This window comes from Xenorhabdus mauleonii (assembly GCF_900113945.1).
Taxonomy (GTDB): domain Bacteria; phylum Pseudomonadota; class Gammaproteobacteria; order Enterobacterales; family Enterobacteriaceae; genus Xenorhabdus; species Xenorhabdus mauleonii.
The window spans coordinates 1-178,279 of record NZ_FORG01000008.1; the positions used below are offsets into that span (position 1 = coordinate 1).

Below are 178,279 nucleotides of genomic sequence, written 5' to 3' on the forward strand. Positions count from 1 at the left end.
ACGAGAGGTTACAAAACACCTAATGAATTATTTAAAGGAGTGCCCACTCATTTACTTCGTTCATTACGGTGTTGCGCTTAATATGTGAATCCAAGCAAGTTAAAAAACATAGAAAGTCAATACATTACCCTTAAAATAATATTTTTAGACAGCCTATTTACTTTTAAATACATATCAGGTAGTTATAAATATCTCAAATAAAAAGGGGTATCTATGGAAATTATAATAAGAGCAGCTGAGATTGAAGATGCTGAACATTATCAGCGAATATTTGGTCAAGAAAGTGTTTATCCTAATACAATGCAACGTCCGTGTCCTTCATATGAAACTTGGCGGGAAAGATTGCAAAAAAATAAAACAAAAGGGATTATTGATTTTGTTGCCGAAATAGAGGGGAAAGTAGTAGGCACAATCGGGATTTTTACTTTTGAAAACCCAAGAAGTAAACACGTAGTGAGCTTCGGTATTGGCATTGATGAGAATTATTTCGGCAAAGGTGTAGGCTCAAAACTGGTGGGGTTTGTCATTGATTATGCATTCAATTGGTTGGGAAGTATCAGAATTGAGTTGGATGTTTTTTCCGATAATGAACGAGCAATAGCGTTGTACAAAAAATTCGGTTTTGAAAAAGAAGGAATTGCGCGTATGCAGGCATTAAGAAATGGTCAATATTGTGATGTTATGACAATGGCTTTATTAAATGATCGGTTGAAGTAGTTTTCATGAAGTTTATCGTAATAAATGGTTGCAGGAAGCATTTTGTGTTGCTTCCTTCTTTATTTCTTAAATAAATAAAGATAAATAAATGGATAAATAAAAAGTTTTCTTTGTAAATTCCATTGAGCATAAAAATATTTGTGCGTAACAGAACAGCTAATAATTGGTTTTTATATGTAGTGAATTATTCTTCTATACCTATTGGATTTAAAGATGTATTGCGACGGCAAGGGAATGGCAAATTCGTCGGAAACGAATTTGCCCGGCTAAGGTGAGGAAGACCTCTAATGGAGAGAAAACTTTTCATTAATCCCCAACAGCATGGATAACCGTATATTTATAAGAACGGCAGCAGGGGGAGTGAGTATCATTAATAAAGCGGCTTTCTGTAAATGATAGGTGATATACATCAACCTTCTGTTTTTCTGATGATATCATCCAGATTATCTATCTTCAAATCAGCATTAATATATTCATCTTTGTTTGGCAGATGGATTTTTATATCCTGTTTTAGTTCATAACTTAAAAGACCATTTTTTAATTTAAAACCAAAAACATGCCCGCCATGTTTTCGCGAATCGTCAATAAAGTGAATATGAATGCCAGCAACCGAAATACCTTGAAATATCTCAGGAGTCCAAAAACCGACCATGACACCCGAAATATCATAAAGGGTTTCTTCAGATTGTTCTGTTATAGCTTCAACAAAGGGCCTATAGGGTTTTTGTTGATAATTGGTACGCCGAAACCAAACATGCTCAAAATATCCTTCAATTCTTATTGCGGCAAAAATATTATCAATGTTCCCTTGAGCAGATAATTGTGAATACAGGTCAGCTTTACTAATATCAGAAACGGGGAACTGATCATCAGGATTGAAATGAGTTAATTGTGCAAAAGGTATCTGTTCCTGATCGGTGAACTGACGTACATGACCGGCTCCCTGAATTTCATAATAAATATCATCCAGCGCTATCATTTCACCTGCAAGTGCATGTGAGCAGCCAATACCGAATGAACCACCATGACTGATTTCTGATATTGCAAACGCTCCATCAAAGACGCCTGACATCAATGCATGAATGGTGGAGTACTGATTGATTGTTCGGTTTTTCATAATATGCACCTCCCTTACAGCCCTGTTGTGTTGCAAATCAAAATCCATTGGGCATATATTGAATATATAGGCCGAGTATTTGAGATTTTTTATCAGGTCATGAATTAATAACGTTAGCGGTTAGTCATTGTCAAGGCAATTGTTTTCTTTAGAAGAATAGATAAAAATATATAGCCAAATCATCCATTAGTGTTTTTCTTTATTTTAATTATTCTTATATTTATCCTTTAATAAATGTTAATTTATAAGCAATGCCGAATCTATTAAAAATGTTAAGTTAAATCAGTGAGTCAATGAAATTAAGGCAGGAGATATAAGATGTTAATAAATGACTGCTATCCAATGAAGAATAAAGCACGAAGATCCCTGAAAGCACCGGTAGGTGTAATTCATTTCATTATGTCTGTTTGAATTAAGGGATAAATTTAAACCATGCTTTATTTATGATGAAATCATAGAGAATAATTTCATTCTTTTGCTCACAGAAATGATTATTTAAAGGTGGATGAATAACTCAGTCCATTGTTATGATTTCAATCAATTTAAACATTGATAAAACCGTAAATCAGGGCTGAGTTTTTTCATTGGGATATGAGCCTATTCACTCAATGGATTAATGCCTGCAGAGTTTGCCAATGTGGGCTTTGCTGTGCCAGTTGGCGCTGCTCCTTAAGCATGTCTTCCAGTATTTCCATCGTTGTCAATGGGTTGGCGAGTACAACACGTAAAACCGTTGTCGGTTGTCTGTCCCATTGCGTGGGATGAAGGGTCGTGCGTGAAACAAAAGATTGCCCGGCAGTCCACTGCATTGTCTGGATATGTTGGTTCAGCGCGTTAAGTTCGTCATGTAATTTCTGCTTTTCGGATTCTGCTGCTGTACGCAAAGTCTGCAATACCCTCGGTGGCATATAACGGTAAGTCAGCAAACACAATTCTGGCTCGCTGATTAATTCAAAATCTTCTTGCTGGCGAATAAGATCTGCAAATTGCTGGGCTTTCTCGATACTGGCATCTATCAACTGGGCAAATCCCCGCCGGCCAAGCAAATGAAAGTTACTGTGCAGCATGAGGGACATTGCGCAGCGTGAACCCTCCAGCGTATGGCGTCCCAAATCTTTCGAACCCTTACGCACGATATAATTTGCATGCTGGGAAATGGCGCTGACCAGATTGGGTTGGCGAAACAGCACCATGCCGGTTCCCATTGGCACATACATTTGTTTATGGGCATCAATCGTGACGCTGTCAGCACGTTCTATACCTGCGAACAAATGCCGGTGGCGTTCTGACAGCAAACTGGCTCCTCCCCAAGCCGCATCGACATGAAAGTGGCATTGTTCTTGTTCAGCAATATCAGCCAGAGTATTTAGTGGATCAATTGAGCCGGTTTCTGTTGTACCCGCTATTCCGATAATCGCCATCGGCTTGATATTGCGTTGGCGCAGCTCCTGCAATTTAGCCAGCAGGGCGTTGGTACAAATCCGTCCATTGCTGTCCGTTTCAATCTTGATCAGTGAGTCTTGTCCCAAGCCGAGTACATCCACAGTTTTTTTCAGCGAATAGTGCCCCAACTCCGATACCAGAATAGCCAGGCCACTGTAACCATAATGGATAAGCCCTCTGGCAAGTCCTTCGCGGGCGAGACCGGCAAAATCCCCGTCGGCGGGTAGAAGCTGGTTCCGGCATGCCCACATCGCCGTCAAGTTAGCCAGCGTTCCCCCAGAACAGAAAGTTGCCAAAGCATAGTCGCCATTGTGGAGCCACTGCTTATAGAAAGTTTCGTCGCAGTTATAGACTAACTTGTGCATCATGCCCAATACTTGGCGTTCCAGTGCGGTCAGGACATGGGACGTTTCCAGCTTAACCACGTTTTGATTCAGGGCGGTTAATATCTTGCCGATTGCAGGTAAATGTTGGGGAAGGGCAGAAGTCATGTGACCGACAAAAGCGGGGGATGACACAGGTACAACTTGATTGAGAATGTCTTCTCTCAAATGTCGGGCATAAGTGCTGCCATTGACCGGAAGCTCGGGAATAATCACCGATGAAAAATTCGCTTCCAGTTCCGTCAGTTCTTTTACTGGTTTGTTTAATTCATGGAGACAATAAGTTACAGGGTCACTGGCAATGCTCGTTTCCAGCTCAAGTAGCCCTTCATCGCTGCCGTGGGGGAAAAACTGTTCAAGTAATGCTTGCCATTCCTGAGGATCTTGGTTGGAGGGATGAAGCGTCGTTTTATCCACGTCACCGCAATTCAGGCTGTCAAGAGAATACAGCATAGTTTGCCTCTTAGGGTCACTAATAATATCGTTCATGTGTTTATGTCTTGCTATCCATACATCCCGGGGATGCATTCCCTTGCCCCCTTGACGCAACTCTAAATCCATAAGGTATATGCTACGGGCTATTATTTCCCTTTCATAAAACTATTTTCCTTTTATAAAACCGTAGGGTTTTGCTTTTTCAAACCAAAATGCAGAATTTGGGTTATTGATATAATCTAGCTTTTGCCATAGTTCCGTTACCCAATGCTCGACGTGTGGCGAGGATAGCATGGTCATATGGTTGCCGCGTGCCAACATTGTATTTAGTTTGGCAATATGAGTATGCCATTGAGTTTCACGGTCTTCCCTTTCGTCTGGATCACCCTCTTCTGCGCTGATCATATGCACTACACCTTCATAGCGGGAGCGAGGGAAATAGCGGGTATTCATATTAGCCTGCATGACGCGGATAATCCCTTGCAGCATGGATAATGGCGTTTTGGCAGGGAAAAAACCGGCTTGCACCAATGTGTCGTGCAGAAGTTGGGTCTGTCCATCTGCATCCAGGTTTTCAAACTCTTGCCGGCTGAGCGGAAGAGGAGTCTCCAATATCATATTGTAAACATCAATTAATTCCATGATGGTATCAATTCTATTGAGCAACTTGATTTTACTGGGTAATTCGAGAGGATGGCCTAACTGTTCAGGTTCATCGCTATCAATGAGGATCAAATCAGAGACCAATTCTCCTTCAGCTTGTAGTTGCAATGCCATCTCAAAGGCAATCCAGCCACCAAAAGAGTGGCCCAGCAGGTGATATGGGCCGTGGGGCTGGATTTGGCGAATAGTCTGGATATAAGCCCGGGCAACGGCTTCAACGCTGGAATAGGGGAAATTGTGTTCAGCCGTAAATCCCCGGGCCTGCAACGCATATACCGGAAGCTGTTGTGGGAACGATATCGCCAGCTCAAGCAAGCTTGAAGGGCTGGCACCCGCACCAGGCATGCAGAACAACGGTGATACAGATTGAGAACCCAATTGAATGATAACGCGTGGATCAAAAGGCGGAACCGCCTGCAACTGTTCGGTAATTGAATCAATAAGCTGGTTCAGTAACGGCGATTGCATGATGGAGAAATGCGTTCCGCCGATGGGGTGAAGTTCGGAATGGCTGCCAGCGATACCTTGCCAGCCGCGCCAATTGTCATCGCTGGCTAATTCATCTGCGGTGTACAGGTGAATGGCTAAATTTGACTTCTCTGCCTGATAATGTTGACCAAGCTGGGTAATTGTCTCTGCGGTATGCAACCGAAGGAGAATATCCCCACTTGTGATGCTGGCGGGCAGCCACTGTTGTTCAATGCAGAAATCCAGTACTTGTCCCAATTCGCTGAATTGATAAAGCTTTTCCAAAGCCTGTTCGTCTATATTCGCTTGGGCGCGCAATGAGTCAATAATGTACTCAATTTGTTTTGCTTCTGTATCTGCACCAGCGGATTGATCGGTATTTATTGATGGCTCATTTTTGTCTGTGCTGCTGCCCGTATTGAAATGAAGATACGAGTCGATCATGCCGAGGAATTCAACAACGTCACCTTGGTTTGTGAACTGTTGCGCGATTTCATAGGCTATCAGGCCGCCAATTGACCATCCTGCCAGACGGTAAGGCCCTTGTGGTTGAACTCGGCGAATGGCTTGAACATGACAGGCCGCGAGTGCCTCAATGGAAGCTGGCGGGTTCTCAAGCGTATGAATACCCAAAGCCTGTAATGCGTAAACCGGAAGCTCCGGCGGCAAAAGGGCAGCCAGTGGTGAATAAACCAGTGGGTCGCCGGACGTTTCGTGCACCAGGAACAGCGGCAACAAAGAACCTGCCGGGCTTAGCGGCACAGGGTTTGCATCAAACGGGGATACTGACATGGTAAATCCTTTATCGATAGTTAAAGCCAAATCAGACAATGTTGGGTAGGTAAACAAGGTCGTCAGCGAAATTTCCATATCTTGCTCGCGCATACGGTTCAATAGCTGTATGGCGAGTAGTGAGTGGCCACCAAGTTCAAAGAAATGGTCATGGCGGCCGATGCGTTCCAATCCCAATAAATCTTGCCAGATTTGGGCCAGAGTTATTTCTACTTCACCGCGCGGCGCAGCATAGCCGTGTGCCACCGTGGAGGAGGCATCCGGCGCGGGGAGTGCCTGACGATCGAGTTTGCCATTGGGAGTCAGTGGATATGCATCTAATGTTACAAAAGCGCTGGGCAGCATGTACTCAGCAAGTTCTCGGACGAGTTGTCGACGCAGTTCGGCTGGGACAAGTTCAACCCCTTCCTGAGGCAGTAAATACGCAACCAAACGTTTTTGACTCTCTTCACGAACCAATACGATCGCTTCGCGTACACCTTCGCACTGTTCAAGTTTTGCCTCAATTTCACCCAGTTCGATGCGGAAACCACGTATCTTAACTTGAAAATCGTTGCGGCCAAGGTATTCGATATTGCCATCCGGCAGCCAGCAGCCGAGATCGCCGGTTTTGTACATGCGGGCTTCAGGCTCAGAGGAGAACGGGTCGGCAATAAAGTGCTCGGCGGTTAATTCAGGCCGGTTCAGGTAGCCTCGTGCCACTCCGTGACCGGCGATATGAATTTCACCGGCAACGCCAAGGGGAACCGGTTGACCATGCGGATCCAGAATATAAATCTGGGTGTTGGCAATCGGGCGGCCGATAGGAATGGAACGAGCCACATCAATCGGCGGATTAATCAAATAGGTGGTGGCAAATGTTGTGGTTTCTGTTGGCCCATATCCATTGATCAGATGTTTTGGTTTGGCATCCGCTGACAATACCCGTTGGATTTTACGGGGATCAAGGACATCGCCGCCGACAAGCAGATAACGCAGTTGTCCGAACAGGGGGCGGAGAGTATCGAGATATTCGTTGAACAAGCCGACAGTTAGCCAAAGGGCCGTGACTTGCCCTTGGATAAGGGAATCGCGGAAGCGCGCCGGGTCAAGCAATACGGATTGTGGCACGATGTGCAGGCGTCCTCCATTGAGCAGGGCAGACCAGATTTCCCAAGTCGATGCGTCAAACGCAACATTGGCGCAATGGGCAACACAGTCGTTTGCATTAATGTCCGCATATGCATTATTGATAATCAATCGGTTGATATTGCGGTGTTCGACCATGACACCCTTGGGCTTTCCTGTCGAACCGGAGGTATAAATCACATAGGCCAAATGGCGAGATGTCAGCCCCAGCGTCTGTGGATCTGGATTATGGTTCGGTTGTGCCTCCAGTAACGTATTTTGGGCATCAAGCACGACCGCCGGTAGGGTGCCGGGGAATTTTTCGAGCAGTGCAACCTGAGTCACTAATGCCCGCGGGGCAGCATCTTCCAGCATATACGCCAGCCGTTCGGCCGGATAGGTCGGGTCAAGTGGCATATAAGCCCCACCAGCCTTGAGAATGGCGAGTATCCCGACTACCGTATCCAGACTGCGTTCAATACAAATCGCCACCCGATCATCGGGGCGTACGCTCAGATCAATCAGATAATGGGCCAGACGGTTCGCGCGTTGATTCAGTTCATCGTAGGTCAGTGTCTGGCTGCCGGCGACGATAGCTGTGGCATCTGGATGTTGTTTTACCCGATCTTCAAAAAGCTGGTGGGTCAGGGCATCTTGTGGGAAATCCGCCTGAGTGGCGTTGAAGTCCGTCAATAGCTGTTGGCGCTCTGAGTCCGGCAGCATTGGTAAAGTGGCAATGTTTTGATTCTCATTGTCGGCCATTGCCGTGAGGGTATTAATTAAATAACCCACCATGCGCTCAACGGTTGAAGGGGAGAATAAATCAACGGCGTAAGCCAAGGCGCCCGCTAAACCTGTCTCGGTTTCAGCCAGTGATAAGGTTAAGTCAAAATGAGCGCTGTGCTGTGTCTGTTCAAAAGGGGTGAACTGCAAATCAGGTAATACCAACTCCTGAGCCGGAGTATTATTCAATGCCAGCATCACTTGGAAAATCGGGCTGTAGCTGAGATTACGTTCAGGTTGCAACGCTTCCACCACCTGCTCAAAAGGCAAATCCTGATGGGCATATGCGGCGAGCGCCCGCTCGCGGACTTGCGTCAGCAAATCGGCCACACTAATGCCATCATGGAGAGTGACACGCAGGGCCAGCGTATTGACGAAGAAACCTATCAACCCTTCCAGTTCATGATGCGGCCGGTTGGCGACCGGCGTACCGATGACAATATCGTCCTGACCACTGAGGCGAGCCAGTACGATACTCCACGCAGTCAATACCGTCATGAATAAGGTGCAGTGATGGCGTTGTCCAAGCGCTTTAAGTGACTTGAGGAGAGCAGCATCAAGATGGAAAGAGACTTGATCACCGGCATAAGTCTGTACCGTGGGGCGCGGGCGATCCGTCGGCAGAGTCAGCAACGCAGGAGCATCCGCAAGTTGGGTACGCCAGAAATCACGCTGTTCAGCGAGGCGGGTTTGCTGCAACGGTGCGCCTTGTGAGTGTGCATCTTGCGGTGGAATGCCTGATAACTGCCCGGATTGCCAGACGGCATAATCAGCATACTGAATGGGCAGCGGCGGTAAAGGATCATCATGACCATCAAGCGCAGCGCGGTAGAAAGCACCCAGTTCGCGCACCAGTACACCGAGAGACCAGCCGTCAGTAATAATGTGATGCAGGGTGAGCAGTAACACATGCTCTTTATCTGCCAATTGCAGCAATTGACCACGCATAAGCGGCCCTTGAACAAAATCAAAGGGCGTTTGGGTTTCTTGTTCAAGGCGCTCGCTAATACGGTGGTGATGTAAAGCAGGATCACATTGGCGCAGATCGTGGCAGGACAGCGTAAAGCCAATGTCAGCAGGGTCGATATGCTGGCAAGGTTGTCCTTCCACCGAAATAAAGTGAGTACGCAGGCTTTCATGGCGGGCAACCAGATTATCAAATGCGGCAGACAATGCTTGACGGTTGAGTGTCCCCGTGAGGCGTAATGCGGCAGAAAGGTGATAGGCCAGACTGGCTGCCGGAGAGAGCTGGGCAAGGAACCACAGGCGTTGCTGGGCAAAGGACAGCGGCAGGAACTGATCGCGAGCGACCACAGGAATAGCGGTCTGCGTTGTTTCGGCGGTGTCGGTCAGCGTGTGGGCCAGCACCATCAGCACCGGTTGTGCAAAGAGCGTTTGTAACGGTAATTCCTTTGCCAGCACTTGGCGTACGCGAGCCACCAGTTGAATAGCCAGCAATGAATGCCCGCCCAGCTCAAAGAAATGGTCATGGCGGCCGACGCGCTCCAGTCCCAGCAATGCCTGCCAGATTTGCGCCAGCGTTGCTTCTGTTTCACCCCGCGGGGCTTCATAGGTTCGCGTTGCCACTGACGCGGTATCCGGTGCAGGCAGGGCTTGGCGATCCAGTTTGCCGTTGGGGGTTTGCGGAAATGCGTTGAGCACCACAAAGGCGCTGGGCAGCATGTAATCGGCAAGATGTTGGGCGAGTTGCTGACGCAGCTTGGCGGGTTGCAGTTTCATGCCGTCTGCGGGGCGCAGGTAGGCAACCAGACGCTGCGGGTCAGCGCCTTCATTCCGGGCAATCACAACCGCTTCCCGCACGCCGTGGCNGCGCATCAACTGGGCTTCAATTTCGCCCAACTCCACGCGGAAGCCACGCACTTTCACCTGAAAATCATTGCGGCCCAGATAGTCGATATTGCCATCCGGCCGCCAGCGGCCAAGGTCGCCGGTTTTGTACATGCGGGCGCCGGTTTCTGTACAGAAAGGGTCGATAAGGAAACGTTCCGCCGTCAGTTCAGGGCGGTTCAGATAACCGCGGGCAACCCCGCGGCCGGCGATGTAAATTTCTCCGGTCACACCAAGGGGCACGGGCTGCCTGTCGGCATCAAGGATATAGATACGGTTGTTGGCAATCGGGCGGCCGATGGGGGGCAACACCGGCCATTGTGCCGGCTCCTGCTCCAGCATGTAAGCGGTTGTCACGTGGCTTTCGGTCGGGCCATAGTGATTGTGCAGACGGCAGTTTCCGGCACGGTGCAGGAAACGCTGAATGGCCGGGGTGATACGCAGTTGTTCACCGGCGGTCACGATATGGGCCAGACAGGAAAAATCCGCCTCGCTTTCACCGGCGGCATCGGCAAGGTGCTGGAGCGCAATGTAGGGCAGGAAAATCCGGTCAATCCGGTGCCGGGCAATCAGGCGGAGAAGCTGGTCGGGTTGTCGGCGCAGGGATTCATTAATCAGCACCAGACAGCCACCGTCACACAGGGTGGTGAAGATTTCCTGAAAGGCGACGTCAAATCCCAGCGCGGCAAACTGGAGGGTTTTGCCGGTGCCGGCGGGTTGGGAAGGCTGGCGGTGCCATTGCAGTAAATTCACCAACCCTGCCAGCGGCATCTCGACGCCCTTGGGCAAGCCGGTGGAGCCGGAGGTGTAGATGACATAGGCCAGATGGTGTGGCGATACCCCCACAGCGCGGGTATCTGGATTGTCGGTCGATTGTTCAGACAAGGCATTGTGTTCAGACAAAGAACGGTCAGGCGCATCCAGCAGCAGGGTGGCGTATTTCGCCGCGGGCACTGCCTGTTTTAGCCTGCCGGCAAGGGCAGTCTGGGTCAGCAGGGCCACGGGAGCGGCATCGTTGAGCATGTAAGCCAACCGTTCACTCGGGTAGGCCGGGTCAAGGGGAACGTAAGCGCCGCCGGCCTTGAGGATGGCGAGCAAGCCCACCACCATGTCCGGACTGCGTTCAACACAAATGGCGACCCGTTCATCGGGGCGCACGCCCAACGCAATCAGGTGGTGGGCCAGTTGGTTGGCCCGCTGGTTCAGTTCGCCGTAACTGACTGTGTGTTCTTCAACGGCGATGGCGACGGCATCGGGGTGCAGTGCGGCCTGAGCCTCAATGTATTGGTGAATCAGTGGCGGGTGGCCAGAAAAGTCTGTTGAGAAGTCGGTCTGCGTGGCGTTGAAATCTACCAGCACTTGCTGTTGCTCCATTGCTGACAGCATGGGTAAGGCATTGCAGGTTTGTGTCTCATCAGTCACCATCGCCGCCAATATATTGGTGAAATGACCGACTATGCGATTGATGGTGGCGGAATCGAATAAATCGGCGGCATAGTTCAGAGCGCCTACCAGTCCCGCTTCCGTTTCAGTCAGCGCTAAAGTCAAATCGAAATAGGCACCGTGGTGTGCTTGTTCAAGTGATGTGAGCTGTAAACCGGGTAACGTCAACTGTTGGGCCGGCGTATTGTTTAATGTCAGCATCACTTGAAAAATCGGACTGTAACTCAGGCAACGTTCGGGTTGAACGGCCTCCACGACTTGCTCGAAAGGCAGATCTTGGTGGGCATAAGCGGTAAGCGCTTGTTCTTTGACCTGTGCCAGAAGTTCAGCCACTCTGGGGTTATCATGGAGTTTGATCCGCAGCGCCAACGTATTGACAAAGAAACCGATTAATCCTTCAAGCTCATGATGTGGTCGGTTGGCAACCGGCGTGCCGATGACAATATCATCCTGACCACTGAGACGGGTCAATACGATACTCCATGCCGTCAGCACCGTCATGAATAAAGTACAGTGATGGCGCTGCCCAAGCGCCTTGAGCGAAGTCAATAACGTCGCATCAAGATGAAAAGTAACTTGGGCGCCCATATAAGTCTGTATTGCCGGACGTGGATGGTCGGTGGGAATTGTCAGTAAGGCAGGGGCACCCTTAAGTTGGGCACGCCAGAAATCACGTTGCTCAGTGAGAAAAGTGCCTTGCAACTGTTCATGTTGCCAGACTGCGTAATCTGCATATTGCACAGGCAGTGGCGGTAAAGGATCATGATGACCAACGAGGGCAGCGCTATAGCCCGCCCCCAATTCCCGAACCAGTACGCTTAGGGACCAACCATCCGTAATAATGTGATGCTGGGTCAGCAGCAGCACATGTTCTTCTTCCGCCAGTTGCAGCAATTGTCCGCGAATGAGCGGGCCTTGGGCAAAATCGAAAGGGGATTGAGAATCCAACTCCGCGAGTTCAGCAACACGGGCAGATTGTAGCGTGGGTTCTAGCTGGCGAAGATCATGGCAAGTCAGGGAAAAACCGCTGTCAGCGGCGTCAATGTACTGGTACGGTTGCCCTTCGACGGCAACAAAACGGGTGCGCAGGCTTTCGTGGCGGGCAACCAAGCGATTGAGGGCATCAATCAGGGCATCATGATTGAGTTGACCGGTCAGGCGCAGCGCCGCAGGCAGATGGTAAGCCAGACTGGCAGCCGGATCGAACTGGCCGAGGAACCACAGGCGTTGTTGGGCAAAAGACAGAGGCAACGGCTGGTTGCGATCCGCGGTGGGGATCATCGCCTGGGCGGTTATTGCTGTCTCTGCCAGTGTCTCGGCCAAAGCCATCAAGACGGGCCTGTCAAACAGCTTCTGCAAGGGTAAATCACGCGAAAGTGCCTGACGTATACGCGCCACAAGCTGAATGGCAAGTAAAGAGTGACCACCGAGTTCAAAGAAATGGTCATGACGCCCGACTTGCTCCAGCCCCAGAAGATCTTGCCAGATTTGTGACAGTATCACTTCTATTTCGCCGACGGGGGCTGCATAGCTGCGTGTGACGACAGCCGATGGATCGGGAGCGGGCAGTGCCTGACGGTTCAGTTTGCCATTGGGCGTCAACGGGAAAGATTCCAGTATCACAAAAGCGCTGGGCAGCATGTAGTCGGCAAGGTACAGGGCAAGTTGCTGGCGCAATTCCGCGGGGATTAATTTTGCACCATCCATTGGCCGCAGATAGGCAACCAACCGGTTCTGCCCCGGCTCATCTTCACGGGCGGTAACCACGGCTTCCCGCACTCCTTGACACTGGGTAAGGCGGGTTTCGATTTCGCCAAGTTCAATGCGGAAACCGCGCAGTTTTACCTGAAAATCATTGCGTCCCAAATACTCAATGGTGCCATCCGGCAACCAGCGACCGAGATCCCCGGTTTTATACATGCACGCATCGGAATTGGTGGAGAAAGGATCACTGAAAAAACGTTCAGCAGTGAGCTCCGGCCGATTTAAATAGCCACGGGCAACGCCGGCTCCTGCGATATAGATTTCACCGGTCACGCCGAGGGGGACTGGATACCCATGAGTGTCAAGAATATAGCTTTGAGTATTGGCAATCGGCCGACCAATCACTGAAATTTCCGGTACGCCGGAGACAGCTGAATATTGATAGTAAGTGGCATCACCATTGATTTCTGACGAGCCATAAAAATTGAACAGCCGTATCCAAGGATAATCAGTCACTACCTGGCGAGCCAATTCAGGGGCAAGCCGTTCCCCGCTGCAAATCAAGACATCAATGGATTGCAGTTGATGTCTGTCATCGCCGTGGTGAGATTGCACCAAGAGCTTCAATAGCGAAGGCACGACGACTAAATGGTTAACCCCGAAGCGCTGCAAGCCAGTTTTCAGCAATGCGGGATCTTTGGCTTCATGGTTATTGAAAACGACAAGTTTACCGCCAGCCAATAATACGCCCAGAGTTTCAGTCAGCGAATCGACAAAGCTGATACTGGTTTTCAGCGCGCCTATCAACGGAGATGTCGCAATATCGCGCACAAACCACAACAAGCGGTTGCACAAGGCACGATGGCTGCTCATCACGCCCTTGGGCTGGCCCGTTGAACCGGAAGTGTAAACGACATAGGCCAAATGGTGGGCTGCCAAACCGGGAACTTCTGGCCCGCTTTCAAATAAAGCCTGCTCCGGTTGTGCCCCGTCGGCCATGTCTTGATCGTCGAGCAAGATAATGGGTATGGACGGTTTTGATATAGCCGATTTTGAAATGGAGGGTATCGAAATGGCTGTGGGATCTGATGATTCAGAAGATGCAAAAATACCGCCCTCCGCCTTTTGGGTCAGCAATACTGCCTGTTGGGTCAATAGAGCGACAGGCGCGGAATCTTCAATCATATAAATCAGCCGCTCGGTCGGGTAAGCCGGATCAAGGGGAACATAGGCCGCTCCTGCCTTAAGGATGCCGAGCAAGCCCACGGCCATATCCAAACTGCGCTCGACACACATGGCGATGCGGTCATCCGGCCGCACCCCCAGGGCGATTAAATGATGTGCCAGACGATTGGCCCGGCGATTCAGCTCGTCGTAACTGAGAGATTGATCTTGGCACACAATGGCAATATCAGCAGGATGGCGCGCCACTTCAGCTTCAAAGAGCTGATGGATCAGGACATCGGGAGAGAAATCGGCTTGTGTGGCGTTAAAATCCACCAAAAGTTGTTGTTGCTCTGCCGCCGGCAAAATCGGTATTTGCAAAATGGGTTGTTGCGGTGCATGGTTCAGGGCATCAACAAGTCCGCTGATGGCCGTCATCAGGTAATTGAGCACACGGACAGAATCAATTTCGGCAATGGTTTGGGTCATCAGGTGGAAATCGGTGCCCAAATCATCCACCGATAGCGTCATTGGATAGTTAGTTCGCTCCTCGGCAGCCAAAATGCGCATGCCTGCCCAAACCTTGTCAGTAGCACCCGCCTCACCGGCATGACTGTGGCGATAGTTCAACAAGGCGCTGAACAGCGGCATGGGCTGGGCAACACCACTGCACCGTTGTGCCAATGACAACGGTGCTTGCTCATGTTCCAGCAAGTCCGTCAGATTGCGGTAAGTCGCCTGAACCACGTCATGAGCACTGCGCCCGTTGAGGGAGATCCGGATTGGCAGCGTGTTGATAAACATCCCCAATATCTGATTGGCTCCCGTGATCCCCTGCAAGCGTCCCAGCAAGACAGTACCGAATACCACATCATCGTGGCCGCTGGTTTGCGCCAGCACCTGCGCCCAGGCAATGTGGAACAGCACACTGGGGCTGACACCCAAACGGCGGGCCTGAGAGCGAATGGTTTTTGCCATCACTGGATCGAGCGGCTGGCGGGTTTCATTAATCGCCCCCGTTTCATTGTTTCCCTTGAGTACCCCGAATGGCGCGGTAGGCTCATCAATATCGGATAACTGAGTGCGGAAATAATCCTCATGGGCAGAGGTCGGTACGCTTAACGTCTGGGCAATGAAATCACGATAAGGGCGCGCAGCAGGTAATTTCTTCGTATTTCCCTGCAACACTTGGGCAATTTCAGCGAAGATCAGCTCCAGAGTCAGGTGGTCGCAAACCAAATGATGGAAACTTAAAGAGAGCAACCACTCATTTTGCAGCGGATCATGGGCGATATGGGCAGCCAATAGCGGGGCGAGTGCCAGATTGATGCGGCGCTGGCGTGGGTCGGTGTAAGCGCGCAACTGAGATAAAACATCGTCTGTCGATGTGGGCGTGAACGTATTGACAGGCAGCGAAGCGTGCCGCCAGACCACTTGAACGGGGTGATCCAATTCTTGCCAATAGGCGGACGTGCGCAGGATATCATGACGGTCGATGATCTGTTGCAGCGCGGCCAGAAAGTTATCGAGGCGTTCGGATGTGTCGAAGGCAAGCAGACTTTGCAGCAGGTAATCATCACCTTGGGACTGCAACAAATGATGGAAAATAATGCCTTCCTGCAACGGGGCCAGCGGGTAAATATCTTGTACATTGCTTACACCACCGGGAATTGTTTCAACGATGGCATTGATCTCGGATTGGGTCAGTGAAACCAGCGGCAGCATATCTGGGGTGATGGCCGTGCAATCTGCGGGGATCAGATTAGCCGGCACCGTGAAAGCCTGCGTGCTGTCCTGAGAGTCTGTGACAGTTTTGGCCAGTTCGCTCAAAACCGGAGCGGCAAAGACACTGCGCACATCAAGTCGCCAGCCGAGGTGATGCAGCCGCTCAATCAGGCTGACTATCATCAGCGAGTGCCCGCCCAGTTCAAAGAAATGATCATGTCGGCCCACTTGCTCCAGCCCCAGCAAATCCTGCCAAATTTGTACCAAGGCAATTTCCACCTCGCCAACGGGTGGGGCATATTCACGTGCGATAACGGCGGCAGGTTCCGGATCAGGGAACGCCTGCCGATCAAGTTTGCCATTCGGGGTCAGCGGGAAAACATCAAGGATAACGAAAGCGCTGGGTAACATATATTCCGCAAGGTGGCAGGCGAGTTGCTCCCGCAGTTGTGCCGGAAGCAGCTCAACACCTTCTTGCGGCCTCAGGTAAGCGATTAGCCGCTTCTGACCTAACTTACTCTTCTGGCTCAAGTTGTTCTTTTCATCAGCAGCGTTCCCGTCATCAACATCATGACTGGAGCGGTTATCCTCACGGGCGAGAACCACCGCTTCACGTACACCGGGGCACTGCATTAACTGGGCTTCTATTTCACCAAGCTCAATGCGGAAACCACGCAGTTTCACCTGAAAATCATTGCGCCCAAGATATTCGATATTACCGTTGGGTAACCAGCGCCCCAGATCGCCGGTTTTATACATAACAGTATTGAAATTCACGGTATTGAAATTCGGCTGGCTAAATTCGGATAAGAATGGATCGGCCAAGAAGCGTTCGGCCGTCAATTCAGGGCGATTCAGATAGCCCCGTGCCACACCGGCACCGGCGATAAAAATTTCTCCCGCAACGCCAAGGGGAACGGGTTGGCCATGCGAATCGAGGATATAGACTCTTGTATTGGCGATGGGGCGACCAATGTGATTCACAAACCCGGCAGTCCTTTCCATGCATGTCCAGGTCGAATAGGTTGTTGTCTCTGAAGGGCCATACAGGTTGCATATGTGTTGCACAGCGGTGTTGGCAAACAATCGCTCAACAATATGGGATTTCAGCGCTTCCCCTGCCAGATTGATGGTTTGAACCGTGGGCGGGATAGCACCGGCTTCCAGCAGTTGTGCAATTGCGGATGGCACGGTATTGATGAGGCTTATGGCATCGGTTGCTGCGGGCAAAGATTCCGTCGAAGCGCGTTCTGCCGTGATTAAAGACAAGGCATCAGGAACAATGTGCACTGTACCGCCAGAAATCAGTGGTGCAAAACATTCGTACACAGCCAGATCAAAATTGAACGAAGTGGCAAACAGGGTATTTGCCAGAGCTTCCCGACTGAACGTTCGTTGCGCCCAAGTCAGGAAATTCACCGTATTGCGGTGGGCGATGGCAACGCCTTTGGGCAATCCGGTGGAGCCGGAGGTATAAATCACATAAGCCAGATGTTGTGATGCTAATCCCAGCGTTGCGGCATCCAGATTATCTGCCGATTGTGCCTCAATGAACGATCCCCGGTTTTCAGCGATTCCATCAATCAACAGGGTAGTAACAGGGGGGGTCAGCTTGTCGGCAAACTGGCGCTGGGCAAGGAGGATAACGGGTGCCGAGTCTTCGAGCATATGTGCCAGTCGTTCAGCCGGATAGGCCGGATCGAGCGGCACATACGCACCGCCTGCCTTAAGGATGGCGAGCAGGCCTATCACCATTTCCGGACTGCGTTCAACGCAAATGGCGACTCGATCATCAGGTTTTACCCCCAATGCAACTAAATGATGGGCCAATCGGTTGGCTTGCTGGTTCAGATCGCCATAGCTGAGTGATTGGGCCTCACCGGCAGGGTCAAGGTTGCTACAGATAATAGCAGTCGCAGCAGGCGTTAGTGCCGCTTGCGCCTCAACCAATTGGTGGATCAGGGCGTCATGCGGGAAATCAGCTTGTGTGGCGTTGAATTCCACCAACAATTTCCGCCTTTCAACAGCCGATAACATCGGCAGTTTATAAACAGGTTGCGTTACATCGCGTGTCATCGCGAGCAGGATCTGGTGCAGATAACCGAGCATACGCTCGATGGTAGCCGCATCAAACAAATCCACGGCATACTCCAGCTCTCCGAACAGGCCGGCATCGGTTTCCGTCAGAGATAATGTCAGGTCGAAGTGGGTCTTGTTCCGCACTTGCTCAACCGGGGAGAGTTGCAGGCCAGGCAATGTGAGCGTTTTGGCCGGTGTGTTGTTCAGCGCCAGCATCACTTGAAAAATCGGGCTGTAGCTTAGGCTGCGCTCAGGTTGCAGTGTTTCCACTACCTGCTCAAAAGGTAAATCTTGATGGGCATAGGCAGAAAGGGTACGTTCACGGACTTGCGTGAGCAGGTCAGCAACAGTGGAGGAATCGGATAGTGTAATGCGCAGGGCCAGCGTGTTGACAAAGAAACCGATCAAGCCTTCCAGTTCATGGTGCGGGCGGTTGGCAACCGGCGTGCCAATCACAATATCAGTTTGTCCGCTGAGTCGGGCAAGAGCGATGCTCCATGCTGTCAGGACGGTCATAAACAGCGTGGCGTTATGCTGTTGCCCGAAAGATTTCAGGGCGGTCAGCAAGGTTGCATCGAACCGGACAGGCACTTGAGCGCCGGTATAAGACTGCACCGCCGGGCGTGGGCGATCGGTCGGCAGATCCAGCAAAGCCGGGGCGCCTTCAAGTTGGGCGCGCCAAAAGTCACGTTGCTGGGTGAAGACATCCCCCTGTAACCAGTTACGTTGCCAGACTGCATAATCGACATACTGGATAGGCAATGGCGGAAGCGGGTTATCATGACCGGCAAGGGTAGCGCGGTAGAGTGTCCCCAGTTCATGAACCAGTACACCAATGGACCAGCCGTCAGAAATAATGTGATGCTGATTGAGCAGGAGCACATGTTCTTCGTCCGCCAATTGCAACAATTGCCCCCGAATCAGCGGGCCGTGGGTCAGGTCGAAAGGCGTCTGGGCTTCAAGGGCAGTAAGTTCAGCGATACGTTCGGCGTGCGCTTTTTCCCCAAATGGGCGCAAGTCTTGGCGGGACAGGGCAAAACCTGAATCGGCAGGCTCGATGCATTGATGGGGCTGACCATCAATCAGTATAAAGCGGGTACGCAGGATCTCATGGCGGGCTACCAAGCAATTGAGTGCCTGAATCAGCGCATCATGGTTGAGTTGGCCTGTCAGGCGTAACGCTGCCGGAATGTGATAAGCCAGCCCGGCAGCCGGATCGAGCTGGGTCAGGAACCATAAGCGCTGCTGGGCAAAAGAGAGTGGCAGAGGAAGATCCCGCGCAGTCTGCTCAATGGGTGGCCGTTTATGGTGCTTCTGAGTTTGCAGTTGTTCTTTGATTTTTTTCTTTAAAACAGCCAGCTTCAGATTTTCGAGATTCATATCGGTCTTGCTCATTTATTGTCTCCGCCTAAAATTGCTGCTAACTCTTCTGCTGACATTGAATCAAGGGCATTTTGGAGCGACTCAATGTCATTTTTTCCAATGGCATCCATTTGGGCCGCAAAGATGACGTTGACTTGTTCTGCCAATATCGGGGTAAGAAATAGCTGGGAAATGGGGATATCCACCATAAATTCGTCTTCTATGCGGGTTGCAAGCTGCACGATCATCAGGGAGTGGCCGCCAAGCTCAAAGAAATTGTCATGCCGGCCAATGCGCTCCAACCCCAGTAATTCTTGCCAGATCTTGGCGAGAGACATTTCTTCCTCACTGTTTGGTGCTTCGTAACGGCGCATGACAATCGCAGATGAGTCTGGGGCGGGGAGTGCCTGACGGTCGAGTTTGCCATTGGGTGTCAGCGGGAAAGCATCAAGCACCACAAAAGCACTGGGCAGCATAAAATCAGCGAGGTGCTGGGCGAGCTGTTGGCGCAGGTCAGCCCCTTGCAGCTCAACGCCATCCTGCGCCCGCAGGTAAGCAACCAATCGTTTCTGGTTTGCCTCATCTTCACGCATCAGGACGATGGCTTCATTGACTCCGTGGCACTGCAACAATTTGGCCTCGATTTCCCCCAGTTCGATGCGGAACCCGCGCAGTTTGACCTGAAAATCATTGCGGCCGAGGAATTCGATATTGCCGTCGGGCAGCCAACGGCCGAGATCGCCGCTGTTATACATGCGCGCTTCAGTGTCTTTGGTGAACGGGTCAGGCAAGAAGCGTTCGGCGGTCAGTTCAGGTTGATTCAGGTAACCACGAGCCACGCCCGCGCCGCCAATATAAATTTCGCCTCTGGCACCACGGGGAACGGGGCGGCCTTGCGGATCAAGAATATAAATGCGGGTATGGGCAATCGGACGGCCAATGGGAATGGATCGCGCAACATCAATGGGCGTTTCACTGGACGCATCGATGCGATAAGTTGTGGCAAATGTTGTGGTTTCTGTCGGGCCATACCCATTAATCAGGTGTGCTGGCTTGGCGTTCGCAGACAGTACCCGCTGAATTTTCCGTGGATCGAGGATATCACCGCCGGTGATTAAATAACGCAATTGGCCAAACAGGGGTTGGAGGGCATCAAGGTATTCGTTGAATAAGCCACTTGTTAACCAAATTGTCGTGGTTTTCCCTTTGATCAATGACTCGCAGAAACGGGCAGGATCGAGCAATACCGACTGCGAAATGACATGCAAACGGGCGCCGTTGAGCAGGGCTGACCAAATTTCCCACGTTGATGCATCAAACGCAACATTGGCGCAATGGGCAACACAGTCACTCTGTTTGATCTCCGCATAGGGATTATTGATAACCAATTGATTGACGTTGCGGTGCTCTGCCATCACGCCTTTGGGCCTGCCTGTGGATCCGGAAGTGTAAATCACATAAGCCAAATGACGGGATGTCAGCCCTCTTGTCTGCGCAGGCGGATTATGGGGGGGCTGGCTTTCAAGGTTGAGTTCCGGACTGTCCAGCAGGATGACCGGAACCGCGCCCGACAGTGTGGCGACCTGGGTTGTTTGCATCAGGTGAGCGTCGGTCAACAAGGCCACAGGGGAGGCATCTTCAATGATATAGGCCAGCCGTTCAGCCGGATAGGTCGGGTCGAGCGGTACATAAGCCCCGCCTGCCTTGAGGATACCCAGTAATCCGACAATCATCTCCGGACTGCGTTCGAGGCAGATGGCAATCCGATCGTCGGGGCGGACACCCAAGGCAATCAAATGATGCGCCAGCTGATTGGCACGTTGATTAAGTTCGCTATAGCTCAATGTGTGTTCATTGTCGGTTTGCCCATCGAATATCACGGCAATGGCATCCGGTTGCTGCGTTACCTGAGCTTCAAATAGCTGGTGGATCAGTGCTTCTTGCGGAAAATCGGTCTGTGCGGGATTGAAATCAACCAATATTTGTTGCTGTTCTGCCTCTGACAGGATGGGAATATCCAGAATCAATTGTTGTGGATTGTGTGCCAAGGCATTGACCAGCCCATCTACGGCTGTTTGCAGGTAACCGGTGATGCTGGCCGGATCGATACCGGCTATGGTATGGGCGGTCAGATAGAAATCTTCCCCTAAATCATCCACCGAAAGGGTAATGGGATAATTGGTACGTTCCTGTGCGGCCATAACCCGCATGCCTGCCCAAACGGCCTTATCCGCTTGGGCATGGCCGGCACCGTTTTTATCAACATGCGAATGGCGATAATTGAGCAGGGCACTGAACAGGGGCAGAGAGTGTGCGATGCCGCTGCAACCCTGTGCCAGCGCCAATGGCGCTTGTTCGTGTTCCAACAGTTGCATCAAATCGAGATAAGTATCTTGCACCACTGACTGCACATTGCGCCCGGCCAAAGATACCCGTACAGGCAGGGTGTTGATGAACATCCCCAATATTTGATCAGCACCGGCACCACCTTGCAGGCGGCCTAACAGCACTGAGCCAAAGACCACATCGTCGCGGCCGCTGGTTTGTGCCAGCACATTAGCCCAAGCTGCGTGAAACAGCACGCTTGGGCTGACTTTCAGTTGACGGGCCTGGGCGCGGATAGCCTTTGACAACGCAGGGGCAAGGGGGAAACGGGCTTCTGCAACTGATGTGTTGTCATTCGGCACTGAGAGTATGCCGAAAGGTGCCGTCGGTGCATCAATATCAGCCAGTCGCTCATGGAAATAAGCCTCATGGGCTGCGGCAGAATCATTCAGGATCTGGGCAATAAAATTGCGATAGGGCAACGGGGTAGGCAATGCCCCTGCATTTCCCTGCAATATCAGTGCAATTTCAGAGAAGATCAGTTCCAGTGTCATATGATCGCTGACCAGATGGTGGAAACGCAGGGCCAACAACCATTCATCCTGAACCGGATCACAGGCAATATCCGCCGCAAATAACGGCGCTTGATTCAGATTAATACGATGCCGGCGCGGGTCGGTATGGGCAAGTAGCTGTGATGGCACGTCATCTGGCGAAATCGGCGTGAAGACATTGATGCCCAGCGGAGCCTGGCGCCAAACTACTTGGGCGGGTTGCTCCAGTCCTTGCCAGTGCACCGAAGTGCGCAAGATATCGTGACGGTTGATGACTTGCTGCAAAGCATCCATAAATGCATCGAGGCGGGCACGGGTATCGAACGCCAGCAGGCTCTGCAACAGGTAAGTATCCCCTTGTTCCTGCATCAGATAATGGAACAGGATCCCTTTTTGCAAGGGGGCCAATGGATAGATGTCCTGTATATTGCCCGCCCCGGCGGGAATGGCCTCCACAATCGAATCAATTTCAGGCTGGGTGAGGGCAATCAACGGCAGCATATCGGGGACAAGAGTGCTGCAATCATCGGGTATGCGATTTGCGGGCACGACAAAAGCACCGGCAGCACGTTGGATGGCTTGAGCCATATCAGCCAGAACAGGGGTTGAAAATACGCTGCGTACATCGAGTTTCCAGCCATTGCCGCGTAATTTTTCGATCAGGCTGACGATCATCAACGAATGGCCGCCCAGTTCAAAGAAATGGTCATGGCGGCCGACTTGCGCCAATCCCAATAAATCTTGCCAAATCTGAGCCAGTGTATTTTCTGCTTCGCCAACGGGAGATTCATAATGACGTACCGCGATTGCAGATAATGCGGGAACCGGTAGCGCCTGACGATCAACCTTGCCATTGGGTGTCAGGGGGAAAGCGTCAAGCACCACAAAGGCACTGGGCAGCATAAAATCAGCGAGATGCTGGGCGAGCTGTTGACGCAGTTCAGCTCCTTGCAATTCAACGCCGTCCTGCGCCAGCAGGTAAGCAACCAGCCGTTTCTGGTTTGCTTCGTCTTCACGCATCAGGACGATGGCTTCACTGACCCCGTGGCACTGCAACAATTTGGCCTCGATTTCCCCCAGTTCGATGCGGAACCCACGTAGTTTGACCTGAAAATCATTGCGGCCGAGGAATTCGATATTGCCGTCGGGCAGCCAACGGCCAAGGTCGCCGCTTTTATACATGCGTGCCCCGTCGTCTTTGGAGAACGGATCAGGCAAGAAGCGCTCGGCGGTCAATTCAGGCTGATTCAGGTAACCACGGGTCACGCCCGCGCCGCCAATATAAATTTCGCCACTGACACCAAGGGGAACAGGATGGCCTTGCGGGTCAAGAAGATAAGTGCGGGTATGGGCAATCGGGCGGCCAATGGGAATGGATCGTGCAACATCAATGGGCGTTTCACTGGACGCATCGATGCGATAAGTTGTGGCAAATGTTGTGGTTTCTGTCGGGCCGTACGCGCAAATCATATGTTCAGGCGGAAAATCCATCAACTGTATCTGCTGTATTTTTCGTGGGTCAACGACATCACCGCCGGTGATTAAATAACGCAATTGACCAAACAGGGGCTGGAGGGCATCAAGGTATTCGTTGAATAAGCCACTTGTTAACCAAATTGCCGTGGTTTTCCCTTTAATCAATGACACGCAGAAACGGGCAGGATCGAGCAATACCGACTGCGGAATGATATACAAACGGGCACCGTTAAGCAGAGCTGACCAGATTTCCCACGTTGATGCATCAAATGCAACATTGGCGCAATGGGCAACACAGTCACTTTCCCTGATCTCCGCATAGGGATTATTGATAACCAATTGGTTGACGTTGCGGTGCTCTGCCATCACGCCTTTGGGTTTGCCTGTGGAACCGGAAGTGTAAATCACATAGGCCAGATGGCAGGATGTCAGTTCCCTTGTCTGCGCGGGCGGATTATGGCTGGGCTGGCTTTCAAGGTTGAGTTCCGGACTGTCCAGCAGGATGACCGGAACCGCGCCCGATAGGGTGGCGACCTGGGTTGTTTGCATCAGGTGAGCGTCAGTCAACAAGGCCACAGGGGAGGCATCTTCAATGATGTAGGCCAGCCGTTCAGCCGGATAGGCCGGATCGAGCGGCACATAAGCCCCGCCTGCCTTGAGGATGCCCAACAATCCGATAATCATCTCCGGGCTGCGTTCGAGGCAGATGGCAATCCTATCGTCGGGACGGACACCCAAAGCAATCAAATGGTGCGCCAGTTGGTTGGCACGGCGGTTTAATTCGCCATAACAGATGGCCTGTTTCTCTGGTTTATTTTTCGCCTGATGTTCACAAACAAACTCAAGCGCAATGGCGTCAGGGCGGCGAGCCACTTGTTGCTCAAAAAGCAGGTGAATCGGGGCATCTTGCTGGTCACTTGGCTGGGAATAAATCGGGGACTGGCTAAAATCGTTCAGAAGCTGCTGTAGCTCCGATGCCGGTAACATCGGCAGGGAGGCGATGGTCTGGGTTTCATCTGCGGCCATTGCGGTCAGTATATTGACCAAATAACCCACGATGCGCTCAATCGTTGCCGCATCGAATAAATCAGCGGCATACTCCAAATCACCCACCAAACCCGTTTCAGTTTCACTCAGGGAGAGCGTCAGGTCAAAATGGGCGCCACGGCGTGCTTGTTCAATGGTCGTCAGTTGCAGGCCGGGCAGAGTCAGCGCTTGGGTCGGGGTATTATTCAGCGCCATCATAACCTGAAAAATGGGGCTGTAACTCAGGCTGCGCTCAGGTTGCAGGGCTTCCACCACTTGTTCAAAAGGCAGATCTTGGTGGGCGTAGGCCGCCAGCGCCTGTTGTCTGATTTGCGCAAGGAGATCCGCCACGTTGAGTTCGCTGTGGAATCGGACACGCAAAGCCAATGTATTGACAAAGAAACCAATCAGCCCTTCAAGCTCCTGCTGCGGGCGGTTGGCAACCGGAGTCCCGATGACGATATCATCCAGCCCCGTGAGCCGGTTGAGCACACCGCTCCAAGCGGCCAGCACTGTCATGAATAAGGTGCAGTTATGGCGCTGTCCCAGCGCCTTGAGTGATGCCAATGAATGGGCATCAAGGTGGAAGGATTGCTGACCGCCCCTATAAGTTTGCACCGCGGGGCGGGGCCGATCCGTGGGAAGCGGCAGTAAGGCCGGTGCTCCTGCCAGTTGGCTTGCCCAGAAATCACGCTGTTTCGCAAAGGAAATTGCCTGCTGCGGCTCTCCGCCCTTCTGTTTTTCCTGATCGTGTTCCTCTTGCCCCTTTTGCCATTGCTCATGTTGCCAGAAGGCGTAATCCGCATATTGAATGGGCAGGGGTGGCAAAGGGTCATCAAGGCCGTCAAGGGCGGCGCGGTAGAAGATGCCCAGTTCACGCACCAATACGCCCACAGACCAACCATCGGTAATAATGTGATGCAGTGTCAGCAGCAATACATGCTCATCATTGTTCAGTTGCAGCAACTGGCCGCGAATGAGCGGCCCTTGGGCAAAATCGAAGGGAGCCTGTGCTTCAAGTTCCGCCAGCTCGCTGACCTGTTGAGCATGCAGGGCAGGGTCATTCTGGCGCAGGTCATGGTAAGACAACGTAAAGCCAATATCAGCGGGATCGATTTGTTGGCAAGGTTGTTCATCAATGGAGACAAAGCGTGTGCGCAGGCTTTCATGACGGGCAATCAGGCGGTCGAGCGCCGCTTTCAATGCGGGGCGGTTGAGCTGTCCGGCAAGGCGCAGGGTGACCGGCAAGTGATAAGCCTGACTGGCAGCCGGATCGAGTTGACTGAGGAACCATAACCGTTGCTGTGCAAAAGATAACGGTATAGGTTGTTGCCCCTTCGCTTTTTTAATCGACGGTTGTTGCTGCTGAAGTCCACGGGCTTTTAATTGTTCCTCTAGCCTTTTTTCCAGAACCGCGCGTTTTAAGTCGTCGAGATTCATGTTAGTCCTTGTCATTATTTACTGTCTCCACTACTGTCTTTGTCTTCACGGACGTCTTCTCCGCTCAAAATTGCCATTAATTCTTCTGCTGACATTGAATCGAGTGAACTTTGCATGGATTCAATCTCGTTTTCCCCGACTGCACTCATTTGGGTTGAAAAAATGAGGTCGGCCTGCTCTGCCAACGTGGGCGAAATGAACAGGTCGGAGAGGGAAATATTGACCAAGAATCTATGTTGTATACGTGTAATCAGACGGACGACCATCAATGAGTGACCACCGATTTCAAAGAAATGGTCGTGACGGTTGACCTGCTCCAGCCCCAGTAAATCTTGCCAAATTTGGGCCAGAGCCACTTCGATCCTCCCTTGTGGCGGCTCATTGCCGTGGCTGATTGTTGCCGAGAGATCCGGGGCGGGAAGTGCCCGGCGATCAAGCTTGCCGTTCGGGGTCAGCGGGAAAGCGTCAAGCGTCATGAACGCGCTGGGCAGCATATAATCGGCTAACTGCTGGGCAAGCTGCTGGCGCAGGTCAGCGGGGAGCAACTCAGCACCATCAAGCGATTGCAGATAAGCGACCAGACGTTTCTGGTTTGGCTCATCTTCACGCATGATAACGACAGCATCACGCACCCCCGGGCACTGCTTGAGCCGGGTTTCGATTTCTCCCAGTTCGATGCGGAAACCGCGCAGCTTGACCTGAAAATCGTTGCGGCCCAGATATTCGATATTGCCATCCGGCAACCAGCGGCCGAGATCGCCCGTTTTATACAGGCGGGCATTCGGCTCCGGTGAAAATGGGTCAACAATGAAACGTTCAGCGGTCAGTTCTGGGCGGTTCAGATAGCCACGGGCAACGCCCATGCCGCCGATATGAATTTCACCGGTGGCTCCCAAGGGAACCGGTTCCCCATAGCCATCAAGAATATAAATCTGGGTATTGGCGATTGGCCTGCCGATGGGGATGGGGCGGGCAACATCGACAAGGGCGGGAATGGCGTAAGTTGCCGCAAACGCTGTGGTTTCCGTTGGGCCATATCCATTGATCAACATGGCAGGCTGTGTTTCAGCTAACTGAACTGCCCGTATTTTGTTTGGATCAAGTACGTCGCCGCCGGTAAGCAGATAACGCAACTGGCTGAACACCGGTTCAAGGTGGTGGTGATACTCATTGAACAGGCCACTGGTAAGCCAAAGGGCTGTCACTTTTCCGTCAATCAGTGAGTCACAGAAACGTACCGGATCAAGCAACACGGATTGCGGAACCACATGCAGGCGTCCGCCATTGAGCAGGGCAGACCAGATTTCCCATGTCGATGCATCAAAGGCAATGTTGGCACAATGCGCAATGCAGTCATCCGGCCCGATATCCGCAAAACCATTATTGATAATCAGGCGGAGGACATTGCGGTGTTCAACCATCACCCCTTTGGGCAATCCGGTGGAGCCGGAGGTATAGATGATATAGGCCAGATGGTGTGAATTCAGTCCCAATGTCTGAGCATCTGGGTTGTCAGCCGGTTGCTCCGCGAAGGCCGATTCTTCGTTGTCGAGCATAACGATGGAAACAGCGTCCGCAACAGGTACTGCTCCCACGAATTTGCCGGCTTGAGCCTCCTGTACCAACAAAGCCACCGGTGCTGAATCTTCCAGCATGTAAGCCAAGCGTTCAGCCGGATAAGCCGGGTCAAGCGGCACATAGGCCCCGCCCGCCTTGAGAATGGCAAGCAGCCCCACAATCAGTTGCAAATTACGTTCAGTACATATTGCCACCCGATCATCTGAACGAATCCCCAGCGCCATCAGATGATGGGCCAATCGGTTGGCGCGGCGGTTCAGTTCGCCATAGCTGAGAGATTCATCCCCGAAGGTGACGGCAATCGCATCAGGCCGACGTGCTGCCTGTGCCTCAAATTGCTGGTGGATCAGACTGTTCTGTGGAAACGCCGTCTGAGTCGCGTTGAAATCCACCAGTAATTGCTGCCGCTCGGTGATCGGCAGAACCGGAATATTGCGAATCAACTGCTGCGGATCATGGGCCAGCGCATCAATCAAACCGTGGATGGCGGCAGCCAAATAGGCAGTAATGCGGGTTGGTTCAATACCGGCCACTGTTTGGGCGGTTAAGTGGAAATGGTTCCCCACATCATCCACCGACAGGGTAATCGGATAGTTGGTTCTTTCCTCCGCGGTTAAAACACGGATGCCTGTCCAGCTTGTGCCAAGGGTTTCTGCTTCATTCGCCTGACTGTGGCGATAGTTCAACAAAGTGCTGAACAGCGGAACGGATTGCGCCATGCCGCTGCAACTTTGTGCCAGTACCAGCGGGGCTTGTTCGTGTTCCAGCAGCATCATCAGCCCGTGGTAGGCATCCTGCACTGTTTCCTGTACCGTGCGTTGGCGCAAAGAGAGCCGCATTGGCAAGGTATTGATGAACATGCCCAGAACCTGGGCAGCACCGGCCCCTCCTTGAAGCCGCCCCAGCAGCACGGAACCAAAGACGACATCATCGCGTCCGCTGGTTTGCGCCAGCACTTGTGCCCAGGCAACATGGAACAGGACACCCGGGCTTATTCCCAGACGGCGCGCTTGGGAACGGATAGCGTCCGCCAGTTCCGGTGCGAGGGGGAGACGGGCCTCTTTGACAGGCTCGCCATCAGTTTTTACTTTAAGAATGCCGAACGGTGCCGTAGGTTCGTCAATATCGGCAAATTGTTCACGGAAATAAGCCTCATGTTCAGCGGTAGGCATGTTCAGGGTCTGGGCAACAAAATTGCGATAAGGCAGTGCTGGCGGCAACATCTTCGCATGCCCTTGCTGTATCTGGTCGATTTCAGCAAAAATCAGCTCCAGCGTCATATGGTCGCTGACCAAATGATGGAATCGCAGTGCCAATATCCATTCATCCTGTGCCGGATCATGGGCGATATCGGCGGTAAACAGCGGAGCCTTGTTCAGGTTGATGCGATGCTGGCGTGGATCGGTATGCGCCTTTAACTGTTCAATCACTGAATGTTCAGCAAGGTGGCTGCTGGTGTCCGGAGTGAACAGATTGATTTCCAGTGGCGCCCGCCGCCAGACAACCTGAACCGGTTGCGCCAGCTCCTGCCAGTAAGCCGCCGTGCGCAGAATATCGTGGCGGTCAATAACTTGTTGCAGGGCGGCCAAGAAGGTATCGAGGCGCTCACGGTTGCCAAAGGCCAGTAAACTTTGCAGCAAATAGTTATCACCTTTTGTTTGCATCAGGTGATGGAACAGAATTCCTTCCTGCAATGGTGCCAGCGGATAAATATCCTGTACATTGGCACTTCCGCCGGGAACGGTCGCGACAATGGCCTCAATCTCAGTTTGAGACAGTGACACTAAAGGCAGCATATCGGCTGTAATGGCGGTGCAATTGGCGGGAATGCGGTTGGCCGGCACCACAAACGCCGTGGCATGTTGTTGGACAGCCTGTGCCATATCGAGGAGAACAGGGGTGATGAACACACTGCGGACATCAAGCTGCCACCCCTGATTGCGCAACTCTTCTATTAGACTGACTATCATCAGCGAGTGGCCGCCGAGTTCAAAGAAGTGGTCATGGCGTCCGACACTCTCCAGTTTCAGCAGTTTTTGCCAAATCTGGGCGAGTGTGATTTCCATTTCCCCGACTGGGGCTTGATAGTTGCGTACTGCGATGGAAGACAGATCCGGCGCGGGCAGCGCTTGGCGGTCGAGTTTTCCGTTTGAGGTCAGCGGGAAGGCATCGAGGGTGACAAAAGCACTGGGCAGCATGTATTCAGCAAGGTGCTGGCTAAGTTGCTGGCGTAATTCCGCCGGCATCAAAGCAGCACCATCCAGAGGTTTCAGGTAGGCAATCAGGCGTTTTTGCCCCTGTTCATCTTCCCGCGCCAAAACCACGGCCTCACGAACCCCGGGACACTGCTCTAGCCTTGCCTCAATTTCACCCAGCTCAATACGGAACCCGCGCAGTTTGACCTGAAAATCGTTGCGGCCGAGGTATTCAATATTGCCGTCAGGCAGCCAGCGCCCAAGATCACCGGTTTTATACATGCGGGAATCTGAATGCAGGAAGAACGGATCAATCAGGAAACGTTCAGTGGTCAGCTCAGGGCGATTCAGATAACCCCGGGCAACACCCGCACCGACAATGTAGATTTCACCGGTCACGCCAAGTGGTACAGGCTGACCGTAGGCATCAAGGATGTATATCCGCAGGTCGGGAAGTGGCTGGCCAATCAAACTGCCGCGCCCTGAATGGATATCAGACTCCGTTAGCTCACGGTAAGTGGCATGCACGGTTATTTCGGTGATGCCGTACATATTGACCAAGCGAGTTTGCTGCGTTGGGTTGCGGGCAACCCACGGTGCAAGAGTGTGTAATTCCAATGCTTCGCCACCAAAAATAATGCAGCGCAGGGCGTGCGGGGTGGCATCTTGGGCAGCAATCAACTGACGGAAAGCGCTGGGGGTCTGGTTCAGGATGGTGACCTGCTCATGGCAAAGCAGTGAATAGAACATCTGCGGTGAACGGGCACAGTCTGCTGAAACGATGACCAACCGGCCGCCGTAAGATAAAGCGCCCCACAATTCCCAGACGGAGAAATCGAACGCAAAAGAGTGGAACAGTGTCCAGACATCCTGGTCATCAAACTGGAAATGATCTTGCGTTGCAGCCAGCAGGCGCACGACATGGGCATGTTCGACCATCACGCCTTTGGGTTTGCCTGTGGAGCCAGAGGTGTAAATCACATAAGCCAGATGATTGGCTGTCAGCCCCAAAGCCTGAATATTCGGATTGTCGGTCGGCAGCTCCGTCATGAACGGTGCCGGGGCGTTCACCATTTTATCGAGCAAAATAGTGGGCAATTCGCTGGCAAGTTTGTCGGTTAACGAACTTTGGGTCAGGATCGCCACCGGTGTTGAATCTTCCAGCATATATGCCATCCGATCCGCCGGATAGGATGGGTCAATCGGAACATACGCCCCGCCTGACTTAAGAATGGCAAGTAAGCCTATCACCATCTCCAGACTGCGTTCGACGCAGATGGCAACCCGATCATCCGGGCGGACACCCTGCGCAATCAGATAATGGGCCAAGCGGTTGGCATGGCGGTTCAGTTCGCCATAGCTGAGGCTTTCACCTTCACAGACAATGGCAATGGCATCAGGTTGGTGAGCCGCTTGGGCCTCAATCCGCTGGTGAATCAGTGCATGTTGCGGGAAATCTACCCAATTGGCATTAAATTCAATCAGCAATTGTTGCAGATCTGCACCGGACATCATCGGCAAGATAGCGATATTTTGCTTTTCATCCACCGTCATCGCTGTCAGGACATTGGTCAAATAACCCATCATGCGCTGAATGGTAGCGGCATCGAACAAATCAACGGCATAGGCCAGTTCACCCACTAAACCTGCCTCTGTTTCTGTCAACGACAAGGTTAAATCAAAATGGGCACTGTGATGCTCCGGCTCAAGCGTGGTCAGTTGGAGATCCGGCAACGAAGGCATTTGGAGTGGCGTGTTGTTCAGCGCCAACATGACTTGAAAAATCGGGCTGTAACTCAGGCTGCGATCAGGTTGCAGGGCTTCTACCACCTGTTCAAAAGGCAAGTCCTGATGGGCATAGGCGGCAAATGCCTGCTCACGGACGTGGGCAAGCAGATCCGCTACATTGAACTTATCATGCAGCGTCACGCGCAGGGCCAGCGTGTTGACGAAGAAACCTATCATGCCTTCCAGTTCATGATGTGGGCGGTTGGCGACCGGCGTACCGATAACGATGTCATCCTGACCGCTGAGACGGGCCAGTACGATACTCCATGCGCTCAGGATGGTCATAAATAATGTGGCGTTATGGCGCTGTCCAAGCGCCTTGAGCGATGCCAATAAGTCCGCGTCGAAGTGAATCGGGATCCGTCCTCCGATGAAACTTTGGGTTGTCGGGCGGGGCCTGTCGGTCGGCAGTGCCAATAAGGCCGGGGCGCCGGCAAGTTGGGCACGCCAGAAGTCGCCTTGTGCGGCAAGGACAGTTTCTTGCAGGCGGTTGCGTTGCCAGACGGCATAGTCGGCGTACTGAACAGGCAATGCGGGCAAAGATGCATTTTGCTGGCCCAAGGCGGCACGGTAAAGCACACTTAACTCATGCATCAAGACACCCATTGACCAACCGTCAGAAATAATGTGGTGCTGGGTCAGCAGCAACACATGTTCTTCGTCCTCCAGTTGCAGTAAATGACCGCGGATCAGCGGCCCGAGGGTAAAGTCAAACGGTGTTTGCGCTTCCAGTGCGGTAAGTTCAGCAATTCGGTCATTGTGTGCTTCTGGTGTCTGGGCGCGCAGATCTTGGCTGGAGAGCGCAAAACCGGTATCCGCCGGATCAATGTGCTGGCAAGGCTGGCCTGCAACCAGCTCAAATCGGGTACGCAAGATTTCCTGCCGGGCAACCAATTGGTCGAGTGCGCGTTTTAAGGCAGGACGGTTGAGTAAGCCCGTGAAACGCAGCGCAATGGGAATATGGTAGGCCAGACTGGCTGCCGGAGAGAGCTGACCAAGGAACCACAGCCGTTGTTGGGCAAAGGAGAGCGGCAATGGTTGTTGGCGATCAGCCAGCGGAATGGCGACCTGAGTCGTCTCCGTAGCACCGGAAAGCACTTGGGCCAGATTGATCAGCAATGGCTGGTCAAAGAGTTGCTGCAACGGAAGCTCACGTGCCAAGACCTGACGCACCCGTGAAGCGAGCTGTACGGCAAGCAGAGAATGCCCGCCCAGTTCAAAGAAATGATCGTAGCGGCCGACGCGTTCCACTCCCAGCAAGTCTTGCCAAATTCCGGCCAGCGCGATTTCTGTTTTGCCAATCGGGGCAGAATAGGCACGGGTTATCATTGAGGATGAATCAGGGTCAGGGAGCGCCCGACGGTCGATTTTGCCATTGGGAGTCAACGGGAAGGCTTCCAGCATCACAAAGGCACTGGGCAGCATGTAGTCAGCAAGATGCTGCGAAAGTTGCAGGCGCAGTTCAGCCGGCACCAGTACCATGCCGGCTTGCGGGCGCAAATAGGCAATCAGACGCTTCTGGCCCTGTTCATCTTCACGGGTCAGCACCACAGCTTCAAGAACACCGTCGCACTGTCTTAATCTGGCCTCGATTTCACCTAACTCAATGCGGAATCCGCGCAATTTAACCTGAAAATCGTTGCGGCCAATGTAGTCAATATTGCCATCTGGCAGCCAGCGGGCAAGATCGCCCGTTTTATACATGCGTGCCTCGGCGTCTTTGGCGAACGGATCAATCAGGAAGCGTTCGGCGGTCAGTTCAGGGCGGTTCAGATAACCACGGGCAACGCCGGCTCCGCCGATATGGATCTCACCCTCCACGCCACGGGGAACGGGTTGGCCTTTTTCATCCAAGATATAGATTTGGGTATTGGAAATGGGATGGCCAATGGGGATTTTCCTTTCACCATCGGTATCACTATCTCCCATAAAGGGGATTTCATAGGCGGTGGCGAATGTGGTGGTTTCCGTTGGGCCATACACATGCAATAAATGTTGTGGCGGATTTTCGGCCCGAAGGCGGATGGCTGAACGGGTATCTGTTCGTTCACCTCCGAAAAGGACATAGCGCAAGCCAGACAGAGCCGGAGCAATCAAATTCGCATATTGATTGAATAATGCGGTAGTGAGGAACAGGGCAGTCACACCTTCTGAGGAGAGGCATTGACCAAACTGATCCGGTTCCAGCAAGGTTTTTTCCGGAATCAACAGTACACGCGCCCCGTGTGCCAGCGCCGCCCAGATTTCCCAAGTGGCGGCATCGAAGGAAATATTGGCGCAATGGGCAAGACAGTCATCTGGCCCAATGTCGGCAAAGCCATTATTGATAATCAGGCGAACAACGTTGCGATGCTCAATCATGACCCCTTTGGGCAATCCGGTAGAGCCTGAGGTGTAAGTGACATAGGCCAGATTCCGGGATGTAGGCGGTGATGCCGGATCTGACTGCCTGTCCAGTTCCGGCTCCGTCAGGAATGGCTCATGAGTATCAAGCACCATGATCGGCATTGCTTGCATTGACGCAGGCATGATGCGGGTTATCCGGTCAACTTGCGACGTTTGGGTCAGCAAGGCGACCGGCGTTGCATCTTCAAGCATATAAGCCAGCCGTTCAGCAGGGTAAGTGGGGTCGAGTGGTACATAGGCACCGCCAGCCTTGAGGATGCCGAGCAAACCGACAATCAGCTCCAGACTGCGCTCAAGGCAGATGGCTACCCGATCATCCGGACGCACACCCAATGCCATCAGGCGGTGGGCCAACCGGTTGGCTCGCAGGTTCAGCTCACCATAACTCAAGTGCTGCCCAGCATAAGTCAGCGCAATGGCATCAGGATTTTGGGCAGCCTGAGTTTCAACCAACTGGTGGATCAACGCCTGTTGCGGGAAATCCACGTGAGTGGCGTTAAAGTTCTCCAAGAGCTGTTGCCGCTCTGCTTCCGGCAGGATTGGCACATCCAGAATCAATTGCTGTGGATTGTGCACCAAGGCATCAATCAAGCCTGTAATGGCCGTGGCCAGATAGGTGGTTACCTGCTCTGGCTCAATTTCAGCCACGGTCAGGGCGGTTAGCTGGAAGTCATCGCCTAAATCATCCACCGACAGGGTGATGGGGTAATTGGTCTGCTCTTTGGCTTCCAGTATACGCATAGTTGCCCATGCGCTGTCCGCTGTGTCTGCTGTCAGCGCTTTACTGCTCTGACTGTGACGGTAGTTCAGCAAGGCGCTGAATAATGGCATGGGCTGGGCCACGTCGCTGCAACGCTGTGCCAGTGATAATGGCGCTTGTTCATGTTCCAGCAATGCGGTCAGATTGCGGTAAGTATCCTGTACGATATCTTGCACACTGCGCCCGCTCAGGGAGAGACGTATTGGCAGCGTATTGATAAACATGCCCAGAATCTGGTCAGCCCCTGCGACCCCCTGCAAACGCCCCAACAATACGGAACCGAAGACGACATCGTTGCGGCGGCTGGTTTGAGCCACCACTTGTGCCCAAGCAGCATGGAACAGAACACTCGGGCTGACTTTCAGACGGCGGGCCTGAACACGGATAGAGTCAGCCAGTGCAGGCGGCAATGTCAGACTGGCTTTTGCAATATTTGCATTATTTGCCGTGGAAACAGAAGCAGAAGCAGAAGCGTCCCCCTCTGCCGGTGCCCCCGGTTTTGGCATTTTTTCAGGAAAGTCTTTGGGTACAGAAATCACGCCGAATGGTGCTGTCGGGGCATCAATGCCGGCAAGTTGTTCGCGGAAATAAGTTTCATGCACGTCATCCGATACTGCCAGCGTCTGGGCAATAAAGTTACGGTAGGGCAGCGGAGCGGGCAGTGATTGCGTTTTCCCTGCCAATATCTGGGCTATTTCAGCGAAGATAAGATCCAGGGTCATGTGGTCACTGACCAGATGGTGGAAACGCAGGGCCAGCAGCCATTCATTCTGTGCCGGAGAGTAAGCGATATCAGCCGCGAATAAGGGCGCATGAGTCAAGTCGAGGCGGTGCCAGCGCGGATCGGTATGAAGCCGTAGCTGGGCAGGAACATCTTCCTCCGTGGCCGGCGTAAAGGTATTGATGCTCAATGGTGCCTGACGCCAGACGACCTGAACCGGCTGAGCCAAATCTTGCCAGTAAACCGCAGTGCGCAAAATATCATGGCGGTCGATGACTTGCTGCAAAGCATTCAGGAACGCATCAAGGTCAACGCGGGTATTGAAAGCGAGTAAAACTTGCAGCAAATAGGCATCACCTTCTGCTTGCAGCAGATGGTGGAACAAAATGCCTTCCTGCAACGGAGCCAGTGGATAAATATCCTGTACATTGGCGCTTCCCCCGTGAACCGTGGCGACAACGGCATCAATCTCGGATTGTGACAGATATGCCAGAGGCAACAGATCGGGGGTGATAGCCGTGCAGTTTTCAGGAATGCGATTGGCGGGAACCACAAAGGTGCCGGTATCACGCTGGATGGCCTGTGCCATATCAATCAGGTGTGGGGAAGCAAATACGCTGTGTACGGCAAGCTGCCAGCCGATAGTGCGCAACTCTTCAATCAGGCTGACGATCATCAAGGAGTGTCCGCCCAATTCAAAGAAATGATCATGGCGACTGACTTGATTCAGACCCAGAAGTTTTTGCCAAATCTGCGCCAGGGCGATTTCTGCCTCACCGCAGGGTGATTCATATTGACTCAATACAAACGCGGATGGCTCAGGCGCGGGAAGTGCCTGTGTATCCAGTTTTCCGTTCGAAGTCAGCGGGAAAGCATCAATGGAGACAAAAGCACTGGGCAACATATGGTCAGCAAGGTGCTGGGTAAGTTGCCAACGCAGCTCTGCCGGTATCAGTTCTACGCCATCCTGAGGTTTAAGATAAGCCACCAGACGCTTGTGGCCCTGTTCATCTTCACGGGCAATGACGACCGCTTCCCGCACGCCGTGGCACTGTCTGAGACGGGTTTCGATTTCACCCAGTTCAATGCGGAATCCCCGCAGCTTGATCTGGAAATCATTGCGGCCGAGGTATTCCACATTGCCATCAGGCAACCAGCGGCCAAGGTCGCCACTTTTGTACATGCGTGCATCCGGCTCAGTGGAGAACGGATCAGCAAGGAAGCGTTCAGCGGTGAGTTCTGGACGGTTGAGGTAGCCACGGGCAACGCCGGCGCCGGCAATATAGATCTCGCCCATGACCCCAAGCGGTACGGGTTGCGCATTGGCATCAAGGATATAAATTCGGGCATTGGCAATGGGGCGCCCAATGGGCGGTGGATTGTCTCCCGTTTCATTTTCATTGCCGGAGGCACCATGACAGGCATAAAGCGACGCATAGACGGTAATTTCCGTCGGCCCATAAGCATTGAACATCTGTCGGCCTTTTGCCCAGCGCTTGACCAACGTTGACGGGCAGGCTTCCCCGCCGACAAGCAGTGTTTGCAGGGTGGCAGGCAGCGAATCCATAGCCGTCAGCGCGGTAGGGGACAGCAGGGTGTGGGTAATGGCGTGGCTTTCAAGGTAACCGGACAGTGCGGCACCGGGCAGGATATCGGCCCGCTGTGCAAGATAGAGGCGCGCTCCGGTCAAGAGAGCGATACAGCATTCCCAGATACAGGCATCGAAACTGTTTGAGGCGAACTGTAAAACGCGGCTGTCTGCTGTTAGTCCCAACACCTCTTTTTGTGTGGTGATCAGGTTGCACAGGTTTTGGTGCGCGATCATGACCCCTTTGGGTTGCCCCGTTGAACCCGAAGTATAAATGACATAGGCCAGATGGCGGGATGTCAGCCCCAATCCTTGCACATCCGGATTAGATTTCGGTTGCTTGGACAACGGTGGTTCAGTGCTGGCCAAGACGTTATCGATCAAAAGGTTATCGAGAAAAATAGTAGGGATGTTGCTGGAAAGCTTCTCGCTCCATGCGGTTTGGGTCAGTAACACGACCGGGGCAGAATCGTCCAGCATGTAGGTCAGACGTTCAGCCGGATAGGCGGGATCGAGCGGAACATATGCGCCTCCCGCCTTGAGAACGGCAAGCAGGGCAATCACCATTTCCAGACCGCGCTCTGTACAAACAGCAACCCGATTGTCCGGACGTACTCCCAGAGCAATAAGCTGATGGGCCAGTCGGTTGGCATGGTCATTCAGCTCACTGTAGCTCAGAACCTGATCTTCATAGCATACTGCGACGGCATCGGGCTGCTGTAATGCCTGAGCTTCAAACAGTTGGTGAGCCAGCATATCCTGCGGATAATCTGCTGACGTGGCATTGAAATCCACCAGCAGTTGCTGCCGCTCTGATGCCGGCAGCATTGGCAGGGTAGCCACGGGTTGTGTTTCATCTGCTGTCATGGCGACCAGCACATTGGCTAAATAATCCACCATGCGTTCAACCGTTGCGGCATCAAACAGATCTGCGGCATAGGTAAGCCCGCCAATCAGACCGGATTCGGTTTCAGTCAGTGACAGCGTCAGATCAAAGTGAGCACTCGGGTGTACCTGCTCAACTGGTGCAAACTGTAGTTCGGGTGAGGCAGATTCACTGGCTGGGGTATGCGGTAAGTTATTATTTAACGTGTTGTTCAGGGCCAGCATCACCTGAAAAACCGGGCTGTAACCCAGATTGCGTTCTGGGTGCAGGACTTCCACCACTTGCTCAAAAGGCAAATCCTGATGGGCATAGGCGGCAAGCGCCCGCTTCCGGATTTGGGACAGTAAATCGGCGACACTGAGGGTATCACTCAACGTCACGCGCAAGGCCAGCGTATTAACAAAGAAACCGATCATCCCTTCAAGTTCATGATGGGGACGGTTGGCGACCGGTGTGCCGATGACAATATCATTCTGACCACTTAATCGGGCAAGTACGCAGCCCCATGCAGCAAGCACGGTCATAAATAGAGTGCTGTTGTGACGTTGCCCCAATCTCTTGAGTGATGCCAATAATCTGGCATCAAAATGAACCGGAACATGCCCCCCGACGAAAGATTGGGTCGCTGGGCGTGGTCTATCGAGCGGAAGTGTCAGTAAAGCCGGCGCGCTTTCAAGCTGGGTGCGCCAAAAATCACGCTGTGCCGTGAGCGCGTCCTCTTGCAGCCAGTCACGCTGCCAGACAGCATAATCAGCATATTGGACGGGCAGCGGTGGCAGTGGGTTGTCTGAACCCTCAAGGGCAGCACGGTAGAGGAGATCCAATTCGTGCATCAATATCCCGACAGACCAACCGTCCGAGATAATGTGGTGTTGGGTGAGCAGCAATATATGCTCTTCACTCGTCAGTTGCAGCAATTGGCCGCGGATCAAGGATTCCTGAGCAAAGTCAAAAGGTGTTTTTGCTTCCAGCGTAGTCAGTTCTGTAATTTGAGCAGCTTGTTCTTCCGGCGTCAGCAGGCGTAAATCGTGATAAGCCAGGCGCAAGCCAATATCAGCCGCGTCAATGTGCTGGCAGGGTTGGCCGCCAACCAGTACAAAGCGGGTACGTAAAATCTCGTGTCGGGCAACCAGATGGTCGAGTGCTTTGCTTAAAGCAGACTGATTGAGCGATCCGGTAAGGCGCAATGCCACAGGAATGTGGTAGGCCAAACTGGCCGAGGGATCGATTTGACCAAAGAACCACAACCGTTGTTGAGCGAAGGACAAGGGCAAAGGCTGATCTCTGTCGGCCACCGGAATAATGACTTGAGAAGAGGTTGCTGCATCAGTGAGCGTTTGAGCCAAATCCAGCAAAAGAGGATGGTCAAAAAGCTGCTGTAGTGACAATTCCAGTGCCAGCTCCTGACGTATGTGGGCAATAAGCTGGACAGCAAGCAATGAATGGCCGCCCAGTTCAAAAAAGTTGTCATGGCGGCCAATCTGTTCCAGCCCCAGCAGGTTCTGCCAAATCTCAGCCAATGCACACTCCATTGGGCTTTCCGGCGCTTGGTAACGGTGGGCTGCTACGGCTGACAAATCAGGCGCCGGCAGAGCCTGACGATCCAGCTTGCCGTTGAGGGTGAGCGGGAAAGCATCAAGCATGACGAAGGCACTTGGCAACATATAATCGGCAAGGTGCTGGGCAAGTTGCTGGCGCAATTCGGCAGGATCCAGCTTGTTGCCTGCTGATTCAAGAGATTCCAGTGGCTGGACATAGGCAATCAGGCGTTTTTGACCAGGGCCATTTTCATTTGATTGATCTTCCTGTTCGCGGATTATTACTACCGCATCACGCACGCCATCACATTGCCTCAGTCGTGCTTCAATCTCACCCAGCTCAATGCGGAATCCGCGCAGTTTGACCTGAAAATCGTTGCGGCCGAGATATTCAATATTGCCGTCAGGCAGCCAGCGTCCCAAATCACCGGTTTTGTACATGCGGGCATTGGGGGCAGGAGAGAATGAATCGACAATAAAGCGCTCGGCAGTGAGTTCAGGACGATTCAGGTAACCGCGGGAAACACCTGCATCAGCAATATGAATCTCACCGACCGCGCCAACGGGAACCGGCTGGCCGTGCGGATCAAGAATATAGATGCGAGTATTGGCGATCGGTTTGCCAATGGGAATGGAGCGGTTCACATCAATCGGGGCATTGATGGTGTAAATGGTGGCAAATGTCGTGGTTTCCGTCGGGCCATAGGCATTCATCAAGTTCGCAGGCTGGGAAGCCAGCGAGCGCATATGCTGGATTTTTCTTGGATCGAGGGTATCACCGCCAATAATCAAGTAACGCAATTGATGATACAGGGGTTCGAGATAGTCGAGATATTCGTTGAACAACCCAACCGTTAACCAAAGTGCGGTAGTTCCTCCCTTGATCAATGACTCGCAGAAACGGGTTGGATCAAGCAACACTGATTGGGGAACGATATGCAGACGCCCGCCATTCAGCAGGGCAGCCCAAATCTCCCACGTTGATGCATCAAAGGCCGTATTGGCGCAATGGGCCACACAGTCATCTGAACCAATATCAGCAAATCCGTTATTGATAATCAGGCGAAGTACGCTGCGGTGTTCAACCATGACCCCCTTGGGCAGTCCGGTTGATCCAGAGGTATAAATCACATAGGCCAGATGGCGTGAAGTCAGTCCCAAGGCATGGGGCGCGGGATTGTGGCTGGGCTGGCTTGTCAGAAATGCATTGTCTGTATTAAGGAGCAATGAATCAAGGAGAACGATAGGAATGGCGCTGTCCCTTTTATTGCTGCCGTTCATTTTACTGGCATGGGCTGATTGCATCAGTAAGGCAACAGGTTTGACATCTTCCAGCATGTAGGCCAGCCGTTCGGCCGGATAAGCTGGATCAAGCGGGACATAAGCCCCGCCTGCCTTGAGAATGGCGAGCAGGCCGATAATCAATTCCGGGCTGCGTTCTGCGCAGATTGCTACGCGATCATCGGGCCGTATGCCCAGTGCAATCAAGTAATGGGCCAACTGATTGGCACGGTAATTCAGCTCTCCATAGCTCAGGGATTGCTCCTCAAACATGAGCGCAATCGCATTCGGGTGATGTTTCACGTGATCTTCGAACAACTGGTGAATCAATGCATTGTGTGGAAAGTCCACCGGGGCAGGGTTGAAGCCCACCAAGGCCTGTTGCCGCTCCGCAGGGGGCAGAATCGAGATACTCTGGATCGCGCGTTGCGGCTCATGGGCCAAGGCATCAACCAGACCTCTGAGCGCAGTTGCCAGATACGTGTTCATGCGAGCCGGGTCAATGCGCGTAACTGTCTGGGCTGTCAGGTAAAAACCGGTTCCCATATCATCGACGGATAGTGTGACCGGATAGTTGGCCCGTTCCTCAACCGCAACAATGCGCATGCCTATCTGGGGCATTTCGATGATGTCAGAGTCTCGGTTCTGGCTGTGGCGATAATTGAGCAACGTACTGAACAACGGTATCGACGGTGCCATGCCACTGCAACGTTGTGCCAGGGCCAGTGGCGCCTGTTCGTGTTCCAGCAGGGCCGTTAACTGGCGATAGGTGTCTTGCACGATATCCTGCACACTGTCTTTATCTGCTGGTTGCCCGCCCAAAGAGATCCGCACTGGCAAGGTATTAATGAACATGCCCAGTGTGCGGGCTGCTCCTGCCCCACCCTGTAATCGGCCTAACAAGACGGAACCAAAGACAACATGGTGGTGGCCGCTGGTTTGAGCCAGCACTTGGGCCCAAGCGACATGGAACAGCACGCCGGGACTGACCCCCAGCCTGCGGGCCTGAGCACGGATATTTTCCGCAAGATCGGAGTCCAGCAAAAGCTGGGCTTCGGTTGTTGGCTCATGGTCATCCTGCAACGAAAGTATGCCGAAGGGGGCTGTAGGGGCATCGATATCAGCCAACCGTGTCCGGAAATAAGCCTCATGTGCCGTAGCAGGCGTACTCAAAATCTGAGCGATAAAGTGACGGTAGGGCAGTGTTTCTGGCAGGGATGAGAGACTTCCTTGCTGTATTTCGGCGATTTCGGCAAAAATCAGCTCCAGCGTCATGTGGTCACAGACTAAATGATGGAAACGCAGCGATAGCAACCATTCATTCTGTGCCGGGTCATGGGCGATATCAGCCGCGAACAGCGGAGCCTGACTCAGATCAAGGCGGTGCCGGCGGGGATGGGTATGTGCCTGTAGTTGGGCGCGGATGTCCTCCGATGTTTCCGGGATGAAAACATTGGCATGCAACGGCGCTTGGCGCCAGACCACTTGGGCCGGTTGAACCAATCCTTGCCAGCAGATGGCGGTGCGCAGGATATCGTGGCGGTCAATGACTTGCTGGAGGGCGGACAAGAAATCATCGAGGCGTTCACGTGTGTTAAACGCAAGCAGGCATTGCAGCACATAGGTATCACCTTGAGTGCTGCGCAGGTGGTGATAGAAAATACCTTCCTGTAGCGGCGCCAATGGGTAAATATCCTGTATATTGCGTGCGCCGCCGACCGTTGCGTCAACAATGGCATCAATTTCAGCCTGGGACAGCGTAATCAGGGGCAGCATCTCAGGCGTGATGGCGCTGCAATCCGCGGGAATCAGATTGGCCGGCACGGAAAATGCTTCAACATTTTGTTTAACCGCCAGTGCCATCTCACTCAGGATCGGGGAGGAGAAGACACTGCGGACATCAAGCTGCCAACCTAAGTTGTACAGTTGCTCGATCAGGCCGACGATCATCAGCGAGTGGCCGCCCAATTCGAAGAAATGGTCATGGCGACTGACTTGCTCCAGCCCCAGTAAATCTTGCCAAATTTGCGCCAGCGTAATTTCGGCCTCCCCGGCTGGGGCTTCATAGTTGCGTGCTATTACGGCATGTAAATCCGGGGCAGGGAGTGCCTGACGGTTAAGTTTACCGTTGGACGTCAGCGGGAAGGTATCCAACATGACAAACGCACTGGGCAGCATGTATTCAGCGAGATGCTGGGCAAGTTGCTGGCGCAGATCTGCTGGTTGAAGCTCTGCGCCCTCCATTGGGCGCAAATAGGCGACCAGCCGTTTCTGCGTTTTTTTAGAAGACGGCTCTTGATGGTTGACGCTTTCATCAGAGAGATCTTCACGGGCAATGACCACGGCTTCACGCACACCATGACACTGCATCAATTGGGCTTCAATTTCACCCAGCTCGATGCGGAAGCCACGCAGTTTGACCTGAAAATCATTGCGGCCAAGGTATTCAATATTGCCGTCAGGCAACCAGCGACCCAGATCGCCGGTTTTGTACATGCGTGCCCCTGCGTCTTTGGAGAACGGGTCGACAATAAAACGTTCGGCGGTCAATTCAGGCCGATTCAGATAACCGCGGGCAACACCGCTACCGGCAATGTAGATCTCGCCAATAACACCAAGGGCAACAGGTTGACCATGCGGATCCAGAATATAAATCTGGGTATTGGCGATGGGGCGGCCGATATGAGGGCTAAAACCAGTGGCTCGATCCATCCGTGTCCATGTTGAATAGGTCGTTGTTTCAGAAGGGCCGTACAGATTGCACACATTCTGGATGGCAGAATGGGCGAATAGTTGTTCAACGACATGCGCTTTCAGCGCTTCACCGGCTAAGTTGATCGTCCGGGTACTCTTGGGCACGGCATCAATGTCTATCAGATGCGCGATGGCGGAAGGCACGGTATTGATCAGACTGGTTGTTTGTCCTGTATGGCCTGTTTCGGCGTCGGCGGATTTGGCGGCAACCAGTGACAGTACGTCCGGCACAATATGCACAGTGCCGCCGGATATCAGTGGCGCGAAACATTCGAATACCGCCAAGTCAAAGTTAAGGGAAGTCGCAAACAATGTATGCGCCAATTCTTCCGGACTAAAAGTGCGTTGCGCCCAAGTCAGGAAATTCACCGTGTTGCGGTGGGCAATCGCGACCCCCTTGGGTAAACCGGTGGAGCCGGAAGTATAAATAACATACGCCAGATGGTGTGATGTCAGCGCCTGAATCGCCGGATTGTGGTCAGGCCCGTCTGTTGGCGAAAAAATAGCTTGGGACAATGGCGCTTGGGCATCGAGCATGATTGTTGGCACCGAAGTCGCCAGTTTGTTGGCAAGCGCGGTTTGGGTCAGCAGGGCCATCGGTGCTGAATCTTCCAGCATGTATGCCAGCCGTTCGGCAGGATAAGCCGGATCGAACGGTACATAAGCCCCGCCAGCCTTGAGGACGCCGAGTAAACCTACCACCATCTCCGGACTGCGCTCAATACAAATTGCCACCCGATCATCCGGGCGCACGCCCAGCGTCATCAGATAATGGGCCAGACGATTGGCGCGGCGATTCAGTTCACCGTAGGTCAGAGTCTGATTGCCAACGACAACCGCCGTTGCATCAGGATTTTTTGCTGCCTGAGCTTCAAACAGTTGGTGAATTAATGCATGTTGCGGAAAATCCGCCTGAGTGGCGTTGAAATCCACCAAGAGTTGTTGCCTTTCTGCATCCGACAACATTGGCAACGTCATTGCGGTTTGTGTGGCAGCCGTCCGCACCTTGGTTGGTGAGGTTGGTTCAGCCACTAATTCCGTTTCAGTAAACAGGGTCAGATCGGAAGCCATTGCCAGCAATATGCGCTTCAGATAACCCACCATGCGTTCCGCAGTTGCGGTATCGAACAAGTCAGATGCATATTCCAATCCGCCATTCAATCCCGTATCGGTTTCTGTCAACAGCAGCATCAAATCGAAGTGGGCACTGTGGGTCACTTGTTCCATGCGGGAGATTTGCAGCCCGGATGTGGTTTGTTCCTGAATGGGGGTATTGTCCAACGCCAACATGACCTGAAAGATCGGGCTGTAGCTTAAGCTGCGTTCAGGCTGCAATGCTTCCACCACCTGCTCGAAAGGCAAATCCTGATGGTCATAGGCAGCAAGCGCCCGTTCGCGGACTTGCGCCAGCAGGTCTGCCACGCTGATATCGTCATGAAGTGTGATACGCAATGCCAGCGTATTGACGAAGAAACCAATGGTTCCTTCTAGTTCTTGGCTTGGACGATTGGCAACCGGCGTACCGATGACAATGTCATCCTGACCACTCAACCGGGCAAGGACAATGCTCCATGCGGCCAGTATGGTCATGAATAATGTGCAGTTATGGTGTTGTCCCAATGCCTTGAGCGAGGCCAGCGTGGTTGCATCAAGATGGAACGGAACCTGATTGCCGACATAGGATTGCACCGAGGCGCGCGGCCGATCGAGTGGCAATGTCAGTAAGGCCGGCGCGCCTTCAAGTTGTGAATACCAGAAATCACGCTGTGTCGCGAGCAGATCGCCCTGCAACCATTCATGCTGCCAAGCGGCATAATCTGCATATTGAATGGGCAAGGCGGGCAAAGGATCATCTTGGCCTTCAAGGATTGCGTGGTAAAGGGTTCCCAGCTCACGTACCAGCACGCCAATGGACCAGCCATCGGAAATAATGTGGTGCAGGGTGAGCAACAAGACATGTTCATCATCTGCCAGTTGCAACAATTGACCACGTATAAGCGGGCCGTGGGTAAAGTCAAAAGGTGTCCGGGCATCAATATCGGTGAACTCAGCAATGCGCTGGTTGTGCAAGGCAGGATCACACTGGCGCAGATCATGGCAGGGCAGCGCGAAGCCAATATTGGCGGAGGCAATGCGTTGGTACGGCAGCCCTTCTACTGAGATAAAATACGTGCGCAGGCTTTCATGGCGGGCAACCAGACGGCTAAGTGCGGTGTTCAGGGCGGTATAGTTAAGTTGACCGGCCAGACGCAAAGCGACGGGAATATGGTAGGCCAGACTGGCCGCCGGAGAGAGCTGGGTGAGGAACCACAGGCGTTGCTGGGCAAAGGACAGCGGCAGGGATTGCTGGCGATCATCAACCACAGGAATAGCGGTCTGCGTTGTTTCGGCGGTGTCGGTCAGCGTGTGGGCCAGCACCATCAGCACCGGTTGTGCAAAGAGCGTTTGCAACGGTAACTCTTTTGCCAGCACTTGGCGTACGCGGGCCACCAGTTGAATAGCCAGCAATGAATGCCCGCCCAGCTCAAAGAAATGGTCATGGCGGCCGACGCGCTCCAGTCCCAGCAATGCCTGCCAGATTTGCGCCAGCGTTGCTTCTGTTTCACCCCGCGGGGCTTCATAGGCTCGCGTTGCCACTGACGCGGTATCCGGTGCAGGCAGGGCTTGGCGATCCAGTTTGCCGTTGGGGGTTTGCGGAAATGCGTTGAGCACCACAAAGGCGCTGGGCAGCATATAATCGGCAAGATGCTGGGCGAGTTGCTGACGCAGTTTGGCGGGTTGCAGTTTCACGCCGTCTGCGGGGCGCAGGTAGGCAACCAGACGCTGCGGGTCAGCGCCTTCATTCCGGGCAATCACAACCGCTTCACGCACGCCGTGGCAGCGCATCAACTGGGCTTCAATTTCGCCCAACTCCACGCGGAAGCCACGCACTTTCACCTGAAAATCATTGCGGCCCAGATAGTCGATATTGCCATCCGGCCGCCAGCGGCCAAGGTCGCCGGTTTTGTACATGCGGGCGCCGGTTTCTGTACAGAAAGGGTCGATAAGGAAACGTTCCGCCGTCAGTTCAGGGCGGTTCAGATAACCGCGGGCAACCCCGCGGCCGGCGATGTAAATTTCTCCGGTCACACCAAGGGGCACGGGCTGCCTGTCGGCATCAAGGATATAGATACGGTTGTTGGCAATCGGGCGGCCGATGGGGGGCAACACCGGCCATTGTGCCGGCTCCTGCTCCAGCATGTAAGCGGTTGTCACGTGGCTTTCGGTCGGGCCATAGTGATTGTGCAGACGGCAGTTTCCGGCACGGTGCAGGAAACGCTGAATGGCCGGGGTGATACGCAGTTGTTCACCGGCGGTCACGATATGGGCCAGACAGGAAAAATCCGCCTCGCTTTCACCGGCGGCATCGGCAAGGTGCTGGAGCGCAATGTAGGGCAGGAAAATCCGGTCAATCCGGTGCCGGGCAATCAGGCGGAGAAGCTGGTCGGGTTGTCGGCGCAGGGATTCATTAATCAGCACCAGACAGCCACCGTCACACAGGGTGGTGAAGATTTCCTGAAAGGCGACGTCAAATCCCAGCGCGGCAAACTGGAGGGTTTTGCCGGTGCCGGCGGGTTGGGAAGGCTGGCGGTGCCATTGCAGTAAATTCACCAACCCTGCCAGCGGCATCTCGACGCCCTTGGGCAAGCCGGTGGAGCCGGAGGTGTAGATGACATAGGCCAGATGGTGTGGCGATACCCCCACAGCGCGGACATCTGGATTGTCGGTCGATTGTTCAGAAAAAGAACGGTCAGGCGCATCCAGCAGCAGGGTGGCGTATTTCACTGCGGGTACCGCCTGTTTCAGCCTGCCGGCAAGGGCAGTCTGGGTCAGCAGGGCCACGGGAGCGGCATCGTTGAGCATGTAAGCCAACCGTTCACTCGGGTAGGCCGGGTCAAGGGGAACGTAAGCACCGCCGGCCTTGAGGATGGCGAGCAAGCCCACCACCATGTCCGGGCTGCGTTCAACACAAATGGCGACCCGTTCATCGGGGCGCACGCCCAGAGTAATCAGGTGGTGGGCCAGTTGGTTGGCTCGCTGGTTCAGTACGCCGTAACTGACTGTGTGTTCTTCAACGGCGATGGCGACGGCATCGGGGTGCAGTGCGGCCTGAGCCTCAATGTACTGGTGAATCAATGGCGGGTGGCCAGAAAAGTCTGTTGAGAAATCGGTCTGCGTGGCGTTGAAATCCACCAGCACTTGCTGACGTTCAGCTGATGGTAATATTGGCAGATTTCGGATGGGTTCCGAAAAAGAAGTGAGAGCATTTTCTATCAACACCATAAAGCGGGATTGAAGCGCCATGACTTCATCTCGGCTCAGGACAGTCGGTGAAAACTCAAACTCAAGGGTAAAAGGTTTATGAATATCTTCACTACTGTTGAATGCATATTGATGAATCGCAACAATGAGCGGAAACGGAGAACCCCGCTGAATTTTTGCATATTTGAGGGAGGCATTGGGTATGGCGGCATTCACTTCGATCTGTTCAAATGACAGCATCACATCAAAAAGCTGAGTATGGCCTGTTTTCCGCTGGGTTCGAATGTGCCGGTTGATCTCTGCGATTGGCAAGCGCTGGCGTTTATAGCAGCGGCGTAATTCTGCTGCGGTCTTATTCATGACATCGAGAAATGTATCATCGGGCGCAACAGTGATACCGACGGGAATCACGGACGAAAACATGCCCACCATCCGTTTTTGCCGGACATTTTTACGGTTGTGCACGGGAATGCCGATGACGATTTCTTCACTGCCCGTTGCTTGGGAAAAAGAGAGCGTACGTGAAAAATAGCACGCTAAAATGGCATACATGAAATGCAGGACGGATAATCCGTGCTCATTCACAAGATTTTCGATGCGCTGAAACAGTGCATTGTCCAATTGCCAGCTCAGGGGTTCGGAATGCCCGTAATCGATGGTTTGATTGGCCGTTGACGATTTGATTAAAGCAGGGGGCAAATTCTTATAGCGCTCCAGCCAGAATTGCCTATCTTGCATATAGCGTTGTGAGCTTTGGTAAGCACGGTCTTCGTTGACGTAGTCAAGATAAGAAGGAGGCGTTTCTGTTGGCTGTTCGCCTTTGATTAACAAACTATAAATATTGGCGATATCTTCGGGGATCAGCCCCAAAGTTATGCCATCTCCGATTAAATGGTGGCAACAAAACTGCCAATACCAGCGATTTTCACTGACCCGCAGTAACTCGAAACGCCATAGTTCACTGTTCAAATCAAATGGATGCATAAACGCGGCGCGGATATGTTGTTCAGCATGTTCTTCTGGGTTGGTATATCCGGTGAAATCATGAATAGTCACCGATACCGGCGCAGATTCCATAATCTCTTGCAGGGGCAACTTCTGGGTATTGATGAGTTTCAAACGCAATGCATCATGACGTCCAACAACTATTTCAAAGGCACGTACTAACAATGCCTCATCCAACTCTCCCTCAAACTGAATGACAGAACCAATATTGTAACAAGGGTTGTTTGGCCGGAGGATTTGGTCGAGCCAGACAGCTTGCTGGGTAGAACTGAGTGAAAACTGACGAGAAGGAGATGCAGAATGATTCTCAAACAAATGTTGGTCTTCATTGTTGATATGACCGTATGAATTAGGCATTGCTAAACTCCTGCTAGCGAGGCTATGGACTAGACTAATGAATAAAATGTGAGTTATGTGACATTGCTACATACTGATAAATTGAAGAACTAACTATTTCATAAATAGATACTTTATTTTTTTAACCTTGTTTATAGAAGTGTTTTTATTCGTCTATTTTTGATAGGAGATAACAAAAATACTGATACGGATGTTGTGTGCTTAAAACTGGAGAGAGGGAGGCGCTGATTGGAAGTCAGTGGAGAGCAAATGAAAAATGTGTAGGTGCGTGAATTGAAAGGGAGGGTGAGAAGCGGGGAAAAAAATGAGGAGGAAAGGGGGAAGACTGCTTTTCAGCAGTCATTTGATAAAAGAAAGTAATGCGCATGCATGGATATTTGCCGCTTCCGAGGTTAGGTGTACTAATCCTCGCTTTAGCAAGCGTAAATCAAACTTACTGCCGTCCCAGATGAGCGGATCAACGAAATTCTCAGACAATAAGTCCGGTGAATAATATGTCGTGCCTTTTAATGGCGGCTTGCGTTCAGGCACCGGGACGTCCCAGTCACCAATGCGCGTAATTTGCGGATTGGGTTTAAGCCGATACTCGCAACTTGGATCGAACGTCAGGGGCTTGGTGCAATCCTGCCAGCTAACGCAAGCACTTGTACGTTCTTGGAACCAGCGCCAGGGTTCGTCGCTTTCAACCGCGAAATTTGCATATTTAACGATTAATTCAGAGTGTGAATGTGGGTAAGCAGCAGTGACAGAGTCAGGATGCACAAAAGTGCCGTTGATCATGTAACTGCCATCATCATTTACCGTGATCTTATAAATCTTGTTTTTGACTAAATTGTGTTGGGGATCGTTTTCCCCAATATACTTGACGTGCATGTATACACCTCGATCGTTGAAATATTTCGTTCGACACAAACTACATCGAGAATGTACCGAAATTAGTTAACTTGTACGGGCCTGTCAGTCTTTATACACTTCGTCTTTCAAACTGCCTCTTTGTTGGCTGCGTCGCTCACCTTGATCACCGTACGGCTAGCTATGTGACCGGGGATGCTCTCTCTTGCCGCCGCGATGCAATTTGAAATCCATTGCGTATATCAAAAATATTCATAACTTTCATAGATGTAAGAATCTTACCTAACGTTTTGGCAAAATTTGATAAACCAACGTTGTATTTTGTATATGAAATTGATTTTTTGAGGGTTCACATAGTGGTGGTTGTTTCGTTGAATTGCAATGGACCTTAACATTTCCTTGTTTTGGCATCGATGAAGTGTCTGGGCTGCGCATTCGAAGCACTGGCATTCAATCATTTGATTTTATGCCGCGCAGACACTCCATATGTCATCTCATTTATTCACGCTGCCTTTCAATAGGCATCCGTGTTGCTGTGCTTACGTTACTACCTCGGTGCTATTGTGCCATTGCGTTGGCATGATAAGTGATATGTTCTCCAATGAAGCTGGCAATAAAGTAATAGCTGTGGTCATACTCCGGATGAAAATTAATGGTGACCGGGTAGCCGATTTCATCACAAACCGCTTGCAAGAGTTCAGGGCGTAATTGATTTTTCAGAAAATCATCATTTAGCCCTTGTTCAATCAGGATTGGGAGCCCCTCTTGCACATGCTGGATCAATTCTACAGTGTCATATTGCTTCCAGGCAGCGAGATCTTCGCCAAGATACGTGGAAAATGCATTTTTGCCCCATGGCACCTGACTGGGGGCGACAATGGGGGAGAAAGCGGATACGCTGCGATAACGCCCCGGATTTTTCAATGCAATGACCATTGCGCCGTGGCCACCCATAGAATGTCCGCTAATTGCCCGAACATCAGTCACATCAAAATTTGCCTCAATCAGCTCGGGTAATTCAGAGACAACATAGTCGTACATGCGATAATGCGCAGCCCAAGGCTGTTGTGTGGCATTAAGATAGAAACCTGCGCCTTGCCCAAGAGAGTAAACCGGATCATCAGCAACGCCATCACCCCGCGGGCTGGTATCGGGTGCCACAATGACGATGCCATGTTCAGCCGCATAACGCTGGGCGCCGGCTTTCGTCATGAAATTCTGTTCAGTGCAAGTCAATCCTGAAAGCCAATACAGAACAGGTAATTTTTTCTTTGTTATTTGCGGTGGCAAGAAAATGGCAAAACGCATCTGGCAACCCAAAACCGCTGATTCATGCTGATAAACATCCTGCCACCCGCCATAACAGGCGTGATGCTCGATTCTTTCCATCACCTTTTTCTTCTCTCTCAAATTATTTTCAATGTACCGACAGGTTTATTCTGTACCGCATTGACTGACAATGCGGCTTTGGGTTTCTCTACTGCTTTTTATTTCTGCTGCTATTTTTGCTGACAAGAAATAACAAAACCGCGTGATCAGTAATGAATGACTGTCCGGATCGATTTACCTTCATGCATCAAATCGAACGCTTCATTTATCTCTTCCAGTGGCATGGTATGGGTAACAAAAGGAGCAAGCTCAATCTCGCCTTTCATCGCATCTTCCACCATGCCCGGCAATTGGCTGCGGCCTTTCACGCCACCAAAGGCGGTGCCTTTCCATGTGCGTCCTGTGACAAGCTGGAATGGTCGGGTAGAAATCTCCTGGCCTGCACCGGCCACGCCGATGATTACGGATTGTCCCCAGCCGCGATGCGCACTCTCAAGAGCTGCCCGCATGACATTAACGTTGCCGATACACTCGAAAGTATGATCAACGCCCCATTTTGTCATATCCAGAATAACTTGCTGGATGGGTTTATCATGATCGTTGGGATTGATGCAATCAGTGGCACCGAACTGCTTTGCCAATTCAAATTTGGTCGGATTGGTATCAATGGCAATAATGCGTCCTGCCTTTGCTTGTCTGGCGCCCTGAATCACAGCAAGGCCAATGCCCCCCAGCCCGAAGACTGCCACAGAATCCCCCGGTTGCACTTTGGCTGTATTATGCACAGCACCGATACCGGTAGTGACACCGCAGCCCAACAGGCAAACATGCTCATGATTTGCGGCAGGGTTTATTTTTGCCAGTGAGACTTCTGCAACCACCGTATATTCACTGAATGTAGAACAGCCCATGTAATGATAGAGAGGCTGCCCATTGTAGGAAAAACGTGTTGTACCATCCGGCATGAGGCCCTTACCTTGCGTGTCACGCACTGCAATGCAAAGGTTTGTCTTGCCGGATTGGCAAAAGTCACATTTGCCGCATTCGGCGGTATACAATGGAATAACATGATCACCGGGTTTAACACTGGTTACACCGTCACCGACTTCAACAACCACACCCGCCCCCTCGTGCCCCAGAACGACAGGAAATAAACCTTCGGGATCGTCGCCTGACAGGGTAAAGGCATCCGTATGGCAAACGCCGGTATGGCTGATTTTGATCATCACTTCACCTGCTTTCGGAGGGGCGACATCAATTTCGACAATTTCGAGAGGTTGATTTGGCCCAAAGGCAACGGCAGCGCGCGATTTCATAGAGTTCCTCTTTTTGCTGAGAGTATTTTTTGCTGAGAATAGTCTTATATTGATAACGCTATAGTTGTAACGCAAATTCAATAACCGGTTGTTATGGTTTGTGCTAACTGTGATCACGGTTGCACTTTGATCTCAGTTCCATTTTGATCACCATTCCGCATTGGCTGCTGTGAGAATTAAATATTCAGTATCGGATGGTATATGGCGGGCAATCTAAAAAAAGCGGAATTTAATGGGGGATCTATTGGATTGCATAATAAGTGAAGCTGATCGCAATTTATTCAGTGAAGTTTTATTGTACTGGAATACTTAAACTTTCCCGATATATTCTGTGTTTTGACAGAGTGTTTCCTTTTTTGATAAGGCCAGTTTCACTCATCATTCCTCTCTCAGTGATATTGAATATGGAGTTTAATTCATGCGAACAACGTCAGCACTTTTTCTCTTATTCGGCACAATGTTTATTGCGGGAGGATATGGCGCGACCTTTTTGATCTCAGAATATTTCCGCTCAAATGGCGGAAGTGATATTGATACCGGGGCAACCCTTAGCGTGGCTTTGGTCGGTACATTGATTGGCGTACCCTTGGTTGGATGGTTTTCTGGCAAGCTGGAGGCTTCGCGCTTTGCCGCCCTTGCTGCACTGTCACTGTCTTGTGGCTATTTTCTCTTTAGCAGTTCCGGTGGCGGGCTGGATTATACGCCACGCATTGCCGCTTTCTTGATCGGGCTGGGTTGGGGAATGTTCTACATCAGCGGGCCGATGGCGCTGTCTGAACGTGTTTCTGATGCAGACAGAGGACATTGGTTTACGCGTTTCAGTGCGTTTCAAATGGCCGGTATTTGCGGCAGTCCAATTATCCTGACTATAGCGGTTCAGCAGGGACAGGTGCCTATCTTAATCACCTTTCTCCTCGTGGGTATTGTAGGCATTTTCGCAGCTCTATTTTTCGCCGTCTTTGGGAGCAGGGAACCCCGTGCGCAACGGGAATTATCATTGCGGCCTTGGGTGAAAAACATAACAAAGATTGCGAAAAGCAGCGCGCTCCGGCCTATCATTATGGTCGGGCTTGGCGGTTGTGTGTTCTCCGGCATGATGGCATTTCAGGGTTCACTGGTCGAAGGAACACAAGCCAACGCCAGTACCTTTTTCGCTGTCCATGCACTGACTGTCGTTGTATCGCGGCTTTTGCTGGCACGCTATTTATCCGTCATTCCCCGTATACCACTTGTCACCGCGTTAATGTCATGTTTGATACTGGGCATTTTATTCTTGCTTGGTATACCTGTTCACTCAGCATTTCAGATTGCCGCCGCCATTTTCACCGGCTTAGGCTATGGATTGGTGTATCCGGTCATTCAAACATGGGCAATCAATGACTCCGCCCTTGAAAACCGCCATGCCGCTCTGACGTGGTTCGTGGTTGCTTATTTTGTCGGAATATTTGGCTTTCCGATGATAGGTGGCTGGATCTTGGTTGAAGCCGGAAAAACCTTATTCATTATTGTATTGGCAGCAATAGCGGTTCTTGAGCTTGCGATGGCGTTAGTTGGAAGCGCAAAACAGGCTAAACCCACTGGAGTAGGGGCAGGGGAAGTAAAAAATCTATAAAGGTAAAATAAAAATTTTAGTATTAGGTAACGCATTGTAATTATTAGATAATGTTTGAAATGCGCCATTTTATTAACGGGTCAAAAATGAATCGATATTTTTCATGAAGTTTTTCAGTATATTTAATTATTTCGTTGTTTCTGTTTGGGCAGGCAACTGCCTATGCTGAATCAGAACAGCAATCACCGGAGGAGGTCGCTAAAGAGTTTTATATATGGCATATGCAAAAATCAGATACACCTCGGAAACTTTCTCAAAATAAACTTAAAGAATACGTTTCAGAATCATTACTGAAAAAAATTGATGATGCTACAAGCTGTAATGAACCAGGAGATTATGATGATTGTGGTTCAACAGAAGTTGAATATGGCGTGAACTATTATGTCAAGGCTCAAGACATCTATGATTATTGGTTAAATGTAGATGTTATTCCTCTTAGTAAAACGGAGACTGTGGCTAAAACGAAAGTTATTTTAGGAAAAGTGAGTGGGCACCCTAATTATCTTTTAGTCACTTTGGAAAAAGAAAACAAAAGTTGGAAAATAGTTTCAGTCAGAAGTTTTCATAGATAGCACAATAATCGGCATATATCAGGGTTAGGAAAAAATATCAGAATCCATATGGATTCTGATATATGATCAGCGAGTTTTACAATAAACCTTACAGCAATTCAAATGCCCGCTCGATAATTTCATCAGAATAAGGCTGTTGGCCGTTTTCCATCTGGATAATCGCTTTAACCAATCGCGCCATTGTCACTTTATTATCCACATCAATAACTGCGTTATTGGGGATATCGACCGCTTTGCAAACATATGCAATGTAATTTTCAGTGTTATTTTCATTGGGAGGCGCCCAACGAGAAATAAACTGGCGAATCGTATTATAGCCGTATTTGCGCTCGTAATTGCGCAAGATTTTCAGCATGGCTCGTATTCCATACTCAGGCGCTACAAATTGGCAAAATGATTTATCTGTTTGTTCATCACGCAAACCTTGCCATTTATCGTGATGGCGAATATTACCTGGGTTATGGTTACGGATCCCTCTTGTCATTATTTATCTCCTAAACGTTTATTAATTGCTCGGGCAGCAAATTCCCGAATTTTTTCGACGCCAATAAAACCAACAGCCCCACCGAGAGCGGGTGAAACACTGCTTGGAATACCAAACAGCTCCAATCCACTGGAAAATCCCCACGAGAGCGCTCCGCACAGCAGCGGTTCAACCCAGCGATTTTTTCGCTCTACCCCGTCATAAATCAGACGGCCATAACAAATCATGATGGCCAAAATTGAACCGGATATTTGCGGCCATGAGTTTTTCATTCCATTAAGTAAATCAGCCCATAAATCAGGATGTTCTTTCATGATTAATTCCATATTTGAGTGATGGGCATCATGGCGACAGGAGTTAGTAGGAAGTTAAATCTGGTGATATAAGGCAAATTGCCTGTAAATCGGTGAAATTGTGATTAGCTTCCTGCGCTCATTCAATGATGTCCCGTACTCTTTTATGGTAACGCCAATAAAGAAAATCCACATTCGGATGCTATTGTGCTCTGCCCCTTACTTATCAGTTTGTTACTTATTTATTCGCTGTCTCTCTATTGAAAGGCAAACCCATCTAAATTGCACAATTCAAAATAGACACTATATTAATCAATGTGATTTTGTATAAAAAAATTATGTGACAACAAATAGTTATTTATTGTAATTGTATCGTTGATATTTATGACCATCACTCCTGTGACAATCGCCAGACAGCATTGAAATCCTCTTGTCGGCTCAAGCGGAACTTGTCAGTTCAAGTCAAGTTATCAGTTCAAGTCAAGATAGTGTAAGGAAAAATGTCATGAAAGTTTTGATCGCAAAAAATGAAATGGGTACACGATATCATAGCCACTATATCGAAAATGCAGTGCAAAGGTTGGCAGGAAAATTAGCCGAAAAAGATGTTGACGTTGTTGTTGCCGACTCTTTTGATGATAGCTATACGATTATTTCATCCAATGAGCCTGTCGATTGTTTAATGGTAAGCTGTGCACTTATGGATGATGATTTATATCAAGATATACAAAGACTGCTGAATAAACTATTTGAACGGCAGGAAAATGTTCCTGTTTTTTTATTAAGCGATAGGGAAAAAAGTATATTTCTGCTGAACCATGAATTGCTGGAACAACTAACAGAATTTGCCTGGATATTGGAAGACTCTGTCGATTTTATTGCCGGTCGTGCAATTGCAGCAATGCATCGCTATCGCCAACAATTACTGCCTCCTTTAATGTCTGCCTTGATGAAATACAGCCGAACCTATGAATATTCTTGGGCTGCACCCGGGCATCAGGGTGGGGTGGGATTTAATAAAACGCCAGCCGGCCGCCTGTATCATGATTATTATGGGGAAAATCTTTTCCGCACCGATATGGGAATTGAGCGTGCCTCATTGGGTTCGTTGCTGGATCACACCGGGGCATTTGGTGAAAGTGAAAAAAATGCGGCCAGAGTATTTGGTGCAGATCACTCTTATTCGGTTGTCGTTGGCACCTCTGGCTCTAACCGTACGATTATGCAGGCCTGTATGACCGAAGATGACGTGGTGATCATCGACCGGAATTGCCATAAATCCATTGAGCAAGGCTTGATCCTGACAGGTGCGAAACCTGTTTATATGCTGCCAAGCCGTAACCGCTATGGCATCATCGGGCCTATCTATCCGCAAGAAATGCAGGCGAAAACTTTACAGAAAAAGCTGAAGCAAAATCCACTCACCAAAGATGTTGCCAACCAAAAGCCAGTTTATAGCGTAGTGACAAACTGTACTTATGACGGAGTTTGTTATAACGCGAAACATGTGCAGGAATTGCTGGATAAAAGTGTTGATAGGATACATTTTGATGAAGCATGGTATGGATATGCCCGCTTTAACCCAATTTATCATGATCATTACGCAATGCGTGGCGATCCCAAAAAGCATGCAGGGCCAACTGTTTTTGCCACGCATTCATCGCACAAGCTATTGAATGCGCTCTCGCAAGCCTCTTTTATTCATGTCCGTGATGGCCGCAATCCTGTCGATTTTTCTAGATTCAACCAAGCCTACATGATGCATGCGACCACATCTCCTTTGTATGCGATTTGCGCTTCCAACGACATCGCAGTTTCAATGATGGATGGCAATAGTGGTTACTCTTTGACACAAGAAGTGATTGAAGAAGCCGTTGATTTTCGTCAGGCACTGGCTCGCCTGAATCGGGATTTCGGCAAAAAAGGCGATTGGTTCTTTAAGCCGTGGAATCAGGAACAAGTGACAGATCCTGCCACGGGCAAGAAAATTGCGTTTGAAGATGCCCCCAAAGATTTGCTGACGAAAGAGCAAAGTTCCTGGGTAATGCGCCCGGGCGATAGTTGGCATGGTTTTGAAGATTTGCCGGATGACTGGAGTATGCTCGACCCGATTAAAGTCAGCATATTGGCACCGGGCATGGGCAAGAATGGCAAATTGCTGAAACAAGGGGTGCCGGCAGCATTGGTAACGGCATGGTTGAGCCAGCATGGCATTGTGCCTACCCGTACCACCGATTTTCAGATTATGTTCCTGTTCTCTATGGGAATAACGAAAGGGAAATGGGGAACATTGCTCAACACGTTGCTGTCTTTCAAACACCATTATGATGCCAATACACCGCTAAACAAGGTGTTGCCAGATTTGGTCAAACAGTATCCGGATGTTTATGATCATTTGGGATTGAAAGATCTGGGCGACAAAATGTTTGATTATCTGCGGCAGAACAATCCGGGGGAAAAACTGAACCAGGCCTATGCGGGTTTGCCTGAAATGGCCATGACACCGCGTGCGGCGTATCAAGCGATTGTATCCAACAATGTGGAGATGGTAGCGCTGGATGATTTGCCCCACCGTATTGCCGCGAACTCCATCATTCCCTACCCACCGGGCATTCCAATGCTTCTCTCCGGGGAGAACTTTGGCGACAAAACCAGTCCACAAATTGGCTACCTGCACGCATTGCAAAAATGGGATCACCAATTCCCGGGCTTTGAGCATGAAACGGAAGGGACGGAGATTATCAACGGTGTTTATCACGTAATGTGTATAAAAAAGTGAATACGGGAAGATAATTATGGCTACAGTTTCAGACGCGAAAAAAGTCGGACTGATCCCCGTCACATTGATGGTTGCGGGGAATATCATGGGGTCAGGGGTGTTCCTGTTGCCTGCCAGTCTGGCTTCAACGGGAGGCATCGCCATTCTTGGCTGGTTGGTGACGATTATCGGTGCTGTCGGGTTATCGATAGTGTATGCCAAAATCTCCTCTCTGGATGACAGCCCCGGAGGTTCTTATGCTTATGCCCGAAGAGCCTTCGGGCCTTTTCTTGGCTACCAGACCAACGTTCTGTATTGGCTGGCGTGCTGGATAGGCAATATAGCAATGGTGGTCATTGGGGTGGGCTATTTGGGTTATTTTTTCCCAATCTTAAAAGAGCCGGTGATTCTGACCATTACGTGTATCGCAATATTGTGGATATTCGTTTTCTTGAACATCATTGGGCCACATGTGATTACCCGAGTGCAGGCCGTGGCAACAACTTTGGCATTGATTCCCATTGTGGCGACTGCGGTATTTGGTTGGTTTTGGTTCAAAGGCGAAGTCTACATGGATGCATGGAACGTCAGTGGGTTGAATACGTTCGGTGCCATTCAGAGCATTTTAAACGTGACCTTGTGGTCTTTCATTGGTGTTGAAAGTGCTTCCGTTGCTGCCGGTGTGGTCAAAAACCCCAAACGCAACGTACCGATTGCAACGATCGGCGGTGTGCTTATCGCGGCGGTTTGTTACGTTCTGTCCAGCAGCGTGATTATGGGCATGATCCCCAATGAAGCATTGAAAATTTCATCTTCACCTTTTGGTGATGCCGCCAGATTGGCGTTGGGAGATACCGCCGGCGCTGTGGTTGCTTTCTGTGCTGCGGCAGGATGTCTGGGATCGCTGGGAGGATGGACATTGCTCGCCGGGCAGACGGCTAAAGCCGCCGCTGATGATGGGTTATTTCCGTCAATTTTTGCCAAGGTCAATAAAGAAGGCACTCCGGTTGCAGGCCTGTTGATCCTTGGTATCTTGATGACCATATTCCAGCTCAGCAGCATATCGCCGAACGCAGCCAAAGAGTTTGGTCTGGTTTCTTCCGTATCAGTCATTTTTACCCTGATACCTTATTTGTATACTTGTGCCGCGTTACTGCTGATTGGCCACGGGCACCTGGGCAATGAAAAGATGAAATATGTTGTTATCACATTTATTGCTTTCATTTACTGTATCTGGGCGGTGTTGGGAACCGGATCAAAAGAGGTGGTCTGGACTTTGATCGTAATGATGATCATTACGGCGATGTACACGTTTAATTACAATACAAAACACCCGGTTGCGTTCCCATTGGATAAAAAAGATTAATCCACTTTAGGATGTCACAAGGTGCTGAAATATCAGCGCCTTTTTTTTTATGCGTTATGAACAGTCCTGTTTTTAATTAACTGTAGCGGCCAAGAGGGGAGTTGGAGCAATATGTCTGCTTCTTAATCGAATTAATTCGGATATGGGGAAAGTGAACCAATGAAGCGCATTTTGATTACTGGAATGTCTGGGACAGGTAAGTCGTCAGTTATTGTTGAACTCATTCGGCGAGGTTATCAAGCGGTTGACTTGGATACGCCCGAATGGTCGCACTGGGTTTCCACCGTTTCAAATGACGGATTGACGCCCAGAGAGGGGCAAGATTGGGTTTGGAAAGAAGAGGCTGTTCGTCATTTACTTCGCCATAACAAGGCAGAAAATTTGTTTGTAAGTGGCTGCGCTGAAAACATGACCCAGTTTTACGATCTGATCGATATTGTGATCTTGTTATCCGCACCACGAGATACGATTTTGGAGCGTCTCAGCTTGCGCTCTGGAAATGCCTACGGTCAATCCTTGGAAGACAGAAGGAAGGTTATTGAGTTGATTGATATGATTGAGCCAATGTTACGGCAGTCAGCAACATTTGAGTTCGACACACAGCAACCCATCGCCACAACTGTCGATGAGATAATAGCCAAGACGGTGTAGCTGACTGCGATGGGTTATCTGCTAACTTGAAAGATTAAGAGTATAGAGACTAACATGTTTAGGTGTTAGATAACTCACAGTAAGTTGCCTGAATTTCCATATACTAAAGAAATCAGGATAACTTGGTATTTCAGTGATAGGAGCGTGCAATATGTACAAAACTATTTTAGTACCAGTGGATATTTCGGAAGAAGATTTGACCAACAAGGCCGTTGAGAGCGCGCTTAAAATCGCCAAAGAAACAGGGGCAAAAATACATTTCCTGCATGTATTGCCGATTTCATCAGCGATTATTAATGCTTATGCATTAGGCTATATGGAGATTAAAGATAAAGCGACTATCAAAGCGGAACAAGCCTTGAAAGCGCTGGCAGATTCTATTGATTTACCGATATCTGACATCTCTTATTCGATAGCATTTGGTTCACCAAGGGACGAAATAGCGTCTACAGCCAGTGAGATCGGCGCTGATTTGATAGTTATAGGTTCAAGACGGCCTAACATTACTACTCACTTATTGGGTTCTAATGCCTCAGGGGTTGTCAGGTACGCAAAAACATCCGTACTGGTTGTGCGGTAAATAGTACGGTAAATAATGCGGTAAACCGTACGATACCGCCATCGTGAATAGTGAGTTAGTGATTGTATAGGTTTTTGGTGGCTGCTTTACGATTGACACTCAATAGATAACAGTTAGAACCGATACAGGGGAGTGTATATGTATAATATGATTCTAGTTCCAATCGATATTTCAGAAAGCGACTTAACTGATAATGCCATTAAGCATGCAGAATATTTGGCCAGAATATCCAATGCAAAAATCCACTTGTTTCATTCAGTGCCAGATATCTCAAGATTTTCAGTGAGTTATAGCTACCATTATGATTTATTAAGCGCCTTTGCCAAAAAAGCAATTGCGAATTCTGAAGAAGAACTGAAAAAAGTCGTAGAACGAATTAATTTACCTAAGGATAAAGTATCATTCTCTGTTGCCTTTGGCTCCCCACGAGACAAAGTACTGTCTACAGCCCGTGAAATCGGCGCTGATTTGATTATTGTTGGATCACGCCGGCCTGATATTTCAACCCATCTGTTGGGGTCTAATGCGTCAGGTATTGTAGGCTATGCTGACATTTCGGTATTGGTTGTGAGATAACTTTTCTCACCCGGGATGGTTTAATTTTGGATAGTTTTACTCCTTTCTATAAAAACCGTGCAAAATAGCACGGTTATTTTTTATCAATTAAAAATCATTATCCTTTATTGGTTAATGATTCAATTTAATGACGTGTAGAGACAGAGAAATTTTACTTAATCAGAAAACGAATTCAGAGTAATATCTAATTGGTTTTTTCCAGCGATGACAACCTGAATTTGTAAATTATTTTCTGAATTGTTAGTAGTAATGACTGTCACTTCTTCATTCCCTGAATATTTCTTTACAACTTGCAATAATTCTTGTTCAAGTTGTTCGGTTTTAGTGCTAATGGTCATTTATTCCAACAAATTCAAATGAATATTTAAAACATTGGTTTAATATTACTCAAATAATGATAATTCAATAGTTTAATAAGCGTGATGTTTTGGCGCTTAACAACGCAATAAAAGTCACTGTATCGTGTATTAAGTCATATTAATATTAATTAATTCAAATAATGAATTGATTTCATCTTTATTGTTAAGGAAATGGTTGAGAAAAAAACAGAGAATAAAGTTTGTCATTGCAGGGAATTGTCAGGCAGGATAATAGCCGGATGTTATGTACAATAAATAAATAGGTAATATTTTGAAGAGTAAAATTGGCTTGTGGTCGCGTTATCTTTTGGTTTTCGGATTGGTTGTATCTTTCGGTGCATGGAGTATTCCAAGTAACTTTGAGCAAGCCAAAGTAGAGTCTAGAAAAAATGTCTATGAAGGTCAGACGAAATCGGGCGTTGGCACACTGTATTGTGGCTGTGATTGGCAGTGGGTCGGCAAAAGTGGCGGGCGTGTTGATTTGGCCTCTTGTGGCTATCATGTGAGATCTCAACAAGCAAGGGCGGAACGCATTGAGTGGGAACATATGGTTCCTGCATGGGTGTTTGGGCACCAGCGCCAATGCTGGCAAGATGGCGGCAGGAAAAACTGTGTTGATACTGATCCGGTATTTCGCATGATGGAGTCGGATATGCACAATCTGGCGCCTTCAATTGGGGAAGTGAATGGTGATCGCAGTAATTTTGGTTATGGCATGGTTGCCAGAAATACACCAAACATGTACGGGGCATGCAGCAGCAAGGTAGATTTTAAATCACGCTTGTTTGAACCACGCGATAAAGTGAAAGGAATGGTAGCCAGAGTCTACTTCTATATGCACGATCGCTATAACTTAGCGATGTCACGCCAACAGCAGCAATTAATGATGGCATGGGATCGCCAATATCCCGTGGATGCGTGGGAACGCGACAGGGATAATCGCATTGCCCGAATTATGGGTCATCACAATCCATTCGTGACTGGCAACAAAAAATGGGAATTGGGGCACAAAAATTCAGGTCAGGGGTTGGTGGCAACTTCTGGCGCAGCGCAGCAAAATAGCCTGCATGCGGCGGGCAATCAGGCATCAGGCAAAAAGGCCGCTGCAAAAACAGCACCGAATGAGATGATAAAAGGGAATAAAACGAGTCAAATATATCACTTAGCGCACTGTTCTGGTTATAAGAGAGTAGCGGATAAAAATGCAGTATATTTCCGGACAGAAAGCGAAGCCAAAAGGGCGGGATATCATTTGGCCGGCAACTGCAAAAAATAATTCAATATCATGATTATTAGTTGCTTTTTGAGCGTTCTTCAACTGCGTTTTCAGCGAAAAGTGACAAAGTTTTTCAGTGAAATTTTAGTGCAAACCTTGTCATAAATAAAAAACTGTCATTATACTGAAATTATAGTCCGTTATATTAGATTAAAGAAAACGGAAGATATGAGGGATGCTAATGACAGAAACTAGAACTGCATTCTTGGTTAGAAACCGGCAATTAAGATTAATGCTATCGATAAAATAGCGATCTTGGTGCCGGTTTTTTTTATGGGCCTTAATGAGCTTAAAAGGGAGCTCCTGTCTGTTCGGAAATACCCAATAGGTTTCAAGTAACCGCCTCTAGGCGATAGCTTGGAAGAGATAAAGCGATAACGCAGTTATTCTATCAATGATAGAACACCGCAAGTGCGAATCTAACGATAAGGTGTGCGACTATGGGTAGACAGAAAGCAGTGATTAAATCTCGCCGTGAAGTCAGACGGATGTTAAAAAAAGATATGAAACAGTCGCGTTATCGGGACAGTGATAATGTGACCTCACTGGTGCAGATTGGGGGTGTTGAAGCGATAGGGATGGCTCGCGAGAGCCGGGATACCTCGGAAATTTTGCCACGAACTGAAACTCAATATCGCTATATGCGCTCAATTAATCACAAGCAACTTATTATTGCCAATGGGGAAGCAGGGTGTGGCAAAACTTACATTAGTACAGCGATGGCTGCTAATGCCTTAATTAATAAAGAGGTTGATAAAATTATTGTGACGCGTCCGGTATTACAGGCGGAAGAAGATCTCGGTTTTTTGCCGGGAGATATGGCCGAAAAATTTGCGCCTTATTTCCGCCCGGTATATGACGTGTTATTGAAACGCATGGGGACATCATTTCTACAATATTGCCTGCGCCCTGAAATTGGTAAAGTAGAAATAGCCCCCTTTGCTTATATGCGGGGAAGGACATTTGAAAATGCATTTGTTATTTTGGATGAAGCACAAAACGTGACCACCAACCAAATGAAAATGTTCCTGACCCGACTGGGAGAAAACGTAACCGTGATTGTTAATGGCGATATTAGTCAGTGTGATTTACCTGAAAACATAACATCGGGGTTGCAGGATGCATTGGACAGATTTTCTAATGATGAAGACATCAGTGTTATTCATTTTTCTCAACAAGATTGTGTACGTTCCACGTTATGTCAAAAAGCGCTGGCCGCGTATGATTAATCATTTTTAATTGCAAATGCCTCACTCCTTATTATATCAAGGAGTGAGGCAGGCGTGATTTGCCTTCTGTCCAATAATTAACAATTGTGTGCTAATGGATTATAAATATGTATGTGATATCTATAAGGTGGCAAGGTATTTTCTGGCGCTTTCAAATTTATCAATATATTCCTTTTCTATATGATGTTCTTTATTGTTTTTTGTCAGTTTATTTACTCGCCTCAATTCTGAATAGGTTATTGGAGAGATATGATTAGGCGACCCAATGTCTTTATAACCGGCATGTCTCCATTGATGGTGGAAGTTTCCCTCATTAATATTATTATCAACATTATTTGAAGGGCTATATCCTTTCATATAAAACCTCAGTCCCTTGATGGGCGAGTTTTCAATACCAGCTTCCTTTTCAACCCAATCAATTGCTAATTTAGATGTTTTTCTAAAAAATGCTGTTAAGAAACTTTTACTAATAATAGATGTATAATGGTAATCTTCATTATCCTGAAAGCGATTCTTCATTAGGTCATCTCTATTGAATTTATGTTTCTCTAGCCGATCACTCATCATTTTATCAAGGTTTGCCAGCGCGGCAAAACCAGCTCTGTCACTTTCTAGGAATGAATCAAAGACATGAGAAAAGTAGTCTTTATTTTCAATATTATAATTATTATAAATGGATGAAGTGAAGAAATTATTACCATTCCTTCTTCTGGTAAACCCCTCATAATATTTACAACCTTTTTGGGCGGTCAACAATTCTGATATGCTTTGTGGATTATTGGGGTCTTCTTTGCCTATTGCACCGTATTTTTGTAGAAAAGTTCTTTTTCCATCATAAAAAGAATTTTTTGCAAGAAAACCGGCTCGGTAGTTATTGTAAGTTTTATTTACACCCACTTTGTTTTCATTTTTATTTCTTCTGTCAAGTGTTTTATGTAATGACAACTGTCTTGAATGAACATTTAAAAAACCACACCAACTTTTCAATAAATAGATAATTTCGTGATTGCTTAACCCTGTTGCATTTTGAATTGCCTCAATTTTTACTTGCCTGTTGCATCTCTTGATAAGATTCTCTTGAAGGCCAAGGGTATCCCATAAAGAGCAGTAAAATTCATTAATTAAATTTTCTGCATTGTTTTTATTTCTCACTAAATCGCTTTTATCATAACCAGAGTTTACGAATTCCTTGATTGCGGAAAAGTTATCATCTTTGGTCGCATAAATTCCTATGGCTTGGTTCAAATCATTAATAGTTATATATACATTTTCATCTTCATGCTTTTTTTTGCATAAATATAATTGCCTCAAGTAACTTTGGCGATGTTCATCAAGTCCAAAAACAACAATAATATTCTTTCTCATTTAATTTTCTCAAGCTGGGTTTATGTATACGCACCGTACTTCAAGGTGCATGTATTATCATCCCGCGACGCGGGATGATAATACGCTGCTTCCTGAAACTTGGAGTTAATAGAGTATATATATTAAACAGGAGAGCTATTGGTTCATACTATGTGTAATGTTGGGAATAAAATTAAATAATTTTATTAAAAAAGCCTGGTGATTTTATTTCATTATTAATAAAATGGTGTTTTTCTGAATTTTTGTTTGTATGTGACGTATTTTTTTAAACCAACTAACCTATCGTTTATATCGCTATTATGATGGAAAATAAATTAACTTCAAGGCAATGTAAACTGAATTTCGATTTCGGTTCCGCCTTTTTTAGGTTTTTTGATTTTCAATTGGCCTGACATCAGGGATACACGTTCGCGCATAATGGCCAGTCCAAATTGTTCCCGCTCCGCTAATTTTTTAGGAATACCGCGGCCATTGTCACTAATAACGATAATGATTTTCTTTCCTATAGGATAGATGCGGATACATACCCAGCTTGCAGATGAATGTTTATAACAGTTATTCAAGGCTTCTCTGATAATTTGTATTATATGTCGGCTATGACCAATGGGAATAACCTGATGAGTGATTCGATAATGTAAATCAATATCAAATCCTAGCCTATTGTTGAATTCTTTAATTAATGTTTTCAGTGATTCATGTAAATCATAATGATTTTTTTCCGTTCGGAGTGAAACCAGCATCTCCCTGAATTGTTGGCCTGCAATATCAAGTTCCTCCTTGATCATTCTTAACGCAATCAATCCTTGGCGAGAGAATTTATCGGTGCGAAAGTGCAGGCTGTTTATTTGAATCTTCAAGAACAGAAATGATTGTGCGACAGTATCATGTAATTCTCTGGAAATGGCCTTTCGGTCATCTGCGATGCTCTGTTTTATTTGCAGGCGTACGGTTTTTTTGAGTGACAGGTGTTTTGCCAGTGCATCAACAACGGCTTGAATTAAATTTCGTTCATAAATAGACAGATTCCGATCTTGATGAATAAGGATTTGAACCATTCCGTGGAACGTATGTTTATCATATAAATCCCACTTTAGCATCCGTGACAGGTGGTTATTTGAAGTATCATTCGGATATTCAAAATAGTATCTCTTTTGTGGATGATAAAGAATGACCCTGACTTCATCAAAAGAAATCAGTTGATTCAGATGGGAAAACACTATGTGAAAATTATCGGATAATGAAGTATTCAGGTTAAGTTGTGAGTGAGCGAATATGAGGAAACGAAGGTACTTTTTTTCTTGTTTTAAGATAGCTATTTTACGTTGTTCCTGTGTGGTGAACAGCGTTACCCGTAGCCCAATTAAATTCGCCCTGTGCAGTAAAACCAGCAAATAGAATGTACCCAGAATGTTAAATGCCACCCACAGCTTTTCAAGCAACGTGAGTGGGGTACTGAATCCCAATAACAGGAGAACAAACAAATTGATGGCGATAGCTGCGCCACACAGCCAGCCTGTGAATGCCGCTGGATTGCCAAAAAAGGTTTTCATCAGTTAAACAATTCTCCTGTTGCCCTGATCAAAACCTTAGCTTAATTAATTAAAAAGGGTTAATTATTGCCCGATTTTCATGCCTGCCATCGTCATTAAAGTACGAAACAATCGGGAAACAACATACAGCGTCAGTACGCTGCAAAGCCAAATTGTTACCATCCAAACTAAACGTTTCCATAACGAAGAATGGGTGTTTTGGGTTTCAGTGGTAGTTTTGGTTGTGATTGATTTTTCCTCTAAAGACATAGTAGCTCCAGAAAGTGTAAGTCAGGATGATAGGGATAATGAACAATGCGCCAACGAGCATAAAACCTAACGATTGCGATGGAGAGGCTGCCTCCTCATAGCTGATGTAAGGCGGTATGATATTTGGCCAGATGCTGATCCCCAATCCGCTGAAACCCATGAAAATCATTAATAAGGCTGTCAGGAAAGGCGTGTAATGGCTGGTGCGTTGGCTCGCTTTCATTAATTGCCAGCTTGACCAAAAAATCAGTAAGGGTACTGGCATGAAGAAAAACAGGTTTGGCAAACTGAACCAGCGTTCAGCAATGGCTGGATGGGCAAGGGGTGTCCAAATGCTAATGATGACTATACTGATGAACATTACCAAAGTCAGAGGGCGCAAGGCTCGATACATTTGTTTTTGCAGATGCTCCTCGGTTTTCATTACCAGCCAGCCGCATCCCAGCAGAGCATAAGCAACGACAAGGCCGAATCCGCAAAAGAGCGGGAAGGGTGCCAGCCAATCAAAATAACCGCCGGTATAGACGCGGTTCTCGACAGGAAAACCTTCGATGACAGCTCCGACGACCACGCCCTGCATAAAAGTCGCCACTATTGAGCCGCCAATAAATGCCTTATCCCAAAAATGCTGATGCTCGGGCGTTGCCTTGAAACGAAATTCAAACGCAACTCCACGAAATATCAGGCCCAACAGCATGATTGTGAGGGGGATTGTCAGTGCATCTAAAATGATGGCATAAGCCAAAGGAAACGCGCCGAATAACCCCGCGCCGCCCAATACCAGCCAAGTCTCATTGCCATCCCAAACGGGAGCGACGGAATTCATCATCAAGTCGCGATCGGATTTATTTTTGACCAGCGGATATAAAATACCGATGCCGAGGTCAAAGCCATCCATTACGATATACATCATGATGCTGAATATGATAATCAGAAACCAAATGAGAGAAAGATCAATACCCATTGGCTGGCTCCTCAATGGAATTTTGTTTAATGCCTTTACGGATAAGTTTCATCATATAGGCATAACCGACGCCGAAAACACAGCCGTAAACGGCGAAGAAAATCAGCAGGCTGATACTCATGTGGATATCGCCATGTGCTGATACCGCATCTTTGGTGCGCAACAGGCCATACACAACCCAAGGTTGACGACCAATTTCTGTCGTAAACCAACCTGCAAGGATTGCGATAAGGCCTGAAGGCGCCATCAAAAGCATGAAACGGAGAAAGAGGCGATTTTCATACAGCCGTTTTTTATGGCGTAGCCATAGCCCCCAGAATCCGGCGAAAATCATCAAAATCCCCAGACCGACCATGACACGAAATGACCAAAATACCATAAGCACATTTGGGCGATCTTCCGGTGAAAATTCTTTCAGTGCCGGAACTTGCTTATCCAGACTATGTGTCAGGATCAGGCTGGCAAGGTATGGGATCTTGATTGCATAACGTGTTTCTTCGGTTTCTTGATTGGGAATGCCAAACAAAATTAAAGGCGTGGCTTCTCCGGGAGGATTTTCCCAATGTCCTTCCATTGCGGCGATTTTGGCCGGCTGGTGTTCCAAGGTATTCAAGCCATGCATGTCACCAATCAGGGCCTGTAACGGTGCGACAATCAGGATCATCCACATGGCCATTGACAGCATTTTCCGCATGGCTGATGAGTCATTGCCTTTTAGCAGATGCCAGGCTGCGGATGCGGCAACAAAAAATGCCGAGGAGAGAAATGCCGCGGTAGTCATATGCAGCAAGCGATAAGGAAAGGAGGGATTGAAAATCACGGCCAACCAATCAACCGGAACAATTTGGTTGTTAATGAGTTCATGGCCTTGCGGTGTTTGCATCCAACTGTTGGAGGCCAAAATCCAGAATGTGGAAATGATCGTTCCAAGCGCCACCATGCAGGTTGCGAAAAAATGCAGTTTTTCACCAACCCGGTGCCAGCCAAACAACATAACACCAAGAAAGCCTGCTTCAAGGAAAAATGCGGTCAGCACTTCATAAACTAATAAAGGGCCTGTAATGGAACCGGCAAAATCAGAGAAAAAGCTCCAGTTGGTACCGAATTGGTAAGCCATAACCAAGCCGGAAACTACTCCCATGCCGAAATTAACTGCGAAAACTTTTGACCAGAAATGGTATAACACCTTGTAGTCTGTATTGCGCGTCTTAAGCCACAAGCCTTCCAATACCGCTAAAAAGCTGGCTAGACCGATCGTAATGGCAGGAAAGATGATGTGAAAAGAAACCGTAAAGGCAAACTGTATCCTTGCAAGTTCAAGGGCATTTAATCCGAACATAGTGACCCCTTGTTTAAATCTATTAGTAAGTGAGTAAACAAATTTATTGGTATATAGGTAAACGAAGTTGAAAAGTGCAGGTAAGTAAAACATAGCAGTTATAGGTATAATAGTTACAATTTCTTATTTTTTGTCTATAACAGTTTTTTATTAATAAATAACGATGGAATATATAAAGAATGTTGGTTGCTTATAAATAACTTATTAATAATTACGCAAGTGATTTTATGAGTGAAGCAATAAGAAAATAAATCACATTAATGGCGCGATACAATAATGAATGAAGAAATTATTGTCTGTGTAAAATAACTTATTAATAAATATTAAAAGTGAATAATACTTCATAACAATTAAAGCATGAGGATTTTTCTTTAGAGATTTTATTAAAAACATAGAGTGGTTTCTGTTTCTTATCATATAATGTATAACACTTTTAATTTTCTTATTATTTGATATAACAATTTAAGAAAAGGCTAGACATATGACGCGTTACGAACAGTTAGCTGGCATGATTCGCCAGCAAATAGAAGATGATATCTGGCAAGTGGGGGATAGGTTGCCATCACTGCGGGAGACGGTGAAATCGTCAGGATTGAGCTTGATGACAGTATTGCAAGCCTATCAGTTGCTGGAAAGCCAAGGATGGGTCGTAGCGCGGCCTCAATCAGGATATTACGTCGCTATGCGACTGAAACCTTTTGCTGCGGCAAAGGGAGGGAAGGGGCTGAATTTAAGTGAAAATGTCGAGATCAGCGCTTCTATTTTCGATGTATTGCAGGCATGCAAAGACCCGCAAATTATTCCCTTCGGTTCGGCATTTCCCGATCCTTCATTGCTGGTGGAGCCTAAGTTATCAAAAACATTGGCTTCCGTTGCCCGCCGATTTGTCCCGCACAGTTCACTGGCTAATTTGCCCCCGGGTAATGAAAAGTTACGTCGTAACATCTCACGCCGCTACGCGTCTTATGGCATCCATGTTTCGCCGGACGAGATTGTCATTACTGCGGGAGCAATGGAATCATTAAGTTTCAGCTTGCAATCAGTGACTTCACCGGGAGATTGGGTAGTGATTGAATCGCCGGCTTTTTATGGCGCATTGCAGGCGATAGAGCGATTACGCTTGAAATCCATTGCGATTAAAACGGATCCCCATACAGGCATTGATTTGGATTCATTGGAAGAGATTGTACAAAAATATCCGATTAAAGCTTGTTGGCTGATGTCGCGTTTTCAGAATCCGCTTTGCAGCACGATGCCTACCAAGCATAAACAGCGGCTGGTGGAAATTCTGAACCAGAATCAAATCGCTTTGGTTGAAGATGATGTATATAGCGAACTGTATTTCGGGCAAGAGCCTCCGGAGCCAATAAAAGCATGGGATACAGAAAATAATTTCATGCACTGCTCGTCATTTTCAAAATGTCTTGCGCCCGGTTATCGAGTGGGTTGGGTAGCCGCCGGGAAACATGCGAAGAAAATTCAGCAATTACAGATAATGAGCACCGTGTCAGCCAGTACGCCGACGCAACTGGCAATTGCGGATTATCTGACGCAGGGCGGGTATGACAATCATCTGCGGCGGTTGCGACGGCAACTGGAGCAGCTGCAAAGTCAGATGTTGCGTGCAATCAGCGACTATTTTCCTCAATCGGTGAAAGTGAACAGCGCCCGTGGCGGTTATTTCCTTTGGCTGGAATTTGAACCCCCTTTCAATGCCAACCGATTATATAAACTGGCGCTGGCTAAAAATATCAGCATTGCGCCGGGCAGCATGTTCTCTACCAGTTCCCAATTTGATCATGCTTTTCGTCTGAATACTTCATTTGCATGGAATGAAACCCAGGCTTTGGCAATGAAAGAACTGGGGGGATTATGTCATGCACTTTTGCGAGAATGCGGGTAATCAATCACATTTCAATCATTTGGATATTGTCGTCAGGGTAATTATTTGCGAATGTTTCTGTTAACAATTCGACCCAAGGGTATCGACATTAACCATAACCATCTTTTGGTGTTGTAAACAGAATATAAAGTAGTAAAGGAGTGGCATGAAAATGAAATGTTTTGATTATGCAACGTTACCAAGAGAGCAATGGTCTGAAGGGAAAGGCGAAACCAGAGACATCGTCTGCTGGCCTGTTTCGGATGATTTTGCTTGGAGAGCTTGCTTCACAACCATCCATAAAAGTGGAAATTTAGGACAATATCCTGACATTGATCGTTCTATTATTCTATTGAAAGGAAAAGGCATTCGCCTAACCAGCCCAGGATATCTGGAGCATGATTTAGTAAAAAAAATGGAGCCATTCCATTTTTCGGGTGATATACGGGGGCACGTTGAATTGCTGGATGGCTCCGTTCAGTGTTTCAATATCATGACACGTCGTTCATGTTGGGTTTCTGAAATCTCGGTGGTTTCAGACGAACGTTCATTGCCTACATTGCATAGCGGTGTTCTATACGTTTTAAAAGGCCGCTGGGAAATGAGTGGTTCAGAGTGTGTCCAGCTTGCTTTTGGGCAGGGGGCATGGTGGTTGCCGGATATACGAGAGGGAACGATTAAACCGTTGGTTGCTGACAGCCAGCTATTGTGGGTGGATTTGCGTCCTTTTGAATAAATTAACTAACTCGATATTGAATATCATCAAATAAGCGACTTGGTTTGATATCAAGTCGCCTTTTGAAGGGAGTTTTTAATTGGTACCAATGACATTATATATCCTATTAACTCCAAGTTTCAGGAAGCAATGTATTATCATCCCGCGTCGCGGGATGATAATACATGCACCTTGAAGTACGACGCGTATATGTCTATTTATTCTGTGAAATAAAAGCATTATGTGAACGAAAATGTTTCCATAATAGAATTAATTTATTAAGGAAATAGGTTTTTTTTGTATGAGTATTTAGGACTTATCCTAACGCAGAGAATAAATTAAGTCGGCTTATTATATTTTATGTATGAATGGGTTTAAGTCAATTCATAGATTAAAATATATTTATTGTTTTTAAATGAAAAAATTTTTTTAATTTTTTATTTTTTATCCCAATAATGCTAATGAAACAACTCTTTAGTATGTAAATAGATAAATTTACATAGAGTTTTCTCACTTTTTAGCTGGTGGGATTTGCAAGTTTACTTTTGTAATTATTGAAACTCATTTGATTTTCATATAAAAAGCTTCACCTGATTAAATATCATGTTTTTTATTTGCCAGAATTATTTATTTGAGTGGAGTTATGGATAAAGAGAATAGGTTAGAAACTGCTATTAATAACACGAGTTTTATTCGTCGTATTGCATGGATGAATATAGCCTTTCAATCATTATTTCCTGTTATTGTCAGTTTTTCTCCGGCTATGGCAGCCAACACAGGTGAACAAATTGAAAATGAATCAGTAACGGTGCCGGCAATCCAAAGGTATATCGTTCAGAAAAATGAAACTTTGAATGATATCGCCAAAAAGTTCAATGTAGCAATTGACGAAATAAAAGCTGCCAATCCACAACTTTCATTATTTAATGATAATACCTTGTTAACATCAGGAAAACATATTGTTATTCCTGCGAGAAAAAAATGGCTGAAATTACCTGATACCCAGCAAGAAACAGCAAAACAAGAAACAACAAAACAAGAACCGACAGGGCAAGAAAATCAGCTGGCCCATGCTGTTAAACAAACAGGGCAGTTTTTAACAAACGACCCCAATATTCATACCGCAACGGATCTCGTCCGTTCATCCCTCGTCAGTAAAGCTAATGGCGAAATTGAGCAATGGCTTAAAAAAATGGGTAATGCCCGCGTTCAACTTAATGTTGATAAGAAATTTTCGTTGTCAGGGAGTCAATTTGATTTGCTTTTCCCTTTGTGGGAACAAAAGGAAAATCTTATCTTTAATCAAAGCAGCCTGCATAAAACCGATGGCAGGACGCAGGTTAATTTAGGCTTGGGATGGCGTCATTTCACGCCGGAATATATGTATGGCAATAATGTATTTTTTGACCATGATTTATCAAGAAGTCATTCCCGTATTGGCCTTGGGGTCGAATATTGGCGCGATTATTTAAAACTGAGTGCTAATGGCTATTTGAAAATCAGTAATTGGAAAGATACGCCGGATATAGAAGATTATCGTGCACGACCGGCGAATGGTTGGGATATTCGCGCCGAAGGGTATTTTAAATATTACCCTCAATTGGGCGCAAAATTAATGTATGAAAAGTATTATGGTAATGAAGTGGCGTTATTTGGCAACGACAAACGCCAGAATAATCCTCAGGCATTGACTGCGGGCATTACGTATACGCCGGTGCCGTTAATTACTTTTGGTGTTGAAAGAAAGCAAGGTAATTCGGGCCAGAATGACACAAATTTAAATCTTCAGATAAATTATCAATTCGGTATGCCGTGGTCGAAACAAATTTCAACTGATGCCGTTCCTCAACTACGCACATTAGCAAATAATCGCTACAGCTTTGTTGAGAGAAACAATAATATTATTCTGGATTATCAGAAGAAGGAAGTTATTCGGTTACAGTTAGATAAAGAAATCAACGGATATGCGGGTGAAGAAAAACCGTTAAAAGTTTCTGTAACCTCAAAATATGGTTTAGAGCGCATTGATTGGAATTTTGCTTCATTAATGAAGAATGGCGGTAACGTGATTGAAAAAGAGCATCATGATTACCATATTCTTTTGCCACATTATCAATATGGTAAAAATGCGAAAAATACTTATCAAATTTCTGCGGTTGCCATCGATAAAAAAGGTAATCGTTCATCTCGTGTTTCCCTTCAGGTTATTGTCTCTTCAGCGGCGATAGATAAAGCCCACAGCCTGTTTTTGCCAGAAAAAATTGTGATGCCTACCGATGGCAAAAGTACTAGGCAAGTGATACTGGAGATCAGAGATCGAAATAACTTACCGGTTGATGTTGATGTTCAAGAGCTGAATCTTCAGGTTGAACCTGAACATAGAACGCAAGATCGCCGATCGACAGGGCAATCCTCAGGTAAAAATGAAACAGCCTCATCTGCAGCCAATCAATCTATTCAAATTTCTGCTTTCCAGCGTATTGGTGTGGCGAAGTATGCTCTTAAAGTCACTGCCGGTACACGTCCTGAAAGGTTGAAGTTAACGCCGTTCAGCAGAAACGTTGCTTTTTCTTTTGCCCATGTAGTGACGAAAGCCAATGAAAAAACCGCTCAGATCAAACCTGACCAGCTGAAGGTACTGACGAAAAACGTGCCGGCGGACGGTGCGTCACCGCATCAAATCGCCTTGATGGTAGTGGATGAATTTGGCAATCCCATCCCTGACTACACGGTCAAATCAACCGCCGATCATGGCGCGGTAATGGCACAGGAAGGGCAGACTGATGCCAACGGGCAGTTAACGGTTTCGCTCACCAATACCCAGGCGGGGGTGACCACCGTGACGCTGGACGTGGGTGGGAGGGAATATCCGGTCAAGGTGGCCTTTATGCCGGATGAAAAAACCGCTCAGATCAAACTTGACCAACTGAAGGTGTTGACGGAAAACGTGCCGGCGGACAATGTGTCACCGCATCAAATCGCCTTGACGGTAGTGGATGGATTTGACAACCCGATCCCTGACTACACGGTCAAGTCAATCGCCGATCATGGCGCGAAAATGGCACAGGAAGGCCAGACTGATGCCAACGGGCAGTTAACGGTTTCGCTCACCAATGCTCAGGCGGGGGTGACCACCGTGACGCTGGACGTGGGCGGGCAGGAATATCCGGTCAAAGTGACCTTTATGCCGAATGAAAAAACCGCTCAGATCAAACCTGACCAACTGAAGGTGTTGACGGAAAACGTGCCGGCGGACGGTGTGTCACCGCATCAAATCGCCTTGAAGGTAGTGGATGGATTTGACAACCCGATCCCTGACTACACGGTCAAGTCAACCGCCGATCATGGCGCGGAAATGGCACAGGAAGGCCAGACTGATGCCAACGGGCAGTTAACGGTTTCGCTCACCAATACCCAGGCGGGGGTGACCACCGTGACGTTGGACGTGGGCGGGCAGGAATATCCGGTCGGGGTGACCTTTATACCGGATGAAAAAACCGCGCAGATTCACCTTGGCCAACAGAAGGTGTTGACGAAAAACGTGCCGGCGGACGATGTGTCACCGCATCAAATCGCCCTTACCGTGGCAGATAAATCCGGCAACCCGATCCCTAACTACACGGTCAAGTCAACCGCCGATCATGGCGCGAAAATGGCACAGGAAGGCCAGACTGATGCCAACGGGCAGTTAACGGTATCGCTCACCAATGCTCAGGCGGGGGTGACCACCGTGACGCAGGAGGTGGGCGGGCAGGAATATCCGGTCGGGGTGACCTTTATGCCGGATGAAAAAACCGCGCAGATCAAACCTGACCAACTGAAGGTGTTGACGGAAAACGTGCCGGCGGACGGTGTGTCACCGCATCAAATCGCCTTGACGGTAGTGGATGAATTTGGCAACCGGATCCCCGGCTACACGGTCAAGTCAACCGCCGATCATGGCGCGGCAATGGCACAGGAAGGCCAGACTGATGCCAACGGGCAGTTAACGGTATCGCTCACCAATATTCAGGCGGGGGTGACCACCGTGACGTTGGAAGTGGGCGGGCAGGAATATCCGGTCAAGGTGACCTTTATGCCGGATGAAAAAACCGCTCAGATCAAACTTGACCAACTGAAGGTGTTGACGGAAAACGTGCCGGCGGACAATGTGTCACCGCATCAAATCGCCTTGATGGTAGTGGATGAATTTGGCAATCCCATCCCCGGCTACACGGTCAAGTCAACCGCCGATCATGGCGCGGCAATGGCACAGGAAGGCCAGACTGATGCCAACGGGCAGTTAACGGTTTCACTCACCAATACTCAGGCGGGGGTGACCACCGTGACGCTGGACGTGGGTGGGCGGAAATATCCGGTCAAGGTGACCTTTATGCCGGATGAAAAAACCGCGCAGATCAAACTTGACCAACTGAAGGTGTTGACGGAAAACGTGCCGGCGGACAATGTGTCACCGCATCAAATCGCCTTGATGGTAGTGGATGAATTTGGCAACCCGATCCCTGACTACACGGTCAAGTCAATCGCCGATCATGGCGCGAAAATGGCACAGGAAGGCCAGACTGATGCCAACGGGCAGTTAACGGTTTCACTCACCAATACCCAGGCGGGGGTGACCACCGTGACGTTGGACGTGGGCGGGCGGGAATATCCGGTCAAGGTGACCTTTATGCCGGATGAAAAAACCGCCCAGATCAAACTTGACCAACTGAAGGTGTTGACGAAAGACGTGCCGGCGGACAATGTGTCACCGCATCAAATCGCCTTGATGGTAGTGGATGAATTTGGCAATCCCATCCCCGGCTACACGGTCAAGTCAACCGCCGATCATGGCGGGGTAATGGCACAGGAAGGCCAGACTGGTGCCAACGGGCAGTTAACAGTTTCACTCACCAATACCCAGGCGGGAGTAACCACCGTGACGCTGGAAGTGGGCGGGCAGGAATATCCGGTCGAGGTGACCTTTGTGCCGGATGAAAAAACCGCACAGATTGCAGAGGGCAATTTGCAAGTTATTCATCCGGATGGCTCTATTGCCAAGAAAGACGATAAGTTTATCGCAGATGGAGAAACAAAATATCGTGTCAGGGCAATCGTAACGGATAAATCAGGTAATTTACTGCCTGATGCAGAGGTCACTTTTCAGGCAGATAATCAGGCAAAAATAACGTCTGAAACGCTTAAAACAGATAAAGCAGGGAAAGTTGAGGGTTCAATCAGCAGCACTAAATCTGGGGCGACGATGGTGACAGCAACTATTAACAGAAGTACTGGAACTGTGCAATCTGAGTTATCCATGCTGTTTATTGGGAATAACATGACTGCCAATGTCGTGAAAGTGGAATTGGATGCGAGTAAAAACAAGCCGGATTCAGCTGGAAAATATATTGCGGATGGTCAAACCCCGGTTACCTTAAAAGCTCTTGTAGTTGATAAACATGGCAATGCACTGCCATCAATCACAGTGAGTTGGGCTTCTGATCGCGATAAAAATAGTGTTGCATTTGGAAATGCTCAATCAGAAACCGATGAAAATGGGGCGGCGGTTACCACCATCACCAGCAAAAAAGCATTTGATGTCAAAGTGACGGCCATTGCGAAGAAAGGCTCAAAAATAAGTTCAAATACCTCAGAACCTATCCAATTTAAAGCGGATTTATCCACCGGAAAACTTTCTGCAATAACGCCATCAAAATCTGAAGCACTTATTGCAGATGACAAAGACAGCGTAGAGCTTGTTTCTCAACTTTTGGATGGGCATGGAAACCCATTGAAAGGGGAAAAAGTTGTATGGTCAGTCGATAAAAGTCGTGCAGTTATTAACCAAACCAGTACAACGGATGAAAATGGATACGCGAGGACAATATTACGGACGACCCAGGCGGGAGCCATTGCGGTAACTGCAAATTATGGCGATTCAAATAATGATCAAAGCATTACGATTAATGCGCAGGCAGATTTGAAGACAGCCAAAGTCGTACTTACCAGTGAGAAAAATGTAGCTGTAGCCGATGGGCAGGAGCTTATTAAAATCATTGCAACTGTTGTGGATGCAAATAACAACCCCTTGGTTGGCAGGAACATCACCTGGAATTCACCGGGCAGTAACCCATTGACACCGTTTGAGGGCTTGATTGATGCACAGGGGAAATCCAGTACCGAGATTTCCAGCACCCGAGCCGGGGAAAAGGTGATTGAAGCCCGCCTCACCGATAAGATTAAAGCCACGCATACCGTGACTTTTACGGCTATCTCACCAGATTCGGCACAAGCTGATGCCGAAGGCATGAAAGCCCAGGGCAGCTTTACCTTATCACCCCAGTCGATTGTGGCAAATGGCGCCACGAAATCTGAAGCCACGTTGATTCTAAAAGATCAGCATGGAAACTTAATCCCTGGGCAGAATGACAAAATCAAATATTCAGTTGTCTCTGGTGATGCCGGCAGTATTACATTCCATAACCAAAAGGAGTCTGCAATCGGTACTTATAATGTCACGATTCCATCGGGGACAAAGGAAGGTACGGTTGTTATTCGTGCGAAAATCACCGAGCAACTCTATTTCGACACAACGCTAAAACTTTTGGCTGATGAAGCGACGAAGCAATTGGCTGACGTTACCATGATGAAAGGCATCAAGGCTGTAACCCCGAAGTCGGGTCTCAGACTGAAGAGATCGCCCATCACGGTGAATGCGGATGGTCAGGACAGTGTCGTGATTCAGGCCCAGCTCCAAGATAATAATGGTAATAAGTCACTGCCAGGAATAAATGTGAGTTGGAAAACATCCTTGGGAGAGTTGTCTTCAATATCGAGTCAAACCGATGCAAATGGGATCGCAGAGGTAACGCTGACCAGTACACAAACCGGTGATGCGCAAGTTACTGCAATACTGGCAACGAAAGAGAAAACAGCGCCAACCCAAGCACATTTTATGGCCGGGGCACTTTCAGCCGCCCATTCATTGGTGACTATCTCAAAAAATGTTGCGGTGGCTGGTGAAGACGTCCAAATCACGTTTACCCCGAAAGACAGGTATGGCAATACGCTGACAGAGCCTGTGGAAAATCTTACTTTAGCCTTTACGAATAATTTGGGAATAAGGTCTGGTTCCCCTGTTTTCAAACCGAATAATGCGGGAAGTTATATTGCGACCATTCAAGGGACAAAAGCAGGGCAGACGGACATTACTGTTAATGTTGATTCTTTGCGGATTGATCAATCTGTCAAATTGGAGATAGTTGCGAACAGAGCAAAACCTCAGGCTACCGATGAAACTAATCCATTTACATTAAGTAAAAAAGGTGTCGATGGTGTGCTTAAGGGGAGTGACAGTGTCACTGTTGGTGAGACAGTTATTTATTCAATTTCATTGACAGATGAAAATGGCAACCCACTTGACAAGGATATTCAGACCGATTGGTTCATTGAAGGTAAGGGATCGCTAAACGCAACACGGGTATTAACGGACAATAACGGTATTGCCAGAGTCGAATTGAGCAGTAAAGAAACGGGTACGGCGAAAGTCACGGTCAATCTGCCTGGCGGAAAATCGTATACTCAGAATACGGTATTTACGCCTGGTAAACTGAATACTGCCATGTCAGAAGTGACGTTATCTAAATCCAGCATCATTGCGGATGGCAAGGATACAACGACGCTCACGGCGAAATTGTATGATACGTTGAAGAATGCGATTCCTAATCAATCAACGCGGATTAACGTTACGGCACCAGAGGCGAGTGGTGTCAATATTTCCTCGCAAGTGATCGAAAATAAAGCTCGTCCCGGGGAATACACTATCTCCATCAATGGAACAAAAAGTGGAGAGGTGAAATTCACGGTATTTGTTGATAGTGCAGAGTTACTCAATAAACCGGTTCTAAAACTTATTGGTGACAGTCGAACCAAGAAGATGACAGCGTTCACTGTCAGTCAAAATCCGGTGCAGGCGGGCAATTCCGTGACTTATTCACTGAAAGTTATTGATGCCAATAATAATCCATTGGAAGACATAATGGTTTCATGGCGTTTGCCATCAAACATGGTTGATGACAACACACCTAAACCAAAATCTACGAGCCAAACAAATGAACTCGGTATTGCAGAGATAAACTTGACCCCCCTTAAGATTGGGAAATTCACGCTGGAAGCCTCTTTGGACGGGCAAAAGTATGAAAAAATGCCGGAATTGACGGTCACGCCTTCATCGGTTGACCGGCAAAAATCAACGTTCACAACTAACCTGGAGAAAATTGAGGCTGGAGATGAACTTCAGGAAGCAATACTGACGGTGACTTTATTGGACAAATACGACAATCCGATCAGTGGTCAACAGGTTAATGTTGGGTTGGTGAATAAATTAGGCGGCGTTAAGGTGGGGGCAGTCAAAGATCATGGAGATGGCACTTATACGGCTCCGGTAACTTTGGGCAGTCACTCAGGGATAGCAGAATTTCATGCTACTGCTGATGAGCAAAAAATAGGTGATACCTTGAGCATCAAAGTAGAGAAGATGATACCAAAACTAAACTTCTCTCATAAAAAGGTAAGGGCAACCTATACCAAGAACTATCCACAATCTCAAAAGGTACTGAATTCACCTGCCGGTGCTCGCCAAATATGGTCAAGTTCAGCACCAGACGTTGCGAAGGTGGACAGCCAAGGCAATGTGACCTTGTTGAAAGCAGGTAACACAACCATTACGGTAGAAACAGAAAGTACTGAGCAATACAAGATGGCCAGTGCGAGTTATCAATTAAATGTAAAACGGGCAAATCCGTTGCTAAAAAGCCAAAATGCACAAATTAGCGCGGAGTGGAACGATGGCATAACGTATTCAGTTATACCTGAAATTGGCAACCCGGATGCAAACAATGATGATTTCTTAGAAATGGCCCAATTTTCCAGTTCAGACAATAACGTCGTGAAGGTTGATAAAAATGGGAAATTACAGGCTGTGAAACCAGGTACCGCGACGATTATGATCAAAACGCCAAGAACTGAGCAGTTTAGAAAATCCACTGCCACTGTCCGTTATCAATTGAAGAAAGGGAAAGTTAAAATTGAATTTGGTAGAAATATTATCAGAGGGTCTATTCATGATGAGGATATCAAGCTCCTGCAGCAGAACCCATCTTCACCTATTCCTCCGGATGTTAAGCTTAAAACAAAAAGTAGTGCTCATTCCGTTATAAGCATTTCGGATGACAGCTCTATGAGCAATAACTGGCAAGTAAAGTCTGTGGGTACGACAACAATTACTCAATATATTTCCGGTAATGATTACTATAATGATAGTAAAGGGAGTTATAAAGTTGATATCTATGGTGTACCTGAGATTGTTGCACCATCGATCAAAGTAACTAATGCGGGGGAAGAATCCGGGAATAAGGATTGGATCCCGGTATTTGAAGATGACGTCATTAGTGTATCATGGTCATTGGGCAAACATACTAATGACTATGACAAAGCTGCTCTTGTAACTGTACAGTTGATTGAGGAAGGGGGTAGACTACTCGATGAAGATAAGTACATCGTTAGTAGGTTGCGTCCATCGGGATTAATGAAAACCTCCTTTTATCCAGAAAAAAGTTATTGGGGTAAGAAAGCATTTATTAGATTCAGAGTAGACGGTTTCGCTTCTACTGTGAATCAAACAGAAATGAGTTCTTTCTACATTAAAAACCTTAAACCTCATGAGATATGGAAAAGCTTCGGTGTGCAAACGCATATAATCAAGGAGCATGAACCTGGTAAGGGTTATACGGGGCGTTTGGGCTTCGCTAAGGGGCCAATTAAATCGCTGCGGTATCTTCTAAAACAAAACAAAATGATCTTTGGTTCCAGCCGTAAATTGATCTCACCTATGGATATTTCTATTGAGGCTGTGAGCATTACTGATGTTCTATCTTTTCGTTCCGATAACACCAAGAAATTTACCATACAAGGTGATAGAACCGATGATTTTGAGAATAATGAGGCTAACCGTTGGGACTTGAATTATAGTAACAATCAATGGCCGACTGGAGGTAGAGGTAGTAGGGGATATGAGTTATCTGTAGAAATTAAGTATAATGACCATGTATACAAATATCGGGGTACAAAGCAGCATGTTTATAATTCCGGTACTGCTGGCATGACAACTCAATTTACAGATGATAAGTGGGAATTGATACAATAATTCGGCCCCGATTAGTCATTCTTATTTAAAACAGTAAATTATAGAAAAAACCGGAGCACAATAATGTGCTCCGGTTTTTTACTGAAAATTAGCCAAGGATATTTTGCAAATGCAAGTTTACAATTTCTCTGCCAATCTCCATTGAAGCGGTCGCCGCAGGTGAGGGCGCATTGCAAACATGCAATGAACGGCGGCCTTTTACAAAATGAAAATCATCGACCAATTTACCATCAGCAGTGAGCGCCTGAGCACGAACACCGGCCGGGCCGGGGGTAATATCATCTGGCCGCAAAGCGGGGATAAGTTGACGAGCATTGTCAGTAAAAAGTTGGCGTGAGAAGGAACGGCGCATTTCTGCCATGCCTTCGCAAAAATAACGGGTCGCTATTTTCCAAAACCCTTTGTAAGTCAATACATCGGCTAAATCCAGCGAATTGAAATCTGTTTTGCGATACCCTTCGCGCTTAAATGCCAATACTGCATTTGGGCCAACATCCCGCTTACCATTGTACATCCGCGTAAAATGGACACCGAGGAAAGGAAAGTCAGGGTTGGGAACGGGATAAATTAAGTGATTGACCAAATAGTTTTTACTATTATCAAGTACATAATATTCACCGCGGAAAGGAACGATCTTCATTCCTGTTTCGTAGCCTGCCAGTTTGGCAATTCTGTCACTGTGCAAACCGGCACAATTCACCAACCATTTTGCTTGATAACTGGATTGTTGAGTGCGTACTTCAACATGTTGGCTTTTTTCCTGAATATATTGAACTTGTTGTTGATAATGAATATCCCCACCTCTGGATTGAATGATTTCGGCCAGCTTGGCAGCAATTTCCGGATAATTAACGATGCCGGCATCGGGCACCAGTATTGCTTCCAGACCGTTGACGTAAGGTTCTCGTTCTTTCAATTGTTTTTGGGATAGACGATGGACTTCAAGGCCATTTTGCAGTCCTCGCTGATAGATATTTTCCAGCAATGGCAGCTCTTTCAGTTGTGTTGCAACGATCACTTTGCCACAACGATCGTAATATAAACCGTGCTGCTGGCAGAAATCATATATTGTACGATTGCCTTGTTTTGCCAGCCGTGCTTTTAAACTGCCGGGAGAATAGTAAATGCCGGAGTGAACGACATTGCTGTTATGGCCGCTTTGGTGGGCAGCCACGCCATTTTCTTTATCCAATATCAGCAAGCGCAAATGTGGGTATCGTTCTTGCAACGCATTGGCCGTGCCAAGCCCAACTAACCCTGCACCAACAATAATGACATCATACATTTTTAGCATGTCCCTCATGGTTCTTATTGCCTGACTGTCCCAATTTATAGCGTAAGAAATGCATAGCACCGGCGGCGACAATTAATCCGGCACCTATAAAATCAGTCAGCATACCCGGTTTAATTAAAAGAATGGCAGCGCTTGCGAATAGAATTCGTTCCAGCCAATAGGTTTTACCTAGCCAGAAATTGGCGGTAGCGATGGAAAGAGAATAAATACCTATTAAGGCAGTCAGGATCATATAACTAATGGACAGCGTATTTAACTCATTGCCTTGCATTAATAATGCTGGGTTGTATACCAAAATAAATGGAATGATAAAACCCGGTAAAGCCAAGCGTACAGCGCTCCATGAAGTTTGCATGGGGTCCGCGCGGGCAATGCTGGCAGCAGTGTAACTGGCCAGTGCGACGGGCGGGGTAATATTGGAAAGGGCACCAAACCAAAAGACAAAGAAGTGTGCTGCCAAAGGTAAGACTCCTGCTTTGATTAATATGGGTGACACTGTCACTGCAACAACGATATAGAGAGCAGTGGAAGGCAATCCCATACTGAGAACGATACAGACTATCATGACGACAAGGAGGATCATCCACAGTGTATTGTCAGTGAGAGACACGATATTGAAAGCAAGGGTGGAGCCAATGCCTGTCATGGTTACAACACAGATAATGACGCCGATAGTGGCACAGGCAATGGTGACTTGAATCGATCCACGGGCCGCTTCATTCAAAGCATCAAGAATTTTCTTTGGGGTCATGCGCACAGAAGTATCTGGCGTGATCCAGCTTGAAATGATAATCGAAATAATACCGAGCGTACCGGCATAAATCGGTGTCTTTCCAAGCAACAGTGTGCCGATAACGATAAATAACGGCAACAATAGTAACCCGCGGGCTTTCAATACGGCTTTGACCTGAGGGATATTCTCCTTGCTGATACCTTTTAATCCCTGTTTTTTCGCCTCCAAATCAATGGACATAATTAGGGCTGCATAGTAGAGCAGTGCCGGAATAATGGCAGCAATAACAATAGTGGTATAGGACACCCCTAAAAAACCCGCCATGATAAATGCAGCCGCTCCCATGATGGGGGGCATGATCATGCCTCCGGTTGAAGCTGTTGCTTCTACTGCGCCAGCGAAACGGGGAGATAGACCAATATTTTTCATCAAGGGGATAGTGAAGGTGCCGGTTGTGGCAACATTCGCGACGGCACTGCCACTGAGTGATCCTGTCAGGGCGGAAGAAATAACGGCCACTTGTGCTGGCCCGCCGCGACGGCGTCCGGCTATCGCGATGGCGAGATCGTTGAATAATGCGGTTGCACCACTCACGCTTAAAAATGCGCCGAACAGGATAAAAACAATAATCGCGGTTGATGCTGTCGAGAGAGTAATGCCAAAAATGCCTTCACTGGTCATGAACAGGCGGAAAAGCAGACGCTCAAGTGAAAAACCAGCATGCCCAAAAATACCCATGAAATATTGGCCGAACAGGGCATAGATAATGGCAAAAATCGATAAGCAGGGGATGAAATAGCCAGTTGTGCGCCTTGCTGATTCAAATAAAACGCCAATGCCGATGACGGACATAATGTAGTCAGTAGTATTGGGGATACTGTTGCGTACGACATGCAAGTCAGTGTAAGTAAAATAAAAATATCCGTAACTGATCAAGGTGAGCAGAATAAAAAAATAATCCCAACGGTTGAATGTCGGTGTTGAATAGCGTTGAGAAATCGGGAACAGGATAAAGCCCAGAACCAGAATGCCGCCGAGAAACGTTGCATTGCGGTAAAACTCTTGCGTATTGGATAACACATTGGAATAGATAGCATACAAGGAAATGGCAATGGCAAGCAGGGTTGCCAGAGTGAGGTAAAAACCGCGCAGATGGCGGCTGCCTGAACCGGCTTCTTTATCCTGCTCAACAGAAGATGATATTACATTGTCAGTGTTCATGGTGACTCCATAAAATTATTGAGCAATTTTAAGTTCTGGTGGCGTGAGGTAATCAGGGATATCCAGACCAATTTCGCGATAGTATCGATATGCACCCAGATGTAACGGTACAGAGACTCCTTTGAGGGCGTTTTCGGGCAATATGTATTTTGCTGAACTGTGAATTTGGTGAACTTCCTTTTGATTTTCAAACATCACTTTTGTTAGCTCATAAATTGTTTTTTCATCTATTTCCCGTGTCGTCATGAGGATATTGGGTTGAGCGATGGTTTGGATGGATTGTTCTTGGCGTGGGTAAGTTTCTGGTTTGATGACAAACCGGAACCATGAATTGGCGATGGCGTTAATTGCCGCCAGTTGTTCATCTGTAACGTTTAATATCCGGGCAGGAACACCACTTGCATACATATCTGTGACTGCCGAGGCCGGAACGCCTGCCGGAAGAGCGCCGCCATCAAGCCGGCCATCCCGCATGGCAGAGACGGTATCTCCATAACCAAGGTATTCTGGCTGAATATTTTGCTTGCTAAGGTTAACACCTTTCAAAATTATCAGCGTGGATTGCTCTGTACCGCTGGCTTGCGGCCCTACGGAAAAACGGGTGTTGGCAATATCATTCAATGTTCCATCTTTGATTTTTTCATTTAACAGAACAAAGTGCTCAACGTTGGGCCAAAGGACTGAAATTGAGCGTAAATCCTGATAGGGGCGATTTTCAAAATTACGGACACCTTGATAGGCTTCAACAGCGATTAAGCTTTGCAAAATAGCGAGCTGTGCTTCATCTTTTTGCAGTAAATCAATGTTTTCAATCGATCCAGCTGAAGATTGCCCTGTAACCTGAATATTTTCCTGTTTCAGGTGGTTGCTCCAGATGTTGGCCAGCCCCACTCCCATCGGATAATAGGTTCCGCCGGTAGAGGCGGTAGCGACGGAAAGGAAGCGTTTGTTGGTGTTTTCTCTTTTTCCTGCGATGGCCATGACGACCAGAATAATGATGGTAAGTATTGCCAGCAGCAGCTTTACTTTCTTTGTTGTTATCTTTGTTGTCATAACGTGATTACCGGATGTTGTGTATGTAACAAGTTTTTAATATTTGGACTAACTTGTATACAACACTTAAGGTGGGTATCAGAGTTTAATCTTGTAAATTTGTGATAAGTATTTGGGTGTAATCGAAAAATAAACAAAAAATATGCAGCCACTGATGTGATTTAAATTAATAAAGAACAAAATAATCATTTAATAAATCATCATTTCATATCAACATAAGGGGATTTCAATTCGGCAACAGTCTCTGTCATTTCTGTTGGTTTAATGTCGGGGGCTTGTAATAGGTTGATTTTTTTATTGAGTTAGGAGATTGAATAATGGCGACTGCACATAATGATATTCAAACCTACGATATTCAAACCCGTTATGCTGATATTTCAGTCCTGGATACCGGTGGTGATGGTTTACCTGTTTTGTTGGTACATGGTAATTCAAGCTGTAAGGAAATTTTTCGTCATCAAATTGATTACTTGAAAGGCAAGTATCGGGTTCTGGCCTTGGATTTACCCGGACATGGCGCATCATCAAATGCCAGTGAACCCCAACTGGCGTATTCAATGCCGAGCTATGCACATACTGTCATTGAAGTATTGGAAAAAATAGGCATTGAACGATTGGTTCTCTTTGGCTGGTCACTGGGGGGACACATTGGGTTGGAAATGTTGGCCTTGTATCCCAAAATGATTGGTTTAATGATTTGCGGAACACCTCCGGTATCAACGGGGGCCAATAATGTGGCCTTGGGTTTCCGGCCCAGCGAGCATATGGGGCTTGCCGGCAAAGCTGATTTTACCGAGGAAGATGTCAAAAATTTTGCTTCTGATACTGTGGGCGTCAATGCGCCGCATGAACCTTTTATCTTTGAGGCGGTGGCAAGGACAGACGGGTTAGCAAGAAAATATATGTTTGAGTTTTTCCTTTCTCCTCAGGCGACCGATCAGAAACGATTGGCGGAAACCAGTGAAATACCGCTGGCCATCGTCAATGGCGCGGGTGATCCCTTCATTAATAGTAGTTATATAAACGGGTTAAATTATCGAAATCTCTGGAAAGGAACTGTATTTAATTTGGCAGGCGTTGACCATGCCCCTTTCTGGGAAGCACCTGAAGTTTTTAATCCTATTTTGTTAGAGTTTTTGGATGAATTTTAAAGAGATTATGATAGTTAAATGTCGTTAGAAAAATGAAAAATCCACGCAATATCTCGGTGGATTTTTCATTTCTTTTCAATGGCTGGTTTAATAATAGGGTGGTAAATCAACGATCAGAACACATTGGATAGATGTATTTTCAATTGATTGATATCCGATTCAATTTCAGGTGCCTTTACCACGTTATAACAATTAAATGTTGGCAATGGCGACATACCCAAAAACTTATTGATTTTATGGAAAGGGAAAAAGAGGCCATCAACCCCTTTTCCTTCAAAAAATTGGTTGGGATCTTCAAACGCTTCAAGTGGTGCATTCCAAGTCAGTGACAACATATACGTTTTCTCGTGTAACAGGCCGCCAGAACCGTATTTTTTGCTGGGATCTTGGCGGTTTCTTCCATCATTTTTAAATAGTTTCCCTTGGCCTACATTTAAAATGTCATCGAAATACTTTTTTAAGATCCAAGGTGCACCCATCCACCACACGGGCATTTGGTAAATGATACTATCAGCCCAAAGCAATTTATCTATTTCTTCTTGAATGTCATAACCGTTATCGACATGAGTGATTTTAACTTCATGATTTAAATTGGTTAGATGATCCCTGATAACTTCCGTGAGCGTGTTATTTAATGCTCCTTTTGATTCGTCAAAAACTTTGGCTGAATTGATGGCTAAGATCCGTGACATAATATCCTCTGCTTTATTTTTATTAATAAATTGAGGGACATATTAAGGCTATTTTTGATTTTAGGGGTGCCTATTCATTTTCAATCATTGCCTAATCCTCCAAAAATACTTATTTATTTTTTAAACCGTGTGTTAAACATCATCTTACACATCGTTTTGAATTATTGCCCTGAGTCGTGTTTTGAAACAATCCGCAGTCTTTTCATGTCACGGCAGGGTGGTTCACCAAAAAGACGACTATATTCACGGTTAAATTGTGAAGTGCTTTCATAACCGACCTGAAACGCTACGCTGGACATGGTGTCGTGATGTGTCAGCAATATTCTCCTTGCTTCATGTAAACGCAGCCATTTTTGGTACTGTAATGGGCTCATTGACGTGACAGCTTTAAAGTGTTGATGAAAAGAAGAAAGGCTCATTTTGGCGATTTGAGCAAGTTGTTCAACTTTAACAGGCTCGGTGAAGTGTTTTTTCAACCAATGGATGGTGTGATGAATTCGGTGACTCGGGCTTTCTTTAGAAGCCATTTGTTGTAAATATTCCCCCAGGTTACTTTTCAGTAAACGATACATGATTTCTTTTTGCAGTAAGGGAGAGAGGACGGGAATATCCTCAGGTGTGTCCAATAAATCCAATAATCGATTGATACTGTTCAAAAGAGAATATGTCGTGGATGTTAAAACCAGTGCGCATGGATCTTGTAATCGAGGTTTTATCATCACCTTATCCTCAACCATCAGCTTCGACACTTCCTGAATATCCAGCTGCAACATGAGGGAAACAAAGGGGGCTTCTTGAGATGCAGTGCACACTTGAGTGATAGTGGGAATATTTATTGACGTCACCAATAGCTGTCGGGAGTCACAATAATAAGAACGATCACCGATTGTCACCCGTTTTGCACCTTGGGCAATAATCATAATACTTGGTACATGCAGCTCACTTATCGGTGCTGTTGATTGTTCCTGACGGCAAAGCGTCAATTGAGGGATCGCTGTTTTGACAGCATGTGAATTGGGGCGTGTGAATCGAGCAATTTTGCCCGCCAATTTTTGTCGCTGTGCATCAATTTCTGTTGTATCTATCGTGGAAGATACCCCATTCATATCGGACTCCTTCATTATTCCTTTCTCAGACAAAATGATGAATTATTAATGTGTTATGTCGATCTTATCCTCAGAAGCAAAAATTTTTATCGCTTTTATTGCCATAATCATGAATCAAAATGTTGCTAATTCACTTCTCCAGTGAAAAGTAAAATCATTGATGCACATTTTCAATGAGTTGTTTAGTCAGTACAGAAATGCTAATTATTTTCCATTGGACACATATCATGGTTACTGACCGAAAAGGAAGCAGAAAATATGAACGAAAATAAAAACCGACGAGAGTTCTTAAGTCAGGGTGGGAAAATCATCACGGCCTGTGCGTTGCTTGGCGCAGTTAGCCCGGTTTCTTATGCCGCACAACAGGTGACAGGAAAAAGCAGTAACACGGAGAATGTTTCCAAGATAACGGATAAACATTATTACTTGGACAATGTATTACTGGAATCGGGGTTTGCATATGAAGATCAGACTGTCGTCCATACATTGACCGAGCTGAAAACGTTGGAAATCAACAACGGTAAAATTGTTGCCCTGCATGATAACAGGCTTAATCAGGATAACTCGCTGCCACGCTACGATGCCGGCGGTAAATTGATGCTTCCTGCAATGCGGGATATGCACATTCATCTGGATAAAACATTTTATGGTGGCCCGTGGCGCGCCCTTAATCGGCCGGAAGGCACGACTATCCAAGATATGATTAAATTTGAGCAAAAACTCTTGCTGGAGTTGCAGCCTTATACTCAAGAGCGCGCGGAAAAACTGATTGACTTGATTCAGTCGAAAGGAACGACCATCGTCCGCAGCCACTGCAATATTGAACCGACATCAGGGCTGAAAAACCTCGAAAATCTGCAAGCGGTGCTGGCACGTCGCCAGTCTGATCTCAATTGTGAGATTGTTGCTTTTCCGCAACATGGTTTATTGCTTTCAGACTCAGTATCGTTGATGCGCGAAGCCATGCAAATGGGGGCAGATTACGTAGGAGGGCTCGATCCAACCAATGTTGATGGCTCAATGGAAAAATCACTCGATATGACATTCCAGATTGCGCTGGATTATAACAAAGGGGTGGATATTCACCTGCATGAAACGAATTCGGCAGGTATGGCAGCAATTAACTACATGTTGGAAACTGTAGAAAAAACTCCTCAGCTTAAAGGCAAGCTGACTATCAGCCACGCTTTTGCCTTGGCTACGTTCAATGAGCAGCAGGTAGATGAAATAGCTGAACGTATGGCTGCACAGGAAGTCACAATTGCGTCGACGATTCCTATCGGAACGTTACATATGCCGCTCAAACAATTAAGTGATAAAGGCGTGTTTGTGATGACTGGTACGGATAGTGTGATAGACCATTGGTCTCCGTATGGCTTGGGGGATATGCTGGAGAAAGCCAACTTGTATGCTCAGTTATATATCCGGCCAAATGAACAAACGTTATCCCGTGCATTAGCGATTGCGACTGGTAACGTATTGCCGTTGAATGATAAAGGCGAACGAGTTTGGCCTAAACTTATGGATGATGCCAGTTTCGTGCTGGTGGATGCTTCTTGTTCCGCTGAAGCAGTGGCTCGAGTTTCCCCCCGAGTCGCGACGTTTAATCATGGGAAGATGGTGTGGGGAAATGTAGAGAAAAAGAGATAAAAGTAGTAAGTAATGAAATTTTAAGATTAAAACCTCGGTTAAAGTAACGAGGTTTTTTTATATGAATCGATAGCCTCAGTGCCAATACTGTACATCTAATACCAATCTTAACAGTGACGTTGCTGAAATGATTCAATTAAGCGGAATTAAGCAGCAATAAGCTACGATCAGGTTCAGCGGATTCACGGCAATAACAGATGCTGAAGGGCAACTCACTACATACATGCTCTTACCCTCTCGATAAAGTGGGTAAGAGTACAGAAAAATCAGGGAAGGAAAGTTATTGCAGGGAAAGCACCTCTTCTCGGCTAAGACCGGTGCTTTCCATAATCAATTCAATATTGACGCCATTTTTTAAGAGAGAGCGGGCAATATTGTTTGCTGCTTGTTTTTCACCTTGTTGTATGCCTTGCGATATGCCTTGTGATATTCCTTGTTGCATGCCTTGCGATATGCCTTGTGATATTCCTTGTTGCATGCCTTGTGACATTCCTTGTTGTATACCTTGCAATATACCTTCTTCCCGACCTTTTTCATGTAATCGTTGTGCGATACTCATAATCACCTCCCGATGATTGTCTACCTGTTCAATCAATTGCTGGAGTACCTGTTCAAAGTGGGGCGAATCCATTATGGCAAACATAAACTCCGCTCAGGTCGGCGGATTCACGGCAATAACAGATGCTGAAGGGCAACTCACTACATACATGCTCTTACCCTCTCGATAAAGTGGGTAAGAGTACAGAAAAATCAGGGAAGGAAAGTTATTGCAGGGAAAGCACCTCTTCTCGGCTAAGACCGGTGCTTTCCATAATCAATTCAATATTGACGCCATTTTTTAAGAGAGAGCGGGCAATATTGATTGCTGCTTGTTTTTCACCTTGTTGTATGCCTTGCGATATTCCTTGTTGCATGCCTTGTGACATTCCTTGTTGTATACCTTCTTCCCGACCTTTTTCATGTAATCGTTGTGCGATACTCATAATCACCTCCCGATGATTGTCTACCTGTTCAATCAATTGCTGGAGCACCTGTTCAAAGTGGGGCGAATCCATTATGGCAAACAGGTAATTAAGAATAGTAACAACATTGTTGTCACTATTATAATTGTCTTTAAGAACCTGTGCCAATAGCGTAGTTACAGTCTTGAAGCCGTCACGCAAGTTCTTATGTTTCATTGCCAGTTCCATGACGGCGATTTTACGATGATTGATCAGTTCGTTATCATCAATCACAGTCACATCAACGAGAGGAAAGGGATTAAAATAAACCTCTTCCGCCAGGCTAGGTAATGAAAAGCATTGTGTCCAGTGCTGCTGGAAAGGGTAAGGGCTGCTGTCACCGTGGTAAAACAAAACGGGCACAACCAGCGGTAATGCCTTGTGACCCTGTTGCAAATGCTGATTCATCGCCATAAACGCGTAATGCATCATGCGCCATGCCATCATTTTATCCGGTGTCGACTGGTGCTCAACAAGGACATAAATATACCCGTCACCTTGTTGTGTTTTCACTGAATAAAGCACATCGGACATTCTTGAACGCAGTTGACGGTCAATGAATGACGAGTTAGTCAGAGCTAGCGTATTAAAATCACAGAGTTTTTTAATCCTCTCGGGCAGATGAATGTCAAAAAAATCACGGGCATTCTCGATTTGAGCCATGAATTTTTTGAATGTTGCATCATGAGCTGTGGGGATAGCCTTTTTATTCTTCATGTATTTTTATCCAAAATGATCCCTGCACTCAATGTACAGTAAGCATACAGGACAAAAAATAGTGATACCGTTAACATCGGTATGGTATCTGAAAGTAATCCGCCTGAATTAAGGAGAGTTAGGATAATTGGTTTTTTATCTATGTGAGCCGGCTAAGCGATAACTCATCCCACTCCGGTGTCTTGCACCTTATTGCGTAAGTGATTTTTATGATATCGGAGCGGGTTGATATAATTAGGTTTCAGGAGTCAGTTATCTTGCTGATACAGCGGTTATTCCTCCTGAAGCGATTTGATACGTGAATATGTCAGTTTAACCTTGCAGGAAAGAAAAACATCACCAGAACCACTGCCTCCTAACATCGCATCAGATTGTCGTTGGCACTCACTTTCACGGAATTTCAAAAAATCTTTCTGTGATTTTTTGAGTGAGGCGATAGCGGTTTTTGTTGCTGAAGAACCAGTTTGCTCAAGGTTTGTTTTATTGTCGCGAACTGCTTTAGTCATTGCGCTGTCGGCAGTGGTTAACTTAGAAGTGAGACATCCTTGTAGAGCAGTTCGTGGAGCGTCACCGATCTGGTTATAGCATTGCGTGAGTGGATCTGCCATCACTTCCTTATCGGAGTGGGTATTTGCGACACTGGAAAATGGTAAGCAAAGAATGATGCTCGTTACAGAGAGTGAGCTTAGATTGAATTTCACGGTTAGAAACTCCTTCATATTTATTCAGCAGAGGTTTTAACGCATCTGATAACACCTTTACAATATTTATTCTGCCTTAATCTAAAAATACCGATTATTCCTAATCGTAGGACGGCGTTTAATAGGGTGCATTCGCCCATGAAACATACCAGCCTGCGACTGACATACAGCGTAAAAAGAAAAATCCACGCAATTGCGTGGATTTTTTGAGGTTTCTTTGCTCTTTTAGGGCAACAAAATCAATTTAAACGTTAAACAAGAAGTTCAGTACATCGCCGTCTTTAACGATATAGTCTTTCCCTTCTGCACGCATTCTGCCTGCTTCTTTCGCACCTTGCTCACCTTTGTAAGTGATAAAGTCTTCAAATGCGATAGTTTGGGCACGGATAAAACCTTTTTCAAAGTCAGTATGAATTTTGCCCGCTGCTTGTGGTGCGGTAGCGCCTACTGGAATGGTCCAAGCACGAACTTCTTTCACACCTGCGGTGAAGTAAGTTTGTAGATTCAACAGCTGATAGCCAGCTCGAATAACACGGTTTAAGCCTGGTTCTTCCAAGCCCATTTCCGCCATGAACTCTTCTCGATCAGCATCATCCAGCTCTGCGATATCTGCTTCGATAGCAGCACAAACCGGAACAACGACAGAGCCTTCTTTTTCTGCAATGGCGCGAACGGTGTCAAGATAAGGGTTATTCTCAAAACCGTCTTCGTTGACGTTGGCAATGTACATGGTTGGTTTCAGAGTCAGGAAGCTGAGATAACGGATGACTGCTTTTTCTTCTGTACTCAGGTTTAAAGCCCGCAGCATGCCTGCTTGTTCAAGGTGAGGCAGACACTTTTCCAAAACTTCCAGTTCTGCCTTGGCATCTTTATCGCCGCCTTTCGCTTTCTTCTGTATACGGTGGATAGCGCGCTCGCAAGTATCCAAATCCGACAGTGCCAATTCTGTATTGATAATGTCAATATCAGCAGCTGGATCAACTTGACCGGAAACGTGAACAATGTTGTCGTTTTCAAAGCAACGGACAACATGACCGATAGCTTCTGTTTCACGGATGTTGGTCAGAAATTGGTTGCCCAGACCTTCACCTTTTGATGCACCTTTTACCAGACCCGCAATATCCACGAATTCCATGGTGGTGGGTAATATGCGCTGTGGTTTGACAATTTCAGCCAATTGGTCAAGACGTGAATCTGGCATTGGCACAACGCCTGTGTTTGGTTCGATAGTGCAGAACGGGAAGTTTGCTGCTTCGATACCTGCTTTTGTCAGCGCATTGAATAATGTAGATTTCCCAACGTTAGGCAGGCCAACGATACCGCATTTGAATCCCATATATTTATCACCTTAGATCACTTATAAACCAACGGGCAATATGCCTGTCGGTGAGTTATACAAAATTGGCGCTATTATACACGCAATAGCTCTCTGCGCCACGCACTCCCGGTCAGGCACAGGCTTTAAATGCATGTAACCGATTGATTGCTTTATTCATGCCATCTTTAATAATAATGTCAGTACAACGCACTGCTTCATCAATGGCATCGTCAATCAGTTTTTGCTCACTGGCTGGTGGCTTGCCCAGTACAAAACCCACAACCTTACTTTTATCACCCGGATGGCCAATGCCAATGCGCAGGCGGTGAAAGTTAGGGTTATTGCTGAACTTGCTCTGGATATCTTTCAGGCCGTTATGGCCGCCGTTGCTTCCACCCAATTTCATTTTTGCGACACCTGGCGGAAGATCCAATTCATCATGCGCGACCAGTATTTCTTCTGGTTGAATACGGTAAAAGCCAGCAAGAGCCAGAACAGATTTGCCGCTGGCATTCATGAAAGTCGTTGGCACCAGCAGACGGATATCTTGCCCATTGATATTGATGCGGGCGGTATAACCAAAAAATTTGCTTTCTTCTTTTAAGGGCTGGTTATGGCGTTGTGCTAACAAATCGACAAACCATGCTCCTGCATTATGTCTGGTTTGAGCATATTCGGCCCCAGGGTTTGCCAGGCCAACGATTAATTTTATGTTACTCACAGTTTGGGTTCGCTTATTGGCAATAAAATAAAAAAGGTGAGTAGTTTACCGATCTCACGGCTTGAGTACAAAGTTCTTGTGTTTTTCATGGTTATCCCTATTTTTCATGATGTTCTGTAACATCTATGTTCTTGCCGGATGGTTCACGTGCTGTTGTTCTGAGTTTTGTTTTGCATATTGTATAGCGTACAGTGCTTGTTGCAGTTCTACTCCATAGGGCATATCATTCGGGATAAATATAGTTGCTTAATAAATATTAATTATACGGAATGTAAATAATTAGAGTCGATGTTGAACGAACTGTGATCAGTTACGCAATAACATTCTAAAAAATAAGGCTATAATTATTTCAAAGGAGATATCTGCTTTCGTGCTTTTGAGTTCGTTAAATTTATAAATTGCGTGCGTAAAAAGTATTGGAGGTTGGCTATGAAACGTAAAAAAGCGCTTATTTTGGGTAATATTCTCATGGGATTGGGAATGGCGACGATGTTTATCAGTTTGTCCTATGTACTGCTTAGCCATATTTTTAACTTGGGTGTGTCTGAGTTACTGACCAGCATGGCATTAATGGGTTTATTTGTTGGCGCATTGATTTGGCTGGCAGGAGCCAGTATTGGTGGGCGAGAAGGAGTGACTGATAGGTATTGGTGGTTGAAGAATTATGATGAACGCTATCGTCGCAAAAAACATAAGCACCCATAATCGGTATGAAAATTAATAATCTCATTGGTTTATCAGCAAGGCGGTAATATTAATACCGCCTTGCATGTGTTTTCTTTCTCTATTCTTATCCTTTTTGTTATATATTTTTTATTTCGCATTTAATTTATTAAAAACTGAAATTAAAACCTAAATTGACATTATAGTTATTAGATGGGGCATTATTATTTTGCGCATGCGATACAGCGGCAAATGCCCGAAAGTTATTGGTAAAGTTGGCATTAACACCAACGGAATATTGGAAATAGTTTTTATCGTTTCTTTCTTCTTTTTGAACAAAAGACGTTCTGGTGGAATTTATGGCGCTGCGTAGTGCATAGTGTTCACCGTTGAATTTATGAGTGAACAAAATCGAGGCATAAGGGTTGAAGAGGCCCAATTGTGTATCCACGCGCCAGCCCACAGAGCCAACCCTTGAATTATAGCGTTGGGAACCAAAATGCATTGAAGTACTGTTGTCTCCCGATTCGCGATAACCATCAATATTTCCTTTGTCCCAGGCATACTGGATAACTGGGCTAGTGGTCAGGTAATTGGTAACAGGTATATTCCAGCCAGCCGTTATCCTCCAACCCCATTGTTTGCCGTCGGTCGAACCAAATTCTCGGCGTGTGGCTTGCCCAAGCTGGATGGCACGTGATAGGTAATCGTAGCTGGTGTGTGAATAATGAACATCGCTGCTCAGCCAGCCATTGTCATTATAGTTCCACAATGCATAGGCAGTCATAACGTGACTGTTTGCGGCATAGCTGAAATGAGGCACCGCATTTCTTTCCGCTTGAGCACGTGAAACAGTCAATCCTAATAATAGATTATCCGTAAGTTGATAATCGCTGCCCAACGTGAATGTATCATCGTGGTTGCCCGTGTAACCGCCAAAGACACCCATTTTGCCTTGAGGATTTTGACTATTCCGCAATTGTTGCAGGTGCCCATCAAGTGCAGACAAAACGTTGTTGGTGGGGGCCTGGTTAATTTGATTCAATGCCATCACCAGATATGGGGCGTAATAGATGGACATAATGTACTGACCAACGACTTTATGGGCATCAGGTGTCGGATGGAAGCTATCAGAGAATAAGAATAATTGGTTTTTATCAAAATTGGGGTTGGATGAATGACAAAACATAGCATATTGGCCTTGTGGGCAGGCATAGCCAAGGGTGTTGGTGATACCATAAATAAATGGATTTTTAATCACTTCCTTCAAGAGGCGGTTAACATCCGCACGCAGGATATTGCCGTTACCAAGTAGTTCATCTTCTTTTTGGTTAAATTCTGCTGAAAATTGGGTTCCCAGTTTGCTGTTTTGCTCATAAGCATTGAGTAATTTCTGGTAAATTTCTTTGGCCTTGTTTGGGTCTGTAGGCTCGGCCTTTTCTGCGATTTTCTTGAAAACACCGTCTATGATTTTGTCCCGGATAGCAGGATTGGGGGTAGGGTACTTGTTAATTGCCTCACGGGTTTTCTTGAGAATTTCCTTGATTTCTTTTTCTGGGATCTTATTTTTTTCTAATGCGCCTGTCAGTACACTTTCTAATACCTTGGGCGTCGTACCTACATCAGGAACATTAGGAACAATGACCAGACCGGCTCCTGCTTTAATGAGTTGACGGACTTGTGAGGCGGCAGAAGTAGAACCATTATCAATGAGTTGTTGCGCAATTTTTTTATTTCCTTTTGAAAAGGAAACTAACGCGTCAGCCACGTCATTACCCCCGACCCAATGAATATACAGGCTATTAGGATCCGCTTTGCCAGAGTATGAGCCTAAATATTCATTGACCTGTCTTTGGGTTGTCATTGCTTGACTTACTGGCCCTCCTGAGCTACTGGCGGTCGAACCCGCTACAGCATAATTTGTTCCACCAAGCTTGGAGGGGGTTAATTTTTTGTTCGTGATTTGCTGAGCGATATACTCATCATAGAGTTCAGCGTTTTTTCCATCTGTCGTAAATCTACCGAAATTTCCACCATCACTTAAGCTATCGCCAAAAACATAAACATTGTCAAAAGCATGGGCATTGGAAACGAAACTCAATAAAAATGCTGTCGTAGTTGAGAGCACAAGATGTGTTTTTTTCATCATCATTCTCCAAAGAAATAGCCTAGTATTTCCACGTCAGCACAATGCCTTGGCGTAATGAATTATCTCAACAAATTGAATTAATAGAAAAAATAGTAATTCATTCTCTTTGGCGGAGTGCTGATTTTTATGGTTTCAGTTTGATACTACTTTGGATGACGTATATGGATACTCAACGTAATGGTAACGTTCGTGTATTTGTATTCGTGGTGAATTAGAGATAAATAAAAACGCAAGGACATCAAAAGTGACTGCCTTGCGTTTTTGATTGGACGTTCTAATTTTTAATGTTTTATATCAATGCATTATACAAAATCAATAAATTAGAAGCTCGCATTGATACCGAGACTGAAATTGTAGTTAGGGTCTTGAGCATTTCCGTCGTTGCGGGTAACGGATGCAAATCCACGTATGTTATTGATTAGATTTGCGTTCACACCGACAGTATATTGACGCCAGTTGCGGCTTTGTTTATCACTTTCTCGCACAAAAGAAGTTTCAGTGGAGTTAATGGCACCGCTCAATTTGTAACGGGCATCATCAAACTGATGATTGAATTGAATGGCAGCATAAGGGTTAAAGCGACCTAACTTCGTATCCACACGCCAGCCCAGTGTACCAACTTTAGAGGTATATTTCTGGTTACCGAAATGCATGGAAGTACTGCTGTTGCCGGATTCACGGTAACCATCGATTTCACCTTTATCCCATGCATACTGAATGATTGGGCTGGTGGTCAGATAATTGGTGACTGGGATATCCCAACCGGCAGTAATGCGTGCGCCCCACTGTTTACCTGCGGTAGAACCGGTTTCTTTGTGGTTCGCTATGCGAGGCTCCTCGCCAAGCTTGATGGAACGGGTCAGGCTGTCATAATTGATGTGTGAATAATGAATATCACCGCTCAGCCAACCGTTGTTGTAATAGTTCCACAGACCATAAGCGGCAAATACATGACCATTCCCCTCATAAGAGAAATCAGCCACAGGGCTACGTTCATCCTTATAGTTAGAATACATCGCACCCAGCAGCAGGTTATCAATCAGTTGGTAATCACTGCCAAGTGTAAAGGTAGTGTTCTGGCTGCCGGTAAACCCACCGAAAACACCGATTTTGCCTTGTTCATTGCCGCCATTGCGCAATTGTTGCAGATGGCCGTCAAGTGAAGAGAGGGCGCTTTTAACCGGAGCACGGTTTACTTGGTTCAGAGCCATTACCTGTGATGGAGCAGCGTAGATAGAGTCAATGTATTGAGCAATAATCTTATGTCCCAACGGAGTCGGGTGGAAGGTGTCAGAAAATAAGAAGCTTTTATCTTTTGTGAAGCTTGCATCATTTTTGGAGCATTTATTGGCGTCCACACCTTGTCCGCAGGCATAACCCAAAGCATTGTCAATACCATAAATCATAGGATTAGCAATCACTTCATGGAGTAACCCATTGATATCAGCGCGCAAGATATTGCCATGACTCTTGCTGATTTCTTTATCTACTGTATTGTTATAGAGGGTGGTAAGATTTGAACCACCTTGGCTGGCTTGATTATAGGCAGCGAGAAGATTTTGATAGTTTCCTTCAATTTCTGTTGCAATCTCATTTTGAGATTTAGTTTTTCCATCTGAATCTACATTTGAGACTGATTGTTTGGCAATTTCTTTAAACGTACCTTGAAGAACTAAATTGCGAACTCCATCATTAGGCGTATCATAACTATTAATTCCATCATGGACTGATTTCAGCATTCCATTGATTTTGGCTTTAACCGCATTTTTTTGTTCTTCGGACAGAGTATCGTAGTCTTTGGGTGTAGCAGCCTGAGTTAATACAAATTCTAATAATCTAGGTGTGGTTCCAACATCAGGAACGGTAGGGGCAATAATTAAGCCTGCTCCGGCATGAACGAGAGCGTTAATTTGGCTGGATGCTTCCATTGCACTACTAAAAGTCATCTCTTGAGCAACTTTTGTTCCTTGCTGTGGATCTTTAGTTTCTGCACTTTTTGCCGCACCTGTCATTAAGGCTGCGGCAAGATCATTACCACCAATCCAATGAATATATGTGCTGTTAGGGTTAGCACGATAGTTATGAGCTTCTAGATATTTATAGACTTGTGTTTTTGTGTCAGCAGCCGTAGCGCCACCCACAGCATAGTTGGTTCCGCCATCTTCGGAGGGTCTTAGCAGGATGCCTGTAAGTTGTTTAGCAATATACTCAGCGTATAACTGACTTGTAGCACCATCAGTGGTATATTTGCCGGTATCCTTATCATCCTTTTCCCCCTTTTTTTCCTTTATAGCTTTTTTATTTCCGCCATCGCTCAGGCTATCCCCAAAGACATAAAAATTTTTGTAATCATAAGCATTGGCAGTAGAAATGGCATTGATTGAAAGCGCTAACAGTGCAGGTGTGAATAAAGATGCCTTTTTCATTGGCATTCTCCTTAACATAGTCGTTTTTATATTGCTCAGCATATCGCCCGTTAATGAAAAACATCCGAGGGCGGCTCCTTTGATAAGACAGGAGGTGCTGATGTATTAAATAATTGGAATAAATTTATGTCGGACAGTGAACATCTTGATAAGAGCTGTTCCCGGCTAAGTATGTATTGTCAGTTGTCAGAGATCGTCCATATTGATTTGAGTTTTTTATATGCAATGCGATGTAAATACGTACATTTTTTAAAAAACGCCTCCAAAAATGATCTAATCAAAAAACTAACCATGGCCAAATTCAGAGCGAAAGAAGCCATACCTGAAAATTCAGGTATTGATAGTTTGTCGATTAGTAGAATTTATTTTTTAGGCTGGAAATAGTATTTACTTATCGATACTTGATTGTAACGAAATAAAATAGTACCCAACTGTTTCTGATTGTGCGACAGGTTAGCAGCAACTTTTGCATGACACCAGTATCGTGAGGGATTTCGGTGACTGGACGTACCAGATAAATTGTTATATTTGCGAAATATGAATTTTTATTTGTCTGTAAAACAATCAATTTGTTACGGTGGAAAAAATTAACTTAAGATTAATTAACTTTTTGATATTAAAGAATATTTATTCATTAGCGATAGTTGTGCAAATTATTAATTGCAAAGTTAATCATCAATAATAGATATTAAATAGACAGAAAAACCCCGTTGTGCAAATGCAGCAACGGGGTTTTTCAGGCAATGATTAATTTAATCACTTGAATAAGTTAGTGCCCAATACTTGCACTAAAACTTAATCATTAGTGCTCAAACATCGCAGAGATAGACTCTTCATTGCTGATACGGCGAATAGCTTCAGCAAGCATGCCAGACAGTGTTAAGGTACGAACTTTGTTCAACGCCTTGATCTCATCAGACAGAGGAATTGTGTCACAAACGATAAATTCATCGATCACTGAGTTCTTGATGTTTTCTACTGCATTACCAGAGAAGATAGGGTGGGTTGCATAAGCAAACACCCGCTTCGCTCCGCGCTCTTTCAATGCTTCAGCCGCTTTACACAGCGTACCGCCGGTGTCGATCATATCATCAACCAGAACGCAATCACGGCCAGCAACGTCACCGATGATATGCATAACTTGAGAAACGTTTGCACGTGGGCGGCGTTTATCAATAATGGCCATATCTGTATCGTTCAGCAGCTTGGCAATTGCACGGGCACGAACGACTCCACCGATATCCGGAGAGACAACAATCGGGTTTTCCAGACCTTTCTGGAGCATATCTTCCAGAAGAATTGGACTACCAAATACATTATCAACTGGAACATCAAAGAAGCCTTGGATCTGCTCGGCATGCAGATCAACGGTGAGAACACGGTCTACACCAACACTGGACAAAAAGTCTGCGACAACTTTAGCGGTGATTGGCACACGTGCTGAACGGACTCGGCGATCTTGACGGGCATAACCGAAGTAAGGAATAACAGCAGTTATACGACCGGCAGATGCGCGACGTAAAGCATCAACCATGACGACTAATTCCATCAAGTTGTCGTTAGTTGGTGCACAGGTGGACTGGATGATGAAAACATCACCACCGCGTACATTTTCATTGATTTGAACACTGACTTCACCATCGCTAAAACGACCGACGGCAGCGTCTCCCAGGCTAGTGTACAGGCGGTTGGCAACACGTTGTGCTAGTTCAGGTGTGGCATTACCAGCAAAAAGCTTCATATCGGGCACGAGAAAAACCTCAGGCTTGCGTCCAGAGAGATATTGTTGACCCATTGAGCAAACATTGCTCATTGGTTCAATAACACGGTTATCCCAGAGCGGAATGTATGCAATGGTGAAATGTTGACGCCACGCGCAACAAAGCCCTGCATCCACTCTGGGGCTTGATTTAACACCTTACGGGCTGATGCTTCTGTTTCGAACTCGCCGAAAACACATGCACCAGTTCCGGTCAGGCGTGACGGGGTGTATTGTAACAGCCATAAAAGAAGCTGTTCAACCTCACGAAAACGTTTTCTTGCGATTGGTTCACAATCATTTGCAAATGGTGCCTTTAATAATGCGGGCAGAGCACGAATTGGAGAATTTCTTTTTAATTCAGGATCTGTGAAGATCATCGGGGTTGAAATCTCAATTCCGGGGTGTGCAACCAGAAACCATTTTTCTTCCGGTGAGGCGGGTTGGAGTTTTTCGCCTATTCCTTCAGCAAACGCAGCATGCCCTTTGACAAACACAGGCACGTCTGCGCCAAGGCTGACGCCAAGTTGTGCCAGTTCGTCATCGGACAGATTGGCTTGCCAGTGATGGTTCAGGGCAACCAATACCGTTGCAGCATTGGAAGAACCACCGCCTAAACCCCCGCCCATCGGCAGGCATTTATCAATGTGGATATCGGCTCCCAGATATTCAGTGCCGAATTGGCGGACGTTATGGGGAGCCTGCAATGTACGTTTTTGTAATAAATGTGCTTGCAATAATCGGGCGGCACGTACGATCAAATTATCATCATGGGCAACTCCCGCAACAGGAGTCAGCAGGTGGATTTGGTTATCCTGCCGGGGGGAAATGGTGATTTTGTCACCATAATCCAGAAATTGGAACAGGGTTTGCAGTTCGTGGTAGCCATCGGGGCGTTGACCCGTGATATACAAAAATAAATTCAATTTTGCCGGTGAAGGCCAGGTTAAAGTCATTATTGCGTCGTCCAGTTATCCATTTTTAATTTGATGCGGTTCTTTCCTTGGGTAAGCTCCAGTCGATTGGGTAAGGCTGGCATCATTGAAGTATCGTAGCCCTGATAATTTACCTGCCAAATTTCACCATTTTTTCTGTCACTGACGGATTTGAGCAAATAATTTGCATCCAGTTGGAATTTTTTGGCGTCTCCAGGTAAGCCGATAATCCAATTTTTCAGATTGTCCAGAGGAATGCTCATATCAGTAAGCTGATAAATTAGTGTTTCAGGGTTGTCGCTGAGATACTTTTTACCTTCACTGTCAGTAAGCTGAATCATATTTTGCTCAACGAATAACTCTAATTCCGTCGTTCCCAGAGGATTCAATAACAATAACTTATAATTATCAGGTGAATATTGTTGCCAGAAAAAGCGCGCATATACTTTTTTATCATTACCCAGATAAGCGAACGATCCCCTTGTCTGATAATGTGCCATTTTTTTTAGCTGTTGTTCACGCGCATGCCATTGTGGGCTATCCGCTGATCCTGTACCGACAGGGGGGTGAGTCACTGTACAGGCAGTCAATAAAACAGCGGAAAGAGGAAGCAAGCGAAAAAACGCGGAAATCTTCATACAATAACCCTTGGCAATAGGAGAGTTTGATACTTGAAATTGACTGGATATACAACTTGCCATCCAAGTCTATAATCAAGGAGCTAATTTAGCGAAAATTTGCCAAAAATTCTCGAATAAATTACTGAGAATGGTTCGTTCGACTTTTATTGAACTGATGCATCAAGTAAAATGCTCAGTCAATGGGAGTCCTTATGAAGGGTGTGAGTTTATGAGAATAGTTATTAATATCATCATGAATTTGATCCCTGTGATAACTCAACGCAGTTAAAATGACTTTATTAGCACTTGGTATCAACCACAATACAGCACCTGTTTCTCTACGTGAGCGGGTAGCCTTTTCTCCCGAAACGTTAGGGCTTGCTCTTGATGACTTGCTCCGGCAGCCGCTGGTGCGGGGTGGCGTTGTGCTGTCAACCTGCAACCGGACAGAGCTCTATCTCAGCGTTGAACAACAGGATAATTTTAAAGAACAACTGATTGATTGGCTATGCGGCTACCATCAGCTCAATCCTGACGATCTGAAAGCCAGCCTTTACTGGCACTTGGATAATGATGCAGTCTGTCATCTGATGCGTGTTGCAAGCGGATTGGATTCCCTGATCTTGGGCGAGCCACAGATTTTGGGGCAGGTGAAAAAAGCCTTTGCTGAATCGCAGAATTATCAATCCCTGTCGGGGGAATTGGAGCGTCTGTTCCAAAAATCTTTCTCAGTGGCCAAACGAGTCAGAACAGAAACAGATATCGGGGCGAATGCTGTTTCCGTCGCTTTTGCTGCCTGTACACTGGCCCGGCAAATTTTCGAATCCCTCTCCAAACTGAGCATCTTGCTGGTGGGAGCCGGGGAAACTATCGAGCTGGTGGCGCGCCATCTCAAAGAACATGGCGTGCGCCACATGATGATTGCCAATCGTACAAAAGAGCGGGCACAAGCCCTTGCCAATGAAGTTAACGCCGAGGTCATTTCTCTGCCGGATATTGATACTCGGTTGGCAGAAGCAGACATTGTGATCAGCTCCACCGCCAGTCCACTGCCCATTATTGGCAAGGGAATGGTTGAACGGGCACTGAAATTACGCCGGAATCAACCGATGCTCCTGATTGATATTGCTGTTCCCCGCGATATTGAACCTGATGTTGAAAAATTGAGTGATGTTTATCTGTACAGCGTGGATGATTTACAGGCCATCATTCAGCAAAACCTTGCCCAGCGCAAAGCTGCGGCGGTTGTTGCAGAAGGTATTGTGCAACAAGAGAGCAGCCATTTCATGGATTGGTTGCGTTCTCAGGGTGCCGTCAATACAATTCGCGAATATCGGGAGCAGGCAGAAAAAATCAGGGCTGAAATGACTGCAAAAGCATTGATGTCCATAAAGCAGGGTGCTGATGCTGAACAGATCATTAACCAATTGACCCACCAATTGACCAACCGTCTGATCCATACACCGACGAAATCACTCCAACAGGCTGCCAGTGATGGTGATGTGGAACGCCTGAATCTATTACGTGACAGCCTTGGGCTGGAGCACAACTAACCCTATTCTAAATAAGGTCTGATATTACGAATGAAGCCTTCTATTGTCGCTAAATTGGAAGCATTGCAAGAACGCCATGAAGAAGTATTGGCTCACCTCGGGGATGCCGGAGTAATCGCTGATCAAGAGCGTTTTCGTGCATTATCAAAAGAATACGCTCAACTTACCGATGTGACTAACTGTTTTAAAGCCTGGAAAGGCGTTCAGGATGACATTGAAACAGCAGAGATGATGCTTGATGATCCCGAAATGAAGGAAATGGCGCAGGAAGAACTCAAAGACGCAAAAATTCGTAATGAGGAATTGGAGCAACAGCTTCAATTATTGCTGTTACCAAAAGATCCTGATGATGAGCGCAACTGCTTTCTGGAAGTGCGTGCTGGAACGGGTGGGGATGAGGCCGCGATATTTGCCGGGGATTTATTCCGCATGTACAGCCGTTATGCTGAAGCCCGCCGCTGGAAAGTCGAAATCATGAGCAGCAATGACGGCGAGCATGGTGGATACAAAGAGATAATTGCAAAGGTTTCCGGGGATCAGGTATACGGGCATTTGAAATTTGAATCAGGTGGTCATCGAGTTCAGCGCGTACCTGAAACTGAATCACAGGGTCGTATTCACACATCTGCCTGTACTGTCGCCATCCTGCCGGAAATACCGGAAGCCGAATTGCCGGAAATCAGCCCAAGCGATCTGAAAATTGATACTTACCGCTCTTCAGGTGCGGGTGGGCAGCACGTTAATACCACCGATTCAGCAATTCGAATTACTCACCTTCCAACCGGTATCGTTGTTGAATGTCAGGATGAACGCTCCCAGCATAAAAACAAAGCAAAAGCGATGTCTGTGCTTGGCGCACGTATTCGTGCAGCCGAAATGCAAAAGCGCCAAGAAGCTGAAGCTTCTGAACGACGTAACCTGCTGGGTTCTGGCGACCGTTCTGATCGTAACCGTACATATAACTTCCCGCAGGGGCGTGTTACGGATCACCGCATCAACTTGACCTTATATCGCCTTGACGAAGTCATGGAAGGAAAACTGGATATGCTTATTCAGCCTATCATTACTGAGTATCAGGCCGACCAGCTATCTGCATTATCAGAGCAGGATTGATGAATTATCAATATTGGCTCCAGTATGCCGAAACGCAATTAACCGAGAGTGACAGCCCCAAGCGTGATGCAGAAATTCTGCTGCAATACGTGACAGGGCGTTCACGTACCTATTTGATAGCATTCAATGAAACGCTGATTTCAGCGGATGAAGCTCACCAACTTGGTGATGCGCTGGCCCGCCGGATTAAGGGCGAACCGATTGCTTATATTGTAGGGGAACGTGAATTTTGGTCGCTTCCGCTTTCTGTTTCGCCGGCAACGCTGATTCCACGGCCTGATACCGAATGCTTGGTTGAGAAGGCATTGGAATTGTTGCCTGATTCACCAGCCCAGATTTTGGATCTTGGCACAGGAACAGGGGCAATTGCACTGGCACTTGCCAGTGAGCGGCATGACTGCCATGTAACAGGTGTTGATATTAATCCTGATGCGGTGGTACTGGCACAACACAATGCTAAAAGAAATGCTGAGAAATTGTCTTTCCACAATGTGAATTTTTTACAAAGTGAGTGGTTTGCAGCGTTGGGGCAACAACAATTTGATATGATTGTCAGTAATCCTCCGTATATTGATGAATCTGATCCTCATTTATACGAAGGAGATGTCAGGTTTGAACCGGCCACTGCATTAATTGCCGCACAAAATGGCCTGGCAGATTTGCAAATAATTGTGGAGCAAGCTCGCCATTTCTTATTACCAAACGGGTGGTTATTGTTAGAGCATGGCTGGAAACAGGGAATCGTTGTCAGAAACCTATTTTTGGAGAAAGGTTATCAGCAGATAGAAACTTTTCAGGATTATGGTGGTAACGAACGTATCACGGTAGGTCGATGGAATAAAAATGAAACCCATAGCTAATTATGAATTTAATAATGCTTCCCTGATAGATGGTATTATTTTAGTAACACAGGCGATTCGTCCCGATTTCCCTCAAGTATTGGTTACAGAGCAACTGACTGCATTGATTGAAGAAGCCGAGCAGAGACTTTCCTCAATTACTGATATAAAAGCAAAAATACAGTCGCTATTGACACTTTTTTATCGGGAATGGAAGTTTGGTGGAGCGAATGGGGTTTACTGCTTATCTGATACATTGTGGCTGGATAGCGTATTGAACTCACGCCAAGGTGCACCCGTAGCCCTTGGAACACTCTTTGCACATATTGCACAGACACTGGCATTGCCGGTACAGCCCGTAATATTCCCGACCCAGCTGATCTTGCGAGTTGATTTGGACAATGAATCAACATGGTTCATTAACCCAATGAATGGCGATACGCTCAACGAACACGTACTGGATGTTTGGTTGAAAGGCAATATCGGCCCAACCGTTCGATTGGAAAGCAAAGACTTACAAGAAGCAGATAACATTAGTGTCGTTCGCAAAATCACTGACACCATTAAAGTTTCTTTGATGGAAGAGAAAAAAATGGAATTGGCGCTCAAGGCCAGTGAAATCGTGCTGATGTTTGATCCTGATGACCCGTATGAAATCCGTGACCGAGGGCTGATTTACGCACAGCTTGATTGCAATCATATTGCTGTTTCGGATTTGAGTTATTTTGTGGAGCACTGCCCTGAGGATCCTATCTCAGAAATGATAAAAATGCAGATTAACTCCATTGATCAGAGAGTGATTGTTCTTCACTGAACGTCTTTCCTGACCGGAATGACGAAATAGAATCTCTCTGCTTCTCCCCATTTTTATGGGTAGCGTTTTTTATTTTTATGGATACAGCAAATTTATTTGCCCTTAACAAGAGAAGGTATAAGCATGCAACAGAAAGTGGTTAACATTGGTGACATCAAGGTCGCAAATGATCTGCCTTTTGTACTGTTTGGTGGTATGAATGTCCTTGAGTCACGGGATTTGGCCATGCGTATTTGTGAGCATTATGTGACCGTAACACAAAAACTGGGCATTCCTTATGTTTTCAAAGCGTCTTTTGATAAGGCTAACCGTTCTTCCATCAACTCTTACCGTGGGCCAGGTTTGGAAGAGGGCATGAAGATTTTTCAGGAGCTGAAACAAACTTTTGGCGTGAAAATCATCACGGATGTGCATGAACCTGCACAAGCCCAGCCTGTTGCAGATGTAGTTGATGTTATTCAGCTTCCGGCTTTCCTTGCGCGTCAAACTGATTTGGTTGAGGCGATGGCAAAAACAGATGCTGTGATTAACATCAAAAAGCCTCAGTTTGTCAGCCCGGGCCAAATGGGAAATATCGTTGAGAAATTCAAGGAAGGCGGCAACGAGCAGGTGATTTTGTGTGATCGCGGCAGCAACTTTGGTTACGACAATCTGGTTGTTGATATGCTGGGCTTTGGTGTCATGAAGCAGGCGACCGGCGGTGCCCCTGTGATTTTCGACGTGACTCACGCTTTACAATGCCGTGACCCATTCGGGGCTGCTTCAGGCGGCCGTCGCGCCCAAGTTTCGGAACTGGCACGCGCAGGAATGGCGGTGGGCATTGCCGGCTTGTTCCTTGAAGCGCATCCGGATCCGGAAAATGCGAAATGTGATGGTCCGTCAGCATTGCCGTTGAATAAGCTGGAAGCATTCTTGATGCAGATGAAAGCCATCGATGATGTGGTTAAAAGTTTCCCAGAACTGGATACCAGCAAATAATCACTGAACCCGCTGGGTTTTTTGATAGTGCGGTTACAGGGATTTTGCCCTGTAACCGTTTATTTTTATCCGGCATCGGCTAAATGGCAGGTAAAAATATGCAGGGAGTAGGGCAGAAATCACTCCGCCATTTCGGCAATCTGTTTGTTATGATTATTTTGCCGGATGATGTTTTGCGCAATATGCCGGGCTACATAGGCCGCATCCTGATCGATCCCCAAAAACCGCCCGGAACCCCATGTATGTAACCACGGTAACCCAATAAACGTGACATCTGGATCAATGGTGATACCTCTGTCATGCATGGGATAACCGCTGCCCTGAAAAATATCTAAATCAATCCATGAATAATCCGGTTTAAAACCAATGCACCAAATCACAGAGGTAATATTTTCTTCTGCTAAATCAATATGGGTGATTTCTTGTTCCGGCTCCCAAACAGGTTGATATACCGATGCTGGCTCTTCAGTTGTAATATTGTTTTTCTCTAAATATTCATCAATAGAAGCATTAATCCGATTATAAGTTGCGTCGGCACGGCTCAGGTTTTCTGATAAATCTGGTCTGAACCAGAGCTGCCCCTCTTTATAATCATCAAAACGTCCAAGCAACTGCATGCCTTCTAAGGCAAATTTACGCAGGTCAATATCATGTCCGCCATCTCGGCCTGTTACATAGTGGTTGGTGCTGTCACGGACTTTTTCACTATAGCGATGATCTTTGGCTGTCATTTTGTAATGCCCCATATCAAACAACCATTTCACTACATCTTTGCCGCGATAGAAGCGGGCACAGCGTGGAGCATCACCAGTCGATAAATAGACTTTCTTGCCTGCCAAGTGTAAATCTTCGGCAATTTGTGCGCCAGACTGGCCCGAGCCTACCACCAATACCGCCCCTTCAGGCAGTTGACCTACATTCAAATATTCTTCTGAATGCATGACTTTTATATGTTCAGGTAATTCATGGCTTAATTTGGGGTAAATCGGAGTGTGATACCCGCCGGCTGCGACGACAAGCTGTTTGGCTGTGGTAGTGCCATGGTTCGTTTTAATGACAAACTGATGCGAAGCCACTTTTTTCACATGTTCTACCTGAATATTTAAAATGGCAGGTGGATTGAGTTTTTCAATAAATTCATCAAGATATTTCACAATTTCGTGTTTTTTCATAAACCCGTCGGGATCTTGTTTTTGATAAGGATGTTCAGGTAACAAGCACTGCCAGTTCGGTGTTACCAAAGTAAAATTATCCCAACGTTTACGGCGCCAGCTATGGGTCAACTCGGACTCTTTTTCCAACACCACATGATCAATGCCTGATTTTTGCAAATAGTGACTGATGCATAAACCTGCCTGACCACCACCCACAATGACCACATCATAATTTGGCTGCAATACTTGATTTTGGCTAGCTAACATAGAACATCCCTCTCATTTATTTTTTATTCGTTCGTCATTTCAATCACGGTAATCTGATCTTCTGGCGTGATTTCGAGGCGTTTGGCTTGGTGTTTAATCAGTGCCAGGTTGTCCATGGCCGAACTGCAAGTAAAGCCATAACGTATCCGCACTCTTTCCGAGGCGGCATGCAAACCTTCTTCAATCTGATGCAAAAACAGCGTACTCGGGTAACTTTCATTTATGGACAAATATTCATAAATCACGGTTGAGGGGGAGTAATATTGAACCTGCTCCCCATTGGGCCACTTCACAGTAAAATTCACGCTGGGCATAACATAGACTCCTGCTGCGATTTCAAGGCATCGGCATAACAAAAACCGGTAAATAGTTGGTTGTTAAAATCCCAAAATAGGCTTTGCTGTTGTTGCTGTTGCACCGCAACGACTCCACTGGCATTGGTTTCACCTATTACGGCGCAGGCAATGCCCTGACGGTGAAACAACGCGATAATTTCTTCACATTTATCGGTATTGGCAGTCAGCAAAAACCCAAAGCTGGGGAAAATTTGCAGCCATTTAGACCATTCCACACCATCTGGTTTGGGGATGGCATCCAAGCTGATATGCGCTCCTGACGCGGTAGCTTCCAGCAACATCAACAAACTGCCTAAAATGCCGGCATTGCTGATATCACGGGCTGCATGAACCCGATTGGTTTCAGCCAACCGCGGCAACAGAGCAATTTGTGATTGCAAAATACGGTCGGGTACATGCTCAAAGCATTTCCAATACGTGGTATTGGGATGGAATTGCCCTTGCAGATTTAAAGCAATCAGGATTTTTTGTTGTGGTTTGACATGCAATACTGAGAGCAATTTTTGCGCTGTACCCTGGATCGCAACAGATAAAGCGGGTTGATAAACGGCATCAAGGTTAGTATGCCCGCCGACCAATGGCACACCATATGCGCGACAAGCATCCCGTATGCCTTGCATGACCGATTGAGCCTGCTCGTTGTTGATATGCCAAATACTGTTCACCACTGACAACGCCCGGCCACCCATCGCGGCAATATCGCTGATATTCGCCATCACCGCAGACCAACCGGCAAAATAGGGATGATTGGCGACAAAACTTGGCAGCATGCCTTCACAGGCGTGCAATACATATTGTCCATTTAGCGGCAGTGCCGCTGTATCATCACCGGGGCAGGCATATAAATTATCCCAATCCTGCACATCAGCATGACAAGTGGTATTTGCTGAAACTGTATCTCCTGAAAGGGTATTATTTGACATTGAATGGGTTGAAACACTGGGTGCAATCGCCTGTTTGGATCGCATGGCAGGGGTGTGTTTCAACATATCGAGCAATGCATTGAGTTCCATTATTGCGCCTCCTTCAGCATAGGGTTCTGCATCGGGATATACGGCAATGGATAATTTTCAATCTGCGCCCGCATCAACACATGGGGGATATCGGCGACAATGAGCTGACGCAAACTATCCCAACCCAACCGTTGGAAATAGTGCTCATTTTGCCTTTGCACTGTGGCTAAAAAGGTATGGCAGCCCAAATTTTTGGCTGTTGATACCGCAGCATTGATTAATGCTTTACCAATGGTATGGTGACGCCGATAGCGAGGCTCGACACATAAACGCCCGCCGTACCACGTTTGATCGCCATCGGGGAAAATTCGCACGGCACCAATGACACGTTCATGCTGGCCAGGCTCTTTCCCAATGGCAACAATGCCTAATGCTTTAACATCATATTCGTCACGATCTTCTTTCAATATCTTTTGTTCATCGCGAAAGGTAACCTCACGCAAATGATAGTATTGGTGACGTTCCCAATCTTCCGACACAATTTTGATGGCAATGTCATCACTAATAAATTGTTTCAATTTTTCATTGGGTTGAAGCCGCCAGGAATAACGAGAAAGTTCCATATCCTATTCTCCTTATTCATACGCTTTCAGTGAGGAACAAGCCCCACATTTGGCGCAACCTGCCTGAGTGTTTTCTGAGTTCAAGCCATGTTTTTTGAGTTGCGAGCCGATTTTGGGATAAAGGGACTGCATAAAAGCGTGATCGGGTTTTGGATGATGTTCCAATGGCGTGCCCTGAATGGGGACAAAGGGGACGACAAAAGGATACACGCCCATTTCCGTCAATTTGGCGGTCATTTCCACGATTTCTGCTTCGGTATCACCCAATCCAGCCAAAATATAAGTGCTGACTTGTCCTCGACCGAATACCGCAACGGCAGCCTCAAATGCTGAAAAATACTTTTCCAGCGAAACTTCAGCCTTGCCCGGCATAATCTTTTGCCGTACACGTTCGCTCACGGCTTCAAGATGCATGCCAATCGATACCGCTCCCGCCTCTTTTAGACGCTGAAACCATGTAAAATCATCAGGTGGCTCGCACTGTACCTGTATTGGCAAATCAACTTGTGCCTTAATCGCCCTGACGGAGTCATATAATATTTTTGCGCCGCGATCTCTCGCATTGGGTGTCCCTGTGGTAATCACCATTTGCTTGACGCCATCCAGTTCAACAGCAGCTTTCGCGACTTCAGCCAGTTGCTCCGGACGTTTGCGGACCAAAGTTCGGCCTCCGATAAGGGATTGATCAATTGAGCAAAACTGACACGCGGTTGCCTTATCGTCCATGCGAATGCAATGTTGCAACACCGTTGTTGCTAACACATCATGGCTATGCAAGGTTGCAATTTGCTCATAGGCAATACCTTCGGCGGTTTTTAAATCATAAAATCGAGGCCGGGCAGGGACGGTTAAGGTTGCCACCGGGATCCGGTTTTTAAAGACAGTTACCTTGTCCGAATTCAACTCAGGCTTTGCTGTGTAGGGAGACTCCTGTGCGGCAAGGTTCAGCACAGGAATCATCATGGTCTTACCACCAAGGTTCAGCGCCTTATGATCACTTGGACCTGCACCACCTTTACGGGATAAACCAAATTCACCTTCCCATTTCAGGCCGTTGCATTGCAAATCGGTCAATAATTGAATTTCGGGTGACTGTGTTGTAGGTAACGCTGTTGTAGATAACGGTACTGTTGATAATGGCATTGCAGACATTTTTACCCCCTATTGCTTGGGTTTAATCAATACGGTTTAGATCTGGGGTTCATCAAGCTTTGCGTCTTTTTCGAGATGATTTGGCGTCGGTGTTTCGATTTTCAGCTCGTGTAATAAATTTGCTGGCCGACGATCAATCAATAAACTCAGCAGCTCAGGGCGGCTGTAATGCCCGACCGAATCCATCATGCGTTTGCGTTTATCAATCAGGCTGAAATCCAGACTGGCAATGCAGTAACCTTCATCTTGTGTGAGTGGTTCAGCTAAAAACTTGCCTTCGGGAGACACAATGGCAGTAAAGCATCCCCCTGAAATTGGGCCGATGTCACAGCCAGTATCTTGCATAATTTGTTGTTGTTGCTCGGGATGCAGCCAGGCGGTGGCATTGACCACAAAACAGCCGGATTCTAAGGCATGATGTTGAATGGTGGCTCTGATTTGGTCGGCAAAAATTTGTCCTACCAACGAACCGGGAAACATGGATGCATGGATTTGCTCACCATCAGCCATTAAGGCAAAGCGTGCCAGCGGGTTGTAATGTTCCCAACAGGCCAGCGAACCAACACGCCCCACTGCGGAATCAATGGCACATAAGCCGCTGCCATCACCTTGGCCCCAGACCATCCGCTCATGGTAAGTTGGCGTAATTTTGCGGCGATGCTGAATGATTGAACCATCCGCATCAAATAACAGTTGAGCGTTATAAATCGTACCGCCTGCGCGTTCATTAACGCCAATCGATACCACCATGTTGGCTTTAAGGCAGGCTTGTCCAATCGCGAGCGTGGCTTCAGAAGGTATCACCACCGATTCATTTAACAATTTTAAATGTTCTTTTCCCATAGCAAATGGCGGTTGCACAAAGGAAAAATAAGGGTAATAAGGCACGACGGTTTCAGGAAAAACGGCAAATTGCACACCTTGCTTTCCAAGCTCTAAAATAATGTCACAGATTTTTTTTACCGTTTCGGCTTGGCTATAAAGCACGGGACTACATTGTACTGCGGCAGCTTTAATGATTCGGTTCATGTCTTATTTCCCCTTATGGATTGGCGCTGACTTAAACGGTCCAGGTATCAATAATCAAGGCATTGTCGCGGCGCATCAGCAGTCTTAAATCCATGACATCCAATGGATTAATGGGGCGAACTCCCGGAATAAGCGCTTTTTCCGTTTGGCCATAGATGGCCTGCAACGCAAAACGGCAGGCATAGACTTCGCCGCCTTCTCCCATAAAGGCTTTTAATTGGTTATTGACAGCTAAATGACCCGGAAATGCCTCAGCCCCTAACGTGGGGAAACCTCGTTGAATACCCAATTGCACACCCGGGCCGTACAGCAATATTTTGGTTTCAAAACCTTTGCGCAATAAACGTTTCGCTTGCATGACATTGATTAGGCCGATTGAACCTTCAAATGCAACGGTATGGAAAGTCAGCAATGCTTTTTCACCGGGCTGTGCTTTGACGTCCTCAAATACTTTTTCTTCGTAATCAACAAGAAAATCGCCATCTTTATATTGTTCGATATCAACTTTTGGCATAGCTCGCTCCTAGTTCAATGTTATTTTGGAATGAATGTGTGTCGTCTTCCTGTATTAGTGCGAAAACTATGCCAAGTTATGTTTTGGGGTAGGGAATTGAGCTTAACTCGCTGAAAAATATAATTTAAATTTATATAAGGTGTATTTATTAATGTAAATGAAGGTGCTGTGACGCTATGATTTTTCGTAGTATTATGATTTTTCATAACCAAAACTATGGAAATTCATAATACAAATATGATGGATAACATGAATGAAATTAATTTTATTTCGGATTGGGTCATTTCTGAAAATTCGATTCGCCCGCTGGCATTTGAGCATACATCACAGGCTTTAATTGTGCTGGATCCACATCAAAACCAGTTTATTGATGTGAATATCAGTGCTACTCGATTATTACGTTATGAGCGCCATGAGATTATTCAAAAAACAGTCAGTTCCGTTTTTGGCCATCCCAGTCAGCTACCACAACTCCTGGCATTTACCGAAGAAGCATTGGAAAAAGATCGGGCCTGGAGCAATGAATTATGTTGCTTTGATAAACAGGGAGAAAAAATCCAGTTAGATATCACGTCCATTTCATTGCCCTATAAAAACAAAACATTGCTGATCTGGTCGTTGGTGGAAGTTAAAGATTTAGAATGGCGCCACTTTAAGCAACGCATTGATAAAACTCTTCAGGCAAATTTAAAAGAATGGCAATCCTTAGAAGAGCTGTTTATTGACTCCGATACAGGCAAACATTTATTGCTGAGTTCAGCCGGTGATGGCATTTACAGTATCAACAAGCAGGGCTTATGCACCTTTATTAATCCTGTCGGAGCTAAAATGTTGGGGCTGCAACCTGAAGATGTGTTGGGCAATAATATTCATGAAATTCATCATCATACCCATGAAAATGGCGACCATTACCCTGTTGAAGAGTGCCCGATTTACGCGGCAGTGCATGATGGCATTGTATATGAAGGCATTCAGGAAATTTTTTGGCGGCGTGATGGCAGTTACTTTCCGGTGGAATTTACCAGTACGCCTGTTATTCGTGACGGTGAAATTATCGGGGCAGTCGCGGTATTCCGTGATATTACCGAGCGCCTGAACACCGAAAAACAACTGACTCATGCCCTTGAAGAACTGCAAGATTTAAAAAGCCGGCTGGAACAGCAAAACGAATATTTGCAGGAAGAAATTTTACAAGAAAATAAATACCATGAAATTGTTGGCAGCAGCGCCTCAATTTTGCAGATTATTGACAAAATCAAGGTGGTTGCCCCAACGGATGCCAACGTGATGATTTATGGTGAATCCGGTACAGGCAAGGAATTGATTGCCCGCGCCATTCACCAATCCAGCCACCGTAAACAGCAGCCACTCATTCGGGTCAATTGTACCGCCATTCCTTCGGAGCTGTTTGAAAGTGAATTTTTCGGGCACGTCAAAGGGGCATTTACTGGTGCGGTGCGCGATCGTATCGGTCGTTTTGAATTAGCCGATCAAGGCACATTATTTTTAGATGAAATTGGTGATATTCAACCAGAATTACAAAGTAAGCTGCTGCGTGTATTGCAAGAGGGCACTTTTGAGCGGGTCGGCGAAGAAAAAACACGGCATGTCAATGTACGAATTATTGCCGCCACCAACCGGAATTTAAAAAAAGATGTGAAAGAAAAACGCTTTCGTGAAGATCTGTATTTTCGTTTAAATGTGTTTCCAATCCATGCCCCTGCCTTACGTGACCGCAAAGAAGATATTCCGATTTTGGTGACACATTTCACCAGACTGATTTGTGACAATCGTAAAATTAAATACCTGCCATTTTCACAAAAGCATATTCTGGAACTTCAGCAATATGACTGGCCCGGCAATATCCGCGAGCTACAAAATGTCATTGAACGTGCGCTCATTACGGCAAGACAAGGTGCAGTTTCTTTTAAATATTTGCAGGAGCAAGATCAAGTGCCAGCCAAGATTCCGCATCAGGATACTCATGATGAACGTCTACAGACAGAAGGGGTACTGACAATAAAACAATTTAAGGAGTTAGAGATGCAGAATTTCTCCCTTGCCGTTAAACAATGTAAAGGGAAAATTTTTGGTGATAACGGTGCAGCAAGGTTGTTGGGAATAAATCCAACAACCTTGATTTCACGCTTAAAGAAATGGGGGATTGATTATTAAAAGCCTTATCCAGCGCTAGTCTGGCAGGTCAATTTATTGCCATTTATTGCTGTACCTTGAATATAAAATTGCATGAAAATTTAATTGCCCTTAAATAGGGGCAATTTTGGCTCTTGCCAATAATTTCAAAAGAAAAGGGGATTTCATGCAAGATGAAGTTTATTTTTTATTTCAATAAGATACTGGCTACTTCCCGTCAAGGAAAACGGCATCTTGTAGGTATTCGTGATAGAAAGCCCGGCTTGTTTTGCGATTGATTCAAACACAAATAATATTCACAGTTTTTAAATGTTACTTTGATTCAACCGCTTGACTTTCCTTTTATTAAAAATATTTTCTTTCCTATTTTGTTTTTTGTTATACCACAAAGAAAAAATGGCATGAAATATAAAGCAATGTCACTTGTATAGGCGAGAGAGTCATTAATAAAATACTCCTGTCATTTTTCAAGTTTCAGCTTTGTTGGCTTCGCTCACTTCAGTCATATACATATCTATGCTCCTGGGTCTTGCTCCCTTGCCGTCGTGTTGCATCTTGAAATTCAAAGGCATCAACCTTCCTAATAATAATAATGTGAGTTGCTATGGGCACATTACAAGTATTACCTCTTACTCAGTATCAAAAAGAAATTTACTACGAAACTCAACGTAATCCGGAGAGTCAGCAATTTACAATCAGTATTGCACGTGTATTAAAAAATAATATTAACGTTGAAAAACTTTTTCATTCTGTTAATACCATCCTTGGGAATGATATAACATGCCGATTGCGTATTGTTGAACATGAGGGTGTATTAGGGCAGGAAATCCAGAGTACGGTTGTTAATCAAGCCAAAATCATTAATGCTGAAGAGGAGGATGTTAATGTACTCTTCGATAAATGGTCAAAGCGGGTTTTTAATCTGGATGAAAAATCGCTTCTGGAAATTGCTTTATTACAAAATCTGAAAAATAACTGCACGGCGATATTTATTCGCGCCCATCATATTGTTTGTGATGGTTGGGGTATCAACCAACTCGCAAAAAAAATTGCTAAATGTTATCTCGATAACCATCTGATTCAGGGTAATGCAGCGGCTTCAGATATGTTGTCTTATTCTTCCCATTTTGAAAAAAATGTTGAGAAATATACTTCAGCCATCCTTGAGCAAGAAAAAATTCTGTCACAGCCGGAAACAGAACAACAAATAACAGCATTGGCTGCGCTGACACAACATCATGACCCCGCTTTTTTTAATCGGAAAAAGAAAACGCATTTATCTCGTTTTGTGCAACATCGGCACATATTAACTCAGGCAGAAATTGAGAAAACAACTTCTCAGGGGATGAATCCCTATCTGGCCGTTATGTCTGCGGTCGCTGTTTTGCTGTCACGGATACATAATAATACCCAGCTAACAATGGGCGTGCCTTTGCTCAATCGCCGAAAGAATCAACTCGATATTGCCGGTCAATGGGCGAATACATTGCCATTGGCTGTCACCGTTAACGCAGAAGACACGTTTGCAGAACTGGCAACCCGTATTAAAACCGGCACAAAGGAACTAAAAACGTTTGAGCATATTCCTCTGGGACGTTTGTTTAAGTCCATGGGAACAACAGTGCGCCAATGGTTTGATGTGACGGTAGCGTATAACCATTCACCGATGACCGGTGCCTCCAGAGATACCTATCAAAAAGAAGGCATTTATGCAGCCGCGACGGCGCATGAAAATGACGCGATTGCAATTCATGTGCACAATTACGGTGGTGACAGTGATGTAGCCATTGATATCACCGCTGCAGAAGATATCTTTGATGAAGACTATTCATTTGAAACCTTTACCGCGTCTCTGGGCCATGTCCTTGATCAGATTATTGCTTCGCCTGAACAAGCGGTCTCTCAGGTCACTCTTTCTTCCGCAGAGGAAATGGCTCAATTGGCGCTGTTTGAACAGGGGCCAGTCACTGCGTTTTCAGCACAGGAAACGTTATCAACATTATTTGATGCTCAAGTTTCATTGCACGGAGACGCTGTTGCCATTGCCAATGTTGGTGAGCAGTCTGCGCTGACTTATGCTCAGTTTCAGGCCCGTATTGACAATATGGTGGCTATTTTACTGAAAGCCGGTGTCAAAAAAGGCGATATCGTTGCTATCTTAATGGATCGCAGCACAGAAATGTTAACGGCTATCTTTGCTGTATTAAAAGCTGGAGCGGCCTATTTACCCGTGGATCCTAACTATCCGCAGGAGCGGATTGATTATATGTTGGAGGACAGTGGCGTTACGGTCATCATCGCTGACAAACTGAATCAGTCTTTGAGCACTCGCGCCTATACTGTTATTGATGGCAATAATGTTGTTGATCACGAAGTTCAGCGTGATGCAGAGCAGGCCAATTTATCGGCAGCAGATTCTTTGGCTTATATGATTTATACCTCAGGCTCTACCGGGCAACCGAAAGGGGTGATGATCAACCATTATTCGGCGGTAAACCGGATTGAGTGGATGCAAGAACGGTATCCGCTGGATAACACCGATGTTATCTTGCAGAAAACGCCGATTTCATTTGATGTCTCCGTCTGGGAGCTATTTTGGTGGTCTATCACCGGGGCATCGGTTCATTTATTGCCGCCGGGAGCGCATAAAGATCCCTTAGAGATAATAAAAGCAATCAGCACACACCGCGTGACAACATTGCATTTTGTTCCCTCTATGCTCCAGCCTCTTCTGGATATTTTGGAAGCTCAACCGGAGTTGGTTAAGAAACTCGACAGCCTGCGCCGAGTGTTTACCAGTGGTGAAGCCCTTCCTCCGACACGGGTGAATCAATTTCGTCAAATTTTCTCCGTCCTTGGTTTAAATGCACCTGCGTTGATTAATCTTTATGGCCCGACTGAGGCCACCGTAGATGTCTCGTACTTCGAGTTTTTTCCCGAAAACGTTGAAACTGTCAAACGAGTGCCTATTGGATTCCCGATCAACAATACTTCGCTGAGAATTATGTCTCAGCACGGCACCAGACAAGCCATAGGTCTTGCCGGAGAGTTGCAAATCGGCGGTGTTGGATTAGCCCGTGGTTATCATAATAAGCCTGAGTTAACTGACGAAAAATTCATTTTGTCGGGCAATGAACGTTGGTATCGCACAGGGGATTTAGCCAGATGGCTACCTGACGGCAGCATTGAATACTTAGGCCGAATTGATAACCAGGTAAAGATTAGGGGGAATCGCATTGAGCTTGGGGAGATCCAAAATACGCTTGAACGTATTCAGGGAATCAACCGGGCAGAAGTCTTACCACAAAAGAACAGTCAGGGAGATGATTACCTGTGTGCGTACTACACGGTTAATATCCCGAATATGACCAATGAATTAAGTGCGGCAGATCACCTGCATTTTACTTCTGAGAAACTGCGCAATGCTTTGTTGGAATTTTTGCCTGATTTCATGGTGCCACAGAGATTTTTCCGCGTTCCTTTTATTCCTCTTACGCCAAACGGCAAAGTAGATCGCCATGCTCTCGTGGCATTGGTGAAAACAGAAGAGGCGGCTAGCCGTGACGATGCCCAATCTGAAACTGAATATCAATTAGCTGACATCTGGAAACGGATATTGAAAATTGAAAAACTCAGTGTGCAGGAGAATTTTTACACACTGGGCGGTGATTCAATTTTAATGTTAAAAGTGCGTTCCGAAGCGGAAAAAGCCGGAATAACGGTCACTCTTTCTGATCTGGCACAGTATCTGACAATCGCTGAACTTGGCCAACACATTGATGCTAATTGTAAAAATCAGCAAAGCAATCGCCAAAATGCGTTACTGCCTTTTGCTCTGATCAAAGAAAAAGAGCGGGCATCGCTTGCTCAATATGCGGATGCCTTCCCCGCGACTCAGCTCCAGCTCGGCCTGATCTACCATAGCCAGCAGAGTAAAAACTCAGCTACTTATAAAGATGTTTTCCGCTATACACTGAAAATAAATACGCTGACAAGAAGGTGGGAGCCGGAACACTTCCGTCAAAGTGCAGCGGCAACTATTCAGCGCCATCCTGTGCTGCGTTCTCATTTTAATCTGGCTGATTTCAGTGAACCTCTGCAAATCATCAATTACCATATTGATCTTGATGAGGCAGTGAAAATTGATGATCTCAGCTCGCTGACAAGGGACGAGTCTGAATCCATCATCAAAGAGCACATGGAAAAAAGCAGTCGGCTGGATTACCAGTTTGATCACGCACCGCTATATTGCATCCATGTATTCAAGACCGCAGCGACTGACATCATAGAAGTCGTCTTCAGTTTCCACCACGCCTTGCTGGATGGCGGCAGTGTGGCGAATTTACTGCATGAACTCTTCTCCCGTTACCTGAATAAGGGAATGTCTTCTTCTGAGACGGAAGGCTCTGAAACGAAGGGTTCTGAGGCAAATGCGGTTGAGGAGAATATTCTTCCGTCCCCGGCTTTATATGTACAGGATGAACTTCACGCCTTACAGGATCAAAAACATCAGTTGTTCTGGAAAAAAATGTTTAAAGGGCTTGCCAGAACCCAATTTCCTGCCTATCGGTTATATGAAAACCGAACGGATGAAAACCGGGCATATGAACGCCAGGCCAAAAAACGAATCTTTGCAAAAAAAGCGTTCATTCCAAAAGAGATGGAAGAAAAACTGGGCATCTTAGTACAACATGAACAAGTTTCCATTAAATCGGTATTCTTTGCAGCACATTGTTTAACGGTAGCCAGTGTGACGAGTCAGGATCAGATTGCGACCGGACTTGTGACTCACGGCAGGCCGGATGTGCAGCATTCAGAACAGACGTTGGGCTTATTCCTAAATACCCTGCCTGTTCGTTTTTCTGCCGCAAATAAGACTTGGAAAGAATGTATCCATTCGGTATTCAGTGCTGAACAGCGCCATGCGCCATACCGTAAGTATCCGCTTAACACTATCCAGCAAAAGGCAGGCGAAGGCGCCAAAATCAGTTCTGCATTTAACTATATTCATTTCCACATACTGACGGATGTTTTCGGTGGCTCTGATTTATCTCTTATCGCATTTGATCCGTGGGAAGAGACTAACTTTGAAGTCCTGTTGAATGTCATGACTGATTTCAATACAGGGCAGCATTATCTGCGGTGTGATTTTGATGGCAGTGTTTTCTCGCAAGTGCAGGCTGATACCTATATGGATACCTATATGTCCGTCTTGAACAAGATGGTCAATCATGGTGATCAACCGGCAACGCTGAGTCAGCCACTTGCACAAATGACGCAGAAAATCCAAAGCAGCAGTGATATGCCATGTCAGGGCTTTATGTCCGTGCTGAACATGATTGCGAAAAATGTACGGGAGCAGCCCGATGCCATCGCAATTCGTCATCATGATCTGCAATGGAGTTATAAAAAACTCTGGTCAGAATCAGGCAAAATTGCGTCTGCGCTGATTTCTGAGGGAATTGTTTATAGAGGCACTGTTTATCCAGGTTCGGTGCAAAATACCCCGGTGGCTATTGCACTCGAACGTTCTCCGATACTCGTGGCATCATTATTGGGTGTGATGAGGGCCGGGGGGATCTGCTTGCCATTGGATCTGAGTTACCCGATTCAGCGCATTGAAGCGATGGTGGAACAGGCTCACCCGATACTGGCTCTTGTTGATGAAAAATCAGAGCAGTTACTCAATGCCGTTGCGGTTCCGGCCATGCGCTCTGACACGTTGATAAATCTCGATACTTCTATATCGTGCGAAGAGCAGGAAAGCGGAGCAGAGCAAGAAATCGATCCGGAACAGTTGGCTTATTTGCTGTTTACATCAGGTTCAACAGGTAAACCAAAGGGTGTGGCAATGCCGCATCGCAGCCTGTCAAATATGGTGACTTGGCAGAATGAGACAATTACGGGTAAAAACATCCGTTCGACGTTGCAGTATGCTCCGCTCAGTTTTGATGTTTCCTTTCAGGAAATTTTCTCTACGCTCGCTGCTGGTGGAGAATTGCACCTTATCAGTGAAGATGAACGGCGCGATCCTTTACAGCTACTGCGTGCTATCGATCATTACCAGACCGAAAGAATTTACCTGCCTTATGTTGCGCTTCAGCAATTGGCTGAAACGGCTGTCGCACTGGAAACTTACCCGATAAATCTGAAAACTGTTATTTCATCCGGTGAGCAACTCCGGGTAACTGACGATATTCGTTCATTTATTGGGCAAATCAATAATGGCATCCTTGAGAATCAGTATGGCCCTACGGAAACACATGTCATCACTGCATTTACTATGCAGGGCAATCCGGTTTCTTTCCCCGCGCTTCCTCCTATTGGTAAAAGTATCAGCAACACAGATGTCGTGCTGCTTAACGATCAATTAGAAGAAGTTGCATCGGGCGAGCAAGGGGAAATTTATGCCCGTGGTTTACCTGTCGCACAGGGCTACTATTGTCAGCCAACATTAACCGCAGAGCGCTTTATTATGCTCAAAGGCGACAATAATCCTCTATATCGCACCGGCGATTTGGGCGTGAAACTCAGGGATGGCAATATTCTTTGTTTAGGCCGTAAAGATACTCAGGTTAAAGTGCGTGGTTATCGTATTGAACTGGCAGAAATAGAGTTAGCGATATCGAATACGTCCGGTGCTGACGCAATATTGAAAGATGTTGCTGTTGTGGTTCAACAACACGGCGAAAACGATGGCTATCTGGTGGCTTTCTTGGTTGGTGAAAGGAATGACGCATTTGTTGTGCAAGTACAGCAATATTTGTCTGAAACGCTGCCCAAACACATGCTTCCCTCCCAAATAGAGTGGTTGGATTCACTGCCCAAAACACCAAGTGGCAAGCGCGATGATGCAGCATTACGCCAAATGCGGATCACTCATGGACAAACTCAAGCAGAGGGTGTTGCTCCGCGGGACAAATATGAGCAGGTGCTGTGTGATTTGGCGGCGGATTTGTTAAAAATACCCGATGTCTCGGTTCATCAGAATTTGTTTGATATCGGAGCGACTTCACTGACAGTGATGAGAATGGTTGTTCTGGTCGAAAAACACTTCGGAACCACTATTCCTTTATCCCTTTTTATCAGTTACCCAACTGTTGCACAGTTAGCGGAACATATCAGAGAAAAGGGTGGACATCCTACTTTCAGTCCACTTGTTCCTATGCGCCCGCTTATCACCGACACAAACGGCAGGCATACGACAGGTCATAAATCCCCGTTATTTTTTGTCCATCCGATGGGGGGAAATGTGCTGTCCTATTTGCGGTTAGTGAAACATCTCCCAGAAGACCAACCCTTCTATGCGTTGCAATCTCATGGCGTCGATGCCGGATCTGTACCTTTGACCAGTGTGCAGGAGCAGGCCGCAAATTATCTGCAAGCGATACGCCATATTCAGCCGCATGGCCCGTATTCAATCGGAGGTTGGTCTTATGGCGGTTTTGTCGCATTTGAAATGGCTCGCCAATTGAAAGAGCAAGGGGAAGAAGTTGCTGATCTTTTTGTTCTGGATACGGTTGTTGTCAGCAATGAAGCGAAGCGGGAAGTGAATGAAGAAGCGTTACTGCGGTGGTTTTTCTGGGAATTATTGTGGCTGAATGAAGGAGCGACACTTCCTGCACAAAGCTTACCGGAGCACACGACATCTTTGCAGGAACAATTCGAATATATTACAGAGCAGGCTATTGCCACCGATGCAATACCGAAGGGCAGTTCCCGGGCTGTAATACAAAGGCTGTTTGATGTGTACCGAACCAATTGGAAAGCGGCGTCAGATTACGCGGCTTGCAAGGCTGATATCAGTATGACTTTATTACATGCGACACGGCCGTTACCTGAGGTTCTGCACGCCATGCATGATGCGGTCGGAAGTGAATACCGTGACCCTCAAAATGGTTGGGGGCGCAAGACAACAGGTCATATCAATGTCATCGATGTACCCGGTGATCATTTGGAAGTTATGGAAGAACCCTATGTAGAGGAAGTTGCAAAAGTCATTCTGCAAGAAATGAACAAGTCCTCTAAAAAACAAGTATTACCGTACTCGGAGGAAGAATGTCCCATCCATTGAAAGTTATTATAGCTGGAGCCGGTATTGGTGGATTAACAGCGGCTGTCGTTTTACGGCATATTGGTTGTGAAGTTGAAGTTTATGAACAGGCTCCAACGTTACGCACAGCCGGTTCAGGCTTATCTGTGATGTCCAATGCTGTTGCTGCCTTATCTTCTATTGGTGTTAATCTGAATCTGGAGCATTTTGGCGCTCCGGTTAAATGTGTGGAAATCAGGAACATCAAAGATCAACTAATCCGTGAATTGCCTATACCAGAGGTGTCATCCTCCAACGGATTTGATAGTGTTTGTATTTCACGTAAAGCACTTCAGGAAGCACTGCTAAAGCAGCTTGATAAGAACATCATTCATGTCGGGGCGAAAGTGACCCAAATTACTGAAAGTGACGAGGGTGTTTCTGTTCATTTCGCAGATGGCAGAGAGACACAGGGTGATTTGCTTATTGGTGCTGATGGGTTCTATTCCTTTGTCCGTGACTATGTCCGGGGAAATCAGCCAATCCGTGAGGCCGATTATATCTGTTGGCTGGCGATTACCCGCTATCAGCATCCGCAAATCACGCCGGGCTACGTTGCCCACTATTGGGGAGAGGGTAAGCGGATTGGTTTAATTGATATCGGTGGCGGTGAAATTTATTGGTGGGGAACGGCAAATATGCCTACTGAACAGGCCACCCACTGGCAGGGAAGCCACCGTGATATTTTGTCATATTATGAGGGATGGCCGGATATTGTTTCCGATATTATTTCACAAACGCCGTCAGAAGATATCATCTCTGTAGCCGCACAAGACAGGCCTTTTTCGTCTCTTTGGGGGAAAGGCCGGGTCACATTGTTAGGCGATGCCGCACACCCCATGTTAACCACCCTTGGTCAGGGAGCAGGTATGGCCATTGAAGACGCGGCAGTTTTGGGACATATGCTGAAACAGCAAGCAGATCCGGTTGCAGCACTGCGTCGGTACGAAGAAATTCGTATTCCAAGAGCCGAAATGTTTGTGGATATTTCATATACACAAAGTGAGCTTGAGCAGCAGGCTACGCCTTCTTCTTGCCAGGAAAGGGAAGACGCTTTGCGGTTTGAACCAGCAGAAAACCTGCGGGAAAATTTTGAACAGTTATTGAAGTTTCCTGTAAATGAGCTTGGTGTGATTTCAAAATAATTTGATCTGACAGTAAGCCTTGAACAGTTGAGAGTTACCGGTTTTGATGGAGATAGGTAATCTTTATGCAAATCGGTAATTCTCGTGATTCATACTCACAATCCCATCATAATTTGGTAATGTATCGGGGATTTGCAAGGTTGATGGCCTGCCTGTTCTTTCATCCTTCCCCTTGATTTGTAAGCTACTCACCTAATTGCCATAGGTGAATTCCGTGATTATCCAAAGCCTTTGTTGCGAGCCTGATACTGTCCGAGCATGAATGCTTTGCATTGCTTATTTGTTGCTTCAGGGGATAAAATTCCTTTACATATGTTATGCACGATAGGGGAATAAAAAAACAACCGTCAATTCCCTGCCATTACAATAATGGACGCAATAAACGAGTTAGTTCATTGACGATAGAAAAACTATAACTCTCCGTTTGTATAAAAATTTTTGAGTACTTTATATATCATCATATTCTAGTGGGATTATTACTTCTCTTGGTGTCCTAACTAAAAATGAACATAATATGATTTACTGAAATAACTTATTCATGTTAAACAAATAAGAATGTTATATCGCATGTTATTTTTGTTCAATATAATATGTTGCTTTTTTGTGGGTACATATGTTAGTTATCAATTGATAACTATTTGTCATTATACTCTTTAACTTTAACCGTTTAATTTATACCTGTGAAATCATATAATAATCTGGTATTAATAATTAAAATTGTTGGTTTTTAATTTATTAAAACCCAATTAGAAATAAATGAAAGATTGGAGTTTGTTGATTTAATACAAGAAGCTTTTTTATTTCTTCATATGAATTTTCATGCATGGGATTTTTTAATTAATCGTTGTAAGGGGTATTCTTATGAATAATTTGAACAATACATTGCTAATAGCGCCTAAACTTATGCAGGCAGATAGCTCCGGTGTGATTAATATAGAAGACATGAAATCAACGGAGCAGAAATTTATAGTCATGGAAGTGAATCGATATCTTGACTTCCAAGTTGGGGACGAAATAATTGGGTATCTTAGAAATAATAATAATGATGAAATAAAAAGCATCCCTAACGTCATTGTGCCAGATGATGAAGGGAATTTTAGTGTGCTTATCTATTTTCATATAGAGGATATAAAGCATCTTGGTCATTGGAACGCTTCTTATGAGGTGACAAAATTAAATAGTGAAAAACTTACCTCAAATGCAACCGATGTCAATTTCAGGATTGCTGGTCATTGCCCGCCAGAAGATAATATCTATAACATAAATATATTTTATTTTTCATCCTCTGATGAGGGATATATTTTCCGTCAGCGTCAATGTGATAAGGTAGTATCGGTTAATAAAATTTCACCAGATGGAGTGCAAGGTGAGGATATATCAGAGGGACAGCAATGGGATCATTTTTATGATATCTTGCTTCCTTTTAAATTGGGTAATCAACAGTATGTTTTTGGACTGAAAAAGAATGTTATCAATGCACCTCAAATTGTACCAAAGTCTTATTGGATGATAGCTAAATTAAGTAATCACGGATTTAGAGATGTAGTGGATAGTGGCCATTGGGATAATCCGTATGATGTTGGCTTTACCTATGCGATAGATAATAAACAATTTATTTATCTTCATAGCAGTAATAAAGATAAAGATGGTAAATACCCATACATTATTCGAGAAATAAAACAAGATGGTAGTATAGGGGGAATAACGACTTCTGATCATTGGGATCATTTCTATGCCCCAACATTTTCTTTTTCAACGAAAGATAAGGTATATTTTTATGGGCAAACAAAGGCTGACTATAGCCTTGTTAACTATGGATTAAAACCCGATGGAACTATTGGGGAACCAATCAAAAGTGGTCCCTGGTTAGAATATAATGCGGTTCAGGTTACATTTAGCTTGGGAGGATATAACTACTATGCTGGGCAAGATTTTGATAGCCATGGTTTTTGGATTGCTTCCCTATCTGGTAATGGGTTACCATATCAAAATGCTGTAATGAATAAGGTGCTTGATAAAAACTATCAATATTTGGTCCCATTCGAAATTAAAGGAAAACACTATTTCCTTATGCAAGATCAAAGCAAAGAGCATTGGGTTATTCATGAGTTGAAGGACGATAATACATTTGGGAAGACAACAGATCAAAGATAATATCAGTATTTTTTCGCAAGAAATTAATGATAATTATACGCGTCGTACTTCAAGGTGCATGTATTATCATCCCGCGACGCGGGATGATAATGCGTTGCTTCCTGAAACTTGGAGTTAATAGGGTATAAAACATAATAACTCAGAGGCTTTCCTGGATAACCAATATAATCCTGGGTGGCCTCATAATTAAAGTTATTAACTTATGATCTTTTAATTATTACAAGTTTCATTGTAAATAAATTAAGTCATGGTTTTAACACAATAATAATTTTTATTGCCCTATAATTGGTATTCATTTATGGAGTTTTTAAATAATCGTTGCAAGAGGTGTTTTTATGAATAATTTTAATAATACATTACTAATAGCGCCTAAACTTATGCAGGCAGATAGCTCTGGTGTGATTAATATAGAAGACATGAAATCAACGGAGCAGAAATTTATAGTCATGGAAGTGAATCGATACCTTGACTTTCAGGTTGGGGACGAAATAATTGGGTATCTTAGAAATAATAATAATGATGAAATAAAAAGCATCCCTAACGTCATTGTGCCAGATGATGAAGGGAATTTTAGTGTGCTTATCTATTTTCATATAGAGGATATAAAGCATCTTGGTCATTGGAACGCTTCTTATGAGGTGACAAAATTAAATAGTGAAAAACTTACCTCAAATGCAACCGATGTCAACTTCAGGATTGCTGGTCATTGCCCGCCAGAAGATAATATCTATAACATAAATATATTTTATTTTTCATCCTCTGATGAGGGATATATTTTCCGTCAGCGCCAATGTGATAAGGTAGTATCGGTTAATAAAATTTCACCAGATGGAGTGCAAGGTGAGGATATATCAGAGGGACAGCAATGGGATCATTTTTATGATATCTTGCTTCCTTTTAAATTGGGTAATCAACAGTATGTTTTTGGACTGAAAAAGAATGTTATCAATGCACCTCAAATTGTACCAAAGTCTTATTGGATGATAGCTAAATTAAGTAATCACGGATTTAAGGATGTAGTGAATAGTGGCCATTGGGAAAATCCGTATGATGCTGGTTTTACCTATGAGATAGATAATAAGCAATTTATTTATCTTCATAGCAGTAATAAAGATAAAGATGGTAAATACCCTTACGTTATTCGAGAATTAGAACAAACTGGTAATATGGGAAAAATAACGGCTTCTGGTCATTGGGACTTTTTCTATGCCCCAACGTACGCTTTTACAGCGAAAGATCAAGTATATCTTTATGGGCAAGCAGAGACTGATTATAGTCTTATTAATTATAATTTAAAATCCGATGGAACTATTGGGCAATCAATCAAAAGTGGCCCTTGGCTAGAATATAACGCATCTCAGTTTACATATAGCATGGGAGGAAAACAATATACCTGCGGGCAAAATTTTGCTAATCGTATTTTTTGGATTGCGAGTATATTTGATGATGGAGAATTAAGTCAACCCAATATAACGTTGAAGGAACTTGATACAAGCTATCAATACCTGGTTCCATTGGAAATTAAAGGAAAACACTATTTTATTAGGCAAGATCAAAGCAAAGAACATTGGGTTATTCAGGAATTGAAGGAAGATGGTACATTGGGGGGAACTACAGATCAAAGATGATGTTGATATCTTTCCTACGAGAATGCAATGATAATTAAAGTATAATAAATGATTCCATCGTGATTTTTAAAAATTTTCATGGTGGAATATGTGCATTTTAAAACCAATTCTAATTTTGAGTGCATCATATTAAAGTGTTTTTATATCTCTGATTTTAAAATAAGAGGGAGTTATTTGGAACAACAATTAATTTTAGCAAGTAATAGTGTTTTCATTGAATTGCATGGTTTTAGTAATAAATTGATTAATATGCCTGTTCCAATATCAGCGTTTAAAACTAATCAAGGTCACTTTAATAAGGAACAGGCGTAGGTCATTTCCCTCGAACTTAGGTTGACTGACAATCCTCTCCAATTTCTGCCAGCGCCTTAGATAATGTGGCGTGAAAACTCAGTTGTCCTTCTATGGGAACGATTTTGGCCCTTGCCAACGTTTTCAAAGGTTGGAAGGGGATATCACACACAATGATATACTTTTCTTTCCCCATATCTCGGACAAACCCCTGAAAAGCGTGCAGGCCGCCAGCATCCAATACAGGCACAGCATCCCATTGCATGATAATAGTTTTGTAATTTGCGCTTTTTTCTCTTAATTCAGCAAAAATACGCTCTGCGGCAGCAAAAAACAGAGGGCCAGTAATGCGCACAATGAGCAGGCTGTTCTCGTCATTTGTTAAAGAGGAAGTACTGATGCGTGTCATATTGGCAATTTTGCGCATAAATAGCAGCGAAGCCAGAACGATGCCAACGGTGATTGCAATGACCATATCAAACAGAACTGTCAACGACAGGCAGAGGAGCATAACGATAATGTCATCTTTGGGAGCCCGGCGGATTAAGTCGATAACTTTGTGAGCTTCACTCATATTCCACGCTACGATCAACAAGATTGCTGACATCGCTGCAAGCGGCAGGTAAGAGAGCATTGGAGCCAGAACTAACAGTGTCAATAAGACGAGTAAGGAGTGGATAACAGCGGCAATCGGTGACGTTGCACCTGCGCGTACATTGGCGGCTGAACGTGCAATCGCGGCTGTGGCGGTGATCCCGCCAAAGAATGGAACCACAATATTGCCCATCCCCTGACCCATTAATTCACTGTTGGAGTGGTGTTTTTTGCCGGTCATCCCGTCCAGAATGACTGCACATAACAGGGATTCGATCGCCCCCAGCATTGCCATCGAAAATGCCGCCGGCAGTAATGCTGAAATTGTACTCCAGCTGATGCTGAACGAGTGGGTATCAGGTAGATTCCACGGCAGGACAAATTGTGGAAGAATTGGCGGAATGCCTTGGCCTTGTGTTCCATCTGCCAGTGTATAACTGAATGATGATCCAATTGTTGCTACATCATGGCCCAGCAGGTGCATGATACCCATGATACTGGTTCCTGCAATTAACGCGGGTAAGTGACCCGGTAACTTTAATCCCAGCTTCGGCCAAAAAATCAATACCAGCAGGGTGGTTAAGCCAATCAGGGTATCACTGAATTGGAATGATGGCAGCGCTTGAGAAAGTGCAATCACCTTATCAACATAATTCTCCGGAACGTGCTCTAGTTTCAATCCAAAGAAATTTTGCACTTGCATAGTAGCAATGGTGATTGCGATACCAGAAGTAAATCCCAGAGTGACCGATAGGGGAATATATTCAATAAGTCGGCCTAATCGCGCTAACCCCATGAGCACTAAAATAATGCCTGACATCAGTGTTGCGATCAGCAATCCACTTAACCCAAATTGCTGTGAAACCGGATAAAGGATCACCACAAAAGCTGCAGTTGGCCCGGAAACGCTATAACGTGACCCGCCTGTGACAGCGATAACGATACCCGCAATGGCGGCGGTGTACAGGCCATATTGCGGTGCTACACCACTGCCGATGGCCAAGGCCATTGCCAATGGAATAGCAATAATTCCCACGGTGATCCCGGCAATGATATCTTTTATAAGGCGATGAAAAGAGTAAGGTTCTCTCCAGCAGGCTTCAATAAAAGCACTAAATGGCTGTATCCCTTTAATTTTTCTGGTGTTCATTGAAATAAAAAAACCTAGTTAAGATATGAATGATAAATTGAGAAAAATAAAGTTAGCATATCGCTTTTATCAGTACAGAAAGGTGTTATATGTCAAAAAGTTAACTAATTGCACACTAAACCGCATTATTCAGAAAAGAGGAAATAGGCCGATTGTGCCGACAGTTATGTAAGATTCGGCAATAAATTTATATTTCATTGTCTATTATTGGAGAAAGATCGAGGGTAAAGGGATGGGAAACCTAATTGGAGGCAAGCTGGTGCTTACCTCACCAATATAAATAGAAAAACCAGCCCTAGTTGCAAAAATAAGCCAATAGCAGCTCGTTTCAATAATCTTAATGCTCCCTGAATGCGGTCATTTAAGGTTTTTGGCTGGGGTGTTTTATTAAAAATCAACAATAAAGCCTGATCAAACTCTGCACTCTTCTCGGGATATAAATTGAGGATCTGAAAATAGCGGCAATCAAGCCAAATGCGCCAGCAATAGTACTGGCAGCATAGGGCAAGGAGCAACGACATGGCATAATGGATTTGATGACCTGATGTGGTGATAAATATTATTGTCGCTATAAAAGCTGCAAATACAGATAAGCCAGAGATGAAGCACCAGCTTTTCAATGTGGCAATAACGACTTTTCCTGTCATATTTTCTGATTGCATATTATGTTTTCCGATATAAATAATATTCAGCCCATTGCTCAAGGGCATCCATGTGTGTTTGTCTGAAAGTAACATGTGGTCTGACTTGGCGCAGAATATCTATAACAGCAGCAAGATTATATTCTGGATGCCGTTTCAGTAACCATGCAGCGACAACCATAGCGCTGCGGGATAATCCAAGAGTGCAATGAATGAATACACGGCCCTTTATGTGCAAATCATCCAGTGTACAAACAGCGGATTGTAAGTCTGCAGGCGTTAATGGCAGCAAGTCGAGCTGGGGTTGGCAAATATAATTGGCAGTGCGGTAAGCGTGTTTGTGCCATTCGGCTGTCATGTCAAATACACTGGTAATGCGCGTTGACTCGATTACTGACTGGTGTGGCAAACTACCGAGAATAATGCCTTCCACAATCTGGTTATAAGGCGCGCTTTTACGTCGGAACCAAAGATAAGAAAGCCAGGCTCCTAATTGATAGGGCGCCAATACCCAGCGGGCCGAAAGTGACATTTGGCCGTTTAATTGCTTTTGAAAAATCGAACAACCTAACCCTGCATAGCCGAGAGCCAGCATCATTAATGAGATGGCGGGCCATATCAGTATCCATAAAGCACCACCTAATCCGGCAGCCGACAGCATAAATAGCAAACTACCTGCAGCATAATATCCAGCCAGTTTTCGCGCATAGCTATCTTGGCTCGGTTGCCAGTACCAACGATATGAAATAGGAAACAGATAACTGATTATCACACCCACGGCAAAGCCAGTGATGGCATCAATAAAATGATGTTGCCACGTAGTGAGAACGGACAGTGCAATTAAGGTTGACCAAATGTACAGCACTCCACGCCAATACCCGTGTAAGTGTGCGGAATAACGAAGCCAGAGTAACCACAGCAAAATAATGTGCAATGAAGGTGCTTGATTGTAGGGCAAATCAAACATGTCCAATTGGTCAAATAACCATCCGAAAATCCCCTCAGTTGCAGGCCGGGAAAATGAAAATTTCAGCGGGAATAATAAGAAACCAGCGCAGGCGATAAGTGATGCAGCGATCAATCGCCAGCCATGTAACCACAGCTCACGGCGGCTGGTGCAAATGAACAGGGAAATTCCATAAAAGAGATCGATACTCCAGTAAGGAATAATCGACCATGACCAAAAAGGAATATTTTGTTCCCAACTGAATGCAATAACACCCACATCATCTCGTTGGGCGGTAAATTGATTAACCTGCCCATAAGTGAGAAAAAAGAACGATGCCAGAAAAATCAACCAAATAAAAGCTGTCAGCCATAAACGCCGACGGCTTTCAGGGATAAATGGTATGGGTTGTTTCATTTCATTATTCTCAGCGCTGGACTCTCTTCGCGATAGATACGGTAAAAATGCCCCAGTTATCAGTTAACTGATACTGCTTTTCAAAACCGGCATTTTCTACCAATGCATCTATTTCACCTTGAGTGCGCCGACGCATGACCCACGCTTGGTTTTGGCGGTGACTGGATAACACACGGGCAATCGTTTCAAGTTGTGGATGCCAAGGCTGCCCGGTATAAATCAAATAACCATTCTCTGCGATAGCATCGGCAAGCGCGGCCAGGGAATTTTTAATCAGTGAGTTATCAGGGAACAATTCATAAAGACCAGAAACAATACCGAGTGTTGGTGCAGGGGTAATGGATGCAATACTTGCTGCATTAAACGCATCACCGATAACAAAACGAATTTTTTCTGTGAGGTTACGTTCTTCAATATAGGCTTGCCCCTGATTGACGTTAATCTCGCTGTAATCCCTTAACAAAATGGAATCCACTTTGCTGAAATCATTGATTGCATCGAGGACATAACGTCCGTGACCTGCGGCTATGTCAAGGATGCGAACCGGTTGATGTTGTTGTTGCAGTTGACGAATAGCCTGACGGATGAGCATTTCCATATTGATTTTTCGCTGGCGTATGCCGCGCCAACCGATATTACTTCTGAGATAGATCTGATCTATTGCCCGCCCTAACATTCCTTGGCCTTGTGGTTGATTGAGATAGACATAATCCAACGTAGATCCAGAATCAAACCCTGTTTCAAGACCAATGCGGATGCCTTCAGAGGCTTTGCCCCAACGTGTATTCATGGCCTTGCGCATCAGTTTATAACCAAGATTTTTGGGACACAGGCGCGGCAATGGCAGGCTTAATTTACGGAATTCATCTGCGGTATAGCTCCAAATATCTTCATTACTGTAATTATGTTGGTAATGAGGTATGGCAAAAGTACGTTCAATAAAAGTACGTATTTTAGCGAAGACCAAATGGCGATCTTTTTCACCCAGCGTATCGTGATAAAACCCTTCCATAATATGCTTTTCTTTGATCGGGGTATTTAATTGCTGATAAAACTGGTGTTGTGATTTATGGTTCACGACATAATCGCTGCCAGAAATAAACAACTGCGTGGGCACAGTAATGGCACCGGCATCTTTCACGACGCGTCCTGCGGTTTGGTACAGTTCCAACAAGATGTTGACAGCGATTTCTCGGGTAATGAGTGGATCGTTGTTATATGAAGCAACGCGGGCTTCATCATGAGTCAGGAATTTTGCTTTTACATAGGAGTTGACGAAAAACAGCCCCCGTGCTTTTTGCATTAATTGCAGGCCCTGTACAGCAAAGGGAACATACAATTTGATATCAAATGCAGGTGCTGCGAGGATCATGGCACGGATTTTCGGTGCATAGTCATGTACCCATGCGGATACCAACACGGCACCGACACTTTGGCCTATCACCACAATGTTTTTCATCGGAATACGGTATTGAGTGGAGATAAACCTGACAAATTCATCAACATCACGAATTGAGGTGCCCATTGAAGGGCTATAACCCCGTGGCCCCTCAGTTTTTCCGTGACCACGCGCATCCCATGCGAACATCGGCACATCAGGGAGATCAAGTTCGTCAACGACATGTTGTAGTCGTCCTGAATGCTCATGGCCACGATGAAAAATAATAATAGCTTTTTCCGCCTCAGCCTGTGCTTGCGGCCAATAGCGGTAAAACAAGAATGCGTGATCCGAGGCAGTGAAATAGTGTTCTTCAGCAATACGTTGATTGGGTATTTGTGTCATTTTTATGCCTTATTTAGATTGTGACTGTTCAGCCAGCCTGATTTCACGTAAGGCTTTAACAACACGCTGATAGCAAGTCATCAGAAGTAAAATAGTTATGAAAGGGAACAAATAGTCACTCCAACTTAATGCTGAAGGGAGAATGGCGATGATTAGCCCATAGGCACCGAAGATAAAAGCACGGTCACTTTTTCCCATTGGGCCGTCATAACGTCGTGACGCCCCAATAGATTGAGTCAAAACGCCAATAAATTCCGTCAAAATAGTTAAGAATAAGATAACCAGCAGGCTCATGCTGCTGACAAAAGGCAGAAAACAGAAAGGGAGATAAAGCGCAACATCAGAAATAATATCGCCCAATTCATTATAAATAGCCCCTAAATGAGATTTTTGGTGATGCTCTCGCGCTAACATGCCATCAATTGCATTCAGCGCCATACGAATAAAGAGAAAAATAGGCAGTAACCAATAAATGCCGGGGGTAGAAAATAAACTCAGCACGATACCTACAGCAATCGATAAACCCATTGCCCCCAATGTAACTTGATTGGCGGTAATTCCATATTTGTAAAGAGAAATGACGATAGGGCGCAATAAATTTTGGAAACGAGGTTTCAGATTATAAATGGTCATCTTGCCTTAAATCCTTGTAGGTAAACCCGTTGGTGTTATTAAAATAAATAATTCTGAATTATCAAATATTGATACATGTACTCATAAAATTTCTTAGTGATACTAACACCAATAAATTGAACTCATTAAGAATTATTTGACAGCTTTTGTTAGTGTATTCCGCCAGTAACATTGAAGGCAGGTGATGGCTGTGCTTTCTTAGTTATTTGATTTATCTAAGTAAATGATAGGTGTTTTCGGCAAGGTATTTGTTGTTTTTATGGCAATTTTTCACAGTCATTATTTTTCTGTGCAGATGAATTTGCAGGGTGAAAATTAAACATTAGTTTAATAATTATTTATCGGGGCGTTGTGGCAAAGCTACTGACAGGAATTGACACATCCGGTTGTTACTCTTAGAACGTTTAATGTCTTAAACCAGTTTCTCACTGTTGGCGTTTTTTCTGTTGAAGGAGAAGTTCTATGTTAGGGTTTAATCATCAAGAAGGTCATTATTTAGAAATTGATGGTGCTCATATTTATTATGAGATCCAAGGCAATGCAAAAGGTTATCCGTTAATTTTTCTGCACGGCGGCTTAAGTGACATTGAGACGTTTAACCGTCTTGCGAATCATTTTGGAAATACCTATCAACTTATTGGCATAGATAGCCGGGGGCAGGGAAAGTCAACGCTGGGGAAAGAAAATCTGACGTACAAACGGATTCAGCAAGATGTAGAAGCAATAATCAGGCATTTGGGATTGAAGAAATACAGTATTATTGGGCACAGTGATGGCGGTATTGTTGCTTTGCGATTGGCCGCGGCGGGGACTATCCCGGTTGATAAAATGGTAGTGATTGGTACTCATTGGACATTGCAGGAAAATGATCCGATGAAAGAAATCACGAAACAGGTCACCGCGGAGGGTTGGCGTGCAATGTTGCCTGATACCTATGAAAGTTATCAGCGTTTGAACCCACAAGCTGATTTCAACAAACTGATCGAGGTGCTTGTTTCCATGTGGCTTGATACCAGTGAGAACAGTTACCCGAATGAAGCAATTCGTCAAATAACCTGTAAGTTGCTGGTCATCCGGGGTGACAATGATAAATTGGTTTCACGTATCAATTCTGCTGAATTAGCTGAAAACGTGGCTCACTCTTGTTTGTTAAACATTCCGTTCTTAGGGCATTCTCCCCACGAAGAAAACCCAGAAATGCTGATCCCATTTCTGACAAAATTCTTACCAAAATAAAGCCGCCTTTATTAAACTGATGTCGTTTTTAACAACATGATGCCGTTGCTAGATTGATTACGTCTGGATAAATGAGATCCGAATATGTAGTTGCTTGATTGGAGATACAGGCTTTTTTGCTGGTAATCTATATGAATCATTCACCTTATTTATAAGGACCAAGAAATGCCAGTAGACATAGAACCCAAAAATATGGCGGCAATTGAAATTGTTCATCCTGGGGAGCCTGATGTTTTGACTCTGACAAAAATGCCTGTTCCTGACATTGGCCCAGAAGAGATATTAGTCAAAGTGGCTGCGGCAGGCGTTAACAGACCGGATGTAATGCAAAGGCGCGGATATTATCCTCCTCCTCCTGGTGCTTCTGATATTCCGGGTTTAGAAATTTCGGGCACGGTTGCTGCCCTTGGTGCGGATGTAAAAAATCATGCGGTCGGGGATCAGGTATGTGCTCTGGTTGCGGGGGGCGGATATGCTGAATATTGCAAGGTACATGAAAGTAATGCGTTACCCGTACCCAAGAATTATAGCTTGTTGGAAGCTGCCGCATTGCCGGAGACATTCTTTACCGTGTGGGTGAATTTATTTCAACGTGGCAAATTGAAGGCGGGGGAAACTGTTTTAATTCATGGCGGGACTTCGGGTATTGGTACGGTGGCCACTTTATTGGCAAAAGCATTCAATGCTTATGTAATAACGACTGTCGGCTCTGAAGATAAACGGCAGGCCAGCCTAGCATTGGGGGCTGATGTTTCTATCAATTATAGAACGGAAGATTTTATAGAAAGGACTCATCAAGCAACTCATGGACACGGTGCTGATGTGATAGTTGATTTGATCGCAGGGGATTATGTGGCAAAGAATTTTCAGGCCGCAGCAATAGAAGGGCGGATTATCCAAATTGGTTTCCAGAATGGTAAGGCAAAGGAACTGAATCTCATGCCTTTACTGCAAAAGCGCCTGACTATTACAGGATCTACGTTACGTTCCCGCAGTATTGAAGATAAAGCCCGTATCGCTGATGAGTTAAAGGAAAAAGTTTGGCCGTTGTTAGAAAAGGGATTGATAAGGCCACAGATCTTTAAAACTTTTCCTTTAGGACAGGCTGCGGAAGCCCACGCCTTGATGGAAAGCAGTGCACATATTGGAAAAATCATGTTGGCTGTATAAACGCAAAAAAAACCTGAACGTGATGTTCAGGTTTTTTTATGAAAAATGGCGGTGAGGGAGGGATTCGAACCCTCGATACGTTTTCACGTATACACACTTTCCAGGCGTGCTCCTTCAGCCTCTCGGACACCTCACCAAATGTTGTGTTTTGCTGTATTCGAAAAAAATACAGAACTGCTTAATACTTAACTGAAAAAGCCTGAGCATTTAGTCAGGCTCTTTCATAGAATATGGCGGTGAGGGAGGGATTCGAACCCTCGATACGTTTTCACGTATACACACTTTCCAGGCGTGCTCCTTCAGCCTCTCGGACACCTCACCATATTTTGTGTTACAGTGTTTCGCTTACGTTCTTCGCTGCAACGGGGCGCTACTATAGGGAAAAGCGGTGCGGGCGTCAACATGCTTATGACTATTTTTTCAGGCTTTTTGATTGATTAGACAAATAAAAAACAATTTGCATGCTAGGCAACCAGTTATGGGCGCAAAACCCCCTTTTTTGCAATGAACCATGAAAATATGTTAACCAGGTAGCATAAGTAATATTTTTATTCCCTACATTTCACCAGGCACTTGCAACCTTGCCGCAATAGATTAAACCTATCAGAAAAACAAAAAGGAATGAGATTTTATGAATATTATTTTTTTCCACCCTACCTTTAACGCTGACGAATGGATTCAAGGGATACAAGCCAGATTGCCTGATGCCAAAGTACGGCAATGGATCCGCGGTGATAATCGTCCTGCCGATTATGCCCTTGTCTGGCTGCCTCCCCATGAAATGTTGTCTAATCGCCCGGGAGTAAAAGGTATTTTTGCACTTGGTGCAGGTGTGGACGCTATTCTCAAACAAGAATTAAAAAAACCAGGCACCTTACCTGAAGGTGTTCCATTGATACGGCTTGAAGACGCCGGAATGGCAAAGCAGATGCAGGAATATGCGATTGCATCTGTTTTACATTATTTCCGCCGTATGGATGAGTATAAGCAATATCAGGCGCAACGCCTTTGGAAACCATTACCTCCTCGAGATCGAGATGATTTTGTTATTGGCGTGTTAGGGGCAGGTGTTTTGGGCAGCAGCATTATTGAAAAATTGAAGGCATTGGATTTCCATGTTCGTTGCTGGAGCCGGACGCCAAAACAATTTGATGATGTTGAAAGTTTTTACGGGAATGATCAATTGAGTGATTTTCTGTCCGGAAGTCGAGTGTTGATTAACGTTCTGCCGGAGACATCAGAAACTCGCGGTATGCTTAACCTTTCATTATTCAGCCAATTAAAATCAGGTTCATATGTGATCAACGTGGCGCGTGGAAATCAACTTGTCGAGCAAGACCTGCTGGTTGCCATTGATAAAGGTTACATTGCCGGTGCAACCCTTGATGTGTTTGTTGAAGAGCCATTATCAGAGCTTCATCCTTTCTGGACACATCCACGCATCAATATTACTCCGCATGTTGCTGCCAATACGGTTCCTGAGCTGGCTATGGAGGCTATTTGTGAAAATATCAGGCGAATGGAAAGGGGGGAATTACCCACAGGGATTGTTGATATAAACCGCGGCTATTAACAAGCTGCTTTACAGCAAGGCAGACGATTAGGGACAATAACAGAATTCAAATAAGTAATTGGGATTAGATTGAATCATGAACGAGTTTTCTATTGTCTGCCGAATTTTGGGAACATTGTTTAACCGTGCCCCGCAAGATCCGGTTCTGCAACCCCTGCTGGCTATGATTGCGGAAGGAAAATTACAGCAAGCATGGCCTTTGGAACAAGATGAATTGCTGGCCAGATTGCAACAAAACAGTGAGTTATCGGTCATTGAAGCGGATTATCAATCTTTGTTTAGCGGCGAAAGCGCAAGTGTGGCAATTTGCCGATCTGACTACACGGGCAATGCAGAAAGTGAAGTGCGCCAATTTTTAGCAGAGCGAGGTATGCCGCTCTCTGATGCACCAGCTGATCAATTTGGCTCATTATTGTTGGCGATGTCATGGCTGGAAGATCAAGCAGCGGAAGATGAAGTGCAAGCCCAGACCGCATTATTCGATGAGTATTTATTGCCTTGGTGTGGGCAGTTTCTTGGCAAGGTTGAAGCTCATGCAACCAGTGGTTTTTACCGGACGTTAGCAATGATTACCCGCGAGGCATTGCAAGCATTGCGTGAAGAGTTAGAATCTGAGCAATAACATATTGTTATCATACGACTTTCACAGTAACACTATGCTATAACCTTCAAGTTATATCCCTAAGGCTGTAATGTGGCAGGCTAAAGGGATAGATAAGATTTAGATAAGAGTGTTATAACAATTGTGAAATTAGGCAAGTTATTGATTAATAACTTGCCTATATTGTTTAATGGACGATAAAAATTATTTATCAGTCAAGCCGATAACTAATGTACCGGGCTTAACTTCCAAGCCTTTGGCTAATTTTGAAGCGGCTGCTTCGGCTTTGCTTTTCTCTGGATTTAAAACATAAACTGGGTGAGTATCAAAAAACTCACTTAAAGAGGTATTCAGGTAAGGTATTAAGGCTTTGAACGGGGCAGCAACTTTTTCAGGGGTTGTTTGATAGTCAACAATTTCCAGTTCTTTAATGAATATTGCGCCTTTCTCTGCTTCAAATACTGGCTTAGCTCTGATAGTCAGTTTCATATCAGCCTGTATTGAGCCAAGCAAGGTTTCTAACTGAACTTTTGCCAGGCCAGAAAGTTCGATTTTTTCTGGATCCGTACGGCCGACTTGAGTAGTCAGTTCACCAAGAGAAACATTGGCAGTAGCGGCTCCTGAGAGGCCAATGTTCTTCTGATAATGAACTTTTTTTAATAAATACTCATTGAGTACACCTTCATTAATACTAATTTCTTTGAATTGGTCACATCCGCTGACTAACCCCACCAGTATCAACGCTGCCCCTAAGAAAAATCGTTTCATATTATCTCCTTTTGATTTCAACGGGCAGATTTTACATTATTCAGTATCTGATGATTAATTTATTTGCATGATTAAAGTTTACTAACCACGGCAGCTTTGATTTTTCTCTGATTGAATTGACGATGGAGAGCATAAATCGTTATCAAGCCGACAGTCCCCAGCAAAATCCACGGTAACTGAGGTAAGTTCATATTTTTGCCGGTATCGTAGAGCCACCCGCCACCGGTATAGCCCAATACGCCACCGAAGGCCAAGCCCAACCGACTGAACCCCATATAACTGCCGCGCGCCCGAGGATCGGTAAGCGAAGCGCTTAACATTTCACGTGCAGGTTCGGCTGTTACCATGCCCAGATAGAACAAACTGATTAACCCGAATAGAATATGTAATTGATTGACCCAGCCAATCGGGAACATACAAATGCTCATTAAACACAGACCGGCCATTAAACGTTGTTCCTGGCGGAAACGTTTTTCACTCCAACGGGCAATTGGGTAGAGAAGAGTCAATGAAATAAAGGCCTCAATGGCATACATCCACTTAACCGCAGCAGCAGTACCTGAAATTTCATGAATAATGATTGGAAACATCAACATTACTTGTACTGACAAAACAAAAAAGCCAGTCAAAGTTAGTACGTAAAAAAAGAATCGACTATCTTTAATGACGCGTTTCATACCTTCCTTGATCGGTGTCCGGATTGTTGAAATGCGGTATGCGGGTAAAAAATAGGCATTCAATAATGCAACCAGAACAAAAATAGCAGCACCAACCCAGCAAACAATATTAAAATTGTATTGCAGCAACCAACTACCGATTAGGGCACCAATTACGGCACCAGCACTGTCTTGCATCAACAAAATTGAATAAAAGCGCCCGCGCTCATGGGGACGGGTTAGCTTAATTATCAAGGCTGCCCTCGGGGGATCGAACAAAGTTCCACCCAGCCCAGACAAAATACAGGAAAGGAGCAATATCCAGGGTTCAGAGGCCAGTGCCATCAAACCAAAACCCACAGCACGCAATAACATACCAGTGACAATTAATGGCTTGGCTCCAAACTTGTCGGCAATGGCGCCACCAAAAATGCCCAACCCTTGTTGTGTTAATTGGCGCAGACCCAGAGCAAAACCAACGATAGCCGCAGCCCAGCCAAGTTGTTCGACAAAGCGAATTGAAATTAAAGGAAAGACAACAAAAAATCCCAAAACAACAATTAGATTGTCAATTAAAAGAAAATATTTGCCCAAGCGACGTGCTTGTGAAACCAATGACATTTTGCACCATTAATATGTGAGAAAATAAGAGGAATCTTTAATTATTTTGGACTTTATCTTCTCTTTAAGATAGGGGGCGTGTAGATGATATTTTTTTATCGTCAAAGGCTGGCAAGAGCTTCCATAATAGTTTAATTATTGCGCATTTTTTCAAGATAAATATATTGGGAGAATATATGTTTGGTTATCGTTCTACATCATCCAAGCTTCGCTTTATTACGGATAGGATAGTCGTTCGTCTGGTGTATGAGCGCGATGCCTATAGGTTGGCGGACTATTATGCAGAAAATAAAGATTTCTTGAAGCCATGGGAGCCAACGAGAGATGGCAGCTTTTACCAACCTTCCGGCTGGACAAATAGACTGACTTATATTGCGGAATTGCAAAGGCAAGAAGCGGCATTTAATTTTTTGTTATTGGATCCTGATGAAAATGAAATTCTGGGGGTCGCCAATTTCACTAATGTTGTGCGTGGTGCCTTTCACTCTTGTTATCTGGGTTATTCCTTGGGTGAAAAATGGCAAGGGAAGGGATTGATGTATGAAGCACTGCAACCCGCGATTTGTTATATGCAACGCCATCAGAAAATGCACCGCATTATGGCTAACTATATGCCGCATAATCATCGCAGTGGCAACTTGCTCGAAAAATTGGGTTTTGAAAAGGAAGGGTATGCCAAAAGTTACTTAATGATAGATGGTGTTTGGCAAGATCATGTACTGACTTCGTTGACAGATGATATGTGGGGCAAGGTAGGTTCATGAGGCATCGCGAATTAACCCATGTGGACATAATTTTTGTCTGTTAGACTTTGAGCACGGCTGCTATCTTACCAGAATGTTTTATCTGCCATTTGCATGACATTTTGAAGATAGCTTTATCTCTTTTATGCTCATTTCATAAAAATCAACTTTTAGACTAACACCATGAATTTATTGAAATCACTGGCAGCAGTTAGCTCAATGACGATGTTTTCCCGCGTTCTGGGTTTTATTCGTGATGCTATCATTGCCCGTATATTTGGTGCTGGAGTCGCAACGGATGCGTTTTTTGTTGCCTTCAAATTACCTAACTTGCTGCGCCGTATTTTTGCTGAAGGCGCGTTTTCTCAGGCATTTGTGCCTATTCTTGCTGAATATAAAAACCAACAGGGGGATGAAGCCACACGTACGTTTATCGCGTATGTATCAGGCATGCTGACGCTGATTCTGGCGATAGTTACAGTGATAGGGGTACTTGCAGCGCCTTGGGTCATTTATGCCACTGCGCCGGGATTTACAGATACACCGGATAAATTTGCCTTAACGCGTGATCTGCTCAGAATTACTTTTCCCTATATTTTTCTGATATCACTGGCTTCATTGGCGGGGGCTATTCTCAATACATGGAACCGCTTTTCCGTGCCAGCGTTTGCCCCAACGCTGCTTAACATCAGCATGATTTTTTTTGCACTGTTTGTAGCACCTTACTGCAACCCACCGGTGATGGCATTAGGGTGGGCAGTTGTTGCTGGTGGTATTTTGCAATTGGTTTATCAACTTCCTCATCTCAAAAAAGTAGGCATGCTGGTATTACCCCGGGTTTCTTTTCGTGACAGCGGCGTCTGGCGCGTTATTCGCCAAATGGGACCTGCCATTTTGGGAGTATCAGTCAGCCAGATTTCATTGATTATCAATACCATTTTTGCTTCATTTTTGGTCTCCGGTTCGGTTTCATGGATGTATTATGCGGACCGCTTAATGGAGTTACCGTCTGGTGTGCTGGGAGTCGCACTAGGAACGATACTGCTTCCTTCTTTGGCGAAAAGCTTTTCCAGTGGCAATCATGAAGAGTACCGGAAATTAATGGATTGGGGCTTGCGTCTCTGTTTCTTGCTGGCTTTGCCTTGTGCTGTGGCATTAGGGATTTTAGCGGAGCCACTGACGGTTTCTCTTTTTCAATATGGTCACTTCTCCGCGTTTGATGCACAAATGACGCAAAGGGCGTTAATCGCTTACTGCTTTGGTTTGATGGGGTTAATTGTTGTTAAAGTGCTTGCTCCTGGTTTCTATTCTCGCCAAGACATTAAAACGCCGGTCAAAATTGCGATTGCAACTCTGATTTTAACTCAGCTCATGAACCTTGTTTTTATCGGCCCGTTAAAACATGCGGGATTGGCACTCTCTATCGGTCTGGCTGCTTGCTTCAACGCTGGCATGCTTTATTGGCAGATGCGTAAGCGAGAGATCTTTAAGCCGTTGGCTGGCTGGAATGTATTTTTGTTGAAACTAGCGGTGGCGATTGCCGTGATGGTCGGGGTATTACTGGCAATGTTGTGGTTTATGCCAGCCTGGGAGCAGGGGAATATGGCAATGCGGTTGCTACGGCTGATGGGCGTTGTGATTGCTGGTGCGGGGAGTTATTTTGTCGCATTGGCCTTGATGGGGTTCAGATTGAAAGATTTTGCCCATCGGGGATTACAATAACAAAAATTCCTTAGCTAAATATATTTTTATTAAATGCTGCTCAATAATGGATATTAAGCAGCATTAATAATTATTTTTGTCCATTATTTCTCTTTAATCTAGATGATTCTAGAGGGCTACGTAATACTCTTCCTCCATCATATGTTGGATAGCTACCAGTTATGCCTTGGCGGCCTCTAATTGTACGGTTTGTGCGGTTGAATTGACCTGAACTCTCTGGAGCATCATTTGGATTATTGTGCGCAATCACATTCATAGTATTGCTATAATTGCCTATGGTGTCGTGAAACCCGGTCGGGTTATCTGAATTATTTTCTGTGGGCCTGAGTGAGGGGCTAAAAATACGATTGGTTCTACGAAGTATATTATTGCGATTGAAAGTTTGATTTTCGATTGGGTTTTCGATTAGAGGGTTTTCGATTAGATCCTTGAAAAGATTCTCGTCGCAAGGAATATAATCAGATTTACAATAATTATATACAACTTCATGAAATTCCTTCGTATTGCCAAGTCCATATTTCCCTATTAATTTGGGTAAAATATGTGTCTGATAGACATCAAGATGAATGTCGACAAAATCATGTCGTACGAGTTCATAAATTCTGTGTTTATTGTTTGGGTAACCATCATAAGTAAGTTGCGGTAGCCTCGGATTAGTGTTTTCTCTGTTAACACAAATAAAACCGAGATTCAGCATAATCTTATCATTAGGCAAAGGAACATGTAATGCAATACCACGTTCAGTATCCCATTTAATTCGGATTGACCTATAAGTTTCAGCATCAGCATAAGCGGTCCAATTGCTTACTTCAGATACAGATGGATTTATTACTTGATAGTATGTATTGTAAATGAGATGTTCATGCATAATATTTCCTCATTTTTAAATTAGTTATTCTATTTAATGATCTTTCTTTTAAATAGGGACGGCATTGCGCTGATGAATTTAATAGGTTTATATTATGATGAATTATTTAATTCCATTATTTTAATTGTGTCAACTAAAAATGAAAATTATTTTATTTAGATAAGAATGTGTAATGCTTTACATTAACGAGTTTTAATTAATTGGCTATGAATAATAGTAATATGCTTATGTATATTATCTTATGTTGTTATTCAATATGTTGATTTTATAACTAAAATATCACCATTGAGTCAGTGTAAGGGCTTCAAGCTCATTTATTTATCTGTTCAGGTGTTTTGATTTAATGATTCATCCGTTCGCAAAAATAGAATCGAGCTTTCTTTACGTGAAATATGATGTATATCAGATTGTATTAATTTAAGTAATAATCAGATGGTTCCGGAAGTAAGCCAGTAAATCAGATTTAATTCCCTAAATAGCAACTCAAAATAATATGAATAAGCCTTATTCCGTATGTCGCACGGAATAAGGCTGAAAACAATTACATCCGTTCTACAGTTTGAATCCCTAAAGTATCAAGACCTTGTTTCAGGGTTTTTGCGGTCAGCAAGGCCAATTTCAGTCGGCTCTGACGCAATTCCTCACTGTCAGCGCTGAGAATCGGGCAATGTTCGTAGAAACCGGAAAACAAACCCGCTAAATCATACAGATAAGCACACATGACATGAGGTGTACCTTCGCGGGCGACGGTTGTGATGGTTTCTTCAAATTGCAACAACCGGGTTGCCAGAGCTTGCTCACGCTCTTCGTTCAGAAGAACCGGGTGCGTTAAACTGCTTTCATCAATTTCTGCGCGTTTGAAAATAGAGTTCACGCGGGTGTAAGCATATTGCATATACGGTGCGGTATTACCTTCAAAAGCGAGCATGTTGTCCCAGTCAAAAACGTAGTCAGTGGTACGGCTTTTTGAAAGGTCAGCATATTTTACTGCGCCAATGCCGACAGCCTCGACCACTTTTTTCAGTTCGTCTTCTGGCATATCAGGGTTTTTCTCACGGATCAGCGCATCCGCACGCTCAATGGCTTCATCCAATAAATCAGACAATTTCACGGTGCCGCCAGCGCGGGTTTTGAATGGCTTGCCATCTTTACCCAACATCATGCCGAACATATGGTGCTCAAGTGACATCGACTCAGGAATATAGCCTGCTTTGCGCACGATTGACCATGCTTGCATCAAGTGCTGATGCTGGCGTGAATCAATGTAGTAGAGAACGCGGTCGGCATGGAGAACTTCATGGCGGTATTTGGCACAGGCGATATCTGTTGTGGTGTAAAGGTAACCACCGTCTTTTTTCTGGATGATAACACCCATTGGTTCGCCTTCTTTATTCTTGTATTCATCAAGGTAAACCACGGTAGCGCCTTCACTCTCCACCGCAATCCCACGTTGTTTCAAATCAGCGACAACGCCGGGCAACATACTGTTATACAGGCTTTCACCCATCACATCTTTTTCTGTCAGCGTGACATTCAGACGCTTGTAAGTTTCCTGATTTTGCGACAAGGTGATATCAACTAATTTGCGCCACATTGTGCGGCAATATTCATCACCACTTTGCAGTTTTACCACGTAACTGCGGGCACGGACGGCAAACTCTTCATCTTCATCGTACGTTTTCTTCGCTTCGCGGTAGAACTCTTCTAAATCGGCTAACACCATATCGTTGGCGTTTTCATTTTGGGCTTTTTCCAGATAGGCAATCAGCATGCCAAATTGGGTTCCCCAGTCACCAAGGTGGTTGGCACGGATAACGTTGTGACCCAGAAATTCCAGTGTACGTACTGCGGCATCGCCAATGATGGTGGAGCGAATATGGCCAATGTGCATCTGCTTCGCAACATTGGGGGCGGAATAATCGATGACGATGGTTTGTGGTTCTACCGGAGCAACACCCAGTTTTTCAGCTTTCAGTGCAGTTTCGATATTGGCGGCAATCCATGCTTTATCCAGGAAAATATTGATAAAGCCAGGCCCTGCGATTTCAATTTTGCTGGCAACCCCTTGCAGATCCAGTAAACCGACAACTTTTTCTGCCAATTGTCGGGGTGGCATGCCCATCTTTTTCGCTGCTGCCATGACGCCATTAGCTTGGTAATCACCAAATTGAGCTTTTGCAGATTGACGGACGTGGGCTTCACTATCGGCTGGAGCGCCTGCTGCAATCAGCGCTTGGCTGATTTTTTCTGAAAGAGTGGCCTGAATATTCACCGTGTTACCTTAAGTTACACACGAAAGTTCCTGTTTTTAAATTAAGCAAAAACTTTCATGGGGGGGATTATAAGAAAATAACGGGTTTTATATCATATTCAGCATCCTGCATGCTACCATCGGCCGCTGTTGGCGGCATGACTTTTTTATTTTTAGCCTGTCTTTCAGACGATTATTTGCTATTTGATACTATCCTGAATGTGTCATTGGGATGAGAGAGCAATTTTGACGTTTTTTGATGGAGGAAAGATGACCCATTTTTCAACAATTTCTACATTGCAGGATTTAGTTGCTGATCTAAGAATTTTTGAGCAAAAGTTACAGCAATTCGGTGGGGAACTTGGTTTACCTATTTCGCAATATCTCGCTGATCACATTTCTGTACGTTGCAATGAAACGTCAACCGCTGATCGCTGGCGTCAAGGTTTTCTGCAATGCGGTAAGTTGATTTCGGATAACATTATCAATGGCCGTCCAATTTGCTTGTTTGAATTGGAGCAACCAATCGTCATACTTGGTTGGCAAATTGATTGTGTGGAACTGCCTTATCCGACGAAAAAACAATATGCTCATCAAGGTTGGGAACATGTTGAGCTTGTTTTACCTGTACAACCAGAACAGCTTCTTTCCGAAGCCTATAAATTATTTCCCGACGTACTGCCGGATAATTTCCGGACAAAAGAGAGCCTTCCAAAAGGCAGTGCCGAAAGGTTGCCAAACCCAACGCTGGCGGTGACAAATGGCGAAATCACAATTAAATTTCATCCTTTTTCGCTCAAGGAAATTATTAAAAGCGAAGTATGATCGAAGAAATCAAGTTGTTTATTATGAGAATTTAACTTACTTCGCAATTTAATATTTTCTGCTTTAAATGTTCACTGATGTCTCATAATGTGAATCCTTCTGTGTTGCGACAAGCAAAAAACATGTCTAATACTGATGGCTAAGAGTTATGCCCGGAATAATGGGCATACGGTCATTTCTGAGCCGCAGCTTTTTGAGAGTTTCTCTGTGAAGTTTGCTAATGAAGTAATTTGGAAGCATCAATGATTTGTTAAAAATCTATATCCGAGGGGCTTTGAATGATAAAGCTGGAAATTTGCTGTTACAGCGTAAGTTGTGCTTTGACTGCCCAAACGGCAGGAGCTGATCGCATTGAACTCAGTGCAAGTCCGTCGGAAGGTGGTGGAACACCCAGTTTCGGGACATTGCAGCAAGCACTACAGCAATTATCGATTCCCGTACATCCAATTGTACGTCCAAGAGGAGGCGATTTTTGCTATAACAACGCTGATTTTGAGGTGATGAAAAACGACGTAGCCCATATCCGCGATATGGGATTTCCCGGTGTGGTTTTTGGGGTTCTTAATGATGAAGGCCATATTGATCGCCTGCGCATGAGGCAATTGATGTCATTGGCTGGGAGTATGGAAGTCACTTTTCACCGTGCTTTTGATATGTGCTTTAATCCGCATGTTGCTCTGCAACAACTGACAGAGTTGGGTGTGAAACGTATTTTGACCTCCGGTCAGCAACAAAGTGCTGAACTGGGGTTGCCTCTGCTAAAAGAATTAATTCAAGCCAGCCAAGGGCCGATTATTATGCCGGGAGCGGGTATCAGAGCGAGTAACATCGGTAAGTTTCTGGAATGTGGCATGACTGAACTCCATAGTTCAGCAGGAAAACTGAAACCATCATCCATGAAATATAGAAAAGCGGGTGTGACGATGAGTTCGGATGACCGGGAAGTGGACGAATATTCCTATTATTGTGTAGATGGGCAACTGGTTGAGTCAATGAAGGGGATCATTAGTTTGGTGGAGCGGAAGAAATAGAACCTGACTATTGGATGTGTGAACTACCATCATGGGCGGCAGTTCACACATCAATATTTATGGCTTGCGTGCGATGAGAATAGCCCGCAAAGGCGCAGGGTAGCCCTCAACCGTTTTATTGTGATCATCCGGGTCAAGGAAATCAACCAGCGATTCAGTTTTCATCCATTCTGTCCGGCGTTGCTCATCCAGTGTAGTCATTGCCTGATCGACAATCCTGACATCGACAAAACCACATTTTTCCAGCCAAACTTTTAACATCTTGGCCGATGGAATAAAGTAGACATTTCGCATTTGCGCATAACGTTCACCGGGAATGAGGCATTGATGTTCATCACCTTCAATGACCAAACTTTCTAACACCAGCTCACCTCCGGAAACCAGTTGATTTTTCAACTGCCATAAATGGTCGAGGGGAGAGCGGCGGTGATAAAGTACGCCCATTGAAAATACAGTATCAAACGCTTTTAGCTCGGGTAATTGCTCAATGCCCAAGGGCAGAAGATGGGCCCGTTGGTCATTGCCCAACAATTTTCTGACTGCTTCAAATTGGCAAAGGAAAAGTTGGGTTGGATCAATGCCAACAACCAGTTGAGCGCCTTCACCAACCATGCGCCACATGTGATAGCCGCTGCCGCAGCCTACATCCAGTACGGTTTTGCCTTCCAGCGGGGAAATATGGGGAAGTACGCGATCCCATTTCCAATCGGAACGCCATTCGGTATCTATATCAACGCCATACAGTGAAAAAGGGCCTTTACGCCACGGCATAAAGATTTTCAGTATATTGTGAATGCGCTCTTTTTCACCATTTGGCAGGTCAGGCTCATGGGTTGCAATGACGCCATTTTTCAGGTCAACCTGAGTTGGGGTCATTGCAGGGAGTCTTTCCAATACCTTCAGCCATGAACTGAATTGCCCGTGCAGCGACGATTTTTGCCAGTTGTTTAATTGGGCTGGCAGACATTCTAACCAATGGCTCAAGTGGTTTTTGGCAATCACTTGGTAAAAATTACCGAAATCGATCATTGTTCAGCTCCTTTTACTGCCAACAATGATCCGAAATTGAAGCATTGGAACCAAACTTCGACATGTTGAAAGCCGGCTTTTTTAAGGCGCGTTTTATGGGTTTCAACGGAATCTGTCCGCATGACATTTTCCAGCATACTGCGCTTCTGGCTGATTTCCAGTTCACTGTAGCCATTGGCCCGTTTGAAATCGTAATGCATGTTAAACAGCAATTCGCCGATTTTTTCATCTTCAAAATTGAATTTCTCAGACAGAACTAAAACACCGCCGGGTTTTAATCCCGCGTAAATTTTATCCAACATTTTTTGGCGATCGTCTGGATGCAAAAATTGTAAGGTAAAATTCAGTACGACAATGGAGGCGTTTTTGATGTCAGTATCAAGAATATTTTGTTCAATGACTTCGACGGGAATATTGGCCTTGAATGAATCAATATGACGACGGCAGCGCTCAACCATTGCGGATGAATTATCGACAGCAATAATGCGGCAGCCATCTGCACGATTGCCTGTGTCATTACTTTCACTGTTGCTGCCATTGGTGCTAATGGCACGGCGGATCGATAACGTAGCAGCACCGAGAGAGCAACCGAGATCATAAATTTGACTGTTTGGTGTTACAAAACGCTCTGCCAGCATACCTATCATAGAAATAATATTGGAATAACCGGGAATAGAGCGTTTCACCATATCAGGAAAGACTTCGGCAACACGATCGTCAAAGCTCCAGTCACCTAAACTGGCTATTGGAGCAGAAAACAGACTGTCCCGTTGATTATAAGGGTCTTGATTTGACATAACAGAATTGATTTTTGAAACAATAAGAAATCACTATTCTATCAGAATGCGGGAAAGGGCAGAAATAGATAATCAGCAGAAACCCGCTGGCGGCAAAAATACCGCCTCGGGCAATGATAAAATTTTGTGGCTTTGTGACATCACACTTTTACATGTGATTGATATTGATGTGCATGATTTACACATTATTCCGCTTTTCAAGCTGCCATATTGTAAACACTAATTATAAATCGTGTTGCTAACAACAACTTGAAATATCGATATGCACATGGTGAGCAACTTAGGTATAAAGAGAAAAAATTTGCTCCCACGGCAAGTAATAAATGTTAGTAACAATCATTATCAGCATTGAGATGTACGTTGCTGCCATGCCCATACGTCGCCAGCGTATTTCACGATGACGCAGGCCAAAGTAGTGCAATACCCGACCGGAAAGCAATACTAATCCACAAATATGCAGCATCCAGACGGCTGCCCCATTCATCTCCATCATAACCAATAACAGCATTGAGATCGGAATATACTCAACGGCATTACCATGAACCCGGATGGCTGTTTGTAATTCGTAAAACCCCCCATCGCCATAGGATACCCGATATTGCGTTCTCAACTTGACTACATCCAGAGATAGCTTAATCAATAATAGTGCGCCCAGTACGATATAAAGTGAGCTAACCATTTTTAACTCCATTGCCCAATCCAAAAACGGCTGGATGATGATAAACCCCAAAAGGAAAACTGTCGCTAAAAATCATAGTATTTAATGATAATTTCTATGACTATTATCAGATAGCAAAAAAATTGTCTTGCTAAGAACAGTGTTATAGCCTTATCTCCAGTGATAATTTCCAGTATAATGGCCATCTTTTTTTGACAATTCTTCCTAAAAAAGAACAATGCCAAAATTTCCGCAGCAGAAAGCATAAGAGCTGAGTAAAAGGATATTGTATGCGAACTAACTATTGTGGGCAGTTAAGCCGAGTCCATGAAGGCCAAAAAGTAACTCTTTGTGGATGGGTAAACCGTCGTCGTGATTTGGGTGGTTTGATCTTCATTGATATGCGAGATCGCGAAGGTATCGTTCAGGTATTCTTCGACCCAGATCAGAAAGAGATCTTTACTCAGGCTTCTGAGCTGCGTAATGAATTTTGTATTCAAATTACAGGGATTGTGCGCGCACGCCCTGACAGCCAAATCAACAAAGATATGGCAACTGGCGAAGTTGAAGTTTTTGCAGAAAGCCTGACCGTTTTTAACCGTTCTGAGCCGCTGCCTCTGGACAGTAAGCAAAATAACAGTGAAGAACAGCGTCTGAAATATCGCTATCTTGATTTGCGCCGCCCTGAGATGTCCCAGCGCTTGAAGACCCGCGCAAAAATCACCAGCTTTGTGCGCAGTTTTATGGATGCGGAAGGTTTCCTCGATGTAGAAACACCGATGTTGACCAAGGCAACGCCAGAAGGCGCACGTGACTATTTGGTGCCTAGCCGGGTTCATAAAGGTGAGTTTTATGCGCTGCCCCAGTCTCCGCAGCTGTTTAAACAGTTGTTGATGATGTCTGGTTTTGACCGCTATTACCAGATTGTCAAATGCTTCCGCGATGAAGACCTGCGCGCAGATCGCCAGCCAGAATTTACGCAAATCGATGTTGAAACCTCGTTCATGAGCGCTGAACAAGTTCGTGAAATCATGGAAAAATTGATCCGCGAATTATGGTTGAATGTGCGTGGGGTTGATTTGGGCAATTTCCCAATCATGACATTCGAAGAAGCCATGCGCCGTTTTGGTTCAGATAAACCTGACTTGCGTAACCCGCTGGAACTGGTGGATGTGGCTGATCTGGTCAAAGACGTTGAATTTGCCGTTTTCGCTGAACCTGCAAACAATCCAAAAGGCCGTGTTGCTGTCATCTGTGTGCCTGGTGGCGCAGAATTGAGCCGCAAGCAAATTGACGAATACGGTAAATTTGTTGGCATCTATGGCGCAAAAGGTCTGGCATGGATGAAAGTTAACAACCGTGCGGCAGGTCTGGAAGGAGTGCAAAGCCCGATTGCCAAGTTCCTGTCTGCTGAAGTGGTTGAAGGTTTGCTTTCCCGAACCAATGCACAAGATGGCGATATTCTGTTCTTTGGCGCAGATAAGAAAAATGTCGTTACTGATGCGATGGGCGCTCTGCGTCTGAAATTGGGCCGTGATCTGAACATTACAGATCTGAATAGCTGGAAACCACTCTGGGTTATTGATTTCCCAATGTTTGAGGAAAACGGAGAGGGTGGCTTGACGGCAATGCACCATCCATTTACATCTCCGAAGGATATGTCAGCGGCTGAACTGGAAAAAGATCCAGAATCAGCGATCGCAAATGCTTATGACATGGTTATTAATGGCTATGAAGTCGGTGGTGGTTCTGTTCGTATTCATCGCAATGAAATGCAACAGGCGGTATTCCGCATGCTGGGTATCAATGAGCAAGAACAGCAAGAGAAATTCGGTTTCTTGCTGAATGCCTTGAAATACGGGACACCACCTCATGCAGGTCTGGCTTTTGGTCTGGATCGCCTCGTTATGTTGCTGACAGAAACCGATAATATTCGTGATGTTATCGCATTCCCGAAAACAACGGCGGCAGCATGTTTGATGACTGATGCGCCAAGCCCTGCAAATCCAGCATCACTGGAAGAGCTTGCAATCTCTGTTGCTAAAAAAGAGAGCGAATAATGTCCTATAAGCGCCCTGAATCTATATTGGTTATGATTTATGCTGTTAACAGCAAAAGGGTGCTTATGCTACAGCGGCGGGATGATCCTGAATTCTGGCAATCTGTAACAGGTAGTTTAGAACAGGATGAAAAACCGTGTGAAGCGGCGTTGCGTGAAGTACATGAAGAAGTTGGCATTGATATAGTCAGTGAAAACCTTCAACTGTTGGACTGTCAACGCAGTCTTTATTATGAGATTTTCTCGCATTTACGATATCGATACGCTCCGGGTATAACGCGCAATAAAGAGCATTGGTTCTCGCTGGCGTTACCTGAAGAGCGTGAAATCTTGCTGACAGAGCACTTGGCTTATCAATGGATGGCGGCTGATGAAGCCGCGAAATTGACGAAGTCATGGAGTAATCGGCAAGCAATTGAAGAATTTGTCATTTAGTTTATTAAATGTTTTATCGGAGATATTTTCATGGCAGGTCATAGTAAATGGGCCAATACGAAACACCGCAAAGCTGCACAGGATGCAAAACGCGGTAAAATTTTCACCAAAATTATCCGTGAATTGGTAACAGCAGCACGTTTGGGTGGTGGCGATCCGGATTCTAACCCTCGTTTGCGCGCAGCAGTCGATAAGGCTTTGTCCAACAACATGACCCGCGATACATTGAATCGCGCAATTGCTCGTGGGGTTGGCAATGATGACGCAGATAACATGGAAACCATCATCTATGAAGGTTATGGTCCAGGCGGCACGGCGGTGATGGTTGAATGCTTGAGTGATAACCGCAACCGTACTGTTTCTGAAGTTCGTCATGCATTTACCAAAACGGGCGGTAATTTGGGCACGGATGGTTCAGTTTCTTATCTGTTCACCAAAAAAGGCGTGATTTCCTACGCTCCGGGCCTGGATGAAGATGCAGTCATGGAAGCCGCATTGGAAGCGGGTGCTGACGATGTTGAAACTTATGAAGATGGCGCGATTGATGTCTATACTACTCCAGAGTCTTTCGGGGAAGTTAAAGATGCACTGGATGCTGCGGGCTTCAAGGCTGATTCCGCTGAAGTTTCCATGATCCCATCGACCAAGGCTGAATTGGATGCAGACACTGCACCTAAATTACTTCGTCTGATCGATATGCTCGAAGATTCTGACGATGTACAAGAAGTTTACCATAATGGTGAAATTTCTGATGAAGTTGCAGCTTTGCTGTAATTAAGTCAGAGTTCACAGCGTAGAGAAAGTGCTTCTTGCTGCTAATCAGCTAAGAGCGCTTTCTCTAACGTTTTTATCCCATATCATATGGCACATACCTAGGTGAATACTAGGCGAATACTCGGTGAATAGTTCGATATGGCGATTATTCTTGGTATTGATCCCGGTTCCAGAGTGACGGGATATGGCGTTATCCGCCAGCAGGGACGACAACTTATCTATATCGGCAGCGGCTGCATTCGAACAAAAGTAGATGATTTACCTAGCCGTTTACAGAGAATTTATGCGGGCGTGACTGAAATCATCACGCAATTCCAGCCTGATGCCTTTGCGATAGAGCAGGTTTTCATGGCAAAAAACCCAGATTCAGCCTTGAAATTGGGGCAAGCTCGTGGTGTCGCCATTGTCGCCGCGGCGAACCAAGCTATTCCAGTCTTTGAATATGCCGCCCGTCAGGTGAAGCAAACCGTGGTTGGCACAGGCGCGGCTGAAAAAAGCCAAATCCAGCACATGGTACGTTCGATGTTGAAATTGTCGGCTAATCCACAGGCTGATGCTGCTGATGCTCTGGCTATCGCCATTACGCACTGTCATCTCAGTCAAAATTTGTTGCGGGTTGGAGATGTGCGGTTAAATTTAACGCGAGGGCGTTTGAAATAATTGAATGCTGGATATACGTCCAGTTTTTTTTGTGCTATAAGCTAGCGGAACGATTTATTTAATTTTCAGGGGGGTAAACAGTGATAGGGCGTTTGAGAGGAACCGTGTTGGAAAAACAGCCGCCATTGGTCTTATTGGAAACTAATGGTGTCGGTTATGAGGTTCATATGCCAATGACCTGTTTTTATGAGCTGCCTGAAATTGGTCAAGAAGCTATTTTATTTACACAATTTATCGTACGTGAAGATGCCCAATTGTTATATGGCTTCAATGATAAGCAAGAACGTGCTCTTTTCCGGGAACTGATTAAAGTTAATGGTGTGGGGCCAAAATTGGCTCTGGCTATCCTTTCCGGTATGTCTGCCCAGCAATTTGTTACAGCCATTGAGCAAGAAGCGATTGCGTCACTGGTCAAATTGCCGGGAGTCGGTAAAAAAACGGCTGAAAGGCTGGTGGTCGAAATGAAAGATCGCTTTAAGGGGCTGAATGGCGACCTCTTTAATCAAAGCAGTGACATTAACTTGCCTGAGACGACCAAACAAACGAATTCCACTGCGGATATTGAAGCGGAAGCTGCGGCTGCATTGGTTTCTCTGGGATATAAGCCGCAAGAAGCCAGCCGAATGATAAGCAAAGTGGCTAAATCGGGCGCGGATTGTGAAACGTTGATACGTGAAGCGCTGCGTGCAGCTTTATAATTGCAGGAGTTAAGTGATGATTGAAGCTGACCGTCTGGTTTCCGCAGAAATTTTGCAAGATGATGAAGCCATTGATCGCGCTATCCGGCCCAAATTTCTGTCTGAATATGTCGGGCAACCCCACGTTTGTGAACAGATGGAAATTTTTATTCAGGCGGCACGTCAGCGTGGTGATGCACTGGATCATTTATTGATCTTTGGCCCTCCTGGATTGGGTAAAACCACATTGGCAAATATTGTTGCGAATGAAATGGGTGTTAACCTGCGGACAACATCGGGGCCGGTGCTGGAAAAGGCGGGAGATCTCGCTGCCATGCTGACCAATCTGGAACCTCACGATGTTCTGTTCATTGATGAAATCCACCGCTTATCGCCAGTTGTGGAAGAGATCCTCTATCCCGCGATGGAAGATTATCAACTGGATATCATGATTGGGGAAGGGCCAGCCGCCCGTTCAATCAAAATTGATCTTCCTCCCTTTACCTTGGTTGGTGCGACTACGCGAGCGGGTTCGTTAACTTCGCCATTGCGTGACCGATTTGGCATCGTACAGCGCCTTGAATTTTATAATGTCGACGACTTGCAAAGCATCGTTTCTCGCAGCGCCCACTATATGGGATTAAACATCTCTGACGATGGCGCAAGGCAAATCGCGATGCGCTCACGTGGCACTCCCCGCATTACAAACCGCTTATTGCGCCGTGTGCGTGATTTCGCGGAGGTAAAAAGCGATGGCTCTGTTAACGGCGATATTGCCGCCCAGGCTCTCAATATGTTGAATGTTGATTCAGCAGGGTTTGATTATCTTGACCGCAAATTGTTGCTTGCCATTATTGATAAATTTATGGGCGGGCCTGTCGGGTTGGATAACCTGGCTGCGGCTATCGGTGAAGAGCGGGAAACCATCGAAGATGTACTAGAACCATTTTTGATCCAACAAGGCTTTATTCAAAGAACACCGCGGGGGAGAATTGCGACTAATCACGCTTATCGACACTTTGGATTAAGTAAAGAAAGCGAATAGATCATCGTAATTCTATTTTATAGAAAAAAAGAAAAGGTATAGAAAAAGAGAAAAGGTATTTTCTTCGGTTGTTGTTTGTCCTCCAAAAATTCAAACAGTCCACGCTGCCGTTATTGCTTTTTCTCATTATTCTTTCTAAGTGTTTTTTCTGCATTATGATTTTGGCGATTACATAAATCGCCAAAATCAGATTGAATTTTTTAAAGTAATTTACGAACTGGAAATGTTATTTAAAATATTCGTTGAAAGGTGAAACGCAGTATCAGTATTAACTTTTAGCCTTACAGGTTAAACTCAACGCAAATAACATCGCCGCACAAAGCACAACAGAAGGCCCGGCTGGCGTATTATAAAATGCCGATAGCGTTAATCCTCCCGTCACCGCAAGCATCCCGACAATAATAGCAAAAACCGCCATTTGTTCTGGTGTGCGTGAGAATCGACGGGCGGTTGCAGCAGGGATAATCAACAGGGAAGTGATAATTAACGCACCGACGAATTTCATTGCCAGCCCGATGGTCAATGCAGTCACTAACATCAACAGAACACGCAGGCGTTGAATTTTAATGCCATCGACAAAAGCCAGATCTTGGCTGATGGTCATTGATAACAATGCACGCCACTGCCATATCAGCAGCCCTGCAACAATTGCAACGCCTGCGGCAATCAATAAAAGATCTTCATAAGTGACAGATAATAAATCGCCGAATAAATATGCCATCATATCGACCCGTACGCTGGTCATAAAGCTAACTACGACTAATCCCAATGACAAGGCACTATGAGCCAGAATCCCCAATAGCGTATCAACGGCTAATTGCGGGCGTTTTTCTAACCAAACTAAAATAATGGCCAGTATCATTGTCACCGCAATAACGGCATAAAATGGGTTTACATTGAGTAAAAAACCAAAAGCGACGCCAAGTAATGATGCATGTGCCAGCGTATCGCCGAAATAGGACATTCTGCGCCAAACGACAAAAGAACCGAGAGGCCCTGCTGCAATTGCCAATAAAATACCGGCCAACCAACCGGGAAGTAATAATTCAATCATCGACGTGATTCCCCACTGTTTTTCAAAATAATTTTTCCTTTCAGATCGTGATGATGATTGTGATGATGGCGATAAACTGCCAGTTGTTCGGCTCCATGGCGACCAAACATTGCGATGAATTCTGGATGCATTGACACCACTTCTGGTGTACCAGAGCAGCAAATGTGTTGATTAAGGCATAAAACTTCGTCTGTTTTCGCCATTACTAAGTGCAGGTCATGGGATACCATAAGCACAGCACAATTAAGCTCAGTTCTGATTTGATTGATTAAATCATAAAGTGCCAGTTGCCCGTTGACGTCGACGCCTTGTGTTGGCTCATCAAGAACCAGAAGTTGGGGGTTATTGAGCAAGGCTCTGGCAAGTAAAACCCGCTGAGTTTCTCCTCCTGATAGCTTTTGCATCGGTTGCTTCAATAAATGGGCTGCCTTGACTCGCTCCAATACAGGCATGATATCTGTTGATTTAACGTTAGGCCTTAGCATCATGAAACGTTTAACGGTTAGGGGCAGTGTTGGATCAAGGTTCAGTTTCTGTGGAACATAGCCTATCCTTAATTGCTGGCTGTGTTCGATGGTGCCTGATGTCGGTTGAATTAAACCTAATACAACGCGAACCAGCGTTGATTTTCCGGCGCCGTTTGGGCCAATCAGAGTGAGGATTTTTCCTTGCTTGAGGTCGAATGAAATATTGTTTAATACTTTGCGGTTACTAAACTCAACCGTAATATTTTTTAGGCTAATCATAGTTGACATGTTAAAAGTGTCTTGCAGAACCATTGAAATGTTATAATATAACAATCTTCAATTTACTGCATGGGATATTGGTATTATGTTACACAAACAACAGAAATACGCGCATAAATTTTTTCATAAAGTTGCATTAATGACAGCACTAATGGCTGGAGTTAGTGGGTATGCGCAGGCAGACGTTGTCACAACTATTCGTCCATTGGGTTTTATTGCTGCTGCTATTGCTGATGGTGTAACAGATACGCAAGTTCTGTTACCGGATGGTGCCTCTCCACATGATTATGCATTACGACCTCTGGACGTACAGAAACTCAATCAGGCAGATTTGGTTGTTTGGGTTGGTCCGGATATGGAAACATTTTTAGCGAAACCAATAGCTAAAATTGATAAAAATAAACAATTGGCGCTGGCTGAATTACCAACAATCAAGCCGTTGTTATTGAAAAATAGTGAAGATGATCATGATTCAAGTGAATCGCATCAGCATAAACATGAATCGCATCAGCATAAACATGAAACTGATCACGAACATCACCACCACGGTGAATATAATATGCATATTTGGCTTTCTCCGAAGATTGCAGAGAAAGCAGCTCAAGCAATATACGATAAGCTTGTTGAGCAATACCCTCAACAAAAACAACAATTAGAAGTAAACCTACGTAAATTCAATGGACAGCTCATACAAACTGATAAGAATATTGCTAGTATTTTAAATCCTGTGAGAAAACAGGGATATTTTGTTTTTCACGATGCATATGGCTATTTTGAAAAACATTACCAATTGTCTCCATTAGGGGTTTTCACGGTAAATCCTGAAATACAACCCGGAGCACAAAAATTACACCATATACGAACACAATTGGTTGAGCGGAAAGCAAAGTGCATTTTTGCTGAACCTCAATTCAGGCCAGCCGTCATTCACGCCGTAGCCAAAGGTACTGATGTAAAAATCGGGACACTTGATCCTTTAGGCAGCGGCATCGTATTGAGCAAAGATAGCTATATGAAATTTATAACTCAGTTATCAAAACAATACGCGAGTTGCCTGGATTAGTACGATAAGGAATTTTATTAGTGCAGCAGATAGCTAAAACTATCGCTTTGGTATACAACAACTTGCCAAAACCACATAAGATCATGCTTGGATCTTTGACTTTGGTCACTTTGGCCGTCGCAGTATGGCGGCCTGTCTCCTACCATGAGCGAGAAGAACGGACAAACAGTATTATTCTTAGTACCCCCAATGGTATTGCTGATGCAACAGATGATGCCTCTGATGATACTAATGAGCAATTTCCTGATGAAGGCATTGGGGATGAAGAAAGCAACTCTGATGCAGCAGCAAATGTTCCCCATCAATATGTTGTTTCCAGTGGAGATACCCTAAGTAGTATTTTAACCCAATTTGGGATCGACTCTTCTGAGGTTTCCTTGTTGGCAAATCAACATAGGGCACTGCGTAATTTAGGTATTGGCCAATCATTGTCTTGGTCAGTTGATGAAAATGGTAATTTAAAAACTCTGACGTGGAATCTGTCACGTCGAGAAACCCGAACGTATACCCGAGAAGGGGATTCTTTTAAGGAATTAAAAGAGTTCCAAAAAGGGGAATGGGAAAATAACGTTATTAAAGGGGTCATTAACGGTAGTTTCAATGGCAGCGCCCTTACCGCAGGGTTGAGCAGCAGTGAAGCCAGAGAAGTGACAAAAGCCCTGCAATGGCAAATTGACTTTCGTAAATTACGCAAAGGTGATCGTTTTTCTGTATTGATGTCACGTGAAATGCTTGATGGCAAAAGCGAACAGAGCCAGTTGTTGGGGGTTCGTTTGCAAAGTGGCGGTAATGACTATTATGCTTTCCGCGCCGACGATGGCCGTTTTTACGATAGCAACGGTTCTGGTCTGGAACGTGGTTTCTTGCGTTACCCTACGACGAAGCAATTCAGAGTGTCATCCCATTTTAATCCTCGCCGTGTAAACCCTGTTACAGGGCGGATCACCGCACACAGAGGTGTCGATTTTGCAATGCCTGTAGGCACGCCGGTTCTGGCTGTGGGAGATGGAGAAGTGATCGTCTCTAAATTTGATGGTGCGGCAGGCAATTTCATCGCTATCCGGCATGGCCGTCAATATACTACCCGCTACATGCACTTGAGAAAATTATTGGTGAAACCAGGCCAGAAGGTGAAGAGGGGAGAACGTATTGCTCTGTCAGGCAACACCGGGCGCTCAACCGGCCCTCATTTGCACTTTGAATTTTGGGATAACCAACAACCCGTTAACCCGCTCACGGCAAAATTGCCACGCTCTGGTGGGTTGGGTGGCAAAGAACGCACAGAATATGTTGCAATGGTCAGAGATATCAAACCTAAGTTAATGTTGGACTGAATGTTCTTGAGTTAGATTATTGACAGACACAAAAGCGGATGATTGATATCATCCGCTTTTGTGTTATTTTTTGTTGAAAGCTTGCGTCTTGAAAGCGAGTGTTGGAATTATCAGAGTTAACTCATGAATAAAGATAAAGACACAGATAGTAAAGCAGGATATACCCCAAAATTTCATCGTTCTTATTTACATCCTCGCTATTGGGGGATCTGGGCTGGCGTGGGGGTGTTAGCCAGCTTGGCCTATGTTCCAGTAAAATGGCGCGATCCTTTTCTGGCTAAGATTGGCGCTTGGGCGGGCAAAAAAGCGAAAAGTGCTCGCCGCAGGGCAAAAATCAATTTAATTTATTGTTTTCCTGAGTTAACCGATCAGCAGCGCGAAGAATTAATTGATCAAATGTTTGCCTGTGCCCCCCAATCATTTGTCATGCTGGCAGAACTCTGTTTAAAAGGTGCAGAATCTACATTGCAACGCACCCAATGGCACGGAGAGGAAATTTTAACAGACTTAAAAGCACAGGGAAAAAATGTCATTTTAATGGTTCCTCATGGGTGGGCGATAGATATACCGGCCATGCTTTTGGCCGCTCGCGGATACAAAATATCCGGTATGTTTCACCATCAAAGCAATCCTGTAGCCGATTATTTGTGGAATAAAACACGCCAGTTTTTTGGTGGACGTTTGCACTCCCGTGATGCAGGCATAAAACCTTTTATCGCCTCAATACGCGAAGGTTATTGGGGATATTACTTGCCAGATGAAGACCACGGTGAAAAGCAAAGTGAATTTGTCGATTTCTTTGCTACTTACAAAGCAACGTTGCCTGCGGTTGGGCGTTTAATGAAAGTCTGCCGCGCTGCGGTTGTTCCATTATTTCCAGTTTATAACTGCCAGACTCATCAATTGGATATTTTTATTCGCCCGCCGATGGATGATATTGAAGGGCAGGATGATGCATATATTGCCCGCCGTATGAATCAGGAAGTTGAAGAATTGGTTAAACCTAATCCTGAACACTATACATGGATATTAAAACTGCTTAAAACGCGAAAAGAAGGGGATATCGAACCTTATAAGAGGCAAGATCTGTAATGTGAAGGCCATCAGATAAATAGGCTATTTGAATTGCAGTCTCTCTAAGGTAGATAACCACTTTTATTGCTGGTGGATGCTTAAGTTTCCATCAGCCTATTGATTTATCAACCCTAACAGCGTTTGTTGCATACTCTCGATTCCCTCCATTCCCTCCATTCATTAATCACTTATTTAGGCTTTATTCCCCTTCAATAATCATTTCTTTTTTACCAACATATTTGCGATGCAGATAGGATTTCATTTACTTAAAAGTGATAACTGCTTGAGAGTAATTTTATGCCAAATAAAAAACTTAAATTTAACTTAAGATAAATATATATTATCATCCTAAATTGAATTTTAAGAATAATTCAATGATAAATAACATGTTGTTTATCCGGCACATATTCAGATTTTTAGTCTGTTAATCACTCAATTATCGTTATACAGGAAATCTAATGTCCGTTAAAAACATGTACCGACAGGTACTAATTCTGGCAAGTGCACAAGCTATCTTTCAGACCGTTTCAGTACTTGTCATGACCATTGGTGGGCTTGCTGGTGGTCTGCTTGCCCCATCGCCCAAATTTGCTACCGCACCAATCGCAACAATGTTTCTCGGTACGGCTGCGGCCATCTTTCCTGCTTCCCTCTGGATGTCCCGGGTAGGGCGAAAAAAAGGATTCTGCGCGGGAGCTGTGGCGGGTGTTGCTGGAGGAATTATCGCTGGTACAGGCATTATTACATCTTCATTTATCCTGCTGTGCGTAGGCACCTTTATGGTCGGGGTATACCAATCTTTTGCACAGTTTTATCGTTTTGCTGCAATTGAAGTGGCTAGTGATACTTTCAGGCCACGTGCTATATCTTTGGTCATGGCAGGGGGGATCGTGGCTGCGTTTGCAGGGCCACTGCTTGCCAGACTTGGCAAAGATATTTTGACGCCGCATTACCTTGGCTCTTTTGCTATTCTCGCTGGAATTTCAGTGGTAGCGGTTTTGATCCTCTCGCGTCTTGCCATACCATCCAGAATGGAAGCTGTGGCTACACATGAGCCTGCGCGCCCGTGGCAAAGGGTTATCACGCAACCGGCCTACTTGATAGCATTGTTTGGTGCGGCTACTGGTTACGGCATCATGATTCTTGCCATGACAGCGACCCCTCTCGCCATGTCTCATCATTCCCATTCTCTGTCTGACACATCAACAGTCATTCAGTTGCATGTTCTCGGTATGTTTTTACCCTCATTCTTCACGGGAACATTGATTGAACGGTTCGGAAGCATCAAGATAATGCTGGCGGGCATTTTGCTTTACGCTTGTCATATTGCACTAGCCCTGACGGGTACGGGATTTTACTCCTTTGCAGGCGCACTTATTTTTGTGGGGCTTGGATGGAATTTCCTTTACATCGGCGGAACGGCACTCGTAACCACCACATTTTCACCATCAGAAAAAGGGATCGCACAGGCAGTCAATGATATGACTATATTTGTGGTCGGGCTGGCATGCTCACTCAGCGCGGGTGCACTGTTGGAGAATATAGGGTGGGAAAAGTTAAATGAAGTGTTACTGCCTTGGCTCGCTCTTGCGGCTATCGCATTAATTATACTGGGCGTGCATCGCAGAAATATTATGAAGACGGCAAATGATCCAACGGAGTAATAGCATGTCAAAACGGCGTTTCTCTGAGTGACAGGTTACGCCCGTTTTGAAACAGCCTTTTCCAGATTTATCGCATTGATAAGCGGTCATTGTTTCCTCGTTTACCATTGGTGATATCCATAAATTTTTCCGCTTATCGAGTGAATTCATGTTTTCTCCGAAGCCGTGGCTCGGATGCCTGCCTCGGCCAGTTGCTCAGCCATTTTTCTTATCAACGTATTATGAACATCACCCAGAAATCTATGCCATCCCATGATTATCTATCGGCACAGTGCAGGCACAATAGAGGAGAGTGAACTCAATTAATGGCTGGATATACAAAATATTGCACCTGATAACGCTATGTTAAAATGCCGATTATGACGGGATAACATATTTTAATACGGATATAATCGACATCACGTTTAAGTTAGAATGGTTTACGTATTTTTTTAGGAAGTAGCAGTTATCATTTTATTTGTTAACATGATAGCGCTTAGAATAAAAAAGGAATAAATATGTATGAGTATATAATTCGAGATTATCTCTCTCTCCCGAGAGAAATACTTTCATCATTTATTGTTTTAGACAATGGCAAAGATGGTTATTATGAAAGGGGAGATAACAATCGACATAATCGTATACGAATTACTCAAGAGCTATACCCCGTCTTTGCAACTGAGCATAAATCTCTTATCCGTTTTTTATTGGAACAAGAAATTGAGAGTTGTGCGCTCTATGAATATGGTACCGATCTTATGAGAGCATTGTCATATATGTTGTTGACTATGGCGGACATAGAAGACTCACTGTTATTTTATCGAACCAAGTTTGAAACCCATTTTGATGCTAGATGTGCAATGGATATTGAACCAATTTTTGGTGAAGATAAGGATAAGACGAAAGCGTATTTTTTAGGAAAAAATCAGGATGTAGTGAATGTAATAGAATATTATGAACAGTTTCCTTATATCAGTAAAACCGACTATATTAAACAAATACAGGATCATAAATTAATGGAGTACTGGTTATATAATAATGATTAACACTTTATTATCATTTAATTTTTAGTGTTGGTTTTTATGTGACCTTATCAATCATAAGATAGGCAGTAAATTCCATTTAATTAGAAATTTTACTGTCATCTTTCACTGCTCAAGAGAAAATCACTTGCCACATGGTGGAGCACATTGCTGGTTTCATTTACCTTCAAATGAAGCTGATTACAGGCTGTTCAGGCCAAAAATCGTGGATTTTTGTTGCCTTCGGAGCTGGGGGAATTTTATCCCATCACTAGAGGATAAGCACTAGGCTGGTTACAAGGGCAGTAGCGGGCATGAATCCTTTAGCCCGTGTACAATAAGGTAATGCTTCACTTTCTATGGTTATCTTCCAACAATGTCTGTTATTACCAGTGCCTTCATTTTTTTTATTGAATTTGTCAGGGCGCTCATTTGATAAATTTTTCCTAAAAAAAGGATAAAAACAAGATGTAACCAGGCGTGCCTACGGACAAAATTGAAAACTCATTCAGGTCAATTACAAAGAAGAGGTAATGTCAATGTTGCAATCCATTTCTATTATGGAGATTTTCTGATTTATATTAATGATCCAGTTTTTAATTGGTTGCTGGAAAATAATAACATCATCATTTTATGAGCTTTTTCCACATGACCGCGTTTAAATGACAGATGATTAGCTATTTATCAATGCATTAAAAACCACCTTAATATTAATGGGTTAAATTCTATTTTTATATCATGTTTATATTTTTCTTCTTACAAATACTAAATTGATTGATGGTTTTTCTGTTGGTTTCCGAAATATAATTTTAAATTAAATTCAATTTCGTAAAATAAAACCAGGTAAATTTAATAAATTCATCTCTGTGATTTTGATCTATTTTATTTATTTGAAAAATATTCAGATTAAACCATAATTGTCCCTCTGAATTCTCCCCGCGGTTGTTTGATAGTGCTCATTGATAGCGCTAAATAGTTTTTGGTTCAATTATGGCGATTAAAATACACAGCAAAAATAAAATAATAGTCGGGTTAGCTATATATGTTTTTTTTACCATTCCATCTGTACTGGCCGATGAACACTCATTTATCCATCAAAAACAACAACAGCAGGCTTTAGAACAAAGTCTGGAAGCTAAGGCACCGAGTGTTCGACTTGCGGAAAGTCCTGCGTCAGTTTCCCGATTGACATTTCCGAAAGAGACACCGTGTTTTGTTATCCATAAAGTGGCATTGTCCGGTCGGGATGCCTTGCCCCATTGGGTGCCGTTACAACGGTTGGCCAATCAGGCCAACGGGCAGTGTCTGGGGATGCAAGGTATTAGCTTGTTAATGGGCAATATGCAAAATCGGTTGATTGCCCACGGTTGGGTGACCACCCGGGTCGTTGCCCCCGAGCAGAATTTGCGTCAGGGCGAACTTAAGTTGCATATCGTCCTGGGTAGGGTACGACACATTCGTTATGCTGATGATGCCGACACCTACGCCACGCTCTATAACGCCATGCCGGCCCGTGAAGGACGCTTGCTGGATTTACGTGATATTGAGCAAGGATTGGAAAATTTGCAAAGGCTGCCTAATGTGCAAGCCTCAATGGAACTGGTGCCGGGGGAGCAACCCGGCGAAAGCGACATTGTGATTAAACGCCACCAATCCCGTTTCTGGCATGCCGGGGCGTGGGTTGATAATAGCGGCGGTCAACCCACGGGGCGGACTCAGGGCGGGCTGATGTTAGCGCTGGATAACCCGACGTCATTGAGCGATTTACTGTATGTGTCGATGACCCGTGATTTGGCCTTCTCCAACCGCAAAGATTCGACCAATTACACCGCGCATTATTCGGTGCCGTTCGGCGACTGGCAGTTTGCGGTGACGGGCAGTAAATACACGTATGCGCAAACTGTCCCTGAGCTAAATGAAGAAGCGAAATACCGTGGACGCAGTCAGAGCTTGAATGCCCAGTTAAGCCGGGTTCTGCATCGCAATGCCAGTTCGAAAACGACCTTGACTTACGGGGTGAATGTCCGGCAAACCCGTAGCTATATCAAACAGACTGAAATCGGAACCCAAAAACGCCGTACCAGCAACTGGAGTCTGGGGCTAAACCATCGCCATTATCTGAATTCAGCAGTACTGGATGCCGGAGTGCGTTACCAGAAAGGTACCCGCTGGTTCGGGGCATTGCCGGCCTCTGAAGAAAGCCGCGATCCATCCTCTCCGGACTATGCCACGGCAAAAGCAGAAATTATCCAACTTTCTGCGTCACTGAATACTCCCTTCTCCTTGGCAAAAGCCCAGTTCGAACATCGTATCGAATACCTGCAGCAGTGGAGCAATACACCATTGACCCCGCAAGACCAATTCAGCATCGGGAACCGCTGGACAGTGCGGGGATTTGATGGCGAACGCACATTAAGTGCCAGTGAGGGCTGGACACTGCGCAATACCTTGTCTTGGAAAACCCCGCTGCCGGAACAGCAACTGTATGTTGGGGCAGATTATGGCCGGGTTGGCGGCCAAGGCGCAGACCGGATTATCGGCCGAACATTGGCCGGCGGCGTGATAGGTGTTAAAGGCCATATTCGCCCGGCCAATCTGGCGTATGACGTCTCCGTGGGCACACCGTTTTCCAAACCCGACGGGTTTAAAACTGACCGTGTCTATGTGGGTTTCAGCGTGAACTGGCAGTACTGAGGGGAATACCATGTTAATCGGTGATTATGAGGTGTATGCCCCCCATATTTTGGGGGGAAACGCCAATGAAACTGAAATGTTGGGGGCCGCGACCTGGCTTTGGATGCAGTCACCCCTGCACCAGAACGCCCCTTTGATAGCCTTGTCCACGCTGTTATTGCCCGTGATTAAAGCCGAACAGTACGTTTTGGTCGCCCATAACGGGCAGCCTGTTTTTTACCTGAGTTATGCGTTTTTCGATGAGGAAAACGAACATCGTTATCTGACACAAGATGATAACGCCCGTCTTTATCAACAAGTAAATAGCGGCAATCGACTCTGGTTTTTAGAGTGGATGACGCCGTTCGGCCATAGCCGTGACATGGCGAACTTGCTTCGGCGCGAAATTTTTCCTTATCACTGTTACCGCGCCCTGTATCACAAAGGCAGTGAACGCGGCGGCGCGCGCGTTCTCCAGTTCAGGGGACGGGGTGTCAGCCGTCAACAGGCGGCTCATTGGTGGCATGACCATCCCCTTACACATGAATTTCCCGCAAGAGACTCTTCACGATGAACAAACATTTTTACCGAGTGATTTTTAATAAAGCCCGCCAAATGCTGATGGTTGTTGCGGATATTGGTCGTAGCCATACGGCAGGGCAAACACGCGGTGGAATGTCTGGATCGACATCGTTGATCACCCGTGTTTCCCTGACGCCGTTAGTCTTTGGTATTTCGCTGGCATTGGGGCTGGTCAGTCCTTCCGTACAGGCACGCATTGTTGCCGACAATAATGCCCCGGGGACACAGCAACCTACCGTCATTTCGGCGGCCAATGGCGTCGCTCAAGTCAATATTCAGACGCCCAACAGTGATGGCGTGTCCCGTAACCAATACAGCCAGTTTGATGTAGAACAGCGTGGCGCCATTCTCAACAACAGTGGGGTTAACACAAAAACGGAACTGGGAGGATTGATTACAGGGAACCCGTGGCTGGCGCAGGGAGAAGCCCAAATCATCTTAAATGAGGTGAACAGCCGGGATCCGAGTCAGTTGAATGGGTTTATTGAGGTGGCGGGCAAGCGGGCCGATGTGATTATTGCTAACCCGGCGGGGATTACCTGTCACGGTTGCGGTTTTATTAATGCCAGCCAAACCACATTGGCAGCAGGCCAGACCATTCTGGAAAATGGCCGCCTGAAAGGGTTTGAGGTGGGAAACGGTATCCTGACCGTTGACGGCAAGGGACTGAACGATACCCAGAGCGATTACACCCGCCTGATTGCCCGAGCCGTGAATATCAACGGCAAATTACACGCCCAGGATTTGACGGTCACGATCGGACGCAACCAAGTTGATGCACAGGGCAATGTTGTTCAGGTGCGTGGGGGAGACAGCCAAAATAAACCGGCATTCAGTCTGGATGTGGCAGCTATTGGCGGCATGTATGCCAATAAAATTAAACTGGTCGGCACCGAACAGGGCGTGGGCGTTCGTAACGCGGGGCAACTTGGAGCACTGGCGGGCAATCTGACGCTCAATAATAACGGGCAACTCAGTAACAGTGGCATGATAACGGCGTCAGCCGATATGGATCTCCAAAATCAGAGCAATCTCACTAATCAGGGTGAGATGACGGCGGGACAGGACATGAAAATCTATGCCCGTAATCATCTGGATAACCAAGGGCGGATCAAAACCGGCCGGCATCTGGATATCCAGAGTGCTGCCTTGGATAACCATGAAAATGGGGTATTAGCCGCCGGTGTTGACAGTGACGACAAACTGACACAACGGGGAAATTTCACGCTCAATAGTCAGGGTAAACTGTCCAATCAAGGCACCATCGCCGCCTCGGACGATATTACGCTCGAAAACCAGAAAGATTTTCTCAATCAAGGCAAAATTATTGCTGGTCGGGATACCACCCTAAAAACCCGTGATCATTTTATCCACCAAGGCCAGATATTGACCGGTCGTCATTTCAGCAGCCAGAGCAATACATTCGACAGTCAGACAGGCAGCATATTGGCAGCGGGGGTTGACCGTGACGGAAAACCAACCCAGACGGGTAACCTGACGGTTAACGCCCGTGAAACCGCGTCACTGCATGGTCACAATTTAGCGTCTGATACGCTATCTGTGGAGGCAAAAAACATCTCACTCAGGGGCAGCCAGACAGAAGGCAATGACCTGACGCTGACCTCAGCGACCCGGCTGGATCTACAGGACGCCTACCTCAGTGCAAACAAGGCGATGACTTTATCCGCACCGGAATTGATTGATAATCAGCGCGGCGAATTGAATGCAGAAACGCTGGTACTCAACAGCCAACAGTTACTGAATAACGCAGGACGCATTACCCAGACCGGACAACATGCTCTCCGGTTGGAGCACGCTGCTGGTATTGAAAACAATGGCGGAACAATTGCATCAAACGGGCAAGATTTAATCGTTAAGGCCAAGATGGTAGCGAACCAAAAAGGCACACTGGCGCATGCCGGCTCCGGGGTATTTTCAGTGGAGACGGCTGACTTTCAGGGAAAGGACGGTCGTTTAATCTCTGACGGGGCGCTTAAACTGTCTGGCGGTCGTTATCAATTAAGTCGGGGGAGCGTATCGGCGCAGAGAATAACGGCGGATATCCAGTCCCTCGACAATCGCCTGGGAAAAATGATCCAGAGTGGGAAAAATACTCTCACCTTGGCGATCCAGCAGGGGCTGGACAATCGCAGCGGCACAATATCTGCCAATGGAACGATCGATATCCGAGCCGATAGTCTGGTGAATAATACCCTTACGGAAAGTGAACTCGGGAAAGAAGACGTTCTGACAAACGAAGAACTCAGTCATGCACAGGGGAAAATTGTCGCGGCTGAGGATGGTCGGCTGCAGATAAACGTAAAAAATGACATGAATAATGATGCGGGGCAATTACGGGCTTCAGATTCGGTGACAATATCGGCCTCAGCCATCCATAACCAGAAGGGTCGTATTAGTTCCTCGGGCGGGGATATCGCGCTGACCACGGGGCAGCTCAATAATGAAAAAGGCCAGATAAAGGCAGGCGATGTTGATATCAACACGGGGAGCCATCAACTGAATAATACCGCCGGACAGGTGGCAGCCGAACGCCGTATGACCCTGCAAACCGGTGAACTTCTTAACCAAGGCGGCTTGATTCAAAGTGGGCAGGCATTGACCATCAATACACACGGGGAGCACTTAGATAACCGGAATACACATCTTTCCGGTGGGGTGTTCAGTCAGGGCGCGATAAACCTGACGGTGGGCAGACTCAGTAATCAGTCCGGTCACATTGGCAGCGGTGGCGACTTGACTTTGATCGGGGAGGATGTAGCTAACCAGCAAGGGCAGATCCTGGGAGAAAAAAACACATCGCTGACCGTGGCGGGGCTGAACAACAATCACGGCTTGCTGCAAAGCGGTGGTCAATTGACGTTGAACGCGCAATCCGTGCTTAATCGCAACAGTGACCTTCAACAAGGGATTACCAGTAAACAGGCGATGATCCTGAATACCCAAGCGCTGGATAACGAGCAGGGAGTGATGGTGTCGGCGGATAAACTTCAAGTCAAAACGGCACAGATGAACAACCGGCAGGGCATCATGAAGGCGCAGGCGACCCTCAATCTGATCAGTCTGGGGCTGGATAACCAGTTTGGCCGGATTGAATCCGAACAGGCGTTGTTTATCGATACACAAGGAAAAACGCTGTCCAATGCTGATGGGAAATTAAACAGTCAGGGGCGGTTGACAGTGCGCAGTGGCGATTTGGATAACCGCAGGGGCGTATTGCACGGTCAGTCAGGGGTAGACGTCGAGGTTAATCAACTGGATAACCGAGAAAAGGGTAAACTTCTGAGTGAGGCTGATCTCAAGCTTGAGGCTGATAAGGTCTGGAATCAACAGGGGCAGATAGAGGCACTGAACCACCTGAATATGACGGTGAAAGCGACACCTGTCAATCAGGATGAGATCACTTTCGATAACCGCCGTGGTCTGCTGCGCAGTGGGGGCAACATTGATCTGTCTGCGCATCACATCAATAACACGGATACCCGGCAATCCGATCAGGGCATTGAAGGGCAAGTGCTAAATATCAGCGGGAATATCCTGAATAATACACAGGGACAATTGCTCGCCACAGAAAATGCGAATTTGTCGCTGCAATCGGTATTGAATAACCGTCAGGGGCAGATGCAGGCTAATCAGATATTTAAAGCACGCGGAAAAGCACTGACCGTAATAAATACGCAAGGGGATATCAAAGCAGGGCAAGATCTGGTCATGGAGGCAGACTCCCTGAGCGGTGACGGCAAACTTCGGTCACTTGGCGATATTACCCTCAATCTGCTTAAAGGCTTTACCTTGAGCGGCGAAATCATTGCCAATGGTCAACTGATGCTCACCAGTCAGGGTGATATCACGAACCACAATACCATCAGCGCGGCAACTTTATTGGGGCATGCAGCCAACCTGACCAATGGCGCCACCGGTAAAATACTGGGGCAACATCAGCAGTGGACAGTTCAAAACACAGTGAATAACCGCGGACTGATAGACGGCTCCGAAACTTACCTGAAAACGGCACAGTTGACCAATCAGGGCACTGGGCGCATTTATGGCGACCATATTGCATTGGATACCCACAGGCTCGATAACCTGGCAGACAAGGAAAAGTCGGCCGTGATCGCGGCGCGTCATCGGCTGGATATCGGCACAAATGAGCTTAACAACACAACGCACAGCTTAATTTACAGTGACGGAGACTTGTCCATTGGCGGGCAACTCGACAGTCAGTATCGTGCTGCGGGTAAGGGCCAGGTTATCAATAACCACAGTGCCAGTATTGAAGCCGTCGGGGTTATGCGGCTGGCAATGGAAAAAATCAATAACGTTAATGACCATTTCAGCATGGAAAGGCAGTTTATCTCACAAGAGCCGGTTAAGGAATATCAGGTCAGGGGCACTCGTTATAATGTCAAAGACCATAAGATAACTATCGATAATGATGAAGTGGATCATGCCTGTGTCGATGATATGGAATGCCGTGATAGCTTTCAGTTGTACCAATACACCCGGACAATAGAGGAATCCCGGGTAAAAGAAACCGATCCGGCGAAAATTCTGGCCGGTAAAAGCCTGAACATTGATACGACCGTACTGACCAACGATAAAAGTCAGGTTGTTGCTGGGGGCTGTCTTACCGTGACCGGTGGAAAAATCGACAACATTGATGTGCAGGGAGAACGGTATGTGACGGATAAAGGCCGGATTGAATATTTTTGGCGTATTCGTAAAAAAGGCCGTCATGATAATCAGGGCTGGAGTTCAGAGCGTTATGAACCCAACACAGAAATCCATGCCATCACACTCACTCCGGGCACCGTTGAAGCACAGCAAGGCAATATTGAACTGAATGGCCAGCATCCGGGAGCGTATCAGGGAGAACAGGCACAAATTAATGCCATCACCCGTTCGCCCGTCAATGCCCGTTTTGCCAATGAGGACGTGGCGGTATCTGATGCGGTATTAAGAGCGCCCCAACGTGTGGAGATCGCGAGTTCGGAGCCGGTTGCCATCGGCGAAAAACCTGTAGTGATCCGAACAGAAGTCCCGCATTACCGTTTGCCGGATAACAGCTTATTTAAAGTGAAGCTGCCATTGTCTGAACACATTGGTAACACGTTTGTTGTACCGGAACCGGAAAATCAGGTCTTGGTTGAAACCGATCCGCAGTTTACCCAACAGAAAAAATGGTTGGGTACTGACTATATGCAGCAAGCATTGCAGACCGATCACAATTATATGCATAAACGCTTGGGGGACGGGTTTTATGAACAGCGTCTGGTGCGTGAGCAAATCACGGATCTGACCGGAAAACGGTATTTGCCCGGTTACCAGAATGATGAAGAACAGTTTAAGGCGTTGATGAATGCTGGGTTGCGTGCCCAGAAAACTTTTAATTTGAAACCCGGAATCGCACTCAGCGCCGAACAAATGGCCCAATTGACCGAAGATATGGTGTGGTTGGTCGAAACTAATGTGACCCTGCCGGATGGCAGCCAACAAACGGTACTGGTGCCGCAGGTGTATATCCGTACTCAAGGCGGAACACTGGATGGCACCGGTGCTTTACTGAGCGGCAGTCGGGTTAATCTGCACTTGTCCGGTGATTTGCTGAATCAGGGGAGAATTGTCGGTCAAGAGCTCAGATTGTCAGCTGACAATATCCGCAATCAGAGCGGTCATATGCAGGGGGATGACCTGTCTTTGCTGTCACGAACTGATCTGATACAACGGGGAGGTTCCATTCATGCCGATAAGTCGCTGGTGATACAGGCCGGGAATAATGTTGATATCGCCAGCACCATGCGTTCGGGCGAAAATCAGGCCGGCAGCGGCCGTTTCAGTTCAACCTATGTGGATAATGTGGCCAGTATCTATGTGCAGGGTGACGATGGCAAACTGCATCTTCAGGCCGGAAACGATATTAACCTGTCTGCGGCGCAATTGGTGACGCAAGGGAAACACAGTGAGATCCGACTGGACGCCGGACGGGATATTCAACTTGGTACCGCGAAAACGGCCCGTTATGAACACACCGAGGTGGGACGTGATCACCGTGTGACCAAAACCGCTGCCGATGAAGTCGGTACAGCGGTGCAGGGGGCCGGCCAAATTAAGATGCAGTCAGGGCGTGATGTTCAACTTCGCGCGGCGGAGGTGACCGCAGGCGGTAAGCTACATCTTGGTGCCGGTCGTGATGTGACGGTGTCGGCAGGCAAACAACAGCAAACCCATGATGAATATCACAAGGTCAAGGGCAGTAATAGCCTGGTGTCGTCAAAAACCACGACGACCCAGTTCCAATATGACCGCCAACAGGCTCGGAGCAGTACCCTGAGTGGCGATGCCGTTAAAGTCGAGGCAGGAAACGACATCACCGTGGGTGGCAGTAATGTGGTCGGTACACAGGATGTCACTCTAAATGCGGGCCATAACCTGAACATCACCACCGTTGAAGAGAAAAATCACGAATTTTATCAACAGGAAGAGAAAAAATCGGGTTTGATGGGCACGGGCGGCATTGGGTTTACGGTGGGCGGTTCGACATTCAAACAATCCACTGACAGTGATGCTGTGCAGCATAAAGGCAGTACCGTCGGCAGCAGTAACGGCCATGTTTCCCTGAGTGCGAATAATCAAGCGAGTGTGCACGGCAGCGATGTGGTGGCGGGGAAGGATCTGGATATTCAGGGTAAAGATGTGGTGCTCTCCGCTGCAAAAAACACCCATACCGAACTGAGCAAAACCGAACAGAAACAATCGGGCCTGACACTGGCACTGTCCGGGGCGGTCGGGAGTGCGCTGAATACAGCAGTACAAACGGCCAATGACGCAAAAGACACGCAAGACAGCCGGCTGAAAGCGTTGAAAAACACCCAAGTAGCATTATCGGGTGTCCAAGGCTATCAAGCATACCAACTCAGTGAAGCGAATTCAGCCAAAGCGGACGCCATTAACCAAGCGGGCGGTAAGGCGAAAAAACCGGATGATACCATTGGCATTCAGCTCTCTTACGGCAGTCAGGCGTCGAAATCCGAAACCCGGGTGGATACCATCGACTCGCAGGGCAGTAACCTGAATGCGGGGCGGGACATTCGTATCACCGCCACCGGGGATAAGGCGGAGAAAAACAGCGGCAATATCCATATTCAGGGCAGTGGCCTGAAAGCGGGGCATGATGTTGCATTGGACGCGAAACAGGATATCGTCCTTGAATCTGCGGAAAATACCCAGACTACCCGTGGCAAAAACAGCAGTCAGGGCGGCAGCGTGGGTGTTGGG

At 46.1% G+C, this 178,279-nt stretch carries 101 protein-coding genes and 2 tRNA genes; 49 read left to right on the forward strand and 54 right to left on the reverse strand.

Annotation, left to right across the window (positions count from 1 at the left end):
• Positions 1-213 precede the first annotated feature (213 nt).
• Positions 214-717 (forward strand): GNAT family N-acetyltransferase, encoded by a 504-nt coding sequence (locus BM100_RS09785; RefSeq protein WP_092510404.1) that lies wholly within the window; start codon positions 214-216, stop codon positions 715-717.
• Between the two features lie 409 nt (positions 718-1,126).
• Here the strand turns inward: BM100_RS09785 and budA are convergent, their stop codons facing one another.
• The 8 genes from budA to BM100_RS09825 all read right to left on the reverse strand — a co-directional run bounded on the left by budA (position 1,127) and on the right by BM100_RS09825 (position 52,710).
• Positions 1,127-1,834 carry an acetolactate decarboxylase gene (budA, locus tag BM100_RS09790; RefSeq protein ID WP_169924784.1) on the reverse strand — a complete coding sequence of 236 codons (708 nt, stop codon included), beginning with the start codon at positions 1,832-1,834 and terminating at the stop codon, positions 1,127-1,129.
• A 605-nt stretch (positions 1,835-2,439) separates the two neighbouring features.
• On the reverse strand, positions 2,440-4,113 hold the full coding sequence (gene panP / locus BM100_RS09795; RefSeq protein WP_092510409.1) for a pyridoxal-dependent aspartate 1-decarboxylase PanP: 1,674 nt from the start codon (positions 4,111-4,113) through the stop codon (positions 2,440-2,442).
• A 147-nt stretch (positions 4,114-4,260) separates the two neighbouring features.
• Positions 4,261-19,266: a non-ribosomal peptide synthetase gene (locus tag BM100_RS09800; RefSeq protein ID WP_092510411.1), complete on the reverse strand. Its 15,006-nt coding sequence runs from the start codon at positions 19,264-19,266 to the stop codon at positions 4,261-4,263.
• A complete protein-coding gene (locus BM100_RS09805) occupies positions 19,263-26,069 on the reverse strand; it encodes a non-ribosomal peptide synthetase (protein ID WP_244590715.1) in 6,807 nt (2,268 codons plus the stop codon). Before BM100_RS09805 ends, BM100_RS09800 begins: the two co-directional genes overlap by 4 nt.
• Complete coding sequence (locus tag BM100_RS09810; RefSeq protein WP_092510415.1) at positions 26,069-49,213, reverse strand: non-ribosomal peptide synthetase; 23,145 nt, start codon at positions 49,211-49,213, stop codon at positions 26,069-26,071. Before BM100_RS09810 ends, BM100_RS09805 begins: the two co-directional genes overlap by 1 nt.
• A gap of 339 nt (positions 49,214-49,552) precedes the next feature.
• A complete protein-coding gene (locus BM100_RS09815) occupies positions 49,553-50,086 on the reverse strand; it encodes a hypothetical protein (protein ID WP_092510417.1) in 534 nt (177 codons plus the stop codon).
• Positions 50,087-50,623: 537 nt separating this feature from the next.
• Entirely contained in the window at positions 50,624-51,454 is an 831-nt protein-coding gene (fghA, locus tag BM100_RS09820; protein WP_092510419.1) for an S-formylglutathione hydrolase, read from the reverse strand.
• Positions 51,455-51,600: 146 nt separating this feature from the next.
• Positions 51,601-52,710, reverse strand: coding sequence for an S-(hydroxymethyl)glutathione dehydrogenase/class III alcohol dehydrogenase (locus BM100_RS09825; RefSeq protein ID WP_092510421.1), 1,110 nt, complete (start codon positions 52,708-52,710; stop codon positions 51,601-51,603).
• Positions 52,711-53,128: 418 nt separating this feature from the next.
• On the opposite strand from BM100_RS09825, the gene BM100_RS09830 reads away from it, so the two are divergent.
• Together BM100_RS09830 and BM100_RS09835 are read left to right on the forward strand one after the other, a co-directional pair.
• Positions 53,129-54,322 (forward strand): MFS transporter, encoded by a 1,194-nt coding sequence (locus BM100_RS09830; protein WP_092510423.1) that lies wholly within the window; start codon positions 53,129-53,131, stop codon positions 54,320-54,322.
• A gap of 134 nt (positions 54,323-54,456) precedes the next feature.
• Positions 54,457-54,894 carry a DUF3828 domain-containing protein gene (locus BM100_RS09835; protein WP_092510426.1) on the forward strand — a complete coding sequence of 146 codons (438 nt, stop codon included), beginning with the start codon at positions 54,457-54,459 and terminating at the stop codon, positions 54,892-54,894.
• Positions 54,895-54,982: 88 nt separating this feature from the next.
• On the opposite strand, the gene BM100_RS09840 is transcribed toward BM100_RS09835, so the two are convergent.
• Both BM100_RS09840 and BM100_RS09845 read right to left on the reverse strand, forming a co-directional pair.
• Positions 54,983-55,378 (reverse strand): structural protein, encoded by a 396-nt coding sequence (locus tag BM100_RS09840; protein ID WP_092510428.1) that lies wholly within the window; start codon positions 55,376-55,378, stop codon positions 54,983-54,985.
• Positions 55,378-55,692 carry a phage holin, lambda family gene (locus BM100_RS09845; protein ID WP_092510430.1) on the reverse strand — a complete coding sequence of 105 codons (315 nt, stop codon included), beginning with the start codon at positions 55,690-55,692 and terminating at the stop codon, positions 55,378-55,380. Before BM100_RS09845 ends, BM100_RS09840 begins: the two co-directional genes overlap by 1 nt.
• Before the next feature lie 484 nt (positions 55,693-56,176).
• Between BM100_RS09845 and adiA the strand changes: the two genes are divergently transcribed.
• The 5 genes from adiA (at position 56,177) to BM100_RS09870 (ending at position 61,602) form a co-directional block, all read left to right on the forward strand.
• Complete coding sequence (gene adiA / locus BM100_RS09850; RefSeq protein ID WP_092510432.1) at positions 56,177-58,450, forward strand: arginine decarboxylase; 2,274 nt, start codon at positions 56,177-56,179, stop codon at positions 58,448-58,450.
• A gap of 16 nt (positions 58,451-58,466) precedes the next feature.
• Complete coding sequence (gene adiC / locus BM100_RS09855) at positions 58,467-59,795, forward strand: arginine/agmatine antiporter (protein ID WP_092510434.1); 1,329 nt, start codon at positions 58,467-58,469, stop codon at positions 59,793-59,795.
• Positions 59,796-59,954: 159 nt separating this feature from the next.
• Positions 59,955-60,446, forward strand: a complete 492-nt coding sequence (locus BM100_RS09860; RefSeq protein ID WP_092510436.1) for an AAA family ATPase — start codon at positions 59,955-59,957, stop codon at positions 60,444-60,446.
• Positions 60,447-60,597: 151 nt separating this feature from the next.
• A complete protein-coding gene (locus tag BM100_RS09865) occupies positions 60,598-61,026 on the forward strand; it encodes a universal stress protein (RefSeq protein WP_092510438.1) in 429 nt (142 codons plus the stop codon).
• Between the two features lie 138 nt (positions 61,027-61,164).
• Entirely contained in the window at positions 61,165-61,602 is a 438-nt protein-coding gene (locus tag BM100_RS09870) for a universal stress protein (protein ID WP_092510440.1), read from the forward strand.
• Between the two features lie 155 nt (positions 61,603-61,757).
• Here BM100_RS09870 and BM100_RS09875 read toward each other — a convergent pair whose 3' ends face one another.
• Positions 61,758-61,940, reverse strand: a complete 183-nt coding sequence (locus tag BM100_RS09875; RefSeq protein WP_092510442.1) for a hypothetical protein — start codon at positions 61,938-61,940, stop codon at positions 61,758-61,760.
• Positions 61,941-62,250: 310 nt separating this feature from the next.
• Between BM100_RS09875 and BM100_RS09880 the strand changes: the two genes are divergently transcribed.
• Entirely contained in the window at positions 62,251-63,237 is a 987-nt protein-coding gene (locus tag BM100_RS09880) for an endonuclease (protein ID WP_420855342.1), read from the forward strand.
• A gap of 440 nt (positions 63,238-63,677) precedes the next feature.
• Positions 63,678-64,466, forward strand: coding sequence for a phosphate starvation-inducible protein PhoH (phoH, locus tag BM100_RS09885; protein ID WP_092510447.1), 789 nt, complete (start codon positions 63,678-63,680; stop codon positions 64,464-64,466).
• A 120-nt stretch (positions 64,467-64,586) separates the two neighbouring features.
• On the opposite strand, the gene BM100_RS09890 is transcribed toward phoH, so the two are convergent.
• The 5 genes from BM100_RS09890 to BM100_RS09910 form a co-directional block, all read right to left on the reverse strand.
• Entirely contained in the window at positions 64,587-65,831 is a 1,245-nt protein-coding gene (locus tag BM100_RS09890; RefSeq protein WP_092510449.1) for a hypothetical protein, read from the reverse strand.
• Positions 65,832-66,151: 320 nt separating this feature from the next.
• Positions 66,152-67,381 carry an ATP-binding protein gene (locus BM100_RS09895; protein WP_092510451.1) on the reverse strand — a complete coding sequence of 410 codons (1,230 nt, stop codon included), beginning with the start codon at positions 67,379-67,381 and terminating at the stop codon, positions 66,152-66,154.
• Positions 67,382-67,444: 63 nt separating this feature from the next.
• The gene (locus BM100_RS09900; RefSeq protein WP_092510453.1) at positions 67,445-67,630 is read right to left on the reverse strand and encodes a DUF2474 domain-containing protein; all 186 of its coding nucleotides are present in this window, start codon (positions 67,628-67,630) and stop codon (positions 67,445-67,447) included.
• Entirely contained in the window at positions 67,587-68,594 is a 1,008-nt protein-coding gene (gene cydB, locus BM100_RS09905) for a cytochrome d ubiquinol oxidase subunit II (protein ID WP_092510455.1), read from the reverse strand. Before cydB ends, BM100_RS09900 begins: the two co-directional genes overlap by 44 nt.
• Entirely contained in the window at positions 68,584-69,933 is a 1,350-nt protein-coding gene (locus tag BM100_RS09910) for a cytochrome ubiquinol oxidase subunit I (protein ID WP_092510457.1), read from the reverse strand. The genes cydB and BM100_RS09910 overlap by 11 nt, the downstream gene beginning before the upstream one ends.
• Positions 69,934-70,414: 481 nt before the next feature.
• Between BM100_RS09910 and BM100_RS09915 the strand changes: the two genes are divergently transcribed.
• From BM100_RS09915 to BM100_RS09925, 3 genes are all read left to right on the forward strand, one after another.
• Positions 70,415-71,836: an aminotransferase-like domain-containing protein gene (locus BM100_RS09915; RefSeq protein ID WP_092510459.1), complete on the forward strand. Its 1,422-nt coding sequence runs from the start codon at positions 70,415-70,417 to the stop codon at positions 71,834-71,836.
• Positions 71,837-71,981: 145 nt separating this feature from the next.
• Complete coding sequence (locus BM100_RS09920) at positions 71,982-72,551, forward strand: HutD/Ves family protein (protein ID WP_092510461.1); 570 nt, start codon at positions 71,982-71,984, stop codon at positions 72,549-72,551.
• Between the two features lie 622 nt (positions 72,552-73,173).
• A complete protein-coding gene (locus BM100_RS09925) occupies positions 73,174-82,713 on the forward strand; it encodes an Ig-like domain-containing protein (RefSeq protein ID WP_092510462.1) in 9,540 nt (3,179 codons plus the stop codon).
• 88 nt (positions 82,714-82,801) lie between these two features.
• On the opposite strand, the gene lhgO is transcribed toward BM100_RS09925, so the two are convergent.
• Genes lhgO through BM100_RS09940 form a run of 3 tightly spaced genes read right to left on the reverse strand, consistent with a single transcriptional unit; the run spans position 82,802 to position 87,014 of the window.
• Positions 82,802-83,998, reverse strand: a complete 1,197-nt coding sequence (gene lhgO / locus BM100_RS09930) for an L-2-hydroxyglutarate oxidase (RefSeq protein WP_092510464.1) — start codon at positions 83,996-83,998, stop codon at positions 82,802-82,804.
• Complete coding sequence (locus BM100_RS09935; protein ID WP_092510466.1) at positions 83,991-85,961, reverse strand: TRAP transporter permease; 1,971 nt, start codon at positions 85,959-85,961, stop codon at positions 83,991-83,993. The genes lhgO and BM100_RS09935 overlap by 8 nt, the downstream gene beginning before the upstream one ends.
• A 15-nt stretch (positions 85,962-85,976) precedes the next feature.
• Positions 85,977-87,014, reverse strand: a complete 1,038-nt coding sequence (locus BM100_RS09940; protein WP_244590684.1) for a TAXI family TRAP transporter solute-binding subunit — start codon at positions 87,012-87,014, stop codon at positions 85,977-85,979.
• A gap of 317 nt (positions 87,015-87,331) precedes the next feature.
• Between BM100_RS09940 and BM100_RS09945 the strand changes: the two genes are divergently transcribed.
• Positions 87,332-88,165: an alpha/beta fold hydrolase gene (locus BM100_RS09945; protein WP_092510468.1), complete on the forward strand. Its 834-nt coding sequence runs from the start codon at positions 87,332-87,334 to the stop codon at positions 88,163-88,165.
• Between the two features lie 113 nt (positions 88,166-88,278).
• Here the strand turns inward: BM100_RS09945 and BM100_RS09950 are convergent, their stop codons facing one another.
• A complete protein-coding gene (locus BM100_RS09950) occupies positions 88,279-88,857 on the reverse strand; it encodes an NAD(P)H-dependent oxidoreductase (RefSeq protein ID WP_092510470.1) in 579 nt (192 codons plus the stop codon).
• Positions 88,858-89,018: 161 nt separating this feature from the next.
• Entirely contained in the window at positions 89,019-89,963 is a 945-nt protein-coding gene (locus tag BM100_RS09955) for an AraC family transcriptional regulator (protein ID WP_092510472.1), read from the reverse strand.
• A 258-nt stretch (positions 89,964-90,221) separates the two neighbouring features.
• Between BM100_RS09955 and BM100_RS09960 the strand changes: the two genes are divergently transcribed.
• Positions 90,222-91,613, forward strand: a complete 1,392-nt coding sequence (locus BM100_RS09960; RefSeq protein WP_092510474.1) for an amidohydrolase family protein — start codon at positions 90,222-90,224, stop codon at positions 91,611-91,613.
• Positions 91,614-91,893: 280 nt separating this feature from the next.
• On the opposite strand, the gene BM100_RS09965 is transcribed toward BM100_RS09960, so the two are convergent.
• The 5 genes from BM100_RS09965 to pth all read right to left on the reverse strand — a co-directional run bounded on the left by BM100_RS09965 (position 91,894) and on the right by pth (position 96,071).
• Positions 91,894-92,256, reverse strand: coding sequence for an RpnC/YadD family protein (locus BM100_RS09965; RefSeq protein WP_244590683.1), 363 nt, complete (start codon positions 92,254-92,256; stop codon positions 91,894-91,896).
• A 121-nt stretch (positions 92,257-92,377) separates the two neighbouring features.
• Positions 92,378-93,331, reverse strand: a complete 954-nt coding sequence (locus BM100_RS09970; RefSeq protein WP_092510476.1) for an Rpn family recombination-promoting nuclease/putative transposase — start codon at positions 93,329-93,331, stop codon at positions 92,378-92,380.
• Positions 93,332-93,603: 272 nt separating this feature from the next.
• Positions 93,604-93,939, reverse strand: coding sequence for a lysozyme inhibitor LprI family protein (gene umoC, locus BM100_RS09975; protein ID WP_175494937.1), 336 nt, complete (start codon positions 93,937-93,939; stop codon positions 93,604-93,606).
• Positions 93,940-94,276: 337 nt separating this feature from the next.
• Entirely contained in the window at positions 94,277-95,368 is a 1,092-nt protein-coding gene (gene ychF / locus BM100_RS09980; RefSeq protein ID WP_092510480.1) for a redox-regulated ATPase YchF, read from the reverse strand.
• 112 nt (positions 95,369-95,480) lie between these two features.
• A complete protein-coding gene (gene pth, locus BM100_RS09985) occupies positions 95,481-96,071 on the reverse strand; it encodes an aminoacyl-tRNA hydrolase (protein ID WP_092510482.1) in 591 nt (196 codons plus the stop codon).
• A gap of 429 nt (positions 96,072-96,500) precedes the next feature.
• Here pth and ychH point away from each other — a divergent pair, with 429 nt between their 5' ends.
• A complete protein-coding gene (ychH, locus tag BM100_RS09990) occupies positions 96,501-96,776 on the forward strand; it encodes a stress-induced protein YchH (protein WP_092510484.1) in 276 nt (91 codons plus the stop codon).
• A gap of 127 nt (positions 96,777-96,903) precedes the next feature.
• On the opposite strand, the gene BM100_RS09995 is transcribed toward ychH, so the two are convergent.
• The 5 genes from BM100_RS09995 to lolB form a co-directional block, all read right to left on the reverse strand.
• Positions 96,904-98,880 carry an autotransporter outer membrane beta-barrel domain-containing protein gene (locus tag BM100_RS09995; RefSeq protein ID WP_092510486.1) on the reverse strand — a complete coding sequence of 659 codons (1,977 nt, stop codon included), beginning with the start codon at positions 98,878-98,880 and terminating at the stop codon, positions 96,904-96,906.
• A 323-nt stretch (positions 98,881-99,203) separates the two neighbouring features.
• The gene (locus BM100_RS10000) at positions 99,204-101,309 is read right to left on the reverse strand and encodes an autotransporter domain-containing protein (RefSeq protein WP_092510488.1); all 2,106 of its coding nucleotides are present in this window, start codon (positions 101,307-101,309) and stop codon (positions 99,204-99,206) included.
• Between the two features lie 802 nt (positions 101,310-102,111).
• Positions 102,112-103,059 carry a ribose-phosphate diphosphokinase gene (gene prs / locus BM100_RS10010; protein ID WP_139204099.1) on the reverse strand — a complete coding sequence of 316 codons (948 nt, stop codon included), beginning with the start codon at positions 103,057-103,059 and terminating at the stop codon, positions 102,112-102,114.
• A 59-nt stretch (positions 103,060-103,118) separates the two neighbouring features.
• The gene (gene ispE / locus BM100_RS10015; RefSeq protein ID WP_092510494.1) at positions 103,119-104,024 is read right to left on the reverse strand and encodes a 4-(cytidine 5'-diphospho)-2-C-methyl-D-erythritol kinase; all 906 of its coding nucleotides are present in this window, start codon (positions 104,022-104,024) and stop codon (positions 103,119-103,121) included.
• Positions 104,024-104,641: a lipoprotein insertase outer membrane protein LolB gene (gene lolB / locus BM100_RS10020; protein ID WP_092510496.1), complete on the reverse strand. Its 618-nt coding sequence runs from the start codon at positions 104,639-104,641 to the stop codon at positions 104,024-104,026. Before lolB ends, ispE begins: the two co-directional genes overlap by 1 nt.
• A gap of 272 nt (positions 104,642-104,913) precedes the next feature.
• Here lolB and hemA point away from each other — a divergent pair, with 272 nt between their 5' ends.
• The 5 genes from hemA (at position 104,914) to kdsA (ending at position 109,920) form a co-directional block, all read left to right on the forward strand.
• A complete protein-coding gene (hemA, locus tag BM100_RS10025) occupies positions 104,914-106,176 on the forward strand; it encodes a glutamyl-tRNA reductase (RefSeq protein WP_092510498.1) in 1,263 nt (420 codons plus the stop codon).
• A 30-nt stretch (positions 106,177-106,206) separates the two neighbouring features.
• Positions 106,207-107,289 (forward strand): peptide chain release factor 1, encoded by a 1,083-nt coding sequence (gene prfA, locus BM100_RS10030; RefSeq protein ID WP_092510500.1) that lies wholly within the window; start codon positions 106,207-106,209, stop codon positions 107,287-107,289.
• Positions 107,289-108,149 carry a peptide chain release factor N(5)-glutamine methyltransferase gene (prmC, locus tag BM100_RS10035; protein ID WP_092510502.1) on the forward strand — a complete coding sequence of 287 codons (861 nt, stop codon included), beginning with the start codon at positions 107,289-107,291 and terminating at the stop codon, positions 108,147-108,149. Before prfA ends, prmC begins: the two co-directional genes overlap by 1 nt.
• Positions 108,133-108,942 (forward strand): invasion regulator SirB1, encoded by an 810-nt coding sequence (sirB1, locus tag BM100_RS10040; RefSeq protein ID WP_092510504.1) that lies wholly within the window; start codon positions 108,133-108,135, stop codon positions 108,940-108,942. The genes prmC and sirB1 overlap by 17 nt, the downstream gene beginning before the upstream one ends.
• 123 nt (positions 108,943-109,065) lie before the next feature.
• Entirely contained in the window at positions 109,066-109,920 is an 855-nt protein-coding gene (gene kdsA / locus BM100_RS10045; RefSeq protein ID WP_092510506.1) for a 3-deoxy-8-phosphooctulonate synthase, read from the forward strand.
• Positions 109,921-110,039: 119 nt separating this feature from the next.
• On the opposite strand, the gene BM100_RS10050 is transcribed toward kdsA, so the two are convergent.
• Genes BM100_RS10050 through BM100_RS10080 form a run of 7 tightly spaced genes read right to left on the reverse strand, consistent with a single transcriptional unit; the run spans position 110,040 to position 115,968 of the window.
• Positions 110,040-111,341 carry an MSMEG_0569 family flavin-dependent oxidoreductase gene (locus BM100_RS10050; protein WP_092510508.1) on the reverse strand — a complete coding sequence of 434 codons (1,302 nt, stop codon included), beginning with the start codon at positions 111,339-111,341 and terminating at the stop codon, positions 110,040-110,042.
• 23 nt (positions 111,342-111,364) lie between these two features.
• Positions 111,365-111,655 carry an MSMEG_0570 family nitrogen starvation response protein gene (locus tag BM100_RS10055; RefSeq protein ID WP_092510510.1) on the reverse strand — a complete coding sequence of 97 codons (291 nt, stop codon included), beginning with the start codon at positions 111,653-111,655 and terminating at the stop codon, positions 111,365-111,367.
• The gene (locus BM100_RS10060; protein WP_175494938.1) at positions 111,643-112,710 is read right to left on the reverse strand and encodes a sll0787 family AIR synthase-like protein; all 1,068 of its coding nucleotides are present in this window, start codon (positions 112,708-112,710) and stop codon (positions 111,643-111,645) included. Before BM100_RS10060 ends, BM100_RS10055 begins: the two co-directional genes overlap by 13 nt.
• Positions 112,710-113,273 carry an MSMEG_0567/Sll0786 family nitrogen starvation N-acetyltransferase gene (locus tag BM100_RS10065; RefSeq protein WP_092510514.1) on the reverse strand — a complete coding sequence of 188 codons (564 nt, stop codon included), beginning with the start codon at positions 113,271-113,273 and terminating at the stop codon, positions 112,710-112,712. The genes BM100_RS10060 and BM100_RS10065 overlap by 1 nt, the downstream gene beginning before the upstream one ends.
• A 12-nt stretch (positions 113,274-113,285) precedes the next feature.
• Entirely contained in the window at positions 113,286-114,416 is a 1,131-nt protein-coding gene (locus tag BM100_RS10070; RefSeq protein ID WP_092510605.1) for an MSMEG_0568 family radical SAM protein, read from the reverse strand.
• 45 nt (positions 114,417-114,461) lie between these two features.
• Complete coding sequence (locus tag BM100_RS10075) at positions 114,462-115,454, reverse strand: Nit6803 family nitrilase (protein WP_092510516.1); 993 nt, start codon at positions 115,452-115,454, stop codon at positions 114,462-114,464.
• Between the two features lie 31 nt (positions 115,455-115,485).
• The gene (locus tag BM100_RS10080; RefSeq protein ID WP_092510518.1) at positions 115,486-115,968 is read right to left on the reverse strand and encodes an MSMEG_0572/Sll0783 family nitrogen starvation response protein; all 483 of its coding nucleotides are present in this window, start codon (positions 115,966-115,968) and stop codon (positions 115,486-115,488) included.
• Between the two features lie 249 nt (positions 115,969-116,217).
• On the opposite strand from BM100_RS10080, the gene BM100_RS10085 reads away from it, so the two are divergent.
• The 6 genes from BM100_RS10085 to BM100_RS23020 all read left to right on the forward strand — a co-directional run bounded on the left by BM100_RS10085 (position 116,218) and on the right by BM100_RS23020 (position 131,453).
• Entirely contained in the window at positions 116,218-118,143 is a 1,926-nt protein-coding gene (locus BM100_RS10085; RefSeq protein WP_092510607.1) for a sigma 54-interacting transcriptional regulator, read from the forward strand.
• A gap of 583 nt (positions 118,144-118,726) precedes the next feature.
• Complete coding sequence (locus BM100_RS10090; RefSeq protein ID WP_092510520.1) at positions 118,727-126,196, forward strand: non-ribosomal peptide synthetase; 7,470 nt, start codon at positions 118,727-118,729, stop codon at positions 126,194-126,196.
• Positions 126,181-127,359 (forward strand): FAD-dependent monooxygenase, encoded by a 1,179-nt coding sequence (locus BM100_RS10095; RefSeq protein WP_092510522.1) that lies wholly within the window; start codon positions 126,181-126,183, stop codon positions 127,357-127,359. Before BM100_RS10090 ends, BM100_RS10095 begins: the two co-directional genes overlap by 16 nt.
• A gap of 861 nt (positions 127,360-128,220) precedes the next feature.
• Positions 128,221-129,513, forward strand: coding sequence for a hypothetical protein (locus tag BM100_RS10100; protein ID WP_092510524.1), 1,293 nt, complete (start codon positions 128,221-128,223; stop codon positions 129,511-129,513).
• Between the two features lie 335 nt (positions 129,514-129,848).
• Complete coding sequence (locus tag BM100_RS10105) at positions 129,849-131,141, forward strand: hypothetical protein (protein ID WP_092510526.1); 1,293 nt, start codon at positions 129,849-129,851, stop codon at positions 131,139-131,141.
• A gap of 174 nt (positions 131,142-131,315) precedes the next feature.
• The gene (locus BM100_RS23020; RefSeq protein ID WP_169924748.1) at positions 131,316-131,453 is read left to right on the forward strand and encodes a hypothetical protein; all 138 of its coding nucleotides are present in this window, start codon (positions 131,316-131,318) and stop codon (positions 131,451-131,453) included.
• Between the two features lie 16 nt (positions 131,454-131,469).
• Here the strand turns inward: BM100_RS23020 and dauA are convergent, their stop codons facing one another.
• The 5 genes from dauA to BM100_RS10135 form a co-directional block, all read right to left on the reverse strand.
• Positions 131,470-133,176, reverse strand: coding sequence for a C4-dicarboxylic acid transporter DauA (gene dauA / locus BM100_RS10115; protein ID WP_092510530.1), 1,707 nt, complete (start codon positions 133,174-133,176; stop codon positions 131,470-131,472).
• Positions 133,177-133,439: 263 nt separating this feature from the next.
• On the reverse strand, positions 133,440-133,838 hold the full coding sequence (locus BM100_RS10120) for a hypothetical protein (RefSeq protein ID WP_092510532.1): 399 nt from the start codon (positions 133,836-133,838) through the stop codon (positions 133,440-133,442).
• A gap of 1 nt (position 133,839) precedes the next feature.
• Complete coding sequence (locus BM100_RS10125) at positions 133,840-135,180, reverse strand: phosphatase PAP2/dual specificity phosphatase family protein (protein WP_092510534.1); 1,341 nt, start codon at positions 135,178-135,180, stop codon at positions 133,840-133,842.
• Positions 135,181-135,190: 10 nt separating this feature from the next.
• Positions 135,191-136,963: a bifunctional alpha/beta hydrolase/class I SAM-dependent methyltransferase gene (locus BM100_RS10130; protein ID WP_092510537.1), complete on the reverse strand. Its 1,773-nt coding sequence runs from the start codon at positions 136,961-136,963 to the stop codon at positions 135,191-135,193.
• A 9-nt stretch (positions 136,964-136,972) separates the two neighbouring features.
• A complete protein-coding gene (locus tag BM100_RS10135; protein WP_092510539.1) occupies positions 136,973-137,596 on the reverse strand; it encodes a CDP-alcohol phosphatidyltransferase family protein in 624 nt (207 codons plus the stop codon).
• A gap of 462 nt (positions 137,597-138,058) precedes the next feature.
• Between BM100_RS10135 and BM100_RS10140 the strand changes: the two genes are divergently transcribed.
• Positions 138,059-138,832 (forward strand): alpha/beta fold hydrolase, encoded by a 774-nt coding sequence (locus tag BM100_RS10140; protein ID WP_092510541.1) that lies wholly within the window; start codon positions 138,059-138,061, stop codon positions 138,830-138,832.
• A gap of 165 nt (positions 138,833-138,997) precedes the next feature.
• Positions 138,998-140,002 (forward strand): NAD(P)H-quinone oxidoreductase, encoded by a 1,005-nt coding sequence (locus BM100_RS10145; protein WP_092510543.1) that lies wholly within the window; start codon positions 138,998-139,000, stop codon positions 140,000-140,002.
• Positions 140,003-140,048: 46 nt separating this feature from the next.
• Here BM100_RS10145 and BM100_RS10150 read toward each other — a convergent pair.
• Together BM100_RS10150 and BM100_RS10155 are read right to left on the reverse strand one after the other, a co-directional pair.
• Positions 140,049-140,138 (reverse strand) — tRNA-Ser (locus BM100_RS10150).
• 95 nt (positions 140,139-140,233) lie between these two features.
• Positions 140,234-140,323, reverse strand: a tRNA-Ser gene (locus BM100_RS10155).
• A gap of 310 nt (positions 140,324-140,633) precedes the next feature.
• Here BM100_RS10155 and ghrA point away from each other — a divergent pair.
• Together ghrA and BM100_RS10165 are read left to right on the forward strand one after the other, a co-directional pair.
• Entirely contained in the window at positions 140,634-141,575 is a 942-nt protein-coding gene (ghrA, locus tag BM100_RS10160; RefSeq protein ID WP_092510545.1) for a glyoxylate/hydroxypyruvate reductase GhrA, read from the forward strand.
• A 76-nt stretch (positions 141,576-141,651) separates the two neighbouring features.
• The gene (locus tag BM100_RS10165; RefSeq protein WP_092510547.1) at positions 141,652-142,197 is read left to right on the forward strand and encodes a TorD/DmsD family molecular chaperone; all 546 of its coding nucleotides are present in this window, start codon (positions 141,652-141,654) and stop codon (positions 142,195-142,197) included.
• A 183-nt stretch (positions 142,198-142,380) separates the two neighbouring features.
• Here the strand turns inward: BM100_RS10165 and BM100_RS10170 are convergent, their stop codons facing one another.
• Together BM100_RS10170 and mdtH are read right to left on the reverse strand one after the other, a co-directional pair.
• On the reverse strand, positions 142,381-142,944 hold the full coding sequence (locus tag BM100_RS10170) for a lipoprotein (protein WP_092510549.1): 564 nt from the start codon (positions 142,942-142,944) through the stop codon (positions 142,381-142,383).
• Positions 142,945-143,015: 71 nt separating this feature from the next.
• Positions 143,016-144,221, reverse strand: a complete 1,206-nt coding sequence (gene mdtH / locus BM100_RS10175; RefSeq protein ID WP_092510551.1) for a multidrug efflux MFS transporter MdtH — start codon at positions 144,219-144,221, stop codon at positions 143,016-143,018.
• A 176-nt stretch (positions 144,222-144,397) separates the two neighbouring features.
• On the opposite strand from mdtH, the gene rimJ reads away from it, so the two are divergent.
• Positions 144,398-144,985 carry a ribosomal protein S5-alanine N-acetyltransferase gene (gene rimJ / locus BM100_RS10180; RefSeq protein WP_092510553.1) on the forward strand — a complete coding sequence of 196 codons (588 nt, stop codon included), beginning with the start codon at positions 144,398-144,400 and terminating at the stop codon, positions 144,983-144,985.
• A 162-nt stretch (positions 144,986-145,147) separates the two neighbouring features.
• Positions 145,148-146,686, forward strand: a complete 1,539-nt coding sequence (gene murJ, locus BM100_RS10190; RefSeq protein WP_092510555.1) for a murein biosynthesis integral membrane protein MurJ — start codon at positions 145,148-145,150, stop codon at positions 146,684-146,686.
• A gap of 70 nt (positions 146,687-146,756) precedes the next feature.
• Here the strand turns inward: murJ and BM100_RS10195 are convergent, their stop codons facing one another.
• Both BM100_RS10195 and argS read right to left on the reverse strand, forming a co-directional pair.
• Complete coding sequence (locus tag BM100_RS10195; RefSeq protein WP_092510557.1) at positions 146,757-147,554, reverse strand: hypothetical protein; 798 nt, start codon at positions 147,552-147,554, stop codon at positions 146,757-146,759.
• 541 nt (positions 147,555-148,095) lie between these two features.
• Positions 148,096-149,826 carry an arginine--tRNA ligase gene (argS, locus tag BM100_RS10200; protein WP_092510559.1) on the reverse strand — a complete coding sequence of 577 codons (1,731 nt, stop codon included), beginning with the start codon at positions 149,824-149,826 and terminating at the stop codon, positions 148,096-148,098.
• Between the two features lie 249 nt (positions 149,827-150,075).
• Here argS and BM100_RS10205 point away from each other — a divergent pair, with 249 nt between their 5' ends.
• Together BM100_RS10205 and cutC are read left to right on the forward strand one after the other, a co-directional pair.
• Positions 150,076-150,630, forward strand: a complete 555-nt coding sequence (locus tag BM100_RS10205; RefSeq protein WP_092510561.1) for a VOC family protein — start codon at positions 150,076-150,078, stop codon at positions 150,628-150,630.
• 278 nt (positions 150,631-150,908) lie between these two features.
• Complete coding sequence (gene cutC / locus BM100_RS10210) at positions 150,909-151,661, forward strand: copper homeostasis protein CutC (RefSeq protein WP_092510563.1); 753 nt, start codon at positions 150,909-150,911, stop codon at positions 151,659-151,661.
• Positions 151,662-151,718: 57 nt separating this feature from the next.
• On the opposite strand, the gene cmoB is transcribed toward cutC, so the two are convergent.
• From cmoB to BM100_RS10225, 3 genes are all read right to left on the reverse strand, one after another.
• On the reverse strand, positions 151,719-152,690 hold the full coding sequence (cmoB, locus tag BM100_RS10215) for a tRNA 5-methoxyuridine(34)/uridine 5-oxyacetic acid(34) synthase CmoB (protein ID WP_092510565.1): 972 nt from the start codon (positions 152,688-152,690) through the stop codon (positions 151,719-151,721).
• Positions 152,687-153,487, reverse strand: a complete 801-nt coding sequence (gene cmoA / locus BM100_RS10220) for a carboxy-S-adenosyl-L-methionine synthase CmoA (RefSeq protein WP_092510567.1) — start codon at positions 153,485-153,487, stop codon at positions 152,687-152,689. Before cmoA ends, cmoB begins: the two co-directional genes overlap by 4 nt.
• Before the next feature lie 280 nt (positions 153,488-153,767).
• A complete protein-coding gene (locus BM100_RS10225) occupies positions 153,768-154,166 on the reverse strand; it encodes an MAPEG family protein (RefSeq protein WP_092510569.1) in 399 nt (132 codons plus the stop codon).
• A gap of 269 nt (positions 154,167-154,435) precedes the next feature.
• Here BM100_RS10225 and aspS point away from each other — a divergent pair, with 269 nt between their 5' ends.
• The 6 genes from aspS (at position 154,436) to ruvB (ending at position 159,795) form a co-directional block, all read left to right on the forward strand.
• Positions 154,436-156,205 carry an aspartate--tRNA ligase gene (gene aspS / locus BM100_RS10235; RefSeq protein ID WP_092510573.1) on the forward strand — a complete coding sequence of 590 codons (1,770 nt, stop codon included), beginning with the start codon at positions 154,436-154,438 and terminating at the stop codon, positions 156,203-156,205.
• A complete protein-coding gene (nudB, locus tag BM100_RS10240) occupies positions 156,205-156,639 on the forward strand; it encodes a dihydroneopterin triphosphate diphosphatase (protein WP_092510575.1) in 435 nt (144 codons plus the stop codon). The genes aspS and nudB overlap by 1 nt, the downstream gene beginning before the upstream one ends.
• Before the next feature lie 30 nt (positions 156,640-156,669).
• Positions 156,670-157,413, forward strand: a complete 744-nt coding sequence (locus BM100_RS10245) for a YebC/PmpR family DNA-binding transcriptional regulator (RefSeq protein WP_092510577.1) — start codon at positions 156,670-156,672, stop codon at positions 157,411-157,413.
• A gap of 138 nt (positions 157,414-157,551) precedes the next feature.
• A complete protein-coding gene (gene ruvC / locus BM100_RS10250; RefSeq protein WP_092510579.1) occupies positions 157,552-158,073 on the forward strand; it encodes a crossover junction endodeoxyribonuclease RuvC in 522 nt (173 codons plus the stop codon).
• A gap of 80 nt (positions 158,074-158,153) precedes the next feature.
• A complete protein-coding gene (gene ruvA, locus BM100_RS10255) occupies positions 158,154-158,771 on the forward strand; it encodes a Holliday junction branch migration protein RuvA (RefSeq protein WP_092510581.1) in 618 nt (205 codons plus the stop codon).
• Positions 158,772-158,787: 16 nt separating this feature from the next.
• The gene (gene ruvB / locus BM100_RS10260; RefSeq protein ID WP_092510583.1) at positions 158,788-159,795 is read left to right on the forward strand and encodes a Holliday junction branch migration DNA helicase RuvB; all 1,008 of its coding nucleotides are present in this window, start codon (positions 158,788-158,790) and stop codon (positions 159,793-159,795) included.
• Between the two features lie 268 nt (positions 159,796-160,063).
• Here the strand turns inward: ruvB and znuB are convergent, their stop codons facing one another.
• Complete coding sequence (gene znuB, locus BM100_RS10265; protein ID WP_092510585.1) at positions 160,064-160,849, reverse strand: zinc ABC transporter permease subunit ZnuB; 786 nt, start codon at positions 160,847-160,849, stop codon at positions 160,064-160,066.
• The gene (znuC, locus tag BM100_RS10270) at positions 160,846-161,604 is read right to left on the reverse strand and encodes a zinc ABC transporter ATP-binding protein ZnuC (RefSeq protein WP_092510609.1); all 759 of its coding nucleotides are present in this window, start codon (positions 161,602-161,604) and stop codon (positions 160,846-160,848) included. Before znuC ends, znuB begins: the two co-directional genes overlap by 4 nt.
• A 76-nt stretch (positions 161,605-161,680) precedes the next feature.
• Between znuC and znuA the strand changes: the two genes are divergently transcribed.
• The 8 genes from znuA to BM100_RS10310 all read left to right on the forward strand — a co-directional run.
• Positions 161,681-162,658, forward strand: a complete 978-nt coding sequence (gene znuA / locus BM100_RS10275) for a zinc ABC transporter substrate-binding protein ZnuA (protein WP_092510587.1) — start codon at positions 161,681-161,683, stop codon at positions 162,656-162,658.
• Between the two features lie 20 nt (positions 162,659-162,678).
• The gene (gene mepM, locus BM100_RS10280; protein ID WP_092510589.1) at positions 162,679-163,992 is read left to right on the forward strand and encodes a murein DD-endopeptidase MepM; all 1,314 of its coding nucleotides are present in this window, start codon (positions 162,679-162,681) and stop codon (positions 163,990-163,992) included.
• 123 nt (positions 163,993-164,115) lie between these two features.
• Entirely contained in the window at positions 164,116-165,084 is a 969-nt protein-coding gene (gene lpxM / locus BM100_RS10285; RefSeq protein WP_092510591.1) for a lauroyl-Kdo(2)-lipid IV(A) myristoyltransferase, read from the forward strand.
• A 440-nt stretch (positions 165,085-165,524) separates the two neighbouring features.
• Positions 165,525-166,730 (forward strand): MFS transporter, encoded by a 1,206-nt coding sequence (locus BM100_RS10290; protein WP_092510593.1) that lies wholly within the window; start codon positions 165,525-165,527, stop codon positions 166,728-166,730.
• Between the two features lie 497 nt (positions 166,731-167,227).
• The gene (locus BM100_RS10295) at positions 167,228-167,755 is read left to right on the forward strand and encodes a hypothetical protein (protein WP_092510595.1); all 528 of its coding nucleotides are present in this window, start codon (positions 167,228-167,230) and stop codon (positions 167,753-167,755) included.
• Positions 167,756-168,721: 966 nt separating this feature from the next.
• Positions 168,722-170,425, forward strand: coding sequence for a ShlB/FhaC/HecB family hemolysin secretion/activation protein (locus BM100_RS10300; RefSeq protein WP_092510597.1), 1,704 nt, complete (start codon positions 168,722-168,724; stop codon positions 170,423-170,425).
• Positions 170,426-170,435: 10 nt separating this feature from the next.
• Positions 170,436-170,978, forward strand: coding sequence for a toxin-activating lysine-acyltransferase (locus BM100_RS10305; protein WP_092510599.1), 543 nt, complete (start codon positions 170,436-170,438; stop codon positions 170,976-170,978).
• Positions 170,975-178,279 (forward strand): two-partner secretion domain-containing protein (locus BM100_RS10310; protein WP_092510601.1); only part of this gene is annotated, 7,305 nt, incomplete at its 3' end. The genes BM100_RS10305 and BM100_RS10310, both read left to right, overlap by 4 nt.

Bases quoted from the DNA above. Each gene is read 5' to 3' on its own strand.
- BM100_RS09785 (WP_092510404.1), top strand. From the start codon at position 214: ATGGAAATTATAATAAGAGCAGCTGAGATTGAAGATGCTGAACATTAT.
- budA (WP_169924784.1), bottom strand. From the start codon at position 1,834: ATGAAAAACCGAACAATCAATCAGTACTCCACCATTCATGCATTGATG.
- panP (WP_092510409.1), bottom strand. From the start codon at position 4,113: ATGCTGTATTCTCTTGACAGCCTGAATTGCGGTGACGTGGATAAAACG.
- BM100_RS09805 (WP_244590715.1), bottom strand. From the start codon at position 26,069: ATGACAAGGACTAACATGAATCTCGACGACTTAAAACGCGCGGTTCTG.
- BM100_RS09810 (WP_092510415.1), bottom strand. From the start codon at position 49,213: ATGCCTAATTCATACGGTCATATCAACAATGAAGACCAACATTTGTTT.
- BM100_RS09815 (WP_092510417.1), bottom strand. From the start codon at position 50,086: ATGCACGTCAAGTATATTGGGGAAAACGATCCCCAACACAATTTAGTC.
- fghA (WP_092510419.1), bottom strand. From the start codon at position 51,454: ATGGAAAGAATCGAGCATCACGCCTGTTATGGCGGGTGGCAGGATGTT.
- BM100_RS09825 (WP_092510421.1), bottom strand. From the start codon at position 52,710: ATGAAATCGCGCGCTGCCGTTGCCTTTGGGCCAAATCAACCTCTCGAA.
- BM100_RS09830 (WP_092510423.1), top strand. From the start codon at position 53,129: ATGCGAACAACGTCAGCACTTTTTCTCTTATTCGGCACAATGTTTATT.
- BM100_RS09840 (WP_092510428.1), bottom strand. From the start codon at position 55,378: ATGACAAGAGGGATCCGTAACCATAACCCAGGTAATATTCGCCATCAC.
- BM100_RS09845 (WP_092510430.1), bottom strand. From the start codon at position 55,692: ATGAAAGAACATCCTGATTTATGGGCTGATTTACTTAATGGAATGAAA.
- adiA (WP_092510432.1), top strand. From the start codon at position 56,177: ATGAAAGTTTTGATCGCAAAAAATGAAATGGGTACACGATATCATAGC.
- adiC (WP_092510434.1), top strand. From the start codon at position 58,467: ATGGCTACAGTTTCAGACGCGAAAAAAGTCGGACTGATCCCCGTCACA.
- BM100_RS09860 (WP_092510436.1), top strand. From the start codon at position 59,955: ATGAAGCGCATTTTGATTACTGGAATGTCTGGGACAGGTAAGTCGTCA.
- BM100_RS09865 (WP_092510438.1), top strand. From the start codon at position 60,598: ATGTACAAAACTATTTTAGTACCAGTGGATATTTCGGAAGAAGATTTG.
- BM100_RS09870 (WP_092510440.1), top strand. From the start codon at position 61,165: ATGTATAATATGATTCTAGTTCCAATCGATATTTCAGAAAGCGACTTA.
- BM100_RS09875 (WP_092510442.1), bottom strand. From the start codon at position 61,940: ATGACCATTAGCACTAAAACCGAACAACTTGAACAAGAATTATTGCAA.
- phoH (WP_092510447.1), top strand. From the start codon at position 63,678: ATGGGTAGACAGAAAGCAGTGATTAAATCTCGCCGTGAAGTCAGACGG.
- BM100_RS09890 (WP_092510449.1), bottom strand. From the start codon at position 65,831: ATGAGAAAGAATATTATTGTTGTTTTTGGACTTGATGAACATCGCCAA.
- BM100_RS09895 (WP_092510451.1), bottom strand. From the start codon at position 67,381: ATGAAAACCTTTTTTGGCAATCCAGCGGCATTCACAGGCTGGCTGTGT.
- BM100_RS09900 (WP_092510453.1), bottom strand. From the start codon at position 67,630: ATGTCTTTAGAGGAAAAATCAATCACAACCAAAACTACCACTGAAACC.
- cydB (WP_092510455.1), bottom strand. From the start codon at position 68,594: ATGGGTATTGATCTTTCTCTCATTTGGTTTCTGATTATCATATTCAGC.
- BM100_RS09910 (WP_092510457.1), bottom strand. From the start codon at position 69,933: ATGTTCGGATTAAATGCCCTTGAACTTGCAAGGATACAGTTTGCCTTT.
- BM100_RS09915 (WP_092510459.1), top strand. From the start codon at position 70,415: ATGACGCGTTACGAACAGTTAGCTGGCATGATTCGCCAGCAAATAGAA.
- BM100_RS09920 (WP_092510461.1), top strand. From the start codon at position 71,982: ATGAAAATGAAATGTTTTGATTATGCAACGTTACCAAGAGAGCAATGG.
- BM100_RS09925 (WP_092510462.1), top strand. From the start codon at position 73,174: ATGGATAAAGAGAATAGGTTAGAAACTGCTATTAATAACACGAGTTTT.
- lhgO (WP_092510464.1), bottom strand. From the start codon at position 83,998: ATGTATGATGTCATTATTGTTGGTGCAGGGTTAGTTGGGCTTGGCACG.
- BM100_RS09935 (WP_092510466.1), bottom strand. From the start codon at position 85,961: ATGAACACTGACAATGTAATATCATCTTCTGTTGAGCAGGATAAAGAA.
- BM100_RS09940 (WP_244590684.1), bottom strand. From the start codon at position 87,014: ATGACAACAAAGATAACAACAAAGAAAGTAAAGCTGCTGCTGGCAATA.
- BM100_RS09945 (WP_092510468.1), top strand. From the start codon at position 87,332: ATGGCGACTGCACATAATGATATTCAAACCTACGATATTCAAACCCGT.
- BM100_RS09950 (WP_092510470.1), bottom strand. From the start codon at position 88,857: ATGTCACGGATCTTAGCCATCAATTCAGCCAAAGTTTTTGACGAATCA.
- BM100_RS09955 (WP_092510472.1), bottom strand. From the start codon at position 89,963: ATGAATGGGGTATCTTCCACGATAGATACAACAGAAATTGATGCACAG.
- BM100_RS09960 (WP_092510474.1), top strand. From the start codon at position 90,222: ATGAACGAAAATAAAAACCGACGAGAGTTCTTAAGTCAGGGTGGGAAA.
- BM100_RS09965 (WP_244590683.1), bottom strand. From the start codon at position 92,256: ATGTTTGCCATAATGGATTCGCCCCACTTTGAACAGGTACTCCAGCAA.
- BM100_RS09970 (WP_092510476.1), bottom strand. From the start codon at position 93,331: ATGAAGAATAAAAAGGCTATCCCCACAGCTCATGATGCAACATTCAAA.
- umoC (WP_175494937.1), bottom strand. From the start codon at position 93,939: ATGGCAGATCCACTCACGCAATGCTATAACCAGATCGGTGACGCTCCA.
- ychF (WP_092510480.1), bottom strand. From the start codon at position 95,368: ATGGGATTCAAATGCGGTATCGTTGGCCTGCCTAACGTTGGGAAATCT.
- ychH (WP_092510484.1), top strand. From the start codon at position 96,501: ATGAAACGTAAAAAAGCGCTTATTTTGGGTAATATTCTCATGGGATTG.
- BM100_RS09995 (WP_092510486.1), bottom strand. From the start codon at position 98,880: ATGAAAAAAACACATCTTGTGCTCTCAACTACGACAGCATTTTTATTG.
- BM100_RS10000 (WP_092510488.1), bottom strand. From the start codon at position 101,309: ATGAAAAAGGCATCTTTATTCACACCTGCACTGTTAGCGCTTTCAATC.
- ispE (WP_092510494.1), bottom strand. From the start codon at position 104,024: ATGACTTTAACCTGGCCTTCACCGGCAAAATTGAATTTATTTTTGTAT.
- lolB (WP_092510496.1), bottom strand. From the start codon at position 104,641: ATGAAGATTTCCGCGTTTTTTCGCTTGCTTCCTCTTTCCGCTGTTTTA.
- hemA (WP_092510498.1), top strand. From the start codon at position 104,914: ATGACTTTATTAGCACTTGGTATCAACCACAATACAGCACCTGTTTCT.
- prfA (WP_092510500.1), top strand. From the start codon at position 106,207: ATGAAGCCTTCTATTGTCGCTAAATTGGAAGCATTGCAAGAACGCCAT.
- prmC (WP_092510502.1), top strand. From the start codon at position 107,289: ATGAATTATCAATATTGGCTCCAGTATGCCGAAACGCAATTAACCGAG.
- sirB1 (WP_092510504.1), top strand. From the start codon at position 108,133: ATGAAACCCATAGCTAATTATGAATTTAATAATGCTTCCCTGATAGAT.
- kdsA (WP_092510506.1), top strand. From the start codon at position 109,066: ATGCAACAGAAAGTGGTTAACATTGGTGACATCAAGGTCGCAAATGAT.
- BM100_RS10050 (WP_092510508.1), bottom strand. From the start codon at position 111,341: ATGTTAGCTAGCCAAAATCAAGTATTGCAGCCAAATTATGATGTGGTC.
- BM100_RS10055 (WP_092510510.1), bottom strand. From the start codon at position 111,655: ATGCCCAGCGTGAATTTTACTGTGAAGTGGCCCAATGGGGAGCAGGTT.
- BM100_RS10060 (WP_175494938.1), bottom strand. From the start codon at position 112,710: ATGGAACTCAATGCATTGCTCGATATGTTGAAACACACCCCTGCCATG.
- BM100_RS10065 (WP_092510514.1), bottom strand. From the start codon at position 113,273: ATGGAACTTTCTCGTTATTCCTGGCGGCTTCAACCCAATGAAAAATTG.
- BM100_RS10070 (WP_092510605.1), bottom strand. From the start codon at position 114,416: ATGCCATTATCAACAGTACCGTTATCTACAACAGCGTTACCTACAACA.
- BM100_RS10075 (WP_092510516.1), bottom strand. From the start codon at position 115,454: ATGAACCGAATCATTAAAGCTGCCGCAGTACAATGTAGTCCCGTGCTT.
- BM100_RS10080 (WP_092510518.1), bottom strand. From the start codon at position 115,968: ATGCCAAAAGTTGATATCGAACAATATAAAGATGGCGATTTTCTTGTT.
- BM100_RS10085 (WP_092510607.1), top strand. From the start codon at position 116,218: ATGAATGAAATTAATTTTATTTCGGATTGGGTCATTTCTGAAAATTCG.
- BM100_RS10090 (WP_092510520.1), top strand. From the start codon at position 118,727: ATGGGCACATTACAAGTATTACCTCTTACTCAGTATCAAAAAGAAATT.
- BM100_RS10095 (WP_092510522.1), top strand. From the start codon at position 126,181: ATGTCCCATCCATTGAAAGTTATTATAGCTGGAGCCGGTATTGGTGGA.
- BM100_RS10100 (WP_092510524.1), top strand. From the start codon at position 128,221: ATGAATAATTTGAACAATACATTGCTAATAGCGCCTAAACTTATGCAG.
- BM100_RS10105 (WP_092510526.1), top strand. From the start codon at position 129,849: ATGAATAATTTTAATAATACATTACTAATAGCGCCTAAACTTATGCAG.
- dauA (WP_092510530.1), bottom strand. From the start codon at position 133,176: ATGAACACCAGAAAAATTAAAGGGATACAGCCATTTAGTGCTTTTATT.
- BM100_RS10120 (WP_092510532.1), bottom strand. From the start codon at position 133,838: ATGCAATCAGAAAATATGACAGGAAAAGTCGTTATTGCCACATTGAAA.
- BM100_RS10125 (WP_092510534.1), bottom strand. From the start codon at position 135,180: ATGAAACAACCCATACCATTTATCCCTGAAAGCCGTCGGCGTTTATGG.
- BM100_RS10130 (WP_092510537.1), bottom strand. From the start codon at position 136,963: ATGACACAAATACCCAATCAACGTATTGCTGAAGAACACTATTTCACT.
- BM100_RS10135 (WP_092510539.1), bottom strand. From the start codon at position 137,596: ATGACCATTTATAATCTGAAACCTCGTTTCCAAAATTTATTGCGCCCT.
- BM100_RS10140 (WP_092510541.1), top strand. From the start codon at position 138,059: ATGTTAGGGTTTAATCATCAAGAAGGTCATTATTTAGAAATTGATGGT.
- BM100_RS10145 (WP_092510543.1), top strand. From the start codon at position 138,998: ATGCCAGTAGACATAGAACCCAAAAATATGGCGGCAATTGAAATTGTT.
- ghrA (WP_092510545.1), top strand. From the start codon at position 140,634: ATGAATATTATTTTTTTCCACCCTACCTTTAACGCTGACGAATGGATT.
- BM100_RS10165 (WP_092510547.1), top strand. From the start codon at position 141,652: ATGAACGAGTTTTCTATTGTCTGCCGAATTTTGGGAACATTGTTTAAC.
- BM100_RS10170 (WP_092510549.1), bottom strand. From the start codon at position 142,944: ATGAAACGATTTTTCTTAGGGGCAGCGTTGATACTGGTGGGGTTAGTC.
- mdtH (WP_092510551.1), bottom strand. From the start codon at position 144,221: ATGTCATTGGTTTCACAAGCACGTCGCTTGGGCAAATATTTTCTTTTA.
- rimJ (WP_092510553.1), top strand. From the start codon at position 144,398: ATGTTTGGTTATCGTTCTACATCATCCAAGCTTCGCTTTATTACGGAT.
- murJ (WP_092510555.1), top strand. From the start codon at position 145,148: ATGAATTTATTGAAATCACTGGCAGCAGTTAGCTCAATGACGATGTTT.
- BM100_RS10195 (WP_092510557.1), bottom strand. From the start codon at position 147,554: ATGCATGAACATCTCATTTACAATACATACTATCAAGTAATAAATCCA.
- BM100_RS10205 (WP_092510561.1), top strand. From the start codon at position 150,076: ATGACCCATTTTTCAACAATTTCTACATTGCAGGATTTAGTTGCTGAT.
- cutC (WP_092510563.1), top strand. From the start codon at position 150,909: ATGATAAAGCTGGAAATTTGCTGTTACAGCGTAAGTTGTGCTTTGACT.
- cmoB (WP_092510565.1), bottom strand. From the start codon at position 152,690: ATGATCGATTTCGGTAATTTTTACCAAGTGATTGCCAAAAACCACTTG.
- cmoA (WP_092510567.1), bottom strand. From the start codon at position 153,487: ATGTCAAATCAAGACCCTTATAATCAACGGGACAGTCTGTTTTCTGCT.
- BM100_RS10225 (WP_092510569.1), bottom strand. From the start codon at position 154,166: ATGGTTAGCTCACTTTATATCGTACTGGGCGCACTATTATTGATTAAG.
- aspS (WP_092510573.1), top strand. From the start codon at position 154,436: ATGCGAACTAACTATTGTGGGCAGTTAAGCCGAGTCCATGAAGGCCAA.
- nudB (WP_092510575.1), top strand. From the start codon at position 156,205: ATGTCCTATAAGCGCCCTGAATCTATATTGGTTATGATTTATGCTGTT.
- BM100_RS10245 (WP_092510577.1), top strand. From the start codon at position 156,670: ATGGCAGGTCATAGTAAATGGGCCAATACGAAACACCGCAAAGCTGCA.
- ruvC (WP_092510579.1), top strand. From the start codon at position 157,552: ATGGCGATTATTCTTGGTATTGATCCCGGTTCCAGAGTGACGGGATAT.
- ruvB (WP_092510583.1), top strand. From the start codon at position 158,788: ATGATTGAAGCTGACCGTCTGGTTTCCGCAGAAATTTTGCAAGATGAT.
- znuB (WP_092510585.1), bottom strand. From the start codon at position 160,849: ATGATTGAATTATTACTTCCCGGTTGGTTGGCCGGTATTTTATTGGCA.
- znuC (WP_092510609.1), bottom strand. From the start codon at position 161,604: ATGTCAACTATGATTAGCCTAAAAAATATTACGGTTGAGTTTAGTAAC.
- znuA (WP_092510587.1), top strand. From the start codon at position 161,681: ATGTTACACAAACAACAGAAATACGCGCATAAATTTTTTCATAAAGTT.
- lpxM (WP_092510591.1), top strand. From the start codon at position 164,116: ATGAATAAAGATAAAGACACAGATAGTAAAGCAGGATATACCCCAAAA.
- BM100_RS10290 (WP_092510593.1), top strand. From the start codon at position 165,525: ATGTCCGTTAAAAACATGTACCGACAGGTACTAATTCTGGCAAGTGCA.
- BM100_RS10295 (WP_092510595.1), top strand. From the start codon at position 167,228: ATGTATGAGTATATAATTCGAGATTATCTCTCTCTCCCGAGAGAAATA.
- BM100_RS10300 (WP_092510597.1), top strand. From the start codon at position 168,722: ATGGCGATTAAAATACACAGCAAAAATAAAATAATAGTCGGGTTAGCT.
- BM100_RS10305 (WP_092510599.1), top strand. From the start codon at position 170,436: ATGTTAATCGGTGATTATGAGGTGTATGCCCCCCATATTTTGGGGGGA.